Source organism: Flagellimonas halotolerans (genome assembly GCF_035818535.1).
In the GTDB taxonomy this organism is placed as follows: Bacteria; Bacteroidota; Bacteroidia; order Flavobacteriales; family Flavobacteriaceae; genus Flagellimonas; species Flagellimonas halotolerans.
Map to the genome: position 1 here is coordinate 1 of NZ_JAYKYV010000003.1, position 230,686 is coordinate 230,686.

At 41.7% G+C, this 230,686-nt stretch carries 196 protein-coding genes, 1 tRNA gene and 3 pseudogenes (1 of these 200 cut by a window edge); 93 read left to right on the forward strand and 107 right to left on the reverse strand.

The window, feature by feature from the left end:
* The first annotated feature begins 165 nt into the window (after positions 1–165).
* On the forward strand, positions 166–603 hold the full coding sequence (locus tag VM932_RS04645; RefSeq protein ID WP_326277390.1) for a hypothetical protein: 438 nt from the start codon (positions 166–168) through the stop codon (positions 601–603).
* A 25-nt stretch (positions 604–628) separates the two neighbouring features.
* Here the strand turns inward: VM932_RS04645 and VM932_RS04650 are convergent.
* Positions 629–1,669: pseudogene (locus VM932_RS04650) on the reverse strand (endonuclease/exonuclease/phosphatase family protein).
* 100 nt (positions 1,670–1,769) lie between these two features.
* Between VM932_RS04650 and VM932_RS04655 the strand changes: the two are divergent.
* Entirely contained in the window at positions 1,770–2,045 is a 276-nt protein-coding gene (locus VM932_RS04655) for a carboxypeptidase-like regulatory domain-containing protein (protein ID WP_326277391.1), read from the forward strand.
* A 23-nt stretch (positions 2,046–2,068) separates the two neighbouring features.
* On the opposite strand, the gene VM932_RS04660 is transcribed toward VM932_RS04655, so the two are convergent.
* Positions 2,069–2,683, reverse strand: coding sequence for a DinB family protein (locus VM932_RS04660; RefSeq protein WP_326277392.1), 615 nt, complete (start codon positions 2,681–2,683; stop codon positions 2,069–2,071).
* A 278-nt stretch (positions 2,684–2,961) separates the two neighbouring features.
* On the opposite strand from VM932_RS04660, the gene katG reads away from it, so the two are divergent.
* The 3 genes from katG to VM932_RS04675 all read left to right on the forward strand — a co-directional run bounded on the left by katG (position 2,962) and on the right by VM932_RS04675 (position 6,544).
* Positions 2,962–5,187: a catalase/peroxidase HPI gene (gene katG, locus VM932_RS04665; RefSeq protein WP_326277393.1), complete on the forward strand. Its 2,226-nt coding sequence runs from the start codon at positions 2,962–2,964 to the stop codon at positions 5,185–5,187.
* 103 nt (positions 5,188–5,290) lie between these two features.
* Positions 5,291–5,767 (forward strand): ankyrin repeat domain-containing protein, encoded by a 477-nt coding sequence (locus VM932_RS04670; protein ID WP_293165839.1) that lies wholly within the window; start codon positions 5,291–5,293, stop codon positions 5,765–5,767.
* Complete coding sequence (locus VM932_RS04675) at positions 5,768–6,544, forward strand: nitrilase family protein (RefSeq protein ID WP_326277394.1); 777 nt, start codon at positions 5,768–5,770, stop codon at positions 6,542–6,544.
* Here the strand turns inward: VM932_RS04675 and VM932_RS04680 are convergent.
* The 3 genes from VM932_RS04680 to VM932_RS04690 form a co-directional block, all read right to left on the reverse strand.
* Complete coding sequence (locus tag VM932_RS04680; RefSeq protein ID WP_326277395.1) at positions 6,528–8,147, reverse strand: Ig-like domain-containing protein; 1,620 nt, start codon at positions 8,145–8,147, stop codon at positions 6,528–6,530. The genes VM932_RS04675 and VM932_RS04680 overlap by 17 nt on opposite strands.
* A gap of 65 nt (positions 8,148–8,212) precedes the next feature.
* Positions 8,213–8,440, reverse strand: a complete 228-nt coding sequence (locus VM932_RS04685; protein WP_326277396.1) for a ComF family protein — start codon at positions 8,438–8,440, stop codon at positions 8,213–8,215.
* Between the two features lie 65 nt (positions 8,441–8,505).
* Complete coding sequence (locus VM932_RS04690; RefSeq protein ID WP_326277397.1) at positions 8,506–8,907, reverse strand: ComF family protein; 402 nt, start codon at positions 8,905–8,907, stop codon at positions 8,506–8,508.
* Positions 8,908–8,956: 49 nt separating this feature from the next.
* On the opposite strand from VM932_RS04690, the gene VM932_RS04695 reads away from it, so the two are divergent.
* On the forward strand, positions 8,957–9,853 hold the full coding sequence (locus tag VM932_RS04695) for a hypothetical protein (protein ID WP_326277399.1): 897 nt from the start codon (positions 8,957–8,959) through the stop codon (positions 9,851–9,853).
* Between the two features lie 36 nt (positions 9,854–9,889).
* Positions 9,890–11,431: a glycine--tRNA ligase gene (locus tag VM932_RS04700; RefSeq protein ID WP_326277400.1), complete on the forward strand. Its 1,542-nt coding sequence runs from the start codon at positions 9,890–9,892 to the stop codon at positions 11,429–11,431.
* Positions 11,432–11,434: 3 nt separating this feature from the next.
* Here VM932_RS04700 and VM932_RS04705 read toward each other — a convergent pair whose 3' ends face one another.
* The 7 genes from VM932_RS04705 to VM932_RS04735 all read right to left on the reverse strand — a co-directional run bounded on the left by VM932_RS04705 (position 11,435) and on the right by VM932_RS04735 (position 17,996).
* Positions 11,435–13,102 carry a formate--tetrahydrofolate ligase gene (locus tag VM932_RS04705; protein WP_326277401.1) on the reverse strand — a complete coding sequence of 556 codons (1,668 nt, stop codon included), beginning with the start codon at positions 13,100–13,102 and terminating at the stop codon, positions 11,435–11,437.
* A 104-nt stretch (positions 13,103–13,206) separates the two neighbouring features.
* Positions 13,207–13,722, reverse strand: a complete 516-nt coding sequence (locus VM932_RS04710; RefSeq protein WP_326277402.1) for a DUF3124 domain-containing protein — start codon at positions 13,720–13,722, stop codon at positions 13,207–13,209.
* 68 nt (positions 13,723–13,790) lie between these two features.
* The gene (locus VM932_RS04715) at positions 13,791–14,432 is read right to left on the reverse strand and encodes an SdpI family protein (protein ID WP_326277403.1); all 642 of its coding nucleotides are present in this window, start codon (positions 14,430–14,432) and stop codon (positions 13,791–13,793) included.
* A 3-nt stretch (positions 14,433–14,435) separates the two neighbouring features.
* Positions 14,436–14,690 (reverse strand): autorepressor SdpR family transcription factor, encoded by a 255-nt coding sequence (locus VM932_RS04720; RefSeq protein ID WP_326277404.1) that lies wholly within the window; start codon positions 14,688–14,690, stop codon positions 14,436–14,438.
* A gap of 81 nt (positions 14,691–14,771) precedes the next feature.
* A complete protein-coding gene (locus tag VM932_RS04725) occupies positions 14,772–15,257 on the reverse strand; it encodes a GyrI-like domain-containing protein (protein ID WP_326277405.1) in 486 nt (161 codons plus the stop codon).
* Positions 15,258–15,267: 10 nt separating this feature from the next.
* Positions 15,268–17,436 (reverse strand): TonB-dependent receptor family protein, encoded by a 2,169-nt coding sequence (locus VM932_RS04730; RefSeq protein ID WP_326277406.1) that lies wholly within the window; start codon positions 17,434–17,436, stop codon positions 15,268–15,270.
* Complete coding sequence (locus tag VM932_RS04735; RefSeq protein WP_326277407.1) at positions 17,433–17,996, reverse strand: cysteine hydrolase family protein; 564 nt, start codon at positions 17,994–17,996, stop codon at positions 17,433–17,435. Before VM932_RS04735 ends, VM932_RS04730 begins: the two co-directional genes overlap by 4 nt.
* 135 nt (positions 17,997–18,131) lie before the next feature.
* Here VM932_RS04735 and VM932_RS04740 point away from each other — a divergent pair, with 135 nt between their 5' ends.
* Both VM932_RS04740 and VM932_RS04745 read left to right on the forward strand, forming a co-directional pair.
* Complete coding sequence (locus VM932_RS04740; RefSeq protein ID WP_293165813.1) at positions 18,132–18,896, forward strand: exodeoxyribonuclease III; 765 nt, start codon at positions 18,132–18,134, stop codon at positions 18,894–18,896.
* Positions 18,897–18,956: 60 nt separating this feature from the next.
* Positions 18,957–19,997, forward strand: a complete 1,041-nt coding sequence (locus VM932_RS04745; RefSeq protein WP_326277409.1) for an aldo/keto reductase — start codon at positions 18,957–18,959, stop codon at positions 19,995–19,997.
* Between the two features lies 1 nt (position 19,998).
* On the opposite strand, the gene VM932_RS04750 is transcribed toward VM932_RS04745, so the two are convergent.
* From VM932_RS04750 to VM932_RS04785, 8 genes are all read right to left on the reverse strand, one after another.
* A complete protein-coding gene (locus VM932_RS04750; RefSeq protein ID WP_326277410.1) occupies positions 19,999–22,155 on the reverse strand; it encodes an outer membrane protein assembly factor BamB family protein in 2,157 nt (718 codons plus the stop codon).
* A gap of 218 nt (positions 22,156–22,373) precedes the next feature.
* Positions 22,374–23,732, reverse strand: coding sequence for a DNA repair protein RadA (gene radA / locus VM932_RS04755; RefSeq protein ID WP_326277411.1), 1,359 nt, complete (start codon positions 23,730–23,732; stop codon positions 22,374–22,376).
* Positions 23,733–23,992: 260 nt separating this feature from the next.
* Positions 23,993–24,271, reverse strand: coding sequence for a F0F1 ATP synthase subunit delta/epsilon (locus tag VM932_RS04760; protein WP_326277412.1), 279 nt, complete (start codon positions 24,269–24,271; stop codon positions 23,993–23,995).
* An 87-nt stretch (positions 24,272–24,358) separates the two neighbouring features.
* Positions 24,359–25,867: a F0F1 ATP synthase subunit beta gene (gene atpD / locus VM932_RS04765; RefSeq protein ID WP_293165804.1), complete on the reverse strand. Its 1,509-nt coding sequence runs from the start codon at positions 25,865–25,867 to the stop codon at positions 24,359–24,361.
* Positions 25,868–26,028: 161 nt separating this feature from the next.
* Positions 26,029–28,815: a TonB-dependent receptor gene (locus tag VM932_RS04770; RefSeq protein ID WP_326277413.1), complete on the reverse strand. Its 2,787-nt coding sequence runs from the start codon at positions 28,813–28,815 to the stop codon at positions 26,029–26,031.
* A 207-nt stretch (positions 28,816–29,022) separates the two neighbouring features.
* Positions 29,023–30,870 (reverse strand): glutamine--fructose-6-phosphate transaminase (isomerizing), encoded by a 1,848-nt coding sequence (gene glmS, locus VM932_RS04775; RefSeq protein WP_326277414.1) that lies wholly within the window; start codon positions 30,868–30,870, stop codon positions 29,023–29,025.
* Positions 30,871–30,995: 125 nt separating this feature from the next.
* Positions 30,996–32,798 (reverse strand): DUF4270 domain-containing protein, encoded by a 1,803-nt coding sequence (locus VM932_RS04780; protein WP_326277415.1) that lies wholly within the window; start codon positions 32,796–32,798, stop codon positions 30,996–30,998.
* A gap of 5 nt (positions 32,799–32,803) precedes the next feature.
* Positions 32,804–33,613, reverse strand: a complete 810-nt coding sequence (locus VM932_RS04785) for a glycogen/starch synthase (protein ID WP_293165796.1) — start codon at positions 33,611–33,613, stop codon at positions 32,804–32,806.
* Positions 33,614–33,715: 102 nt separating this feature from the next.
* Here VM932_RS04785 and panC point away from each other — a divergent pair, with 102 nt between their 5' ends.
* Genes panC through VM932_RS04805 form a run of 4 tightly spaced genes read left to right on the forward strand, consistent with a single transcriptional unit; the run spans position 33,716 to position 37,064 of the window.
* The gene (gene panC, locus VM932_RS04790) at positions 33,716–34,564 is read left to right on the forward strand and encodes a pantoate--beta-alanine ligase (protein WP_326277417.1); all 849 of its coding nucleotides are present in this window, start codon (positions 33,716–33,718) and stop codon (positions 34,562–34,564) included.
* Positions 34,565–34,576: 12 nt separating this feature from the next.
* On the forward strand, positions 34,577–34,927 hold the full coding sequence (panD, locus tag VM932_RS04795) for an aspartate 1-decarboxylase (protein ID WP_293165792.1): 351 nt from the start codon (positions 34,577–34,579) through the stop codon (positions 34,925–34,927).
* 3 nt (positions 34,928–34,930) lie between these two features.
* Entirely contained in the window at positions 34,931–35,896 is a 966-nt protein-coding gene (locus VM932_RS04800; protein ID WP_293165790.1) for a lysylphosphatidylglycerol synthase transmembrane domain-containing protein, read from the forward strand.
* A gap of 25 nt (positions 35,897–35,921) precedes the next feature.
* Positions 35,922–37,064, forward strand: a complete 1,143-nt coding sequence (locus tag VM932_RS04805; RefSeq protein WP_326277419.1) for an alpha/beta hydrolase — start codon at positions 35,922–35,924, stop codon at positions 37,062–37,064.
* Between the two features lie 108 nt (positions 37,065–37,172).
* Here the strand turns inward: VM932_RS04805 and VM932_RS04810 are convergent, their stop codons facing one another.
* Entirely contained in the window at positions 37,173–37,700 is a 528-nt protein-coding gene (locus VM932_RS04810; protein ID WP_326277420.1) for a GNAT family N-acetyltransferase, read from the reverse strand.
* Entirely contained in the window at positions 37,701–39,497 is a 1,797-nt protein-coding gene (locus tag VM932_RS04815; RefSeq protein ID WP_326277421.1) for a M61 family metallopeptidase, read from the reverse strand. It abuts the gene before it with no gap.
* Positions 39,498–39,742: 245 nt separating this feature from the next.
* On the opposite strand from VM932_RS04815, the gene VM932_RS04820 reads away from it, so the two are divergent.
* Positions 39,743–40,129 (forward strand): putative signal transducing protein, encoded by a 387-nt coding sequence (locus tag VM932_RS04820; protein ID WP_326277422.1) that lies wholly within the window; start codon positions 39,743–39,745, stop codon positions 40,127–40,129.
* Positions 40,126–40,360 (forward strand): annotated as a pseudogene (locus VM932_RS04825) (AAA family ATPase); the annotation flags it as partial. The gene VM932_RS04820 and the pseudogene VM932_RS04825, both read left to right, overlap by 4 nt.
* Positions 40,361–40,514: 154 nt before the next feature.
* Here the strand turns inward: VM932_RS04825 and VM932_RS04830 are convergent.
* A complete protein-coding gene (locus VM932_RS04830; RefSeq protein ID WP_326277423.1) occupies positions 40,515–42,011 on the reverse strand; it encodes an ArnT family glycosyltransferase in 1,497 nt (498 codons plus the stop codon).
* Between the two features lie 147 nt (positions 42,012–42,158).
* Entirely contained in the window at positions 42,159–43,655 is a 1,497-nt protein-coding gene (locus tag VM932_RS04835; protein WP_326277424.1) for an aminotransferase-like domain-containing protein, read from the reverse strand.
* 87 nt (positions 43,656–43,742) lie between these two features.
* Here VM932_RS04835 and VM932_RS04840 point away from each other — a divergent pair, with 87 nt between their 5' ends.
* Both VM932_RS04840 and VM932_RS04845 read left to right on the forward strand, forming a co-directional pair.
* Positions 43,743–45,572, forward strand: coding sequence for a TonB-dependent receptor plug domain-containing protein (locus VM932_RS04840; protein ID WP_326277425.1), 1,830 nt, complete (start codon positions 43,743–43,745; stop codon positions 45,570–45,572).
* Positions 45,573–45,738: 166 nt separating this feature from the next.
* Positions 45,739–46,608 (forward strand): cupin-like domain-containing protein, encoded by an 870-nt coding sequence (locus VM932_RS04845; RefSeq protein ID WP_326277426.1) that lies wholly within the window; start codon positions 45,739–45,741, stop codon positions 46,606–46,608.
* Positions 46,609–46,613: 5 nt separating this feature from the next.
* On the opposite strand, the gene VM932_RS04850 is transcribed toward VM932_RS04845, so the two are convergent.
* The 4 genes from VM932_RS04850 to VM932_RS04865 form a co-directional block, all read right to left on the reverse strand.
* Complete coding sequence (locus tag VM932_RS04850) at positions 46,614–47,099, reverse strand: regulatory protein RecX (protein ID WP_326277427.1); 486 nt, start codon at positions 47,097–47,099, stop codon at positions 46,614–46,616.
* A 6-nt stretch (positions 47,100–47,105) separates the two neighbouring features.
* The gene (locus tag VM932_RS04855) at positions 47,106–49,475 is read right to left on the reverse strand and encodes an alpha-L-rhamnosidase-related protein (RefSeq protein WP_326277428.1); all 2,370 of its coding nucleotides are present in this window, start codon (positions 49,473–49,475) and stop codon (positions 47,106–47,108) included.
* An 87-nt stretch (positions 49,476–49,562) separates the two neighbouring features.
* Positions 49,563–51,113 carry a ribonuclease E/G gene (locus VM932_RS04860; RefSeq protein ID WP_326277429.1) on the reverse strand — a complete coding sequence of 517 codons (1,551 nt, stop codon included), beginning with the start codon at positions 51,111–51,113 and terminating at the stop codon, positions 49,563–49,565.
* A 272-nt stretch (positions 51,114–51,385) separates the two neighbouring features.
* Positions 51,386–51,676 (reverse strand): HU family DNA-binding protein, encoded by a 291-nt coding sequence (locus VM932_RS04865; RefSeq protein WP_014032385.1) that lies wholly within the window; start codon positions 51,674–51,676, stop codon positions 51,386–51,388.
* Positions 51,677–51,800: 124 nt separating this feature from the next.
* Between VM932_RS04865 and mutY the strand changes: the two genes are divergently transcribed.
* From mutY to gldD, 4 genes are read left to right on the forward strand one after another with little or no spacing between them, the layout of a single operon-like run.
* Positions 51,801–52,838 (forward strand): A/G-specific adenine glycosylase, encoded by a 1,038-nt coding sequence (mutY, locus tag VM932_RS04870; protein ID WP_326277430.1) that lies wholly within the window; start codon positions 51,801–51,803, stop codon positions 52,836–52,838.
* A gap of 23 nt (positions 52,839–52,861) precedes the next feature.
* A complete protein-coding gene (locus tag VM932_RS04875; protein WP_326277431.1) occupies positions 52,862–53,323 on the forward strand; it encodes a single-stranded DNA-binding protein in 462 nt (153 codons plus the stop codon).
* A gap of 27 nt (positions 53,324–53,350) precedes the next feature.
* On the forward strand, positions 53,351–54,661 hold the full coding sequence (locus tag VM932_RS04880) for a gliding motility-associated protein GldE (protein ID WP_326277432.1): 1,311 nt from the start codon (positions 53,351–53,353) through the stop codon (positions 54,659–54,661).
* Entirely contained in the window at positions 54,651–55,208 is a 558-nt protein-coding gene (gene gldD / locus VM932_RS04885) for a gliding motility lipoprotein GldD (protein ID WP_326277434.1), read from the forward strand. Before VM932_RS04880 ends, gldD begins: the two co-directional genes overlap by 11 nt.
* Before the next feature lies 1 nt (position 55,209).
* On the opposite strand, the gene VM932_RS04890 is transcribed toward gldD, so the two are convergent.
* A complete protein-coding gene (locus tag VM932_RS04890; protein ID WP_326277436.1) occupies positions 55,210–55,644 on the reverse strand; it encodes a hypothetical protein in 435 nt (144 codons plus the stop codon).
* A gap of 132 nt (positions 55,645–55,776) precedes the next feature.
* Here VM932_RS04890 and VM932_RS04895 point away from each other — a divergent pair, with 132 nt between their 5' ends.
* The 3 genes from VM932_RS04895 (at position 55,777) to VM932_RS04905 (ending at position 59,280) form a co-directional block, all read left to right on the forward strand.
* Positions 55,777–56,610 (forward strand): IS5 family transposase, encoded by an 834-nt coding sequence (locus VM932_RS04895; RefSeq protein WP_326277438.1) that lies wholly within the window; start codon positions 55,777–55,779, stop codon positions 56,608–56,610.
* Positions 56,611–56,777: 167 nt separating this feature from the next.
* The gene (locus tag VM932_RS04900) at positions 56,778–57,101 is read left to right on the forward strand and encodes a hypothetical protein (RefSeq protein ID WP_326277439.1); all 324 of its coding nucleotides are present in this window, start codon (positions 56,778–56,780) and stop codon (positions 57,099–57,101) included.
* Between the two features lie 79 nt (positions 57,102–57,180).
* Positions 57,181–59,280 (forward strand): TonB-dependent receptor domain-containing protein, encoded by a 2,100-nt coding sequence (locus VM932_RS04905; RefSeq protein ID WP_326277440.1) that lies wholly within the window; start codon positions 57,181–57,183, stop codon positions 59,278–59,280.
* A gap of 63 nt (positions 59,281–59,343) precedes the next feature.
* Here the strand turns inward: VM932_RS04905 and VM932_RS04910 are convergent, their stop codons facing one another.
* Both VM932_RS04910 and VM932_RS04915 read right to left on the reverse strand, forming a co-directional pair.
* The gene (locus tag VM932_RS04910) at positions 59,344–61,416 is read right to left on the reverse strand and encodes a M16 family metallopeptidase (protein WP_326277441.1); all 2,073 of its coding nucleotides are present in this window, start codon (positions 61,414–61,416) and stop codon (positions 59,344–59,346) included.
* Between the two features lies 1 nt (position 61,417).
* Complete coding sequence (locus tag VM932_RS04915) at positions 61,418–62,740, reverse strand: M16 family metallopeptidase (protein WP_326277442.1); 1,323 nt, start codon at positions 62,738–62,740, stop codon at positions 61,418–61,420.
* Positions 62,741–62,923: 183 nt separating this feature from the next.
* Here VM932_RS04915 and VM932_RS04920 point away from each other — a divergent pair, with 183 nt between their 5' ends.
* The 3 genes from VM932_RS04920 to rpmA all read left to right on the forward strand — a co-directional run bounded on the left by VM932_RS04920 (position 62,924) and on the right by rpmA (position 64,295).
* Positions 62,924–63,379 (forward strand): DUF4199 domain-containing protein, encoded by a 456-nt coding sequence (locus VM932_RS04920; protein WP_293165745.1) that lies wholly within the window; start codon positions 62,924–62,926, stop codon positions 63,377–63,379.
* A gap of 95 nt (positions 63,380–63,474) precedes the next feature.
* Complete coding sequence (rplU, locus tag VM932_RS04925) at positions 63,475–64,008, forward strand: 50S ribosomal protein L21 (RefSeq protein WP_326277443.1); 534 nt, start codon at positions 63,475–63,477, stop codon at positions 64,006–64,008.
* A gap of 26 nt (positions 64,009–64,034) precedes the next feature.
* The gene (gene rpmA / locus VM932_RS04930) at positions 64,035–64,295 is read left to right on the forward strand and encodes a 50S ribosomal protein L27 (RefSeq protein WP_163624958.1); all 261 of its coding nucleotides are present in this window, start codon (positions 64,035–64,037) and stop codon (positions 64,293–64,295) included.
* Between the two features lie 183 nt (positions 64,296–64,478).
* Here the strand turns inward: rpmA and VM932_RS04935 are convergent, their stop codons facing one another.
* Entirely contained in the window at positions 64,479–65,588 is a 1,110-nt protein-coding gene (locus tag VM932_RS04935; protein WP_326277445.1) for a D-TA family PLP-dependent enzyme, read from the reverse strand.
* 132 nt (positions 65,589–65,720) lie between these two features.
* Here VM932_RS04935 and VM932_RS04940 point away from each other — a divergent pair, with 132 nt between their 5' ends.
* Positions 65,721–66,299 (forward strand): DUF3332 domain-containing protein, encoded by a 579-nt coding sequence (locus VM932_RS04940; RefSeq protein ID WP_326277446.1) that lies wholly within the window; start codon positions 65,721–65,723, stop codon positions 66,297–66,299.
* A 68-nt stretch (positions 66,300–66,367) separates the two neighbouring features.
* On the opposite strand, the gene ahcY is transcribed toward VM932_RS04940, so the two are convergent.
* The gene (gene ahcY / locus VM932_RS04945; RefSeq protein ID WP_326277447.1) at positions 66,368–67,684 is read right to left on the reverse strand and encodes an adenosylhomocysteinase; all 1,317 of its coding nucleotides are present in this window, start codon (positions 67,682–67,684) and stop codon (positions 66,368–66,370) included.
* Positions 67,685–67,758: 74 nt separating this feature from the next.
* On the opposite strand from ahcY, the gene VM932_RS04950 reads away from it, so the two are divergent.
* The 8 genes from VM932_RS04950 to VM932_RS04985 all read left to right on the forward strand — a co-directional run bounded on the left by VM932_RS04950 (position 67,759) and on the right by VM932_RS04985 (position 75,711).
* Complete coding sequence (locus VM932_RS04950) at positions 67,759–68,400, forward strand: 4'-phosphopantetheinyl transferase family protein (protein WP_326277448.1); 642 nt, start codon at positions 67,759–67,761, stop codon at positions 68,398–68,400.
* Between the two features lie 39 nt (positions 68,401–68,439).
* Complete coding sequence (locus tag VM932_RS04955) at positions 68,440–68,700, forward strand: thiamine-binding protein (protein WP_326277449.1); 261 nt, start codon at positions 68,440–68,442, stop codon at positions 68,698–68,700.
* Complete coding sequence (gene pnuC / locus VM932_RS04960; protein ID WP_326277450.1) at positions 68,684–69,319, forward strand: nicotinamide riboside transporter PnuC; 636 nt, start codon at positions 68,684–68,686, stop codon at positions 69,317–69,319. The genes VM932_RS04955 and pnuC overlap by 17 nt, the downstream gene beginning before the upstream one ends.
* Positions 69,280–69,849 (forward strand): ATP-binding protein, encoded by a 570-nt coding sequence (locus VM932_RS04965; protein ID WP_326277451.1) that lies wholly within the window; start codon positions 69,280–69,282, stop codon positions 69,847–69,849. Before pnuC ends, VM932_RS04965 begins: the two co-directional genes overlap by 40 nt.
* Entirely contained in the window at positions 69,842–71,380 is a 1,539-nt protein-coding gene (locus VM932_RS04970) for a DUF4301 family protein (RefSeq protein ID WP_326277452.1), read from the forward strand. The genes VM932_RS04965 and VM932_RS04970 overlap by 8 nt, the downstream gene beginning before the upstream one ends.
* Positions 71,381–72,015: 635 nt before the next feature.
* Positions 72,016–73,413 (forward strand): group II intron reverse transcriptase/maturase, encoded by a 1,398-nt coding sequence (gene ltrA / locus VM932_RS04975; protein WP_326277453.1) that lies wholly within the window; start codon positions 72,016–72,018, stop codon positions 73,411–73,413.
* A 518-nt stretch (positions 73,414–73,931) separates the two neighbouring features.
* The gene (locus VM932_RS04980) at positions 73,932–74,234 is read left to right on the forward strand and encodes a hypothetical protein (protein WP_326277454.1); all 303 of its coding nucleotides are present in this window, start codon (positions 73,932–73,934) and stop codon (positions 74,232–74,234) included.
* 133 nt (positions 74,235–74,367) lie between these two features.
* A complete protein-coding gene (locus VM932_RS04985) occupies positions 74,368–75,711 on the forward strand; it encodes a sigma-54-dependent transcriptional regulator (RefSeq protein WP_326277456.1) in 1,344 nt (447 codons plus the stop codon).
* Here VM932_RS04985 and VM932_RS04990 read toward each other — a convergent pair.
* Positions 75,686–78,124 carry a hybrid sensor histidine kinase/response regulator gene (locus tag VM932_RS04990; RefSeq protein ID WP_326277457.1) on the reverse strand — a complete coding sequence of 813 codons (2,439 nt, stop codon included), beginning with the start codon at positions 78,122–78,124 and terminating at the stop codon, positions 75,686–75,688. The genes VM932_RS04985 and VM932_RS04990 overlap by 26 nt on opposite strands.
* A gap of 277 nt (positions 78,125–78,401) precedes the next feature.
* On the opposite strand from VM932_RS04990, the gene VM932_RS04995 reads away from it, so the two are divergent.
* Positions 78,402–80,651: a TonB-dependent receptor gene (locus VM932_RS04995; RefSeq protein WP_326277458.1), complete on the forward strand. Its 2,250-nt coding sequence runs from the start codon at positions 78,402–78,404 to the stop codon at positions 80,649–80,651.
* Between the two features lie 52 nt (positions 80,652–80,703).
* On the opposite strand, the gene VM932_RS05000 is transcribed toward VM932_RS04995, so the two are convergent.
* Positions 80,704–81,138, reverse strand: a complete 435-nt coding sequence (locus tag VM932_RS05000; RefSeq protein ID WP_326277459.1) for a Rieske (2Fe-2S) protein — start codon at positions 81,136–81,138, stop codon at positions 80,704–80,706.
* A 186-nt stretch (positions 81,139–81,324) separates the two neighbouring features.
* Here VM932_RS05000 and greA point away from each other — a divergent pair, with 186 nt between their 5' ends.
* The gene (gene greA, locus VM932_RS05005; RefSeq protein WP_326277461.1) at positions 81,325–81,801 is read left to right on the forward strand and encodes a transcription elongation factor GreA; all 477 of its coding nucleotides are present in this window, start codon (positions 81,325–81,327) and stop codon (positions 81,799–81,801) included.
* 68 nt (positions 81,802–81,869) lie between these two features.
* Positions 81,870–82,259 carry an HIT family protein gene (locus VM932_RS05010; protein ID WP_326277462.1) on the forward strand — a complete coding sequence of 130 codons (390 nt, stop codon included), beginning with the start codon at positions 81,870–81,872 and terminating at the stop codon, positions 82,257–82,259.
* Here the strand turns inward: VM932_RS05010 and VM932_RS05015 are convergent.
* Together VM932_RS05015 and VM932_RS05020 are read right to left on the reverse strand one after the other, a co-directional pair.
* Complete coding sequence (locus tag VM932_RS05015; RefSeq protein ID WP_326277463.1) at positions 82,256–82,600, reverse strand: hypothetical protein; 345 nt, start codon at positions 82,598–82,600, stop codon at positions 82,256–82,258. The genes VM932_RS05010 and VM932_RS05015 overlap by 4 nt on opposite strands.
* A 3-nt stretch (positions 82,601–82,603) precedes the next feature.
* Positions 82,604–83,755: a sensor histidine kinase gene (locus VM932_RS05020; RefSeq protein ID WP_326277464.1), complete on the reverse strand. Its 1,152-nt coding sequence runs from the start codon at positions 83,753–83,755 to the stop codon at positions 82,604–82,606.
* 122 nt (positions 83,756–83,877) lie between these two features.
* Between VM932_RS05020 and VM932_RS05025 the strand changes: the two genes are divergently transcribed.
* Both VM932_RS05025 and aat read left to right on the forward strand, forming a co-directional pair.
* The gene (locus tag VM932_RS05025; protein WP_293165721.1) at positions 83,878–84,255 is read left to right on the forward strand and encodes a DUF3127 domain-containing protein; all 378 of its coding nucleotides are present in this window, start codon (positions 83,878–83,880) and stop codon (positions 84,253–84,255) included.
* Positions 84,256–84,340: 85 nt separating this feature from the next.
* Positions 84,341–84,997 (forward strand): leucyl/phenylalanyl-tRNA--protein transferase, encoded by a 657-nt coding sequence (gene aat, locus VM932_RS05030; RefSeq protein ID WP_326277465.1) that lies wholly within the window; start codon positions 84,341–84,343, stop codon positions 84,995–84,997.
* Positions 84,998–85,247: 250 nt separating this feature from the next.
* Here the strand turns inward: aat and VM932_RS05035 are convergent, their stop codons facing one another.
* Entirely contained in the window at positions 85,248–85,811 is a 564-nt protein-coding gene (locus VM932_RS05035) for a DNA-3-methyladenine glycosylase I (RefSeq protein ID WP_326277466.1), read from the reverse strand.
* A gap of 119 nt (positions 85,812–85,930) precedes the next feature.
* Between VM932_RS05035 and VM932_RS05040 the strand changes: the two genes are divergently transcribed.
* The 5 genes from VM932_RS05040 to VM932_RS05060 all read left to right on the forward strand — a co-directional run bounded on the left by VM932_RS05040 (position 85,931) and on the right by VM932_RS05060 (position 91,739).
* Entirely contained in the window at positions 85,931–86,608 is a 678-nt protein-coding gene (locus VM932_RS05040) for a TetR/AcrR family transcriptional regulator (RefSeq protein ID WP_326277467.1), read from the forward strand.
* The gene (locus VM932_RS05045; RefSeq protein WP_326277469.1) at positions 86,609–88,276 is read left to right on the forward strand and encodes a peptidase domain-containing ABC transporter; all 1,668 of its coding nucleotides are present in this window, start codon (positions 86,609–86,611) and stop codon (positions 88,274–88,276) included. It abuts the gene before it with no gap.
* 5 nt (positions 88,277–88,281) lie between these two features.
* Complete coding sequence (locus VM932_RS05050; RefSeq protein ID WP_326277471.1) at positions 88,282–89,637, forward strand: HlyD family secretion protein; 1,356 nt, start codon at positions 88,282–88,284, stop codon at positions 89,635–89,637.
* Positions 89,621–91,036, forward strand: a complete 1,416-nt coding sequence (locus tag VM932_RS05055) for a TolC family protein (RefSeq protein ID WP_326277472.1) — start codon at positions 89,621–89,623, stop codon at positions 91,034–91,036. Before VM932_RS05050 ends, VM932_RS05055 begins: the two co-directional genes overlap by 17 nt.
* Before the next feature lie 82 nt (positions 91,037–91,118).
* Positions 91,119–91,739, forward strand: coding sequence for a thioredoxin family protein (locus VM932_RS05060; RefSeq protein WP_326277474.1), 621 nt, complete (start codon positions 91,119–91,121; stop codon positions 91,737–91,739).
* Here VM932_RS05060 and VM932_RS05065 read toward each other — a convergent pair.
* The 5 genes from VM932_RS05065 to VM932_RS05085 are packed head-to-tail and all read right to left on the reverse strand — an operon-like array spanning position 91,722 to position 95,176.
* On the reverse strand, positions 91,722–92,441 hold the full coding sequence (locus VM932_RS05065; protein WP_326277475.1) for an energy transducer TonB family protein: 720 nt from the start codon (positions 92,439–92,441) through the stop codon (positions 91,722–91,724). The two genes, VM932_RS05060 and VM932_RS05065, sit on opposite strands and share 18 nt — an antisense overlap.
* 48 nt (positions 92,442–92,489) lie before the next feature.
* A complete protein-coding gene (gene truB / locus VM932_RS05070) occupies positions 92,490–93,194 on the reverse strand; it encodes a tRNA pseudouridine(55) synthase TruB (RefSeq protein ID WP_326277476.1) in 705 nt (234 codons plus the stop codon).
* Between the two features lie 31 nt (positions 93,195–93,225).
* Entirely contained in the window at positions 93,226–94,020 is a 795-nt protein-coding gene (locus VM932_RS05075; protein WP_326277477.1) for an undecaprenyl-diphosphate phosphatase, read from the reverse strand.
* 1 nt (position 94,021) lies between these two features.
* Positions 94,022–94,288, reverse strand: a complete 267-nt coding sequence (locus tag VM932_RS05080) for a DUF3098 domain-containing protein (protein WP_326277479.1) — start codon at positions 94,286–94,288, stop codon at positions 94,022–94,024.
* Between the two features lie 9 nt (positions 94,289–94,297).
* Positions 94,298–95,176 carry a cell division protein FtsX gene (locus tag VM932_RS05085; protein ID WP_326277481.1) on the reverse strand — a complete coding sequence of 293 codons (879 nt, stop codon included), beginning with the start codon at positions 95,174–95,176 and terminating at the stop codon, positions 94,298–94,300.
* Positions 95,177–95,385: 209 nt separating this feature from the next.
* Between VM932_RS05085 and VM932_RS05090 the strand changes: the two genes are divergently transcribed.
* From VM932_RS05090 to VM932_RS05100, 3 genes are all read left to right on the forward strand, one after another.
* The gene (locus VM932_RS05090) at positions 95,386–98,379 is read left to right on the forward strand and encodes a leucine--tRNA ligase (protein WP_326277719.1); all 2,994 of its coding nucleotides are present in this window, start codon (positions 95,386–95,388) and stop codon (positions 98,377–98,379) included.
* Between the two features lie 342 nt (positions 98,380–98,721).
* Complete coding sequence (gene ald / locus VM932_RS05095; protein ID WP_326277483.1) at positions 98,722–99,822, forward strand: alanine dehydrogenase; 1,101 nt, start codon at positions 98,722–98,724, stop codon at positions 99,820–99,822.
* Positions 99,823–99,918: 96 nt separating this feature from the next.
* The gene (locus VM932_RS05100) at positions 99,919–100,620 is read left to right on the forward strand and encodes a zinc metallopeptidase (protein WP_326277485.1); all 702 of its coding nucleotides are present in this window, start codon (positions 99,919–99,921) and stop codon (positions 100,618–100,620) included.
* 77 nt (positions 100,621–100,697) lie between these two features.
* Here VM932_RS05100 and VM932_RS05105 read toward each other — a convergent pair whose 3' ends face one another.
* The 4 genes from VM932_RS05105 to VM932_RS05120 form a co-directional block, all read right to left on the reverse strand.
* Positions 100,698–101,216, reverse strand: coding sequence for a ferritin (locus VM932_RS05105; protein WP_293165697.1), 519 nt, complete (start codon positions 101,214–101,216; stop codon positions 100,698–100,700).
* Between the two features lie 110 nt (positions 101,217–101,326).
* Positions 101,327–101,647 carry a hypothetical protein gene (locus VM932_RS05110; protein ID WP_326277486.1) on the reverse strand — a complete coding sequence of 107 codons (321 nt, stop codon included), beginning with the start codon at positions 101,645–101,647 and terminating at the stop codon, positions 101,327–101,329.
* A 39-nt stretch (positions 101,648–101,686) separates the two neighbouring features.
* Positions 101,687–102,157 carry an Lrp/AsnC ligand binding domain-containing protein gene (locus tag VM932_RS05115; RefSeq protein WP_326277487.1) on the reverse strand — a complete coding sequence of 157 codons (471 nt, stop codon included), beginning with the start codon at positions 102,155–102,157 and terminating at the stop codon, positions 101,687–101,689.
* Positions 102,158–102,205: 48 nt separating this feature from the next.
* A complete protein-coding gene (locus VM932_RS05120; protein WP_326277488.1) occupies positions 102,206–103,579 on the reverse strand; it encodes a saccharopine dehydrogenase family protein in 1,374 nt (457 codons plus the stop codon).
* Between the two features lie 79 nt (positions 103,580–103,658).
* On the opposite strand from VM932_RS05120, the gene VM932_RS05125 reads away from it, so the two are divergent.
* Both VM932_RS05125 and pckA read left to right on the forward strand, forming a co-directional pair.
* On the forward strand, positions 103,659–104,051 hold the full coding sequence (locus tag VM932_RS05125) for a DUF423 domain-containing protein (protein WP_326277489.1): 393 nt from the start codon (positions 103,659–103,661) through the stop codon (positions 104,049–104,051).
* Positions 104,052–104,114: 63 nt separating this feature from the next.
* The gene (gene pckA / locus VM932_RS05130) at positions 104,115–105,731 is read left to right on the forward strand and encodes a phosphoenolpyruvate carboxykinase (ATP) (RefSeq protein WP_326277490.1); all 1,617 of its coding nucleotides are present in this window, start codon (positions 104,115–104,117) and stop codon (positions 105,729–105,731) included.
* Positions 105,732–105,798: 67 nt separating this feature from the next.
* On the opposite strand, the gene VM932_RS05135 is transcribed toward pckA, so the two are convergent.
* Genes VM932_RS05135 through VM932_RS05145 form a run of 3 tightly spaced genes read right to left on the reverse strand, consistent with a single transcriptional unit; the run spans position 105,799 to position 108,860 of the window.
* Positions 105,799–106,542, reverse strand: coding sequence for a uroporphyrinogen-III synthase (locus VM932_RS05135; RefSeq protein ID WP_014032326.1), 744 nt, complete (start codon positions 106,540–106,542; stop codon positions 105,799–105,801).
* Between the two features lie 6 nt (positions 106,543–106,548).
* Complete coding sequence (locus VM932_RS05140) at positions 106,549–107,205, reverse strand: DUF4271 domain-containing protein (RefSeq protein WP_326277492.1); 657 nt, start codon at positions 107,203–107,205, stop codon at positions 106,549–106,551.
* Positions 107,205–108,860: a glycosyltransferase family 39 protein gene (locus VM932_RS05145; RefSeq protein ID WP_326277493.1), complete on the reverse strand. Its 1,656-nt coding sequence runs from the start codon at positions 108,858–108,860 to the stop codon at positions 107,205–107,207. The genes VM932_RS05140 and VM932_RS05145 overlap by 1 nt, the downstream gene beginning before the upstream one ends.
* A 121-nt stretch (positions 108,861–108,981) precedes the next feature.
* Between VM932_RS05145 and VM932_RS05150 the strand changes: the two genes are divergently transcribed.
* Genes VM932_RS05150 through VM932_RS05160 form a run of 3 tightly spaced genes read left to right on the forward strand, consistent with a single transcriptional unit; the run spans position 108,982 to position 111,455 of the window.
* Positions 108,982–109,710, forward strand: a complete 729-nt coding sequence (locus VM932_RS05150; protein ID WP_326277494.1) for a polyprenol monophosphomannose synthase — start codon at positions 108,982–108,984, stop codon at positions 109,708–109,710.
* Positions 109,711–109,712: 2 nt separating this feature from the next.
* Entirely contained in the window at positions 109,713–111,047 is a 1,335-nt protein-coding gene (locus VM932_RS05155; RefSeq protein ID WP_326277495.1) for a dihydroorotase, read from the forward strand.
* Between the two features lie 3 nt (positions 111,048–111,050).
* Positions 111,051–111,455: a DUF4296 domain-containing protein gene (locus VM932_RS05160; protein WP_326277496.1), complete on the forward strand. Its 405-nt coding sequence runs from the start codon at positions 111,051–111,053 to the stop codon at positions 111,453–111,455.
* 23 nt (positions 111,456–111,478) lie between these two features.
* On the opposite strand, the gene VM932_RS05165 is transcribed toward VM932_RS05160, so the two are convergent.
* The gene (locus VM932_RS05165) at positions 111,479–112,483 is read right to left on the reverse strand and encodes an NAD-dependent epimerase/dehydratase family protein (RefSeq protein ID WP_326277497.1); all 1,005 of its coding nucleotides are present in this window, start codon (positions 112,481–112,483) and stop codon (positions 111,479–111,481) included.
* An 86-nt stretch (positions 112,484–112,569) separates the two neighbouring features.
* Here VM932_RS05165 and tyrS point away from each other — a divergent pair, with 86 nt between their 5' ends.
* The gene (gene tyrS, locus VM932_RS05170) at positions 112,570–113,865 is read left to right on the forward strand and encodes a tyrosine--tRNA ligase (RefSeq protein ID WP_326277499.1); all 1,296 of its coding nucleotides are present in this window, start codon (positions 112,570–112,572) and stop codon (positions 113,863–113,865) included.
* 7 nt (positions 113,866–113,872) lie between these two features.
* Here the strand turns inward: tyrS and VM932_RS05175 are convergent, their stop codons facing one another.
* From VM932_RS05175 to VM932_RS05195, 5 genes are all read right to left on the reverse strand, one after another.
* Entirely contained in the window at positions 113,873–114,859 is a 987-nt protein-coding gene (locus VM932_RS05175) for a LuxE/PaaK family acyltransferase (RefSeq protein ID WP_326277500.1), read from the reverse strand.
* Positions 114,860–114,928: 69 nt separating this feature from the next.
* Positions 114,929–115,252 carry a T9SS type A sorting domain-containing protein gene (locus VM932_RS05180; RefSeq protein ID WP_326277501.1) on the reverse strand — a complete coding sequence of 108 codons (324 nt, stop codon included), beginning with the start codon at positions 115,250–115,252 and terminating at the stop codon, positions 114,929–114,931.
* A 147-nt stretch (positions 115,253–115,399) separates the two neighbouring features.
* Positions 115,400–115,711 (reverse strand): T9SS type A sorting domain-containing protein, encoded by a 312-nt coding sequence (locus VM932_RS05185; RefSeq protein ID WP_326277502.1) that lies wholly within the window; start codon positions 115,709–115,711, stop codon positions 115,400–115,402.
* 152 nt (positions 115,712–115,863) lie between these two features.
* Positions 115,864–118,689 carry a TonB-dependent receptor gene (locus VM932_RS05190; protein WP_326277503.1) on the reverse strand — a complete coding sequence of 942 codons (2,826 nt, stop codon included), beginning with the start codon at positions 118,687–118,689 and terminating at the stop codon, positions 115,864–115,866.
* A 97-nt stretch (positions 118,690–118,786) separates the two neighbouring features.
* The gene (locus VM932_RS05195; protein ID WP_326277504.1) at positions 118,787–121,156 is read right to left on the reverse strand and encodes an autotransporter outer membrane beta-barrel domain-containing protein; all 2,370 of its coding nucleotides are present in this window, start codon (positions 121,154–121,156) and stop codon (positions 118,787–118,789) included.
* A 212-nt stretch (positions 121,157–121,368) separates the two neighbouring features.
* Here VM932_RS05195 and VM932_RS05200 point away from each other — a divergent pair, with 212 nt between their 5' ends.
* Together VM932_RS05200 and VM932_RS05205 are read left to right on the forward strand one after the other, a co-directional pair.
* Positions 121,369–122,055 (forward strand): response regulator transcription factor, encoded by a 687-nt coding sequence (locus VM932_RS05200; RefSeq protein WP_326277505.1) that lies wholly within the window; start codon positions 121,369–121,371, stop codon positions 122,053–122,055.
* A complete protein-coding gene (locus VM932_RS05205) occupies positions 122,055–123,158 on the forward strand; it encodes a sensor histidine kinase (RefSeq protein ID WP_293165660.1) in 1,104 nt (367 codons plus the stop codon). Before VM932_RS05200 ends, VM932_RS05205 begins: the two co-directional genes overlap by 1 nt.
* 56 nt (positions 123,159–123,214) lie before the next feature.
* Here the strand turns inward: VM932_RS05205 and VM932_RS05210 are convergent.
* Positions 123,215–124,174: pseudogene (locus VM932_RS05210) on the reverse strand (glycosyltransferase); the annotation flags it as partial.
* Between the two features lie 85 nt (positions 124,175–124,259).
* On the opposite strand from VM932_RS05210, the gene trmB reads away from it, so the two are divergent.
* Genes trmB through VM932_RS05225 form a run of 3 tightly spaced genes read left to right on the forward strand, consistent with a single transcriptional unit; the run spans position 124,260 to position 125,892 of the window.
* On the forward strand, positions 124,260–124,928 hold the full coding sequence (gene trmB, locus VM932_RS05215) for a tRNA (guanosine(46)-N7)-methyltransferase TrmB (protein ID WP_326277506.1): 669 nt from the start codon (positions 124,260–124,262) through the stop codon (positions 124,926–124,928).
* A 3-nt stretch (positions 124,929–124,931) separates the two neighbouring features.
* Positions 124,932–125,567, forward strand: a complete 636-nt coding sequence (locus tag VM932_RS05220) for a LysE family transporter (protein ID WP_293165656.1) — start codon at positions 124,932–124,934, stop codon at positions 125,565–125,567.
* 1 nt (position 125,568) lies between these two features.
* A complete protein-coding gene (locus VM932_RS05225; protein ID WP_326277507.1) occupies positions 125,569–125,892 on the forward strand; it encodes an MGMT family protein in 324 nt (107 codons plus the stop codon).
* Here the strand turns inward: VM932_RS05225 and VM932_RS05230 are convergent.
* Positions 125,889–127,457 carry an amidase gene (locus tag VM932_RS05230; protein WP_326277508.1) on the reverse strand — a complete coding sequence of 523 codons (1,569 nt, stop codon included), beginning with the start codon at positions 127,455–127,457 and terminating at the stop codon, positions 125,889–125,891. The genes VM932_RS05225 and VM932_RS05230 overlap by 4 nt on opposite strands.
* A 323-nt stretch (positions 127,458–127,780) precedes the next feature.
* Here VM932_RS05230 and VM932_RS05235 point away from each other — a divergent pair, with 323 nt between their 5' ends.
* From VM932_RS05235 to VM932_RS05250, 4 genes are all read left to right on the forward strand, one after another.
* The gene (locus tag VM932_RS05235) at positions 127,781–128,920 is read left to right on the forward strand and encodes an Mrp/NBP35 family ATP-binding protein (RefSeq protein ID WP_326277509.1); all 1,140 of its coding nucleotides are present in this window, start codon (positions 127,781–127,783) and stop codon (positions 128,918–128,920) included.
* Between the two features lie 11 nt (positions 128,921–128,931).
* Positions 128,932–129,168 (forward strand): NifU family protein, encoded by a 237-nt coding sequence (locus VM932_RS05240; RefSeq protein ID WP_041801799.1) that lies wholly within the window; start codon positions 128,932–128,934, stop codon positions 129,166–129,168.
* A 62-nt stretch (positions 129,169–129,230) separates the two neighbouring features.
* Entirely contained in the window at positions 129,231–130,289 is a 1,059-nt protein-coding gene (locus VM932_RS05245; protein WP_326277511.1) for an NAD(P)/FAD-dependent oxidoreductase, read from the forward strand.
* A gap of 54 nt (positions 130,290–130,343) precedes the next feature.
* Positions 130,344–130,676, forward strand: a complete 333-nt coding sequence (locus tag VM932_RS05250; RefSeq protein ID WP_293165646.1) for a 2Fe-2S iron-sulfur cluster-binding family protein — start codon at positions 130,344–130,346, stop codon at positions 130,674–130,676.
* On the opposite strand, the gene VM932_RS05255 is transcribed toward VM932_RS05250, so the two are convergent.
* Positions 130,673–132,409 (reverse strand): ABC transporter ATP-binding protein, encoded by a 1,737-nt coding sequence (locus VM932_RS05255; RefSeq protein WP_326277512.1) that lies wholly within the window; start codon positions 132,407–132,409, stop codon positions 130,673–130,675. The genes VM932_RS05250 and VM932_RS05255 overlap by 4 nt on opposite strands.
* 119 nt (positions 132,410–132,528) lie before the next feature.
* Here VM932_RS05255 and VM932_RS05260 point away from each other — a divergent pair, with 119 nt between their 5' ends.
* Positions 132,529–133,566: a TPM domain-containing protein gene (locus VM932_RS05260; protein ID WP_326277513.1), complete on the forward strand. Its 1,038-nt coding sequence runs from the start codon at positions 132,529–132,531 to the stop codon at positions 133,564–133,566.
* Between the two features lie 51 nt (positions 133,567–133,617).
* Positions 133,618–135,786 carry an acylase gene (locus VM932_RS05265; RefSeq protein ID WP_326277514.1) on the forward strand — a complete coding sequence of 723 codons (2,169 nt, stop codon included), beginning with the start codon at positions 133,618–133,620 and terminating at the stop codon, positions 135,784–135,786.
* Positions 135,787–135,793: 7 nt separating this feature from the next.
* Here the strand turns inward: VM932_RS05265 and VM932_RS05270 are convergent, their stop codons facing one another.
* The 4 genes from VM932_RS05270 to VM932_RS05285 all read right to left on the reverse strand — a co-directional run bounded on the left by VM932_RS05270 (position 135,794) and on the right by VM932_RS05285 (position 139,827).
* A complete protein-coding gene (locus VM932_RS05270; RefSeq protein ID WP_326277515.1) occupies positions 135,794–136,456 on the reverse strand; it encodes a hypothetical protein in 663 nt (220 codons plus the stop codon).
* Between the two features lie 75 nt (positions 136,457–136,531).
* The gene (locus VM932_RS05275; protein WP_326277516.1) at positions 136,532–137,674 is read right to left on the reverse strand and encodes an acyltransferase family protein; all 1,143 of its coding nucleotides are present in this window, start codon (positions 137,672–137,674) and stop codon (positions 136,532–136,534) included.
* Between the two features lie 78 nt (positions 137,675–137,752).
* Positions 137,753–138,928 (reverse strand): helix-turn-helix domain-containing protein, encoded by a 1,176-nt coding sequence (locus VM932_RS05280; protein ID WP_326277517.1) that lies wholly within the window; start codon positions 138,926–138,928, stop codon positions 137,753–137,755.
* A gap of 2 nt (positions 138,929–138,930) precedes the next feature.
* Entirely contained in the window at positions 138,931–139,827 is an 897-nt protein-coding gene (locus tag VM932_RS05285; protein ID WP_326277519.1) for a metallophosphoesterase, read from the reverse strand.
* 117 nt (positions 139,828–139,944) lie between these two features.
* Between VM932_RS05285 and VM932_RS05290 the strand changes: the two genes are divergently transcribed.
* Positions 139,945–142,320, forward strand: a complete 2,376-nt coding sequence (locus VM932_RS05290; RefSeq protein WP_326277520.1) for a GAF domain-containing protein — start codon at positions 139,945–139,947, stop codon at positions 142,318–142,320.
* Between the two features lie 3 nt (positions 142,321–142,323).
* Here VM932_RS05290 and VM932_RS05295 read toward each other — a convergent pair whose 3' ends face one another.
* Positions 142,324–143,517 carry a Pycsar system effector family protein gene (locus VM932_RS05295; RefSeq protein WP_326277522.1) on the reverse strand — a complete coding sequence of 398 codons (1,194 nt, stop codon included), beginning with the start codon at positions 143,515–143,517 and terminating at the stop codon, positions 142,324–142,326.
* A gap of 54 nt (positions 143,518–143,571) precedes the next feature.
* On the opposite strand from VM932_RS05295, the gene VM932_RS05300 reads away from it, so the two are divergent.
* Entirely contained in the window at positions 143,572–147,285 is a 3,714-nt protein-coding gene (locus VM932_RS05300; RefSeq protein WP_326277523.1) for a metallophosphoesterase, read from the forward strand.
* Here the strand turns inward: VM932_RS05300 and VM932_RS05305 are convergent.
* The 8 genes from VM932_RS05305 to VM932_RS05340 form a co-directional block, all read right to left on the reverse strand.
* Positions 147,282–148,076, reverse strand: coding sequence for a hypothetical protein (locus VM932_RS05305; RefSeq protein ID WP_326277524.1), 795 nt, complete (start codon positions 148,074–148,076; stop codon positions 147,282–147,284). The two genes, VM932_RS05300 and VM932_RS05305, sit on opposite strands and share 4 nt — an antisense overlap.
* A gap of 55 nt (positions 148,077–148,131) precedes the next feature.
* The gene (locus tag VM932_RS05310) at positions 148,132–149,031 is read right to left on the reverse strand and encodes a GyrI-like domain-containing protein (RefSeq protein WP_326277525.1); all 900 of its coding nucleotides are present in this window, start codon (positions 149,029–149,031) and stop codon (positions 148,132–148,134) included.
* Positions 149,032–149,053: 22 nt separating this feature from the next.
* The gene (locus VM932_RS05315) at positions 149,054–150,385 is read right to left on the reverse strand and encodes a vanadium-dependent haloperoxidase (protein ID WP_326277526.1); all 1,332 of its coding nucleotides are present in this window, start codon (positions 150,383–150,385) and stop codon (positions 149,054–149,056) included.
* Positions 150,386–150,395: 10 nt separating this feature from the next.
* Positions 150,396–153,635: a VCBS repeat-containing protein gene (locus tag VM932_RS05320; RefSeq protein ID WP_326277527.1), complete on the reverse strand. Its 3,240-nt coding sequence runs from the start codon at positions 153,633–153,635 to the stop codon at positions 150,396–150,398.
* Positions 153,628–156,975: a VCBS repeat-containing protein gene (locus VM932_RS05325; protein ID WP_326277528.1), complete on the reverse strand. Its 3,348-nt coding sequence runs from the start codon at positions 156,973–156,975 to the stop codon at positions 153,628–153,630. Before VM932_RS05325 ends, VM932_RS05320 begins: the two co-directional genes overlap by 8 nt.
* Positions 156,972–160,277: a VCBS repeat-containing protein gene (locus VM932_RS05330; protein ID WP_326277529.1), complete on the reverse strand. Its 3,306-nt coding sequence runs from the start codon at positions 160,275–160,277 to the stop codon at positions 156,972–156,974. Before VM932_RS05330 ends, VM932_RS05325 begins: the two co-directional genes overlap by 4 nt.
* Before the next feature lie 166 nt (positions 160,278–160,443).
* Positions 160,444–161,964, reverse strand: a complete 1,521-nt coding sequence (locus VM932_RS05335; protein ID WP_326277531.1) for a RagB/SusD family nutrient uptake outer membrane protein — start codon at positions 161,962–161,964, stop codon at positions 160,444–160,446.
* A gap of 12 nt (positions 161,965–161,976) precedes the next feature.
* Complete coding sequence (locus VM932_RS05340; protein WP_326277533.1) at positions 161,977–165,063, reverse strand: SusC/RagA family TonB-linked outer membrane protein; 3,087 nt, start codon at positions 165,061–165,063, stop codon at positions 161,977–161,979.
* 357 nt (positions 165,064–165,420) lie between these two features.
* On the opposite strand from VM932_RS05340, the gene VM932_RS05345 reads away from it, so the two are divergent.
* From VM932_RS05345 to VM932_RS05360, 4 genes are read left to right on the forward strand one after another with little or no spacing between them, the layout of a single operon-like run.
* Positions 165,421–166,440 carry a LacI family DNA-binding transcriptional regulator gene (locus VM932_RS05345; RefSeq protein WP_326277534.1) on the forward strand — a complete coding sequence of 340 codons (1,020 nt, stop codon included), beginning with the start codon at positions 165,421–165,423 and terminating at the stop codon, positions 166,438–166,440.
* A gap of 23 nt (positions 166,441–166,463) precedes the next feature.
* Positions 166,464–168,335 (forward strand): alpha-amylase family glycosyl hydrolase, encoded by a 1,872-nt coding sequence (locus tag VM932_RS05350; RefSeq protein WP_428979719.1) that lies wholly within the window; start codon positions 166,464–166,466, stop codon positions 168,333–168,335.
* A 48-nt stretch (positions 168,336–168,383) separates the two neighbouring features.
* Positions 168,384–169,136 (forward strand): glycerophosphodiester phosphodiesterase, encoded by a 753-nt coding sequence (locus tag VM932_RS05355; RefSeq protein ID WP_326277536.1) that lies wholly within the window; start codon positions 168,384–168,386, stop codon positions 169,134–169,136.
* Positions 169,136–170,401 carry a BaiN/RdsA family NAD(P)/FAD-dependent oxidoreductase gene (locus VM932_RS05360; RefSeq protein WP_326277538.1) on the forward strand — a complete coding sequence of 422 codons (1,266 nt, stop codon included), beginning with the start codon at positions 169,136–169,138 and terminating at the stop codon, positions 170,399–170,401. The genes VM932_RS05355 and VM932_RS05360 overlap by 1 nt, the downstream gene beginning before the upstream one ends.
* Before the next feature lie 5 nt (positions 170,402–170,406).
* Here VM932_RS05360 and VM932_RS05365 read toward each other — a convergent pair whose 3' ends face one another.
* Together VM932_RS05365 and glpK are read right to left on the reverse strand one after the other, a co-directional pair.
* Positions 170,407–171,135 (reverse strand): MIP/aquaporin family protein, encoded by a 729-nt coding sequence (locus VM932_RS05365; RefSeq protein ID WP_326277539.1) that lies wholly within the window; start codon positions 171,133–171,135, stop codon positions 170,407–170,409.
* 35 nt (positions 171,136–171,170) lie between these two features.
* The gene (gene glpK / locus VM932_RS05370; protein WP_326277541.1) at positions 171,171–172,667 is read right to left on the reverse strand and encodes a glycerol kinase GlpK; all 1,497 of its coding nucleotides are present in this window, start codon (positions 172,665–172,667) and stop codon (positions 171,171–171,173) included.
* A 60-nt stretch (positions 172,668–172,727) separates the two neighbouring features.
* Between glpK and VM932_RS05375 the strand changes: the two genes are divergently transcribed.
* A complete protein-coding gene (locus VM932_RS05375) occupies positions 172,728–173,273 on the forward strand; it encodes a DUF1697 domain-containing protein (RefSeq protein ID WP_326277542.1) in 546 nt (181 codons plus the stop codon).
* On the opposite strand, the gene VM932_RS05380 is transcribed toward VM932_RS05375, so the two are convergent.
* A complete protein-coding gene (locus VM932_RS05380) occupies positions 173,263–173,739 on the reverse strand; it encodes a TspO/MBR family protein (protein ID WP_326277544.1) in 477 nt (158 codons plus the stop codon). The genes VM932_RS05375 and VM932_RS05380 overlap by 11 nt on opposite strands.
* Positions 173,740–173,833: 94 nt before the next feature.
* Here VM932_RS05380 and mvaD point away from each other — a divergent pair, with 94 nt between their 5' ends.
* The 4 genes from mvaD to VM932_RS05400 all read left to right on the forward strand — a co-directional run bounded on the left by mvaD (position 173,834) and on the right by VM932_RS05400 (position 177,817).
* A complete protein-coding gene (mvaD, locus tag VM932_RS05385; RefSeq protein WP_326277546.1) occupies positions 173,834–174,919 on the forward strand; it encodes a diphosphomevalonate decarboxylase in 1,086 nt (361 codons plus the stop codon).
* Positions 174,920–175,059: 140 nt separating this feature from the next.
* A complete protein-coding gene (locus VM932_RS05390; protein WP_326277547.1) occupies positions 175,060–175,998 on the forward strand; it encodes a mevalonate kinase family protein in 939 nt (312 codons plus the stop codon).
* 10 nt (positions 175,999–176,008) lie between these two features.
* Positions 176,009–176,914, forward strand: coding sequence for a geranylgeranylglycerol-phosphate geranylgeranyltransferase (locus tag VM932_RS05395; RefSeq protein WP_326277549.1), 906 nt, complete (start codon positions 176,009–176,011; stop codon positions 176,912–176,914).
* 60 nt (positions 176,915–176,974) lie between these two features.
* Positions 176,975–177,817, forward strand: coding sequence for a pseudouridine synthase (locus VM932_RS05400; protein ID WP_326277550.1), 843 nt, complete (start codon positions 176,975–176,977; stop codon positions 177,815–177,817).
* 78 nt (positions 177,818–177,895) lie between these two features.
* On the opposite strand, the gene VM932_RS05405 is transcribed toward VM932_RS05400, so the two are convergent.
* Positions 177,896–180,085: a DUF5916 domain-containing protein gene (locus VM932_RS05405; RefSeq protein WP_326277551.1), complete on the reverse strand. Its 2,190-nt coding sequence runs from the start codon at positions 180,083–180,085 to the stop codon at positions 177,896–177,898.
* A gap of 1,612 nt (positions 180,086–181,697) precedes the next feature.
* Between VM932_RS05405 and VM932_RS05410 the strand changes: the two genes are divergently transcribed.
* Entirely contained in the window at positions 181,698–182,525 is an 828-nt protein-coding gene (locus VM932_RS05410) for an IS5 family transposase (protein WP_326277552.1), read from the forward strand.
* A 330-nt stretch (positions 182,526–182,855) separates the two neighbouring features.
* Here the strand turns inward: VM932_RS05410 and VM932_RS05415 are convergent, their stop codons facing one another.
* From VM932_RS05415 to VM932_RS05490, 16 genes are all read right to left on the reverse strand, one after another.
* Positions 182,856–183,332, reverse strand: coding sequence for an Hsp20/alpha crystallin family protein (locus VM932_RS05415; RefSeq protein ID WP_326277553.1), 477 nt, complete (start codon positions 183,330–183,332; stop codon positions 182,856–182,858).
* A 224-nt stretch (positions 183,333–183,556) separates the two neighbouring features.
* A complete protein-coding gene (gene argH / locus VM932_RS05420) occupies positions 183,557–184,840 on the reverse strand; it encodes an argininosuccinate lyase (protein ID WP_326277554.1) in 1,284 nt (427 codons plus the stop codon).
* Positions 184,841–184,924: 84 nt separating this feature from the next.
* Positions 184,925–185,995: a M20 family metallo-hydrolase gene (locus tag VM932_RS05425; protein ID WP_326277555.1), complete on the reverse strand. Its 1,071-nt coding sequence runs from the start codon at positions 185,993–185,995 to the stop codon at positions 184,925–184,927.
* Positions 185,992–186,771, reverse strand: a complete 780-nt coding sequence (gene argB, locus VM932_RS05430) for an acetylglutamate kinase (protein WP_326277557.1) — start codon at positions 186,769–186,771, stop codon at positions 185,992–185,994. Before argB ends, VM932_RS05425 begins: the two co-directional genes overlap by 4 nt.
* A 1-nt stretch (position 186,772) precedes the next feature.
* Positions 186,773–187,519 (reverse strand): SDR family NAD(P)-dependent oxidoreductase, encoded by a 747-nt coding sequence (locus tag VM932_RS05435; RefSeq protein ID WP_326277559.1) that lies wholly within the window; start codon positions 187,517–187,519, stop codon positions 186,773–186,775.
* Positions 187,516–188,454: a Rossmann-fold NAD(P)-binding domain-containing protein gene (locus VM932_RS05440; protein WP_326277560.1), complete on the reverse strand. Its 939-nt coding sequence runs from the start codon at positions 188,452–188,454 to the stop codon at positions 187,516–187,518. Before VM932_RS05440 ends, VM932_RS05435 begins: the two co-directional genes overlap by 4 nt.
* The gene (locus VM932_RS05445; protein ID WP_326277562.1) at positions 188,451–189,578 is read right to left on the reverse strand and encodes an aspartate aminotransferase family protein; all 1,128 of its coding nucleotides are present in this window, start codon (positions 189,576–189,578) and stop codon (positions 188,451–188,453) included. The genes VM932_RS05440 and VM932_RS05445 overlap by 4 nt, the downstream gene beginning before the upstream one ends.
* Before the next feature lie 98 nt (positions 189,579–189,676).
* Entirely contained in the window at positions 189,677–190,471 is a 795-nt protein-coding gene (gene proC / locus VM932_RS05450; RefSeq protein WP_326277564.1) for a pyrroline-5-carboxylate reductase, read from the reverse strand.
* Positions 190,472–190,550: 79 nt separating this feature from the next.
* Entirely contained in the window at positions 190,551–191,525 is a 975-nt protein-coding gene (argC, locus tag VM932_RS05455; protein WP_326277565.1) for an N-acetyl-gamma-glutamyl-phosphate reductase, read from the reverse strand.
* Positions 191,522–192,709 carry an argininosuccinate synthase gene (locus VM932_RS05460; protein ID WP_326277566.1) on the reverse strand — a complete coding sequence of 396 codons (1,188 nt, stop codon included), beginning with the start codon at positions 192,707–192,709 and terminating at the stop codon, positions 191,522–191,524. The genes argC and VM932_RS05460 overlap by 4 nt, the downstream gene beginning before the upstream one ends.
* A 79-nt stretch (positions 192,710–192,788) precedes the next feature.
* A complete protein-coding gene (locus VM932_RS05465) occupies positions 192,789–193,403 on the reverse strand; it encodes a GNAT family N-acetyltransferase (protein WP_293165546.1) in 615 nt (204 codons plus the stop codon).
* 220 nt (positions 193,404–193,623) lie between these two features.
* Positions 193,624–194,976 carry a polyprenol phosphomannose-dependent alpha 1,6 mannosyltransferase MptB gene (gene mptB / locus VM932_RS05470; RefSeq protein WP_326277568.1) on the reverse strand — a complete coding sequence of 451 codons (1,353 nt, stop codon included), beginning with the start codon at positions 194,974–194,976 and terminating at the stop codon, positions 193,624–193,626.
* A gap of 9 nt (positions 194,977–194,985) precedes the next feature.
* The gene (locus VM932_RS05475; RefSeq protein ID WP_326277570.1) at positions 194,986–196,470 is read right to left on the reverse strand and encodes a cellulose synthase family protein; all 1,485 of its coding nucleotides are present in this window, start codon (positions 196,468–196,470) and stop codon (positions 194,986–194,988) included.
* Positions 196,470–197,159: a glycosyltransferase family 2 protein gene (locus tag VM932_RS05480; protein WP_326277571.1), complete on the reverse strand. Its 690-nt coding sequence runs from the start codon at positions 197,157–197,159 to the stop codon at positions 196,470–196,472. Before VM932_RS05480 ends, VM932_RS05475 begins: the two co-directional genes overlap by 1 nt.
* 341 nt (positions 197,160–197,500) lie before the next feature.
* Positions 197,501–199,111, reverse strand: a complete 1,611-nt coding sequence (locus VM932_RS05485) for a 4Fe-4S binding protein (protein WP_326277573.1) — start codon at positions 199,109–199,111, stop codon at positions 197,501–197,503.
* Between the two features lie 50 nt (positions 199,112–199,161).
* Positions 199,162–200,511, reverse strand: coding sequence for an NAD(P)/FAD-dependent oxidoreductase (locus VM932_RS05490; protein ID WP_326277575.1), 1,350 nt, complete (start codon positions 200,509–200,511; stop codon positions 199,162–199,164).
* 129 nt (positions 200,512–200,640) lie between these two features.
* Between VM932_RS05490 and VM932_RS05495 the strand changes: the two genes are divergently transcribed.
* From VM932_RS05495 to VM932_RS05505, 3 genes are all read left to right on the forward strand, one after another.
* A complete protein-coding gene (locus tag VM932_RS05495; RefSeq protein ID WP_326277577.1) occupies positions 200,641–201,663 on the forward strand; it encodes a glycoside hydrolase family 113 in 1,023 nt (340 codons plus the stop codon).
* A 92-nt stretch (positions 201,664–201,755) separates the two neighbouring features.
* Positions 201,756–202,688, forward strand: a complete 933-nt coding sequence (locus VM932_RS05500; protein WP_326277579.1) for a hypothetical protein — start codon at positions 201,756–201,758, stop codon at positions 202,686–202,688.
* A 1-nt stretch (position 202,689) separates the two neighbouring features.
* Positions 202,690–203,706, forward strand: coding sequence for an N-acetylmuramoyl-L-alanine amidase family protein (locus VM932_RS05505; protein ID WP_326277581.1), 1,017 nt, complete (start codon positions 202,690–202,692; stop codon positions 203,704–203,706).
* Between the two features lie 3 nt (positions 203,707–203,709).
* On the opposite strand, the gene arsM is transcribed toward VM932_RS05505, so the two are convergent.
* The 3 genes from arsM to VM932_RS05520 are packed head-to-tail and all read right to left on the reverse strand — an operon-like array spanning position 203,710 to position 206,098.
* Complete coding sequence (arsM, locus tag VM932_RS05510) at positions 203,710–204,675, reverse strand: arsenosugar biosynthesis arsenite methyltransferase ArsM (protein ID WP_326277582.1); 966 nt, start codon at positions 204,673–204,675, stop codon at positions 203,710–203,712.
* Positions 204,672–205,487, reverse strand: a complete 816-nt coding sequence (locus VM932_RS05515; RefSeq protein WP_326277583.1) for a purine-nucleoside phosphorylase — start codon at positions 205,485–205,487, stop codon at positions 204,672–204,674. Before VM932_RS05515 ends, arsM begins: the two co-directional genes overlap by 4 nt.
* Positions 205,484–206,098, reverse strand: coding sequence for a TIGR04282 family arsenosugar biosynthesis glycosyltransferase (locus VM932_RS05520; RefSeq protein WP_326277585.1), 615 nt, complete (start codon positions 206,096–206,098; stop codon positions 205,484–205,486). The genes VM932_RS05515 and VM932_RS05520 overlap by 4 nt, the downstream gene beginning before the upstream one ends.
* A 190-nt stretch (positions 206,099–206,288) precedes the next feature.
* Between VM932_RS05520 and VM932_RS05525 the strand changes: the two genes are divergently transcribed.
* Positions 206,289–207,836: a glycoside hydrolase family 32 protein gene (locus tag VM932_RS05525; RefSeq protein ID WP_326277586.1), complete on the forward strand. Its 1,548-nt coding sequence runs from the start codon at positions 206,289–206,291 to the stop codon at positions 207,834–207,836.
* A 613-nt stretch (positions 207,837–208,449) separates the two neighbouring features.
* Here the strand turns inward: VM932_RS05525 and VM932_RS05530 are convergent.
* Positions 208,450–208,677: a hypothetical protein gene (locus VM932_RS05530; RefSeq protein ID WP_014032240.1), complete on the reverse strand. Its 228-nt coding sequence runs from the start codon at positions 208,675–208,677 to the stop codon at positions 208,450–208,452.
* A 306-nt stretch (positions 208,678–208,983) separates the two neighbouring features.
* Here VM932_RS05530 and VM932_RS05535 point away from each other — a divergent pair, with 306 nt between their 5' ends.
* A complete protein-coding gene (locus VM932_RS05535) occupies positions 208,984–209,280 on the forward strand; it encodes a hypothetical protein (protein WP_326277589.1) in 297 nt (98 codons plus the stop codon).
* Between the two features lie 83 nt (positions 209,281–209,363).
* Complete coding sequence (locus VM932_RS05540; RefSeq protein WP_326277591.1) at positions 209,364–210,887, forward strand: GH3 family acyl-acid amido synthetase; 1,524 nt, start codon at positions 209,364–209,366, stop codon at positions 210,885–210,887.
* Here the strand turns inward: VM932_RS05540 and VM932_RS05545 are convergent.
* From VM932_RS05545 to VM932_RS05570, 6 genes are all read right to left on the reverse strand, one after another.
* Positions 210,882–211,514: a hypothetical protein gene (locus tag VM932_RS05545; protein WP_326277592.1), complete on the reverse strand. Its 633-nt coding sequence runs from the start codon at positions 211,512–211,514 to the stop codon at positions 210,882–210,884. The two genes, VM932_RS05540 and VM932_RS05545, sit on opposite strands and share 6 nt — an antisense overlap.
* A gap of 186 nt (positions 211,515–211,700) precedes the next feature.
* Positions 211,701–212,168 (reverse strand): hypothetical protein, encoded by a 468-nt coding sequence (locus tag VM932_RS05550; protein WP_428979721.1) that lies wholly within the window; start codon positions 212,166–212,168, stop codon positions 211,701–211,703.
* Positions 212,169–212,258: 90 nt separating this feature from the next.
* Positions 212,259–213,680, reverse strand: coding sequence for a cardiolipin synthase (gene cls / locus VM932_RS05555; protein WP_326277595.1), 1,422 nt, complete (start codon positions 213,678–213,680; stop codon positions 212,259–212,261).
* Positions 213,681–213,816: 136 nt separating this feature from the next.
* Positions 213,817–214,059, reverse strand: a complete 243-nt coding sequence (locus tag VM932_RS05560; protein WP_326277596.1) for a hypothetical protein — start codon at positions 214,057–214,059, stop codon at positions 213,817–213,819.
* 44 nt (positions 214,060–214,103) lie between these two features.
* Positions 214,104–214,265: a DUF1328 family protein gene (locus tag VM932_RS05565; protein WP_207070961.1), complete on the reverse strand. Its 162-nt coding sequence runs from the start codon at positions 214,263–214,265 to the stop codon at positions 214,104–214,106.
* Positions 214,266–214,435: 170 nt separating this feature from the next.
* A complete protein-coding gene (locus tag VM932_RS05570) occupies positions 214,436–215,131 on the reverse strand; it encodes an SOS response-associated peptidase (protein ID WP_326277599.1) in 696 nt (231 codons plus the stop codon).
* A 215-nt stretch (positions 215,132–215,346) separates the two neighbouring features.
* On the opposite strand from VM932_RS05570, the gene VM932_RS05575 reads away from it, so the two are divergent.
* Positions 215,347–216,384 (forward strand): helix-turn-helix domain-containing protein, encoded by a 1,038-nt coding sequence (locus VM932_RS05575; protein WP_326277601.1) that lies wholly within the window; start codon positions 215,347–215,349, stop codon positions 216,382–216,384.
* Positions 216,385–216,457: 73 nt separating this feature from the next.
* Here VM932_RS05575 and VM932_RS05580 read toward each other — a convergent pair.
* Positions 216,458–216,530: transfer RNA gene (locus VM932_RS05580), tRNA-Phe, on the reverse strand.
* Between the two features lie 102 nt (positions 216,531–216,632).
* Between VM932_RS05580 and VM932_RS05585 the strand changes: the two genes are divergently transcribed.
* The 7 genes from VM932_RS05585 to VM932_RS05615 all read left to right on the forward strand — a co-directional run bounded on the left by VM932_RS05585 (position 216,633) and on the right by VM932_RS05615 (position 224,683).
* Positions 216,633–217,361, forward strand: coding sequence for a type III pantothenate kinase (locus VM932_RS05585; protein ID WP_326277603.1), 729 nt, complete (start codon positions 216,633–216,635; stop codon positions 217,359–217,361).
* The gene (gene bamG / locus VM932_RS05590; RefSeq protein ID WP_326277605.1) at positions 217,362–218,627 is read left to right on the forward strand and encodes a BamG family beta-barrel-assembly machinery protein; all 1,266 of its coding nucleotides are present in this window, start codon (positions 217,362–217,364) and stop codon (positions 218,625–218,627) included.
* 103 nt (positions 218,628–218,730) lie between these two features.
* On the forward strand, positions 218,731–220,101 hold the full coding sequence (locus tag VM932_RS05595; protein WP_326277606.1) for a hypothetical protein: 1,371 nt from the start codon (positions 218,731–218,733) through the stop codon (positions 220,099–220,101).
* A gap of 1 nt (position 220,102) precedes the next feature.
* On the forward strand, positions 220,103–220,705 hold the full coding sequence (lptC, locus tag VM932_RS05600; protein WP_293165437.1) for an LPS export ABC transporter periplasmic protein LptC: 603 nt from the start codon (positions 220,103–220,105) through the stop codon (positions 220,703–220,705).
* 1 nt (position 220,706) lies between these two features.
* Positions 220,707–220,910 (forward strand): hypothetical protein, encoded by a 204-nt coding sequence (locus VM932_RS05605; RefSeq protein ID WP_326277608.1) that lies wholly within the window; start codon positions 220,707–220,709, stop codon positions 220,908–220,910.
* A gap of 62 nt (positions 220,911–220,972) precedes the next feature.
* On the forward strand, positions 220,973–222,202 hold the full coding sequence (locus VM932_RS05610; protein WP_428979720.1) for a hemolysin family protein: 1,230 nt from the start codon (positions 220,973–220,975) through the stop codon (positions 222,200–222,202).
* Between the two features lie 360 nt (positions 222,203–222,562).
* Positions 222,563–224,683, forward strand: coding sequence for a peptidylprolyl isomerase (locus VM932_RS05615; RefSeq protein WP_326277611.1), 2,121 nt, complete (start codon positions 222,563–222,565; stop codon positions 224,681–224,683).
* A 91-nt stretch (positions 224,684–224,774) separates the two neighbouring features.
* Here VM932_RS05615 and VM932_RS05620 read toward each other — a convergent pair whose 3' ends face one another.
* From VM932_RS05620 to VM932_RS05635, 4 genes are all read right to left on the reverse strand, one after another.
* A complete protein-coding gene (locus VM932_RS05620; protein ID WP_326277613.1) occupies positions 224,775–225,014 on the reverse strand; it encodes a hypothetical protein in 240 nt (79 codons plus the stop codon).
* Positions 225,015–225,484: 470 nt separating this feature from the next.
* Positions 225,485–226,222 carry a subclass B1 metallo-beta-lactamase gene (gene bla / locus VM932_RS05625; protein WP_326277723.1) on the reverse strand — a complete coding sequence of 246 codons (738 nt, stop codon included), beginning with the start codon at positions 226,220–226,222 and terminating at the stop codon, positions 225,485–225,487.
* A gap of 2 nt (positions 226,223–226,224) precedes the next feature.
* Positions 226,225–227,133: a GYDIA family GHMP kinase gene (locus VM932_RS05630; protein ID WP_326277614.1), complete on the reverse strand. Its 909-nt coding sequence runs from the start codon at positions 227,131–227,133 to the stop codon at positions 226,225–226,227.
* Positions 227,130–228,449 (reverse strand): hydroxymethylglutaryl-CoA reductase, degradative, encoded by a 1,320-nt coding sequence (locus tag VM932_RS05635; RefSeq protein WP_326277616.1) that lies wholly within the window; start codon positions 228,447–228,449, stop codon positions 227,130–227,132. The genes VM932_RS05630 and VM932_RS05635 overlap by 4 nt, the downstream gene beginning before the upstream one ends.
* 350 nt (positions 228,450–228,799) lie before the next feature.
* Here VM932_RS05635 and VM932_RS05640 point away from each other — a divergent pair, with 350 nt between their 5' ends.
* A protein-coding gene (locus VM932_RS05640; protein WP_326277618.1) for a S9 family peptidase crosses the window boundary here: on the forward strand, positions 228,800–230,686 show its 5' portion. It continues 273 nt past the right edge of the window; the window shows 1,887 of its 2,160 coding nt (coding positions 1–1,887); its start codon is at positions 228,800–228,802; its stop codon lies off the right edge, out of view.

Genomic DNA, 230,686 nt, shown 5'->3' on the forward strand with positions numbered 1-230,686 from the left:
GGTGCGCTTATTCCTCGGGTTTTCTGAATACTTCATAAATAAGTTGATTTTGTGTCAACTTATTTCAGGACGGGACAGATACATAATATCAAAAGCCCTTCTCTAAAGTGAGGGGCTTTTTTTATGTCCAAAATTCCGTACTTTTAAGGTCACAAACTAAACCTAATGGAAATTATCAAGAACCTACACTCTTATTTGGCCTATGTGGTGTTGGCCGTTTTAGTTATTGCTGTAATAAATGCCATAGCAGGCTGGTTGGGCAAAAAGGACTTTACCATGCAAAAGGACCTACGTGTTAGTCTATTTGCACTTATTTTAAGCCATATTCAGCTACTGGTCGGACTGTTGTTATACTTTGTGTCCGGGAATGGTCTAAAAGCCATTCAAACTTTGGGAATGGGTGGATTAAATGCGCCAGCACGTTTATTGGCCGTGGAACATCCATTTATCAATATTATAGCCTTGGTTTTAATAACCATTGGTTGGTCGAGGCACAAAAAATTCATGGAAAGCAATAAAAAGTTCAAGACCATCTCCATTTTCTATGGCCTTGGTCTATTATTGATCTTGAGCCGTATCCCTTGGGGGCAGTGGTTTGCTTAATGTCATTTTTGCGAACGCAGGAATCTTATTCTTTAACCTCCTTCAACAAAAACAAATAGGCAGGAAAATGGTCGCTATACCCGGCCGTGAATGTGCCACCCGAATAGGCGCGTAGCGGATAGCCTTTAAATCTTCCTTTGTCGGTTCTGATAAAGGCAGGCTCAAAAATGCCCGCTTTCCAGAAGAAAGCGTGGTACGGTCTTCTGCCACCAAATTGGAGGTCATAAAGATTTGGTCGAACAAGTTCCATTTATCCCGATACGCCTACGAACCCACCCCTTTTTTAAACATGGCCTCCATGGGATTGTAAAGGCTTACACTGTCCAGTTGACGTTTTTTTGCCCTTCGTTTTCAGAATTTTTTTCAAACTATCATAAATTGGGTCGTCATTCAAATCGCCCAAGGCAATGATTTTGGCATCTAAATCCAGTTCTTGAATGGAATCGATAATGCGTTTGTTCATCAGAGCAGCTCTAACAGGTAACAGCGAACTCTTTGCAGCTCCGCCTCTTAGGGACGGCCAATGGTTCACAATAGAATAGATGTTTTCTCGGTCCATGGTGCCCCCGACCACCAATTGGTCGCGGGTGTACTCCCGTTCCCCCATGTCATCAAACAACAAAAGCCTATGACTTTTAAAGGAAGATGGGATAAACGATGCCTTTTTATAAAGTAAGGCAACATCAATGCCCCGTTCATCAGGGGAATCAAAATGAATGATGCCATAATCTTTCTCCTGTAAGTTTGGGTGCCGCATTAAATCTTCCAGCACATCCAAATTTTCAACCTCGCACAGTCCCACAATATCCGGCGAGGTTTTGGGAGTTTCAGCACCAATCTTGGAAATAACGTTGGATAGGTTTTCAACTTTTTGACGATACCGTTCCTCCGTCCAACGGTAACGCCCCTCAGGAGTACGGTCATCATCAAAAGTGAGGGAATCATTTACCGTATCGAACAGGTTTTCACAGTTGTAAAAAGCAATGATTCTTAAGGTGTATGTTTTGGACTTTTGTCCATAAAGTGAGGTCGATATTAATACAAGTAGGCATATTAATAATCGCAATTTATTTTGATTTTGTAGCTAAAATAAGTGCAATTGTCCGCTTTTTAGCAGTTTGTACAGCAATTACAGCCCCTTTTTACTAATTAACCTACAATAACCTATGAGGCTATCCACGATACTGGCTGTGCTTTGTTGTTGCAAACTGCAGTATGGACAACAAAGTACTCCCGTTACAGGGAAATTTATGGAAAAGAGTTCGGATATCCCCATTTCGAATGCCATAATTATCCTTGAAAGCACTTCCCAAGAATTTACTTCAAATGATAACGGTGAGTTTAAAATTCATCTAACGGAAACAGGCGAGCAAATGCTCCATATTTCTGCCGTGGATTATATCACAAAGCGATTTTCGCTGTATCTACAGTTTGCCAATTAATGTTAAGGAAAGTATATAATTTGTTACTGAATTTTTGGAAAACCTTCGTCTTTCATTACCTCTTCCATTTGTAGTACGTGCCTTTCCATATGGCCGGCAATAAAAACAATAAGTTGAACACCATCTACAGTTCCAAAAGGCAGATCGCTATTGTAACGGTTTCTCAAATCGTCGTCCGTTGTTTTAACGTATTCCAAAAGTTCGCTTCGGGTGGAAAGTAAAGCCTCCAAAGTCTCTTCGGTGGAACCAAATTTTCCACTTGGTTCGAACGGTTTGGAGGTCTTCACCTTTTGGCTCCTGTCTGCCACCATGGGCATAATTTCTTTGTCTTTAAAAACTAAAGAGTCCTTAAGTGCAGGTTTTGGGCCCTCTTCAACACTTTTGTGCACTGTTTGGACAAACATCTTTTCGGTCAGGGCAAGGTGTTCCATACATTCGGCAATGGACCACGATGTTGGGTCTGGTTTATAGTGGAACTGTACATAGGTAAGACCATCCAATACCTCGTTCATACGTTCTCTTGTTTCCGTTAAATGTTTGATCATCATTTTTCGGTCTTCTGTACTAAGCTTTGTGCTATAATCCTTGGAAAAACTGAAAAGCACTAGGGCAACTAAAGGGATGATTAATTTTTTCATGAGTTGTGGTATTTATTGATTTTGTCGTAAATTATTGGTTCCTAATGTATTAAAATTAATGGGAATTAAATAGAACGAAAAATAATTTCAAAAGTATTATTTGAATGCTTTATATCTTTTGAAAGATAAGGTAGAGCAATTGAAAGCAGATCACAGAACAGCTAAATAGATTAAGGTTATGTTATAATAGTATTTTAATATTAATCATCTATTCTTTTGACTGCTGTTTTTGTATTTTTATATATCACTAAAAACTTAATTTAAAACGATATACTATCATGAGTAAAGAATTGGCAAATGGTGCAGATGAGGGCGCTTGTCCTTTTTTGAACGGAGAAATAAAACAAGTGGCTGGGAGCGGTACACAAAATGAAGATTGGTGGCCCAACCGTCTTAAATTGGAACTTTTAAGCCAGCATTCAGAAAAATCTAATCCGCTGGGAGAGAAATTCAACTATGCCGAAGCGTTCAAAAAACTGGACTACGCAGCGCTTAAAAAAGACCTTTTAAAGATTATGACCGATTCGCAAGACTGGTGGCCTGCCGATTTTGGCAGTTACGCCGGCTTGTTCATTCGTATGGCATGGCACAGTGCAGGTACGTATCGTTCAGGAGATGGTCGTGGTGGTGGAGGCCGTGGTCAACAACGTTTTGCCCCCCTTAACTCTTGGCCGGACAACGTGAGCTTGGACAAAGCCCGTCGCCTGTTGTGGCCCATCAAACAAAAATACGGCCAGAAAATATCCTGGGCAGACCTTATGATATTGGCTGGAAACGTTGCCTTGGAATCAACCGGATTCCGCACTTTTGGTTTTGCAGGTGGTCGTGAGGACGTTTGGGAGCCAGACCAAGATGTATATTGGGGAAGCGAAAGTGAATGGTTGGCCTTAAGCGATACACCCAACAGCCGCTATTCGCACAACAAAGAAGAACGCGATTTGGAAGATCCTTTGGGAGCTGTACAAATGGGGCTCATCTATGTAAACCCTGAAGGACCTGACGGAAATCCTGATCCCGTAGCTGCCGCTCATGACATTCGAGAGACCTTTAAGCGAATGGCTATGGACGACGAAGAAACCGTAGCCCTTATTGCTGGTGGACATACTATCGGTAAAACCCACGGTAATGGTGATGCAGAATTGGTTGGTGCTGACCCCGAATCAGAAGATTTGGCATTGCAGGGATTGGGATGGGTCAATAAAAATGGTTCAGGAAAGGCAGGTGATGCCTTTACTTCTGGACTTGAGGTGACTTGGACTTCTACACCGGTACGTTGGAGCAACGATTTTTTCCAATTCTTGTTTAAATACGAATGGGAATTGACCAAAAGCCCTGCAGGGGCACACCAATGGGTGGCCAAAGATGCCGAAGCCATCATCCCCGATGCTTTTGGCGGTCCCAACAGAAAACCAACCATGTTGACCACCGACTTGTCGTTACGTTTTGATCCGGCCTATGAAAAGATTTCACGTAAGTTCTTGGATGATCCACAAGCTTTTGCCGAAGCTTACGCCCGGGCTTGGTTTAAGTTGACGCACCGAGATATGGGACCACGTTCCCGTTATCTTGGGCCCGAAGTACCAAAAGAAGAATTGAATTGGCAAGACCCCATTCCAGCGGTAGATTACACCTTGGTTGATGCCTCTGATGTAAAAGCCTTGAAAGCAAAAGTATTGGATTCCGGTCTTTCAATTTCCGATTTGGTTTACACCGCTTGGTCGTCTGCGTCCACCTTCCGTGGTGGTGATAAGCGTGGTGGTGCCAATGGTGCACGTATCAACTTGGAACCCATGAACGGTTGGGAGGTAAACAAAGACACAGGAAAAGTTATAAAATCACTTGAAGCCATTAAGAACGAATTCAACAGCAATGCCAGTGGAGGAAAGAAAATTTCTATGGCTGATATGATTGTCTTGGCCGGTACTGCCGCAGTTGAAAAAGCTGCTAGCGATGCCGGTGTTCCAACCGAAGTGTCTTTTGCACCAGGGCGTAACGATGCCCGCCAAGATCAAACCGATGTAGAGGCCACTAATTACTTGGAACCCAAATATGACGGTTTCCGTAACTATGTGAAACAAGGCGTAAAGGTGCCAGCCGAGCATTTGTTGGTGGATAAGGCCCAATTGTTGACCCTTACCGCACCCGAGATGACCGCTCTTGTAGGTGGTTTGCGTGTGCTGGGTGCCAACTTTGATGGCTCAAAGCACGGCGTCCTTACCGATAAAGTTGGGGTTTTGAGTAACGATTTCTTCGTGAACTTGCTCGATATGGCCACTGAATGGAAAGCCGCCAACGATGAAAAATCGTTGTACGAAGGCCGTGACCGTGAGACTGGTGGCCTAAAATGGACCGGTACCCGTGTGGACTTGGTATTTGGTTCCAATTCCATTTTGCGTGCCTTGGCCGAAGTGTATGCTTCTAAAGACGGCAAAGAGAAATTTGTGAAAGATTTTGTAGCCGCTTGGACCAAAGTAATGAACTTAGACCGTTTCGATTTGGATTAGTAGACCCAAATTATAACCAAAAAATAGAATAGAAAATTTATATCAACAAAAACTGCCGTAGCTAAAAAGCTTATGGCAGTTTTTTATAACTTTCTGTATAACAATGAACAACAAGGAAGAACTCTTTAACCAAATACGAAACGGTAATTTAGAAGCCGTACAAAACCTAATACGGAAGAAGCCTGTTTTTTTGGAAGCTAAAGATCAAAGAGGCTCTACACCACTTATATTGGCAGCTTATTATGGGCACGAGGATATAGTTGATTTTTTGTTGGACAAAGGTGCCCAAGTGAATGCTTTGGACAGTTCTGGAAATTCAGCTCTTATGGGTGTATGTTTCAAAGGGTTTACAAGCATTGCCGAAAAATTAATAAAAGCTGGAGCTAATATCAGCCAAAAAAACGCCATGGGGGCAACTTGCCTTATTTATGCCGTAACATTTAACCGCAAAAGTATAGCAGAACTTCTTCTAAAGCATGGGGCAAATACCACCGTAAAAGACGCCAAGGGGAAAACAGCCATGGACCTTGTTTTGGAACAAGGAAATAGCGAAATGGAAGAAATTTTAAAAAAATACTAGATGTCCACAACTTTGAACATTGCCTTAATTCAGTCCAATTTATACTGGGAAGACCCAGTAAAAAACAGGAAAATGTTCGAGGATAAGATTGATACCATTCCCGATTATGTGGATTTGATCGTACTGCCAGAAATGTTCACTACCGGCTTTACCATGAAACCAAAAAACATTGCCCAATCTGAAGGAGATGGCACGGTAGAATGGATGAAGCGAATGGCCCAACAATATAATGTGGCCATGGTCGGTAGTATTATTTTTCTAGAAAACGGCAAATTTTTTAATCGCTTGTATTTTGTTCCGCCAGTTGGAACTCTTGAGATTTACGATAAAAAACACACCTTTACACTAGCTGGTGAGGATGAAGTATATGAGGCAGGAAAAGAAAAACTGATTTTCGAATACAAAGGGTTTAGCATCTGCCCTATGATTTGTTATGATCTTCGGTTTCCTGTGTGGTCCAGAAATACTGAAGATTACGATGTATTGATTTATGTGGCCAATTGGCCCAAGAAAAGAATCAATGCTTGGGATACCCTGTTAAAAGCAAGAGCTGTAGAAAACATGGCCTATTGTATTGGTGTTAACCGTATAGGAACGGATGGGGCGGATTTTGAATACCCTGGACATTCCGCCGTGTATGATGTGCTCGGGGAACCTATGGTCTATTCTGAAGCAGAAGAGATACTATATGCCACATTGGATAAAGCACACATAGAAAATACAAGAAAAAAATTAAGGTTTTTAGAAGATAGGGATAGTTTTAATTTGATAGGATAAAGGTTTCTTCCTTTTCCCAGTTGGCCCTGATCTCGATAATACCGGGATAGTAGCTTATTTCTTCGGGCTGTCTTTTTTCGAGAAAGCTACCGGTATCCAACTTGCCATTTCCATTTTTATCCAATATGACGCGGGCTACATAGTTGCCCGGATCCAAGTAGTTGAATTCGAAGAATTGTGACTCGGCAGCAACAATCTCTCGCTGAACTTCTCCTTTTTCGTTGGTCAGCTGCACAATCACAGGATAGGTAACATCGCCACCTAAAATCATTCTTAGATTGCCATAATCTGCAAAACTGCCTGTAGATAAATTGTAGGCCAACGTATCGTTCTTAATTCCAAAGAAATCGGTAATAGCCCCAGGCAAAAACGAAAAAGTATATTTTTGATTCGGCTCCACCTCAAAATCGAAATCAATTTTGTTGTTCAAACTGTCCAACACATAGGAGTACGATGCGGGAATGGAATCGCTTACTTTTAGCGAAATATGATTGGTGTCCAATGCTGCAATAGGCGTATTGGCCAAAATACTTAAGGTGTCCTCAAAATTAAATTTTCCGCTAACGGAGGCAGATAGTTTTAAGGAATCCATAGGAAGTTCGCGCATTTTCACTGTAAAAGTGTCAACAATCTGGGCTTTGTCATTCCTGACCGTGAATATAATGGAATCCAAATCGGTCGGGGTCATCCAATAATTTAGGGTGTCCTTGTTCCGTTCCTTCAAAATAGTGGTCTTTACGGAATCGGGCATTGGAGTCAAAGTTTCAATGTCCAAATCCCTGTAATCCCCTTGATACCCAAATATAATTTTGTTGTTGGCCACCAAACTGGGTACAGAAGGTTTATAATTTGGCTGCTCTCGAAATAGATTCAATAAGTAAATGGAATCTGTTGGAATTGTAATCGTGTCGGCTATAAAACCGATTTTATCTTGCCCTTGATCGAACATGTTGTTTTTGTTCACATCCTTTAAGCCAAATAAGGCATATTTTCCACCTTTTAGGTTCCTCAATTCAAAAAAGGGAACGCTATCTCCAGTATTTGTAATATACAACGGGGGCTCTTTGTAAATGGTAGAATCTGTATAGGTGCTGTCCATTTCGTAAAGCATCACGCTAATAAACTCGTCCGCTTTTCTGTTAACGGCATCTTTTACAGCACCAGATAACGACAGGGAGTCCAAATAATCTCCAGTAGAGAATACGTAGCTCAAAAAGCTATTGGGATTCCCCTCATTGTTGTCCACAATACTTTGTCCAAAATTTATGGTGTAGGTAGTGTTCTCCCTAAGCGTGTCTTTTATAACGACCTCAATATACTTGCTCGGAGCGCCCATTGGGGTTATGGTGGCAGGGTTCTTAAAGGGTGGGGAAACCACCAACTGGTCCTGCACGTCCTCCAACTTGATCAGCTCATCAAAATAGAGCCGTATTTTTGTTGCCTTAAAATTAGTGGTGAAGTTTTCAGGTTCGCTTCGTACCAGTTTTGGGGGAGTAATATCTTTTGGGCCACCGCTAGGGGAACCACGTTTGGCACATTGCCACATAGCAATGGCCATAAAGGCTAAAAAAAGAAGTCCCAACAGTTTTTTTAAGTACACCATGCCTAAAACCAATGAAGAACAAAGAAACAACTAATTTGAAAAACGGGACAACGCATTAATAAAATTTAACCCTCCGGCACCAGGGCCATACTCAATGCGGAAACTGCTATGTTTTTTTGTTGGAGAAGTGTTTGTGCACAAGGCTCAATGTTTGCAGCGGTAGTGATGACATCATCCACCAAAAGCACATGCTTAAATTTCCCGTTGTATGATGCATTGAGGTCAAAGGCATCTTTAGAGCCTTCCCAGCGACATTGTCGGCCTTTTTTGGTCTGGGTTTTTATGTTCTTCACTTTTATCAACCAATCATCACAATATTCAGCACCTAAATTTTCCGCAATTGTACGCCCAAATAAAGCTACTTGATTGTAGCCCCGCTTTTCAGCTTTTTGGGATGCAAAGGAACCGGTACTACTGCATCAATCTGGCCGAGTTGACCACTTTCTTTTAATTGGGCACCGCAACAATCCCAAATAAAGCCTCCGATCTGTTCTTGGTTTTTGTATTTGAGCCAGAACAATAAACTTTTTATCAGGCCATTTTTGGAGAAGAAAACGAACGATGCAGCTTTTTTTATGGGAATTCTACCATAAAATATACGGTCCACGGCATTTTCTTCCAGATAGTTATAATCGTTGAGTGGCACATCATGTCGACAAACGGCACACAAAACATGTTCATCCCTGAATAATTGCGCATTACATCCAAAACATACCCTTGGCAATAGGATGTTGTTAATCTCGTTTATTATCTTAGCCAACCTTTTTGGTGTCAAATCTTATACATTTTTAGAGTAGTCTGTCAACCCCATGAACTCCCAAGATAACAATTTCAACTACAAAATTATTTTTGCCGCTATGGCCGCGGTAATTGTGGGGATTCTTATTGCCTTTTATTACAGCTACGCCCAATCCAAAAACCAAATGATCTATTTGGAGGAGGAAAAATCACTTTTGGTAAAGGATTTAACATTGATGAGGGCAGAGGTCGACCGTTTATCGGGATTAAATGAGGTAAACGAAATCGAGTTGCAAACCTCCCGGTTTAGGGTGCAGCAACTTTTGGACTCCGTCGGCAGATTAAACTTCAGTATTACCAAATTAAAGGAAACCAGAAAGGAACTTCGTAAATTGGAGTTGCGTTTTGACAGCCTGAAGCTCAAAAACAACTTTCTTAGGTACAACAATAGTTTACTGGCAAGCAAGTACGACGAGACCTTGAAGCGGTTGGAAGAACTACGGGGCAGGGCCAATAATATGCAACAAACGGAATCTTTGCTTCGCGAGACCAATAAGGAACTTGCCAAGGAACTCAAAATTAAAAGCTATTTAAAACTACAAGATGCCGAAGGCAGTGGTTTTAGGTTAAGGGCTGGCAGACCCATAAAAACCAATAAAGCTTCTGTGATCGAAAAATTGAGAGGATGCGTTACCATATTGAGCGACCCTAACACCAAAGGGGACATAAAAGTGCTATACCTTCAGTTTTTGGATCCCAATATGGCCATTATCGAAGACAACGCCAACACTATTTCCGTTAGCGGGAATACATACAGCAAAAAAGTTGAGATTGTCTACACCGGAAAGGAGATCAGTATTTGTGATGCCATAACCGTACCCGAAGGGTCGTTGGCAGAGGGAATTTATACCCTAAATGTCTTTGAAGATGAAAGATTGTTGGCTTCCACTGAATTTCAGCTGAAATAACATACTTCTTTTTGGGTAAAATTCTATTTTTGCCCAATGGCAAATCAGGAAGACATTTTTAAGAAGGTTATCTCCCATGCAAAGGAATACGGGTATGTGTTCCAATCCAGTGAGATTTATGACGGACTCAGTGCAGTTTATGACTACGGACAGAATGGTGCCGAGCTAAAGAAAAACATTCGCGAATATTGGTGGAAGGCGATGGTGCAGCTCAATGAGAACATTGTGGGCATCGATGCGGCGATATTTATGCATCCCACCACATGGAAGGCCTCTGGCCACGTAGATGCCTTTAACGACCCTTTAATCGATAACAAGGATTCCAAAAAAAGATACCGCGCCGATGTTTTGATCGAGGATTATGTGACCAAGATCGAGGCCAAGATCGAGAAAGAGGTGAAAAAGGCAGCCAAACGGTTTGGCGATAGCTTTGACAAGGAACAATTCCTTGCTACCAACCAGCGTGTTTTGGATTATCAAGCAAAGGCTGATTCCATTTTAAAACGTATGGGAAAATCCCTCGAAAATGAAGACTTGGCCGATGTAAAAGCCTTGATCGAGGAATTGGAGATTGCCTGTCCGCTTTCAGGATCAAAAAATTGGACCGATGTAAAGCAGTTCAACCTAATGTTCGGAACCAAATTGGGGGCTTCTGCCGATAGTGCCATGGACCTCTACCTTCGTCCTGAGACCGCTCAAGGGATATTCGTCAACTTTTTGAACGTACAGAAAACTGGACGAATGAAGATTCCTTTTGGGATTGCCCAAACAGGAAAAGCTTTCCGTAACGAGATCGTTGCCCGTCAGTTTATCTTTCGTATGAGAGAATTTGAACAGATGGAGATGCAATTCTTTATAAAACCAGGCACCCAATTGGAGTGGTACGAGGCGTGGAAAGAGAAACGGATGAAATGGCACCTTTCTTTGGGAATGGGAGTTGACAACTACCGTTTCCATGACCACGAAAAATTGGCGCACTATGCTGATGCAGCTTCAGATATCGAGTTTAGGTTTCCGTTTGGTTTCAAAGAACTGGAGGGAATCCATTCCCGTACCGATTTTGATTTGGGCAAGCATGAGGAATACTCGGGCAAGAAACTACAGTATTTCGACCACGAAGAGAATAAGAGCTACACGCCCTACGTGTTGGAAACTTCCATTGGATTAGATCGTATGTTCTTGGCTGTTTTCTCTAACTCTTTGCAAGAAGAAGAGCTGGAAAATGGCACTACGCGTACCGTACTTAAGATTCCGGCCGTACTTGCACCGAACAAAGTGGCGGTTTTACCATTGTTGAAGCGTGATGGACTTCCCGAAGTCGCTCAAAAATTGGTGGACGAACTGAAATGGGATTTCAATGTGGATTATGATGAAAAAGATGCCGTAGGGCGCCGTTACCGCCGTCAAGATGCTGCGGGAACACCTTTCTGCGTTACGGTGGACCATCAAACATTGGAAGACGATACGGTAACCATCCGCCATAGGGATACCATGGACCAAAAACGTGTAAAGCTTTCAGAGGTGAAGGAAATCATCTCCAAAGAAGTGGATATGCGTTATTGGTTACAGAAAATCTAAGGCTTAGAACAATCCGGTAATCTCCCCAGCATCATTAATGTCGATACCTTCGGATGATGGATGTGTTGGCAACCCTGGCATACGCATAATGTTGCCCGTTATCGGAATAAGGAAACCTGCCCCAACGGCAATTTCTATTTCTCGCACGGTGATGATAAAATCTTTGGGCCTGCCCAATAATTTAGGATTGTCCGATAATGACTTTTGGGTTTTGGCAATGCAAACGGGCAGTTGCTCTAAACCAAGGTCTGCGATTTTTCTTAAATCAGCTTTGGCTTTGGCGGTGTAGTCCACGTATTCCGCACCATAAATTTCGGTGGCAATAGTGGCTATTTTGTCTTTTACTGTTGATTTCCAATCATAAAGTGGTTGGAAATCGGAGGCTTTGGATTCCACAATCTCAATTACGGATTTAGCCAATTCTTCCGAACCTTCACCACCCTTCTCCCAAACATTGGCAACGGCTACTCGAACACCTTTTGATACTGCTAATGCCTTGATTACCGCAATTTCTTCATCCGTGTCTGTAACAAATTTATTGATGGCAATTACGGGAACAACGTTGAATTTAGCGATGTTTTCCAAATGCTTCTCCAAATTCGGAAGCCCTTTTTTCAAGGCCTCTACGTTGGGTTCGGTCAACGATTTTAAATCTGCGCCCCCATGATATTTTAATGCCCGAATAGTTGTGGTAAGCACAACGGCCTTGGGCTTTAAACCAGCACTTTTACATTTGATGTCGAAGAATTTTTCGGCCCCTAAGTCAAATCCAAATCCAGCTTCTGTAACGGTGTAATCAGAATGGGACATTCCCATGAAAGTAGCCAGTACAGAGTTGGTTCCTTGTGCTATATTGGCAAAAGGCCCACCGTGAATAATGGCGGGGTTTCCCTCTATGGTCTGTACCAAATTGGGTTTTATGGCATCCTTCAACAAGGCGGCCATAGCGCCTTCGGCCTTCAAATCTTTAGCGTAGATAGGTTTTCTGTCATAAGTGTACCCAACAAAAATGTTGCCCAATCGCTTTTTTAGGTCGCTTAGGCTTTCGGCCAAGCAGAGAATGGCCATGATCTCGGAGGCAGCGGTAATATCAAATCCGGTTTCCCTTGGCACGCCCGAAGTGGTACCACCAAGTCCCACTATGATGTGGCGCAGGGAACGGTCGTTCATATCCATTACGCGTTTCCAGCCAATGGTTCTGGGATCCAATCGTAAAGAATTGGTTTTATTCTGAATATTGTTGTCAATAATGGCCGATAAAAGATTGTGTGCCTTTTCAATGGCGGCAAAATCGCCCGTAAAGTGCAGGTTGATGTCCTCCATGGGCAACACTTGCGAATAACCACCACCAGTGGCACCTCCTTTAATTCCAAAAACGGGACCTAGCGATGGTTCCCGCAATACCACGGTTGTTTTTTTGCCCAAACGGTTCAATCCTTCGGAAAGGCCTATGGACATGGTAGTTTTTCCCTCGCCAGCTGGGGTTGGGGAAATGGCCGATACCAAAATTAAATTACTGTTTTTGGCTTTATCTCGGTTAATGGCCTTAAGAGGAAGTTTGGCCTTGTATTTCCCGAACATTTCAATGTGCTCTGGGTCGATTCCAAATTTTTCTGCAATGGTGGATATGTGTTTCAAAGAAACACCTTTGGCGATTAGTAAATCGTTCATAGTTTAGTTTTTATGCGCAAGGAAAGCATGTATCCTTCCCCTAATTGCTATACAAGATACATAATCGAGGGAGTAAAACTATGATATTTGTGGGTTTGAGAGGACTATTCAACTCTTCTACCTTCGGTGGTGAAAGACAAACCTTGTTGTCCCGAAGTGGAAATCATGACCCCTTCAAAATAAGGCTCGTGGGAAGTTGGTTTTATGGACCAATTAAAAAGGAAGTTGGCACCTGTTCCTCCTGACTTGTCCTTCTCATCAATCACAATTTCAACGGTTTCCATCGGTTTTATGTAGATGGGCTCATCAAAATAAGTTCTGATGGGATTGCCCTCGGTATCAAAATATTCCGCTTTGTGGATGTAGATGGTATCTCTTAGGTTGGTATTTCGCATACTTATGGTACTGGTAAGGGCGTGGGTGCGGTGTTCGGTTTCACTATAAATCTCGGAATACACGGAGAGATACGAAATACCTTTCATCAAGGAATCCCGCTCGGAGATATGAGCCGTGCGATTGCTCCAGTTTACAGAGTCGATGGAACTCACTTCTTTCTTGTTTTTTTCAGTGCAGGAAAAAATCAGGAGCAAAAACAGGAAAGAAATATAATTTCGTGTCATATGATTTGCAATTGGTAACTAAGATACGGATTACTCACAAACCTATTCAAAGCTTTTTATTTGATGAATTAGTCTTTTTGCTTTCTGAATAACAGATAAGAATATACTACAGGAACCAAGACCATTACAGCGATGATGGTCATAAAAATGATAAAATTGGTCTGTTCATTAAAAATTAGGCTGGATAGAATGACAAGCAAACCGCCTGCGAACCAGATTTTGCCTCCCAATTTGTGGGTTTCTTTCCAAACACTTTCATTTTCCAAGGTCCAAGGCGTTCGGATACCTATAAAATAATTGGCTTTGATTGTTTTGAAATAGTTGCCAAATATGATGAAAAGGATTCCGCATAACAACAAAATATAATTGGGATTGGCAATGGATTGATTTTTTGCAGTGTATATGATAAACAATGCCAAAACCGACATAAAAGTGGTAATAATCCATTTTAAGGTATCATATTTCTTGCCCATTTTTTGGATTTGTTTTTTCGGGTCGATGTAGGGTGCCGCCAAAAATATCACGTAGATCAACAAAGAAGTTAAAATAGGGATAAGGATAAGTTCCGATCTATCGCCGTAGCGGTCCACCTCCCCCTTTATATTCCAGTGCAAGGGAACTTCACTGGGCAACTGCTTCCAAACGTAGGTTAAGTAGAGAAAGGGCAGCAATACAATTCCGATGAGCGGCAATTCTTTTTTAAGCTTCATAATTTATTTTTTAAGGGTTAGTATCCAGTTAAGCAAATCTTCTAAAATGGAGGTGCTAAGTGAATATTCCACAAACTGTCCTTTCTTTTCACTAGTGACCAGATTGGCTTGTTTTAATATATCCAAATGGTGGGAAATACTTGGTTTCGAAATTTGAAACCGCTCGGCAATCTCTCCCGCATTCATATCCTTTTCTTTGAGTAGTTCTACAATCTCTCTACGTGTTTCATCATTCAGGGCCTTGAACAGGGAATTCATTTTTTATATTTAGCTGTTTAGGGAAATATCTAAATGTTAATTGAAATTTCAAAATAGTTGTGTTCTAGCACCCAATATTGCTTACTGTTTGACTTTTATAGGCACCCAAAACTCCTCTTCGGATTCGGGGTGCTCTCCTTTGTATTTATCGCCCATTAGTGCAAAGTAGGGCCTGCTGTCCATTTCATATTCCGAAAGGGGTAACCATTCTGAATAAATATACTTGAAGGTTTCCATGGCATGGCTCGGTTTTCCTTTGTATGGAAAAACTGCATATAGGCCTTTGGGCAATGCTAGGCTTTCCATTTGATCGGGAATTTGTTCAAAATCGGATACGGCAATGGCGGCCCATTTTTCAAATGCCAGGGTAGGGTCAAAATTTTCAAAAAAGGACGTGTCGGGATAAATTTCTACCGAATAAAGGTCATTATTAATGGAGTTTTTGACCTCCCTTTTCCTTGGTGAAAAGCTAGTCCAAAGATCAAAAGTTTTATCATCAGCGAAAGATGTACTCAGTTTTTTGCCAATTAATTTAGTAGGAGGTAGGGTTTCTATTTTTGGTGTCATTGATCAAATTTTAAAAAACATAATTTAATTGCATACCCCCAAAATAATTGCGTGCATTTCCTGGATAATAATATCTGGGCTGTGCGCCTCCAAAACCAACTGCATTGATCAATACGGATTGGGCATAATTACTGTCAAAAATATTGTTGATTCCCGTACTTAGACCTAAACTGATATGCGACGAAAGTGAGGTACGGAAGCCCAACTTGGCATGGAACACGTTAAAGGAATCGCTGTTTATGGAATTGGCATCCGTTAAGGGAATTTCGTCCACATACTGATGGGTCAGATTAAGCAACAACCCGTTTGAATGTCTTAAATCGATACCCGAACTTAATCGATGTTTTGGCACCCCAGTGAGCGGATTGCCCGAATAATCGTTGTCACCGTCGACAAAATCCACAAAACTATGGTCGTTCAATGTATAGCTGAGATATGGGGAAAAGGTAACCGACCGTGATAGTTTTTCTCGGTATTGCAAGTCCAGTTCCAACCCTTGGTGACGGGTTTTCCCGGCATTTCTGCCAATATATTGGTCCTCTCCAATACGTTGGGCCACCAACAGGTTTTTCACGTTCATTCGGTACAGGCTGATGTTCGCCGAAAGCCTTTTCTCAAATAGCGACAACTCACTTCCAAGTTCATAGTTTGTTCCCGTTTCTTGGGCAATGCCCGGGTTGATGATTCCTTCTGGAGTAAGTGTTTCTTCCAAACTGGGATTGGAAAAGCCCCTACTGATGTTCGCATAGACTTTTGCATTTTTTAATTGGTAGTTGATCCCCAGATTTGGTAGCAAAATGGCATCAAAATCACGTTCTGCAGAAGCGTTGGTCTCTCCTTGGTTGAACAAGTCCCTAAAATCGTAATGGGTCTTGTTCAAGTTTAGCCCCAATTGGGCGGAAAATTTTGTCGTTAAAGGATAGGTAAGCGTCCCGAAAAGGTTGAACTGCCGCCTAAACTCTGTATTGTCGCTTAGTTGACTTCCTTGCAGGCTACCGTTGCCATTATTTTCTTCATACAGATTTTCAAAAGTGCCCCAATGGTATTCATCTTTATAGAACTCGCCACCAAAGGAGAATTGTGCATTGCCCCAATTGCCGGCAAAACGGTTCCGAACACCAAATCCATTGGTAAACTCATCCAAAATATCGAAAGGTCTAGGTTCGTAATGGTCCAAGTAAGTATAGAAAACACTTGTGGTATTTTGGAGGTTTTCGGAAAACTGATAGGTATGTGACAGACCCGTTAAAATATAGTTGTTGGCCTCATAACCCTTTGATTCCAACCAGTTTGATGGTGCCCTCGTAGGGTCCTCCTCAAAATCTGTTTGATTAATGGAACTCGGAATATGCGCTGTATAATCGATATAGTTTACCAAAATAGCCATGCTGCTTTTTTGCCCGGTTTGGAACTGGGTGTTCAGCAGTAAACCATCGCGCCGGAACTGACTGTTCTGTCTGTATCCATCGGTTTCCAGATGATTGTAGCTAAGGGATAGATTAAAACCGTCTTCCGAATGGGTAAATGTCAAGTTGTCTTTCAACATATTGTAAGACCCCATCGCGAACGAATTAATGAGTTGGGTCTTGTCTTGAACGGATGCCTTGGTGTCCAGCAAAATGGCACCACCCAGATTGGAACCATACGCAGTGGCTTTTGGGCCTTTTATAACCTCTACGGTACCTAAATTCTCATAATCGTAGGCCTCGATGGTGGAGGAGCCAGTGCCATTGGTAACGGGAATACCGTTAAAGTACATGCGTAGCTTGTTGGTTCCGTAGGGTGTTCTTGCACCGATGCCGCGGATCGTAATTCGATTGGTGTTGATGGCTCCCGATAGAATATAAACACCCGAAATCTGATTGATGGCAGAAGGGATGTCCGTGGGATTGAAACGCTCAAAAGCCTGACCTGCAATTTTGGACGAAGATGTAATTCCCGTAGCTTTTTTAGGAATGGCATCTTGGGTAAGGACAACTTCATCCAATTGTGTTATGGAGTCTTTTTGGGTGTCCTGTGCTATTATTTGAAGTGCAAATAAAAGTGTGAAAAGTAGGGAGAATCCCTTAAATCCCTCATTGAGGGTTTTATTCCCCGACGTTCTACATCGAAATAAATTGATTTTTTTCGTTTGAAGACCTCCTGGGCTTGCCCTAAGGTAGTTGATTTTAAAACTCATTGAAATGATTTGTCTAGTTGGTTTAGTACTGTTTCGGTGTTCTTGATTGTTGCAAATTCATCTTTTAAGTTGGCCAATTCCGAATGAAAAATGATGTCTGCACTATATTTTTTTCCATCAAACCCAATTTTATCAAAGGCAGCAGTGGCATCAGAAACCAAAATAACATTAAAACCAAGGTTTGAGGCCATCCGAACCGAAGTGGAAATGCAATGCTCAATGGTGAGTCCCGCAATCACCAAGTCAGTAATATCTTGAGCTTTTAGGCTTATTTCCAATTCAGTGCCAATAAAAGCATTGTTCACGGTTTTTTCAAACACAGGTTCGTTGATCATAGGTTGAACCGCTGGGTGGAATTCGTTTCCCATTTTATTGGGGTGCAAGGGTGAACTAAGGTTGGTCGAATTGTGCTTTATATGGAAAATGGGCAAATGTTTTTTTCTGAAGTGTTTGAGTAGTCTGCCACAATTTGCTTCAGCTTCGGGATTGTTCCGCTCCATACCATAAAATGTTGTTTCTTGAAGCCCAAGTTGGGTATCTATTAGAACAAGTGCGGTCATGAGGATGAATTTGGATCTAAAAATACGGGAAAACATCAAGAAAGCAGGTGTTCATTCTTTCCATCGATACATCCATTGGTAAATTCAATTTTAGGGAGCCGTTCACAATAGCTATTTTTGAACAAATTTGATAATATGAAAATCGCATCATACAATGTTAACGGAATCCGGGCGGCAATGAACAAAGGGTTTATGGAGTGGTTGACATCCGTTGGTCCAGACGTAGTTTGTTTGCAAGAGACCAAGGCCATGAAAGAGCAAGTGGATACCCATCTTTTTGAAGAAGCCGGTTACCCTTACCACTACTGGTTCAGTGCACAGAAAAAAGGATACAGCGGTGTGGCTTTACTATGTAAAAACGAACCGGATAACGTAGAATTCGGAACGGGAATAGATTATATGGATCATGAGGGGAGAAACATCCGTGCCGATTTTGGAGACCTTTCTGTAATGAGCATGTATTTGCCATCTGGCACCAATATGGATCGTTTGGATTTTAAGTTGACGTACATGGCCGATTTCCAAAAGTATTCGGAGGAACTTCGAAAAGAACGCCCCAACCTAATTGTTTGTGGGGATTACAATATCTGTCATGAGGCAATAGACATCCACGATCCCGTTCGCAACAAAAATGTATCAGGATTTTTGCCCGTGGAGCGGGAATGGATAGGCAATTTTATGGAAAGTGGTTTTATAGATAGTTTTAGACATTTCAACAAAGAACCAGATAATTACACGTGGTGGAGTTACCGGGCCAATGCACGGGCCAATAACAAGGGCTGGCGTTTGGATTATGGAATGGTTGCAGAACCCTTGGAAAATAGGCTCAAACGTTCCGTGATTTTGTCCGAAGCCAAGCATAGCGACCATTGCCCCATTTTATTGGAAGTTGAGAAATAACATTGGCGTAAAGGCCGAAGTTTTTGTTTCAGTACCTTTAACTGTCCTAAACCAAAAAAGATGAAATACACCAGAATTCCACATACCGATATCCGAATATCCAAAATTTGTTTGGGAACCATGACCTGGGGCCGCCAAAACAATGAAGATGAGGCGTATGGACAGATGGACTACGCCTTAGATCAAGGTGTGAACTTTTTTGATACGGCCGAGCTGTACCCGGTTCCGGCAAAGAAAGAGCTGTACGCGGTAACCGAAGAATTTATAGGGAACTGGTTCAAAAAAACAGGCAATCGGGACAAAGTGGTGCTTGCATCTAAAATAGCTGGGCCTGGACACGCTGCGAAGCACATTCGCAGCACGGGGTTCAGTAAGGAATCCATTATCAGTGCGGTTGAAGGCAGTTTAAAACGTTTACAAACCGATTATATCGACTTGTACCAGCTCCATTGGCCGGAGCGGAACACCAATTATTTCGGACAACGTGGCTACAATGCCCATGCGGTTGATGTTTGGGATGATAATATCCACCAAGTATTGGAAACATTGCGCGATTTGATTGCCGAAGGCAAGATTCGTCATGTAGGATTGTCCAATGAAACTCCTTGGGGTGCCATGCGTTATTTGGAAGAAAGCAAGGTGCACCAGTCTTTACCTAGAATGCTAACAATTCAAAACCCATATAATCTCTTGAACCGATTGTTTGAGGTTGGGCTATCCGAGGTTGCCATGCGTGAGCAAATAGGTTTGTTGGCTTATTCCCCACTCGGATTTGGAGTGTTGAGCGGAAAATACCTGACCGAAATTCCCCCAAGAAAAGCAAGGGTGACTTTGTTTCCGAATTACAACAGATATAGCGGCGATACAGCTGTACAGGCTACCGAGAAGTATGCCCAATTGGCCAGTGAACACGGTATGAGCATGGCACAAATGGCCTTGGCCTTTGTGAACACCAGACCATTCCTTACCAGTAACATTATTGGTGCAACCAGTATGGAACAACTCAAGGAGAACATTGCCAGTATAGATGTGGACCTATCCGATGCGGTGTTGGACGGGATTGAAGAAATCCATAGAGAGATTCCAAATCCCGCACCATAAACTATTCTAAAGCATAAGCACGGTATTCATCACCCGAAGGGGTACCCATTTTGCCTCCTCCACAGGAAATCACGACGTATTGTTTCCCATCGACTTGATAGGTAATGGGTGTGGCATAGCCACCGGAAGGAAGCTGGTCTTCCCAAAGTTGTTTGCCGGTTTTCATATTAAAGGCACGGATTTTTTCATCCTTGGTGGCCGCAATAAAGAGCACTCCACCTTTGGTGACCACTGGACCTCCATAGTTTTCAAGTCCAGAAACGGGAACATTGGGGTCTTCCAAACTTTCTTCATGCCCCAAAGGTACCGACCACAGATATTCCCCTGAATTAAGGTCGATGGCATTCAAGGTGCCCCATGGAGGTTTTACCACAGGATAACCCCTATCGTCCTTAAATCTGGCAAAACTGGCCACGGAATAGGGAACATCCACTGTTAACTTTTCTACCCTATGGTCTTTCGCTTTTTCCATACCCAATACAAACTCGGTAATGGCATTGGTTTCCTCCTCGGAAAGATTGGGCATCCCCGGCATGGCACCGCGGCCTTTTTGGATAATGGTTTTTATGGAATCGGATTTCAATCGCAACTTCACATTTTGGAGCTCAGGAATTCCGTTTAAACCCTGTAAATTGCCACCATGGCATCTGGCACAGTGAATTTGTGCCAAACTTTGCCCCACGCTGGAACCTTCTCCATCACTACCAATTTCTTTCATTTTAATGATCCAAGCCATTTCATTGGCGTTAACGTACATCACACCATCTCTGGGGTCGAGCGCTGCTCCGCCCCATTCGGCGCCACCGTCGGCACCTGGGAATAAAATCACTCCCGTAGTATCCATCGGTATAAATTGCCCTTGTGATGTAATGGATTTGAATTTTTCCAACACAGTTGGATTATCCTTGGTTTCATTCCCTTGAACCAAATCATCAACAAAAGCAGTTCTGTTCGGTGCGTATAAATCGTCTTCTGTTAAAATTTGACGGGCAAAAGGAGCTGGTTTTAAGGGTAGGGGTTGAGTTTCGAACGCTTTTTCACCAAGCAGTGTGGAACTTGGATAGGCCTTTTCCTCGATAGGGAAGAGAGGCTCCCCAGTTATTCGGTTGAACACAAATATGTGCCCACTTTTGGTTACTTGTGCTACCGCAGGAATGGTTTGTCCGTCCCTAACAATATCCACCAAGTTGGGCGGTGCGGGCAAGTCTCTGTCCCAAATATCGTGGTGTACCATTTGAAAATGCCAAATACGTTCCCCAGTAGTGGCATTTAGCGCCAACAGGGAATTGGCAAAAAGGTTGGATCCTTCGCGGTCGCCACCATACCAGTCAAAAGCGGCCGAACCCGTAGGAATATAAACAATGCCATTCTCCTTGTCCAAGGCCATGCCCGGCCAGCTGTTGGCACCGCCAACTTTTTTATAGGCTTCGGCAGGCCAGGTGTTGTAACCAAATTCTCCTGGTTGGGGAATGGTGTGGAAAGTCCATAAAATTTTACCTGTGAGTACATCGTATGCCCGTATGTGTCCTGGTGAAGAGCCGGGTCCTTCGCCCACACGAGTACCTTGAATGAGTATGTTCTGAAAAACGGCTCCAGGGGTATTGGATACTACGGACAACTTATTGGGGTCTCTGCCCAAGCCGTCACGGAGGTCAATGCTGCCGTCGTTGCCAAAATCGGTAATGGGCTTGCCTGTTTCAATATTGATGGCGTACAGTTTTGATCCGGAGGAGAAAAAGATACGACCGGGTGCTTTGCCATCCGATTTCCAATAATTTAGTCCACGATTGAGTCCCAAACCTGATTCATCCTTGGTTTTTGGTGAAAATTTCCAGATTTCTGTTCCTGTTTTTGCGTTGATTGCGAACAACTCAATGGCGGCATTTACCCCATAAAGTACATCTTCCACCATTAAAGGGCTAGTCTGTATCTGTGTTGTTCTTCCTTCTTTCAGTCCTCCGCTTTTATAGCTCCAAGCGAGTTTTAATTGATTTACATTGGAGGTGTTGATTTGATCAAGATTGGAGAAATGCGTTCGTTCGGGGTCTCCCAAATAATGTTCCCAAGTGGTGAAATAGGTTTTGTTGGCTGTGTCTGGTTTTGGTTCGGAACAGGAAGCCAATAGGGCTAAGCAAAGTAGAGGGTAAAATCTTTTCATGTGCGGTTTGAAAGTTTTTTTTAATCGAATATTCGCAATCAATCATAATACCTTGTCTCGTTGAGCCTTCTGACTCCACTCAAGACAAACTTAAGTCGGGGGGTTATTAGGCTCAACGTCATGGCAATGAAGTCTCGACCTGACAACTTTTTGTTTGCATGATTGATTTCGGACAATCGGATTTTTTAAATATAGAAATAAACCATCAAAAAGAAAGATTATCCGAATAGATGAGCGACCACATCTTCAATCTTAGATACTTTTTGTACCCGTATCCCCGTTCTTTTTAGGCCGATTTTGTTGTTTTTGGAGACAAATATGGTAGAGAAGCCTAATTTCTCCGCTTCAAGAATGCGTTGGTCCACCCGCTGCACGGATCTAATTTCACCAGCAAGTCCTACTTCAGCTGCAAAACAAGTGCCTTTTTCAATGGGAATATCGGAGTTACTGGATAAAATAGCGGCCATTACGGCCAAATCAATGGCTGGGTCGTCCACGGAGATTCCACCGGTAATATTTAAAAAAACATCCTTGGCTGCTAGTTTAAAACCCGCTCGTTTCTCCAAAACGGCCAAAAGCATGTTCAACCTTTTGGCATTGAAACCTGTTGCGGATCGTTGTGGCGTTCCGTAAACGGCGGTGCTCACCAAAGCCTGTATTTCAATAAGCAAAGGTCGCATACCTTCAACAGTTGCCGCAATAGCAGTACCGCTCAGGTCTTCCTCATTTTTGGAGATCAATACTTCGGATGGATTGTTCACTTCGCGTAAACCACTTCCTTGCATTTCGTAAATACCCAGTTCCGCTGTGGAACCAAATCGGTTTTTGAGGGAACGAAGGATACGATACACGTAATTGCGATCACCTTCAAATTGGAGAACGGTATCGACCATGTGCTCCAAAATCTTGGGACCTGCAATAGTACCATCCTTGGTGATATGCCCTACCAAAATAACAGGGGTATGGCTCTCTTTCGCAAATTTGATGAGTTCGGCAGTGCTTTCACGGATTTGTGAAATGCTTCCAGCTGCGGACTCGATATAATCGGTGTGCAGTGTTTGAATGGAATCTATAATGACCAAATCGGGCTCAATGGTGGATATTTGCTGAAAAATGTTTTGGGTTTTGGTCTCGGTAAGAATGTAGCAATTTTCGCTCTTGGGTTGAATGCGGTCGGCTCGCATTTTAATTTGCCGTTGACTTTCTTCCCCTGAAACATATAGAATTTTGTAGGGCAGTTTTAACGCAATTTGAAGCAACAAGGTACTTTTTCCAATACCAGGTTCTCCTCCCAGTAAAGTAAGCGAACCTGGTACCAATCCACCTCCCAAAACGCGGTTGAACTCTTGGTCTTTGGTATCCAACCGGAGTTCTTTTTCTTGCGTGATTTCGGAAACCTTAAGGGGTTTGTTGGCCTGTTTGGCGACCTTGTCGGTCTTCCAACTTTTTTTATCCTCTTTTTGGACCACTTCTTCCACAATTGTGTTCCACTCTTTGCAAGAGGAACATTGCCCAATCCATTTTGGGAATTGGGTTCCACAGTTTTGACAAAAAAATGCTGTTTTGGTTTTGGCCATTAAAAATAAATGAGATGTCTAAGATATGGATTTTTGAACCTTATCCGATTTGTGCAAGTTAACCGAAACCAAATAAAGACCTACCTGACCAAAAAATGCTTTATAACACTGGGTTTTAAATGTGGTTTTATTTTGTCAGCACTGAATATGATAACACCTAACTTTATAGCAACAAAAAATCCTGTGGAGCTAGCTCCACAGGATTAATCTAAAGTCCATTAATCTGTCAACCTATTTCAGGTTAACCAAGAATTTATTTTTTAATCGGCCAGAACAATTACTTTATTGTCCTTCATCTCAACAGTACCGCTTGAGATTGCCAAAACAGTTTCTCCATTTTTTCCTTTTGAAAACTTATCGGCAAAGGCTTCATCTATAGTGATGTTGCCCTTTACTTTTACGCTTCCCTTTTGCAACAAAGAAACCACAGGTGCGTGGTTCTCCAGCATTTGGAACTCGCCATTTATACCAGGAACGGTAACCGCAGTTACATCGCCTGAGAATAAGGTAGCTTCGGGTGATACTATTTCTAAATACATATTTTCTCTTGTAATTCCCGTGGAAACGGGAATCTTTTAAACTTTGACTTAATTAACAATGGGATTCCTGCTTCCGCAGGAATGACACTATGCTTCCGCCAACATTTTCTCTCCAGCCTCTATGGCTTCCTCGATGGTACCTTTAAGGTTAAAGGCAGATTCTGGCAGGTGATCTAGTTTCCCGTCCATAATCATGTTAAATCCTTTGATGGTCTCTTTAATGTCCACCAATACACCAGGAATACCAGTAAACTGTTCCGCTACGTGGAATGGCTGTGACAAGAAACGCTGTACACGTCTTGCTCTACCTACGGCCAATTTATCTTCTTCAGAAAGTTCCTCCATACCCAAGATGGCAATAATATCTTGAAGCTCTTTATAGCGTTGCAACAACTCTTTTACACGTTGTGCACAGTCGTAATGCTCTTTACCCAAAATTTCAGGGGTCAAAATCCTTGAAGTGGAGTCCAATGGATCTACAGCGGGATAAATCCCCAACTCGGCAATTTTACGTGAAAGTACGGTAGTGGCATCCAAGTGGGCAAATGTTGTTGCCGGTGCCGGATCCGTCAAGTCATCCGCAGGAACGTAAACCGCCTGTACCGATGTAATGGAACCTCTTTTTGTTGATGTAATCCTTTCCTGCATGGCACCCATTTCTGTGGCCAATGTTGGTTGGTAACCTACCGCGGATGGCATACGACCTAAAAGGGCCGATACCTCGGAACCTGCTTGGGTAAAACGGAAAATATTATCTACGAAGAAAAGAACGTCTTTACCTTGTCCTTCTCCCGATCCATCACGGAAATATTCTGCAATGGTCAATCCAGACAATGCCACACGAGCACGTGCTCCCGGTGGTTCGTTCATCTGACCGAACACAAAGGTTGCCTTGGATTCTTTCATGGCGCTTTTGTCTACCTTGGACAAATCCCATCCTCCTTCTTCCATGGAGTGCAAGAAATCGTCCCCGTATTTTATAATGCCGGACTCCAACATCTCACGTAGCAAATCGTTTCCTTCACGAGTACGCTCTCCAACACCGGCGAACACGGATAAACCACCGTGGCCTTTTGCAATGTTGTTGATCAACTCCTGAATCAATACGGTTTTACCAACCCCGGCACCACCAAACAATCCAATCTTACCACCTTTTGCATAAGGTTCGATAAGGTCGATTACTTTAATACCTGTAAAAAGTACTTCTGTAGAAGTAGAAAGGTCTTCAAATTTTGGTGCTTCACGGTGAATTGGAAGTCCGTTGTCTCCAGTTTTAGGCAGTTCTTCCAAACCATCGATGGCATCACCGATTACATTGAAAAGACGTCCGTAAACATCTTCGCCAATTGGCATTTGAATTGGATTTCCGGTAGCTACTACCTCTACACCTCTGCTCAAACCATCGGTAGAGTCCATAGAGATGGTTCTTACGGTATTCTCACCAATGTGTGATTGTACTTCGAGAACCAATCTTGAGCCATCAGCTTTTGCTATTTCAAGTGAGTCATAAATTCTTGGGATTTCCACCCCTGATTCAAACTCAACATCAATGACCGGGCCTATAATTTGGGCAACCTTACCTGTTACTTTAGACATTAGTATGTTTATTTATAATTGAATACGCGGAAAATGACCGCTATTTTTTCGGCTGCAAAGATATGCTTTTACATTTTTATTCAGAAACCGATTTCAGTTTTTTTTAAAGAAAAAAGGCGTTGGAAAACCCAACGCCCTTAGTTTTGCTTGTTAGCTGTTGTTTAAGGGTTTATGCTCCAAGACAAATAGTATATCGAACCGATAAACCCTGTGCCGATTGCCGTGTAGTATTCATCACCCAAGAGATTAGATCCCCCCAGTTTGAAAACTGATTTGATGGATGGAACCGAATAGTTGATCTGGGCATCCAACACAGTATATGCTGGAATATTGCCATCGGCAAACGAAGCTTCCCAGTAATAGCTGTCGCTCCAACGGTAGTTAACGTTAAAACCAAAGTTTTTGAAGAGCGCCGCATTCCCGAAAGATGCTTTTACCTTGTGCTTTGGTGTATTAAAATTGGTTCTTAAATCCGGGTACTTTCCTTCATCAATATCCAATTCCGCGAATGTGTAGTTAACCCCTAGATCAAAGTTCCCAAGTTTGGTATCCACCCCAACTGTACCCCCGTAGGAGTTGATGTCTGCCTCGGAATTGGTATAGGTTTGATACACTTGGTAATCTCCGTTCTGAAGTGCCAACAAGGAAAGACCTCCATCTCCTGCTTCACCATAAAAAGGAACAGCTGTGGTGGTATTGGCCAAAAAGTCGGAATAGCTATTGTAGTATCCGCTCAAGTCAATGGTGAACTTACCCACTTGCCCACGATAACCTGCTTCATAAGCTATGATTTCCTCAGGTTTAACAAGTGGTGTATTTACTGCTTCAGGAGCCCCAGCTTGTAGTGAACTAACGGAGTACGCATTTTCATAGGCTTCACGACCAACGATTTCCACCGTTGCAGGTTGGCCCAAATCGTCCTGAGCCTTTTGGCTTATATTAAATGTTCTTACATCTCGATCAAGGTTGGATGGTGCAGAACCTACCAAAATAGCACGACCTGCATTCAAACCGATGAACAAATCCTGCGTTGTTGGATTTCTAAATCCTTGCTGTACAGAAACCCTAAGGTTATGGTTTCTTTCCTCTCCCAAGGTGTAGGCTAAAGAAAGTCTTGGCGAAAGGAATCCGTCAAAAAACTCATTTTTATCGTAACGGGCAGAACCTGTAAATTTTAAACGGTCGTCCAAAAATTTCTTTTGTACTTGAAGATAAGCTCCGTATTCGTTGTATTTGATAGGTCCGTCAATGTCAGTAAAGATGGTTCCGTTGGAATTTAATTCGTATTCTCTGAAGGACCCACCAATTTGGATATCGGCCCAATCATCAATCAGGTGGGCAATATTGTAATTACCGTTTACGTGACGGAATTTGGTTTTATCAATGAACTTTGCCCCTGTGGTTAAGTCCCCATCATTGATTACTTTGTTGAATGCATTCTGAAAAGCAGCTGTCCCTGGAATCAATCGCCCTTCGTCCGCATAAGCTCTTGCCGCGGCATGTGCTTGTACTGATGCATCCTCACGAGAAGTTCCTTGCTGAACAAGTCCTAAAAAAGTAGGTATATATCTTCCTGCATAATCACCAAACCATGATCTTTCGGTAGGGTCATCTGGGTTAGGAGCATCTCTCTTCCATAATCTATTCACATTGATTGCGGCAAAGCGAGTATCGTAGGCATCACCCGAGTTTTCGGAAACGATGTATCCCCTTAAAAAGAAATTATCGTTTTTGATTTCGAGTTTATGCTGTTGCATGGTAAATCCGGCCACGGCATAGCGGTTGGCACCTTGGTAAATTGTGGTACCCCTACCAATTCTACTGTTAAGAATCACTTCCAAATCATCGGCAAATGGCCTGTAATGCAATGCAAAATCGGCTTTTACACTTTCCGCACCATAGTCGGCCAAATCGGCTTCATCATACCCTGTTCTGGAAACCAGTGCAGATCCAACAGTTCCTGATGGTAAGCCAGCCGCCGCATCAAAGTCCAATACTGTAGAAACCTCATCGCCATATACATTCAATCCGTCGTAGGCTGGATTGGAACGGTCTGCTCCTGGATTGTTCAAATCCTCTCTACTGTTGGCATGCCAATCCTCACCGGTCAGAACCGATAGGTTTGCCTTAACGGCTACTTTGTCGCTAAATGCGTGGGCCGCACGCACACCAAAATCTTTATAAAAATTGCTTCCAGCCGCATCTTGGGTGGTTACCCCGCCTTTGGCGTAGGCACTAATCCCTTGAAAATCGAATGGGTTTTTACTGGTCATGAACAGAATACCGTTAAAGGCACCTGCACCATATAATGCAGATGAAGCTCCTGGAAGAATTTCTACACTCTGCACATCTAACTCGGACATACCCACAAGGTTGCCCAGTACGAAATTAAGTCCCGGGGCGGTGTTGTCCATACCATCTACCAACTGCAAGAACCTGTTGTTGGCAAAAGTTGCAAAACCTCTGGTATTGACGGATTGAAATGTTAAACTGTTTGTATTGATGTCCACTCCCTTCAAGTTTTGAAGACCTCCATAAAAGGATTCTGCCGTAGTGTTTTTAATTTCCCTGAGACCAAATCTTTCAACGGATACGGGAGACTCAAAAATACGTTCCGGTGTTCTTGATGCTGAGATCACAATTTCATCCAACATGGTGTTGGCTTCCGAAAGTGTGATGGTAAGTGTCTGGTTGTTTGAAGTGACATTGGCTGTAAAATCCGAGAAACCTATACTGGAAAATTGAAGCTGAAAAGGGGGTTCTTCATCAGTATTAAAGGTAAAGTTTCCATCAAAGTCCGTAGTGGTTCCTTCTGCTTTCCCTACCAAGACCACATTGGCTCCCGGTATTGGATCGTTATTTTCATCAACTACCTTTCCCTGTACGGTGGTCTGACCATAAGTTGCCAAACCCAACAGCATCAGGGAAAGAAACATAAGTTTTTTCATTTGCTATGGATTAGAGTTAATTTAGTTATTGTGCATGTTAAGTGCCAATCGGGAAGATACATTTTTTTTTATTTCGATTATACAAATTTGAAAAAAATTATGCATGCATAATACTTTTTTGGCAAAAAATCCAGTTCAAATATATGTTTTCAACAAAAAAGGTGCTGGATATAGCACCTTTTTTGTTTGGTCTTATGTTTTTACTTTCTATTCTACCGTAACGGATTTAGCCAAATTTCTTGGCTGGTCCACATTACATCCTCTCATTACTGCGATATGGTATGAAAGCAATTGTAAGGGAATTGTTGTGAGTAGCGGTGATAGGCATTCCGAAGTCTCTGGTACCTCGATTACGTGGTCCGCCAACTCTTTTACGGTTTCGTCACCTTCTGTTACTATGGCTATGATTCGCCCTTTTCTGGATTTTATTTCCTGGATATTGCTCACTACTTTTTCGTAGTGCCCTTTCTTGGTGGCAATCACTACGACTGGCATTTGCTCATCGATCAGAGCGATGGGTCCATGTTTCATCTCTGCGGCGGGATAGCCTTCTGCATGGATGTAACTGATTTCCTTTAATTTTAATGCTCCTTCCAGCGCCACAGGGAAATTATATCCTCTTCCCAAATATAGGCAGTTAGGAGAATCTTTATAAGTTTGGGATATTTCTTCCACCAAAGTATTGGACAACAATGCCTTTTCCACTTTAGCCGGCACAGCTTCCAACTCTGCTAAGTATTCATGGTACTTGGATTGGGAGAGAGTTCCTTTTTCTTGCGCCAATTTTAAAGCAATCAGGGTCAATACCGTGATCTGTGTGGTAAATGCCTTGGTAGAGGCCACTCCTATTTCCGGTCCAGCATGTGTATAGGCACCTGCATGGGTTTCTCTGGCTATGGATGAGCCCACTACGTTACAAACACCAAACACAAATGCTCCTTTTTCCTTGGCTAGTTTTATGGCAGCTAAAGTATCGGCGGTTTCCCCTGATTGGGAAATGGCTATGAGCACATCCTTCTCTGTAATTACCGGGTTACGGTACCTGAATTCTGAGGCATATTCCACTTCAACAGGTATCCGTACCATGTCCTCAAAAATATATTCCGCTACCAAACCAGCGTGCCACGAAGTACCGCAGGCTACTATTATGATTCTGTTTGCGTTGAGGAATTTTTCCAGGTTCTGATCAATGCCGGACATTTTAATGATGCCCTTATCTGCTAACAAACGTCCCCTGTAGGTATCCAATATAGCCTTTGGCTGCTCATAGATTTCTTTGAGCATGAAATGGTCGTACCCGCCCTTTTCTATTTCTTCCAGATTGAGCTGTAACTCTAGAATATTGGGGTAAGCAATCGAATCATCCTTTATTTTGCGCAGTTTGATTTCCTTGCCAATCCTTACAATGGCCATTTCCTCGTCTTCAAGGTAAATGGCGTTGTTGGTAAACTCTATAAACGGTGAGGCATCGGAAGCAATAAAATATTCGTTTTCGCCGATTCCGATAGCGAGGGGACTACCTAACTTGGCTACCACGATTTCATCGGGTTTGTTTTTATCAAAAACAGCAATGGCATAAGCCCCTACAACTTGGTTCAATGCAATTTGAACTGCTTGCCCCAGTTTCACCCCTTCTTTTTTCTTGACCTCTTCAATTAGGTTGATGAGCACTTCGGTATCGGTATCCGATTCAAAGGTGTAGCCTCTTTTGATAAGTGCTTGTTTAATGGACTCATAGTTTTCTATGATTCCATTGTGAATGATCACCAAATCACCTGAATTGGAGTAATGGGGGTGTGAATTTACATCGTTTGGAACTCCGTGGGTCGCCCATCTTGTATGCCCCAAGCCCAACTTTCCTTTAGTAGGGATAGAAGCTTCGGCCTTGTTTTTTAAATCTTCAACTTTGCCCTTTGTTTTGGCAAGATGTATGTTTTCTCCATCAAACAAGGTAACTCCGGCACTATCGTAGCCTCTATATTCGAGTCTTTGAAGACCTTTTATTATAACTGGATAGGCGTCTCTATGACCAATGTAACCTACTATTCCACACATAAGATTTTTTTTAGTTAATTACCATTTGGGGGTTGGTCAACAAATTTAAAAGGTATACGTTAAAATATACAGTTCTAGTTGTTTAAAACGATAAACGCCCAAAAAACTACGATAAATACGTACTTTTAATTGGCCTCGGTGTAGTGAATTTCCAATTTAAGTTTCTTACTTTCCTCTCCATCGGAAACATTGCTCCCATATAAAACCGTACCCAAAGGACTTATGGCTGCCGCAACAGGGTAATCAATTCCCTGCATATCGCTACCAATCGCTTCTTGAACACCTATAAGGTTAATATTAGGGGTCAAAGTCAGCCCTAATTTGGCGTTTGCAGAATCCCTGACAATAATATTATTGATGTGCTCCGTAATGCGGATCTTATATTTTACGCCCCTGTCATTTTCTTTCTCCAAAAGTCCACCATGATTTAGAAAGTATGTTAATGGATTTGAACCGGAATTAACTGTTGGGTCTTCATTGGATGCATCAAATAGGGGTCGATTGGTTTCTGCATTGTACAAATAAAGCCTCGGAGGCTCTACAACCGACTCGTCCAACGTTTGACGATCTACATAAAATACCAAATTAGCTTCGTTGATCACCCAATTGTTCTGCTTGATCTGGTTAATAATGTTTGCCCCTCCGTTTTCCACTTCTTCAAACAAGCGTACCTCGGCAAGTGTGGCACCGCCTTTTACATATATTCTAGAAGCATTTTCTCCACTGTTCATGGCATTCGCTACTTCTGGCGGAAACATTTCGTTCTCAAAAACATTTACGGCATTTCCAGTAACCCCTGTTTGGGAGCTCTCCAAAAAGTTTAATACAAAATCCCTTTCGGATGTTACTTCTTCCTCGGTTTCGGCGTCATAATCATCGTACGTATAGCTAATGGTAATATTTGCTTCGGACAAATCCAGCAAGAACATTAACTGCTCCATATCGGTTCCCGATAAATGTACTCCCCGAAGGAAATTTTTAAAATTGGATCTGCTCAAAAGCTCAGCTTGACCTTCCTTGTCCAAAATATTTTGTTGGAAGAACTCCTTGTTTAGCTCTACACGGATACCGGGATTGAGCTTCGTATCTACTTGTGTGGATTCGTCAATATCTTCAGTGTCCGGATCATCCTCCTTATAATCAACAATAATTTCTTCATTATTGACGGCAACCTCTCCACTGAATAAGGTTTCACCTATAAAACTGGAAAAATCCTGATTGGAATAATATTCCTGCGCCTGTTCAAAATTGGAATTTGGATCCAAGTCCCGCAGAAAGTAATTGGATCTAGAAACCACTAAATTGAACGATTGTTCCTTATCTCCGTAAATACTGTCCAAATCGAACTTATTTGGATAATTGTTTGACACAAAATTATCCCCGGTTCCATCCTCATCGGGGTCATAGGGGTTTGAACCTTGGACCCGCTCTTGGTTATCGGTTACCCCGTCACCGTCCCAATCGGAATTAGGGTCGTCAACATCATCGTCGCTTTTTTCCAACTCATCGGGCACGCCATCTCCGTCCGAATCGGGCGAAGGTGATGTTTGAAAAGGTATGTATAAATAGACCTCCTTTATGGTTTCGTTCTCTTGATCGTTCTCTGGATCGTCCTCGTCTGCTTGGGAAATATCACCAAAGGTGGGCGATGTTGTGGACAACTGAAGCTGGGAAATGATGCTGGCCTTTCTTTGTCCATAAATGGGGTCATTAAAGGTGCCCAATTGGTACAGTGGCAGTTTATTGGTCTGTACCGCTGTAATGCCTTTGTTGTAGGCAAACGCATCGTACACCACTTTACCGGTCGTGAAAGGCTCTCCTGCAACAACACCTTCGCCTATGGTGTCCAATTCGTCTTCACAAGAGGCAATTAGTAAAAACAAAGTTCCAAACAGTGCCGAAACTTTGATAATCTTGGAAAATCTCATTAAATCTATTTTAAAACCTCTGTATTATAGAAATTTGTGTATGCCTCCTCTGCTTCTTGAAGCGAAACATAGGGCAAAACAGGTACGGAAAGATTGTCTATATGGCTTTTTAGGTCATCGGACAATTCCTCCGCGGCTAAAATAACGGCATCGGAATGATCTACGGCAACCTTTAACAAATTATTATACTCGGGATGGGACAGTGCAGAAATTTCTTCTTTGTCTATTCCATCAAAAGCTATTTTATCTATCATGGCAGTATCGAGCTCTCCCTCAAAATCTTTACCATATACTGATGTTACAATTCTACTTTCGGAGAACAAAGGCTCATCTGCATAGTATTTTCTCAGGTAAAGCGGCACCAAGGAGGCCATCCATCCATGCACATGGATGATGTCTGGGGACCAGTTCAATTTTTTTACCGTTTCCACAACTCCTTTTGCAAAGAATATTGCGCGCTCGTCGTTATCCGGAAACAAATTCCCATCAGCATCGGCAAACGTTGCCTTTCTTTTAAAGTATTCGTCGTTGTCTATAAAATAGACTTGGATTCGCTCTTTTGGTATGGATGCTACCTTAATAATCAAGGGCATATCCATATCGTTGATCACCAGGTTCATCCCTGATAAACGTATTACCTCATGTAATTGATGCCTCCTTTCGTTGATGTTTCCATACCTTGGCATAAATATGCGGATTTGTCCACCGTTACTGTTCACCATTCTAGGCGCTTCGTACGACATTAAGGAAACAGGATTCTCTGGGAGGTAGGGAACTAATTCAGAAGATACAAACAATACCTTTTTACCATTCATAAACACTTTCTTTTGTTTATCCGAAAAACATAGCTGCAAAAGTACAAAAATTATGCTGATTAGCTGTATTTATAGTATTTTTGCACCCTTTTGTACCTGTATATGAAGATATTCGACCGTAAAAAAGAACTCAACGCCTTTACCTTGGAGCAGCGCAACAAAGACCGCACCATTGGTCTTGTACCCACTATGGGGGCGCTCCATACCGGTCATATCTCCTTGATAAAAAAGGCCCTTTCGGAAAATGATTTGGTGGTGGCCAGCATTTTTGTGAACCCTACACAGTTCGACAAAAAGGACGATCTTGATAAATATCCAAGAACTTTTGAAAAGGACATCGACCTCTTAAAACAGGTTTCGGACAATATTGTGGTATTTGCCCCTACGGTCGATGAAATCTATGAAGGGAAAGTTACCTCTGAATCCTATGAGTTTGATGGTTTGGACAAAGTAATGGAAGGCGAGTTCAGAGCAGGTCATTTTGACGGTGTCGGCACCATCGTGGAACTTTTGCTGAGAACGGTAGCACCTGACAGTGCCTATTTTGGGGAAAAAGACTTCCAACAATTGCAGATTATCCGAAAAATGGCAGAAATCAAGAATTTGCCCTATACCATTATAGGTTGCCCCATTGAAAGGGAACCAAACGGTTTGGCCATGAGTTCCCGCAATGAGAGACTGTCAAAAAAAACCCGCGAAGAGGCTGGTTTCATCCACAGAACGCTACAAGCTGCCAAAGCTAAATTTGGCACGAAAAGTGCTGCATATATAACGGATTGGGTAAAATCCGAATTTGAGGAACATCCTTTGTTTGATCTGGAATATTTTGAAATTACCGACGAGAACACGCTCACCCCAGCTTTAAAAATACAGGACAACCAAAAATATAGAGCATTTATAGCCGTTTACGCAGATGGCGTACGCTTAATTGATAATCTAAGATTGAATTGATAATTTTGCACCATGCAAGTAGAAGTCGTAAAATCTAAAATTCACCGAGTAAAAGTTACCGGAGCCGACCTTAATTATATAGGTAGCATTACCATAGACGAAGATCTAATGGATGCCGCCAATATAATTAGGGGCGAAAAAGTGCAGATTGTGAACAACAACAACGGTGAACGATTGGAAACCTACGCCATTCCCGGCCCAAGAGGCTCCGGAGAGCTGACCCTTAACGGTGCTGCCGCCAGAAAAGTGGCCGTAGGAGACGTATTGATCCTGATCACCTACGCTTGGATGAATATTGAAGAGGCAAAAACATTTAATCCCGCATTGGTGTTCCCCAACGAGGAAACCAATCTACTCAAGTAAATTTTGGGAAAATCCCTAAAAAAATTCCTTAAGATATTTGTACCCATTGCTTTTGGGCTGTTTTTGATTTGGTACTCTTACAACTCCACCACTCCAGAAGAACGCAAACAGATTATCCATTATATTTCCAATGCCAGCCCATTTTGGGTAGGGGTTTCCGTGATTATTGGGATTTTGAGCCATATTTCGAGGGCGGTTCGCTGGAAATACCTCTTGAAACCCATGGGATACAGGCCCAAAACCGTCAACACCATATTTATTGTCCTTATATCCTATTTTGCCAACTTAGGGATTCCACGTTCTGGCGAAATACTTAGGGCAACCGCGCTTACCACTTACGAAAATGTCCCTTTTGAAAAAGGGTTCGGGACCATCGTCACCGAAAGGGTCATCGATCTTTTGATGCTTCTGATCATCATCATGATCACCTTGGTGCTTCAAACCGACTTTATCCTTGGTTTCTTGGAAGAAAAAGGAGTAAACATCATCGGTGCCATCGGAATATTGTTCGTAGGCATTGTAGGCTTGTTTTTGGGATCGTTCATTATCCGTAAATCCCAATCACCCTTGGCGATAAAGCTAAAAGGATTTTTAAACGGTCTAAAAGATGGCGTGCTCAGTGTTTTTAAAATGAAGAACAAATGGCCGTTCATCCTCCATACGCTCTTTATATGGATTGCCTATTTTGGCATGTTCTGGGTTATAAAACACACCGTTGAAGAAACCATTCCCCTATCCTTGGGGGAATTATTGGTTGCCTTTGTGGCAGGAGCCTTCGCCATGTCCACAACCAACGGTGGAATCGGCCTTTACCCTATTGCTGTGAGTGCTGCCTTGGGCATTTACGGAATAAGCTCGGTTTCTGGAGATGCATTTGGGTGGATCATGTGGATTGCACAAACCTTCATGGTCGTAGTTTTTGGCACAATATCATTCATTGTATTACCGTTATTGAATAGAAATCGGTAAGCCCTAACCGCATAAAACTTAACCAATGAAAAAATGTCTATTTCTACTGATAGGCTTCACGTGCTTGAGCCTAGGTGCCCAAGTAAAAAAGGAGATTTTTGAATCCTTCAAACTACAAGAGCGAAGAGATGTATCCTATTATTTCCCAGAAGATTACACCGAAGAAAAAACATACCCGCTCATTGTGGTTTTGGATGCGGAATACCTATTCGACCTTGTTGTGGCCAACGTAAAATTCCAAAGTAGGTTCGACCGTATGCCCGAAGCAATCGTAGTAGGCGTTCATCAATTACAAAACGACCTAAGATGGGAAGATTGTGCATACGAAGATGTATCGGGCCTTCCGACCGAGAAAGGTAAAATGTTCTACGAATTTTTAGGCACGGAACTGATTCCCTATTTAGAGACCAGCTACAATATAGCACCCTTCAAAATGTTTGTGGGGTACGATATCACCGCTAATTTTGGTAATTATTATTTGTTCAAAGAAAGCTCTTTTTTCAATTCTTATATCAGCATATCCCCAGTATTGGCGGCTGAAATGGAAAGCAGGGTTCCTGCTCGTTTATCTGAACTGGACCAAGTGGTTTTTTACAATTTGATTGTGGAAAAACAACCCTCCGACGATAGACAGCGTATCCTTCAAATGAACAACAGCATTAATTCCATAACCAAAGAATCACTGCATTACTTTTTTGATGAATATCAAAATGCCGACCACACTTCCATTGCCGCTTATGGCATAAGCAAAGCTTTTGATAATGTGTTCAGTATCTTCCGACCCATCACACCTGCAGAATACAAATCAGACATTCTTACTTCTGAAGAACCCGTTTTCAGCTATTTGGAGAACCGGTACCAAACCATTGAAGACCTGTTCGGTTTTAAAAAACCCGTGGAGCTCAACGATATTATGGCCATTTACGCTGCCTGTCTGAAAAAAGAAGACTATGAATCCCTGGAGCAATTGGCCGATCTTTGCAAAAAGGAATATCCCGATACCATGATGGGCTTTTATTTTGAAGCAGAGTACTATGAGTTTATAGGAGAGCCAAAAAAAGCGTTTAAAACGTTTGAAAAAGCCTTTCAATTGGAAGAAATCGACTTTTTGACCAAGGATTTGGCCCTCAAAAAAATTGATGCCCTCAAAGCGGACTTCGGGTATTAGAATTCCAGATAATTGGATTGATGGTTGAAGCTAGACTCGTGCCCCTAGGAACAGAGTTTGATTTATAGCATACTTTGAGAACCAAAATCCATTTGGAAAGATTACTTATTACAAACTAATAATGTGCCATTCTTTTTCACCCGAATGGTATATGGTCAAGGTTTTAAACCCTATGGCCGCATGCGCCGCCAAAGACCTCTTATTTTTTCCATCCACTTCGGTAATAAGGGTATCAAAACCTTTGGGCAATTTTTCTTTCATGGTTTGATACAGCTTTCGGAAAACACCTTTGCCCCGATGACTTTTGGCTACACAGATTTGTCCCATCACCATATAGTTGTTTTTTTCTTTTAGAGCACTATCAATTTCTTTGAACATAGGCCGTAGCACTTCAATCTCATCAGCAAAATTAGGGTGCATACATAGGGCATACCCTACAACTTGATTACCCTCTATAGCAATGATATGTCCGCACATATCGTTCATTGTTTTGAGAACCTCCAACGTATGTTCCACTGTTACGAAACCCTCTTTGCTCCTTTCTTCGGAACTCAAATTTTGAGGTAAATTTTGCTGTTGAAGAGCCAGAATCTGTTGTAGTTCTTCCAAGGTGCCAACTTGTTTGTAGCTGATCATTTATTCCTCTTTAAGCCAATTTTTTCGTTGTTCCATTATTTTTTTTGATGGTTTTCCGCCTTTTTCTTCCATTAAACCAAAAGTATAATCTGGACTGGGGGTTAAAATTAGTTCGGTGGTCTTTTCCTTTCCGTATCTCGTGAATTTTACCGGCAACGTTTCTCCTAAGCTGAATTGCTTCAGGTAATCTTCAAATTTTTGGTCTTCGGTAAATGGAATATCGTTAATATTTAGAATAACATCACTATTATCCAAACCAGCTTCATAAGCAGGACTGCCCATCTTTGTATTTCTGAGGATCGTATAGCCTGATTTGTCCGCGCTCATGGAAACATACGCCCCAAAATAGGGTGAAGCTTTAGGTTGTTCCAAAACAACGCCCACAGATTCCATTAGCGATTTATAATCGGGCATATTGCTTTTGTAGATGTAATTGTTGAAGAAATCATCTCCAAATGCGTCTCCCGCATACTCGTTCAAGGCATCATGAAGATTTTGGATGGTATACGGAATTTCGGTTGCACCGTATTTGTTCCAAACCAGTTTCATAAAATCATCCAGATTCAGTCCTTTTTCCCTTAAAGAAAGATCCAGAGCCAAAGCTAGAACACTTCCGTAGGAATAATAGGAAATAAACATATTCTCGCGATTAACCGGGTCTACCGAGGTGGCAGCATCCACAAATGGAGCTTGGAAACTCATTTCAATAGGATTGAAGAACTGCCGTGCAGGAGAATTCCAAACATAGTTAAAGGTTCCCGCCAAACCTTCCACATATTCTTTGGGCGAAATAAGTGCTGCCCTACACAAAATCAAATTAGTGTAGTAACTGGTAAAGCCTTCGGCAAACCAAAGGGCACCGCTCATATTGGCCGCCTCAAAGTCAAAAGGCTCCAAACTTTTGGGGCGAATGCGCTCCACGTTCCAAGCATGGAAAAATTCGTGCGATACCGTACCAATATTCCGTTCCATTCCGCCATCGGCCAAGCTCCGGGTACTCGTTAAAATAGTGGAATTTCGATGCTCCATTCCATCTCCCGAGGCATTGGGGATGTAACACGCAAGGAAGGTGTAGTTTCCATAATCAAAATTGGGCAGTTCACCATATACTTCTTTCTCCGCCAGCACTATTTTCTTCACTTTTTCAAAGTATGTGTCAGCCTCTTCTTCGGTTCCATTGTGATGGAGTGCAAGGTTTATGGTTTTTCCATCAACCTCAAAAGACCTTAACATATAATTGCTTATTTCCGTTGGGCTATCCATAAAATAATAGAGGTTCGGGGCCGAATATGTGGTGCCCGAAACCAAAGGGAGTTGTGTGGCCACCTTCCAATTCAGATCTTCCCGAACATTAAAGGTCACCTCTATTTTGCGCTCGCTCAAATGGGGAGCGAACATAAATGTGGCAGGAATGTTCAAATGTGCATGTGTTTCATCCACTTGGGAATAGGTGCCCCCACCCCGGTTGGCAAACAAAATATATTTAATGTTGATGGTGCCGTCGTGCCCGCTTACTTCCCATGCATAGGGGTTGGGACGGTTTATGGTTAATACGTTTCCTTTACTGTCGGTAGCTTCAAAACCGTAGACGTTTTTCGCGAACTCGTGCAGTGCATATCGGCCAGGAGAAGTTCGGCTCATTCGAAACTCCACATTATCCGAGGTTAAATCGGGAAAAGTAGCTTGGATAACGGCTTCGTGATGGACGGCATTGTCAAAGGAAATTTTGTAAGTATTCATTTGGGCCGTCATCCACAGCCCGGTAAATAGTGCTAGAAAAGAAAGGGTAAATTTCATTTTTGGTAAAGGTTTAAGAGCAACTAAGATACTGTTTAATCAGCGTAAGTGCTACATTTGTGCTATGGAGAAATTCCCCAAAAAGCTGAAGGCTAAATTGCTAAGACGCATGGAAAACAATGCAATGTGAAGTTTTTTAAGCCTGGTAGACTGATTGATTTTTCTTCCAACGACTATGTGGGAATGGCTGGAAATGGAGAGCTAGAGCAAAATACGTTGGATTTGCTCAAAAAATATATGAAATCATGAAAACAGAATTTTACACTTTAGGCTCGTTTGAGTTTCCTGCCGATGCCGTGGTGATAAAAGGCAAGCTGGAGGCCGAGGGAATCGCTGTGTTTTTAAAAGATGAAAACACCATTAATTCCGACCCTTTGATCAGTGCTGCCCTTGGAGGAGTAAAACTTCAGGTGTATTCCAGTGATAAAGAACGGGCCAAGGATATTTTTGATGAAATTCGTAACTATGCTACGGACGATTTTGGCAATCCGGTGGTCTGCCCCAATTGCAAGGCAACCAAATCGGAAATTTATTACTCCCGGAGCACCGTCTTCTATAAACTGTTTCCCTTCTTTGAGCCCAGAAAGTACCAATGCATGAAATGCAATTTTATTACAAGGCCCCAAAAATAAAAGTATTTGTTGCAGGAATCTCAACGGAAGTCGGGAAACCGGTCGTTGATTCCACTAACTATGCCTTGAATACACCCATGGGTCCTGAGTCCCCATGCGGCTGCGTATATTGATGGAATTACTATTGACCTGGGTAAAATAATGGAACCCAAGACCAATAACCATTTGGTGATTGAAGGTGCAGGAGGTTTGCTCGTACCCTTGAACGATACCGACACTATTTTGAACCTAAAACATTTTCCAAAGCGCAGTACATTGTCCGATGCCAACAAGAACCGTAGCAGCGAGGTCTTCGCCAACATCCATTACTCGCTGTTCGACAGGTACCGTTTGTTTTTATCGGATAGCAGTCAATTGGAAGTGTTCATTAAAAGTAAGTGGCTTTTTATAACCGTTGATAGATAAGTCCACGACCAACAGTAGCCGTTAATTCATAATGCTTTTTTAGGTAAGCATCAATATAGGTATTGTATTCCACCAATTTTTTATCAAAAATTTTCTTGCCCTCCCTAGCTACCAAGACTTTGGGCCGGACAACGTCCATGATGTACTTTAATTCTTCAATACCGGTTTTTCTCGGGTTATCCATGTACGGAAATAACTCTTCACGGGTAATATTGCTCGGGTGCGTAGCAGCTTTGGTAGGCGGATTTACTCCCAGCACCCAATATCCAATATGGTATTCAGTAAAAAAAATGTTCTTTGTTTCAAGCTCATGTTCCAAAATATATCTCGGAACATCAATGCCCTCTCCATTGTAAAAAGACGCTTTTTGTACCTTATTTGAAATGATGTTGGCATATTCCAGATAAGATTCCATGGGGATTAAAATCAGTAAGGCAATAATCAAAGGCCGATACTTTTCCGTGATAAAGGGCAGTTTGGCCACAGCCATTGCCAAGGGAATCAGAACAAAAGGATACAACTGGATTAAATAATGTCCGTTCACTTTGCCGGCTTGGATATAAGAAAGGAGGATACCGACCACGACCACGATCAATAGCCGTATTTGTTTTGATTTTCGATCAATTAATTTAAAATAATAGCCTGACCCTAAAAGTATGGCTATAGTCCCAACATAAGGCAATGTTTTCCAAGGAGAATGAAATTTACCTTCAGAATAGGCCAAGGGAGCTTCGACAATGGATTTCCACCAAATATCAGATTCACCTTGAAGATAATAAGGAAGAAGCGTGAGAAGGACGGTGGTCAAAAACCCGATTCCCATAAAGATCAAGTATTTAATATTTGTCCAAATCTGCTTTTTGTGAAGACCCTCCCAAAAAAAGTATAGACCCAAACATAGAACGGGATAGGCCATGTTCAGTTTGGTCATTACCGAAAGTCCCAACAAAAGCCCTGCAGTAAAAAACCATTTTCCCTCTTCTTTTAAAAATAGAATAAACAGGGCGGCCACAAAAAAGAGCGTACAAATATGCTCGGACATTACACCTTGCAAACTACCGAACAGGCTTTGGAAAAAAACACAGAAAATGGCCGCCCAAAACGCAACTTTTTTGGAAGTGATCTTTGTTGCGATTCCATAGGTGAACAAAGCTGTTAGAGCAACCATGAACGAGCCAAAAAGCCGGATGGCAAAGAAGCTTTTTCCAAATAGTTTAATAATGGTGGCAAAATATAGGAAGGTAATCGGTGGTTTTAGGTCCCACAATTGGATGTACGGTAAATATCCGTTGACCCAAGATTGCCCCATAAGAATAAAAGTGCTCTCGTCTCGATCTATGTAATCCCTAAAAAAGAACGGAAAACGAATAAAAACCGATACTACTACCAAAATAAAAAGGACCCTTTTCCAATCAAGAATTTTTAAGCTAAAGGAGCGGAATTTTTTAAGCACGGTCGTATTAAGCTTTTTGGCCATTAATTATCATCTTTGCAATATAGATAAATTTGAATGTTTTTGAGAGATTCCGAAGCATTTGAAAAATTATCGGAAGGAGATAAAAATATCTTTGACCCAACATAGGACACGTTATAAAGAGAACATTTTTAATAATCTCTTTTTATTTTAGGCAGCCACTAACTGGAGATATGCTTGTTTTAATTTTTTCATTACAATTTCTAGTTCTTCTTCATTTAGATGCCCAAATCCAAAACGGATGGCGCAGGTGTTTTTATTTTGATAGAGAATGGTTTTGGGCAAGAATAAATCCAACTGCTCTGCCTCTTCTGCTAATTTCACCAATGATATGGGTGTTCTAAATTGTAACCACATGGCAAGTCCTCCAGAAGGTATTTGCCAATCAAGGATGGTGTTGAAATGTTGATTTAATAAACCGCATAAAACTTCTCTGCGTTTTTTGTAAGTAACGATATTTTTTTTCTTGAGCCGGTATATTTCGCCTTCAGATATCAGCTCAGAAAGCATTTGTTCCTGTATTAAGTCTCCCTGCGTGTCCAATAATTGCAAATAATTTTTGGCTTCGGTAATTACCTGTTCTGGAGCCACAACAAAACCCGTATGAAAACTCGGAAATAAAGACTGGCCCAGTTTGCCCAAATAAATAACGTTTCCATCGGCATCCGCACTGGCCATGGGCAACATGGAGGATCCATCGAACTGAAAGTCATGGTCAAAATCGTCCTCGATTATGGCAAAACCACAGGTTTTGGCCAATTCCAGTAACTGCAACCTTCTTTTGGTGCTTAAAGTTATTGTTGTTGGATAGTCCCTGTTGGAGCATACATAGATGCAACGAATGTTCTCAGGTATAAAATGTTCATATATGTACCCAATATCCAAACCTTCGTCATCTACGGGCACAGTTTTTATTTTTGCCCCCGCTTGCTGAAATATCATATTGGCCACATAATTGCTCAGTTGTCCAACCAGCACCAAATCACCCGGATTAATTAGCACCTGTGAAACGATGTATAGGCTCATTTCCGTACTACGTGTATTCAATACATTGGATGGTTTAATATGGAAACCCCGAGTTACATTTAAGTAGTTGCAAAGTTGTGTGCTAAAAACGGAAGGGACTAAAGCACTTGTTTTGTTCCATTTGTTGATCAGAGGCTTTCGTTTCATTGCAGCGCTATACCACCTGGAAAATTGGTGCACCAGATGCAGTCTTAAATCAGGCTTACCATCATTTATGGAATATTTGGCAGTGGTCTCCTCTTTGGTAGATGCTAGATTAAAGGATTGTTGGAACAGGAACCCTGGAACTTTTGGATACTCGTATGCTTGATTGATGTGCTGCGTACTTGCCTTGATTTTTACATTGGAATCTTCGGGAACCACCACAAAAGTTCCTTTATTGGGAATAATGTTTACCCATCCTTGGGAGGCCAATTCATCATAAATGGCCACGGCAGTATTACGATGAACATTCAATAACTCACTTAAAACCCTTGTCCCGGGTAATTTGCTGCCTTTATCCAAATAGCCTCGTTGTATGGCATTCATGATTTGTTGGGCCACTTGCACATATACAGGCTGTACTACAGATTTATCTATAGATACCAACTGGACCAACAAATCAGAAACCGGACTATTCATTGTTTTAAAAGTGGACTAGTTTAATCGTCCGGAAAGTTAGGACTTTTGCATTATTAATTTTAAGAACTTACGTTACAAGCTTAAATAATGAAGAAATCAATTTTATTTTCTGCGATTTTACTAGTGGGTGCTTTACAAGCACAAGCACAACAAGACGATGCTGTTAAGGTAGATTCGTTAAGCGAAGTTGTGGTAACCGCAAACCGGATCAACCTTCCATTTAAAGAAAATTCTAGAACTATAAACATAATCACCTCTAATGATATTAAAAATAGTGCAGCGGTTAATGTTACGGATTTATTGCAACAAGTTGCGGGCGTGGATATTAGAAGACGCGGTACAGGAGGTAGCCAAGCAGATTTGTACATAAGAGGAGGTGGTTTTGACCAAACCTTATTATTGATTGATGGCGTTAAAATGGACGATGCGCAAACGGGTCACCATACCATGAACGCCGCCTTACCATTAGAGGTTATAGAAAGAATAGAAATTATAAAGGGACCTGCGGCACGGGTTTTTGGACAAAATGCTTTTGCTGGAGCCATCAATATCATTACAAAAAAGAATTTGAATAGTTCCGTTTCCCTAAAAATAGAAGCGGGTTCTTTTGGACAATTAAATGGTAGCGTAACCGCTGGAGTGGATAAGGAAAACTCCTCTCATATAATACATGTGGGAAGGGTAACATCTGAAGGTTATAGAAATAACTCAGATTACGATAATGGCAATTACTTTTTAAAAAGCATTTTCAATAAAAATACACAGCCTATTGAAATGACAGCTACTTTCTTGGAGCGCAATTTTGGGGCTGAGAACTTTTACACCACCAATCCTACGTTTAACGAGTACGAAGAAACCCAAAACAGCCTTTTGGCGTTTTCTACCACCTTTAAGAAAAACAAGCTAAAAATACAGCCAAGAATCTATTGGAAACGTAATCAAGATTTATTTCTATTAAGAAGAAATGAACCAAGTTTTTTCAGAAACATGCATATATCTAACAAGATTGGCGTGGAAACCAATGCCTCTTATGTATCTAAATTGGGAATTACTGGTTTTGGGGTAGAACTTTCTAAAATATACCTAAGAAGCAACAACTTGGGTAACCGAAACCGTTTTATGTCCAACGTGTTTTTAGAACATCGTTTTAGCATTGCTGACAACAAGTTGGATGTTACTCCTGGCGTAGCATTAACCTATTTTTCAGATTTTAAGTTTCGTGCTTTTCCTGGATTGGATATAGGTTATGATCTCACCAATAATTTTAAGGTATATGGCAACATTGGTTACACCTATCGTATACCAACGTATACGGATTTGTTTTACAATGATCCTGTTACCAGTGGCAATGCAAATTTGGAACCAGAAGAAGCTTTTGCACAAGAATTGGGCTTAAAGTACACCACGCCTAAAGTTAATGCTGGCATCGCCGTATTTAATAGAGATGCAGACAATCTAATAGATTATGTGAGAAGCAATGTTTCTGAGGATGTATTTGTGGCAACAAATATTACTGAAGTAAATACCAAAGGCTTGGAGATGGACGCTGCCTATAATTTTAGATTTAAAGATTATACCCAGACATTAAGTGTTGGCTATGCGTTTTTGGACGACAATATTTTAGATCAGAATGAAGAATTGTCGCGTTACTCTTTAAATACGCTAAAACACCAATACACCACACGCTTAAGTACGCAGTTGTTCAAAAACGTACATCAAAATATAATTTATAAATATGCAGAGCGTACAACGGGGCAAACGTATAATGTTTGGGACGCTTCATTGTCGATCAAAGTAAAGCAGACAGAGTTTACCATTACTGCAAGCAATATTTTTGATGCAGATTACATCGAGTCTGGATTTGTTCCAATGCCGCCTAGTAATTTGCTTTTCGGTCTGCGTTATAGTTTTAAATAGGCGCAACAATCCATGGGAGACCAAAAACCAAAATGGTCCAGACCTGGGCATAAAATTGAAAGGGACGAATCGGCCAAGGAGAAAGGTAAATGGGTCTCATAGGGATAGGTGTTAAGACCAATTCAAATCCTTTTATTAATTTAGTGGTTTCAAATTCCTTGAAATTTTGAAGCTGAACCTTGAACAGATACCTCGGGAGAAAACCCTTTCCAAGAAAGAGTTCATCCAAAAATATTTCAGGCCCCAAAAGCCTGTTGTAATTGAGTGCTTTATTGAGGATTGGCCGGCGTATTCCAAATGGAGCTTGGACTATGTAAAAGAGGTGGCAGGGGATAAGGAAGTTCCTTTGTATGATGATCGCCCAGTAAAACACGACGAAGGTTTTAACGAACCACACGCCAAAATGAAGCTGGCCGATTATGTGGACTTGTTGAAAAGCGGCCCCACGAAATACCGTATTTTTCTTTGGAACATATTAAGAGAAGTCCCAGAACTTCAGAAAGATTTTAAGTATCCAGATTTTGGGTTACGGCTCATGAAAGGATTGCCCATGCTTTTCTTTGGCGGGGAGGATTCGCACACCTTTATGCACTACGATATTGATTTGGCCAATATATTTCACTTTCATTTTGAGGGAAAGAAACAATGCATTCTTTTTTCCCAAGACGAGACAAAATTCCTGTACAAGATTCCACATTCTTTAATTACACGGGAGGATATCGATTTTGCTGACCCCGATCTTGATAAATGGCCCGCTTTACAATATGCCAAAGGACATATTGCACATTTGGAGCATGGAAATGTTTTGTATATACCCGAAGGGTATTGGCACCACATGAAATATATTACCCCTGGGTTTTCCATGAGTCTTAGGGCGATTGCACGAAAGCCCAAAAACCTTGGAAAAGCAGTTTACAACATTTTTGTGATGCGTCATTTTGATAACCTAATGCGTAGACTAAAAGGGCAACAATGGATTGACTGGAAGAACGAAAAGGCGGTGGAGCGAACACAAAAGCTTATGCTTCAAAGGTGATTGGATTATTTTATAAGCTCATTGGCTTTTTCATATACCAAATGGCCTTCCCAACCACGATATAGCAGATAATCGGCCAATTTTTTCTTTTTTTTCAATGGATTCTTTTCTTTGATTTGTTCCAAACGTTTTCTGGCGAGTTCATCAAAGATCTGTAGGTAATCCTCGTTATTTATTTCGGAAAGGGCACTTTTAATGTTATAAGCGGAAATATCCCTTAACTTTAGTTCTCGAATGATACGGTTTGCCCCCCACTTTTTAATACTGAACTTACCTCTGGCAAAGGCCTTGGCAAAACGCTCTTCGTTGAGGAAATTTTCCTGAATCAAATGACCCAATATTTGATCTATGGCTTCAGGAATCATGTTCATACCCTTCAACTTTTCCGTAACCTCTTTGTGGCAGCGTTCTTGGTAGGCACAGTAATGCTCCATTTTTTTTGTGGCTTCATCTATGGAGTAAAATTTTTGAGAAGAAAATCCTGAATGCATTTATGTTTATTTTTTTGATACCACAATAAACCTATCCGAAAAAGTGAGTATGGTTTTACCGTTTTCCGTTGTTGTTTCTGAATTGCCTTCTGATACTATATATTCTCCTTGAGGTAAAACGAGTTTAATTTTCCAGTCTGTTTTTGTTTGTTGTAATTTAATTTGATGGGATTCTTTGGATTTTGTGTGCCATATCGAAATCTCGTTGTCTCCTACTTTTACATTTTCCAATGAAGCAGTATCCCATTGTTTTGGCATTTGTGGTTCAATGATGATTGTTTTATTGTGTGCCAAGGGATTAATCCCAAAGAACTGGTTTACAATGGGTACTGCAAAGGCATATATGTTCCACGCTTGGGTCATCATGCCATAGTCTGGGGAAACTTCGTAGATACTACCGGGTAGTGCGTAGCTAAAGGAACGGGACATTCTTTTTAAGTAATCGAGGGCTTGGTCGGGACGGCCGTAATTATTTTCTGCAACCGCTTGCACTCCCGTGGGCAATGTCATTACGGCACCGGTATAAGAAAACACCTTACTTCCCTTGAAGGAGCCAGAGTCATCAACAGCTGTCTCATCGCGATCAATTCCTGTGACGAACACTCCAAAAGGATTTGTAAATTGTTTTGCGTTGTCCAAAGCCACTATTGCTTTGGTAGAATCGGCTATACCCATTTCCATGGGAGTGTTTACTACCCAATTGTGGTAAAGAACAAAGGGTCTGGGCTCGTTCGACGGATTGCTCAAAATTTGTTTTTTTGTAGTTTCAAGTTCTTCAATTGCCCATGGTTTGTTGAGCGTATCTGCCCTGACCAAGGCATCTTCTATTAATTGCAGGGCCTGCTCGTCCGTTCCAATAAAATCTGCATAGGATTGAAAAGTTTCCGACCAAAATTCAGTGTTTATTTTCTCCTTTAGCTGATCCGCCAATTTCCGATACTCTCTGGCCAATTCAGTTTCGTTCAACTCTCTGGCCATAAGCGCGGCATCTGCAAAAGCTCTTTGCGTGTAAGCAGCAACATCAATCATTTCACTGTCGAGACCGTGTATTTCCATCATGCCAAAACCATCTGGAAATAGATTTTTATTGTCATCATTTTCCTCCAATAGCCATTTCAAGCCTTTTTTTATCGTTGGAAAATATTTTTCAAGAAATTCTTTATCACCGTTCCATTTATAGATTTCCCAAATCAATGATGCAAATTGAGGAGTTTCATTAATATTTCCTTTATTGAAAACAACACCGTTTGTGGACATTTCGTGAAGAATTCTTCCATTGCCATTGACCGCCATGGAAACACTGTCCAAAAGCCTGATTGTTTGCTCCACAATTTTATCTTGACCAATAGCCATATACCCTTTAAGTGCATACTCACTGTCCACTCCAAACCACCAAGGGTAGTCCGCAATCCCTGCGCCAATGCCGGTACCTGTCTCTGGCACGGTTCGCACCAACCAGTCGCAATTGTACTTCAGCCACTCAAAAGCTTGCTGTAACTGTTTGTCTGGAATGGTCAGTTTGGATTGTAGGGCCAATTGTTTGTACCGTACCTTTTTTTCTTCTGCCCTTGAGGCATAGTTTGCCAAAATATCACGATATGTGTTAATGGCTTCTTCTTCCGATTGATAGGACCCAGCTACGGAAAAATTTAGAACTGTTTCCGATTCGGCAGGAATTGTAACCGCATAGGTAAGTGAGTTGGAGGCTCCATTGGGTTTAAGAATGTTGGAAAGGTTTTCAGCATCAACTGGTGTTCGGTCGGATCCAAAAACATTGTACCAAGGATTGATACTGTCTTTCACCACCCAATACGATTCTTCGAAAAAGCTGGAGTCTTTGGAGTCAATCATATTGGAGCGTTCTCCCAGCCATGTTGGCCTTAGGTTGGTGTGCCCCACAAAGTTGAGCTTTCCCTCAAAGTTTTCCTCTCCCAAGTTTTTTAGGATGAACTGTATAAAGATTCCCTGCGTCTCGTCGGGAACAAATTGAATCCGTTCAATGAGCAGTCCCTCATTTTCAAATGTATAGGTATGTTTATTGGCAAATGGATAGTTGGTAAAACTGGAGGCACTGTCCAAAGGAAGTGTACCCTGTTCGGTAGTCAGTTCCACTTCAAAGCCGTCCATCAGCTTTATGGGGTGGTTCCAGACACCTCCCATCTCGCCCTTAATGTGCCAGCCCAATGGCGGAAACCTACCATCTTGATGGCCCACCATGTACACCCTGTCTCCCGAGGTAACATAAGGAGACTTCAAGTAACTTTCTTTACCCGTTATGTTTGGGGAATCTATTAAAATACTGGTTAGTGGATGTTCGGTGGGGGTGGAACACGCCAAAATGAATAGACCTAGTATGGCGGAAAGTATTTTTCTCATGGTAGGGATGTTGAATATCAAAAATAGGGTTTTGTCGTTAACTGGTGAATACAAAAAAAGCGACCCCGTTTCTGGAGTCGCTTCTTATTATGGATGTATTGTTTTACCGTCTTTATCCTTAAAACGATATTCTAAGTACTTGTAAGCATCCCGTGGTTGGATTTTAATCCACTTTTTATAGGTTTTAAACCATTTGGAACGGATGGAAGGGAATCCTTTGGTAAGGTAAGCTGCAATAAACGGGTGTATATTCAATACAATTCCGTTGTTTTTGCGGTCTGGCTTAAGAATTCGCTCTAAATCTGACTGAATTTTGTCGATCAATACAATTGGAGCTTCAACTTCGGCTCCCGTCCCATTCGGGTTTTCCTCACTGGTTTTGATATTCATTTCCGGACGCACCCTTTGCCTTGTAATTTGTACAAGGCCGAATTTACTGGGTGGCAAAATCTTGTGTTTTGCCCTGTCGTCTTTCATTTCATCCCTAAGGTGATCAAACAATTTTCGTCTGTGGTCACCTTTGGTCATATCAATAAAATCCACCACAATGATCCCGCCCATATCGCGCAAACGCAATTGCCTTGCAATTTCGGTTGCGGCCAATAGGTTCACTTCAAGTGCGGTATCTTCTTGGTTTTTCGCCTTGTTGGAGCGGTTGCCACTGTTTACATCTATTACGTGCAAAGCCTCGGTATGCTCTATAACAAGGTAAGCCCCGCGGCTCATGGAAGCTGTTCGGCCAAATGAGGTCTTGATTTGACGTTCTATCCCGAATTTTTCAAAAATCGGGGCCGAACCGGTGTACAACTTTACAATGGATTCTTTTTGAGGTGCAATTTCATGCAAATAATCCTTGATCTGGTTGTAGAGTGTTTCTTCATCAACGTGAATTCCGGTAAAGGAATCGTTGAAGACATCCCTAAGGATGGATGACGCCCTGTTCAGTTCCACCAAAACTTTGGATGGATGTGACGCCCGCTGCAATTTCTTGCACATGTTTGTCCATTTGGAAAACAAATTCTGTAGATCTTTGTCCAGTTCTGCAACCTTTTTGCCTTCTGCTACGGTACGTATGATTACTCCAAATCCCTTGGGCTTAATACTTTTTACAAGCCTTATAAGTCTGTCCTTTTCCTCTTTGCTCGCTATTTTTTGGGATACCGAGACTCTATCGGAAAAAGGCACCATGACCAAAAATCGCCCGGCTATGGAAAGCTCGGAGCTTATTCTTGGTCCCTTTGTTGATATGGGCTCTTTTACTATTTGTACCAGTAGTGACTGATTGGCTTTTAGCACATCGTTGATGCTGCCATTCTTGTCAATGTCTTTTTCAAATGGAAAATTTTTCAGGGAGTAATCTTTTAGTTTCCCTGTTCTAGCTTGTTTAATGAATTTTAACATGGAAGACAGTTGCGGGCCCAGGTCATGGTAGTGCAGGAACGCATCTTTTTCATAACCTACATTAACAAATGCTGCATTTAGGCCTGTAACGGGTTTTCTGATCTTGGCTAGGAAGATATCCCCTACGGAAAAGTTATTGTTGTCTTCTTCTTTGTGTAATTCTACTAATTTTCCATCCTTTAGTAAGGCAAAATCGACTGCATCGGGCGTAGATCTTACTATTAATTCTCTATTCACCTGAATCGATTTTTATTTATCCCACATGAATTTTGAGATAAATGATTAAACAATATATAGTATCGGTTATTTTTCGAACCGATTGAAATTCGTTTCTTGAATCTCTATGTCAAAGAACGTGATAGGGTAAAACGAAAAAGTAGTTGAAACAACTACTTTTTCTTGTGTCGGTTAGCTCTTCTGCGTTTCTTGCGCTTGTGCGTGGCTACCTTATGTCTTTTTCTTTTCTTTCCACTCGGCATATGGCTCTTGCTTTAGTGTTGTTAATTATATTATTTTACTTGTACGTTTGTCTTTACGCCTTCCACAAAAACTTTGGCCGGCTTAAATGCAGGAATATTGTGTGCAGGAATTTTAATGGTAGTGTTCTTAGAGATATTTCTACCTGTCTTTTCCGCTCTGGTCTTGATGATAAAACTACCAAAACCTCTTAAATAAACATTATCACCATTCTCCAAGGATGATTTTACCTCTTCCATAAAGGATTCTACTGTCGCTTGCACATCTCCTTTTTCAATACCTAGTTTTTCTGAGATCCTAGTTACAATATCTGCTTTCGTCATTACTTCTAATTAATTTTCTAATTTTTTTCGGCTTGCAAATATAAACATTAAAATTAATCTTTCCCTTTAACCCTTTAATTTTAAGTATATAAACTGATACATTTGAGCTTTATTACTTTATCGAATGACTTTTGCCCCAAAAATCCTGAATTGGTACCGTAAACACAAACGTGAGCTCCCCTGGAGAGAAACGCGGGAACCCTATAAAGTTTGGTTGTCGGAAATTATACTGCAACAGACCCGTGTGGCGCAGGGGATGCCCTATTATTATAGCTTTGTGGAGGCTTTCCCCACAGTTTATGACCTTGCGAACGCCCCTGAAGAGCAGGTGCTGAAACTTTGGCAAGGACTGGGTTATTACTCCCGCGCACGCAATTTGCACGCCACGGCCAAAATGGTCGTGGAAGATTTTAACGGGGAATTTCCAAAGACCTATAAAGAATTGAAATCTTTAAAGGGTGTTGGCGATTATACGGCCAGTGCCATCGTATCTTTCTGTTTTGATGTTGCGGAACCCGTAGTAGATGGAAATGTTTATCGTGTACTGTCCAGATATTTTGGGGTGGATATACCTATTAATGGTACGCAGGGCATCAAATATTTTAAGGAACTCGCCCGGGAGGTGATGGATGAAAGGAATATAAGAGATTATAATCAGGGGATAATGGAGTTTGGTGCCATACAATGTGCGCCCAAAAAACCCTACTGTTTATTGTGCCCACTTCAAGACAGTTGTGTGGCGCTAAAAGATGATAAAGTTGACCTTCTGCCAGTAAAACAGAACAAAACCAAGGTTAGAAATCGCTACTTTAATTATATGGTATTGTTGGATGAAGTCGAAAACACTATCTTGGAGCAACGAAAGGGAAAGGGTATTTGGCAGAATCTGTACCAGTTCCCATTGATAGAGTCGGATAAAAGGCTTCAGGCCGAAGCATTGGGGCCATTGATCAAGGAAAAAGGGGATATTCCAGCAATCAAATCGTTGTCATTATATAATAGTGAACCCATTGTGCACAAACTATCTCACCAACATTTGCACACACAATTTTGGATCCTAAGAACTTCTCATATATTAAAGGAAGGAACACCATGGAAACAAATTGGTGATTTTCCAGTACCAGTTTTGATAGCAGATTTCATCAAGACATTGAAAATTTAGTACTTTTGATTAATTAAAGAGATATGAGCGGAACATTGAACAAAGTAATGCTGATCGGGCATTTGGGAGACGAAGTGAAAATGCACTATTTTGAAGGCGGAAACTGTATCGGTAGATTCCCTTTGGCCACCAATGAGACCTATACCAATAGGCAAACCGGCGAAAGAGTGACCAATACAGATTGGCACAATATTGTTGTGCGCAACAAGGCCGCTGAAATTTGTGAAAAGTACCTTAGTAAGGGTGACAAGGTTTATGTGGAGGGCCGTTTAAAAAACAGGCAATGGCAAGGTGAGGACGGTAATACCCGATACACCACCGAAGTGCACGTACAGGATTTTACCTTTTTAACGACCAAAAAGGAAAGCATGGCCAATGCACAATCATCAGGTTCGTCCCCTAACTACCAAGAGCCATCCAAGGCTGAAAGCCCTGCTGCGCCTACCGATAATTCGGAGGAAGAGGATGACGACCTGCCATTCTAAATAAAACACTAAAAAAGCAATATTAAATTGGATCCCGAGCCCCATTGTTTGGCAATTTATCTTACCACATTTAGTGGAATATTCCCTTTAAAAATTGTTGTGCTGATACTGCTCTTGGCTGGCTCAGCTTTGATTTCGGCCGCAGAGGTAGCACTTTTTGGCCTGTCACAGACCGATGTCAACGAAATGCAGGAGAGCAATTCTTCCCGAAGCAAATTGATTGTGGAGTTATTGACCAAGCCCAAAAAGTTATTGGCCACCATCTTGATTACCAATAATGCCATTAATATCGGAATTGTATTGCTGTTCAGTTCCATAGGTGATACGATTTTTGAAGGAATTGATGGAACGTTGCGTTTTTTGTTGGAAGTAGTTGTGGCCACCTTTCTGATCTTGATGTTTGGGGAAATCCTTCCGAAAATCTATGCCAACCGTAATCGAGTGCAGTTTTCGCAATTTATAGCGGTTCCCCTAAAAGTATTGAGCTATATTTTTACGCCATTGAGCTCACCAATGCGCTACGTAACCTTGTTTATGGAAGATAAATTGGGAAAGAAAAAATCCAATTTGAGTATCAACCATCTTTCCCAAGCCTTGGAACTGGCCTCTGAAGGAGATACCACAAAGGAAGAACAGAAAATATTGGAGGGTATTGTAACCTTCGGAAACACCGACACCAAGCAAGTAATGCGGCCAAGGATAGACATCTTCGCGGTCAACGAGAAAATGAAGTTTCCAGAAATACTAGAAGAAATCAAAAAGAACGGATATTCCCGAATTCCCGTATTTGCGGAAAATATGGACAATGTTATGGGCGTTCTTTATGTGAAGGATTTGCTGCCCTATATTGAGAGGAAGAGTTTTAACTGGATGTCGCTGATCCGCGAACCTTACTTTGTGCCGGAAAACAAGAAACTGGATGATTTGCTGTTGGAATTTCAGGACAAAAAAAATCATTTGGCCGTAGTGGTGGACGAGTATGGCGGTACATCTGGAATTGTTACTCTGGAAGATATTATTGAGGAAATCGTGGGGGATATCAGCGATGAATTTGATGATGAAGACCTGGTATTCTCCAAATTGGACGATTACAATTATGTGTTTGATGGCAAAACAGCCTTAAAGGATTTTTATCGTGTGGTAAAAATAGAAGAGGAAGATGAGTTTGAAAGCAAAAAGGGCGAATCTGAAACTATAGCAGGGTTTGTGCTTGAAATATCAGGTAGTTTTCCAAAAATAGGAGAAAAGGTTTTGTTCAAGGATTACAAGTTTATTGTGGAAAGTATGGACAAAAAAAGATTGAAACGTATAAAAGTAACATTGCCACATGAAGTATAACATTTTCTTTTTTATTGGTCTTGCCGTATTTTTTATTGGGTGTAAGGGTGAGGTTTTGCCAAAACCCAAAGCTATGCTTCGGTTGGATTATCCGGTTGCTGAGTACGCAAAGTCCAGCCCTGATTGTGTGTATACTTTTGATAAAAACATCCTTTCTGAAATCAAGGAAAGTAAGGATTGTTCCATGGTTCTGGACTATCCAATGATGAACGGGTCAATCTACCTCACTTACAAACCGGTTCAAGGCAATTTGGACACCTTGCTTGTAGATGCACAGAAACTATCTTATGAGCACGTGGTAAAAGCCGATAACATTGCGGAACAACCATTTATTAATCAAGAAGATGGCGTGTACGGAATGTTCTACGAAGTAAGTGGCAATGCAGCATCGCAATCGCAATTTTATGTAACAGACAGTATCAACCATTTTGTAACAGGCTCTCTGTATTTTTACGCAAAACCCAACTACGATTCCATTCTTCCCGCAGCCATGTACCTACAGAACGATATCCGAAGGATTATGGAAAGTTTGCGGTGGAAAAATTGATTTATTGCACTGAATCCTTAGCGAGTAGCGCTTCGGCCCTTGCAATACTGCCATTTATTTTTTCCTTGACCATTATCACTTTTTCTTCTTCCTCATCCAACCATCGCTTTTTTTCTTCGGAAAGCTCCTTGCCGTTTAAGATCTCTTCGTGATTGAATCTATCACCAAAATCCTTCATCCAGTCCATCATGGTTTTATGTGCATCTCGAAGATCTTTCATAGCGATTTCGTATTGCTGCCCCGTTTTGGTGGAATCCACTTTAGGTTTTAGCTCCCCGACCAATTTACCTATGGTTCCCATTTTGGGCATTACCTCATCATGGATGGCCATCACTTTTTCCATTTGGGTTGTACTTTCGGTAGTTTTTTTTTCTTCTTTACAGGAGGAACTCAAAAATAAAATGGCACAGCTTAGGATAAAAAAGGTTTTTTTCATGGATTTTTATTTAACTACAAAAATAAACAACTGTCAAACATCATTATGAAGTGATTTAAACTTTTTTGGATCGAAAGAAAGGGTTGCGGATATTTGTGTTGCCAAACATAAATAATTCCAAAACAACCCTTTATGTACAGTGTACTTGACAAAGATATGATAGAAATGGAAATTGTGCCATTTATACCGAGAACAAAAAGAGGTTTCCCTCCGACCGTTCCCCTTGGGGAGATTGTCAACGCGATCCTGTATAAGCTCAAGACGGGGGTACAATGGAACCAGTTGCCGGTAAGGGCGCTATTCTCAGGGAGGGCCCTTAGCTGGCAATCGGTCTACCACCATTATCGGAAGTGGTGCCTATCAGGGACCTGGAAGGATTGTTGGACAAAGTTCATGAGCAGGCACAGGGCCGAGCTGGACCTTTCCAGCGTGGACCTTGACGGTAGCCATACGCCGGCGATAAGGGGCGGCCATAGCGTGGAATACCAGGGAAGGAAGAAGAGGAAAACTACCAACGCCCTGTACCTGACCGATAGGCAGGGACTGCCCTTGGCCATGTCCGAGCCCGTGGCGGGCAACCATAACGACCTCTATGATATAGAGGTGCAGTTCGAGGTGGTCACGGGAACGCTCGAACAGGCCGATATCACGGTGGAGGGGCTGTTCCTGAACGCCGATGCCGGTTTCGATTCCAAGGATTTCCGAAGCTCCTGCGCCAACAAGGAGATAAACGCGAACGTATGTTTCAACAAACGCAACGGGAATACCGATCGGGACGAATATTTCGATAAGGAACTTTACGATCAACGATATGCCGTGGAACGCACCAATGCGTGGATGGACAGCTTCCGATCGCTGCTCAACAGGTTCGATACGACGGTCGAAAGCTGGAAAGGGTTCAACTATCTCGCGTTCATCGTAATAGCTCTTAAAAAATTCAACAGGAAAAAGAAGAAAAAAGTTTAAACCACTTCTATATAATAAAGGACTAATATGTGTTAATTAATGATTATTCTCATATTCTTGCCATTGAGTAAGATTTATCTTTGCAACTTAAATAAAACTCGTTGCAAAGGATACAGTCCATATTTAGTCCCAAAAACCTTTTTGCTTGTCTTTTCATTGTTTTGATAATGATAAGCAATCTCCGTTTTTCATCAATGTACGTGTATTACTGTTTGGATAGGGATGGGTTTATAGAGGAACTTTGCGAAAACAAGGACAAACCGGAACTTAATTGCGATGGCAAATGTATGTTGGCCCAAATGCTCCGTGCCCAAGCGGAGGATGAAGAGCCCATGCCGGTAATCGGTTGGGAAGAAGTCAGGATCTTTTTTATGGAAATACCTAGCTACAACATACCAAATAGCATTGAGGCTAACCCTAACTCATTTTATTACTCAGAATCCTATTCATATCGTTTTAGCGATACCCTCATTAAACCGCCTATGGCTTAAGGTTTTACAATAAAAACGGCAAACACCCATTGCCGAACATGTATAATCTTAACATAAAATCAAAATGAATAAAAGTGCGATGGCAAAACTTTGTGTTTTGCTTTTTGGGGCCAGTGTGTCCTATGCGCAAGTGTCAAATGCGCAAGATACCTTATCAAAAGCACCGGTACAATTGGATGAGGTACTGGTAGAGGGAAAACGAAAAACAGATCCGGTTTTGTCCTCATTTAAGAGCGAACCGGAAAAGAAAATTGTCCAATCCAAGAATGTGGCCGATTTATTTAAGGATATCAATGGCTTTAATCTGATTAAACGGGGTAACTATGCCATAGATCCGTCTTTTCGGGCTTCTCAATATGAGCAGCTCAATGTTCAATTTAATGGAGGAACCAAGGTGATGCACGCCTGTCCCAATAGGATGGACCCCATTACCACTCATGTGACCCCAGAAGAGATAGAGCGGGTAGAAGTGGTTAAAGGGCCATATACCTTTAGATACGGGCCCACCTTTGGTGGCATTGTGAATTTGGTGACCCAAGAGGTTGAAAAACAAGATAAAGGCTATCATGGCAAAGTAAACTTTGGAGCGGAGAACAACGGAAATGCCATTACCAGTTTTGCAAATATAAAGTATGTTGGTCAGCAGTTTGATGTGAACCTTAATTTCGGACTCCGTGATTTTGGCAACTATGAGGACGGAGATGGAAATGAGGTGCCATCGTCTTTTAAAAGTACCGATTATGGTGTTCAAGTAGGATACAATCCAACAAAAAACCAGAGGATTCAGCTAGGATTCCGGCAATCTTTTGGAAGGGATGTACTGCATGCCGGACTGCCCATGGATACTGAGGAAGATAACAGCAATGTATTTTCTGTCGACTATAAATTGGACAATGTGTCCGATCGGTTAAAAGCCTTGAGCGCCAAGATATATCGTTCCAAAGTGGACCACCTTATGACCAATGAACTAAGACCCACTTTTATGATGACAGAGGCGGTATCAGAAGTGGACGCCACAACCCTTGGTGGAAGAGTGGAACTGGAATGGCGACCAGCCACCAATTTTAAGCTCTACACAGGAATTGATGCATTTTCAGTTGGGAGAACGGGAACCAGGACCCGTTTGGTGAAAAGGAACATAATGACTGGGGAAACACTCCCCATGCCCATGGAATTTGTGGATGAGGTATGGCAAGATTCCCAAATTGATGATTACGGAGCGTTTGTAGAGGGTAAATATCCGTTATCCAAAAGGTTGTTGCTGAATGTAGGGGCGAGGTATGATATGGTTCTGTCCAAAACAGATGCACCAGCAGATGATTTTGTTGCCGAATATCCCGATTTGGATACAAGAACGGAGCATAATTTTAGTACAACAGCATCATTTAAATATATGGCCACATCCAATCTTTTATTGGAATTGGCTTATGGTAGAGGAGTGCGTTCCGCCAATATGGTCGAACGCTTTATCAACCATTTTTCGGTCGGGCAAGATCCATACGAATATGTGGGCAACCCTTATTTGGACGCCGAGATAAACAATCAATTTGAGTTGGGCGTTAAAGCAAATACCAATTTTGAGGGATATGCTTTCAACCGATTGGACTATGGAGCCTCTGTCTATTATGCTATCTATGACAATTATATTGTTCCTGTGATAGACCCATCTTTGGATAAAAAATACATGCCCATGGCGGAACCTACCGAAGTAAAAAGATTCACCAATTTGAATGATGCTTACAAAACAGGGTTTGAAGTTTTTGGGGAATTGGCCTTTTTGGAAGATTTCACCTTTAAAACGGAATTGTCCTATGTCTATGCCAAGAATCAAGATTTGGATGAATCCCTTCCCTTGACACCACCTTTGGTGAGCCGCTTCAACTTAAGTTTTGAGAGAGAAATGATTTGGGCCAGGGCAACCTATACGCTTACATCGGAACAGTCCAATATTGCTAATTCCTTTGGAGAGCAAAGTACGGATGGTTATGGGGTTGTGGATTTGCGTTTTGGTGCAAAGCCCTTCGAACATTTGACCGTCGGTGTGGCATTATCCAATATTTTTGATGAGACCTACAACAATCACCTGAATTTCTCTTTTGTGAACCAAGCGGATTATGGTCGGGTACCCATCAATGATCCTGGAAGAAACTTATCTGCTTTTATACAGTACAGTTTTTAGCAAATTGATGAACATTAAAAAAGGCGCTCCAGAAAGAGCGCCTTTTATGTGATAAAGTCTTTTTTATTTAAAGTCTGATGCCTCGACTCCTTCGTTTACTTTGATTTCCTTTACATTAAATTCAAAGTTTTGAGGCCCCATGCTCTGCATCAGCTTGAATGGGAATTTGATGCCTGAAACTTCTTGGTAATCACTGTACCCCAATGTACTCGTCATTTGCTGGCCTTGTACTTCCTGAGTGTTGATTTCCTGAACTTTTAGACCGGTTTCCACATCGTAGAAAGCGGTTTTGCTGTCGTTTATTTTTAGCCTGTAGGCCTTTTTGTCGCCCACAGGCTCAACACCTTCCAAGGCAACATCGCCTGCAGCCAAGTAATTCAATTCAGGGAAAGCGGCAGATTCTTCTTTGATTTTTTCAATTTCCTTTGGGGAAAGGTCTTTTCGTTGGCCTTGCACCACCATGTAGCCACTATCGCCATCCAAAACCTGTTTTTGCATGGAGTTGCCCTGTACTTTTACATTTTTCATAAATTGGTCTTGGGACGTTTTCTTCATCTCAAGTTCCAATTTCATGCCCTGCATTTCTGCTTCCGCCAACATGGAATAAGAATCCACGCCTTCCAGTTTGGATTTTCCGCCAATGGCCTCAATATAGTTTTTCAATACAGTATTGGCATCCATCCCTTCGGGAACCGCGGCATTATAGTCAGGCTTTTCCGTTTTGTTGGCATATTTATCATAATAGAGAACAGGAATTGTTTTCCCTTTAAAGGTCACTTTTTCCAAGTTTTCCAAAACATCGCTTCCCTTTCCGGTAACAACTACACGGGCATTGGTGGTGGAAAAGTGCTTTTTGGCTGCTTGGAGCACATCTTCTTTGGTAATGGCGTCCAATCGTTCCAGATAGGTTTCGTAAAAATTCTTTGGAAGATCCTCGGTCTCTATGTTCAGTGCATACTCGGCAACGGTTTCAGGTTTTTCGAGGGCCATCACAAAGCTTCCTGCATATTTGGCCTTTGCATTAGCCAGTTCTTCATCGGAGACAGGCTCGGAAGTTATTTTATCTATCTCTTTCAAGATTTCGACCACGGAGCTATCGGTAACGGCATTTCTAACTTGCGCATAGGCGTTAAAACGCATTGGACTAAATTTATTGGCCCTTAATCCGGAATAGGAACCGTAGGTGTACCCTTTGTCCTCTCTCAAATTTTTGAACAACCTTGCCTGTCCACCGCCACCTAATATTCTATTGGCCAAAAGGGCATCCAGATAGTCCTCGTCCTTCATTTTTAAGTGGGTGATGTTTTCCACCGCTACTTCGGACTGCACAGCGTTGGGCATATCCACAAAATTGATTTGGGTGTACTGCACATCTTTTGGGTCGGAATAGCTAAAAGAAGGCGGGGCTGCTTTGGACCAGGGAGTGAACGCCTTGGTCACCAATTCTTTCACGTTTTCAAATTCTACATCACCGATTACTACCAAATAAGCGTTGGCGGGAACAAAATAAGATCGGTAGAATTGCTCCACATCGAGTAGGGTTACATTGTTAACGGTTTCCTCGGTCATAAATTCACCAAAAGGGTGATTTTTTCCGTAGGCCAAGGCCAATTGAACCCTGTCCGCAATGGCGGAAACGTCTTTTTCTTGGGACTTGATTCCAGTAAGGACTTTCTCTTTCTCTTTCTCAAACTCTTCTTGAAGGAAATTTGGATTGAGTGCGGCATCGGCCATCAATTCCAAAATTCTTGGGAAATATTTGGACAAGGAACTTGCCAAGGCACTTTGATCACCAATGTAGATATTGGCACCTAAGAAATCCACTTCTTCATAAAATTCGTCTTTTGGGATGTTTTTGGACCCTTTGCCCAACATGCTTCCCGTAAGTGCGGATACCCCAGCTTTGTCACCCTCTAAAATAGGTGGGTTGTCAATGGAAAGCTGAATGCGAACCCTGGGTAATTTGTGGTTTTCCACTACCAGGACCTTCAAGCCATTTTTAAGCTCAAAACGGGCAGGTTCTTTTAAGTTGATCTTGGGAGCTGGCCCTGGTTCAGGTTGCGTACTCCTATCAATTTGTGCGTATGAGGCTGTCATGCATAAGGACAGCACAGCTAAAATTAAATATTTTTTCATCTTAATTAGCATCTTTTTGTTCTGGTAAATATTCCAATTCCAATCGTTGGTTTACCTTCAAATATTTTTTGGCCACTTCCATGATTTCTTCACGGGTAATGGAACGGTAAATATCAATCTCGGTGTTGATGAGGTTGGTGTCGTCCTTCAGCATATAATTTTCTGCCAATGAGTTGGCGATGCCCTCAACACTACTGTTGGCATTTACAAATTGGTTCTCGAACTTGTTCTGAAGTTTTTGGTAATCTTTTTCGGAAATCAACTCCATTTGAAGTTTTAGGATCTCTTCATCGATTTCTTTTTTGATGTCCTGAATGGAATTGTCCCCAACCGGAAGGCCCCCAACAATGTAGGAGCTGTAATCTTCGGCATCAATGGGCACGGAAAGTATTTGCAGCGCCATTTTTTTCTCGTCCACCAATTTTTTGTAGAGTTTGGAGCTTTCCCCATCGCTTAAATAAGTAGAAATCATGTTAATCACATAAGCATCCCGTTGTCCCTGCCCTGGTGTTCTATAAGCCAATAAAATTGCAGGGATTTGGATGTTGGGGTCGTAATACTTGGCAAACTTGGTTTTGGTGATAGGCTCTTCCTTTACGTTTGGCCTTTGAATTTCGGCGCCTCTTGGAATAGGGCCAAAATAATCTTCGATCATTTTTTTGGTCTTGGCAGCTTCAAAATCGCCAGCTACAACCAAAACCGCATTGTTGGGCACATAGTAGGTTTGGTTGAATTTTTTGAAATCATCCAAAGTGGCACTGGCCAAATGCTCAAAAGACCCTATAACCCCCCAGCGATATGGATGGTTGGCATATAGATTTTTCAGGATTTCATTAAAAAAGGCACCGTAGGGAGAGTTATCTACCCGAAGTCTCTTTTCCTCTTGTACCACTTCTTTTTGGGTGTCCACGCCAATTTGTCCAATTATAGGGTGCATCAATCGTTCCGATTCCAGCCAAAGGCCGACCTCCAAACTGTTGGAAGGAAAAACTTCATAATAATAGGTGCGATCCAAAAAGGTGTTGGCATTATGCCTTCCTCCATTGGAAGCAACGATTTGGTCCCACTCACCTCGTTCAATGTTTTTGGTGCCTTCGAACAATAAATGTTCAAAAAAGTGGGCAAAACCCGTTTTGTCGGGGTCCTCGTCCTTGGATCCCACATGGTACATAACCGATGTGGTAACCACAGGTGCACCGTTGTCCTGATGTAGGATAACGTGCAGGCCGTTGTCTAGATCATACTCTTCAAAAACCACTTCCTGTGCAGAAAGCAGGGTTACCGCAAAGAGCATTGTAAATGCAGAAAACAAATGTTTTTTCATGTTAATAGTTAGTATTTAAAAATTGATATTGCTAAGAGGTTGGTATCGATTCTTCAATCGATGTTACGCTAAATATAAAATTTTTTATGACGATCCTGTGAATTTATAAAAGTCTTTAGATTTAAAATGTGGGATAATTCACAAACATTCAGTAAATTAAACAATGAATCCAAAAATTGAAATATGAAAAATTTAACCCTTCCAATCCGTTTCGGAATAGTTACCAGTGCTGTACTGATCGCATATTTTTTGATTTTGGCTTTGATGGGAAAGCATACCAATGTTTTTTACAGCCTGTTTAATGGGGTGATTACTGGTTTTGGTATATATGAGACAATCAAGTATACCAAAATAAGGCAGGGCAAGAGTTTTAGTTATGGAAATGGATTTACCGCAGGCATTACAACCGGTTTTGTTGCCACGTTGTTGTTCACCATCTTTTTTGCCCTCTATGCAACGGAGCTGGACAGTGCTTTTCTTGATAAACTCTCCTCGGCATGGTCCAACGACTATAAGAATTTCCAAGGCATTGTTTTTTTTACAGTGGCCATAATGGGGTTTGCCACGACTTTGGTTTTGACCCTCTCGTTTATGCAACTCTTTAAAACCAGTAACAATTCAAAAAAAATTATGGGTTAAATCAGGGAAGATTACTTGTGGATTAAGGATTTAGCAGTATATTTGCACCCGCTAATTTTGATAAAGCGAAGTAATTTTAATCTAATTAACGCATTATGTACGCAATTGTAGAGATGGCAGGGCAGCAATTTAAAGTTGCAAAAGACCAAAAAGTGTACGTTCACCGTTTGCAGGAAGAAGAAGGTAATAAAGTTACTTTCGACAAAGTGCTTCTTTTGGAAGATGGTGGTAACGTAACCATTGGCGCCCCGGTCATAGAAGGTGCGGCTGTTGAGGCCAAAGTAGTAAAACACCTCAAAGGAGATAAGGTAATCGTCTTTAAAAAGAAAAGACGTAAAGGATACCAGAAGAAAAACGGTCACAGGCAATATTTGACCGAAATCGTGGTTGAAGGTATTGTAGCAAAAGGTGCCAAGAAAGCGGCTCCTGCTAAGGCTGAAGCAAAACCAGCTGCCGAACCAAAAAAGGCAGAGAAAAAAGCGGAAGCTCCAAAAAAGGAAGCTCCAAAGGCAACTGAGGATTTGAGTTCCAAAACTGTTGCTGAATTGAAGGAAATGGCAAAGGCCAAGGAAATTACCGGTTACTCTTCCATGAAGAAAGCCGAGTTGATAGAAGCGTTAAGCAAATAAAAGAAAAGAACTAAAATTTATATATCATGGCTCACAAGAAAGGTGTAGGTAGTTCAAAAAACGGTAGAGAATCAGAATCGAAACGCTTAGGTGTTAAGATTTTTGGTGGTCAGGCAGCCACTGCTGGTAACATTATTGTAAGACAACGTGGTACCAAGCACAACCCTGGTGAAAATGTATACGCAGGAAAAGACCATACCTTGCACGCCAAGGTAGATGGTGTTGTTAAGTTTGAAAAGAAAGTTGGAGGGAAATCTTACGTTTCCATCGAACCTTTTGAAGCGTAATAAGCAACAACGATATTTTGGAAAAGGCTCCGCATTTGGCGGGGCCTTTTTTATTTGCCATCATTTTTAAAGATTTCAAAAACTAATGGTGATTTTTTGGAGTGATGGGGAGTGGCCTTCTTTTCTTGTAGAATATTGAAATGAACCTCTATTTTTAGGGTTTGGGTAAATCTTGGACTTGTATTAGAAGCGTAATTTCCGTTTTCGGGCTGTAATTTCCCAAGTATCAACCTTTTTGCCATTCTCGATAACGGATGCTTCATCATGAAGGTTAATAGTAGGGCAAATATGATACGGAATGCCATATAAAACATCTCCAACGTTATGTTTGTCCCAATCTTTTACTTTGATCACACCATGTTCTTCACTTTGTGAAAGCAATTCATAATTTTCTAGATTGAGAAATTTTACCCGTTTGTCAATGGGGTTTTCAGCCGCCACGGATTTATGGCCCAGATCTACTGTAATAATACCCTCGGTGGGTTTGGAAATAATCCTTGTGATCAAAAGTGCGGCATGTTTAAAGTTTTGCTCCTTTAATTTTTCACCATAGCCCCAATCCCAAAGCACACAAGTGCCCGGGCTGGTAATTCTACTTTTGTTAATTAAGTGGGATGTAAAGGAAGGTGTTCCGCCACAGATCATTTGGGAGTCTGGGTACTTTTCTTGAACCGCTTTAAAGTATGCGGTTACTTCTTCAAGTCCCTTTTCAATTTTTTGGTTCCTCTCCTCAAAATCGGTGTCGCGTAGATGACCATCGTACACATGGAACCCTTTAAAATGTAATGCATTACAAGTATTAAGAAAAGCCATTAGCTCATCGAGGCCATGACCAACTTCGATTCCGGAACGGTTCATCCCGTTGTTGATGTCAATATAAATATCGATGGTGAGTTCATGGTCCAAAGCCTCTTGGTTTAAAAGCTCGGCACTATCCATATTGTCCAAAATAGTGGAAAACCGGGTTTCAGAATGGTGTTTCATCAGACTAAGGAGGCGTTTTACTTTGGGCCCAACAAGTTGATGGGAAATCAAAACAGACTTAGCTCCAGCTTCAGCAGCTATTTCCGCTTCAGCAATGGTGGAAGCCTTAAAATTGGAGATTCCGGATGCCACCAATAGCTCCATTACCTTGGGCATTTTGTTGGTTTTGATATGTGGCATCAACCGTTCTGTTTTGCCATCTACCAATGTAATCATCTCATTAATGTTGTACTTAACGCGTTCCAAGTACAACGCTACTGACGGTGAATCCACTGCTTTTACATTTTGTATACTGTACCAGTTGTCCATTGTTTTGAATATAAATTGCCAAGGCAATGTAACCAATTAAATGATGCCAAAAAAAGTTCATGGATAACCCATTGTGACTTTTACATAAAGTTTTTTTGTAGCTTTAATAACATTAACTATAAATCTTATATCATGAAAAAAGCAATCATTTCATCATTATTGGCTTGTTCTGTTTTATTTACTAGCTGCTTAGGTTCTTTTAGTGCCTTCAACAATTTAAAAGATTGGAACCAAGGATTAACGGATAGCAAGTTTTTGGATAACCTCATATTTTGGGGATTGAACATAGTTCCCGTTTACGGCCTGTTTTTTCTTGGAGACACCCTTATTTTTAACGTAATCGAGTTTTGGTCGGGATCTAACCCCATTGCTATGAAAGATGGGGAATCCGAAACTCAAATGGTAGAGCACGATGGAAACAAATTTAAAATGGTGGCCACCAAAAACAGAATTCAAGTTACCGTGGTGGAGGGACCAAAAAAAGGAAAGAAAATTGATTTGGTGTATAAACCAGATGAAAAATCTTGGAATGCCGTTCGCCCAAATGGTGAGATTATTAAGCTATCCTCTTTTGAAGAAGGTTTCTATATTGTTTATATGCCAAACGGGGAAAAGGTTAAAATAGACCCTATGAGTACTAGGGAAGAAGGATTGGCCTTGCTTCAAGAAAACAAGACTTGTTACTACGACCAGACTGTTTTGGGAGACTAGACTTCAGTATTTGATAAAAAAACCCATGGTTTTGCCATGGGTTTTTGTTTTATAAAAGCTTTTTAAGATTAATAGCGATAATATTCAGGCTTAAAAGGTCCTTCTACTTTTACACCGATATAATCTGCCTGCTCTTGCTTGAGCTCAGTTAACTCAGCGCCCAAACGAGATAAGTGCAATTTAGCCACTTTTTCGTCCAAATGCTTCGGAAGCATATAAACTTCGTTGGCATATTTGTCGCTGTGGTTCCAAAGCTCTATTTGTGCCAAGGTTTGGTTGGTGAACGAGTTGCTCATTACAAAACTTGGGTGGCCCGTGGCACATCCAAGGTTTACCAATCTACCCTCGGCCAAGATAATTACATCTTTGCCATCAATGGTGTACTTGTCAACCTGTGGTTTTATTTCGTCTTTGGTATCGCCGTAGGTTCCATTTAACCAAGCCATATCAATTTCGTTGTCAAAATGGCCAATGTTGCAAACAATGGCTTTGTCCTTTAAGGCTCTAAAATGCTCTTCACGTATAATGTCCTTGTTGCCTGTTGTAGTGATTACAATATCGGCATTGGACACCACGGTTTCCAATTTTTTCACTTCAAAACCGTCCATGCAGGCTTGCAAAGCACAAATTGGGTCAATTTCGGTAACGGTAACAATGGCACCTGCCCCACGGAATGATGCAGCGGTTCCTTTTCCAACATCGCCATAACCGGCAACCACAACACGTTTACCGGCCAACATGGTGTCCGTGGCCCTGCGGATAGCATCCACGGCACTCTCACGGCATCCATACTTATTGTCAAATTTGGACTTGGTCACAGAATCGTTCACGTTAATGGCTGGCATGGGAAGCGTTCCCTTTTTCATTCTTTCATACAAACGGTGTACTCCGGTTGTGGTCTCTTCGGAAAGTCCTTTTACTCCGGTTGCCAACTCGGGATATTGGTCAAGGACCATATTGGTAAGGTCCCCGCCATCGTCCAAGATCATGTTCAATGGTTTTCTTGCCTCACCAAAGAACAAGGTTTGTTCAATGCACCAGTCAAATTCCTCTTCGGTCATCCCTTTCCAAGCATAAACCGGGATTCCTGCAGCAGCTATTGCCGCAGCAGCGTGGTCTTGCGTAGAAAAGATATTGCAAGAACTCCAGGTTACCTCAGCTCCGAGGGCCACCAAGGTTTCGATCAAAACAGCGGTTTGAATGGTCATGTGAAGACAACCGGCAATCCTTGCACCCTTTAAAGGTTGTTGGCTCCCGTATTCTTCACGTAAGGCCATAAGCCCTGGCATTTCGGCCTCAGCAAGCTCAATTTCTTTCCTTCCCCAATCTGCAAGAGAGATATCCTTTACTTTGTAAGGTACATGCGGAATTGTCTTTGTGCTCATATTTTATATAAATTTACTTTTGTAGCTTCGCTTAAATAGTGCGACAAAGATACGAATTCACTTAACTTTAGTTCATGCCCATTTACAAAACAATAACAGTTTCGCCAACGACCAAAGTCTACATTTGGAAGGTTACCGAGCCAGAGGCTGAACTTGCTAAGGGTGTGGAGCTTACAACGCATTGCCAAAACAGGATGGACGGCATGAAATCGGAGGCACACCGAAGGGCTTTTTTGAGTATTCGTCACCTTATGGCAAAGGCGGGATATGTAGATCATGACCTGTATTATGACGACTTTGGAAAACCGCATCTTAAGGATGGGAAATTTATCTCCATTACCCATTCGCACAACTTTACCGGAATAATTATCAGTGAAACCGATGAGGTCGGCATCGATATTGAGATGCAACGGGATAAAATCCTAAAGATCGCCCACAAATTTACGCCCATCCAAGAGTACAAAACCTTGGCCAATTCGGAAGCATTGATGCGAAAGCTCACCATTGTTTGGGGCGCCAAAGAGTCGCTTTACAAAATTTACGCACGGCAGGGACTCAGTTTTTTAAGACATATTAATGTGATTGATTTTTCTTTTGAGGACACCCGTACCGTGGCCGAGATATTGTACGAAGGGAAAAGATCGCATTACGAAATTGAATTTATAGAGTTTGAGGGTTTTACATGCGTTTATGCGCTTAAAATGATGGGGGGATGATGATTCCTTTTTGTAGTTTTGCTGAAACTATAACTGCCCATGAAAGTATCCGTTGAACTAACCTTATCACCACTTCAAGACAATTTTGAAGCTCCTGTCATTGATTTTATCAAAAAGTTGCGCGATTCGGGACTCACTGTTTTAGAAAACCCATTGAGTACACAGGTGTTTGGTGATTATGATAAGGTAATGGAGCTGCTCCATTCCGAAATCAAGGAAAGTTTTGAGAACTTGGACCATGTAGTACTTACCATGAAAATGGTAAAATCCGACCGAAGCGAGTATGAACCCCATTTTTGATTTTTTTCTCGGCCCCTACGGAGACCGAGAACTATCCCTGATCATTTTAGAGGCCACTGCTTTTTTCTTTGGAATTGCCAGCGTGGTCTATGCCAAAAGGGAAGATATTTTGGTGTATCCCACGGGATTGGTCGCTACCGTAATAACTACCTATATCTTTCTTGTGGATCGCCTGTATGGTGATATGATGATGAATTTTTATTACTCCATTATGAGCATATACGGATGGTGGAACTGGGCCCGAAGAAGAGATGATAGACGGCTGGTGGTCAATATTTCGAGAACCAATTCCAAAGAAAAATGGACAGGGTTTGGTTTTTTCCTACTGACCATGTTGGTTACTTATGGGGTATACAGGATGTTTGGTGCGGAAATAGAACCGACCAATTACGTGGATATATTCACTTCGGGGATTTTCTTTACTGCGATGTGGTATATGGCCAATAAAAAACTGGAAAACTGGACCCTTTGGATTTTGGGTGATTTAATAACTGTACCTTTGTACGCATATAGAGGATGGGGTATGTTCTCTTTACAGTACCTCATTTTTACTGTGTTGGCAATACAGGGATATCTAGCATGGAAGAAAAACTTGGGCAAGAGCCCTCAAACCTCATAAAAGTAGTCCTTTTTGGACCCGAGTCTACCGGAAAAACCACCTTGGCCCAACAATTGGCCGAGCACTACAATACGCAATGGGTGCCCGAATATGCACGGGAATATCTTCAAGAGAAATGGGACAGGGAGAAAAAAACTTGCGAACCCCACGATTTGGTTCCCATTGCCTACGGCCAAATGCGTTTGGAAAATGAGTTGGCCAAAAAGGCAAATCAAGTCCTTATTTGTGACACGGATCTTTTGGAGACCAAGGTTTATTCGGAGGCTTATTACAATAGAACCTGCGACTTACTTTTGGAGGAGTACGCCCTAAAAAACACCTACGACCTATACTTTTTGACATATATAGATACACCATGGGAGGCGGATGATTTGAGGGACAAGCCAGATGAAAGAGAACGAATGTTTGCGTATTTCAAGGAAGCTTTGGAGAATAATAACAGGAAATTCGTTATTTTAAGGGGGGATAAAGCGTCAAGGCTATCCACAGCAGTAAATTATATAGATAAACTTCTCCAAAAACATGATTGAATTAAGTCCTAAAGACTTGGAACAATTGGATTCCAAAGGAATTTCCAAAGAAAAAGTAGCAAACCAAATACAAACATTTAAAGAGGGCATCCCCTTTGTTCAGCTATCGCAAGCCGCTGTGGTGGGTAATGGCATACTTAGGTTTTCCGAAAAAGAACAACTCGACCTGCTTCAGTATTTTGAGGACAACAGAAAAGAACTGGAACTATTAAAGTTTGTGCCCGCTTCGGGAGCGGCATCCCGAATGTTCAAGGCCATGTTCAATTTTTTGGACAGTTATGATCCATCAAAAGAAAAACTCTCCGAATACATAGAGCGAACTGGTGACAAGGATGCAAAAAAGTTTACCGAGAACCTTTCGGATTTTCCTTTTTACGACCTCATAATGTCAAGAATAAATGGCAAAGCATCCAACAAGGATGAAGAATCCTATCTTTTTGTAAAGGAGATGTTGGCCGAGGATGGGCTCAATTACGGTTTTTATCCAAAAGGGCTATTGCCTTTCCATGAATATGATACAGGGACGGCAACCCCGTTCGAGGAACATTTAAAAGAAGCTGCGCTTTATGCGAAAACAAAGGGCAGGGCCAATCTTCATTTTACCGTATCGGAACAGCACGATGAGATGTTCGCCAAGGAAGAAGCCTTGGTAGGGCCAAAAATTTCAAAGCTGACCGATACCATTTTTAAAGTGTCCTACTCCAACCAAAAACCTTCAACGGATACCATTGCGGTGGATATGGAGAACCAGCCATTCAAAAATAGCGATGGAACCATTCTGTTTCGTCCGGGAGGGCATGGGGCGCTCATCGAAAACCTTAATGATCAAAATGCCGACATTATCTTCATTAAAAATATTGATAACGTAGTCGTTGATAAAAACTTGGAGACCGTGGCCAACAGCAAAAAAATGTTGGCCGGTGTCCTAAAAAAAGTACAGGATAAGGCTTTTTCTTATGCCAAACTTTTGGAAAAAGACGATGTTTCCATTGAAAAATCGGATGAAATAAAAGCTTTTTTGGAAAGAGACCTCAATGTTCGTATGCCCAAAAATTACGATGATTTCAGCGTGGACGAACAAAAGAAGGTTTTAAAAGATAGGATAAACCGCCCCATCCGAGTTTGTGGCATGGTTAAAAACGAGGGAGAACCCGGTGGAGGCCCTTTTTGGATAAAAGATGGTCAAGGGAACATATCGCTTCAAATCATAGAGTCCGCCCAAATTGATATGGACAACAAAGAGCAAGCTGCAATAGTACAGAACGCAACACATTTTAATCCCGTCGACCTGGTCTGCGGTGTACGGAACCATAAAGGAGAAAAGTTCAACCTATTGGAATTTGTGGACACCAAGCAAGGTTTTATTACAGGAAAAACCAAAGAAGGCAAGGAATTGAAAGCCTTGGAACTTCCTGGTCTGTGGAACGGGGGCATGGCCTTTTGGAACACTATTTTTGTAGAGGTGCCATTGGTAACCTTTAACCCTGTTAAAACGGTAAACGACCTTTTAAAGCCAACACACCAAGCATAAAAACTTAAAAGACAACGAATTAATCCGCTTCCTAAATGGATAGCGGATTTTTTTGTGTTCTGGCGTGACCTATCATTAAAAGGTGTGTCTTAAAAGTACAATCGAAATTGTTTTCGATGACATGATTAAATTTTGATAATCCTTGTGGGTTGTCTCAACTAGGTTGGTTGGTTTGGGAAGAGGCCGTGCATTTTGTACGGCTTTCTTTTCTTAGTGGTGTGCCGTGCATGGCATATTACTTGACGGTGCAAGTCCGTTATGAGGGTTTATAGCTACCTATCATTAGCTAATGGCAAGGGTGTCCATCGTGAGGTGGAATCTGAAGGAAGCCGGCAGCAAAGTTCTGGTCCGAGGAACACGAACATCATATAAGGCATGTCTGATCTGGATGAGCTTGCCACTCAAAGCGAAGTCCTAAAGCTATACGGAGGTCAGAGTGTAGATGATGCGGATATATGGAACGAAAGTGATATGTCTTACCACGGGAGGTCTCATAGACATAGTCGAAACAGTGTATGAAGCTATGGTTGAAACAAGATTTGCTATGAGAAGTCAGCAGATCCCATAGTACCGGAATCAATCGACACCGGGAAGGGGTGAACCTTAAGAAGTAAGTAGTCAATGAATATTACCTTGTGAAGGGAAGAGAGCAGAAAACATCGAAAGATACCTGGCAGCAAAAGGATAGGGCGGAACCTGAAAGATATGCAGCAGGGCAGACCTTTATGAGGATAATTGAAAACAACCTTACAAATGTCAATCTATTAGAAGATGGATTGCTTGAACAGATCCTGTCTCCTTCTAATCTTAACCAAGCCTACAAAAGGGTTCGGAGTAACAAAGGGAAAGGAGGGGTGGACAAGATGGAAGTCGATGCCTTAAAGGTCTATCTTGTGGAGAACAGGGACGAACTATTACAATCCATCAGGGACGGAAAATACCGTCCCAATCCAGTACGACGGGTAGAGATACCTAAAGCGAATGGAAAGAAACGATCACTTGGCATACCAACAGTGGTAGACCGGGTGTTTCAACAAGCCATCACTCAGGTACTCTCTCCTATTTACGAGAAGCAGTTCTCAGCGCACAGCTATGGTTTCAGACCCAACAAGAATGCTCATCAAGCACTGAAGAAATGCAGGGATTATATCACCAACGGCTATACTTATTCTGTTGATATGGATCTGCAATGTTTCTTCGATACGGTGAACCACAGTAAACTCGTGGAAGTATTATCAAGAACCACAAAGGATGGACGAGTAATATCGCTCATACATAAATATCTTCGCGCTGGAGTAGTCAATGGGAATAAATTTGAAGAAACCAAGCTGGGGGTTCCGCAAGGTTCCCCGCTAAGCCCATTACTTTCCAACGTCCTACTCAACGAGCTGGACAAGGAGCTCCAGAAAAGGGGGCATAGGTTCGTCCGCTATGCGGACGACCTTATCATCCTCTGCAAAAGTAAGAGGGGTGCAGAGAGAACACTACGGAACATTATTCCGTTTATAGAGAATAAATTATTCCTGAAAGTAAATAAGGAGAAAACACAAGTAACCTATATCAGAAAGACTAAATTCCTCGGATACTCCTTTTACCAATATAAAGGAGAAGGGAGACTCCGAGCCCACCCTGACAGTATCCATAAAATGAAACAGCATATCAAGCTGTTAACATCAAGGAGTAACGGAGGGGGAGGCGCCATAAGAAAGGGGAAGCTCAATCAATTTATTAAAGGTTGGGTGAACTATTTTAAAATGGCAGACATGAAGAATTTGTTGAGGGATATAGATATGTGGTACCGTCGACGTCTGCGAATGTGCATCTGGAAACAATGGAAGCATATTCGGACAAAAGGAAGAATGTTAATTAAACTCGGTCTAAGCAAGAATCAAGCGTGGCAATATGCCAATACGAGGAAGAACTATTGGCGTATAGCCAATACTGATATTCTTCGATGGACTATCACGAATAAACGATTATCTAAGGCCGGATACCCTTCTCTTCTGGAGTTCTACATGAAGGTCAGGACATAAATTAAGGAAGCGCCCAGTACGGATCCGTACGCTGGGTGCTGTGGAAGGTCGGAACGGGAATTAATCCCGTTCCTCCTATCCGATTTCGGAAACAATAGGCAACAACATTAAAATGATTTATAAAATAGTCCTGTTCTTTAATCTAATATCATTGGCTTTGGCCATTTACATATTGATATCGTATTTAATAAGCAGAAATAAGGATAAGGACATGCAAAATCAGGATGATGCTATATAAACACTATCCATGTATTATCCATTTCTGCCAAGTTGTACCGTGGTCTTTTTTCCTTGTGACCGTATAATTGGCAATAATGAAAGGCTGCTTCGGCAGCCTTTCTTGTATAAAAATTACACAGGCTGTTTACCGAATTACACACTTTTACACAGTGCTTCAAAACAGCTTAAAATTATAACCAACTAATAAACAACAATGTACGTGTATTTGATGTGTGATTTTAGAATTGGCACTATGTTTTCACATAGTTAGTCAAGTTTAACAATTAAAATCATATACCATGAAAAATTTAGCTTTAGCAACAGTACTATCATTTGTAGGAATCACAGCATTTGCCAATGTGGAAACCCCAGAATTGGAAAATAATAGCGCAATGGAAATCGTACAGGGGGATTTTGAAGAGATCAGCGTTTCCGACCTTCCATCGGCAGTAACAAGTGCTGTGGAATCAGATTACCCTACGGCTACGATCAGTAAGGCGTACAAAAATGACCAAGATCAGTACAAATTGGACCTTACCCTTGAAGATGGTACAACAGGAACTGTGTATGCCGATGCCGAGGGGAATTGGATTGACATGTAATTAGTTTTATCACCCCACAATAGTTAGTTTGGTTGGAAAAGGGCTGCTTCGGCAGTCCTTTTTTTTTGTGATAATTTTATCAAAATGGAAAAGTCCCAAAAAGAGCCAGGGCCGTATATTAAATAACTGAGATATGCCCAAAATCTTGATAATCGAGGACGATACTGCTTTTTGTCAAATGCTTCAAAAGTTTTTGACCAAGAACGGTTTTGCCGTATCAGTAAGTTATTCCATTAAGGAGGCAGAGGAATATCTAGCGTCATCTACCTTCGACATAATCCTATCCGATGTTAGATTGCCGAAAGGAAACGGGGTTACTTTGCTTCCCCAGGTAAAACGCGAGTCACCAAAGACCCAAGTTATTTTAATGACAGGATATGCCGAGGTGAAGACTGCGGTAAATGCCATTAAAAAGGGTGCTTTCGATTATATATCAAAACCTTTTACACCAGAAGAAATACTTTCCGTAATTAAAGATGCCCTGCGCTCCAAAGTGACGGATTTCAAAGTTTCTCGCGAAAGCTCAAAATCGACTGAAGCGAAGAAGGGCTCGATCAATTTTTTAAAAGGTCAAGGAGAGAAATCCAAGAAACTCCAACAGTATGTGGAGCTGGTCGCTCCTACAAACATGTCCGTTTTACTAACGGGCGAAAGTGGTACGGGAAAAGAAGTCACCGCCAAGGCCATTCACCGGGCAAGCAAGAGAAATGATCAACCGTTTGTAGCGGTAGACTGTGGTGCCATACCAAAAGAAATTGCCACCAGCGAATTTTTTGGCCATGTAAAGGGCAGTTTTACGGGCGCCATAGATGATAAACAAGGCCATTTTGAAGCGGCCAACGGAGGAACCCTTTTTTTGGATGAGGTAGGGAATCTATCCTACCAACATCAAATTCAGCTGCTTAGGGCCATTCAAGAGCGTAAAATAAAACGAGTGGGCAGTACCAAAGAAACCCAGTTGGATATCCGCATTATTGCTGCCACAAACGAAAATCTTTCCGAAGCTGTGGAAGAAGGTGGTTTTAGGGAGGATTTGTACCACAGACTCAACGAGTTTTCCATTGAAGTGCCATCCTTGAGGGATAGGCGAGAGGATATTCTTCTATTTGCAGATTATTTTCTGGCCGAAGCCAATTCCGAATTGGATAAGAATATTTTAGCGTTTTCCGATCAAACCAAGCGAATCCTTCAGGAGTATGATTGGCCGGGAAATTTGAGGGAAATGAAAAATGTGATCAAAAGGGCCGTTCTTTTTTCTGAAACGGAAACCATGTTCCCAAATGCTTTGGCAGAAGGAGTCGTAAAAGGAGCAAGTAAATATGAAGAGGTCAATTTTTCTAAATCCGATTATGAGAAGGAGCGGATTCTGACCGCCTTAAAGCAGACCAACTTTAACAAAAGCAAGGCGGCAAAGCTACTGCAGATCACTCGCAAGACGCTTTACAACAAAATCAATCAATATCAATTGAATGTATAGCTAAATAATTTTGGATTTCAGTTTCCAAATTGGACAGCACTTTTTTTAGTTCCGAAAGAATTTTGAACGTTTTTTCACCTTTTGTATCATCGGAAATATTTTCCAAAAGTTCCAATAAGTGGATGGCATCTTGTATTTCCAACTGTCTGAACATGGGCAACATTTTGTGGGATGTAGCCCTAATATCCGTATAATCTTTATCGCCAACGGCGGAAAGCAAAAACGCTAGATTCTTTTTCGTATTCTCCAAAAACACTTGTAAAACTTCCTGAATGGCATTTGGATCATCCAAAAAGGGTGAAATATTTTTAAGAGTGAACATGGAAGACTCCGAAGCAGGAATTGCATTGGACAAGGCCACCTTTTCTGTCGATTTTAAAACGCGCAGGAGGGAATTGGCCGTAAATGGTTTTTGCAGCACATCCGAAAAACCAGGCTCTAAGTAGTCTGCTTTATTGCCGATTTGTTGTCCGGTCATGGCAATTACGGGATTTTTATATCCAATGCTTTTAATTGTTTTTAGCACGGAAAAACCATTTGTAGTGGGCATTTGAATATCTGTCAGCACAGCATCGAACTGGTGGATTTTTGATAGCTCAAAATCATCAAAATTCAAAATAGTTTTTGTTTTGATATCGTTGATTTTACAAACCTCGGAGATAAGGCCAAGCATGTTTTCATCATCATCAATAACCAAAATGGAAAGCTCTTTGGGTTTGGAAATAAACGCTTTGGAATCATTTTCAACCACTTCGATTTTAGAAAACTCAACAGGAATCCGAACAGTAAAAGTACTCCCTTTGCCTACTTTGCTCTTCAAACTCAATGTACCTCCCAGTAATTCTGTCAGTTTTCTGGAAATGGTAAGCCCCAGCCCATACCCGACCTGGGCTTTCTGGGAAGGAGCTTCTGCTTGTGTAAACTCTTGGAAAATGGCTTCCTGCTTTTCGACAGCGATTCCTATACCCGTGTCCTCAACATCAATCCTCACCCATGTAGCTTTGTTCTTTTCTTCCACTACCGCAGCAACCCTGACATGGCCAGAATCTGTAAACTTAAAGGCGTTACCAATGAGGTTGGTAAGTATTTGCCGTATTCTAAAAGGATCGTTTATGATAGGCTTTTTTAAGTCGTCGGCTATTTTCAATTGGAGCAATACTCTTTTTTTTGATTGTATTTCTTCAAAATCAACCGCAGTTTCTTCTATTAATTGGAATAGGGCAAAAGGCACCTTGTCCAACTGGATTTTTCCCGCCTCCAGTTTGGAATAGTCCAAAAGGTCGTTTACCAAATTATCTACATAGCCAGAAGAAGACTTGATTTTCTTAAGGTAGTTCAGTTGTTTCGTGCTCAATCCACTTTGCTCGATCAAGTCGGAATAGCCCCTGATGGTATTCAGCGGTGTTCTTAGGTCGTGGCTAACGGTCGAGATTAATTGTTCCCTGCTTTTTAAAAGTGATTCGGAATATTTTTTGGCCTTTTCGAGCCGTTCTCGGTATTGCTGTGCTTTCCAGTAATCCTTGGAAATCATGAGCGTAAACAATATCACTGTTATTAGCCCTAGAATAACAGCTCCGACTGCCAAGCGAGAGCTTTTTTTCAATGCCTGCTCTTGCTTAAGACTGTCCAGATGGGTATTCAGTGCCATTTCCTGCTCAAAGTCGGATAAAATGCCCCGCATTTTTTGTGAAAGCTCTAGGTCGGTCCTATAAATTTGAAGTTCTTTTTGCAATACGGTTCGTTCGGCCGTAACTGTTTCGGTCTTGGCTTTGTTTAAAATAGCTTTGGATACTTCTAAAATGGAGTCGATATTTTTGGCTGTCGCATTACCATCGGAATTTGGAATATTCTTGTTGAGTATGGCGACGTACTCTTTGATGTATTCTTGGGTTCTAGTAGGCAATTTGTCAAAATTCGGAGCAAAGGTCTCCGGGGTAATTCTGCCCATGTCCACTTCCATCTCATGGAAAGCCTTTAAAACTGAGTCCAAAGAAGTTTTATTTTCGTTCCTAACCTTTAGTTTTCGTAGTTCGGCATTATTAAAAACCTTTTGCTTTAATAATTCCTGAACACTGTCCAACCTAAGATTTAGACTGCCACTGTTGGTTTGCGCCAATGGTTTAAGGGAGTCGATGAACTGGGTAATGGAGTCCACCTTTTGCGCATAGTATTTTAAATCCTGCGGTTTTTTGGTCTGTAAGGCCAACTTGGATAAGTTTTCGGCATCATAGAGTTGTGTGAGCAACCTGTTGGTCTTCAGTAGTTTTTCGTTGCTCTCTCCTTGATTTTTTGCAGAAGCATAGCTTTTGAACTCATTATAGATAAAGAATGCAGCCAAGGTTGCCAAAACTCCAAGCACTGCATAACTCAGTATAATTTTAAGGGTAAACCTTTTTTTGGATTTAGGGTGCATACCATTATATACGCAGGCACTTGGGGGTCATGGTTGTTATCAAAAGTTAAATTTCCAAGATGTTTTTTATGAAAATCAATATTCGCATCATACATTTGTGGCATCTCAAAGGGGTGCTTTTTACCAAAAGGCTGAGATTATACCCAATGAACCTGGGCGGGTAATGCTGCCAAGGGAATGCGCAAGTCGCATCTTGGAATTTCTATGTTTCTTTTAGAAACAACAATCAATTATTAACAAAGAATAATGACCCCTTTTATTCGTAACATTTTTACGAATGAAACTCTATTCAATTATTCAAAAAAGAGCCGTTTTTGGCTCAATGCGACCGACAAAAAACAATCAAGGGAACCGCATTAAAACATTATGTGCAACAGTGGCCCTAGGTGGGCTGGCGTTTACCATGAGCGCCCAAGAAGAACCGATTGACAGTCTTGAAGGAGAAAAAGTGGTGCTGGACGAAGTTTTGGTACAATCGGTAAGGATAACCAAGGATTTTCCCATTACTTTTTCCGATTTGGACAAGGTGGAACTAGCTCCGCGGAACTTAGGTCAAGATATTCCGATTCTAATGAATTTTATGCCCGCGGTTGTCACCACCTCCGACGCCGGAGCTGGCGTGGGATACACGAGCATGCGCGTTCGTGGTAGCGATGCAACACGGGTAAATGTTACCATTAATGGTATTCCGTACAATGATGCGGAATCGCACGGAACCTTTTGGGTAAACATGCCCGATTTTGCCTCCTCCACCCAAAGTTTGCAGTTGCAGCGAGGTGTGGGAACTTCCACCAATGGGGCCGGGGCATTTGGTGCTAGTTTGAACATGCTCACGGATGCTTTTTCTGAGGAATCGTATGCCACAATATCATCATCCGTAGGAAGTTTTAATACGCTTCGGAACAATGTAAAGTTCAGTACGGGATTGATGAACGATTATTTTGAATTTTCTGGGCGATTGTCCAGGGTCACATCCGATGGTTATGTGGACCGAGCGGCTTCGGAATTGGATGGCTATTTCCTGCAAGGTGCCTACAAGGATGACAATACCCTGATCAAAGCTTTGCTTTTTGGAGGGCATGAGGTTACTTATCAAGCTTGGAATGGAATAACAGCAGAACAGTTGGAAGACAATCGCACTTACAATTCCGCAGGGGAGTACACCGATGATGGCGGTAACACTCAATACTACGAGAACGAAGTGGACAATTACAAGCAAGACCATTTTCAACTACATTGGTACGAAACCTGGAATTCTGCTTGGAACACCCATTTGGCCGTACACTACACACGCGGAAGAGGTTTTTTTGAACAATTTAGGGAAGACGACGATTTTGCCACCTATGGTTTGGAGCCCATTACGGTAAACGGCGATTTAGTGGAAACCACGGATTTGATTCGTCGTAGATGGTTGGACAATGATTTTTACGGAACCATTTTTTCAGCCACTTACAATAACGAGAATCTCGAACTGATTATGGGAGGTGGTTACAACGAATACAAAGGCGACCATTTTGGTGAAATTATTTGGGCCGAGTATGCCAGTGGCAGCGAAATAAGGGACAGGTATTACGATGATAATTCCACCAAAACCGATTTCAACGTTTATACCAAGGCGAACTACAAATTAACGGACCAATGGTCCTTGTTCGGAGATGTGCAATACCGTGGGGTAACCTACGAAGCAAATGGTGAAGATACGGGCTTGGTGGATGATTCCTTCAGCTTTTTCAATCCAAAGGCAGGTGTTACCTTCGATTTAAACCGTAACAACAACTTCTATTTTTCTTATGCGCGAGCCAACAGGGAGCCCAACCGTAATGATTATGAAAGCGGCAGCCCAAAACCAGAAAAATTAAACGATTTTGAGCTGGGATGGCGTTACATTTCGCCAAGTTTCCAACTGAATACCAATGTGTACTACATGCGGTACAAAGATCAATTGGTATTGACCGGCGAGTTGAACGATGTAGGGGCACCGTTGAGGTCCAATGTGGGTGATAGTTACCGTTTGGGTCTGGAGATCGATGCGAGCATCAGGCTGTCCAATGCGTTTCAGTGGAGACCAAATATTGCTTTGAGTGATAACCGAAATATCGATTTCTTCTTTGAGCGTGATGGAGAACTTCAAAATTTGGGGAATACTAACATAGCCTACTCGCCACAATTAATTGCGGGCAATATTATTTCCTATCAACCCAATGCAAATTTTCAGGTTTCGTTGTTGTCAAAATTTGTGGGGAAGCAATATATGGGTAACATCGACTCGGAGACCTCTGTTTTGGATGGTTATACCCAAACGGATTTCAATGTTCAGTATACCATCAACATAAACTCTTTTGTGGAAAGTATTGGGATTTCCGGTCTGGTGAACAATATTTTTGATGCTGACATTGTCTCCAACGGCTATTTTTACACCTTTGATGATGATTACTCCAACCCTGGAACCATCACAACCATTGAGGGTGCTGGATACTATCCACAAGCAGGAATCAACTTCCTTGTAGGAGCGACAGTTAATTTTTGATGATATTTATGGAAAGGGGGTTCTGTGGCAATCGCAGGACCCTAAATGTATTTTAGTTGGAAATCACTACCACATTACCACTTTGGGTGGCGCTATAAAATAAAAGGTCGTGATAACGGTTTCCATCATCGGGCCTGTCCAATTGCTGTCCCGTAAACAAATTATACGTAAATCCTTCACAGCTACAAACTGCATTTTGGCCATCAATGGTCATTGTGGAGCACTCGTTCGGCGCATGGTTCGGACAACTGGCTTCCCAGGCCATAAAACTAGACCCTGTATTGATAACAAAAGCACCTCGTGTGCCCACTCCATTGTTGCCCACATAAACTGGATTTCCGATGTTTTGTAGATTATTGTACAACGGAAGGTTCATATTCAATTCAAACCGAAACCGTACTTCTTGCAAGTAGGGATTACGGTTGGTGGAATCCGAGCTGCAGGATAAAATCAGTGCCAAAAGCATAATGGCCCAGAAGTGCTTCATAATCAATGTTTGAAAACGTTTCTTGGGCAAAGTTGATGAAAATTTGCCTATATTTGCGTTAAATCCTCGCAAAAATACCATGCAGGTCATGGGTATAGTTGAGGATTTTTTGTATTTGTAAAGAAGAGAACATTGGGAAAATTTTTCTATTTTCTTCAGTGCCTCTTTGCATTAAAAATTAACAACATGAGCAAGGTTTCATATTATACGCCTGAAGGATTGAAGAAATTGAGGGAAGAACTGAACCACTTAAAAGATGTGGAACGTCCCAAAGCATCCCAGGCTATCGCTGAGGCAAGGGACAAAGGAGATCTTTCCGAAAACGCAGAATACGATGCGGCCAAGGAAGCCCAGGGACTTTTGGAGATGAAAATTTCCAAAATGGAAGAGACTTTGGCCAATGCCCGTTTAATTGATGAATCCCAATTGGACACTTCCAAAATATTGGTACTTTCCACTGTTAAGCTTAAAAACCAAGCCAATGGCATGGAAATGAAATATACTTTGGTGGCAGAAAGCGAGGCTGATCTTAAAACGGGTAAAATTTCCGTTACATCACCCATTGGAAAAGGATTGTTGGGTAAAAAAGTAGGTGATGTGGCAGAGATCAAGGTACCGAACGGAACCCTGAATTTTGAAGTTTTAGAGATCACACGAGCGTAACAGCAACTAAATTGGTTATATTTAATCCCGTTGAAAGACGGGATTTTTTATTTTAAAACCGAATCAAAATGGCCAGTATCTTCACAAAAATCATCAATGGGGAAATACCCAGTTATAAAATTGCGGAGGATGATGATAACTTTGCTTTTTTGGATATCAACCCAAACTCGAAAGGACATACCTTATGTGTTCCCAAGAAAGAAGTGGACAAGATCATGGACCTTGATGAGGAATCTTACATGAAACTCATGGCGTTTTCACGAAAAGTGGGGCTTGCCGTTGAAAAGGCCGTGCCTTGCAAACGTGTGGGAATGTCGGTTATTGGCCTGGAGGTGCCCCATGTGCACGTTCATCTCATTCCACTTCAAAATATGGCGAGTGCCACTTTTCAACATAAGGAAAGCCTTACCACAGAAGAGTTTGAGGCCGTGGCCGAAGCGATCAGGTCAAATATTTAGCCTTCCAAATAAAAATATACACCTGCTGCTACCAAGCATAGCATCAATACCAAAATAATAAAGAACAACATGGTAAACCGTACCGCGGGTCTATCTGGCTTTACCAGTTTGTTGTAGTAGTCAAAAACCCGCTCAATATCCTGAGTCCAGTTTACAGGGTAAATAACCGAATTACACTTTTTACACTTGATTTCATGTGTTACAACGCCCGTAGTTCTGTGGTACAGTGCGTTAAAGGTGTGTTTTTGGTAAAATGTAATCTTAAGTTCCTGATTAAAACATTCGGGGCAATTGTTGGTGATATCAGCTTCTTGTATTACAAGTTGTTTTTCCTTGGCCATAACTTATTTTTCTATTGCTCGTAGGGAAATTTGCATGATAGTTCCTTCTTTACTAGACGAAAATACTTTAATTTTTCCTTTATGGTACTCTTCAACAATTCTTTTTACCAACGAAAGCCCTAATCCCCAGCCTCTTTGCTTTGAAGTAACCCCTGGGTTAAATATGTTCTGGAAGTCGCTTTTGGGTATGCCGTGGCCTGTGTCCGACACCAAAATATGTATATTTTGTCCTTTTTTTTCAATTTGGATGGCTATGTTTCCTTTGCCCTTCATGGCATCGATACCATTTTTTACAAGATTCTCTATGCTCCAGTTGTACAAGGGTGGATTCATAAGCACATAGGCCTCATCGGCATTGGAACTAAAGGAAAAATGTACCAATTTGGAACTACGCTGTTTCAAGTATTCGTAGGCCATTTTGGTTTCGGCCACAATATCATGCTCACGCAATTCGGGAATCGACCCAATTTTGGAAAAGCGCTCTGTTATGGTTTGTAAACGATCGATGTCCTTCGCAATTTCTTTGGTTACTTCGGGATTGATGTCTTCCGATTTCAAGAGTTCGTTCCAACCCAAGAGGGAGGTAAGCGGTGTTCCAATTTGATGTGCTGTCTCCTTGGCCATTCCCGCCCAAAGTTTGTTTTGTTCCGAAGCCCGGTTTGTTCTAAAGAAAAAGAAGATGACCGCACCGAACAAGAAAATGATCAACAGAAGGGCCAATGGGTAGTACTTTAATTTGTTCAAAACCTCAGAATTGCCGTAGTACAAGGTCTCCAATAATTCATCTTCTTGAATTATCTGTATCGGTTCGTTCTCATTTATGAACTGTGCAATCTTTTTTCGAATGTATACACTATCGCTTACCTTGTCCTCGGGAATATTATGTGTTTTGTAAGAACCCTCCTCGTTTACCAAGATCATGGGGGTGGAGGTGTTGTTTCCCAATACTTTAAGGGTAAGGTTTCCCAACTCTTGATCTACGGAGGATTGGATGAGTTCCAATTGGGCCGTAGCCCAGATTTCCATTTTTAGGCGTTCCTCTTCCTTGAATTTTTTAAAAAAACTATTGGTGTTCCATAAAATAAGACTCACAATAACGAATGCCGCAATCAGCATTGTAATGTTGGAAGTTTTCCTTTTAGGACTAAAGTTCATTGGTGGTCAAATTCTGTTTAAAGATAGGTAAATGGAAAACATGTTGATAGTTAGTTGAAATAACGGCTGCCCATGGAATTCATTTTATGTACTTTTGAATTTTCAACAAAAATTAACATTGCATGGAAGTTCAGGGAAGAATCAAAATGATAGATGAGACCAAGACATACGGCAACAACGGTTTCAGAAAAAGAGAGGTGGTCGTAACAACAGAGGAGCAATATCCACAACACATATTGGTGGAATTTGTTCAGGATAAGTGCGATTTGCTTAACAGCTACAGCGTTGGTCAAATGGTAAAAATCAGTATAAACCTAAGAGGAAGAGAATGGGTGAACCCACAAGGGGAAACCAAATATTTTAACTCTATTCAAGGGTGGAGAATTGAAAACCTGCAACAAGAACAAAATGCGGATAATATGCCTCCCGTTCCTCCAATGGAAGCTTTTGAACCAGCAGATGATTTGAACGAGGACGACCATGACGACCTTCCTTTTTAGAAGAAAAAGATATTTCACAATAAAAATCCGGACCTCTTGGTTCGGATTTTCTTGTTTTTAGACCTATTTGTATTTTTAGAAAAAATTGACCTTGGAAAATACCCCATTACATTTTTTGAGCAGAAGATTGGAGTTTCCTCCTGTTGATACTGCCAGTGAAGATGGGTTGCTTGCCGTTGGAGGTGATTTGTCTCCAGAAAGATTGTTGTTGGCCTACAAAAACGGAATTTTCCCGTGGTTCAATGATGATTCCTTGATCCTGTGGTGGACTCCTGACCCGCGTATGGTTCTTTTTCCCAAAAAGGTGAAATCGTCCAAAAGCATGCGGAAAATAATTCGTGATGGAGCGTTTGCCCTTACTCAGAACACTTGTTTTGAGCAGGTGATTGACCATTGTGCCAAAATTGAACGAAAAGGACAAGACGGTACATGGATAACCCCCGAAATGAAAACAGCCTACATGAATTTATACAAAAAAGGGCATGCCAAATCTTTTGAGGTTTGGGAAGGCGACGAACTCGTGGGTGGTTTGTACGGTGTTGATCTAGGCCATGTGTTCTGCGGGGAGAGCATGTTCAGTTTTAAACCGAATGCCTCCAAGTTTGCATTTATAAAAATGGCGAAGGAACTGGATGAAAAAGGATATGAGCTTATTGACTGCCAAGTACATACCGATCATTTGGAAAGTTTGGGCGCTGAATTGATTCCCAGAAAAGAGTTTGTGGAGATTTTAAAGGGGTAATTGCACAATTCCTAGCATTATTGGAAGGATATAATTAAAACCCGAGACGCATTTTGAAGCAACAATTCATTATAAGCTCCGTCATGCTCAACTCGTTTCAGCATCCCATCACATATTTTCATCCAATACTTATAAAATGTGACCTTAAAATAAATTCAGGGTGACGAAAACCTATGCTATTTTAACCAATTGGAAAAGTTTAAAGTTCAGTAAAAATAAAGGTAAAATAGAAAAATGCACAACAGCTTAATTAAACCTCATTGTACCTAAAACAATTTACTTCGTGGTCGTTTACCATGCCAGTGGCCTGCATGTGGGCATAAATAACGGTGCTTCCTACAAATTTGAACCCTCTTTTTTTCAAATCTTTGCTGATGCTATCCGAAAGAGAGGTGGTTGCAGGAGCATCTTTGTAATTTTGCAGCTTATTTTTAATGGGTTTGTTCTCCACAAAGCCCCAAATGTATTTACTGAAACTACCAAACTCTTCTTGAATTTCCATAAAAGCGCTTGCGTTGGAAACCGTGGCGTTCACCTTCAATTTATTTCTGATGATCCCGGGGTCTTGTAGTAGTTCATCAATTTTTCCCTGATCGTAGCGGGCAATTTTCTTGTAATCAAAATGATCAAAGGCTTTTCTAAAATTTTCACGCTTTCGTAGCACAGTAATCCAACTCAACCCCGCCTGAAACGTCTCCAAAATCAAAAATTCGAACAATGTGGCATCATCCTTTACGGGAACGCCCCATTCCGTATCATGGTAGGCTTCATACAAAGGGTCTCCAAGGCACCATCCGCATCTATGTTTTTGCATTTCTATTTGTTTTTCCATCAAAAATAAGGGAAAAACAAGAGAGTTAATTGAAAGTTAAAGTATTATACATTGATAGTAATACTTTTATATTTGCGAGACTATATTTTAAAAGTAATGTAATGGAGTTATTGATGCAATCTCTTAAAATTGGGGTCAATGAAAAGCTTTATATAAAGGATCCCGAATCTTCAACTTTGGGGAAGAATATTGTTGAGCAAAGTATTTTGATGATTGATGAAATGGGTTTTGAGAGCTTTACGTTCAAAAAATTGGGTGTACAGATAAATTCCAACGAAAGTTCCATTTACCGCTATTTTGAGAACAAGCACAAGCTGTTGCTCTATTTGGCCACTTGGTATTGGGGGTGGGTAGAATATCGCATGGTCTTTGCCACAAACGGTATTTCCGACCCGGTCAAGAAATTGGAGAAAGCAATAGAGATCCTTACTCAAAATGTTGAGGAGGATAGTTCAATCACACATGTGAACGAAGTGGCACTGAACCGACTTATTATCAATGAATATTCCAAATCCTATTTGGTAAAAGAAATAAACAAAGAGAGCAAGGACGGTTATTTTATTATTTGTAAAAGATTGGTAAACCGCTTGAGCGAGATGATTTCGGCCGTGGATCAAAATTACGAATACCCTGTAAGTTTGGCCAGTACCGTTCTGGAAGGTTCGCTTCATCAGTATTTTTTAAAGGCACATTTTCCGACGCTTACAAACTGTAACGAAAAGGTTACCCCTACGGAGTTTTTTACGGACCTCATATTCCGGACACTAAATAAAAAGTAAATGGCTAAACAAATACTTACAGCTTGGCAGCGATTAATGGGGCTGCTTACCTTGGACAAAAAGGACATTTTTCAAATATTTTACTACGCTATTTTTGCGGGTTTGGTCAACCTATCCCTCCCCTTGGGTATACAGGCCATTATAAACCTTATCCAAGGGGCCAGGGTGAGTACATCTTGGATCGTGCTCGTGGTATTGGTTACCCTTGGGGTTGCGTTTGTGGGGATGCTTCAGTTAATGCAGATACGGATTATTGAAAACCTTCAGCAAAAAATCTTTACAAGGTCTTCGTTTGAGTTTGCCTACCGTTTTCCAAAAATAAAAATGAGCGAACTCCGATATTATTATCCGCCGGAACTTGCCAATCGTTTTTTTGATACGCTTACGGTACAAAAATCGCTGTCCAAAATACTTATTGATTTTCCAGCGGCATTGTTGCAGATCGTATTTGGGTTGTTGCTGCTATCTTTTTACCATCCTTTCTTTATCATTTATGGTTTATTGCTCCTTTTGCTCATTTACATTGTGTTCAAGTTTACGGCACAAAGGGGGTTGGATACCAGTTTAGACGAGTCAAAAATCAAATATAAGGTAGCGCATTGGGTGCAGGAGATCGCCCGTTCCATTGTCAGTTTCAAGCTTTCGGGAAAAACTTCCCATGCATTGGACAAAAACGATATTCTGGTCGATGAATATTTGGAAGCTAGGGAAAGCCATTTTAGGGTGTTGGTCTTGCAGTTTATTCAAATGATAGGCTTTAAAGTCTTGGTTACAGCAGGTCTATTGTTGATTGGAGGTTTGTTGGTTTTGGATCAGCAGATGAATATTGGTCAGTTTGTGGCAGCGGAAATCATTATTTTATTGGTAATCAGTTCTGTTGAGAAAATGATCTTGGGACTTGAAACGTTTTACGATTTATTGACCTCTTTGGAAAAAATGGGACAGGTCGTGGATAAGGAAATAGAGCCCCAAAACGGAGAAACTCCATTTAAAGATAACGAAGGCCTAACAGTAGAGCTTGAGGATATTGTTTACAAAGTGCCAGGGATGGACAAAAAGATAATAGACCATTTATCGCTTACCGTCCGGCCGGACACCAAATTATTGATACAAGGAAAGAGCGGATCGGGAAGATCCACCTTGCTAAGAATGATAGCCGGCATCCTAGAGCCGGATGAAGGAAAAATATATGTGAACAATGTGGCCATCCAAGGAATAAAATTAAGCCAATACCGCTCCTATTTAGGTCATTCCCTAAACGAGGAATATCCATTTGAGGGAACCCTATTGGACAATATTACATTCGGTAATAAGGATATCCCAATGGAAGATGTGTATTGGGCGCTCGAAAAAGTAAGTCTTACTCAGTTTGTAAAAGAGCAACCCAATGGGCTTAAAACCATTTTATATCCTGAAGGGAAAAAGATCCCTGATTTTATTTCCAGAAAAATTGTTTTGGCCCGGAGCATTGTAACCAGACCTAAACTAATGATATTAAAGGATCCCCTGGAGCAATATAATAATGAAGATACGGAAAGGATGATGGACTTTTTTGCAGACCCTGCCAATGGATGGGCCTTGGTCGTAGTAAGTGAAAACCCCAATTGGGCAAGTCGCTGCAATCAAGTAATTCGAATGGATAAAGGTAGATTGATCAACGTAAAATAAAGTTCATGCTGAACATTTCTTCAAATAATAAATTGAACGAGAAAGTAGATCTTACCGGCTATAAGGCAGGTAAAAAAGTCTTTCATAAAAGGCACTACAAACAATTTAACCGTTTTTTGGCCTCTTTTTCCATCATGGTGCTTTTGATGATGTTCCTACCGTGGACCCAGAATATTTCTGGTAGGGGTTACCTCACCACGTTAACCCCGGATCAGAGGCCACAGACCATTCAATCCCCGATTCCCGGACGCATTGAAAAGTGGTATGTTAGGGAAGGGGATTATGTTGAAAAGGGTGATACGATCCTGTTCATATCAGAGATAAAAAGTGAGTACTTCGACCCCGATCTAGTGGAGCGTACCGGGCAACAGATTAAGGCGAAGACCATGTCCGTATCCTCGTACCAAGAAAAGGTAAAAGCCTTGAACCAACAGATCAGAGCCCTTAATCAAGAACTCGGACTAAAACTGCAACAGGCCAGAAACAAACTAATGCAGTCCAAATTGAAAGTGGAAAGCGACAGCATTGACCTTGAAGCGGCCAAGACCAATATTTTAATAGCCCAGCGTCAGTACGACCGTACCGAAAAGTTACAGGAAGAAGGATTAAAAGCAGTTACCGATGTAGAAGAAAAACGATTGAAACTGCAGGAGACGCAGGCAAAACTTATAAGCCAGGAAAACAAATTGTTGGCCAGTAAAAACAATGTAATCAATGCCCAAGTGGAAATAAATAGGGTAAGAGCAGAGTACTCCGACAAAATTTCCAAAGCACAAAGTGATCTCTATACGGCACAATCCAACCAATTTGATTCGGAAGCACAGGTCACCAAACTGGAGAACCAGTACACCAATTATGAAATGAGAAACAAAATGCTCTACATAAGAGCTCCCCAAAATGGCTATATCACCAAAGCCATAAAATCCGGTATTGGGGAAACTTTTAAGGAAGGGGCACAATTGGTCGGGATAATGCCTTCGGATTACGATATCGCCGTAGAAACTTTTGTTGATCCCATAGATCTTCCGTTGATCCATGTGGACGAAAAGGTGCGTATCCAGTTTGATGGTTGGCCCGCCATAGTATTCAGTGGTTGGCCCAATGTTTCCTACGGAACCTTTGGAGGTAAGGTGGTCGCTATTGAAAACTTTATCAGTCCAAATGGGAAATACCGTGTACTATTGGCTCCAGACGAGGAAGAGGCTCCTTGGCCAAAAGGCATTCGTGTAGGTTCTGGGGCCAGTACCATGGCCCTATTGGAAGATGTTCCCATTTGGTACGAACTGTGGAGACAGCTCAACGGTTTCCCTCCAAACTATTATCAACCTCAAAATATAAGTGCAGATGCCAAAAGGAAATAGAAGATTACTTTTATTTTGTACCCTCTTTTTCTTTACCGTAAGCTTTTCTTACGCTCAGCAAGATTCCTTGGTGCTTGGGTTTAAGGAGTACTTGGGCTATGTAAAAAAATACCACCCCATTGCCAAACAGGCCCAATTGAACATTGCTATTGGACAGGCCGAACTTATGAAGGCCAGAGGAGGTTTTGATCCCAAGGTAGAGGTGGATTTTGATAAAAAGGAGTTTAAGGGGACCGAATATTGGGATCGGTTGAACACTACTTTTAAAATTCCAACTTGGTTTGGTATTGAGCTTAAGGGAAATTTCCAGCAGAATGAAGGATATTATCTAAATCCTGATGAAACCTTGCCCGATGACGGTCTTTACAGTGCAGGGGTATCCATGTCCGTTTTGCAGGGGTTTTGGATAAACGAGCGTATGGCCACTCTAAGAAAAGCCAAATTTTTCAGGGAACAATCCAAAGCAGAACAGGATTTACAGGTGAACAAGGTTTTGTACAATGCTTCGCTCGCCTATTTTGATTGGTTGCAAGCCTATAGAGATGCTGAGGTATACAAAGATTTTTTGGAGAATGCCGAAGTGCGTTTTCAAGGCATCAAAGAGAGTGCCTTGGCTGGGGATATTGCCATGATTGATACCGTAGAGGCTAAAATTGCCGTTCGTAACAGGGACTTGGGCTATCAGCAGGCCAAGGTCAAATTGATGAAAAAATCATTGGAGCTGGGCAACTTTTTATGGATCGAGGACGTGCCGGTAGAGCTTCAGCCAGGTATAAGACCAAACTTGGAACCAGAAATGGATATCAATTCAACCTTGGAAATAGAAGGTGTGCCATTGGACAGCTTTAATCTGGAAACACATCCCAAACTAATGTCTTTGGACTATAAAATTGAAGGGTTGACAGTGGATAAGCGTTTAAAATCGAATAAATTATTGCCGAAATTAAAGGCAGAATACAATTTTATAACAGAAACCCCCGAGTTGATGAATTCCTTCGTTACCGAGAACTATAAGGCCGGGTTAAGTTTTCAAATGCCCATTTTTCTGCGGAAAGAGCGCGGAGACCTAAAACTGGCCAAATTTAAACTTAGGGATGCCGAATATGAAAGGGACAATGCCCAAGTGGAAATACAGAACAAGATCATCGCCATTTATAATGAATTGGACTCATATACCCAACAAAATCAGTTGATTGCTGATATTGTAAAAGATTATTCAACCCTATTGAATGCCGAGGAACGGAAATTCAGTTTTGGAGAGAGTTCTTTGTTTCTGATCAATTCCAGGGAAAGCAAACTCATTGATGCTTATCTAAAGCGAAACGAGATGCAGAACAAATATTTTTATACCAAGGCCATGCTGTTCAAGAGTTTGGCCATCAACCCAAAAAGCTTGTAAGAATTAGGTTGTAAAAACAACCAATGATAAAAGTCACCAAATGGGCCAACTGCCCATTGTACTTTTGCAAAAACATTTTTATATGGAAGTATTGGAGAGAAATAGATTGGAAATAGTGCAGGAATATATTTCAAAGGGAATGGATTACCCAAGATACCGTGAGTTGGTGGGTCAACTGGCAAAAATGGGAAAGTCCACAGGCCCAAACCAATCCGAAGCTATGATTAACTATACCAAGCTGGGCGATCGCAGAATGGCCCGTTGGGAGAAGACCTTTAAAATTTCCGAAGACATTCAGCAAAAACTGAAAGTCCTGGACAAAAAACTGGTGTTTTTAGTGCTTACAGAAAGTTGGTGCGGGGATGCGGCAGCAAGTTTGCCCATAATCCATAAAATAGCCGAAACAAGCCCTAATATTACCTTAAAAGCGGTTTTACGTGATGAAAGTATCGATTTAATGGACATGTTTTTGACCAATGGTGCCCGCTCCATACCCAAATTAATTGTTTTGGACGAAGCCAACAAAGAAATTATTGGGGAATGGGGACCAAGACCTAGTATTGCCACTCAAATGGTGGAGGAATGTAAAAGGGAACACGGCAAATTGACAGATGGGTTCAAACAAGAGCTTCAGGTTTGGTATAACAAAAACAAAGGGCAAAATATCTTAGAAGACGTCTTGGAATTACTTGCTTTGGAATAGGTAAGTAATTGTGCCGATCTGAGAATTCTTGGAATCCGGACTAAAACGGGCCTTAAGGGCATAAGCGATGGCATTATCCACTAAACAACCATTGCTGGTTCCCGAACTTTTATCGTTGAAGCTGGCTTCCGTGACATAACCGTTATTGTCCACGGTTATGTTAACAACCACTTTGCCACCTTCAATACAGGTGTATATGGGAGGTGGGAGGTGGTAGGCATTTCGCTCGACCAAAGAGTAGGAAATGGAAGTGCGCCTATCCTTTAGGTAATTGGTGAACTCCTCTTTTTGGGCATCACGTTCGCCCAATTTTTCTTTTTTCTCGTCCCGCTGGGCCTTTAACTGTTTTAATTGCTCCTCAAAACCTGAGTTATCGGCATATTCCCCGGTTTCGCTACTGAGGGCTCGTTCCTCCATAAGCTCTTCCAAAGTTTTTAAAGGCTCTGGGTTTCCAACGCTTGGTTTAGCGGTTTCATTTACGGCCATGTGGCTTTTAATGGGGTCGTTGTTAGCGGCCATTTCTTCCAATCGTTCCTCTTCCTCTTTAAGAAGTTCTTCAATATCCTCATCGGCCAAACTCATTTCAATAACGTACTCATCTTCCTTTATGCCTCCCAAATGAATATTGAAAAGCAATAAAATCACTATGGACATAGAGAAAAAAGTAATCAAAAGAGATAATTGACGCCTGTTTAAGTTCATGGTTTAACTATAACCGCTTTTTTGCAAAATTATTTTATCACAACCCGTTTAGGTCGAGGTGCCTACCCCCAAATTTTCTTTGAAAATAACGGGTGTTGTAGCATTATTTACGTTGAAATCCCCTATTTTGGTTCTTCTGAGCTCGGATAGGTAGGCTCCAGAACCCAATGCCTTGCCAAAATCGTGAGCCAAGGAACGAATGTAGGTTCCCTTACTGCAAACTACTTTAAAGTCCACTTCGGGAAGGGCGATTCGGGTAATCTCAAATTCCAGGATTTCTATTTTTCGTGATTTTATTTCGACCTGTTTGCCTTCACGGGCCAGTTCGTACAATCGTTTTCCATCTTTTTTTAATGCTGAAAAAATGGGGGGCACTTGGTCAATCTCGCCCAAAAATTGTTTGGTGGTTTCTTTGATGGATTTATCCGTGAGGTGTTCGGTTGGAAAAGTTTTATCTACTTCCGTTTCCAAATCGTAGGAAGGCGTAGTGGCACCTAGTGTGAAAGTGCCCGTATATTCTTTAACCTGCCCTTGAAGCTCGGGAATTTTTTTTGTGAATTTCCCCGTACAGATAACCAATAGACCAGTAGCCAAGGGGTCTAAGGTTCCTGCATGACCAATTTTTATCTTTTTAAGACCAAATTTTTTACGAATGGCCCATTTTAGGGCATTTACCGCTTGAAACGAAGTCCACTCCAGCGGTTTATCGATCAATAGGATCTGACCGTTCAAAAAATCTTCTTTGGTGTTCAAAAACTTGGAGTTTTACAGCAAATATACTGATCTATCCCCAAATGCTCCACGCCAGGGCAATAAGCCCCACAACCAAGCAGTAAATGGCAAAATAGGTAAGCTTGCTTTGGCGTACCAATTTGATCATCCAAGTACAAGCGGCAAGACCAGCAATAAAGGCTGCAATAAAACCAGCACCCATGGCAACGGCCTGATCACCTTGGAAGGAGATTTCACCACTCATCAAATCTTTGGCCACTTTTCCCAAGATCAACGGAACCACCATCAAAAAGGAAAATCGTGCCGACTTGGTTTTATCAACACCTAAAAGAACTGCTGCCGAGATAGTAGCCCCACTTCGGGAAATTCCTGGGAGAATAGCTACGGCCTGTGCCATGCCGATTACAAAAGAACTTCGGAACGATACATTTTTATCGGTGGTTTTGGCCAGATCTGCCAAATACAGCAAAAATGACGTAATCACCAACATAATTCCAACAATGACAATTGCACCATCAAAAAATACTTCAATAAAATCATTTAAAAAAAGTCCCACCAATGCGGCAGGAATCATGGAAATAATGATTTTCAAGGAAAATTGGGTTTCCTCGTTCCATTTGAATTGAAATAGCCCTTTAAAAATATCGAAAACATCTTTTCGGAACACCACCAAGGTACTCAGTGCAGTTGCAAAATGCAGCACTACGGTAAACAACAGGCTTTCTTCGGGAACGGCCTGCGCTCCCAAAATGGCTTTTCCCAATTCTAGATGACCGCTGGAGGAAACAGGCAAAAATTCGGTCAATCCTTGAATAATGCCAAGGATGATGGCGTCTATTAATTCCAAATTACTCCTTGTTTTTCTTGTTAGGATTCAACAATATCGCGTAAACCTGGATGCCAAGACCGATAAGGATCAAGGTCGGCGCTAGGCGGATTCTTCTAAAGTTGTATATCTCCGGATTGAATACTTCGGGGTCGTCGCTTCCGCCGCCGCTCATCAAAATATATCCAAGGGCTATAAAGGCAATACCTATAAATAGAAAGCGGTAGTTTTTCTTTTGGAAAACAAAGTCTTTAGGTGGTTTTTTGCCGTTGTCGTTTTTCTTGCTCATATCGCAAAGTTAATAATAAAGATCGTCGGTCCTCAGGTTTAAAAAGCGTTGTGTGGCGAAATGGGTGCTGGCCCACGAAATAATAACGCCCAAACCGAATACACCAACGAACAAAATAATGAGAACAATATAATCTTGCAAAAGATCCAGTTCAGGGAAACTTTTGTCTATATAATACACTAAAACTCCCAATCCGATCAAAGCGACAAAGGCCCCAGCCATTCCTAACTTAATGTTTGTCCAGATAAAAGGTCTTCGGATAAACGTTTTGGTGGCTCCCACCATTTGCATGGTTTTAATGATAAAGCGTTTGGAATAAATGGACAGTCGAATGGAACTGTTGATCAGCAAAACGGCCATGATCGTAAAAACCGCACTCGCAATCAAAATCCACAGACTTATTTTCCGTGCGTTGTTGTTGAGCAGCGAAATCAAGGGTTTGTCGTAGCTTACTTCGTCCACGTAGGCCTTGGCTGCCAGTTCTTCTGCAATCTCATCAATCTGTTGGGGGGAGACAAAATCGGCCTTGAGGTTGACGTCGATGGAGTTTTTTAGCGGATTGTAGCCTAAAAACTCCTCAAAATTTTCACCAATATCCTCGCTGTATTGTTCCGCGGCATCTTCTTTGGAAATGTATTCGGCGGATTTGGTGTATTCTGCCAGCATCAAACTTTTTTGTAGTTGATCTATTTCCACAGGTTTGGCATTGTCCTTCAAAAACACGGAAATCGTGATTTGCTCCTTAAAGTGATCCGCCAATTTTTTGGTATTGAGCACCAAAAGGCCCAAAACACCCAAAAGAAACAGGACCAGGGCAATGCTCAAAGCCACGGAAAAGTAGGAGGAAATCAGTTTTCGTCGCTGATATCGTTCAATATATTGGCTCATATAGTAGAATCAGTACGTAAAAATAGAAAAGTAAATTGTATTTAGGGGATTAAACCTATTTTTGCACACGAAAATAGATTCAAAATTTTGTCATTTCGAGTCCTTTGGTGAAGGACGGGAAATATTTTTTAAAGCCATCCCGACCAGAGTTTACCCTGAGCGGAGTCGAAGGGCTCGATGTGACATAAATTGACCATGAAAGAAGTATGATGAATTACGATTTCCGCGAAATTGAGGCCAAATGGCAGAAGTATTGGGCAGTAAATGAAACTTTCAAGACATCCAACGATTCCGACAAACCCAAATTTTATGCATTATCCATGTTTCCCTACCCGTCTGGGGCAGGCTTGCACGTGGGGCACCCGCTAGGGTATATTGCCACGGACATCTATTCGCGTTACAAAAGACATAAGGGATTCAATGTATTGCATCCCATGGGATACGATTCCTTTGGATTGCCCGCTGAGCAATATGCCATTCAAACAGGGCAGCACCCTGCCGTTACTACCGAAAACAACATCAAAAGGTACCGTGAGCAGTTAGATCAGCTCGGTTTTTCTTTTGATTGGAGCCGAGAAGTGCGTACATCCAACCCACAATATTATAAATGGACACAGTGGATTTTTATCCAATTGTTCAATGCATGGTACAACAAAAAATCCGATAAGGCAGAGCATATATCCAAGTTGATTTCCACTTTTGAAAAAGAAGGAAATGCCAATGTAGAGGCGGCTTGTGATGATGGTACGCCAAGTTTTGGTGCTTCGGATTGGAACGCGTATTCTGAAAAGGAAAAGCAGAAAATCCTTTTAAAATATAGATTGACCTATTTGGCGGATACCGAAGTAAACTGGTGTCCTGCTTTGGGAACCGTTTTGGCCAATGATGAAATCGTAAATGGAGTTTCCGAACGTGGAGGTCATCCCGTTGTACGTAAAAAAATGACGCAATGGAGCATGCGTATCACCGCTTATGCGCAGCGTTTGTTGGACGGATTGGACAAAATTGATTGGCCGCAACCGCTAAAGGATGCCCAGACAAATTGGATTGGACGTTCGGTAGGGGCTTCGGTTACTTTTAATGTCATTTCGAGCGATAGCGAGGAATCTCAAGATACCATCGAAGTCTTCACCACCCGTCCCGACACCATTTTTGGGGTAAGTTTTATGACTTTGGCACCAGAGCACGAATTGGTGGCCAAAATTACTACGCCAGAACAAAAAGCGGAGGTGGATGCTTATGTGGAAGCTACGGCAAAACGTTCCGAGCGTGACCGTATGGCCGATGTGAAAACCATTTCGGGGGTGTTTACCGGAGCTTATGCAGAGCATCCGTTCACCAAAGAGCCCATTCCCATCTGGATTGGCGACTACGTGTTGGCGAGTTATGGAACCGGAGCGGTTATGGCCGTACCTTGTGGTGATCAACGCGATTACGATTTTGCAAAACATTATAATATAGACATCCCCAACATTTTTGAAGGGGTTGATATTTCGGAAGAGGCGTTTGCCGACAAGGAAACTACGGTAATCGCCAATTCCGATTTTTTGAATGGTCTACCTTATAAAGAAGCGATGAGGAAAATCATTGCTGAATTGGAAAAGATTGGTCACGGTAAAGGTAAAGTGAACTACCGTCTGCGCGATGCCGTATTTAGCCGTCAGCGGTATTGGGGAGAACCGTTCCCTGTATATTATGTGGACGGGATGCCGCAGATGATCGATGAGAAATATTTGCCGTTGGAACTCCCCGAAGTGGAAAAATACCTCCCCACCGAAACGGGCGAGCCACCTTTGGGAAATGCTACAGAATGGGCTTGGGACACGGTACGGAACAAAGTGGTAAGTAACGAAAACCTCTCACCCTCTGAGGGAGACCGAGAGGGGGAACAAACCGTTTTCCCATTGGAGTTGAACACCATGCCAGGTTGGGCAGGAAGTTCCCAATACTTTAATAGGTATATGGACCCGCGCAACGACGATGCCATTTTCTCTCCCGAAGCCATCAACTATTGGCAAGATGTGGACTTGTATATAGGAGGTAGCGAGCACGCTACGGGCCACTTATTGTATTCCCGTTTTTGGCAGAAGTTTATGTTTGATATGGGGTATGTACCCAAAGACGAGTTTGCCCAAAAGTTGATTAACCAAGGGATGATTACGGGGACGAGTGCTTTTGTGTATTTTACGTATTACTCAATATTGGAAAAGGGTGGGACAGGTAAAGTTCTTGCGGATAAAAAATTCATTTTTATTTCAAAGGAACTTTATAAAAAATCACTTTATGAAAGTGATGAGGATTTGATTAGGCTTGTCAAGTCTTATATCGATTCGGAGTTATTGAATAAAATTGAGAATGATGAGTTGATATTGATTACTCCATTAAATTCTGTCCATGCAGATGTTTCTTTGGTAAATGCTTCCGATGAATTGGATGTGGAAGGATTTAAACAATGGCAACCAGAATATAAGGATGCAGAGTTCATCCTTGAAGATGGAAAGTATATTGTAGGCCGTGAAGTTGAAAAAATGTCCAAATCCAAGTACAATGTCGTCAATCCCGATGCTATATGTGAGGAATACGGTGCAGATTCGTTGCGTTTGTACGAAATGTTCTTGGGCCCATTGGAGCAATCCAAGCCTTGGAACACGGCCGGTATCACCGGAGTACATTCCTTCCTCAAAAAGCTCTGGAAACTTTACTCCCCCCTTGAGGGGGGCGAGGGGGGTGTTGAACCCACCGCAGAAAATTTGAAGACGTTGCACAAAACCATTAAAAAAGTGGAGGAGGATATTGAGAACTTCTCGTTCAATACTTCCGTTTCCACTTTTATGATCTGTGTCAACGAACTGACATCCCAAAAATGTACCAGCAAAGCTATTTTGGAACCCTTGGCGATTTTGGTTTCTCCGTATGCACCGCACATTGCCGAAGAGCTTTGGGAGCGTTTGGGTAATACAACTTCCATTGCCGAAGCACCATTCCCCAGGTTTGAGGAGAAATATTTGGTGGAAAGCAGCAAGGAATATCCGATATCCTTTAATGGTAAAATGCGCTTTAAATTGGAGTTGCCGTTGGATATGGGCAAGGACGAAATCGAAGCGGCTGTTTTGGCGAACGAAAAAACTCAGGCCCAATTGGAAGGCAGAACTCCCAAAAAAGTAATTGTGGTACCTGGGAAAATTGTAAACATCGTAGGATAGTTTCAACATCTGTTTTTTCCGTCCTTCCGAACTGGTTTCGGAATCTCATCAGATTTACGAAATCCTTATTTTAAGATAAAACAAGTACGAATTTTACAGATACACCCCTAAAAAGCATGCCAATCGGCATGCTTTTTTATTTTTAAAAGCGTACACCCCTACAAAAAAACATAATTTTTTCCATTAAAAACTTTGAAATAATATATAGACCCTATAAAAAACAGGGTATATGCCTTTAAAAATGATTATTTTCAAACACACCCCCTACTTTTTATCTACTTTTGTGTTTTATTCTAATTTTTTTTGCTCAACTTTGGTCCATCAACCATTAAAAACAACAAAATGACTGTTGGGATACCTAAAGAAATCAAAAACAACGAGAGCCGGGTCGGCATGACGCCTGCCGGGGTATTTGAATTGACAAAGAACAACCACACCGTATATGTGCAATCCGGCGCAGGCGAGGGCAGTGGTTTTTTTAATCAGGATTACCAACAGGTAGGAGCCACTATTTTGGACACTATCGGTCAGGTGTATGCCATGAGCGATATGATCGTGAAGGTAAAAGAACCTATTGCTGAAGAATATGGCTTGATTCAAGAAGGGCAGATTGTATTCACTTTCTTTCATTTTGCATCTAGCGAAGCTTTGACCAAGGCCATGCTCAAGAGCAAGGCTATCTGTATTGCCTACGAAACGGTAGAAGATGAAGATGGAACATTGCCTTTACTTACCCCAATGTCCGAAGTGGCGGGTAGGATGGCGATTCAGCAAGGTGCCAAATATTTGGAAAAACCCGTAAAGGGCAAAGGAGTGCTTTTGGGTGGGGTGCCCGGGGTATCCCCAGGCCGTGTTTTGGTGTTGGGAGCGGGTACCGTTGGTATTCAGGCTGCTAAAATGGCAGCGGGTTTGGGAGCACAAGTAACCATTTTGGATGTAAACATGAAACGACTGAGATATTTGAACGATATTATGCCGAGCCATGTAGTGACGGGTTTTTCCAACGAGTTCAACATCAGAAAACATATAAAAACAAATGATTTAATAATTGGTGGTGTGCTATTGAAAGGAGCAAAAGCACCTAACCTGATAACTAGGGACATGCTCAAGGACATGCATCCGGGAACCGTCATAGTTGATGTAGCGGTGGATCAAGGCGGATGTGTGGAAACCACCAAGCCAACGACCCATGAGGACCCCGTTTATATTATTGACGATGTGGTCCATTACTGTGTAGCCAATATGCCAGGGGCAGTGCCTTATACTTCTACAGTTGCCTTGACGAATGTAACACTGCCCTATGTGCTAAAATTGGCCAATTTGGGATGGCGTAGTGCCTGTAAGTTGGATAGCTCCTTGGAAAAAGGATTGAATGTGGTCGAAGGGGAGATTGTTTACAATGAAATTGCCGAAACTTTCCAGTTGGAACCTGTGTTGGTGTAATCAACTAACATTTTGACAGTAAAAGAGCCCTGCCATTATTTGGCGGGGTTTTTGCTTTAATATGGTATATTTATATTCAATTAAAGAGATAAGGCTATGATGACATATTATATATTGATCGGTGGAATTGCCCTGGTCAGCTGGCTGGTGAGCAATAAATTAAAGAGTAAGTTCAAAAAATATTCCAAGGTTCATTTACGGAATGGCATGAGCGGTGCTGAAATTGCCCAAAAAATGTTGGACGATCATGGTATCAGAGATGTAAAGGTGATTTCCACGCCCGGAATGTTGACGGACCATTATAATCCAAAAAACAAAACGATAAACCTCAGTGAAGGCGTATACAATCAGCGTAACGCTTCTGCGGCTGCGGTGGCTGCCCACGAATGCGGGCATGCCGTGCAACATGCACAGGCTTATGAGTGGTTGACCATGCGCTCCAAATTGGTTCCCGTTGTAAGTGTTACCTCCGGAATGTCCACTTGGGTGGTGTTTGGCGGTATCATGTTGATGGCGGCAACGGGTGTCGCGGGTGGTATTGGCTTCTATATTGCCGTAGCTGGACTTATTATGATGGGCTTTGCGACCTTGTTCAGTTTTATAACCCTGCCCGTGGAGTACGATGCCAGCAAAAGGGCATTGGTTTGGTTAAAGCAGAAGAATATGGTAAGTCAAGAAGAATACTCAGGTGCGGAAGATGCCCTGAAATGGGCGGCGAGAACCTATTTGGTGGCAGCGCTGGGTGCTTTGGCCTCATTGCTTTACTGGGCTGTTCAGGTGTTCGGGGGAAGAGATTAAGGATAGTTGTAAAGCTATTCAATAAAAATGGGGCCTTTTTTTGGCCCCTTTTCTTGTATATGATATTGATTGACGCTTTAATCAATCCAATTGGCAACTTGGTTGTCGATCATTTGTAGCCCTACACCTTCGGTGCCGGTAACTTCTATCATGTCCAAGATATCCCTAACGGTGTTCTCTTCTTCAATTTGTTCCATTACAAACCAATCCAAGAAACGCTCAGTGGCAATATCACCAGCTTCACGGGCTTTCTTCACAATGTTATGAATTGATTTTGTGACTTTAACCTCGTGTTCCAAGGTAGATTCAAAAACATCTGTAATAGATGAATAATCATGATTAATATTGGTTACCTCAGGTGAAATGGGGTTACCTCCGGTATCCACCAAAAAGTTGAAAATCTTCATCATGTGCTCCCGTTCCTCTTCGGCTTGTTTAAAGAAAAACTTGGCGCTGGTAAAAAAACCATTTTGTTCGCACCAAGAAGCCATGGCCAAATAGGTGGCCGAGGCGTGGGCTTCCATTTTTATCTGTCCGTTGAGCAAATCCATGGATTCCACTTTAATGCTCATACTTTGTCTTGCTATATCTTTCATGGTGTAAATTTCTAGTGTAAATTGTTCTATAAAGTTACAGAATTTTATCTGTTTTAAAAGAGTTAACTCTTTATTTAAAAGAGAACTAAGACTGGATAAAAATAATAGCGTTACTGGCTTGGTACTTCAGTTTTTGCAGAAAGACCTATAGCAACAAAACCATGATCCACAAGGTTTTTAAGGTCCAGTACCTCCAAGGTATTTAGGATAAAAAGATGCTCTTTGTTGCATAGCATAAGAACCTCAAACCCGTGGGCGTTCAAATCGCTGTCAAAATGGTTCTCAATTGCAATAGTGTTCACTTTGTGACGAAGTGAAAGTAGCTGGCATAAAGACATGCGGACCAATTTCTGCCCGAAATCTATATAATAGCAGCGTTCGTTGGCAGCTTGGTACAAGGTGTAATATGTAGACTGGAATATTACATTCATGGGGGCAAATGTAATATTTATTTAGATTCAATACAAATATCAGACCTGTATTTGGCGATCAATTTGCTGGTTCAGGGAAATAAAGGTCTCGGTACGTGAAACACCATCTATTTGCTGTATTTTTTTGTTGAGTACCTGCATTAAGTGTTCGTTGTCCCTACAGAGCACTTTTATAAGGATAGACCAATTTCCGGTGGTGTAGTGGCATTCCAAAACTTCTGGAATTTCTTCCAATTGCCTAACCGCCCTGGGGTTTGCCATGGCTTTGTCCAGATAAATTCCAATGTAGGCCATGGTGGAATAGCCCAGTATCTTTGGATTGATAACAAACTTGGAGCCCGCTATAAGACCGGAGCTTTCCAGTTTGCGTAACCTTTGGTGGATGGCCGCCCCCGAGATTCCTATGTTTCTGGCAATTTCGAGGATAGGTTTACGCGCATCCTCCATCAGGTATCTTAGGATTTTTTTATCAATACCGTCAATTTTAACTGAATTGTTATTGTTTTTCACAACAATGATTTTAATTTGAAGTTAAAGGTATTGAAAATCCAACAGAAATTAACTGGCTACCGAATCCGGGTTATAGCCTAAATAGGGTTTTTCATATTCTTTAAACTGGATTCCGTGCTTATGAAGCTCGGCAAGTATGGGCTTGTACACTTCTTTGTTGATCGGGATTTGTACCCCTGGGGTTTTTATCTTGCCGTTCAATATTTGAAGTGTGGCCATGCCTACGGGAAGCCCTACAGTTTTGGACATGGCCGTGTATGTCCGGTTTTCCCCGATTACTACCATATTGGCATCGATCTGTTTCTTTTTTCCGTTCAATTCATAACCAAACTTGTGGTACATCACAATCATGTCTTTTTCGTCCTCCTTGAGCGTCCAAGTATCCTCCAGAATGTATTGGAGCATTTGGGCGGGAGTGGCGTTTTTTAGGGGAATCTTCTTGGAAGCATTGAATATATCCAATTCCAATAATTTTCCCCACATAATATCGTCCTGGTCAATTTTAAGGTAGTGCCGCATTTTTAGTTCCACCGAATCGGTAGGCGAATAGGGCAAAAATAGGTTGACGAATTCTCGGTACGACATTCCTTCGGAATTTTCAATGGTGTAGCTGTCGTCCGTCATGCCTAAAATCACGAACATTTGCCACGCCTTGGAAAAACCGACTCGCCTCATGGTTCCCCGAAACAGGGTCAAAGCATTCTCTAGCCCATAAGCTTTGCGATACTTTAAAGAATCCCGGTTGGCATAAGCCTCAAAGGTGCCATATCCTTCAATACCCATAAACTCGGTCCTTCTAAATAGCTTTTGATATGGGATGTATTTGTACGTGCCTTCCTGTATAAATTTCGCGACGCCACCTTGGCCTGCAAGCACTACATTTCTTGGGTTCCAGGTAAATTTATAGTTCCAAAGATTGGTATCGCTTTCCGGAGCTACCAAACCTCCGGCAAAAGATTCAAATAACAGCATTTTACCACCGGCATCACGAATTCGGTCAATCACTTCCATGGCACTCATGTGGTCGATTCCGGGATCCAGGCCGATCTCGTTCATAAATACAAGGCCTTTTTTTTTCGCTTCTTCATCCAAGGCCCTTAGTTCATCACTTACATAAGAAGCGGTAATAAAATGTTTTTCAAATTCAATACAATCATGGGCAACATTTATGTGCATTCGAGCTGGAAGCATCGATACAACAATGGATGCCTCGGCAACAGCTTTTTTTCTATCCTCTTCGTTAAATATATCCAAAGGAAAAACGGTACAATTTGGGTGTTTGGCGAATTTATCTGGGATATTTTCTGGATGAAGGTCTCCAATCTTTAGATGAATCTTTTCTTCGTTTGATTTTTTAAGGAAATAATCCAGAAGGTATGAGGTTGATTTACCTGCTCCAACAACTAAAATAGTACGGACCATGTGTTTTGTTTACTTTTGATTTAACTGGACACTAAGATATTAAAATGTTATATTTATAAAAAAATAGCGAGTTAAAGTTATGAACAGAACAATTTTGTTGGTTGGTACAATCATGGGACTGTTGGCCATTGTTTTAGGGGCTTTTGGAGCCCATGGATTAGAGAAATTGGTCGATGCAGAAGCTGTTGACACTTTTGAAACCGGTGTTACATATCAAATGTATCATGCCTTTTTTCTTCTCTTTTTAGGAATATGGAGCGGATTGGCCTTAAAGTCAAAAAAAATTGTTTTTATTCTTGTGCTCGTGGGGGTGATTCTCTTCTCTTTTTCTATTTACCTATTGGCATTGAACAGCTTAACCGCTTTTGATTTTAAAATTATCGGATTTTTAACACCTATCGGAGGTGTTTTGATGATTTCTGGGTGGTTTTACTTAGGATATAACATTTTAACCCAAAAAGTACTCGATTAAGCAAGAATTAAAAGGACAAAAAGTTAATATTTTCTAGTTTTGTACCAACATAAAAGCTAAACTATGAAGGATTCTGCTTCAGCCACGAAAACGATTTCGTTAAAGTCATACGGAATTGATCATGATAATATAAACTATCAACTTTCCCCCGAGGAACTCCACCAGATTACCATTGAAAAGGGGATGGGCAGGGAGGCCTCATCCGGGGCCTTGGCCGTGAACACTGGTGAGTTCACTGGCAGGTCGCCCATGGACCGTTTTATTGTTAAGGACGAGATTACTTCGGAGAAGGTCTGGTGGGGGAAGATCAATATCCCTTTCGAGAGTGATAAGTTTGATGCACTTTATGATAAGGTCATTGCTTATCTCAACGACAAGGAGCTCTATGTCAGGGATTCCTACGCCTGTGCAGATCCAGACTACAAATTGAACATACGTGTGATCAACGAATACCCTTGGTCCAACATGTTCGCCTATAATATGTTTTTGCGCCCCACGGAAGTAGAGTTGGAGGGCTTTGACCCAGAATGGACCGTGGTAAACGCGCCTGGCTTTATGGCGGATCCCAAGGTCGATGGTACCCGCCAGCATAATTTTGCCATTCTAAACTTTGGCAGGAAGATTGCTCTTATTGGGGGAACGGGCTATACCGGGGAAATCAAAAAAGGAATATTCTCGGCATTGAACTTTATCCTGCCCGTTTACAGGAACACCTTGCCCATGCACTGTTCCGCCAATGTGGGAGAAGATGATGATACGGCTATCTTCTTTGGGCTATCGGGAACAGGAAAAACTACATTATCCACCGATCCCAACAGAAAACTTATTGGGGACGATGAGCATGGCTGGACGCCCGACAATACCGTGTTTAATTTTGAGGGGGGCTGCTATGCCAAGGTAATCGACCTTTCCAAGGACAAGGAACCGGAGATTTACGGGGCCATCAAAAAGGGGGCAATTTTGGAGAATGTGGTGTTGGACGACAACGGGGTCGTGGACTTTTCGGACACCTCCATTACCCAGAACACCAGGGTGAGCTACCCCATTCACCATATCGAGAACATAAAGCAGCCATCCATAGGGAAAAACGTAAAGAATATTTTCTTCCTTACCGCTGATGCCTTTGGCGTGCTGCCCCCCATCTCCAAACTGACCCCCGCCCAGGCGGCCTACCACTTTATCTCGGGCTATACGGCCAAGGTGGCCGGCACGGAAGCTGGTGTGGTGGAGCCGCAGCCATCGTTCTCGGCCTGTTTTGGAGCGCCGTTCATGCCCTTGCACCCGGCAAAGTATGCTGAGATGCTGAGCAAAAAGATGAAGGAATCCGGGGTGGACGTTTGGTTGGTGAACACCGGGTGGACCGGAGGACCCTATGGCGTAGGCACTAGGATGAAGCTGAAATACACACGGGCGATGATCAGTGCCGCACTCAGCGGCGAACTTGGCCTGTACAATTACGAGAAATACCATATCCATTCGGTGTTCGGGGTGGCACAACCGAGGGAATGCCCAGGGGTGCCCACCAAAGTATTGAGCCCAAGGGCCACCTGGGACGATGACGAGGCCTATTACAGAACAGCCTTTAAGCTGACCAATGCTTTTAGAGAGAACTTTAAAAAGTTTGAGGAGTACGCCAGTGAGGAAATCCGAAGGGGAGGCCCACAACGGTACGCTTTCTAAATCAGTTCAAAAATAAAAACGCCCCCAGCTTTTTCCGGGGGCGTTTTTATTTTAAACCAGTTCGTTTTTATTTATTAACGCTGGTAATGTATTTCTGTAAAGCCATGGTCATGGATGGAGTTTCGGGCGTCGGTGCCTGAATATCTATTCGCAACCCAGCCGTTGTAGCTGCTTTAACCGTGCTGTTGCCAAAAACGGCAATCCTAGTATCGTTTTGTTCAAAATCCGGGAAGTTCTTCATCAAGGATTCAATACCTGAAGGGCTAAAGAAAACCAAAATGTCATAGTATACATTCCTTAGATCCGAAAGGTCGCTTATTACCGTTTTGTAGAAGATGCCACGAGTCCAATTCACGCCTACCTCGTCCAATAGCTCAGGAACACTGGGTTTTAGCGAATCGGAAGATGGTAACAGGAACTTTTCGTCCTTGTACTTCTTGATCAAGGGAGTCAACTCGTTAAAAGTTCTCTTCCCAACATAAATTTTTCTTTTTCTGTACACCACATATTTTTGCAAATAGTAGGCTACTGCCTCTGACTGACAAAAATATTTCATGGAATCCGGAACTTTGAAGCGCATTTCGTCGGCAATCCTGAAAAAATGATCCACAGAGTTTCTGCTGGTCAGGATAATCGCCGTAAAGTTGTTCAAGTCGATTTTCTGCTGTCTCACATTTTTGGCCTCTACGCCTTCAACGTGTATGAAAGGTCTAAAATCTACTTTAACCTTCTCCTTTTCAATTAATCGCGAATAGGGGGAGTTTTCGACTTTGGGTTCTGGTTGGGAAACCAAAATTGTTTTTACTTTCATAAGTTTTCAACCTTTTAAATAGCTTCCAATTAACACCAAGGGCGCAATTTCGAGTGCGCAAAGGTACAAAATAAAATACATAAAATACGGGAACAGTGCTTTTTGATGGTTCTTCAACAGCTTTACCATGCCAATGCCATTTATTAGAATAATCAGCGTTAAAGCCACGTATATTGTTGTTTTTGAGTTTGCTGTGATGTATATCAGTAAAATGTTGGCAATGGAAATTATTATACTGCTGTAATTGAGGTAAGATATTTTACTGAAAATAAGGCTACCAACAAGGTTTAAATTATTAAAAACAAGACCTACGAACATTTGAAGGGAGAATTTCACCAACTCGAACAACGCCAAAAAACCTAGGATTATTAAATAGACAAGGACTGTTTTTTTATAGGGTATCAGGTCAAAAGCATTAAGAACAAGAAGAATAAATAAAGAGAGGTTGATAAGTTGAAACAAGGTAAGAAGGAGGTGGAACCAATGCGAGAATTGTCCTTTTTTGTTGTGAAGCAGAATATACTTATCATTAAATGGGAGAATGATAAAGTTCAGAAACTTTTTATGGAATAAATATTTGCCAAGGGCCAAAACAACCAGACCCACAAACAATGTTATGGTCATCCAATCCAATGAGGTGATTGTTTTTTCAATGGGTTCCATTATTCTATTTTAATGGGTTTACCGTTAAGTCCTGGGGGCAGATTGTTTTCTGCAATTCCTATTCTAAAGTACGATGGATTTTCCATTGAGGACAATGGCAGTTCAAACGTATAAAAAACCGTATCCTTGGATTTTAAAAATGCTTGCTGGGGCGAAGTGTTCTTTACCTTTAAGGAGCGCATTTGTTTAACTTGTTTGTGTTTGTTGGAATACGAAATCGTGTACTTTAATTGCTCCAAGGGCACATCAAACGGGTATGGATTGTAAACTTTCAGGGAATATTTGATGCCGGTTTCCGGTCTTTCCACAATACATTCCAATTTTCGGTACGATTGAAAATCATTGATGTAGATTCCATGAAAAACTGTGCTGTCCAAATGCACATAGGAAATATCCCCACTTTTCCTGTATTTGGAAACAAACATGACCTTTTTGCCTCGCATTTGTTCTTCGGAATCATCAATGGAATATTGGTTTTTTCGATACATATAAGTGTTCAATGATATGGCAGGAACACCCGAGTAAAAACTATACATCGAGGATCGTCTATAGGAGTTTTCAAAAAGGATGGGTACCCCACCGGACTTTGTTTTAAGCTCGTTTACCCATTCCTTATTGCCATGGGTTTCAAAATACATGGGAAACAAAGGGTAATATGCCATCCATGCCCTTGCATATAGTAAAAGTACTAAGCTCACCAAGCCGATTCGGTACATCCATTTTCGGCTTTTTGCATTCTCCAAAAGATGATTAAAAGCAATTACCGCAAGCGGAATTGAGATTACAATTGTCCATTGCGCCTGAACCCTTCGGTTAAAACTGGAGATGAAAAAGAAGATCAATACCCCGTAAACCAGATAAACCAAAGCTTTTGAAAACTTGTCCGTTATCTTGAATTTGAAAAGTGACCCGTAAATCCAATAAAACAAAAGGCCAATAATTACAATGATGTTCAAAAAGTAGCCCAGGGTAAACTCATCGAATTGGTAGGCTTGGTTGGGGCGTTCGTACAAGTGAAAGGTTATCGAAACAAAGTCGTTTTGATAGAGCCATACAAAATGCGGGATGTAGCAAATCAAGGCCAAAACCACCGCTAACCATGCTTTTTTGTTAAAAAGGAGTTTGTAGTTGGACAGAAACACGAACAAAATAACCAATACCGCATGGTACTTGCTGTACATAAGAGCGGCCATTACCAATCCCAAATACACAGCGGTCGCTATGCCTTCATTCTTTAAGAAGCGTTTATATAACCATAAAAACAGGGCTGTAAAAAATAAAAGTGATGTATCCGGAAGGGTCAAAAAACCATAGGCGTTCATTAAGGTGAAGGAGAACACCAAAAGAAAAAAATGGATTACATAATCCTTCTTCTTCGGATTATCGATCAATAACCAAAGCAACATATATGTCCCTGCGGATAGCACACAGCTCATAAACCTTACCCCTAGCTCACCATCAAAAAACAAACTGCTGACCTTGATCAAAAAGGCAACCATGGACGGATGGTCAAAATACCCCCAGGCCATGTTTTGTGCATAGTACCAGTAGTAGGCTTCATCGTAGATAAGCTCGGTGAAGGATGCTTGTAAAAGGTTAAGTGCAAAAAGAATCGCTAAGAAAATAAAAAAAAACCTGGGAAACTTTTGAGTCATCAAAACGAGATTTTTAAAGCGCAAAGTTACAAATATTGGGTTAGTGCCAAATCGGCTTGGCAATAGTAACTTGTGTGGGCAAGCTAGAAAACCGTATTTTTGACATTCTAATCTTGTGCGAATGGCAGACGGCTTGGTCATTATACCCACATTCAATGAAATTGAAAACATCGAGGCCATTGTTAAAACGGTTTTCGACCTAAAAAAGGATTTTCATGTGCTGGTAGTAGATGATAACTCTCCCGATGGTACCTCGGATTGTGTAAAAACCCTGCAAAAAGATTTTCCGGAACGACTCTTTTTGGAGGTTCGAAAGGAAAAATCGGGCTTGGGTACGGCATACATCCACGGGTTTAAATGGGCCTTAAAAAATGGGTATGAATACATTTTTGAGATGGATGCAGATTTTTCGCACCGACCTGCCGACCTCTCCCGTTTGCACCGAGCTTGTCTTAATGGGGCAGATGTGGCCGTTGGATCACGCTACAAAAAAGGGGTCAATGTAGTGAACTGGCCCTTGGCAAGGATTTTACTTTCTTACGGAGCCTCGTTTTATGTAAAGCTGATTACGGGAATGAAGGTACACGACCCCACGGCTGGGTTTGTCTGCTACAAAAGAAGAGTGTTGGAAACCATTAATTTGGATAAGGTGCGCTTTATTGGTTATGCGTTTCAGATTGAAATGAAATACAGGACCTATCTCAAAAAGTTCAAGATTGAAGAGGTATCGATTATTTTTACCGATAGAGTGAATGGTAAATCAAAAATGAACTCCGCTATCATTAGGGAAGCCATTTTTGGGGTTATAGCCATGAAGTTTAGAAGTATATTTTTTAAAAAGAGCTTTTAATTATGTCAAAAATACTGTTGAAGAACGCCAAGATTGTAAATGAGAACAGCATTTTTGAGTCCGATGTGCTGTTGGAAGGCGACTTTATTGCTCGAATAGATGCTGATATTTCCGATGCTCATGCCAAGGTAATTGATTTGGAAGGGAATCTTTTGTTACCAGGCATTATTGACGATCAGGTACATTTTAGGGAACCGGGCCTTACCCACAAGGGAACTATTGCTACCGAAAGTAGGGCCGCAATAGCTGGGGGTGTCACCACTTTTATGGAGCAGCCCAATACCAATCCACAAACTACGACCATTGAAAAGCTAGAGGAAAAATTTGCCATTGCCGCCAAGGATTCTTCAGCAAACTATTCTTTCCTTTTTGGAGGAACCAATGATAATTTGGAAGAACTGAAACGATTGGACAAAAATGCTTGCTCTGGGGTTAAATTGTTCTTGGGCTCTTCCACAGGAAATATGCTGGTGGACGACGAGAAAGTCTTGGAACAGATTTTCAGGAATACCGAAATGGTAATTTCTGCCCATTGCGAGGATGAGGGGACCATTAGGGCCAATATGGCCAAGTACAAAGAAATGTATGGTGACAATATCCCTATAGAAATGCACCCCATCATCCGAAGTGCTGAGGCTTGCTACCTATCTTCATCAAAAGCTATTGCTCTCGCCAAAAAAACTGGGGCAAGATTGCATGTGTTCCATGTGTCAACGGGTATTGAAACTGACCTTTTTACCAATAAAATTCCTTTGGAAGAAAAAAAGATTACCGCTGAGGTATGTATCCACCACCTTTGGTTTTCTGATGAGGATTATGCCAAAAAAGGAACTTTGATCAAATGGAACCCTGCAGTAAAGACCAAAAATGATAGGGATAAACTTTGGAAAGCCCTGATGGACGACCGTATAGATGTAGTTGCCACCGACCATGCACCGCATACGCTCGAAGAAAAAGACAATCCTTACACCAGTGCACCTTCTGGGGGACCTTTAGTGCAGCACGCACTATTGGCCATGCTCCAAAAAGAAAAAGAAGGTATGATAAGTTTGGAGAAAATAGTGGAAAAAATGTGCCACAACCCATCAAAGTTGTTTGATATTGACCGTCGTGGATTTATTCGCGAAGGCTATTATGCTGATTTGGTACAAGTGAAGCAGGATTCTAAAAATGAGGTTAAAAAAGCCAATATTTTCTATAAATGTGGGTGGTCTCCCTTTGAAGGTGTTACTTTTGACTCCGAAGTAAGACGAACCTTTGTGAATGGTTTATTGGCCTATGAAAATGGTACATTCAGTTCGGAAAAGAATGCAAAGAGGCTTACGTTTAATCGTTAAGGGATGAAATATACCGTAACATTATTTTTTGGTTTGATGTTATTGCTTTCCTGTACGGAGCAGGTAGTGGAGAAACCGGAAAACCTGATACCAAAAGAAAAAATGACCGAGATTCTTCATGATTTGGCCATTTTGAATGCTGCTAAATCCGGGGCCGCAAGAAAGTTTGAAGATTCTGGTGTCGATATTATGGAATTTCTTTATAAAAAATATGGTATAGATAGCACCCAGTTTTCCCAAAGCGACCTGTATTATGCCTCACTTCCTTTGGAATACCAAACCATCTACCAAGAGTTGGAAACACGGATAAAGCGTCAAAAAGACACCTTGGAAGCTATTGGGAAACGAAGAAACGATAGTGTCCGTAAGGCAAACCAACGACGAAGCGATTCCTTGAAAGCACTATAAAGAAAAAGGAGAAGTAAAGAAGGCTATACTCGTTCCTTAAACCTATCACAGCAAAAAGTAATGGCCTTGTCCATGTCCTCAAATGTAAAATCCAATTCGGATTTTATTTTTTGGTTACTGAATATTTTTTGACGGTACAGTCCTTTGGCCACAGACTTGGAGAGTTTTCTTCTTTTACCAAACACATTGCTGCGTACCCAATCCCATCGCCAAAAACATTCAAGCATAAATTTGGAGACCTTTTTGGTTGGTGGAGCTACACCTAGTTGAGGTGCTATTTTTTGAAATAATTCTTTGTAGGTCATATTTTGGTTCACCAGAATAAAGCGTTCCGTTCGGATGTTGGAATCCATCAATTTGGTCATCGCATGGATAACGTCTTTTATAGTGACAAAACCTGTTCCGCTAGGAATAAAATACTTCTTCCCCTTGGATGCATAGGTAAAAAAAGTTCCACTGCCAGATTTCCAAAAGCCGGGCCCAATAACTACTCCGGGATTTACAATAACAATGTTTAGCCCTTCTTGGGAGCCACGCCACACCTCAAGTTCTGCATTGTATTTTGTGATGCCGTAGACATTGGCTTTGGCCTCGTTCCATTCGTTCTCCTCGGTCACTTCTTTTTGTTTGATGCTGGGACCAATGGCCGCAATGGAACTCACATAACAAAGTTTTTTAACACCGTATTTTAGGGAAAGGTTCACAATATTGGCTGTACCTTCCACATTGGTGCGTTCTAGCATTTTAAAGTCTTTGGGCTCAAAGGAAATCAATGCGGCACAATGATAAACGTATTCGACACCATCAAAAAGAGAATCCAATCCGCCTACATCAGTAATATCGGCCTGTACCCAATCAATTTGTTCCATCAAAATGGATGGATTGTCCGAATAGTACCCAAAAACCTTGTGGACTTTTTTCTTGGACGCTTCGGTCCTATAATTAGTTCTGATGGTGTTCCCATTGCTGATTAAATGGAAAAGTAAATGGGAACCGATCAGTCCAGTGCCTCCTGTAACCAAAATCATAAGGTAAAAGTACCTATTTGTAGTGGAAAAATTGAGCGAAATGCCAACTTCATTTTATATTTGCAGCTATTCCAAAAAAACCGATCATGACGAAGAATTTTGTTCAAGAACTGCAATGGAGGGGAATGGTGCACGATGTTATGCCAGGAGCCGAAGAACACCTTATGGAAGAAATGCGTGCCGCTTATGTGGGAATAGATCCTACGGCCGATTCACTTCATATTGGCCATTTGGTAGGTGTTATGATGCTTAAACATTTTCAGTTGGCCGGACACAAGCCCTACGCTTTGGTTGGAGGTGCCACGGGTATGATTGGTGATCCATCGGGCAAATCGGCCGAACGAAATTTATTGGATGAGGAAACCCTACGCCACAATCAAGAGGCTTTAAAAGAACAATTGAGTCGGTTTTTGGATTTTGAAAGCGGGGAGGACAATGCAGCAGTACTGGTAAACAATTACGATTGGATGAAGAACTTTTCGTTTCTGGAGTTTATCCGTGATGTTGGTAAGCACATTACCGTAAATTACATGATGGCGAAGGATTCCGTGAAAAAACGTCTTTCTTCTGATGCCAAAGAGGGGATGTCCTTTACCGAGTTCACCTATCAGTTGGTGCAAGGGTACGATTTTCTGTACCTCTACCAAAACCACGATTGTACGTTGCAAATGGGTGGTAGCGACCAATGGGGGAACATTACCACGGGCACGGAACTTATCCGAAGAATTGGTGGTGGAAAGGGCTTTGCCCTTACTTGCCCGTTGATTACCAAGGCAGATGGTACCAAATTCGGGAAAACCGAAGGAGGCAATGTTTGGTTGGATGCAGAAAGGACTTCTCCTTATAAATTTTATCAATATTGGTTGAACACTTCCGATGAGGATGCCGATAAATACATCAAAATTTTCACCTTTTTGACTCAGAAGGAGATTGAGGATTTGGTGGCGGAACATAAAGAAGCACCCCACATGAGAGCGCTTCAAAAGAAATTGGCAGAAGAAGTTACCGTGATGGTACATTCCCAAGAAGATTTGGACAATGCGATAAAGGCGAGCAACATTTTATTTGGAAAATCTACTTCCGAAGATTTGAAACAACTCGACGAGAAGACATTTTTGGATGTTTTTGAAGGCGTTCCCCAAGCAAAGGTTAGTAAAAATGAACTGGAACCCGGTCTGGATATGATCGGCGCTTTGGCGGCCAAGACCAACTTTTTGGGCTCTAACGGCGAAGCCAGAAGGGAATTGAAACAAAACTCCATTGCCGTGAACAAGGAAAAGATAAGGGAGGATTATCTGATAACGGCCTCTGATCTGATCAACGATAAATTTGTACTGCTGCAACGGGGCAAGAAGAATTACTTTGTTCTTGTAGTGGAGTAGCTGTAGTTTAAAGCACCATCAGATTGCAGCCTCTGATATCTGAATTGTCAAAACGCCCCAGCACTTCAAAAGTTCCGTTGGGATGTGTTTTGCCTAAATCTTGCGTGGCAATAAAGGAACAGGAATAGATGTTGGCCAAATCAATAACGTTGATGCCACCTGTTTTTCCGTTGGGCTGAACGGTTAAAGGGTCTTCGGTGTCGCGGGTGAGTATTTGCATCCACGGAGGAGTATTAAAAATTCCATCACCTTTGGAATATGCTTGGGACAAAAGTTCCGTCATCCCGTATTCTGAGTGGATTTTGTTGACACCCAATCCTTTTTTTAAGATGTGGTGCAGTTCTTCCCGAATCAATTCTTTGCGCCGACCTTTCATGCCCCCAGTTTCCATGACAATGGTATTTTTTAATGAAGCGGGAAATTGTTGAGCCAAATCCAAGAGGGCAAACGAAACCCCGATTAGCAGGGTTTTGGTGCCCTTTTGTTCCAATTCCTGTAGCTTTTGATGGAGTTCTTCCAAATTGTGAAGATAAAACCCGCTACTGGGATGCTCTGACTTTTCTATCAGATTGTTGACCATATAAATCAAAGAGGAACCTTCTCTTTCCAGATAGGAGGGCAATAGCGCCAAAATACAAAACTCTTCGGGTTGACCGTAGAATTGCTTGAATGCTTTTAGAAAACTTTCTTCGTAAATTTTTATTTCTGGAACATAGTGCTTGCTAGTAGTGCTCTGTGTAGTACCACTACTTGTAAATATAATTTCAGATGCTTTTGATGAGAAAAGTATTTTGTGGGTCTTAAAGAATGAAATGGGCAAAAAAGGAATTTGCAGATAGTGGGAAACATTTTGGGGCGACTTTTTCAAGTAGTCACAAAAAGCACTGTAAACCTCGTTGTTTTTGTATTGAAATCTAAAAACATCCAATGCCAAATTATCAAATTCCTCAGCATTGGCAATAGTGAAAATCCGATGGGTGTCAAACTGCTTCATTCATGGGCAAAAGTACCCAAAAATAAAAAAGCCCTTCGCAAAAAGGGCTTCAAAATATCTTGTGTTATATTATTTAACGACCAGTTTTCGGGTCATTGTTTTTTTAAGTTCCGTTACTTGAAGCACATAAACACCTGATACCAATCTGGATATATCCAAGGTGTTGGTACTGATTCTTTTGGTGAGAACAATTTCGCCGAAAACATCGTAAACTTTAACATCCTTGGTTCCGTTGGTTTCCGTTGTAATGTAAACTTCACTCCCATAAGCAGGGTTTGGGTACATTTTAAAACCCTTGAGCTCCTGTACGGGCTCATTGTTAATTGTAACCAGGTCTTGACCGAAAGTAAATAAAGGTAAAGCCATAAGTAAAACAAAGTAGATTTTCTTCATGTATGCTGATTTGGGGTATATGTGCAGATTAAAAGTAAGTAATCGGGGCAATGCTGACCATTTTATGTTGTGAAAAGACTAAAACTGGTTGTAAAGCGTTGGAAACTGTATTTGAGAAGCGCTACAAAGCGATGAAATTTAGCTGAACTATTTCACAATGAGCTTCCTAGTAGCTATTTTGTTTCGTTCAAAAACCCTAAGAATGTACACCCCTTTGTCCAATTCGGAAAGGTTGAGTTCCCTTCCTATAATGGTGGTTTCAAGCACTTTTGTTCCCAAAACATCAAAAACAAGGATTTTTTTAGGTGAATTTTGGGCCGTTTCAATATAAACCTTTCCTTGGGTAACAGGATTAGGGTATAACTTAAACCCGTCAATATCCAAACTTGACTTGGCACTTTCCTGAGAAAACCCAAGTGTACAGATAAATAAAAACATGACAAGGTAAAAATGCTTCATGCGTTAATGGTTGCAAACGGTATGCCACAAATATATAAAAATTGCAACGCCAAACTGGAACCGTTTGACGAATAGGGGGTTACTTTTCGACGAAATGCAAAAAAGCCCCCGGTAGTGGCGGGGGCTCTTTAAATAAAATTGTTTTTGGCATCCTAAAAGTTAAGACTGTACCCTAATGAAAAAGCTGTTCCAATTTCCCTATAAGAGAAATTTTGCTTTGTCGCGCCAAACGAATCATATAAGCTTTCCCTGGTGTCATTGAGTATATTGTTCACTTTCAGGGTTATTTTGCTATTTTGTTCCTTTCCAAAAGTTTTTGAAAAATTAAAGTTTAAACTATTGAAAGGTTGTGTAAACACATCTGGGTTTTGTCCAAAACCGACCACTTCCAGGGTTTTTCCCTGAACATTGAAGAAAACACCGGTTTCTAGACCGATATTTCTGTTGTTATAGTTTAGTCCTGCATTTACCAGAAATGGGGATTGCCCTTGTAACTGTCTTGTTTCGTCAATGGTTTCCCCATCCCTTGCAAATGTTTGTCTGGAATCATATTCTTGATTTTCGCCTTTTGCCATCTCTATCTTAGAATCGATAATGGATACGTTCAAGTTAAGGCTCAAATCCTGTAAACCTTCGGAAATAAAACCAAAGTTCTTACGAGCTTCAAACTCCAGCCCCAACACATCTGCAGAAGGGGAATTTCGGGGAGTGAATTGGTTAGGTGCGGTAATATCGTATGCAACGATTTCTATCGGGTCTTCAAACTTTTTGTAAAAACTGCTGACAGCAAACATTTGTGCACTATCGCCAAAAATTTCAAACCTAAAGTCAAAGTTGTCAATATATGTAGGTTGTAGGTCCAAGTTTCCAAGGAAAAGAACGCCCGTCAACAAATCTGCAATCTGCACTACGGATAGTTCTTTAAAACTTGGCCTTGCCGTGGTTTTGGAATAGGAAAGCCTCATGTTCACATTGTCCTTTACCTCATAAATAAAGTTGGCCGAAGGGAAAAAGTCCAGTTCGCTAATGGTTTTTTCTTCGTCGTAAACTTCGGTTCCAGTATTGTTTTGTCCAGTAAAAAAGGTGGTGAAGTTTTCGGCCCTGATTCCAATGATGGCTCTTAATCTATCGGCAAACTTGAATTCATTGGAAAGGTAGAAGGCGGCAGTATTCTGATTTGAATCAAAGCTATTCGCAGGCTGAAAGTTACCTCTTGCATAAGAACCAGAATTGTTTTCGCGGGTCCAAATGTTTTCTTCCAGTAAAATTGCATCTGGATTTCCATTAAGACTGGCTGTACTAAAATTATAGAACGCGATATCGTAATTATAGATGCCATATTCCCTCTGTTTATAGCTATAGAGTCCTCCAAATTTAAACACGGCCTTATTGTCCAACAGGCTATAGCTTTTAGCAAAGTCTATTTTACCAACAGCATTTACCTCTTTTAAGTCCCTCCATAGTCGGGTTGGAAAGCCTGCATCTGAACTTATGGTGAAACCATCGGGATTTACTATAAAAGTGGTTAGTCTAACATCTTTATCCTGAACGCTTGTAAGAGTTGGTGACAAGCTCCATTCCGAAGTAAAAGAAGCATCTTCGGAGGTATGTTTACCAGATAACAACAAATTGCTCACAGATCGTTCGGAGTATTCCAAATTGTCCTTTACAACATCAAGGGCATTGGAAATTTCGGTTCTTTGGTCGTACAATGCCGCTCTGGATTCCCCATTTTGGATATGTAGTAGGTTTAAGCGGTATTTTGACCTCCCTGTTTTATAAGAGAGTCCCGCCAAAGCAGAACCCAAAACATTGTTGGTTCCTAAATCGCCTCGTTGTCTCCTGTCAAAGCGAAGTTCGTAAATATCACTTTCCGGGGCTTTTTGATATATTCCGTTTTCAAAACCTTCATAAAACCTTGTTGTGTTTTTATAATCTAGAGAAGCAATAAAACCTAAAGTGTTATCACCTACATTAAATTGGTTGCCATAGCTAAAACCTAGACTAAAATCGGGTTTGGATGTTTGTTCCTGAGCAGCCATGTTGGGTTCAAAAGCCCTGGTGTAATCATCCAAAATACTATTTCTATTTGAATCCGATGGGCTTGGAATATCTGAATTTGATGGAAATGGAAGTTCTCTCGTGCCATCATCAAATCCCAAAAAGTCGGTTGCACCACCTTCATAACTTAAGTAATTATCTTGGAAATGCATACTTGGGTTATAACCAACCGAAGCGGAAATTGACATCTGCTTTTGCGTTGGAAAATCTTTTGTGATGATGTTCACTACGCCTCCAGTAAAGTCAGCTGGTAAATCAGCGGATGCTGATTTCAAAACAATCACATTTTCCAAAATATTGGTCGGAAAAATATCCATTTGAACAGTATTTTTGTCAGGGTCCAGTCCAGGGATGTCCATACCGTTCAAAATGGATTTGGTGTAACGATCGCCCAATCCCCGAACATAAACATATTTTCCGTCTTGCACGGAAACTCCCGGCACCCTTTTCACGGCGGAAGCTATATTGCTAGCGCCCATTGTTTTGATACCTTCTAACGACAATCCGTCCATAAGGGTTACGGAATTTTTTTGAAGGTTGAGTACAGAGGCTTCAGTGTTTTTTCTTACGGTTGTTGTAACTACTACTTCATCCAATTGAGCTGAAGCAGGCTGGAGCAATACATTGAGCTCCGTAACCTTATTGGCCTCCACCACCACATTGGTAATTTCTTGTGGGGTATACCCAATATATGAAAATACCACGGTGTACGTGCCTGGTTTCACTTCCAGGGAATAGGTCCCCTCAAAATCGGAGGTAGTACCAACTGTAGTGCCCTTCACTAAAATATTTGCAAAAGGTAATACATCATTAAACTCCCCATCTGTCAACTCTCCTCTAATGGTACCTACTTGTGCGAAGGTAAACTGAACTAAAGTCAGCGAAATCGCGATTACTGAGAGGATTTTTTTATGCATTTTTTTTGATTTAAATAGTATTCAATTATTCGACAAAATGTCCAAAGACTATTAAAAGCCTTTGGACATTTCTGTTTTTTAAATGGTATTTTGGAATCTAGAAGGCCCCTTCGCTAGAAGCAAAAGTCCATGCAAATACAGTTGTGTCTGCACCGACCGAAGCATTTTCTGGGGCTATTATTGATGTTAGGTTATCCAAGAACTTGGTTTCGTCGCCAGGCGTAAAGTCACCGGCAAAAATATCGGCCAATACAACTCCTTCGGGCAAAACGATTTCCCAGTTGGAGAATGCGATTCGGCCGTTTGTAAGCTCTGTTGCAGAATCGGCACCGTTGATGTTGACGGTGGATTCGGCCCCGAAGCCGTAGGCGAACACGTTGTTGAGATTGGCGATAAGCCCGTCCCTAAGGTCTGCGTACATGCTGGAAGTACCAGCACCGATCAAGGTGATGTCCTCCAGAGTGTACCCAGCTTCTGTTGCAGCACTTCCTTCGGGTCCGTCAAGTTCAAGGCCTGTACCGGACTCGGAGGACATGACCACGACACCGTTGGTCAAAGAGCCCGACCAAGCTTGGTCAGCATCGAAACCATCGTCGCCTTGGCTCCAGACCAAAGCGTTGGTAACGTTTACGGTTCCACCGAACCATTCGATTCCGTCATCTTGGTTGGCCACTACTTCCACATGGTCCACGGTTGTACCTGAACCGACACCGCCAAGGGTCAAACCGTTGATCTCGTTGTCTGTTGCAATGGCCACACCACCGTGGCGGATGGAGATGTACTTCAGTGATCCAGAGTTGTCCGCTGGGTCGGTTCCACCGTACTGTCCGTAGGATTCATCGGCGGGTATTCCCTCAATTTGGGCGGTCCCGATATCCCCGTTCACGGAGATAGGGGCTTTGCCCAGAACTATTACACCTCCCCAAAGGCCTGTATCGGCAGTGGTAAGCGTTCCCGTGGTCTGTCCCGGCTCAATACCGTCAAGCACTGAGGTGAAGATGATTGGTTTGGATGGAGTGCCTTCGGCCATCAATGTACCGCCTTGGTCCACTACAAGGGCCGAAGCAAGTGTTTCCTGTCCTTGCTCACCTTTTACGATGGTACCTGCCTCAATGGTAAGGGTGACACCCTCGCCCACCACTACTTTACCGTCCAATATGTATACGTTTTCGGCTGTCCAAGTCTCATCTATAGTGAGAATACCTGTTTTGGTTATGGTAGTGCCGATTGGTTCAGCTGGTATTGCTGCTTCTGAAGCGGCAAAAGTCCATCCGAACACATCTATATTAGCACCTACGCTTCCTGTTCCTACTGCTGTAGCGTTATTCAAAAACTTGGTTTCGTCGCCGGGCGTAAAGTCACCGGCAAAAATATCGGCCAATACAACTCCTTCGGGCAAAACGATTTCCCAGTTGGAGAATGCGATTCGGCCGTTTGTAAGCTCTGTTGCAGAATCGGCACCGTTGATGTTGACGGTGGATTCGGCCCCGAAGCCGTAGGCGAACACGTTGTTGAGATTGGCGATAAGCCCGTCCCTAAGGTCTGCGTACATGCTGGAAGTACCAGCACCGATCAAGGTGATGTCCTCCAGAGTGTACCCAGCTTCTGTTGCAGCACTTCCTTCGGGTCCGTCAAGTTCAAGGCCTGTACCGGACTCGGAGGACATGACCACGACACCGTTGGTCAAAGAGCCCGACCAAGCTTGGTCAGCATCGAAACCATCGTCGCCTTGGTTCCAGACCAAAGCGTTGGTAACGTTTACGGTTCCACCGAACCATTCGATTCCGTCATCTTGGTTGGCCACTACTTCCACATGGTCCACGGTTGTACCTGAACCGACACCGCCAAGGGTCAAACCGTTGATCTCGTTGTCTGTTGCAATGGCCACACCACCGTGGCGGATGGAGATGTACTTCAGTGATCCAGAGTTGTCCGCTGGGTCGGTTCCACCGTACTGTCCGTAGGATTCATCGGCGGGTATTCCCTCAATTTGGGCGGTCCCGATATCCCCGTTCACGGAGATAGGGGCTTTGCCCAGAACTATTACACCTCCCCAAAGGCCTGTATCGGCAGTGGTAAGCGTTCCCGTGGTCTGTCCCGGCTCAATACCGTCAAGCACTGAGGTGAAGATGATCGGTTTGGATGGAGTGCCTTCGGCCATCAATGTACCGCCTTGGTCCACTACAAGGGCCGAAGCAAGTGTTTCCTGTCCTTGCTCACCTTTTACGATGGTACCTGCCTCAATGGTAAGGGTGACACCCTCGCCCACCACTACTTTACCGTCCAATATGTATACGTTTTCGGCTGTCCATGTTTCATCCTCAGTAAGAACACCTGTTTTGGTTATCTCCTCACCAGATGGTTCTGGCTCCGGTTCCGGCTCTGGTATAGCACCGTTATCATCGCCACTGCACGCTGCTATAAAAAGCAGGGCAATCGCTATTAAAGGGGAAATAAATTTTTTCATAATTCTTTGTTTTGTCATTTAATAAGTAGAATGTGATCCTTATGTTGAACGATGCAAAGAAAGGCTGGGGTTGTAAAAGCCGTGTTAGTTGTGTGTTAAGTGTTTTTGTTGTTAGTGTTACAATAATGTTACTAGATTAAATGAACGTTAAGCGTTTATCCCGTAAGTGTATTATCTTTACATTTGGGCGATTAACACAGAAATACCATCCCATGAAAAACAAGGACATTAAGATTCTACTGGTTGACGATGAACCTGATATTCTGGAAATTATAAGCTATAACCTTTCAGCGGAGGGGTATGAGGTCTATACCGCCAAAAATGGTGTGGAAGGCGTTGCCAAGGCAAAAAAGAAGAGCCCCCACCTGATTATTATGGATGTGATGATGCCAGAAATGGACGGTATTGAAGCATGCGAGGTTATCCGTAACACACCCGGACTGGATCACACGATAATTACTTTCTTAACCGCACGTGGAGAAGATTACTCCCAAGTAGCGGGTTTTGATGCTGGAGCGGACGATTACATCACAAAACCGATAAAACCAAAGGTTTTGGTAAGCAAGGTTAAAGCCTTGCTGAGAAGGTTGAAAGATGATAAAAAAGAAGTAGAGGATATTGTCAAGGTTGGTGACATCGTAATTAACAGGGAAGAATATAAAATTGTGAACGATGGAGAAGAAATGGTGCTTCCCAGAAAGGAATTTGAACTTTTGTCTTTGCTGACATCCAAACCGAACAAAGTATTTAAACGCGAAGTAATTTTGGACAAGGTTTGGGGCAATGAAGTTGTTGTTGGCGGTCGAACCATCGATGTTCACATTAGAAAACTGCGCGAAAAAATCGGTGACCACCACTTTAAAACCGTTAAGGGCGTGGGGTATAAGTTTGTGCTCTAATGGCCATTAAACTAAAGAAATCATACAAATTTGCCCTAAGATCTTCTTTGGTTATTACCGTTTTGATCACTGCTGTCTTCGTAGGGTTTCATTTGGATGCGGATTACATGAACTGGCCGCATACCATTCTTTTTGCACTAATTTGTTTTGCAATTTGTTTTGCTATCATCCAGATTCGGGTGGAGCGTTTTATATACAGACGTATCAAGAGAATTTACGATGATGTGTCCCTTTTGGAATCCTCATCCTTCTCTTCCAAACCCGTAACCACGGATATGAGAACTTTGGTTCAGGAAATTGAAAGGTTCGCCGAAGGAAAGAAAATAGAAATAGACACCCTTAAAATTCGTGAGGAGTACCGAAAGGATTTTTTGGGCAACGTGTCCCACGAATTAAAAACACCGCTTTTTACCGTTCAAGGCTATATTTTAACGCTTTTGGACGGTGCCATGAAGGATAAGAAACTTCGAAAAAAATACCTGCAACGTGCCAATAAAGGCGTAGAACGCTTAATTTATATTGTAAAGGACCTCGATTTGATTACCAAGCTGGAAGCAGGTGAGTTAAAGTTGGAACGAGAGGATTTTGATATTATTGAGCTTATTGAAAACACCTTTGATCTATTGGAGATGAAAGCGGCCAAAAAAGAAATCTCCCTCACTTTTGATATGGAGTATACCGAGCCTATTTACGTGAATGGGGACAAGGAAAAAATACAACAGGTAATCAGCAATCTTCTGGTCAATTCCATCAAATACGGTCTGCCAAAAGGAACCACGGAAGTAAGTGTGGAAAATCTTATTAAAAACAAGGTGATTGTTCGAGTAACGGACAATGGAGGTGGAATCCCAAAACAGCACATTCCACGACTTTTTGAACGCTTTTACCGCGTGGATCAAAGTGGAAGCCGAAACGAAGGCGGTTCAGGTCTTGGACTCTCCATTGTAAAACATATTGTGGAGGCCCACGGCGAAAAAATCTATGTGGAAAGCGAAGTTGACGTAGGTTCCGAGTTCTCCTTTACCCTTGAAAAAGCTGCTGTTCCACCAGTTTCGGAGAAAATCTCGAACATGGAAGAAAAATCCACAACGGATTCAAATTGAGCCAATCCTTTAAAATCATCAATTCGGAATAAATCACCTAAGGAAAAATCCTCTTGTTTACTAAAAGGGACAAGCCCTTGTTTCTGCATTCTTTTGGCTAAATATTCTTGCTCGTATTGGCCAGGGGTTGGAATAAAAAAGGCCTTCTTCTCCAATTTTGCCAGGTCCATAACAGTGGTGTAACCCGATCTGCACAGCACTTTTTCACTTCGATTCAGGGCATTTTCCAGTTCATCGGACTTCATAAAATTGTAATGGAGGATCTTTCCTTTCGATGTCTGTATTTCTTCTTGAACCTGATTTTCTTCAATTTTGCCCTTAACAAAAAGAATGTTGCCTTCGAACCCCTGTAATTCATCCAGTAGTTTTTCTTCCAGCAAGGTGCGTTGCGGTTCAGGACCGGAGAGTAGAACCATCATATCGTTCGTGATGGGGAGTTTCTTTTTCTCAAATCGGCTCAAAGGACCTAAATAGACAACGTTTAACTTGGATTTTTTTAGATGCCCCAACTTTCCCGTCAAGTTGGGTTTTTTCTCCACATCGGGAACCCAGCAGGCATCAAACTTTTTTATTATTTTTTGATGCGCTTTGGAGCTCATCCAAGTGGTGTTTCCGGAAAGCACGTTTAGTTGATGGGTTATGAACACGCAGGGAACCTTTTTGTAGTATGCTCCCAGTCGGTTATCGGAAATAATTCCTTCCAAACCATGTTCTTTAACCAAGCGTTTCACGGCTTTTTTTTCCTTGGCAATGGCTTTGAGCACTTTGGGCGAATCCCAAATCATTTTAATTTTGAAATTCTTCCCTTTCTCAGCATAGGAAATTTTATAGGAAGGTAATTCAAAAGCGGGTAATTCTGGAAACTCCTTTTTTAGCAAGGATAAGGCCACGCCGTCCGAGGCAATGTAAGGTAGGTAACCGTGATCTAATAATTCGCGAATAATGGGTATGCACCTAGTAGCATGTCCCAGTCCCCAATTCAACGGGGCGACCAGAATACGTTTGGAAGAATTCATATCAACAAAAAAACAAAATGCGAATTGCTTTTAGATTTCCTTAGTTTTGCCAAATCATTAACTTTTTGCTCAATTTAATACGAACGTGGGAAGTAAGAACAAACTCAAAAGGTTCAAGGAAAACGAAACATTTGCCAATGTGGTACAGCCCACGCGGGAGGAAGTTTTGGCCGGATTCAAGTACAAGGGCAATTGGGCATCCTTTTTTGGCAACAACAATCCAATTGTGTTGGAACTGGGCTGTGGCAAGGGTGAATATACCGTTGGCCTCGCTCAAATGAACGCGGACAGAAACCATATTGGCATAGATATCAAAGGAGCACGATTTTGGAGAGGGGCCAAGACCGCCTTGGAGCAAGAATTGAACAATGTGGCCTTTTTACGGACACAAATTGAATTGGTGGACCATCTTTTTGACGAAGGGGAGGTCAGTGAGATCTGGATTACATTTCCCGACCCGCAGATCAAGTACAAACGCACCAAACATCGCATGACGAATCCCGTTTTTTTGGAGCGTTACAAAAAAATCCTGGAGCCCAAGGGAATAATCAATCTAAAGACCGATAGCGAGTACATGCATGGGTACACCCTTGGGCTTTTGCAAGGCTTGGGACACGAAATTATATATGCCAATCACGATGTATATAAAAACGAAGGAGCGCCTCCCGAAGTATTCAAAATCCAAACTTTCTACGAAAATCAGTATCTTGAAAAAGGAAAACCAATTACATATATCCAATTTAGGATCAACTAACCAATGACCCACGTACTCATACTTTTTTTTGCCACATTTTCGGCAGCCTTTATGGCTACTGTGCCACCGGGATTGCTCAATATGAATGCCGCCAAGGTTAGTGTGGAAAAAGGAAAATTGAACGGCGTTATTTTTAGTTTGGGTGTTTCCAGTACTATCATGGTGCAGGCTTATATTGCTGTGTATATCTCTAAATTTTTGTACCGTAATCCAGCGGTGATAGATGTACTGTTTAAGATTGCTGTGGCCGTATTCGCCTTTTTTGCTGTTTACTTTTTTGTGATTGCAAAGCGTAACAGAGCAAAGACACAAGCCATTAAAGAGGTCAACCTGAGTAAAAAGAACAGTTTTTTCAAGGGAGTTTTGTTGGCTGCCCTTAATTTGTTGACCATTCCGTATTACAGTGGTTTAAATGCCATGTGGAACGAAGCGGGTTGGATAAAGTTTGAAGCCAAGGACATTACCACTTTTGTGGTCGCCGCAGGAGCTGGTACTTTTTCTGTTCTGTACCTCTACACCTTTTATTTTGATAAGATGGAGACCAAGACCAATCGTTTTTCCAAGAACTCCAACTATATTTTAAGCGCTTTGATGCTTTTGCTGCTTGTGATTACCTTGATTCGTATAATGTACCGCTAACATGGAAGAAAAAAACTTCTTTGACAAAGTCTACGAAGTGGCCAAACAGATTCCCTACGGCAGGGTAACCTCTTACGGAGCCATTGCAAAATATTTAGGAGCAGCCCGAAGCGCCCGAATGGTCGGTTGGGCCATGAACAATTCCTTGACAAAAGATGTACCTGCGCATCGCGTGGTAAATCGCGTAGGGGTGTTAACGGGCAAACATCATTTTGACGGAAGCAACATTATGCAGCAACTTCTCGAAAACGAGGGAATCCCGGTAAAGGAAAATCAAATCGTAGACTTTCAAAAATACTTCTGGGATCCAGCCTTGGAGCTTTAATCAATATAACCCGGGGGATGCAATTCGTCAAACGATGTGGCATCCTGAAATGCTTTTGCCAGCAATAAAATACTCGCTTCATCGTACAAATTGCCCACAAAAGTCATGCTCGTAGGGTGGTTCTCGTCATCCAGACCCGTTGGAACAGCAATTACGGGATGCCCTGTTAGGTTTGTGGCCAAAAGTTGGTCGTTTCCAAATGTGGGTGAAATCAACACATCGTAATCCTTCATCAAATCTTGCACTTTTTGGATAAGCACCTGTCGTTGTCGATTCGCTTGAATATATTCCACGGCGGGAATAAATCTGCTTTGCCGCAAGGAATTCGCACGGGAACGCTGGTCTTGCTCCACCATCACATCAACCCCGCCCGAACGGACAAGTTCATCAAAGAAAGCACCTGCTTCAGCTCTTAAAATAATATCAAATCCACGATAAGGAACATCTTCGGGCATTTCCACAGCTGTAGGCTCAATACCCATTTCCTTAAGGGATTTGAGCGCATTCCTCAGATTGTCTCCAGACTCCGTGGTATCTTTCTCAATGTCTTCTTTAAGATAAGCAACCCTCAAGCTTTTGATATCCTTGTTCCAATCAACCCCAAAAGGAAGGTCAACGGTGGTCAGATCATTTTTATCTTTCCCTTGAATGGCATCAAACACAATGGCGCAATCCTCGGCATTTCTTCCCAAGGGCCCCACTTTGTCCATGGACCAGCTTAAGCTCATAATTCCGTGGCGACTAACTCTACCGTAGGTTGGTCGTAGACCGGTAACTCCGTTTCGGGTACTTGGAGAAGTAATGGAACCCAAAGTTTCAGTCCCCAAAGCAAAAGGAACGAGGCCTGCCGATGTTGCAGAACCCGATCCAGCCGAAGAACCACCGGCACCTTGGGTAGTGTCCCAGGGATTTTTGGTTTTACCATCGAACCAAACATCGCCACGGGCCAAGGCCCCCGATACCAGTTTAGTCACTAAAATGGCCCCGGCATCCTCCAGTTTCTTCACTACGGTTGCCGTTTCATTTATGATTTGGTCTTTGTACGGAGCAGCTCCCCAGGTGGTGGGGTATCCGGGGACCGCCATCAAATCTTTGGTGCCGTATGGGATTCCATGTAAAATACCACGATACTTTCCGTTTTTGATTTCCTCGTCGGCTCGCTTGGCCTGTGCCAAGGCTAAACTATCCGTAATGGTAATGCTGCATTGAAGGGCAGGTTGATATTTTTTCAATCGATCCAAGAAAAATTTTGTCAGCTCTGTGGCCGTTATTTTTTGATTTTTGATCAACGAAGCCAATTGCGGAATGGTGTAAAAGGCCAATAAATTGTATGGTTCAGGGATTTCTACATTATCCGGTATGCTCCACTCGGTTCCATTTTGTTGCTCTGGCATGGTAAAGCCAAAAGGAGTGGGGTCAAAACGGATAGCAGGGAAAACATCATTGCCCAAAGGGTATTTTCTTAACGAATCAAACCCACTTCGGTTTCTTTTCAAATAAGGGTAGAGGGTGTCACGATATTTAGTTTCAAAATGAAGCCCGATCAATTTTTCCGACTTTTTCACATCCCGTTTGGTAAAGGAGCCTTTATTAGTGGAACAAGAGAGCCATATTAGGGTAAAAAACAATAAAATTAGTTGGGGGATTCTGGTTTTTGGCAGCATGTTGGTCGATAATTTCAAATAGCAGCTTCTAAACTACAGTTTTTCAAAAAAACCAACACGATAATCCATCGGTTTTGTGTCTGTCGGGGCTATTTATTCAGATCCCCATAACTCCAAGATGTGATTTTTTTGAAATTCAGCAATACAACTTCTTAATCTAACACCAACACCGTATCTTTGTAGTTTAGAATCAGTTCAAACAGCTGATGACAAAATTTTGATAGATGAAGTTGAAAAAAACAGACATTCTCAAAGCGTTGGAAAAGATATCTGCACCAGGTGAAGGCCAAAATTTGGTCGAGAGCGGTTCGGTAACCAATGTCCAAGTATTCGGTGATGAGGTTGAAGTGGATGTTACGATCAAAAATCCAAGTCTTCAAGCAAAAAAGAAGACAGAGGTTGAAATATTGAAGTGTATTCACAGAGAAGTATACGAGAAAGCAAAAATAAAAATCAACCTAAAAGTTGATGCTCCGGCAAAACCCAAGGTAAATCAAATAAAAGGAAAACCGATTCCCGGAATTCAAAATATTATAGCCGTTGCATCTGGTAAAGGGGGCGTAGGCAAATCCACCGTAACCGCAAACCTAGCGGTAACCTTGGCCAAAATGGGCTTTAAAGTTGGCCTATTGGATACGGATATCTATGGGCCGTCCATGCCCATTATGTTCGATGTAGCCACGGAAAAACCATTGTCCATTAATGTGAATGGAAAAGCCAAAATGAAGCCCATCGAAAACTACGGCGTAAAATTGCTTTCCATTGGATTTTTCACCCAGCCCAACCAAGCGGTCATTTGGAGGGGCCCCATGGCTGCAAAAGCATTGAATCAAATGATTTTTGATGCGCATTGGGGCGAGCTGGACTTTCTTTTGCTGGATTTGCCACCAGGAACAGGTGATATTCATTTAAGCATTATGCAATCCTTGCCCGTAACGGGCGCCGTAGTGGTAAGTACGCCACAAGAGATAGCCTTGGCCGACGCTAGAAAAGGGGTGGCCATGTTCCAACAGGAGGCGATTAATGTCCCTGTTTTGGGAATCGTGGAGAATATGGCGTATTTTACACCTGCGGAGCTACCCGATAACAAGTATTATATTTTTGGTGAGAACGGGGCAAAAAATCTATCGGAAGACCTTGAGGTTCCATTTTTAGGACAAATTCCATTGGTACAGAGCATCAGGGAAGCAGGTGATGTTGGAAGACCAGCCGCCTTGCAGACAGCTACTCCAACAGAAGAAGCTTTTGAAGAGCTTACGAAAAATGTGGTTCAGGAGTTGGTGAGAAGGAATACAGACCTTCCCCCGACAGAAGCAATAAAAATTACAACAATGGCAGGTTGTTCCGCTGTTAAAAAGAAGTGACCATGACAACAATGACATCAGAAGAAACAAGGAGTAATGTAGAAAAGGCATTGGAGGAGATACGTCCGTTTTTACAGAGCGATGGTGGAGATATTACGTTGATTTCCATTGAAGACAATACCGTAAAAGTGCGTTTGGAAGGCAACTGTATTGGTTGCACCGTGAACCAAATGACACTAAAGAGTGGCGTGGAAATGACCATTAAAAAGTACGCGCCACAAATTGAAGAGGTAATCAATATTTCCTAACTGATTAAAATCATAAATCATTTTTTGGGTAAGCGTTAAGTTGCGCGCCAAATTTTTAGTCTATGATCAAAACCGATATTTTGATAATTGGAGCGGGACCTACGGGTCTTTTTGCTGTTTTTGAAGCAGGTCTTTTACAACTCAAATGTCATTTAATAGATGCATTGCCACAAGCTGGTGGACAATGTTCCGAGATATATCCTAAAAAACCCATTTACGACATTCCTGGATTCCCCGAAGTACTGGCGGGCGATTTGGTGGATAATCTAATGGAACAAATCAAACCGTTCCAGCCGGGTTTTACCTTGGGAGAGCGGGCAGAGACCATTGAAAAACTGGATGACGGCTCCTTTATAGTAACAACAAACAAAGGAACCAAGCATCATGCACCAATTGTTGCCATAGCTGGTGGGCTTGGCAGTTTTGAGCCAAGAAAACCGTTGTTGGAAAACTTGGAGAAATATGAGGACAATGGGGTGGCCTACATGATCAAAGAGCCTGAAATATACCGAGGCAAAAAAGTGTTGATTGCTGGTGGAGGCGATTCCGCTTTAGATTGGTCCATCTTTTTGGCGGATGTTGCCAAAGAAGTAACCTTGGTACACCGTAGAAATGAATTTAGAGGGGCTTTGGATTCTGTTGAAAAAGTACAACAACTCAAAAATGAGGGAAAAATCAATTTGATGACCCCCGCCGAGGTAGTTGCTCTAAAAGGGAAAGATTACCTGGAGAAAGTGACCGTAAAAAACACGTCTACCTCCGAAGAGACCGATGTGGAGATTGATGATTTTATCCCGTTGTTCGGATTGTCTCCGAAGTTGGGTCCAATTTCCAACTGGGGATTGGAGATAGAAAAAAATGCCATCAAGGTGAATAATTCCTTGGATTACCAGACCAACATTCCCGGTATTTATGCCATTGGTGATGTCAACACCTATCCAGGCAAATTAAAACTGATCCTGTGCGGTTTCCATGAAGCTACATTGATGTGCCAAAGTGCCTATCAAAAGATATATCCAGATAAGAAATACGTAATGAAATATACCACCGTTGGCGGCGTTACAGGATTTGACGGAAGTAAAAAAGAAGCACCAAAAGCAGTAGTTAAGGCAATAGATTGATTATTAAGTGAAACTGTCCCCTTGAGGACTTTAGGAAGTATCTCTAGAAAGATTATGAGCGATATCAAGTTAAAGATTATAGACCGAGACGGCGAACTACATGAGGTAGACGCCCCGACCGATATGAATATGAACCTGATGGAGGTAGTGCGTTCCTATGAACTTGCCCCGGAGGGAACCATTGGGATTTGTGGTGGTATGGCCATGTGCGCTTCTTGCCAATGCTACGTAAAATCCGATCATCAATTACCCGAAAAGTCGGATGATGAAGAAGCCATGCTGGCCGAAGCCTTTTTTGTAAAGGACAACAGCCGTTTGGGTTGCCAAATCCATATTACCGAGGATTTGGATGGCCTTGAGGTGGAGTTGGCACCGGAAGAGGCTTAAATTCTCGCTTGGTAAGTAAACAGGTTGTAATACCTTCCTTCGGAAGCAATCAACTTTTCGTGGGTGCCCTGCTCCAGAATATGGCCGTTTTCAATCACTAAAATCTGGTCAGCCTTGCGAATGGTGCTCAATCGGTGGGCTATCACAAAAGTGGTTCTGCCCTTGGTAAGTTCTCCCAAACTTTTTTGGATAAGCGCCTCGGATTCCGTGTCCAAACTTGAGGTGGCCTCGTCCAAAATCAAAATCTTCGGATTTGCCAAAATAGCTCTTGCAATGGCAATACGCTGACGCTGACCTCCCGAAAGTTTAACGCCACGTTCCCCTATCAAGGTATCCAAACCTTTGTCAAAACGGTCGGTAAATTCATTTACGTAGGCTGCCTTTACGGCTTCGAGCAATTTCTCCTTACTGGCATCGGGTCGTGGAAAAAGTATGTTTTCGCGAATGGTACCCTCAAACAAGAAGTCATCTTGCAGCACCACGCCTAAATGTTGTCTAAAACTGTTCAAATTCACTTTGGAAAGGTCGTGCCCATCAATGGTAATGGTTCCAGAATCAGGGTTTAAAAAACTGGCGGCCAAGCCTGCTATGGTGGACTTTCCCGAACCTGAACTCCCCACCAGAGCGATAACCTGTCCAGGCGCCACATCAAAACTAATGTTGTGCAGTACTTGCTTGTCTTCCTCATAGGAAAAAGAAACATCGGAGAAAGACATGCTCCCAACTACTTCGTCCAATAAAATGGTACGGTTTTCCTCGTCCGATTCTTCGTTTAAATTCATTAATTCTTCGGTACGGTCCAGACCGGCCAAAGCTTCCGTTAATTGACTGCCCACGCTGCTCATTTGCACAATCGGGGCAATCATAAGGCCCAACAACACGGTAAACTCCACAAACTCCCCCACAGTTAGGGTGCCTTGAATAATTTTGTATCCGCCAAAACCCATAACGCTTGTGGTCGCAACCCCTAGCAAAAAGGTGGAAGAACTCGTCATAAAAGCGGTAGTGGTGAGGCTCTTTTTTACATTTTCGTATAAGCGTTCCACACCAACTTCAAAGACTTCTTCTTCCTGCTTTTCGGCATTAAACCCTTTTATAACACGTATGCCTCCCAAAGTCTCCGTCAATCTACCTTTTACCTCGGCATTTATTTTACCCCGATTCCTAAAAATGGGTCGAATTATCTTAAAGGCCTTTAATGCAATTATGGCGAATATAGTAAGGGGTATAAAGGTGAAAAGTGTCATAAAAACGCTAATATCCATAAGCAAAGTCAAGGAAACTACGGCTGTGATGATGCCGCCTACCAATTGCACCAAACCTGTACCGATTAAATTCCGGACTCCCTCAACATCCGACATAATTCGGGAAACCAAGGCTCCCGACTTGGCATTGTCGAAAAAGCGCACGGGAAGGGCAAGCACTTTTTTTTGGACCTGTGCCCTAAGTTCAGAAATTAAATATTGGGCCTGTACGCTTAAAATCTTGGTCAATAAGAAGGAAGTGACCGACTGTACAAGGATGGCCAGCATTACTCCAGCGACCAAATATTTGAGCATATTCAGGTCTTTGTTTACGATGACATCATCAATAAGGTATTTGGAAGCAATAGGTGCAGCAAAACTGGCAGCTTTGCTAATGGCAATCAGAAATAGACCCAAAAAAACGAGTTTACGTTTTGGCCAAATAATGGTTTTAAAAGCGGTGAGGATGCTTACTTTTTTTTCTGGCATAACAATTTTTCAAAAGAAGTTGCAAGTTACGGCAATTTAAGAGGACACCTAATTGAAGTGCTTCTGTACTCGGCAAGATTACAAATGCTATATTTAAATGCTCAAATTTTGAAAGGATTATGCTAAAAGCGAAATTGTTCGGTCTTTTGTTTTTGATTTTCTCCATGTGCTTTGCTCAAAAGGAGTACCCAAAATTGACTGAAATTGTTACGGACAATGCCAGGATATTTTCCCAGCCGCAACTTGAGGCGCTTCGAACCAAACTTTATCAATTTGAGTCGGAGACTACCAATCAATTGGTGGTTTTGACGATAGATGAGTTGGGTAACGAAACCATTGAACACTACGCCCTTGAGGTCTTTAACCAAAATAAATTGGGGCAGGAGGGGAAGGACAATGGTATTCTGATTCTTTTCTCAAAACTGGATAGGGAAGTCCGCATTGAGGTCGGGTACGGTTTGGAGCCTTATATAACGGATGCTGTCGCTTCTCGGATTATCCGAAATACCATGATTCCCAGATTTAAGGAAGAAAATTACTTCAGCGGATTGGATGGTGCCACGGACCAAATCATTGAATTTTTGAACAATCCAGAAGCCTTGGAAGAGTTTAAAAAGGAGATTGAGGAAGAAAACGAAATGCCATGGTGGATGTTGGTGGTAATAGGCTTGTTTTTATTGATGTTTATTGCAGCGGGAGGATTTGTTCTTTATAAGGGCTATTCCACTCTTATTGAGATCATACGTGGGATGTTTATAGGAAAGTTAGCGGTAGTTAAAGGTATATTAATGGCCGCTTTTATGATGCTTCCCCTAATTTTTGGATTGGTTTTTATAGGAATGCCACTATTTTTTATGACACTATTGCTTGGTTTTGATGACTTGTTTAGCGGATTGGTCAAAGATTTTTCTTGGGTGCTCTTTATTTTTGCCGCTTTTGTTTGTCTAACCATCATATTGGTCGCAATAAAAATCAGAAAAAAAGGCAATGAGGATTTTAAACTATCATTTTTTAAATCCGACAAAGACTATATGAGCAAGACCTTTTCGTCCTCAGGGAGCCATTCCTTCGGTTCCAGATCCGGAGGTAGTTCGTCCAGCAGTTTTTCCGGTGGCGGGGGAAGTTCTGGTGGTGGCGGAGCCAGCGGAAGTTGGTAATTGTTTTGTAATTAACGTATTTTCACAAAACTAACTAAACCAATCCCCGTGATGAGAATTACAATCCTTGCCCTACTTTTATTGTTTTTATCCTGTTCCGAACAACCTCAATCCGAAGTTGAAGAATGGGAGGCACAAGCTGAAAACATAACGATTATCCGAGATGATTTCGGAGTGCCGCACATTTATGGAAAAACCGATGCCGATGCTGTTTTTGGATTGTTGTATGCTCAATGTGAAGATGATTTTAACCGGGTTGAGCAAAATTATATCTGGGCCACAGGTCGTTTGGCCGAAGTTGAAGGGGAAGATGCCTTGTACAGTGATTTACGTGCAAAACTGTTTATGACAGAAGAAGAGGCCAAGGCCAATTATGAAAAAAGCCCCGAATGGTTAAAGGAGCTTTGTAATGCCTTTGCGGATGGCATCAATTATTACCTACATACTCACCCCGAGGTTAAACCCAAACTGCTGACCCGTTTTGAACCTTGGATGCCCATGTATTTTAGTGAAGGTTCCATAGGAGGGGATATTGAGCGTATTTCCACGCGAAAAATCAAGAGTTTTTACGAAAGCGGGATGGAATTGCCCGAAATGGAAGCCCTTCAACTCAAGAAAGAAGAGGAAATGGCCGAACCACAAGGCTCCAATGGAATTGCCATTTCAGGGGATTTGACCGAATCGGGCAATGCCATGCTTTTGATCAATCCGCATACCTCATTTTATTTTAGGGGCGAGGTGCATGTGGTGAGCGAAGAAGGGTTGAATGCCTACGGCGCTGTCACCTGGGGTCAGTTTTTTGTGTACCAAGGCTTCAACGAAAAAACGGGGTGGATGCACACATCAACCTATACCGATGTAATGGATGAGTTCAAAGAGACCATTGTAAAAAATGATGGGAAGCTGTTTTATCAATATGGAGAGGAATTACGCCCCGTGGATTCCAGCAAAGTAACCTTGAAGTACAAAGATGGCGAAAGTATAAAAGAAAAGACATTCCCCATGTACCGAACGCATCATGGTCCGATAACGCATCAAGTGGGCGATCAATGGACCGCATCGGCGATGATGTGGGAACCCGTAAAGGCATTGGAGCAATCCTACATCCGAACCAAGCAGGATGATTATGATGGTTTTAGGGAGATGATGGATATCCGAACCAACTCCTCCAACAATACCGTGTATGCCGATGCTGAAGGAAATATTGCCTATTTCCACGGAAATTTTGTACCAAAACGAGACACTATATTTGATTATACCCAACCGGTGGATGGGAGCAACCCCACAACGGATTGGCAAGGATTGCATACCGTAGATGAAAATATTTTGGTGCTGAACCCAGCAAATGGTTGGATTCAAAATTGTAACTCCACTCCTTTTACTTCGGCCCTTGAGTTCAGTCCAAAGCGAGAAGACTATCCAAAATACATGTCCAGAGACCAAGAAAACTTTAGAGGTATCCACGCCGTTAAATTGTTGACCGGAAGTAGGGGTTACACCTTGGACAGCCTTATTGAAATGGCCCATGACCCCTATTTACCCGCTTTTGAGGCATTGATTCCCGGGTTGGTGAGAGCGTATGATGCAAATCCAACCCCAGAATTAGAAGAAGCCATTGAAGCTTTACGGAACTGGGATTATACAACATCCAAAGATTCCATCGCCATGACTTTGGCCCATTATTATGGAACCTTATGTTATTCAAAAGCAGAAAGGCCGGAAGGTATGTATTCCATGCAATGGGTGGCATATTGGGGTGATGAATGGGACAATCAGAAAAAAATAAATTTTCTAAAGGAAACATTGGATAGATTGGAAACCGATTTCGGAACATGGAAAATGCCTTGGGGCGAAGTAAACCGATACCAACGTTTAAATGGGGATATTCGCCAAGCTTTTGATGATGCCAAACCAAGTATTCCAATCGGTTTTGCCAGTGGCCGTTGGGGTGCACTCGCGGCTTACGGTGCACGATACGATAACAATACCAAAAAGATTTACGGTACCCGTGGCAACAGTTTTGTGGCCGTGGTGGAATTTGGTGATAAAGTAAAGGCAAAGACCATGCTGGCAGGTGGACAAAGCGGAGACCCTGAATCACCACACTTTAATGATCAGGCACAACGCTACGCCGATATGGAATTTAAAGATGCTGCGTATTACAAAGCGGATGTGCTAAAACGTGCGAAAGTGGCGTATTCACCTGGCGAGGACCATTGAGGGAGTTTCAGTTGTTCTTTTCTATGTCACTATCTTCTTCCTTAACAATAACCAAGCTGGCCTTTGAGCCTGTGGAAAGGTTCCAGCGGTTGTTGTGGATAACCACGCCTTTATCATCTGTCACCACTACTTGTGCAGTGTTTGGACCTGAAGAACCTTGGTTGAGGGCTTCAAACTCTACGCGGTTGAATCCTTCCACTAAATCAAGGTTAATTCCTTTAAAGGAACCTGATAAAAGCATATTGTATTCTACCGCTTCTCCGTTTACATAAATTTTGATACGGTCGCCATCCACGTACTCGTGGTCCCTGGCAACGATGCCCACAAATTTTGCGGTGGTTTTGAAGTCTCCCAAATATTGATCGCCAAAATGTTCGTTGGCACCTTTTTCCCTTTTTTCCATCACTTTGGGGTCGATTACCATATCGTGACCCGCTTGTAAAAGTTCCCTGTCCGGCAACATTTTAACACCGGGCTTTTCGTTTTTGGAGGTTAGGTTTTCATCCAGTACCGAAGGCATACGAAGTAAAGTACCTTGGTTGCTTGCTTTTACATCTAGTTTGTTATTGTCGCCAATCTTCAATGGTCGCGTGGTGGGCAAGTCACCCTGTGCGAACATGGGCAAGGTGAAAAGAATGATTCCCAATAAAACAAAAACTCTCTTTTTCATGGTAACAAAGGCAATAATCCAAATATAAATTTAGCAAATACCTTGCCATCAGCATTATAAATTGAAGTTAAATCGTTAATCTGCAGGCTTTCTTTTGCTCCTTCCTTTTAAACCAAATAGCGGATGCAACAAAGGAACCCTTAAAATAACGAGATCGTAGATGAGCCAACTGATGCCAAATGTCCCAACCACCAATACACATGTTTTAGGTACCAATCCCCAATCCAAATTCCTCAAATAATAGGCAATGCCAACAGTAATGGTCTGGTGCAAAATATAGAAGGGATAAACGGCCCTGTTTGCATAGGCGATTCCTTTGCTGGGCTTGTTCAGGTATTTGGCAGCATAGGCGAAAAGCACCAGTATCCAAGACCATATATTCACCACTTTTAAAAGGGCTTCCGTAAAATGGATTACGTAACCATCTTCAAAAAACAACCAGATAATTACCTGACTAGAAAACCCGATTACCCCCAAAGTCAGCGCTTTTTTCTTTACTTTGGCCAATATTTGCCAAAAAACATCACCTGTGGCTATTAGAACAAAGCCATAAAAGAACAGGATTATACTAAATATGAAGTTGAACCAATCATCTACCAGGGCATGAGTAATCGGGAAAAAGGGTTCCACCAAGGATTCAACAAGATAAAGTGGTATAACAAATAGATAAATGCCCCATGGTTTTTGAATCAAATGTTTGACCCATTCAATAAAACGGGTTTTATGTTTTCTTAGATAAACGAAAAGGGGTGTCAAAACCCACGAAAAGACCAAGAGGTAAGGCAAAAACCATAGGTGGTGCCAGCTCAAATTACCTTCGGGGTAGACGCCATCAAAAGCAACGGTGGTAAAATATTCCCAGTAAGAGCCTGAAAACGTCCCCTCCACCAGCCGTTCAAAATATACTTGTGGTGGCACAATCAAAATCATACCTACAACTAAGGGAATTCCCAAACGGAGAAAACGTTCCCACACAAATTTGCCCTTGCTTCTTTTACCCAAAGCGTAGCAGGTTCCCATGCCGGATATCACAAAAAGTATGGGCAAGCGCCATTGGTTCAAGAACAACATGGGCCAGCGAAGCCAATCGTATATTTCGTTGTTTTTTATATGCCAGCCCCACGGTACAAAAAACATTCCTACGTGGTAAAAAATAAGAAGCCCGAATACAATGACCCGCAGCCAATCCAAATCGTAACGCCTAATGGTAGTTTTCATCCTAAAATTTTTTCCAAAGATGAAAAGTGCCGATAAAACAAGGTGGTTTTTTGGTTCGGGAAACGTCCAGAATTGCAATTATGGAGAAATTACACTCCTTTTTTGCTTCATAAATGCGGAAGGCGATTGTCCAGCATGCTTTTTAAAAGCATTGTAAAAGGTGGATTTGGATTTGAACCCTACGGATTGCCCAATGGCCTCCACCGTAAGCTGTTTAAATGCATCATCCAATAATCTTTGTTGGGCCAATGCAATTCTTTTTTGGTTGATGTAGTCGTTGAAGTTGCTTCCTGTTTCGGAATTGATCAATTTGGAAACGATATTGCTGTTGGTGTCCAGTTCCTCAGCTACTTTTTTTAAACTTATATTTTGATGGGCATAGTAGTGGGCTTCGGATATAAAACTTTCAATGGTTTCAAATTTGATGGAATTGTTGGCGAGGGTCTCATATTTATCGGCAATCCAAGATTTTTCAAAAAAGCGGGATTCCGACAGCATAAAAAAGGAAGTGATAAAAATGGTGACCGTCTGCACGATACCAATAAAATGATCACCGCCATCGTCCTCGTAGTTTAGAAAAATGAAAAGGAAGGTCAGCATCAGCACCATAAAAAAAGCAACTGTGTTCCTGGAAAAAATATACTTGTCCACTTTTATGTTTTTGGGTGACGTCCACCCCCGTTTTCTAGTTTTTATCACCAATAAAAGGGACAGCACCAAGTAAAATGCAAAACTGAAAAGCACCAACCACCTAAACTGGTCTTTGATGAAGTGGTAGGAATAATTCATGTTTCCAGGAATGTCCACAAAGCCCAGATCTCGGTGGTAAGCGCCCAAATAGGCGTTAAGCTTTACCTGAATGGGACCCAAATAATAGTTGACCTGTGAAACGGCATACAGTACGGGCAAAACAAAATGGGGCCAATGCTTTTTTAGGGTGATGGGCTTTCGTTCCAATAAAGTATACAGGAAAAAATAAAGGGTCGGAGTAATCAGGAGGACCAAAAATTCGGTGGAATCATTCAGGTGGATTATATGTTTGATGAGGCCGGTGTAACAGAGGTAGACATCCAAAAAGACCAGACATTGTATCAAAAGCGACCAACCAAACGAATTGATGGCCGATTTCCATTTAGACCTCAAAAAAATAACTAGGGCCAAGAAAAAGCCTTGAACAATGCCCAAAAGCATAATGTGCGACGCAAGGTCGTGCCTAATGGGAATTTGATCAAGTATGGTGTTAAGATTTTCCATGTTCAATGGAAGATGTAGTCCGATAGTTTTTCCGGTCCTTCCAATAAAACCCGTACAATTTGAAGAGTTCCATCGGGTTTGGTGTCAATGTGCCATTTGATCAGGGAGATTTCACCCTTTTCAATCTCTAAGCCCGTGATGCTCCTCGGGTGAACACAGCTACCATCGTTAAAAAAGGGAATTTGGCCCGGTTCCGGAAACCGTGGCCTATGCGTATGTCCCGCAAGGGTGATGAGCAGGTTTTTCTTCAAAATCCATCGTTTTATGCGCTTTTCAATACGAATTAGCTCTTTGTAGTTTTTGGCAGGGCTGGTAGGGTCTGCAATGCCCACGACTTGGAGCGGCTTCCATAAAACCCGAACCAAAAATCGACCAATACGCCAGCACACATAGTTCCACCAATCTGCTTGGTGGCCATGGACGCAAAAAATTTCTTGACCGGTATCCGAATGCTTTAAAATAAGGGCTTCATGGTATGTAATGTCTTCAAAAAGCTCTTTGTCCGAGCCATCAATAGGCTCAAAATAATGCGAAAGATGTTCGGCCACATAATCAGGGTCCCGATACACCATATCGTGGTTGCCCCATAGCATGTGGAGTCGTTTCTCCAAATGGAATCTTCGCAAAAGTTGGTACACATTTTTGTGCGCTTCAATGATCGAGTCAAAACTTATATTTTCCCAAAGTTCGTCACCATCGCCCAGTTCAATGTAATGAAAGCCTTCACGGTAGTAATGGTTCAGTGCGTGGAAGTAAATGTTCCGGTTATTGGCAAAATCGTCTGCAAAACTGTTGTCCCCGCGATGACAATCACTAAAGAAAATGAATTTGGAACCCTCATCGAACGAAACGGTCTTCGCGTTTTTATAGGCTCGGTCTAATCGGGTAGAAGAGGACATGAAAAAGTTTTTGTTAAATATCCTTAAAAATGACGATTTGTCCATAAAGATATCCATTAATGGCCCCGCATTTTTACTTTTTGTAACTTTGATGTCTAAACCTCGACTAACAAGGGTATGAAGCACAACCTCAATTCGGAAAGCCCTCTGGTTCAACTTGTAAGTTTCAATAAATTGTTGGAACATTACGATGAGCAATTGGAAAGCTCCAATCCGCATATTGCCGAAAGGGCAAAATATGTGCTGGATACTCAGGCGCCCTTCCCAGAGTTGAGGGATGGTTTTACCGATTTGTCCTTATTGGATAAATACAAGGATGTTATCCGAATTATTTTGGAAGATTCTTTTTCTCCGATTTTGACAAAAAATGAAATTAAAACCGCATCTACTCCTTTTGAGAACTTGGTGTTCAATTCATCCGAGCGTTTTCGCCAAATATTGAAGGATGCCGGTGAGGATTTTGACCTTGAAATAACCAATATTCCCAGGGAGTTCGATTACATTATGAGATGTGCTGTAATCCTCCAGTTTTATTACGGTTTTAAATTGGACTTTAAACGTCCTTTCTTTTACGACATACCGGATACCAATGGGGTGATGCGCAGGTACAGGATTTTGTACAATGCGGATTTTATGGAAATCATTCCAACCGAAAAGGCAAAGGAGCTTTCTCAAGATGATGTGGATGAGTTGTTGGACAATTTTTACAATCTGGATATTTGGAAAGAGAAAATTCCGCCAAATAGCTTTATTGCCAAAGGTTTTGTTATTTCCAATATGTTCGATGTAACTACCGAACATTCTGTTTCGGAGATAAAGTCAACTTTGATAGGTCGCGCCCAAAGGGGAAATACGACTTTTATGGAGAGCTTTGAAGATACCTTTAGGTCCTTTTTTAATCTTAGCGATATAAAAGTGGGTTTTTCTGGGTACGATTCCAGCGCCAATCGCTTTTTTAAGATATATGGCAAGGGAATGGAAAGTTACATCCTCAATGGCAAGGATATGGAAGATTGTGATTCCATGTTCTGCAATTATACCCATGATAAGCTGTTCAAAGAAAACAAATACTTCGCCATATCCAATGTCGAAAAATATTTTGAAGGATCAAAAGGAGAGACCCAGCCCTATAAAAGCCTGATGGAGCAAGGCATTAAAAGTGCTATTTTGGCCCCGATTGCCGTAAATGGAAACTTATTGGGGGTACTGGAGCTGGTATCCGGCAAAGTGAACGAGCTCAACAGTGTTAATGCAAACAAGCTGGATGATGTAATGCCATACATTGTTGCGGCCGTAATGCGAACCATTGAGGAAGAGGAGAACTTGATCGATGCCGTGATCCAGCACGAATGTACTTCCGTGCACCCATCCGTGTATTGGAAGTTCCAAGAAGAGGCCAAACGGTTTATGGCAGATGAGTTGACGGGCAACGAACCTGTGTTCAAGGAAATTGTTTTCAAGGATGTGTATCCTTTATATGGACAGATTGACATCAAAGACTCTGCGCAAGAGCGCAATCTAGCCATACAAAGAGATCTTATGATCCAACTGTCAGAAATCAATGATGTACTGGAGATTGCTTTTAAAAAATACAAGCTGCCCATCTATGAGGAATTGATGTTTCGGGTAAACAATTATTTGAATGAGGTAAAAGAAGCCTTGTTTACGCACACCGAACAGGCCGTTTTTGATTTTGTGAAAGAAGAAGTGGACCCCGTTTTTGACCATCTTCAAAAAGAAGATGCCGAAATTGCCGGTTTACTGGAAAAATACAACGAGAAGATTGACAAGGCCACCGAAAGCTATTATGATCATCGTAGAAACTACGACAACAGTGTGATGGAGGCCAACATGAAACTCGCAGCTCTTCTGGACAAAAGACAGGAAGAAGCCCAAGAGATGTTCCCGCACTATTTTGAGCGTTACAAAACCGATGGTGTGGAACACAATATGTACATTGGAAAATCCATAACCAAGGATAAGGAGTTCAACGAACTTTTTTTGAGCAACCTAAGGTTGTGGCAGCTCCAGGTAATGTGCGAAATGGAGAACAAATACTACAGCCTAAAACCGCACCTGCCGGTTAAGTTGGATGTGGCATCATTGGTTTTGGTATATAGTACCTCGTTGGCTATCCGCTTTAGAATGGATGAAAAGCGTTTTGATGTTGATGGCACCTACAATGCCAGATACGAAGTCATTAAAAAACGTATAGACAAGTCCTTTATAAAAGGCACCAATGAACGTCTTACGCAAAAAGGCAAACTTGCCATTGTATACTCACAGCGCAAGGATGAAAAGGAGTATATGCGCTACATCAGCTTTTTAAAGGCAAAAGGGTATTTTACCAACAATATCGAAATTGTAGAGTTGGAGGGTGTACAAGGTGTATCTGGGTTAAAGGCCATCAGGGCAGAGATTTTATATCAAAAAGATAAAAAATCCGAGCGCACCTATACCTACGATGACCTTATGGAGGAACTGAGCTCCTAAGACTTAGAACAAAAGCCTATCGGGGCCAAAAAACCGAAAGGCAATCCCAAAGGAAATTACGGAGATAATCATGCCTATCATAAAAATATTGTAGGTAATCCGAAGTATCTTGTATTTTCTGTTCAGGACAATACCCAAATAATAAAGGTCCTTGGTAAGTGAGGAATACACGTAATCTTTGTCCTTGACAAGCTCTTGCAAGGCCCATTCATATTCTTCAAGCTCCATTTTATGGAAGTTGCCAAAAAACAGCAGGTTTACCCTCTTATTTTCCACATCCTCTTTAGTAAACTTACCACTTGTAATATTTGGTCGTGTGGCCAAAACGGATAGGACCATGGAAACAACACTGAACATGATCAATATAAATGTGGGGTAGATCATATATGTGTTTGATGGGTTGTCCAGTTTGGTGAGCAAGTTGGCCAGCACCAACGAAATTATAATGGCATTGACGGACAATAAAATATTCGCTTTTGTATCGGCAATATCACTCAGTTTAAGGTGGTTTCTTAAAGTGACCCTGTACAAAGTCTGCACACTTCTGTCCGGACTCTCACTTTTGTATTTTGCCTTTAGAGCTTCTTTTTTGGCAATCTTTTTTTCTTCCTTCTTTTCTTTTAGGAGCTTCTTTAGATTCTGTTGCTTTCCTTCCTCCCAATTCTCCTTGGCATAATCGGTAAAAAAATTATGCTTTGTCCGGAACATTTTAATGTTTTTGTCCCGCCATTCTTTAGCGGAATAATCAGCAATGCCCAATTCTCTGAGTTCTTCCTTTAAAAAATCCGTGGTTTCCCAGTAGCTTTTTTTTGCAAAATGGGATATATCGGCATCACGGATAATACCTTCCATAAGGTTGGTGGGTTCGTTGCACATTTTTGTAACCATGATCAAGGAGCAGACTTGCTCAATGCCTTCGGGATCGTAGTCATTTTTGCCAAGAAAATTCCTGGCAATTTCACAGCTATTTTCCTCATGGTCTTTCCAGCCTTTTACATGGCCAACATCGTGGAACCAAGCAGCCAACAATAACCTTTCGTTTTCAACCCTCTCCAGTTTGTAGTAATTGAGTAATTCTTTAGTACTTTTGACCACTCGTTGGGTATGTCGCAAGTTGTGGTACAAGAACCTGGGGTCAAGCTCTTCCGTTAACAGTTTAGAAACGAAGTGTTTGGTGTTTTCAACAATTTCCGACATGGCTGTATGTTTGAATTATCCAAATTACAAAATTTTGGAATCAACCTCGTGGATATGAAGAAACATTACTTGCTGGTTTTTTTGATTGTTTTGGCGTCCGGTTGTGCGACCTACGAAACAAAATATGCAGCGCCTTTTTATGCGAATGCCGCCCTAGTTGAAAAAGAGGTTGAACATACCTTTTATTTGATTGGAGATGCGGGTAAATCCCCAATGGGTGAATTGAACCCTACCTTAAAAAAGTTTAAAAAAGTTCTTGATGCTGCCGATAGGAACAGTACGGCCATTTTTTTGGGAGATAACATATATCCTACCGGATTTGTGGACAAGGACGATGACCCTGTAGGCCATGAACGCTCCAAACACTATTTGGATGCACAGTTGGCCACTTTGGAATCCTTTAAAGGGAATACCATTTTTATTCCTGGGAACCACGACTGGTACAGCGATGGGTTGGATGGGCTCAAACGGGAAGAAAAATATGTTGAAGATGTATTGGACAACAACGACGCTTTTCAACCGGAGAATGGATGCCCCATTGAAAAAATAGAAATCAATGATAAAGTTATGGTCATTGCCATTGATACGGAATGGTACCTTGTCGATTGGGACAAGCATCCGAGCATCAACGATGAATGTGAAATAAAGGACAGGGGGCGTTTTTTTGAAGAACTGGAAAGCCTGATTAAAAAGAACAGGGATAAAACAGTGGTCATAGCAATGCATCACCCTATGTTTTCCTATGGTTCGCATGGTGGTCAATTTTCATTCGAGCAAGGCATGTATCCCAGCGGGGGCAAAGTACCCATGCCCATTTTGGGAACCGCAATCAACCTTCTGAGAAAAACTTCGGGCGCCACAATAGAAGATCTTTCCAATAAAAAGTACAATGAGTTAAAGAATAGGATCGTAACTCTTTCACAATATTCGGACAAGATTATCTTTGTTTCTGGGCACGAGCACACACTACAGTATATTGAGGAGTACGGAAAACCACAAATTGTAAGTGGTTCTGGTGCAAAAACCGGGTCAACCCGATTATTGAACGGAAGCAAGTTTTCAACAGGAAAAAATGGATATGCCATTTTGAAGGTGTACAAAGACGGTTCGTCTCAGGTGGGGTTTTATGGGGCAGATACCAATTCAACTACCTTATTGTATCAAACCGAAGTACTTCCAGCAGATAGGTCTACAAAACCAGTGGAATTGCCCAGTGATTTTCCAGCGTACAAAATGGCATCCGTTTATGCTCCCGAAGAGATTAAAAAAAGTCGTTTTCATAAATGGTTGTGGGGAGAGCGGTACAGAAAATACTACGCCACCAAGGTAAAGGCGCCTACCGTACGTTTGGATACCCTTTTTGGAGGTTTGACCGTTGTAAGAAAGGGAGGGGGCAATCAATCCAATTCTTTGAGATTAGCTGATAAGGAGGGTAGGGAATATGTGATGCGGGGATTGCGGAAAAGTGCCGAAAGGTACCTTCAGGCCATTGCCTTCCAAGATCAGTACATTATTGGCCAGTTTTCGGATACCTATACGGAAAAATTATTGCTGGACCTATATACGGGAGCGCATCCGTACGCTCCTTTTACCATAGGTAAAATTTCTGATGCGCTGGGCATGTACCATACCAATCCTAAGCTGTATTATGTGCCCAAGCAATCCGTTTTGGGAGACTTTAACAAGGAGTTTGGGGACATGCTTTATATGATCGAGGAGCATGTTTCGGATGGCCATGACAATTTGGAAAGCTTTGGCTACACAAAAAAAATTGAAAGTACGTATGACCTCATGGATAAGTTGAGGGAGGATGAGGAGTATAGCATCGACCAGAAAGAATACGTAAAGGCCCGCTTGTTCGATATTCTCGTTGGGGATTGGGATAGGCATGTGGATCAATGGAGATGGGCCGAATTTGAAACTGAAGAGGGCAATAAAGTATATAAACCAATTCCAAGAGATAGAGATCAGGTATTTTCTCGTTGGGGAGACGGCCTTATCATGAATTTTGGCTCCAGAGCTGTGCCTGCACTACGTATTTTCGAAGGGTTTCACAAAAAAATAAGAAGCGTAAAAGGATTTACATCATCACCTAGAACATTCGCTTTGGATATGGCACTATTGTCTGAAACGGATCTGGATGTGTGGATAGATCAAGCCAAGTTTATTCAACAAAACTTGGACGCTGACATTATTGACGATGCGTTTTTGGCCTTTCCCGAAGAGGTTAGGGACGAAACCTTGACCGAGATCAAGAATATTCTTCTGGCCAGAAAAAACACACTTGTCCAAACGGCAATGGACTATTATGCCGTATTAAACAAATATAGCGTGGTTACGGGAACGGATAAAGATGATTATTTCAACATAGTTTCCTTGCCCAATGGTGATGTTGAGGTGAAAGCTTACCGGATAAAAGGAGGCGAATACACGGATTTGTTCTTTAATAAAGTGTATAGTCCCAATTACACAAAAGAAATTTGGATCTATGGTTTGGATGATGATGATGTGTTCGATGCCGATACGGAAACATCAAAAATAAAGGTGCGTATAGCTGGGGGGCAAAACAATGATGTGTACAAAATCTCGGAAAACCCCAAAAAATTGTTCGTTTACGACTTTAAGAGCAAGAAAAATACTTTTGATGGTGCCTATGGAGGGAACATAAACCTAATTGATGATTACGATACCAATACCTACGAATTTTTAAATGTAAAAGGCAGCAATAACCAAGTATTGCCCACTATTGGTTACAATCCCGATGATGGTGTCAGAATAGGATTGACCGATACCTATACCTTTAATGGATTCAGGAAAAACCCCTTTACACAACAACATACATTCAACGCAGCCTATTATTTTGCTACCGATGGATTTGATTTAGGGTACAGGGGTGAGTTTGCCCATATATTTAATAAGGTCAACCTTGAGGTCCATGCTCGGTTTACCAGTCCCAACTTTACCCGTAATTTTTTCGGATTTGGGAATGAAACGGTAAACAATGACGATGATGAACCCTTGGGGCTGGACTACAATAGGGTACGGGTTCGGACCTTGAAGTTTGCGCCTTCCCTGGTTTGGCGCGGATTTTTAGGGTCTAAAGTTAGGTTGGGCCTAGCTTATGAAAATATTGAGATTGAAGAGACGGAGAATAGGTTCGTCAATGAATTTTATATTGAAAATGGGGAAGAAAACCATTTGAGTTTCTTTGGGGTCGATGCAGTGTATAGTTACTCCAATACTGATAACGAGGCGTTTCCCACTTTGGGAATGGGATTTTCGCTGGAAGGTGGTTTTAAAACTAATCTGGATGATTCATCAAGATCGTTTGGGTATATAATCCCTTCATTTTCTATGGACCACAGGTTAACTGCTGATGGGCGTTTGGTTTTGGCGACTAAGTTCAAAGGGCATTTTACCATTGGGGATGGCTACGAGTTTTACCAAGCTGCCAGTATAGGGGGCAATAATGGTCTACGTGGATTTCGCTTTCAACGATTTACGGGTAAAACGGCATATTTTCAAAACACGGACCTTCGATACAGTTTTAGAAGCGTGAAAACTGGGCTGTTACCTGTGAATCCTGGGGTTTATGGAGGTTTTGATTACGGCCGTGTGTGGTTTCCCGGGGAGGAATCAGACAAATGGCACAATTCTTACGGAGGAGGATTTTTCTTGAACGGTGCCGATGTAGTATCTGCGAATCTTGGACTTTTCAACAGTACAGATGGCCTGCGCTTTGCCTTTGGTCTTGGATTTGGGTTTTAATCGAGCTTTAATTCATAAAGACTTCTACCTCCGTGGTTGTTCTCTTCATCGGCGATAAGAAGTGTTTTGTTATCCACAAAGCAAACCGATTCAACCTGAGTGGGGGTGTTTAAATCAATGATTTTGATAGATGACTTGCTGAAATCGGGAGCACTAAAATCGGTGAGCAAAAACACAAAGCCATAGCTCAACAGAGCAATGGTGTTTCCGTTAGGGGAAATATCGGCGCTGGTCACCGAGCAATGGTCTTGGTCTGCACATAAAAAGAGGGTTCCCAAAAATTCAGCTTCGTATTCACCTTTTCTATCCGGAACCCTATAAACCAAGGTTTCTCCACTATACGGCCTCGTACGGTTTTTAGTAAAAATGTAGAGGTAATCATTAAGATGAAAAAAGCCCTCGGTATCAAAATATAAACTGTCTCTTTTAGGTGGAAAATCTTTCTGCAGTGGATATTTGAACCCAATCTTGTCGGCATTGGGCTCCTTTTTGCCCATTTCATCCTTGGGAATCTTGTAAATGAGCAAATCCTTACGTTCATTATCATTGTTGCCAAAATCACCAATGTAAAGGTTGCCATTAACATCTTTTGCCAAATCTTCCCAATCCCTGTTTTTGGCGTGGTCTATCTTTAAGGATTCTTTGATGTCACCATCCCTGCCAACCTTATATATTTTGTCTTTGTTCCCGCTATCTTCAATGACCCAAATATTCCCATCAGCAGCAATTTCCACCCCAGAGACTTCTTTGAGCTCGGAGGGGAATTTGGATAAGGGATCCAATTCACTCAAATAAGTCTTTTGGTCACAAGTTTGGACCACCATCAGAAAAAAACCAAGGACAAGTTTATTCATCGGATTCTTTTATGGGCATATATACCTCTGTAGTCCATTGTAACTCATTACCACCCATGTTAGGGTTATTATGGAAAACCTCTATAGGTTTTTTCTCTACAGGGATATTATTTTCATTGGCATGATCCAATAGTGCGTACCATGCGCGGTCGGAAGTGATATAGTTTCCATGGTAAACCGCTTTAATGGCATTTTTACTAAAGATGCGCTTGTATTCAATATCAGGGTGGTTTGGAAGTTTTTCCGAACGGATGATGGGATTGCAAAAATTATAGGAAAGACTATTGTTTTCCAAATCCCAGTCCAACACCTCTACAAATGGAGGGCCATTTAGTTGAACTTCATTTTGGGCAAGGATGCCATCTAAGAAGCTATAGTTGGCCATCATGCCTTTGGCCTTGTTTTCGGGCGTGGTCTTTAGCTTGACGCAAGCACAAAATGAGGAAAATATCTCAGCTTCCCCTTCTATGGAATAGTTGAATCCTTCAAGATGTTCGTTCAGAAAACTGTTAAAGTCCAAAAGCAATTTTCTGGAGCCTTTTTCAAAATCCGTATCGGAAAATGGTACAGCAAGCCTGTTGCCAATGGAATTATAGGTATCCTTGATATTTACCTGAACTTCACTCAGCGAATCGTGTACCCGGTCTATCTTCCATTCGTACTCATGAAGAGAATCGTTCACTACAATGGTCTGCTTAAAATGGCTTGGGCTTATGTACTCCACCGGGACCACGGAATCAAAACCATGGTTCCAAGCCTTTACGGTTTCGAATAGGGTTCCCGGAATGGCTTTTGCCTCAAAATTGACCTGATAATCCTGGGGCTTTAAAAATAGATACCACAAAACTGCTCCCACCACAAGGGCTAGGATTATTGAAATAATCTTCTTCATAACTAAGGAGCAAAAATACGGATTAGCCTTTTGTCATATCCAATTTGTCCACTATAAATTTCCCAAGATCCCTTCCTTGCTTAATCCCTACCTCAATGGCCGCTCGGTAATGGATACCGCCATACATTCGGCTCAATGCTGCCTCATCGGATGCGTGGTTAAAAGAGGTGAAGGAACGTACGGGCAAACCGTAGGCTACTTCGGTGTCGTCGTCAAAGGCAAAGTTATCACCGAAGATATCGGTTAGGGCTATGGCCGCTGCCCCCGATACTACACTGTGCCCACTTGTATATTCTGGGAACGGAGGTGTTTGTAGCACAGGTTCCCAACTGTCATCAATATATTCGTTGATTACCGTTTCCGGGCGTATAAGATTACTTCTGTATTTTTCATCCCAACAGCTTATAAAGGCGTCTGCAATGGCAATGGAGGTTTTGGTGTAAGCGTAAACCGTTTTGGCAAAATCGGCATTTGTTTTTCTCGAAGCTATTTTGGCAATGCCTATCCAGTGAGCTCCCGGGGTAATTTTCTTTGTGGCGAACATTAAATGTCCGCGGGTTACGGAAACATAAGGATTACAATCCCAAAACTGGGCAATGGCTATTTCTTCCGATTTATCTCCTTTGCCTACCATGCTTTTTCTCACTTCGTAGACTTCCATCACCTCTTTGTAAAAATCAGAGTCTTCTTCCATGGAGAATTCTGGTGGCGGTATGGGCTTGAACTGCTGCGCCGAGTCGATTGCGAATGGGCGGATTTTATCCCAATGCGGTTCAATACCGTTCATGTAGGCCGGGGGAGTGGGTTGCCAGCGCGATGGGTCATCAGAGTCCACGGAAAACTTGGGCATGGTGCGTGTTTCCTTGTAGTTGTCCTTGTTCATCCAGTCCCCGACAAAGTCAGCAACTTCCAATCCGTATTCCTTGCTGGCATTAAAAACCGTTTCGTTTTTATCCATCCAAATGGTATAGAGACTGTCCCTAAAGCTTTCCATTCTTTCTTCGGAAAAAATCAGTCTTTTGCTAATATCCATGTGAGCGATCAAGGCTGCCATTTCGTAATTGATGTTCTCACTGTTTTTTGGCTCTGGAATACTTTTCAAATCGGTAACCTGACCCGCCAAGGACTTGTATTTTTCGTTTTTCTTGGCTATAATTTCGTATGCCGCAATATTGGAGTACGCAAATATTCTACTGGCCACAGGAGGTGAGAATATATCATGGATCATTATTTCGATCACTTTGTCCACGGATGCATGGAGTTCTTCCGGGGAGACTTCAACGGGCTCCTGTTTTTTTTGACATGATGCCAAAACCAACACTAGTGCTGCGATTAAACTTATTCTTTTTTTCATGGCCTTGCGATTAATCATTGATTTTATAGACTTGTGCTTTATCGTTATTGAATACAGCTAACAAATATTTTTGTTTGTTAAGTGTTATTGTTTTTAAATGTCGAATTGATTTTTTGGTAAAATCCAATCCCAATAGGTTGCCCAAAACAATGTTGCTTTCACTTTGGATGAGTGCCCCTGGAAACGAATCCAATCTACCGTGATAGGGTTTTACTCCAAAGTAATTGCCGCCAACGAGCACCTCGGTATTGCCGTCACCATCAAAATCATCTATTAAAAATGACATGATTGGAGCTACTTGAAGCTCATTTTTAAAGGGGACAAAAACAAAGTTGCCGTCATCATTTCGCAAATATCCCGATTTTAATGTATTGACCTCCAATAAGGTTGATGAATTCAATACATCCCCTCCGAATATTTCTTCCATGGTGTCACCGGCAAAAGATTTGTATGTAGTGTATTTCTTTTTCAAATACACCATTTGTGATGCCAAGCCATCCAATGTCTCCAAAGGATAATAGTTGCCATTTTTCTCCATGGCCGTTACCGTTTCGGTTTGACCGTTATCATCAAAATCGTTGAAATATAATTGCATCGGATGTTCTTCTGAAGCCTTGAACTTGGAGTTGGTGCCCCAGTTGCCAAGCAGATAATCCATATCTCCGTCATCATCTATATCAAAAGCCTCGATGGCTTGCCATAGTCCAGAAATGTTAACCTGCTCTACTTGGGTAAAAGAACCGTTTTGTTGCTTTAAAAACTTGGGGGACATCCATTCTCCCACCAAAATAAGGTCGATGCTGCCATCCCCATCAAAATCGCTCCAAATGGCATCGGTTACCATTCCTTTGGAAAACCCATCAAGATTTGTGTTGACTTTAAATTTTCCATTCTCATTTACGAGTAGATAAGAATTAGCTGGCGCTCCAAACTTGGCGGTAATTGTGTGTCCGCCAATAAAAACATCCAAATCACCATCATTGTCAAAATCAAAAGGTTTTACAACGGATGAATTTTGATAGAATTCTGGCAGTTTTGTATGTTCAAAAACAGTATCCTTTTGAACATAATGGGCATCCAATAATGGTTCGGATTTTCCATAAAAATCACCGCCCCCCGAAGTTGTGATCAAATCATTTTTTCCATCACCGTTAAAGTCAGCAATGGTGGCCGAAACATTTTCTTGAATGGAATCCTTTTGGAGACTGTCGAACTTTTGCTTTATAAAGATTGAATCTTGTTTCACAAAAATTTGCGAAGGCTCGTATTTGGAACCTCCAAAGAAAATGTCGCCCATTCCATCCCCATTTAAGTCACCTATGGCCAATGCTGGACCTCTATCGGATATTTGGTAGGGTATCAGTTTTTCACGGTTAAAGTCGGTGTAGTTGTCCTCCGTATGCGTAAAATCCAAACCTAGGTTGCCGTCGACTGGACTGAATAACTGTTTTTTAGTTTCTCGAAGGGAATGGTAATCAAAAGGTCTAGTGTTTTTTGGTGCTACTGTAAGCGTTTGGTTTACGGCTACATTTTTTAATACCTGATTGGTCTTGTTGGGCCAAATGATTTTAATCGAATCTATTTCCGATACATTCTTATAACCAAAATGTATCATTGGTTCAGAAGATGCTTGAAAACCTCGGGTAGGGAACAATTCTTTGAATTGTAGGCTACCATTTTGATAGGAATAAACCTTGGTTCCAATCCCGAAAATATTTTTTTCGGTGTAATTGAACTTTAGTTTCAGGTAATTGCCTCTGTCGTTTGTTTTATTGATATAAAAGGTGGCAGGCTGATTGATATTGTTCGTTACCAAATCCAAATCCCCATCATTATCCAAATCGCCTATGGCCGTTGCTCCAGAAACAAGTGTGTCTTTGGTAATCCATTTATTGGACATGTCCTCAAAATGAAGGTCTTTACCTCCTTTAAAGACATAATTATGGACATTGCCCGAGGGCATTAAATCCAAAGCCTGTTGATCCACAAGTTTGGTGTTGTCCATTTTTTGCTGGATTTGGTCGTTGGAAACAAATTTGATGAAATCCAAATCGTTGGGCCTTTTCGGAATCCCATTGGAAATAAACACATCTTGTTGGCCATCAAGGTCGTAGTCGCCAAAAAGGGCACTCCAACTCCAATCAGTTGCCGCAATACCACTCATTAAGGCCGTTTCCATAAAGTTTCCATCGGGCTGGTTTACGAACAACATATTACGTGTAAACTGATAATGATACCCAAAACGATCGATCCGCATTTTTTGGGTCTGGATATTATCATCTCCTTCAGAAGATTTTAGGGCAACTTCATCTTCAGGAAGCATATCCAAGGACAGCAAATCAGGTCGCCCATCATTGTTGATGTCGGCCACATCGTTGCCCATGGAAAAGCGGGAGGTGTGCCCAAAATATTTTTTCAAGCTTTCGGTAAAGGTGCCATCACCATTGTTGAGGTAATAATAATCGTCTTCATGAAAATCGTTGCCCACATAAATATCCGGGTACCCATCTTGATTGAAATCAGCAATGGCCAAACCAAGACCATAACCGTTGATACCACCGTAAATGCCTGCCTCTTCACTAACATCCTTAAACTTGCCATTATCGTTGCGAAGCAATTTGTCCCCTGTTTCATAACGGCGCTCGTACCTCAGGTCAAAACGGCCAAAGGAATTTTGGGTATGTACGGCATGGTTGAGCAAGTACAGGTCAAGGTCGCCATCCAGATCATAATCAAAAAAAGCGGCATTGGAACTGTACGAATCAAAGTCAAGCCCATATTTTGCAGCACTTTCGGTAAACGTATTGTCCCCGTTATTAATGTAAAGTTCGTTGAAACCGTTAAACCCGTTGATGCCGACCACCGCACAAACGTAAATGTCCAAGAGGCCATCACCATTTATATCGGCCATGGTAACGCCCGTGTTCCAATCGCTGTTTCCTTCGATTCCGGCTGCACTTGAAATATCTTCAAATTTTAGATTGCCTTTGTTGAGGTACAATTTGTTCTTGACTTGATTTCCTGTGAAGAAAATATCGGGTAAACCATCGTTGTTGATGTCGCCTACGGACACCCCCCCTCCGTTGTAAAAATAGAGATAATCCAAAATGCTCAAGTCTTTGGAAGAGGTAAGCGTATTGGTAAAATCCACCCCCGTTTTTTGAGGCTCAGGATTTTCAAACAGACTTCCTCCCTTTTTGCATGAAACAACAAGGATTATTACAACTAATATGATCAGAAATCTATTCATTTAAGGCGAAAATCTTTGGTTTGTTGTTGTTGATGGCCGCAATTACGTAAGTTTTACCATTTTTATCCTTGAACTGCTTTAAATATTTCACTTCGTCCCTGACCTTGAACCCACTGGTCTCATAATCTTGCCAGGTAAACCCTAGCTTGCCATCGCCCAAAAGGAGGTTTCCGTGGCTGGCATCCAATCGGGAAAACTGGGGTTTGAACTCATAATTGTTGCCCGCCATAATCAAATCCAAATTACCGTCCTTGTTCACATCGGTACAAGTGATGTCACAGACGCAGGAAAATTGCACTCTTGGCGGTAAATTTTTGATGGTAAACTTGCCGCCCCCCTCGTTAATTGCTATTACAGAAGCTGAGGTTTCTGCTTTTTTTACAATGGATTTATCCATTACCTCTTTTGGGAAAAGTTGCTGGATGGTCCTGTGGGCATAGTCCGATGCCTTAAGGTTTTGCTTTTTAAGTGATGGCAATTGTTCTGTAAGCTCCCTTTTTTGATGAATGGGATAATCACCACCATTTTCTTGTATGGTCATGATTTGCTCAATGGTACCGTTGTTGTCGTAATCGTTGATGTACAATTTCATCGGGGCATATTCCGTTGGTTTGTAGTGGAGATTCAGCCCTTGGTTGCCCAGAATCAAATCTTGGTCGCCATCACCATCCAAATCAGCGGTTTCCACGGTGTTCCACCATCCATGAAGACTATCCAAGGAACTGGACATTTTAGATAACCTTCTGCCTGTGTTCTTATAAATTTTTGGGGTATCCCATTCCGCAGTTACAATCAAGTCCTTTTTACCGTCTCCGTCCATATCTTCCCACTTTGAGTCGGTTACCATTCCAGCGTCTTTGAGGTCATAGCCCAACCTTTCGGTCACATTGTTAAAGGTACCGTATCCTGTATTTTCCAACAATAGATGGTCAGGAGATATGCCATAAACGCCGACTACACTTCGAGAACCTATAAAAAGATCCATATCGCCATCATTGTCGTAATCTTGGGGAGCTATTGTGGATATGTTTTTGAATGTTGAAGGTAGTTCGTTTTCTGATCTTGAAAAGTTTCCGTTCCCATCATTCAAGTACAAGCGTGCCCTATAATTTCTTTCCAGACCAACGTTGTTTCCGCCAGAGCCTACAACCAAATCGAGGTCTCCATCACCATCGGCATCAAAAAATGCTGCGGCAACATCTTCAAATGCTTTGTCTTCATCAAAAACTGTTGTTTTTTTTGGGGTTACTTTGCCATTCCCTGTATGTAGGTAAAGGGTTCCGGATTGCCCTTTTGCCCCTCCAATGAAGAGATCCTCGTTTCCATCGCCATTTATATCGCCAACGGTCAACGATGGGCCTTCTTGTGAAAGCTTATGGGAAATCAGTCCTTCGTAGTCAAAATCGTTGTAATTATCTTCTTTGTGCTCGGCAACTAGATTGTTGTCCAGTTCTGACAAAAAAGATTTTTTTATTGCCTTTTTGGGAATTGTATAAGTTTCTGTGGCATTGGCATGGTCTAATGTCAATACTTGATTGACCTCTACATTTTCCAGTTTTTGGGTTTGTTCATCGGGCCAAACAATGCGAATGGAATCCAGTTTTTCAGATTTGCCCAAACCAAATGTCATATCGTACTGAACGGATGATTGAAAACCTCTTGAAGGAATCAGTTCTTGGTTTACAATGTTGCCATCAAAATAGAGTTTGGCCAATGTGCCCACGGCAAATGGGTTGTTTTCCGGACCTTTGAACTTTAATTGGATGTAATTGTTGTCCAATTGTGATTCTGTGTTGTTTTTATAGATAAAGGCCGGTGTGTTTACATTATTGATCACCAAATCCAAATCTCCGTCGTTGTCCAAATCGGCATAAGCGGCACCATTGGAGCGGGAGGGCAGCTCAAAGCCCCATTCCTTATTGGCATTTTTAAAGGTAATATCGCCGTTGTTCTTGTAAGCATAGTTTGGTTGGGGTTTTATCGGCATTTTGTTGATGATGGAATCTATGGATTGCTTTTTGCCGGTCAGGGCCATTTTTTGAACAATCTCGTTGGCAAAAAAGTCTACAAAGTCCAAATCGGTAAGGTCGTGGTTGATACCGTTGGTGATAAATATGTCCTTGAGGCCATCATTGTCCATATCGAACATGAGTCCGGCCCAGCTCCAGTCGGTAGCATCTACGCCACTGTAATAGGCCACTTCGGAGAATGTACCGTTTCCGTTATTGAGTTGTAAGGTGTTTTGGATGTATTGTTGACCAAAATCTTTACTTTGTTTTAAATCAAAAACATTGTACCCTTCAAACTCCATCACGGATTTTACCCTGGATTCTTCTTCGGGCAACATATCGGTGATGAAAATATCGTTATGCCCATCGTTATTAATGTCCGCAATATCGATTCCCATGGCGGAAAGGCTCAGATGGGAGGTCCGATCTTTGATTTCTTCGGAAAATGTACCGTCTTTTTGATTGATGTAGAGATAATCTCTCTCATAAAAATCGTTGGAAACATAAATATCTGGATAGAGGTCGCCGTTAAAGTCCGTGACCAGTACACCAAGTCCAAAACCAATCAAACTGCCGTAGATTCCTGCTTTTTCACTTACATCCACAAATTTACCGTTGTCGTTGCGCAAAAGCATATCGCCAACACCCTTGAAAATGTCGGGGACGCCTTCCCAATCCTGTGCCCTCACTTCGCGCTGCTCCGCATACCCAAGGCTGCTTACGGGAATATTGCTGTTGTTTAGAATGTATGCATCGAGGTCACCGTCTTTGTCGTAATCAAAAAAGGAAGTGTGTGTTGAAAATCCCGTTTTGGCCAAATTGTACTCTTCGGCTTTTTCGGTAAAGGTTAGGTCGCCGTTGTTGATGTATAGGTCGTTATCGTGGTTGTTGCCTTCCATGTTTCCGGCATTGGAGACATAGATGTCCAACAGGCCATCGTGGTTGATATCTACCATGACCACCCCTGTGGACCAAGGTTTGTTCCCCAGAACACCTGCACTTTTGGAGATGTCCTCGAACTTCATGTTTCCTTTGTTCAAATAAAGTCTGTTGGGCTCCATGTTCCCGGTCAGGTAAATATCCTGGAGACCATCATTGTTGATATCGCCAATGGCCACACCGCCACCATTGTAAAAGTTACGGTATTTAAAAATGTTGAAATTTTTCTTGTTCTCTACATTGTTGATAAAATCCACACCTGTTTGCTCTGGTTTCAACAGAGTAAAAAGGGTTTTTGTTGTTTCCTCTTCTTTTGATTGGGCAGTTTCTTGGTTGTTACATGCTGCCAGAGCTATCAAAATAAGGTTTACGGCTATATATTTCAGTTTCATTTATCGTTCTGTTTTTTGACCAAAAAAGTGGGGGCATCATTGTTCATTGTAATAATGAAGGCTTCTTTCCCATTGATAACTATTTTTTCAATTTTTCTGGCTGCACCGGAAATTCCCAGGTTTTGCTTCCAACTCACATTTCCCTGATCGTCATTTTCTAGTAAAAATCCGTGTGAAGCATCCAATCTACCAAGTTGGGTGCTTATCTCAAAATTATTGCCGACCATTAATATTTCATTAATCTTTTCTTTATTGTTTTTTGCCAAGTAAATATCGTTCACGGTTGAAGATTGCACTAAATGCGGCAATTGCTTTTCTGTAAAATTATTACTGCCATCATTTTTAAAATAGGAAGTATTGAGCGTATATACTTTTCTTTTGATGGCTTCTTCCAATTTATCTTTTCCAAAAAGCTCTTCCAAAGAGGCTTTTGCAAAATCTTTATAGAAGAGGAATTTTTTGTTTAAAAAGGGCATTTGTTTGGCCAGCTCATCTTTGGAGGCGAAAGCGGTTTCGCGATCCCCGTGAAAATGGGTGACTACAGTCTCAATGGAGCCGTTATTGTCAAAATCGTTAATGTAGAGCGTTAGGGGTTTTTCCAGGGATGCACTGAATTTTGTGTTGAGCCCCCAATTGCCGGCAAGGATATCCAAATCTCCATCATTGTCCAAATCGGCCAATTCAATGGTGTTCCACCAGCCGTTGGTGTTGCTAAGTCCGTTGTTTTTTTGTGAAGAAAGTTGTTTTCCGTTGTTCAGGAAGATTGTCACCGGTGTCCAATGCCCGGCTACAATAAGGTCTAGGAATCCGTTGCCATCAATATCTTTCCAAACAAAGTCTTTTATGTTTCCAACATCTTGAAGTTCCGGTGCAAAGGAGTTGGTCACTTCTTTAAAGCTTCCTGTACCATCATTCTCTAAAAGATATTGAATGGCTTTTGCCCCAAATTGTGTCGGTACTGCGTTGGAAGCAATACATAAATCCAAATCCCCATCATTGTCAAAATCAACAGCATCTATTTTTGATGCGTTGACTTCAATCTGTGTTAAGGTATTCTCTTTTAAAAGCCGACCACCATTGTTGCGATACAGCCTGGGTTGTAGCGGTTTTCCAGTGGTAAATTCGTTTCCGCCACTGACCACTACCAAATCAAGGTCGCCGTCCTTATCAATATCCGCAAATACATGGCTGGTATCTTCATTGATGGCATCTTCTTCAAAAATGTCATTTTGATGTTCTTTGAAATTGCCTTCAGCATCTTGTAAATAAAGTTTTGAAGCCTGTTTTTTGCCCCCACTGATAAAGATATCATCCAATCCATCGTTGTTGATATCCCCAACGGAAATTGATGGGCCCTCGTTGGAATAGGCAAAGGGAATGAGAGGATTACGGTCAAAATCGAGTGTTGTATATTCTTTATGGACAAAGTTCAAATTACCTGATGAGGTATAAAAGTTGGGTGTTGACTCTCTGTCTTTTTCTGCAAAATAGTTTCCAGATGCATCTGAATAAGACAGTTGTAACACTTGGTTGGCCTTTACGTTTTTAATGGTTTGATACTTTCCTTGAGGCCAAATAACTTGAATGGAATCAATTATGGAATCTTTGCCAACACCAAAGTTTAGACTATTGTCCTTGGCGGACATAAATCCACGGGTAGGGATGTTTTCTTGAACCAATTTTCCGGTTTTACCGAATACAATTGCTTTTGCACCAAGGCCGAATTTATTTTTAGGGCTCCCATCAAATTGGATTTTAAGATAATTGTTGCCCTTTAGGGTATTTTCCATGATAAAGGCATCTTGGTTCACATTGTTTACCACCAAATCCAAATCGCCATCATTGTCCAAATCGGCATATACACAGCCGTTGCTGTAAGAATCTATTTGTGGCCCCCAAGTAGTTGTAACATTTTTGAACTGCGTTCCTCCTTTATTTTTGTAGAAATAGTTCTGTACTTTTTTCTTGGGTAAACGGTCAATAAGTTCCATATCCTTGTCGGACAAGCCTTGTTCTATGTTTTTTTGAATTTCCTCATTGGATATATAGTTGATGTAATCCATATCGTTGGTGACGCCTTGAATTCCGTTGGAAATAAAAAGGTCTTTGAAACCGTCGTTGTCATAATCGGCAAAAAGTGCTCCCCAAGACCATTCCGTAGCATCAATGCCACTTAGGTTGGCAATTTCCCCAAAGTTTTCGCCATCCAAATTTAAATGCAGTGCGTTTGACATGTATTGAGGTGCAAAACCATTATTTAGATATTGTTGATACACAGGGTAGGGGTGTTCCAGCCCAGATGTTTTATAGGCTTCCAAATCTTCTGGAAGCATGTCCAATGATAAAATATCGGAAAGGCCATCGTTGTTAATGTCCGCTATATCGTTACCCATGGAAAAGTGGGTGGTGTGACCGAGCTTTGTATCATCTTCAGAAATGGTTTCTTTAAATGTGCCATCTTTTTGGTTGATGTAGAGGTAATCGTTTTCAAAAAAGTCGTTGCCTATGTAAATATCTGGGTATCCATCGTTGTTGACATCGCTTATGGCAAGTCCCAATCCATAGCCAATGGTGCCTTGGAATATTCCGGCTTCTTTGGAGGCATCAATGTATTGGCCATTTTCATTTTTAAACAGTATATCGCCAGACATGGAATCCACTACTTTTCGTTTGGAGCCTTTCCCATAAGAGCGGTTTGGATTTACTGAATGGTTCATTAAGTACATATCCAGATCTCCGTCCAGGTCATAATCAAAAAAGGCTGCTTGGGTGGAATATCCTATAAAGTCCAATCCATATTTAGCCGCTTCCTCCTTAAATGTTGGGATAGCTTGTTCGTTATTTCCTTGATTGATGAAGAGTAGATTTTGACCTCGGATGGATTCATGATCTCCGACTTTGCATACGTATATGTCGAGAAGACCATCGTTGTTGACATCGGCCTGGGTGACTCCGGTGGTCCAACCTGTTTTGTTGATTATTTGCGATGGAGCGGTAACATCCACGAATTTGAAATCACCTTGGTTTAAGTATAATCTGTCCGATTCTTGGTTAGAGGTAAAGTAGAGGTCCACAAGGCCATCTCCATTGAAGTCCCCTGCTGCAACACCTGCTCCGTTATAAAAATAAAGGTAGTTTAGGATATTGAGATCTGGGGTTTGTTTGAGTTGATTTTTGAATTTTATCCCGGTATCCTTGGAGTTTTTTAGAACAAATAGTTTGTTCTGCTTGTTTGTATTGCAACTTATCAAGGTTAACAGTAATAAAAAAATAATACGGAACTGTCCTCTCATTTCTTTCATCGATAGCTGGGATAATATAACTATTTACTCAGTATGTTATCAGGTGCAAATGATTAATATTAACCTAAGAAAAGACTAATATTTGATTAATATATGTTGAGTTAAAAAGAAAAGACCACCGATCGGTGGTCTTTTCATATATAAAAACAGCTTAAACTTTGAATTATTAGTAGCCTGGGTTCTGAACCAAATTAGGGTTAGAAATAATTGCCGTAGCAGGAATAGGGAACAAGTTTTTAGTGTCATCCCCAGAAACCTCTTTGTAAGACCATGGAGCGGTAAACTGTCCAAAACGGATCAAGTCATTTCTTCTCCATTGCTCACCATATAATTCCCTTCCTCTCTCATCAATAAGGTCTTGCTCGGTAACACTTCCTAATGGAGAGGCTCCTCTTAGCGCTCTAAGTTCGTTAACCATTGCTGTGGGGTCTCCTCCACTTCTCAACATAGCCTCGGCTTTCATTAGGTATGCATCGGCATATCTAAATACAATCTTGTGGTTGGCAAAAGCACCATTGGCCGGGTTGTATTTAATTACTCGAATACCAGTTCTTTCGTTGTTGCCCAACAAACCAGGTAATTCTTTGGTAAATGCCAAGGGAGCCCCAGTTCTATCCTTGTATGGATTGCCGTTGGCATCGTACTGTTGTCCAATTAGGAAACCGTTACCAATACCAAAGTTGGTTCCATCAGTTGGGACAAAACCTCTTCTTTCTTCCTGACCTGATCCTGGGGTGTTCACATTTGGATCACCTTCGAACAAATCGTAAAATTCTGCAATCGTAGTAAATCCGTTCCATCCACCAGCTTGGTCTGGAACAATTTGGTTATAGTGCAAACCGTTCCAAATAACATTACCAACACTTGAAGTGGTAAAGAATATGGTTTCAGTATCCACATCATCGGTAAACAACTCAAAATAGCCTTCTTGCAAGGCAAAACCTTCAGCTGCGATATCATCTACCAAGTTAATTACTTGTTGCATATCGGAGCTTTCTGGGGTTCCGGTACCTGTAAAAATATGCTTGTTCAGGTAGAACTTGGCCAATAGCAGCATTCCAGCAGCTTTTGAAGCTCTGACCAAATCTTCACTTGGCCCTACAGATGGTAGGTCCGGAATGGCTTCGGTCAAATCTTTTACAGCAAAGTCGAAAGCTTCTGCCCGGGTCATAACCGTTGGGTTAACATCTGGGCCTTCATCCGGTGTTCTAAACGGCACCTGACCAAAAAGGTCTATCAGCCAAAACATGCTGTAAGCTCTTAAAAACTTGGCTTCTGCAGCTTGTTGAGGTGTTGGGTTACTTCTACTGTCAATAATGGTGGTAGCGTTATACACATTGCTGTTTTGATCGTTCCAAGTATTTTTTACCCTTTGGTGTGTTGGACTCCAGGTATGGGAATGCAAAGTTCTCCAAACCCCGTTATCTCCCCAATCTGTACCACGGGTAGGGACTACAAACTCATCTGTACTTACTTCCGCAAGAGCATATAAATTTTCTTGGCTTTCGGTTTGTCCCCTCACTGCATTGTAAAGTGCAGTAAGGCTGGCACCAGCTTGGACTCCAGTAAATTCTCCACTCAAGTCGGTGAAGATGGAATCTGTCTGTTCAATTTCCAGATCTGTACAACCAAACATCGCCAATGCGATTGTCCAGATATAAATTTTATTTAGTTTGATAGCTTTCATAGAATAATTTTTTTAAAAAGTTGCACTAATACCTAATGTAACTGTTCTAGATCTTGGGAAAGCGGTATAATCGATTCCCAAAGATGGTATGTTGTTCAAAGATTTTGGTACGTTAACCTCTGGATCAAGACCTGAATAATCTGTAATGATAAACAAGTTTTGGCCAATCAAGGATAAACGCAAACTTTGTAAGGTTCCATCTCCGCTTAGTGGCACGTTGTAGCTTAACGAGGCATTTTGCAATCTTAAGAAGTCACCTTTTTCCAAAAACCTTGTTGAGACATCTGCAGCATTGGCGTTGGACTCACCGTTGGTAAGTACATCTTGCGTTACATTTTTACCTACACCGATAATACCGGCTGTAAAGTAAGCGTTTTGTGTGTTGTTGTACACATAGAAGCCGTACTGTCCGGCAAGGAATGCGTTGAAGTCCCAATTTTTATAGGAAGCACTTGTGCTGATACCCAAGTTAACTTTTGGCAACGCGCTTTTCCCAACAAACTCCTGTACATCCCCATTTGGATATATAGAGATTCCGTTTTCATCAAATCCACCAAACTCTCTTAAGTAATAAGAGAATAATGGTTGTCCACCGGCCAACAATTGAGCGAAAGCTCCGGTAAGTCCGTTACCGTTGATTTCACCTGTTTGAATTTGTCCGTCGAAATCCTCTACCATGTTATCGTTGTAGGCTACGTTGAACCCAAGGTTCCAATTGGCATCCTCCATTTGGATGATATCGTAGTTCATGGAAAGTTCAACACCTTGGTTTATTACTTTGGCATCTAAATTACCAAAGTAAAATGGTTGAGGTGAAGGCTGTGCCGCCTCTTGCTGAAGTAGCAAATCGTTTGTGGTTTTATGGTAAAAATCCAGTGTACCGGAAAACCTATTGTTGTTTATACCAAAATCAAGACCGATGTTGGCTTGTGCCGTCTCTTCCCATTTCAAATCATCATTTGTAAAGGATTGTATCGCAAGTCCCGGTGCATTGATATTCTGATTTTGATCGATGCCAATACCTGCAAATCGTTGCCTTACGGTAAAGTTACCATATCCCAAACCTTCTTGGTTACCTGTGATACCATAACCTAGACGAAGCTTAAGAGTAGAGAAAGTATCTCCAATAAAATCCTCTTCATTCAATTTCCACGCAAATGCACCTGAAGGGAAGTAACCATATTGATTATTTGGTCCAAATCTAGAAGAACCATCAACTCTCAATGTACCAGTAACAATATATTTGTTGGCAATGGAATATTCGGCTCTTCCAAAGAAAGACTGTAGCTCGTCGGTAGAATCAAAATAGTCTCCAGCAACGGCGCTAATAGGAACACCTGTGGGACTGGCCACATCAAAAGTTCCGGGTTCGTCAACAAACAAACGATTTACAAACGTTCCAGTGTTGTTGTAACCGAATTGTTGGTATCTGCCATCAAGTTGGCTTTCTATGGTCGAAGTGGCAGTCCCTAAATCGGAAATCATCGAGTTCAAATCAGATGATCCGAATCCCAATGCTGTTATATTTTTACCTGCTCTTTGGTAGCTCTGGAAAGAGTAACCAAGTAAGGCGGTCAACTTAGAATTGTCGAACTCCTTATTGTAACTAAGGGTAATATCTAAAAGTTTACCGGTTACCTCCACAGTACTTAGAGCACCTTGCCCTTGTCCAGGAGCGTTGCCAATACCGGTTGATAAAGCGGATTGAACCTGGTACTTTTCTGAACTTGAATCATCGTAGCCAACAGCAACTTTGGCCTTCAACTCATCGGTAAGACTGTATTCTGCGGAAACGTTCCCCAAAAATCTATCGGTGTGGGTCACATCATCGTAATAGTTCAGTAGTTGGAGTGGGTTGATTTCACTACCCCCGGTAGAAAAGCTTGTTCTTGCCGGCCAAGTAGGATTGGCAAAATAAGCAGCACCGAGCAAATCCCCTGTAGATCCTGAGTTGTTACTAATCGCTCCGCCATCATCGTTGATTCTTGAAGCGGTAAGGTTGGCATCAATCTTCAATTTGTTGTCAAAGAATCTTTGAGATGCATTGATCCTACCTGTTAACCTTTCTTGTGCATAGCCTTCTACTACACCAAACTGTTTTCCGTACCCAAAAGAAGCACGAATGTTTCCGCTCCCGTAATTTTTGGCATAGGAAAGGTTTTGGTTTTGTGAAGCCACGCTTCTAAGGATGAGGTTCTGCCAATCGGTGTTAGACCCAAAATCCAAAGCATTGGGATCCCCTCCATATTCTGGCAGTGCAGTCAAGAACTCGTTTCTGTCTAGAAGGTCAAAAGTTTTTGCGGGAGTTGAGTAGCTTAGGTTTGATGTAAACTCAAACCTTCCCTGTCCTGTTTTACCGCTTTTGGTGGTAATGATCACAACACCGTTCGCACCACGGGAACCATATATGGCCGTAGCCGATGCATCTTTTAGGATACTGATACTCTCAATGTCATTAGGGTTAAGGAAACTCAAAGGGTTTTTGGAGGAACTTGTTCCAGTACCTACATCAGCTCCACCGGCGGAAGTATCCTGCCCGGTAAGAGGCATGCCGTCCACAACAAAAAGGGGGTTGTTATTGGAACGAACAGAACTTGTACCTCGAATCCTAACATTGATACCTGCACCTGGCTCACCACTACTTTGGGTAATTTGTACACCGGCTGTTTTACCTTGGATCAACTGTTCCGGAGATGAAATAACCCCTTGGTTAAAATCTTCCGAGTTAACAACGGCAACTGCCCCTGTAGCATCATCTACGGTGGTTTGCCCGTAACCGATAATCACCACTTCATCCAAAGCTTGTGCGTCTTCTTCCAAGGTTACATTAATAGAGGATTGTCCATTAACTGCAATTTCTTGGGTCTTGTAACCAATGTAACTAAAAACCAATGTTGCAGCATCTTCAACGTTGTTAAGGGTATAGTTGCCATCAAAATCGGTCTGCGTACCATTGGTAGTGCCTTTTACCAATACGCTTGCCCCTGGCAACGGCCCATTCGCATCCGAAACAGTACCTGATACTGTCTGAGCTTTCGCCATCCCAAAGCATAAAAATGCCCCAAGCAACAAAAAGCTTCTTAGTAGCGTAATTTTCATAAATAATTAATTTAAGTTTAGTTAATTTTAATTCAAGTGTTAAACATATATAAAAAAAAGGTTAATCTAAATTTAACTATATTGCAAAACACGGCGAAAACGGTTTCGTGTTGATAACTTTAAGAAGTGTATTTTTTACAAAACTTAAACAGCTTACTTGCTTAAATCTTAAAAAGTGTGTTTATAATTACGGATTCCGCAATATTGCTACTAATATAACATTTTTATTCTTTGATTGGGGCAACTAATTCAAGAAGTGGTTTTTTAAGTGGTTGTTTTGTTTTTGTTAAAAAGTGTAATTTGGTCAGTTACTTGTTTTTATTTGAGTGTATCCCAAAAGCATAAATTATCTATCCCTTGAAATCAAAGATTACCTTAAAAGATATAGCCAGAGAACTCGAAGTATCCATATCAACGGTTTCCAAAGCACTTAAGAACAGTGAGGAAATAGGAAGGGATACCAAAGAAAAAATACAGGCCTTTGCAAAACTGTACAACTATAAGCCCAACAACATTGCAATAAGTTTAAAAAATAAGCGCACCAAAAATATTGGGGTTGTAATCCCTGATATTGTACATCATTTTTTTACAACGGTCATTCGGGGTATCGAGAAATATGCAAATGCCAGGGGATATAACGTTATTGTATGTCTTTCCGAAGAATCTTTCGATAAGGAGGTCATCAACATGGAAATGCTCGCCAATGGCAGTATTGATGGCTTTATAATGTCACTCTCTTCCGAAACACAAGAAAAAGGCGATTACAATCATTTAAAAGAAGTTACCGAGCAGGGCATCCCCGTAGTACTTTTTGATAGGATTACCCAAGAGGTGGAATGTGATAAAGTAGTTATTGATGATGAGCTGGGTGCTTACCAAGCAACTAAAAAATTTATCGACCAAGGTAAAAAACGAATAGCCCTTATCACTACGGATGATTATTTGAGCGTTAGTAAAGCCCGCACCAAAGGGTATCTCAAAGCACTGAAGGAGAGTCCCCTTGGAATCGACGAATCCATGATATTGAAAATGCCCTCAATGGAAATGGACGAAGGGGCCATAAAAACCTTTTTGGACAATAAGGAACCGGATGCCGTTTTGTGCGTAAATGAAATCTTTGCAGTTTGTGGTATGCGATTTGTGCAGAAAAAGGGACTAAAGATACCAGAAGATATATCTTTTATAGGATTTACCGATGGGGTGCTGTCCAAATATGCCAACCCAAGCCTTACTGTTGTGGCACAACATGGGGAAAAAATGGGCGAAGAGGCCGCAAAAATGTTGATAGATAAAGTAGAGAGCGAAGCGGAGGAGGAAACCTATCAAACCAAAATCTTGGAACCCACCTTGGTGATCAGGGATTCCATTGCACATTGATTTAAGAATCCCTTCTTTGTGATATGAAAACAAACGGGATACTGACTTTTTTTATTGTATTCACCGCGTTATCTTCATGTAAGCAACAAACCAAACTAAAGTCGACCCTTCCACCAATGAAGAAGAAACAAGTAGTCTATCAGGTATTTACACGTCTTTTCGGAAACACCAATGCTACCAACAAGCCTTGGGGTACCATCGAAGAAAATGGGGTGGGCAAGTTCGCCGATTTCTCGGACAAGGCTCTCCGCGAGATTAAAAATCTTGGCGTTACGCACATTTGGTACACAGGAGTGCCCCACCATGCCGTAATCAACGACTATACCGCCTACGGAATTTCGAATGACGACCCCGATATTGTCAAAGGAAGGGCGGGCTCTCCCTATGCCGTTAAGGATTACTACAATGTAAATCCCGACCTCGCCACAGACCCATCAAAACGATTGGAAGAATTCAAGGATTTGATTCAACGAACGCACCAAGCTGACCTAAAAGTAATCATCGACATTGTTCCCAATCACGTTGCCAGAAATTACAAAGGAATTACCAACCCCGAAGGAGTGGAGGATTTTGGAGCCTCCGATGATACATCCAAAGAATATGATGTAAACAACAATTTTTACTACATCCCCAATGAAGCATTTGGAGTGCCTCAATGGCAAGATGGATATTTGCCTTTGGGAGGAGATGAAAATAGGTTAGTGGACTCCAAGTTTGAAGAAGTTCCTGCAAAATGGACGGGCAACGGCTCCCGACTGGCACAACCTCATTTTAACGACTGGTACGAAACCGTAAAGATCAACTACGGAGTTCGTCCAGATGGAACCAAAGACTATGAAGAATTGCCCGAAGCATACCATCAAAAAAATTATAAAGCACATTACGAATTTTGGAAAGACAAGACCCTGCCGGATTCTTGGTACAAGTTTAAGAACATAGCCCAGTATTGGTTGGATTTTGGTGTGGATGGTTTCCGTTTTGATATGGCCGAAATGGTTCCGGTGGAGTTTTGGAGTTACCTCAATTCCAACATCAAAATGAAAAATCCAGATGCATTTTTATTGGCCGAAGTTTATAACACAAGTTTGTACCGCGATTATATTCACCAAGGTAAAATGGATTACCTCTACGATAAGGTAGAATTTTACGATAGCATCAAACATATAATGAAGGGCTACGGATGGACAGACCACATTCCTGTAGTGCAAAAAGGAATGGCCGATATAGAGCACCATATGCTACACTTTCTGGAAAACCACGATGAGCAGCGCATAGCCAGTCCCGATTTTGTGGGAAATGCCCAATTGGGAAAGCCGGCAATGGTAGTTTCCACTACCATAAGTACCTCGCCCACCATGATCTATTTTGGGCAAGAAGTTGGTGAGCCCGCAGAAGCAGATGCAGGCTTTGGCAGCCCAACACGAACTTCAATTTTCGATTATATCGGGGTGCCACACCATCAACGATGGGTCAACAACAAAAAATTCGATGGCGGTCAATTATCGGAAGAGGAGAAAAGTTTAAGGGATTTCTATAAACGACTTTTGAATTTCACTATAAATAGTGAAGCTTTGATGGGTGGGTATCAAGAGATTCATTTTTACAATAAGGACAACACGGAAGGATACGATCACAGAGTGCTTTCCTATGTGAGATGGTCCGCCGGGGAGAAGCTAATTATCCTATCCAATTTTGATGGACACAAACACTATTCCTTCGACTTTAAAGTTCCCGAAGATGTTATTGACAAATGGCAATTATCGGATGGGGAGTATCCATTGACGGAGGAGTTGTACGGAAAGGTTAAAAAGAAGATGTACGTTAACAATGGACAAGGCCAGATACACTTGGAATTAGAACCGCTTCAATCCTATATCTTTAAGGTGGTAAATTGATGTTTTTCGTTTGCAAATCGTATTTTTAACCATCAAAACCAACCCAAAATGAAGAAAAACTTACTTGTAGCTCTTACAGCTGCCCTGCTTTTAACCAGTTGCGAAATGACAAAATCAAAACCATTGGTGATAGGCCACCGAGGAGCCATGGGCCACGAGACCGAAAATACTTTGGCATCGGTTCAAAAAGCGATGGATCTTGGCGTTGATATGATAGAAATTGACGTGTTTAAAATTGATAGCGGAGAAATCGTTGTTTTTCATGATGAAACGGTGGATAGACTGGCCAATTCCGGCGGAAATATTGAAGAATACAATATTGTTCAACTAAGGCAACTCACTTTGGATGGTGGACACAAAATCCCAATGCTCCAGGATGTGTTAAAGCTTATGAACAACCAGGTTGCTCTAAATATCGAGCTTAAAGGTCCCGGAACAGCCGATAGGGTCAATCATATTGTCAACTATTACATCGAAAAGGAAGGGTGGAGCCCCGAAAACTTTGTAATTTCAAGTTTCAAATGGGATGAGCTCAAAGCCATGAGAGCGAAAAACAAGGATATAAAAATTGCGGTTTTGACTTCCGAAGATCCACTCGAAGCAATTGAAGTGGCCAAAGAACTAAAAGCAGTTGCAATAAACCCAAACTATAAAACGCTTACCCAAGAAAACACGGCAAAAATCCAAGCTGAGGGATTAAAAGTCTATACATGGACGGTAAACGAACCCGAGGATATTCAAAAAATGACCGAGTTCGGGGTCGATGGCATCATTACCAATTATCCGGAACGTGTGAATTAATGTTCGACGTTATAATAGTAGGAGGTGGTGCAGCTGGATTTTATGCAGCTATTCAAATAGCGGAATTGTCGCCTCAACTTAATATTGCCATTTTTGAAAGGGGCAAAACCGTACTTTCCAAAGTAAAGGTTTCGGGTGGCGGACGTTGTAATGTAACCCATGGTGAATTTTCACCTAAAGAGTTGACAACGAACTATCCAAGAGGGGAAAAGGAACTTTTGGGCCCTTTCCACAAATATGCCCCAATGGACGTCATGGCTTTTTTTGAGGAAAGAGGCGTACCGCTTAAAATTGAAGATGATGGTCGCGTGTTCCCAAAAAGCGATTCTTCTCAAAGTATAATAGACTGTCTGGTCGGCGAGGCAGACCGATTGGGTGTACAGGTTTTGAAAAACAGCGCCGTAAGGGCAATAAGCAAAACCGGGGAAGGCTGGCAAGTAACTACCATGAACAAATATTATCAAACCAAAAAACTAATGCTTGCCACGGGCAGTAACCCCAAAATTTGGAAACAACTGGAAAATTTGGGGCATCATATTGTTTCGCCCGTGCCCTCTCTCTTCACATTTAATATCAACGATCAAAGGCTTAAGGGCATCCAAGGAATAAGCACCTATGCCACTGTTGAGGTAATGTCCAAGAAAACCTTTAATACGGACAAGAAAACGTTGAACCTAAAAAGTAAGATTAAGGAAGATGCCCTGCTTTATGCCGATGGCCAACTTTTGATAACCCATTGGGGTTTGAGCGGCCCCGCCATTTTGAAGCTCTCAGCCTGGGGCGCCAACCTTCTGCACGATTACAATTATTCTTTTAGAATAAAGGTAAACTGGTTGTCCGATTATAGCACAGATTCCATGGAGGCCTACCTTAAGGAATTGAAAGGCGTTGAAGCTAAAAAAACCGTGATGCGTACCAATGTAACTGAACTTCCAAAACGGTTGTGGAAACGTTTGGTGGATGCAGCGAACATAGCGCCCGAGGAACGCTGGGCAGACATCACTAAAGAACAATTGCAAGCATTGGCGGAGCAATTAACAGCTTCGTCATTTAAAGTAGGAGGCAAAAGCACCTTTAAAGAAGAGTTTGTTACCGCTGGTGGGGTGGATTTAAAGGAAATCAATTTTAAGACATTTGAAAGCAAATTACATCCCAACCTGTATTTTGCAGGCGAAATCATTAATGTGGATGCCATCACGGGCGGATTTAATTTTCAAAATGCATGGACAGGGGCGTTCATTGCCGCCCAAGCCATTGTTTCCTAAAGGAACTATTGTAAGGCAATAGCAATCCAAGCCGCTATGGCAGCTCCCAAAATAGGTCCAATTACAGGAACCCAAGCATAGTTCCATCCATTATGCCCCTTATTTTTTAAAGGCAATAGTGCATGAACAATACGAGGCCCCAAATCCCTGGCAGGATTTATGGCATAGCCTGTGGTACCGCCCAAGGATAAACCTATGCCCCAAACAATTAAAGCCACGGGTAAGGCTCCCAATGAACCCAGGCCAATAATTACATTGTCCGTGGATAGCACCGCATCGGTAAAATAAAGCACGGAGAAAACCAATACAAAAGTGCCCAAAACCTCCGAAAAAAGGTTTGTAAATGTATTGGGTATGGCGGGAGCTGTACAAAAGACACCTCGTTTGGTGCCCCCATCCTCGGTGGCATCAAAATGATCTTTGTTTACCAGCCATACGCAAAACGCTGCGAACATCGCACCTATAAACTGGGCCAAAACATAGCTTGGGACTTCGCTCCAAGGAAATTCACCAGCCACAGCCAACCCAATACTTACTGCGGGATTGATATGCGCACCGCTGTGCGGCCCAGCGACCACAACGCCGGTATAAACTGCAAAAGCCCATCCAGTTGAGATTACAATCCAGCCAGAACCATTACCGTAGGTTTTTTGCAGGGATACGTTGGCATTTACGCCACATCCGAGTACCATCAACAAAAAAGTACCTACAATTTCAGAAACAAATGGAGTCATATAAGGGAATGTTAGTGTTTGTGTTATTTGAAAAATTAAAGGTTCTCCGTCCAAAATTTCAGTGCCTTAATGGCCTTGTACCACCGTTTTATGCCTTCTTCAATGGTGTTGCGTTCTTTGGTTGGGTTAAAATGCACATCGGTCTGCCAAATATCTTGGATTTCCTCTGGACTTTCCCAATAACCTACGGCCAAACCAGCTAAATATGCGGCACCCATCACTGTGGTTTCCACAATCTTGGGCCTTACGGTAACGGTGTTCAATACATCGGCCTGAAACTGCATCAGCATATCATTTACGGTTGCTCCGCCATCAACCCGCAATTCTTTTATGGAAATTCCCGAATCGGCTTCCATGGCTTTTAGAATATCCATGGTTTGATAAGCAATGGATTCCAGAGCGGCACGCGCAATATGTGCATCGGTACTTCCACGAGTGAGTCCAAAAATGGTTCCTTGGGCCTTTTGGTTCCAATGTGGGGCGCCCAGACCGGCAAAAGCGGGAACAAAAACCACTCCGTCCGAACTATCCACCGAACTGGCCAGTTTTTCCACTTCCGAAGATGTTTTTATAATATGTAAGCTATCACGAAGCCATTGCACCACCGCACCAGCAATAAAAATGCTTCCTTCGAGTGCGTAATGAGTTTTTCCGTTGATTTTCCAAGCTACCGTGGTAAGGAGGTTATTTTCGGAAACTATCGGTTTTTCGCCAATGTTCATCAACATAAAACACCCTGTGCCGTAAGTGTTTTTTACCATGCCCTTTTTGGTACACATTTGACCGAACAAAGCAGCCTGCTGGTCACCGGCAATTCCTGCAATCGGGATTGGGGTGGCGAATAAATTGGGAGTGGTGTGTCCATAGACTTCACTGGACTGTTTCACTTCGGGAAGCATGCTCTTGGGAATGGTCAACAGTTCCAAAAGCTCATCATCCCAATCCATGGTGTTGATATTGAACAGCATGGAGCGGCAGGCGTTGGTCACATCGGTAACATGAAGCCCTCCATCCGTCATTTTCCAAATAAGCCATGAATCAATGGTTCCGAGCACCAAATCACCGGCCTCTGCTTTTTCTCTGGCACCTTCCACATTATCCAGAATCCATTTCACCTTGGTGCCCGAAAAATAAGCATCAATCACCAATCCGGTTTTTTTACGGATCATATCGGATTTTCCTTCTTTCTTTAGTAGGTCGCAATAATCCGCTGTACGCTTGTCTTGCCAAACAATGGCATTGTAAATGGGCTCGCTAGTGTTTTTGTCCCAAACCACAACGGTTTCCCGCTGATTGGTAATGCCAATGGCGGCCATTTGGGATGCTTTGAGTCCTTTTTTGCTTACAGCTTCTGCGGCCATTCCCGCTTGGGTGGACCAAATTTCATCGGGATCGTGCTCTACCCAGCCTGGTTTAGGGAATATTTGTGTGAATTCTTTCTGTGCTATGGAAATAATGGTTCCCTTTTTGTCGAAGACCACGGCACGGGAACTAGTGGTGCCTTGGTCCAAAGCAAGGATATATTGATTCATTTTGTTAATTTATGTGCGTTTCAATTTACTAAAATAAATTTGAGTTCTGAATCGATTATTATGGGCAATACATTTATAGGGCTACTTAGGGGAATCAATGTTAGCGGCCAAAAGAAGATTAAAATGAGGGAGTTGTCTAGTATTTTGGAAGCTACTGGGCTAAAAAACCTAAAAACATACATCCAAAGTGGGAACATTGTTTTTGAAAGTGACGAAGCTGACCGAGAAAAACTTCAGGAGGTCGTAACCCATGCAATCCATCAGCGTTTTGGGTTTGATGTACCAACCTTGGTGATTAAAAAAGAAGATGTGAAAGCCATTTTGGAGGCCAATCCTTTTGCAAAGGAAAGTGAAGAAAATAAACTGTACTACGTTTTGCTCAAAACTCCTTCAAAAGAGGAATTGGTCAATCAGTTCAATCAACTTCATTTTGAACATGAGGGATACCAAATTACGAACCAATGTGTGTATTTACTATGTAAAAATGGGTACGGTAGGGCAAAACTCAATAACAACCTTATTGAAAATAAGTTAAAAGTAGAGGCTACTACCCGTAACCATAAAACCATGTTGAAGCTTTTGGAAATGGCTTCGGTTAAGGGTTAAGCTCCCAAATTTTATAGTTCAGAGCAGCGGCAAAGGCCACCCACAGCACATAGGGAATCATTAAAAGTGCGGCAGGTTTGCTAATGACCTTGAACCATTTTATGGTGAGTATGATCACTGTGAGCAAAGCCAAAATAACCACCATGCCCGCAAGCGGATTTTTTAATCCGAAGAAAACAATGCTCCACAGCGCATTGAGCAACAACTGAAAAACAAAGTGGTACAGGGCGGTCTTTACCCAAATATGGTGGTAGCCTTTGGACCAAACAATACCTGCGGCAATTCCCATCATAATGTATAGGGCAGTCCAAACAGGAGCAAAAAGCCAGTTTGGAGGTGTAAAGGATGGCTTGTTGAGGCTAAGATACCAGTCGTTTACCGAACTTTGGGTGGCTATGCTGGAAAGGAATCCTATGGCAAGGCAAATCAAAACACAGATGGTTATGTAAACAATTCTTTTTTTCATGGTCGGTGCAACTCCAACGAAAATAAGAATTTATTTCAATCCGATGCCCAGTACGCTTCCCCCTGCTTATATTTGTCCAAAATACCCATTCCAAATGACGGAAAAAGATTTTTTGCCAGGGGTCTATCAAAAATCACCTGATAACGGCAAAGTAACTTGGAAAGCGCCCAGCAATATTGCTTTGGTAAAATATTGGGGAAAAAAACCCGTTCAGATTCCTGCCAATCCATCCATCAGCTTCACGTTGGACACCTGTGCCACAACAACTTCCGTTTTATTTGAGAAGAAGGATAACAATGAAACGCTTTCTTTTGATTTACTGTTCGAAGGAAAGCCCAAGGACCATTTTAAACCAAAGATTCAGGCTTTTTTGGAGCGTGTTGAGACGTATCTACCTTTTTTGAAGGAATACCATTTTACGATTGAAACCTCAAATTCTTTTCCACATAGCAGTGGGATTGCATCATCGGCCAGTGGAATGGCGGCCCTTTCCCTTTGTTTGATGGATATTGAAAAAGAACTGAATCCGTCTTTGGATGAGGATTTGTTCAATTCAAAAGCATCGTATTTGGCACGATTGGGTTCGGGAAGTGCCTGTCGCAGTGTAAAAGGCAGTTTGGTGCAATGGGGAAGGCACTCAAACATACCTAAAAGCTCCGATTTGTATGGCATTGAATATCCGTTTGAGGTCGACCCGGTTTTTAAGAGCTATTGCGATACAATTTTGCTGGTGCACAAAGGACAAAAACAAGTCAGCAGTACCGTTGGGCACCAATTAATGCATGGACACCCATATGCCGAAGACCGATTTGAACAGGCATTTTCCAATTTAGACAAGCTAAAGCCTATTTTGGCCAATGGTGATTTGGAAGAATTCATTAAAATGGTGGAAAGTGAGGCGTTGACCTTGCACGCCATGATGATGACGAGTATGCCCTATTTTATGCTGATGAAACCCGATACGCTGAAAATAATCAACAAAATTTGGCAGTATCGCGAAGCAACCAAAACACCGGTTTGCTTTACGCTGGATGCTGGGGCCAATGTGCATTTGTTGTATCCATCTTCCAACAAGGAGAAAGTACAGATTTTTATCAAAGATGAATTGGTGGGACATTGTGAGAATGGTCAATACATTCACGATCAAGTAGGGTCGGGAGCCATCAAAATAAACGACTAAAAATGAACAGCTAAGCTGTTTTTTTACGTTATTTGCCATGATTTTTGACCGTGGAAGCAGTTTTTTATAGATAAAACCAACTTGTTTACCGAATTTTATCAAACATTGAACAAAATTTGTTTGTATCTTAGTAGTATAATATGAAAGGTCCATTATTTTATTCGAAGATTTTATTGTTCGGGGAGTACGGCATTATTAAAGACTCCAAAGGACTGTCAATACCCTATAATTTTTTCAAAGGGGCATTGAAAAGTGACAAGAACGATTCCGAAATGGCCCTAAGATCCAATAAAAGCCTAATGGCTTTTGCCGAATATTTAAAAAATCTTGAGACTGAAGAGCCTGGCTTGGTTTCTTTTGATATCGAAGCTTTGGAAAAAGATGTGGCCGATGGAATGTACTTTGACAGCTCTATTCCGCAAGGCTATGGAATTGGTAGTAGTGGTGCTTTGGTCGCTGCTATTTATGACCGCTATGCCACAAACAAAATTACGGTTTTGGAGAACTTGACCCGTGAAAAATTACTTCAGCTGAAGAAGATTTTCGGGAAAATGGAATCTTTCTTCCACGGTAAATCTTCCGGATTGGACCCATTGAACAGTTATTTGAGTCTTCCCATATTGATTAATTCCAAGGACAATATCGAATCCACCAGTATTCCTTCACAAAATACCGAAGGAAAAGGAGCAGTATTTTTATTGGATAGCGGAATGACTGGGGAAACGGCACCTATGGTGCAATTGTTCATGGAAAACATGAAGCAGGAAGGTTTCCGTAACATGATAAAAAATCAATTTGTAAAACACACCGATGCCTGTGTGGAAGATTTTTTAAACGGCAACGTAAAATCATTGTTCGGAAATCTAAAACAATTGTCGCACGTGGTTTTTGACCATTTTAAACCGATGATTCCATCCAAATTTCACCAACTTTGGAAAAAGGGGATCGAAACCAACGATTACTACCTTAAACTTTGTGGATCGGGTGGCGGCGGTTATATTTTAGGCTTTACCCAAGACTTGGAAAAAGCCAAAAAAGCACTCAAAGGCCATGATTTGGAAGTAGTGTACAACTTCTAAAAGCAAATACATGCTCAGTAGAAAAAACAAACTCTTGCTTTTTAAGCTGTTGAGTCTGTTTTCAGTGGTCAGGGGTTATAACATCCTGGTCATTACCTTGGCGCAATACTTGGCCTCCATTTACATTTTGGCTCCCAATATACCTCTGCGCAAAGTGGTTTTGGACTTAAATCTGTTCTTGATCGTTACCGCTTCGGCACTTACGATTGCCAGCGGATATATCATCAATAACTTTTACGATGCCGAAAAGGATCTCATCAACAAGCCCACCAAAAGTATGTTGGATCGTTTAGTGAGCCAGCGTTTTAAATTGACCACCTATTTTATCCTTAACTTTTTGGCCGTTTTTGCAGCGAGCTATATCTCGTTTAAGGCAGTCCTGTTTTTTTCTGCCTATATTTTTGGTATTTGGATCTATTCGCACAAACTAAAGCGTATCCCTTTTTTGGGGAATTTAGTGTCCTCTACCTTGGCCATTGCCCCTTTTTTTGTGGTATTTGTGTACTATCAGAACTTTCAAACGGTGATTTTTGTGCACGCCGTTTTCTTGTTTCTGTTGATTTTGGCCCGCGAAATGATCAAAGATTTGGAGAATATGGCCGGGGATATGGCCCAGAACTACAAGACCATCCCCATTATTTATGGTCAAAACGTATCAAAAACCATCATATCCTTGCTCATTGTCCTTACCCTGTTTCCTGCCCTTTTGCTTATCAAGGCCTTTGATGTAGGGTATATGTACTTATACTTTATGGCCTGCATCGCTTTTTTGATTTTGTTTTTGTTCTTGCTGTGGAGGGCCAATGGGAAAAAGCACTACGTTTGGCTGCACAATATCATCAAACTTATCATTGTTGTTGGCGTTTTCAGTATCCTTTTAATTGATGTGGATGTGGTGCTGAACCGAATTTTGTAATTCTTTGTTCTTTAGGATTTTTGGAACTTAAAAAGAGTACATTTGCAAAAAAATAGACTGATGGCGAAATCAGACAACAACAAAGGCAGAAGACCTTCCAAAAACTTCAAGGGCGGGGACAGAAAGAAGCCGTTTGATAAAAAATTTTCCTCAAAACCAAGGCAGAGCGCCCCAAGAAAACCATCCAATCCCGATGAAATTCGCTTGAACCGCTACATTGCCAATGCCGGCATTTGTTCCCGAAGGGAAGCTGACACCTACATTGCCGCAGGGAATGTTACGGTAAATGGAAAAACCGTGACCGAAATGGGTTTTAAGGTAAAACGTTCCGATGATGTGCGTTTTGATGGTAAACGGCTCAGCTTGGAAAAGAAGGAGTACATTTTGCTGAACAAACCCAAGAACTTTATCACCACTACAAGTGATGAAAAGGGACGTCGTACCGTAATGGAGTTGATTTCGAGTGCCTCAAACAATCGTTTGTTGCCCGTGGGCCGTTTGGATAGAAATACTACTGGACTTTTACTGTTCACCAATGACGGTGACCTCACCAAAAAATTGACCCATCCCAAACATAACGTGCGCAAAATCTACCATGTGCATTTGGACAATAATCTAAGTTTGGCCGATCTCCACAAAATTGAAGCTGGTCTTGAACTGGAAGATGGCCCAATTACTGTGGATAGTGTAAGTTACATTCAAGGAGCACCAAAACGAGAGGTAGGGATAGAGATTCACAGTGGGCGTAACCGCATTGTGCGCCGTATTTTTGAGCATTTGGGGTACAATGTCACCAAATTGGACCGCGTCATTTTTGCTGGACTTACCAAAAAGGATTTACCACGAGGCCATTGGCGACACTTGACCGAGCAGGAGGTGATCAATTTGAGGAATATAAAGTGATCCCTTTAGGGATTGTTTATTGGATGTCAGAGGGCACGAGTGTGACACTCGCCAACAAGGGGAATTGACGGATTGAAATCATCGATTAAACCAATACGTAAACTTGAGCGTCAACGACCATAAATTACCTTCCAGTGGGGATAGTTGTTCGTTGTTGTTAAATACCAAGAACAGGTCGGAGGCTGGGGCGTAGCGCCATTGCAATCTGGAGTTGATGCCGAAATTTTTGTTTTGTTCATTGTACTGGAACAGCGTATTCCAAAACAGTTTATTGGTAAAGGTAATGTCGGCCTCTGTGCCCACTAGCCAAAAATCGGTAGTGTACCAAGGCTCGGGCAAATCCAAATTATTGTAGCTAAGTCTAGCACCCAAGCTCACATACGGTTGAAAACGATAGCCCAATTCCGCGTTTATATTGGTGCGGTAACCTCCCGAAAAATAGCGGCCCAATCGCGTGGTCATATTGTAGGTAAACAAGCTTTTAGGTCGTGAATTATATGAAATATAAACCCCGTTCCAGTGGTGTTGCGTACCGGCTGCCAACTCCTCTTTGTCGGTATTGGTGGGGTCAAAAGGAGCCAAAAGCTGTACGTATTCGTTAAACACATCTACCCCTAAAGAGCTACGGTCCAAAAAGTTTACTGCGTACCCTAGAATGGATACATAATCCGTAGACTTCATGCTTGGGTTGAAATAATAAAACCCTGTGTACTGCGGACCATGGCTCACTACTTTATCGCTTGCGGGCAAAAATAGATACCCTACGGAACCTTCCAGCTTGATATAATTGTTTCGCGGTACAAAACCTACTTCGGAGGTAAAATTTGGGGAAATATACTCCTGTTGCACGCGCCAGTTCCAATTTCGGCTGCTGTATTCCAAATGTGCGCCTTGTGCCAAACCGTTATAAGAGGAATCTGGTCCAAAGGATTTGAGCATAAATACCTTTCCGTTGTACTTGTTATCGGCAGATGCCAAGTTGTACTCCAACCCTAAATTTCGGTTGAATTTGGTGTATTCGGTTTTTAGGCTGTCGGCCATAGCTTCGTAGTCCAAGGATTCCTTGTTTACGAACATCAAACCAATATTGGATCGAGAAAAGACCTTTTGTTGCAACGAAAGCACTGCAAAGTTTTGACTGGGCAGCCCTGTTTCGTCCATTTTGTCGGTTTGCATGTCCATTAAGCCCAAACGGAGGTTTCTATTAAGGTTTCCACTTACCCGAGCACCTGCAATAATGGGGACGCCCAGTCCTATCCTACGTGAAAAGAAAGGACGAATCTCATCGTACCCGAAACTGGCAAAGAGGTCGGCATTTTCAAGGAAAAACTGGCGTCTTTCCGGGAAAAAGAGCTCAAATCGGGTCAAATTGGCCACTTGGCGGTCTGCTTCTACCTGCGAAAAATCCGGGTTGATGGTCAAATCTAAATTCAAGGATGAGGTAAGCCCCAGTTTTAGATCGCCACCTACCTTAAATTCATTGTCGTAATCAATATCGTCAATGCTGGAATTGCCCACCGTGCCCAGAACATAAGGAATAAGAGAATAATTGAGCCCCTGCTTTGGCGGTGGATTGTCCCACACCATGGTGCCGGTATAGGCCAAAGAAGCGGTGGGAAACTGTCTTGGAATAGGGGTCCAACTCGATTTTTCGTTGGTACTGAGGTCCAATCTCGAAAAATTAACACCCCATTCCGTCACGTCTTTTTCGTATCTAATGGATTTAAAGGGAATAGCCATTTCCACCACCCATTTGTCTTCATAACTCTGTACTTCGGACACCCATTTACTGTCCCAATTAAGGTCTATGCTGCCTCCATTGGACATGGTGCCGTCCCACTGCGCTCCATAGGCGTTTGCACCAAAGCTAAACCCCGTGGTCTGGTTGTTGAACGGGTCCATGAACAATAGAAAATTATCGTTGCCCCCAAAGGAGAAGTCCCTACGGAGCGATTCCACCACATAGGTATTGCCCGGCGTTTTAAAAAAAGTGGCCAAGAGGTAGAGTTGTTTATCGTCATAGGCCATTTTTACTTCGGATGGCTGTGTGGCCTTGCGATCGTCCATGGGCAATACCATAAAAAAGTCCTTGGCAGTTTCTGCCTTTTGCCATGTGGCCTCGTCACCGATACCATCTATGGTAAAGGTTTCATTGGTTTTAAATAGGTGGATTTTGTAATCGGCATTCTTCTTTTGGGCTAATGAAAGCGTACAAAAGAGCATGGCAAAAGCCACGAGAACGGGGGTGGAAAAGTGTCGGTTGATCATTGTTTGTTTAGTGAGACAAAAGTAATAATTTACTTTGATTTTTAGCATTGCATTAAAACAGAGGTGCCTCTATTGTTGAAAATTATAATATTGTCAAGTAAACTTTCATAAAGTGCGTAAATAATCTATACTTTGGAAAGTCTCCCATGCATAACACATTTGTAAACAAACTATAAAAGTGAAATTATACAAAGGAATCGAAATTGTATTTATTATTCAAAGCATATAAATCTTGACAATCTTGATCAATACTGTACAATTTATTCAAATGGTATATGTAGGAACCCTTTAGGGATGAGTTGTTGACACTGTTTTTATTGGATACTTTTCCAACCCTTTTGTCCAAGAATGTAATCTATCATAAAGTTGGAACAGAGCGAACTTTAAAAAGTTATTGTCCTTTGGATTTTCCTCTGCTTTTTAATATAAAAATCCAAGCGCCCGGTATAGATTCCACCTTCGGTATAACTTCTGTTTAAAGTGACGTTATAGCTTTCAATACAATACTCATCGATTCAATGTGTATTTCCATCTCCATTGGAAAAGACGAAAAATTGGCAATCCTCCATAAAAGGAGCTAACTCCACCACACTATAGTATATATTTTCCAGAGCAATGTATATAACATCAGAAAGCATTTCAAATACCAAAAACGTATCGTCATCTTCAAAGAAATCAAGATCCCAGTATTTGTTATCCCGTATATTTTTTTGCTTAAAAAAGTGAATGATTTGGATGTGCTTTGACAGGTTGTCAATAACTGTTTTTGCTTCAACAGTATTTTTGATTTTAATTACCAGCCTGTTATGTAATGGTTCCCTAAACAGGTGTACTTGATTAAAACATAGCCGATAAGGTCCAAAATGCGGACTCCTCTTATTTTTTTCCAAACCAGTATCACTGCCTAAATAGGGTTCATTTTTTAATGTATGGTCAAAAAATTGGTGAATGCTTGCTTAGCAAAGGGAAGTTCGAGAAATTTAATGTTTAGATCAAGGCACAATTGACCAATGGCCCTTTTGGATTGATGGATTTAGCCAAAATTAAAAAAAAGTAAGCTGTAATTTAAAAATTAAGGACTTTTTGCGTCCCCTCGCCGGCGCAAGCATCATGATTGTGCCTATGCTGAAATACGCTGAGTGCAATTTTGTTTGACTTAAATTCTAGTTGAAAGTTGATGGGTTGATAATTCAGCCCAATTTATGTCAAAACTTTTCTGTTTTCATCCATTTTTCATCAAAAAACAAAATACCCCTGCACCTTGTACAGAGGCATTTTTTTTGGATGAGCAGGGTTATATTTATTGGTTTTCTTCCTCTTTGTGTTCGGGCACATATTGTCCCATAAATCTTTTGTGCATTTCCTCCATGCGTTTGTGTAATAAGTCTAAATTGATAAAGTCTTTGCCCAAAGGACTTTCAAAAAAGTCTTCCTCAAAAAAATGTTTGGCAAAAATAGAATCGTCTTCAAAAAAATTATTGAAGTCATTTTGATTGAAATATGAAAAATGCTTGGAGAACTTGGATTTATATGATGAAGTGATTTAGACTTTTTTTGGATCGAAAGATAGGGCTACGGATATTTGTGTTGCAACACTCAAACTCCATAGCCCATGTACAAAGTACTCGACAAAGATATAATAGAAATGGAAATTGTACCCAATATACCGATGCCAAGACGCGGTTTTCCGCCTAGGGTCGCGCTCTCCGAGATTGTCAATGCCGTCCTTTACAAGATGAAGACGGGCGTGCAATGGGAATACCTGCCCGTAACCTCACTTTTTTCGGCAAGGGCATTGACCTGGCAGGGCGTTTATTATCATTTCAGGAAATGGTGCCTATCGGGCACTTTTTACCGATGTTGGACGGGCATACTTGAAAAATACCGGGACAGGCTCGACCTTTCCAGCGTGGACCTTGACGGTAGCCACACTCCCGCACTAAGGGGCGGACAGGGCGTGGAGTACCAAGGCCGCAAGCGCAGAAAGACCACCAATGCACTATATCTGGCCGACAGACAGGGATTGCCATTGGCCATGTCCGAGCCTGTGGCGGGCAACCATAACGACCTGTACGACATAGAGGTACAGTTCGAGGTGGTCACCGCCACCCTTGAAAATGCCAAAATAAATGTTGAAGGACTGTTCCTCAATGCGGATGCGGGTTTTGATTCCAAGGACTTCAGGTCGGCCTGCGCCGCCAAGGAAATCAATGCCAATGTCTGCTTCAACAAAAGGAACGGGGACGTGGAGAGGGACGAGTATTTTGATCAGGAACTATATGATGAAAGATATGTGATAGAGCGCACCAATGCATGGATGGACAGCTTTCGCTCACTGCTCAACAGGTTCGATACCACCACGGAAAGCTGGAAAGGGTTCAACTACCTCTCCTTCATCGTGCTGGTCCTGAAAAAGTTTAAAATCAAAAAGTCTAAATGAGTTCGATGAAAACAAACTATCCCTGTTCAAATCACCCAATCTGTTCGTGTAATCCGATGAGGACCACGAGTAAATCGAATCATAACGAATCAAATTGCCTTCTTTGTCAAATTCCTTTTTCACTTCCCAATTTCCTTTGGGCTGCTCTGTCATATTTTGATTTTCCTCAACTTTCCCAGTTGTGTTTTCCTGACCATTGCAGCCAAGACCAAACAATGAAAGCAAAAAAACTGCAACGAATTTTTTCATGGGATCAAATTTTGGTTAAACAAAACAAGTGAAAACATTGTGTTGAAAGAGAGACCGATTTCGGTCTCTCCCCAAACAATTTTATGTAATTTTGATGGTGCGCGCCGGTTTTTGAATGGCTTCTTCCAGCTTTGGCAAATGGATGCTCAAAACACCATTTTTATACTCGGCTTTTATCTTGTCTTCGTTTACCGTTTCTGGCAACGTAAAAGAACGCTTGAATGATGAATACCCAAACTCCCTTCGAATGAGATTGTCCTCGTTTTCTTGGTTTTCTGTTTTGGAATCAGCGGTAATGGACAAAATTTTATTGTCCAAGTCCACCGTAAAATCGGATTTTTTCAACCCGGGAACGGCCATTTCCACATAGTAGGAATCTTTGGTTTCCTTAATGTTTACTTTGGGAAGTGTGATTCCCGTGTTAAAGTTGGAGGTAAATACGGGTGGCAACTCCTTGTTGAACAATTCATCAATCCAAGAAGACCACATGGGGAAGGTTGGCACATTCGAATTAGATTTTGCCGTACTTCCATTTTTTGTTGCAACTAAATTACTCATAACTGCTAAATTTTAAAGTTAGACAATAATTCAAATAGTTCACATGTAAGCATTCAAATCAAATGCCAAATTCAGCAGTGCTACATTCTTTGTATTTTTTTAATATTCAGGTTTTCAGAATGTTAAAATTTTTTTTACTAAAATGTCATTTTGACATTTTAGTAAAGGGAAACCTGTGAGATCAAGTATGATATGTTGTCAGTTTTAAATATGGAGGTGCCTTTTTAAGGGAACAGAGCATCCATCTTCTCCTTTATCTGCTCCAGACATAAATTGCCCAAGCTGCCCTCGTGGGTATGGTCAATGTCGCGTTTTGGTTTAAAATTGCCATTTTCTATGGCTTTGCCCATGGTTTTATAGGCATCTCGGAAAGGCATACCACTTTTTACAAGTTCGTTCAAAGTGTCCACACTAAAGAGGTAATCATATTTGGGGTCGTCCAAAATAGCTTTGTTTACCTTGATTTCCTTTAGGCTAAAAGTCATCATCTCCAAACAAGCATGCATATCCTGCAACGCAGGAACAATGACCTCCTTCACCAATTGAAGGTCCCTGTGGTATCCGCTGGGCAAATTGTTCATTATTAAAATGAGTTGGTTGGGCACCGCTTGAATTTTATTGCACTTGCCCCTGATCAATTCAAACACATCCGGGTTTTTCTTGTGCGGCATAATGCTGCTTCCCGTGGTGAGTTCATTGGGGAAGGAGATGAAATCAAAATTCTGGCTCATGTACAGGCAAATGTCCATCGCCATTTTGGATAGGGTAGCCGCTACGCTCGAAATCCCGAAAGCCGTCGCTTTTTCCACTTTACCACGGCCCATTTGGGCGGCCACCACATTGTATTTTTGGGTGGCAAATCCCATTTCGGCAGTGGAGAAACTCCTATCAATAGGAAACGAGCTGCCGTAACCCGCAGCACTTCCCAGAGGATTTTGGTCGGCAACTTTATGAGCGGCCTGTACAAAGTATAAATCATCCACCAAACTTTCGGCATAAGCAGAAAACCAAAGCCCAAAAGAGGACGGCATGGCAATCTGGAGATGGGTGTACCCGGGCAGCAAGACATTTTTGTGTTTGTCCGCAAGATTCATCAACAAGTCAAAAAGAGCCTTTACTTGATTTTTGATTTCGGTAAGCTGATCTTTAAGATATAACTGCATGGCTACCAAAACTTGATCGTTACGGGAGCGTGCAGAATGGATTTTTTTACCGGTATCACCCAATTTTTCGGTCAACATAAATTCGATTTTGGAGTGCATGTCCTCAAAATCATCCTCAATGGCGAACTTTCCTTTTTGGATGTCCTTGGCAATGCCATCCAATGCTTTGGTCAAATCCTTGGCTTCCTCTTCGGAAATCAGGCCGACCTTGCCCAGCATTTTAGCGTGCGCCTTGGAGGCGATCACATCATATTTGGCCAATACCAAATCGAGCTCACGATCATTGCCTACGGTAAAATGGTCTATCTTTTTATCGGTACTGAATCCTTTGTCCCAGAGTTTCATAGTTTTTCCTTTTTCATTCCCGCGAAGGCGGGAATCTTATACTTTCGATATCTATTGCCCTTCGACTGCACTCGAACTGACAGGTTATTGCAAAAATCCCGTTAGGGTTTTAATGTAAATATCTATCCCTTCTTCAATTTCGTTGACGAATATAAATTCGTTGGCCGAATGGGAGCGTGTGCTATCACCAGGGCCTAATTTTACCGATTGACATGTCAGTGCAGCTTGGTCGGACAAGGTAGGGGAACCATAGGTTTTACGCCCCAAAGCCAATCCGCTTTTCACCAAATCATGGTCGGAATTTATGCAAGATGAATTCAACCGTAAAGAACGAGGAATCATTTTGCACGGTGCTTCTTTTTGAAGAATATCAGCAATTTCCTGATTGCTGTAACAATCGTTCACGCGAACATCGATCACCAGGTCTACATGGCCAGGCACCACATTGTGTTGGTTCCCGGCATTGATTTGGGTAGTGGTCAATTTTACCTCCCCCAGCGCATCGGAAACCTTATCAAAGGAATAATTTTTGAGCCATTGCAGCACCTCAATTGTATTGTAAATGGCATTGTTGTCGTTGGGATGTGCCGCATGGGATGGCGTTCCTTCCACAACAGCATCAAAAACCACCAGTCCTTTTTCGGCTATGGCCAAATCCATGAGCGTAGGTTCGCCCACGATGGCCACATCTATTTTTGGAAGGATAGGGAGCAATGCTCTAATACTTTTTTCCCCGGCATCCTCTTCCTCGCCCGTAGCGGCCATAATTATGTTATGATTTAGACCCTCTTTCTCATAAAAATGAACAAAAGTGGCCAGTAGAGACACCAAACATCCCCCGGCATCGTTACTGCCAAGTCCGTACAGTTTACCGTCCTCGATATGAGCATCAAAAGGGTCTTTGGTATAGGCGCTGTTCGGCTTTACCGTGTCGTGGTGCGAATTTAGTAACAAGGTGGGTTTGCTCTCATCAAAATATTTGTTGAAAGCATAAATGTTGTTGTGCTGCCTTTGGGTTTTTACGCCAAAACTTTGCAGAAAGGCTTCAATGGCATCACCTGTTTTATCTTCCTCACCTGAAAAAGAGGGTATGCTTATGAGTTTTTCCAGCAGTTCAATGGCTTTTTCCGTTAATATGTCCTGGGTTATTTTCATAAGGTCAATGTGGTATAGTCTGAGTTGTTTGCCTCCAGCATATTGGTGTTTCCTACGCAAACTTTGGCAACATGGTTGCGCAAGGCATAAAAACAGTTGTGCATTTTGGGGAGCATTCCGTCCGCAATGATTCCATAAGCCAAAAGTTCATCATAGCCTTTGGAGTCTATGTGCTGAATTACGGAGTTTTCATCTTCAACATCTTGGAGCACGCCTTTTTTATCGAAGCAATAATAAAGTGTTGTTTCAAATTGGTCGGACATGGCAATGGCAAGTTCGGCGGCAATGGTGTCGGCATTGGTGTTCAACATTTGTCCCTTGCCATCGTGGGTAAGTGCACAAAAAATAGGGGTGAAACCAGCCTGAAGCAATTTAAAGATACCGTAGGTGTTTACCATATCCACATCGCCCACATAACCAAAATCAACATTTTTTTTAGGCCTTTTATGGGCTTTGATAGCATTCGCATCGGCTCCGCTCATTCCAATGGCATCGGTACCCAATGCCTGTAATTTGGCCACTATTTTTTTGCTTACCAATCCCCCGTACACCATTAGGGCAATGTCCAGGGTTTCGGCATTGGTAATCCTTCTCCCATTCACCATTTTGGATTCCACACCCAATTGATTTGCCAATTCTGTGGCTTTTTTTCCGCCTCCGTGAACTAAAATCTTATTTTCGTTCATTTTAGAGAAAAGCTCTAATACGTGCTTGAACCCTTCGGCATCTTCTATAAGGTTTCCGCCTATTTTAACTACGGATAATTTTTGTTTCATGCTATGTATTTATAATCCCTCCATCTATGGTAACTGTAGTTCCCGTAATCCATGAACTGTCATCAGATACTAAAAAAAGTACAAGTTTAGTAATATCTTCAGGCGTGCCCAACCTTTTTAACAATGTAGTCCTTTTCGCATTTTCCACAGCAGTTTCTGGTTGTTCAAATGCCTTGGCGGATTCCCATAATAAGGGAGTGTCCACAGGGCCGGGGCAAATGGCATTCACTCTAATTTTTGGCGCATAATCAACCGCCATTTGCTTCATTAGGGCAACAGATGCCGCTTTTGAAGCACAATACGCCGGGTGATTTGGAAAACTTTTAAATGCTGCTATTGATGCATTGATCAAAATATTGCCTTGCGGTTGTTTCTGTAAGTGTGGTAGGGCGTATTTACAAAGATAAAATATGGAGCTTAAATTGGTGTTGATGGTTTTTTGCCAAGATTCTATGGACAACTCTTGAACATTCCCTAATCCGAGAATACCAGCGTTCAATAATAGAATATCCAGTTTTCCGTAGGCCTCCAGAGCCGTTTCCACCAATTTTTTGTTATAGGATGGGTCCGTAATGTCGCCTGCCAGAAATACGGCATTGTCCAATTCTTCTTCCAAAGCCTTTCCCCTTTCTTGGTTTCTACCAGAAAGTACCAAGCTAGCTCCTTCGGCAGAAAGTCCTTTGGCAATGGATTTCCCCATTCCACTTGTTGCTCCGGTAACTATACAAACCTTGCCCTTTAGTTTCATATGTCTTCCAATATTTTCTTTAATACAATTTGAGCTGAGAAAACCCTGTTTTTGGCTTGCTCCACCACCAAAGATTGCCCACTGTCCAAAACAGCATCGTCCACAATCATATTTCTTCTTACCGGGAGGCAGTGCATAAATTTGGCATTGCCTAGTTTCTCTTTGGTGATGGTCCAATTTTTATCGGTACTCAACACTTTTCCATAATCCGAATAACTGCTCCAATTTTTTACGTAGACGAAATCGGCACCTTTCAACGCTTCATCTTGATTATACTCAATTGTACAACCCTTGGTTATCTCTGGATTGAGTTCATACCCTTTTGGATGGGTAATCACAAAATCAGCATCCTGCTTCTTCATCATCTGAATAAATGAATTGGCAACAGCATGTGGCAACGCTTTTGGGTGCGGAGCCCAAGAAAGCACGACTTTGGATCTCTTTTTGGCTTTATTCTCCTTCAAAGTGATGGCATCTGCCAAAGCCTGAAGCGGGTGACCCACCGAACTTTCCATATTTACCACGGGAATCGAAGCATACTTTGAAAATCCGTTGATGACTTCTTCGGCCTCATCTTTCTCCTTATCCTTTAATCCTGCAAACGCTCTAATGGCAACAATATCTGAATATTGGGAAACCACTTGCGCAGCTTCCTTAATGTGTTCCGAAGTGCCTTGGTCCATTACAGTGCCATCCCCGTATTCCAGCGCCCAACCTTCGTTTCCAAAATTCATGATCATTACTTCCATGCCAAGGCTCATGGCCGCTTTTTGTGTGCTCAAACGTGTTCTGAGGCTATTGTTGAAAAACAACAAGCAGATGGTTTTCCTTTTGCCCAAATCTTCAAACTGATACGGGTCTTTTTTTAGGTTGATTGCTTCGTCCACCCAATCGGGTAGGGATGCTATATCGTCAACTGTTAGATAATGCTTCATTTCAATGCTTTTTTGAGGGCTTCAAAGAATAGGTCTATATTACTTTTTGTGATGTTCAGGGCCGGTAAGAACCGCAACAAATGCTTGTTTTTGGCACTGCCGGTGAACATATGCTGCTCCACGATCATTTTTTTACGTAGGGCGGCAACTTCAAAATCGAACTCCAGTCCAATCATCAACCCTTTTCCTTTTATATTTTTGATTTCCGGTACTTCCGCAGCTTTTTCCTTGAAATAGGAGCCAAGTTCAGCAGCGTTTTTTATCAGGTTTTCATCTTCCAAAACCTCCAAAACTGCCAGAGATGCCGCACAGGCCAAATGGTTGCCACCAAAGGTGGTGCCCAAAAGGCCATACGATGGTTTAAAAGATTCATGAATCAAGATACCGCCAACAGGAAAGCCGTTCCCCATACCTTTGGCTATGGAAATAATGCCGGGTTGAATGCCGTGATGTTGAAAAGCAAAGAATTTACCGCTTCGTCCGTAGCCTGATTGTACTTCATCTGCAATAAGAACAACATTATTTTCCTTGCATTTTTTGGAGATAAACTGGAAGAATTCCGTGGTAGGTTCATCCAATCCGCCCACACCTTGGATGGCTTCCAAGATAACGGCGCAATAATCATCGCTTTTGATGGCCTTTTCAAAAGCATTAAAATCGTTCAATGCCAAAAAAGTAACCTCTTGTTGCTTGTTGATGGGGGCATTTATGCTCGGGTTGTCCGTGGCAGCGACCGCAGCAGATGTTCTCCCGTGAAAACTATTGGTAAATGCTATGATTTTGGCCTTTCCCGTGTGGAACGAGGCCAGTTTCAGAGCGTTTTCATTGGCTTCCGCTCCTGAATTGCACATAAAAAGGTCGTAATCTTCGCATCCGGACATTTTGCCCAATTTTTGGGCCAAGGCTGTTTGCAGCGGATTTTGGACGGAATTGCTGTAAAACGCCATCTTATCCAATTGTTCCTTAATTCGCTTCACATAGTGCGGATGGGTATGGCCAATGGAAATTACGGCATGTCCACCATAAAAATCCAGATATTTTTCCCCTTTGTCGTCCCAGACCTCAATACCCTTGGCCTTTACTGGGGTAACATCGTAAAGTGGATATACGTCGAATAGTTTCATATTTTTTCTTTTATCCTTCCCACGAAGGTGGGAATCGTATCAAATCGTTCTCAATTGTCCTTCGATTCCGTTCGATTTGACAGTTCGACCTGACATTTTTATCCTTTTCTGATTTGGCTTATTTTTTCAAATGAGGAAACAATTCCCCTGATCAAAGATGAACTTAATCCTTGGTGTTCCATCTCGTTCAAACCCTCAATGGTACATCCTTTTGGTGTGGTCACCCGATCAATTTCCTCTTCGGGATGACTGCCAGATTCGATTAATAAACTTGCGGCACCATTACAAGTATGCATAGCCAGTTCTTGGGCTTCCTTGGCATCAAAACCTAATTGAATGGCTCCTTGTGTCGTTGCTCGTATCAATCGCATCCAAAACGCGATTCCACTAGCACAGATAACCGTTGCAGCTTGCATTTGCTCTTCTGGAATTTCCATGGTGTGGCCCATGCGGTTAAAAATGGCCTTGGCCAAATCCACACGTTTTTTGCCTGGTCCATTGCTACAGATGCACGTCATGGATTTACCCACCGAAATGGCTGTATTGGGCATACTTCGGATAATATATTTATCTGGACCGATGACTTCCTCAATTTTTGAAATGCTGAAACCCGTAATGGTACTGATCACCACATGCTTTTCGGTGAGCAGGTCTTTGGTTTCTTCCAAAATGGATGCAAAATGCCCCGGTTGCACGGCAAAAACAAGGATGTCCGAATTTTTGACGGCTTCTTGGTTATCAGAAGTAACGGTTACATTTCCATATTTTTCAAAATCCTGAATGGATTTGGTGTTCCGTTTGGTCAGGTACATGGTAGTGGCTCCATTACTATGCAAAATTCCTTTTGCAATGGCCAGTCCCAAGTTACCTGCTCCTATGATGGCTATTTTCATAATTATCTTTCTTTATCATTTCCGTGTAGGCGGAAATCTAATTTTATTTAAGCCCTTCGACTACGCTCAGGGCACCTATTTAAAATACTCCTGCTTTTAATAACAAACCTTCAGTTTCAGGGAAACCGAACATTAGGTTCATATTCTGTACTGCCTGCCCCGATGCGCCCTTTATTAAATTATCAATGGCAGATGTAATCAAAAGCAGATCATCATGCTTGTGCAAATGGATGTGGCACTGGTTGGTGTTCACTACTTGTTTTAGGTGCAATTCTTCGTCAGAAATATGGGTGAAAGCAGCATCTTTATAAAAATCGTTGTACAACCGCTGAGCTTCTTCCAAAGTGCCACTATACTTGGTGTAGGCTGTTGCTAAAATTCCTCTGGTAAAGTTCCCTCGGTTGGGGAGAAAAAATATTTCCCCTATCGAATTACCAAAAGAAGCTAGACTCTCACCGATTTCTCCCAAATGTTGGTGTGTGAAAGGTTTGTACCAAGAAACGTTGTTGTTTCTCCAGCTAAAATGCGAAGTAGCGGACAGTCCAACACCTGCTCCGGTGCTTCCTGTTACGGCATTGATATGAACATCATCGTTCAACAAACCTGCTTTTGCCAAAGGCAACAGCGCCAATTGAATCGCAGTGGCAAAGCAACCGGGATTGGCAATGGCCTCTGCGGATTGAATGGCAGACTTGTTCAATTCGGGAAGTCCATAAATAAATCGTTGACCATTAAAAATAGCATCGGCTTGTAATCTGAAATCATTGCTGAGATCTATGATTTTTGTTGTTTCTGAAAACTTGTTCTCGTTCAAAAACGAGGTTGAATTACCGTGTCCCAAACAAAGAAAAACAACATCCACTTCTGGATTTACCTCACCTGAAAACTTCAATTCCGTCTGTCCCAACAAATCTTGATGGGCGGAAGTGATGGGCTTTCCTGCTCGCGTGGTGCTGAACACAAAATCGATTTCTGTCTGGGGGTGATTTAGCAAAAGCCTGATTAATTCCCCGCCGGTGTACCCAGAACCTCCTATGATTCCTACCTTGATCATGAATCTTGGTTTACGTGGTTTGCGATTTTCCCTGAGTTGGACAAAATTTTGATAAAACCTTTGGCTTCATCGGCGGTCCAACCTTTGTTCATTTCCCCATAGCTTCCAAAGGAGGCATTCATTAAATCGTGTTTGGAAGCAATTCCGTTCAATTCAAATCGGTACGGATGCAAGGTCACGAATACTTCACCAGAAACGTGTTTTTGGGTATCGGTCAAAAAGGCCTCTATGTTTCGCATTACCTCGTCCAAATAGTTTCCTTCGTGCAACAACATACCATAAAAATTGCCCATTTGCTCTTTTTGGTATTGTTGCCATTTGCTCAAGGTGTGTTTTTCCAACAAATGGTGTGCTTTTATAATAATCAATGGGGCAGCAGCTTCAAAACCGACCCTTCCTTTAATTCCGATAATGGTATCACCCACATGGATATCCCTACCAATGGCATATTTGGATGCAATGGCGGACAATTTTTCGATATTGGCCACAGGTGTGTCTTCTTTACCATCCAGCGCCACCAACTCACCTTTTTTAAAGGTCAATTTCAACTCTTTGGGCAATTCTTTCTCCAATTGGCTCGGGTAGGCACTCTCGGGCAAGGATAAATGCGAAGTCAAGGTTTCATCACCTCCAACGGAGGTTCCCCACAAGCCTCGGTTTACGGAATATTTGGCTTTTTCCCATGAGTAATCGATACCGTTCTGTTGCAGGTAGTTGATTTCTTCTTCCCTTGCCAATTTTTTATCCCTGATCGGTGTGATGATGTGGATTTCAGGCGCCAGGATTTGAAAGATCATATCAAATCTAACCTGGTCATTACCTGCTCCCGTACTTCCATGGGCGATGTATTTGGCACCAATTTTTTTGGCATGGTTTACTATTTCGATGGCCTGAACAATTCGTTCAGCACTCACGGAAAGTGGGTAAGTATTGTTTCTGAGTACGTTTCCGAAGATGAGGTATTTCACCACTTTGTCATAAAATGTGGAAACGGCATCGATGGAGGTGTATGAGGTAGCACCCAAAGCAAGGGCTTTTCCCTCAATCTCTTCGATTTCAGCTTTGCTAAAGCCTCCTGTGTTCACACTTACGGCATGCACTTCAAAACCCTCTTCCTGAGAGAGGTATTTGGCACAATACGAGGTATCCAATCCGCCACTATAGGCTATAACTAATTTTTCCATTTTTTGATTCTTTATATATTGTTGTCATATCGAGCGCAGTCGAGATGTATTTGTTTTCCCTACTGCTCGACCTGACAATTTATTTATCTTTCTTTTTAAGAAAAAGGCTTTCTTTTATGCTTTTGAGCCTTTTAAAAGCTTTTTTGTTGATTTTTTCGGGTTCTTGCTTTTGTGCTTTTGGATCGTGCAACATGCCGGTGCACAGGCACATCTTTCTATCGGTACGTGTGAGAATGTCAAAATTCTTACAGGTCTGACAGCCTTTCCAGAATTCGGGATCATCCGTAAGTTCGGAAAAGGTAACGGGTTTGTAGCCCAGCTCATAATTCATCTTCATTACGGCCAGTCCCGTGGTGATGCCAAAAATCTTGGCATCGGGAAATTTTTTTCGTGATAGATCAAAGACTGCTTTCTTGATTTTTTTGGCAAGTCCTTGGTTTCTATAATCTGGATGCACAATCAATCCGGAATTGGCCACAAAGTCTTTGTTTCCCCAGACTTCAATGTAGCAGAAACCAGCAAACTTATCCCCGTCCAAAGCAATAATGGCATTGCCATTTTGGAGTCGTTTTATGATGTACTCGGGTGTACGTCTGGCGATACCCGTACCTCGAACCTTGGCCGATTCGGTAATGGTATCACTGATAATCTGTGCGTATTTAAAATGTGATTCGTTAGCAACAATAATTTCCATTGCAAGCGATTGTTCTGTAAAAATTTAAAAAATGTATTTGGAGATTTTGCGGAAATGGACTCACCTATTTCCAATAGTTATGTTGCACCCTTACGGGCGACGACGACGGGGAGTAAACGGACTGATGGGAGCAGTGATGCTCAAAGTAGATAATATGTACAGTTGTCCTTTCATTCTGGGGCTAATGTACAAATTAATTCGAATTGTGCTAAAGTTGTGGTTACTTTTTGAAGAAATATAACTTTTTCGGTCTGCCACCTATCATTTCGTAAATAAAAAAGCCAATTACCAAGATGTATTCAACGGCCAACAACCACAAATTCTCCTTGTAGTCGGGATTGGAATAGGCATAATAACTCAAAATGATGGTACAGGACCACACCAAAGGGAACCTGTAATCGGTAAAGATGGCAAAGCCTAACAAGAACACCACGTACCACGGATGAACGGTGCTGGAAAGGAAATAGTAACAGGCCAGTGCAAACATCATGGAGGTAATGACACTTTCCAGTTTTTGGTTTTTTCTTAAGAAAGCAAACAACAACACAATTACAATGATGGCCTTTGTAAGCATGGAGCCGTAGGCATCGATAAGTTCCCAAGGTTTGGCTTTGTAATAGGCAACGGCAATCTTTTTTACCACATTGTACATGCTGGCGTTGAACTCAAAATTGGAGAACCATAAACCGACTGTTTCCGCATAATTATCGATAAAAACAGGAGTGTAAAAGGGAAGTAGCAAGGCGGCACACCCCAATATTACCAGTGTATAAAAAACGGCACTCTTTTTAAATCCATAATATTTTATGAAGAGGGGCAAAAAGAGGATAGGCATCAATTTTACCATTATGGAAATGGCGTATACGGGTGTGGCCCACAACCACTTGTTTTTTGAAATGAGGTATAAGGCCCACATAAAAAAGAAGAGCATTACGCCTTCAAAATGTAGGTTACCTGTTAGTTCTATAATGACCAATGGATTCAAAAAATACCAAAACGCCATGTGGTTGGCCTTGTTGAGGTTTTGCAATAGCTTCCTTCCAAAATAAAGTACTCCCAAGTCTGCTGCGATTACTGTCAAACGCATGGCAACCATGGAACCCATCACACTTCCTCCCCCTAAAATTGATGCGAGTGCAAACAAAAATTGATTAACTGGCGGATAGTTGCTGTAATGCCTTGCGTTAAGATTGCTCATGCCTTCATGGAGCTCATTCATACTGGCAAAGATTACCGTACCCTGCTCCATAATTTGGTCGGGGGTGTACAAGTATGGATTGATACCGTTTTTGATGAGTTCGCCATCCCAAATAAAACGATAGAAGTCTTGGGAAAGATTGGGCTCGGCAATCAGGAACACCAACCGAAACAGAATTCCTATGACCAAGAGGAACTTAAAGTTCCATTTTTCGAATTGGATGAGTTTGTAACACAGAAAAAATAGTGCTCCAAAGAGCATGAACAACTTGACAAAGTCGGTACGCACCAAGTTGTAAGCGAAACTCCAGTAAAATAAAATACAGGTGACAGCAAATAATATCGGGTATCTGTGCAGTCGCCAATAAGATTGCATAGTGGTGGGTTATGCCTTGGAAGTTATGGATTTAAAGAATACAAAACCAAAACCTAGGAACAACATCAAGTGAAAAGGGAACAATCCGTAGTCGTTCAATGGTATGGCGCTGTACATTCCAAAAAGGAAATAAATCATCAGGGCAAATTCCAAAATCATGTTGGGCGACAATTTGTTGGTCAAATACTTATTGCCTTTCCAAGTATCCTTAATACTATTGATGTTGAATTTTGGGGTTCTTACAAATTCGCTGCGCTTGCCCAAATGTCCTTCCAAAACAGCTACGGTATTGTGCAATGAGAAGCCCAATGCCACGGAGAAGAAAGTAAAGAATAGTTTAATATAGTCCACAAAATTATCAAAACTACTGCCCTGAATACTCTTGTAGGTAAACCAGTAGCAGACAAACAAGATAATGGTGCTTAGGATGAAGAAGCTGGTTACTTCAAATACCCAACCTAAATGTCCGTAGGTATTTTTGATGTAGAGCATGGGAATGCTCAGCAAAGCCACGAGGAACACGCAAAGGAACATGGAGCTGTTCAACAAGTGCATTACCCCATGGAACTTGGTTTTGAAGGGTATGTTTTTGGCCGTAATGACGCTCCAAACCGTTTTTCTAAAATTTTCGGCCCCACCTTTGTTCCAGCGGAACTGTTGGGAGCGCGCTGCACTGATTACCACGGGAAGCTCGGCCGGCGTTTCCACATCTTCCAAATACTTGAACTTCCAGTTTTTCAATTGGGCGCGGTAGCTCAAATCCAAATCTTCGGTAAGGGTATCACCTTCCCAGTTACCAGCATCAAAAATGCACTCTTTTCTCCAAATACCTGCGGTACCGTTAAAGTTGATGAAGTGTCCTTTCGAATTTCTTCCTACTTGCTCTAGGGTAAAGTGGGCATCCAAAGCAAAGGCCTGGATGCGGGTAAGGGTAGAGTAATCTCGATTGATGTGTCCCCAACGGGTCTGCACCACACCGATTTCTTCATCCTTAAAATATGGAACGGTTTTTTTAAGCCAATCAGCCTCGGGAAGGAAGTCTGCGTCAAAAATGGCAATAAAATCACCTTTGGCTATTTCCAGTCCTTCTTTAAGGGCTCCTGCTTTAAAACCTTGTCTGTTTTCCCGTCTTATGTGTTGAATGTCCAATCCCTCTTTTTGAAGCTCTTCGATCCTTCGGGCGGTCTCATTGACGGAATCATCTGTGGAGTCGTCCAATACCTGGATTTCCAATTTACTCTTGGGATATTCTATTTTGGCGATGTTGTCCAACAAACGTTCCATTACATATTCCTCGTTATAAATTGGAAGTTGAATGGTTACGAATGGAATTTCCTTGGGGTCGAGCAGGTTGAATTTTGGGGCTTCTTCGTTTCGCTTTTTATAGCCGAGATAATTGACCAAAAGATTTAGTTGAGCTAGACTATAGAAGAAAATCAAAAGTAAGGCGAAACTATAAATAGCAATGATGATGTAAGCGATAGCGAGTCCCATTATTTTAAACTGTATTTAAAGATCCAACCCAATATTTTTATGCCCGCAAATATAGTACCTTTTACCGTACCTGATACTTTTGATACACCAATTCTTCGTTTGTAACGCACTGGTACTTCGATATATGACATTTTTTTTCGTAAAATTTTCAATTGCATTTCCACTGTCCAGCCATAAGTGGTGTCCTGCATTTTTAATTCTTTGAGCTTTTCATATTTTATCGCCCTAAAAGGTCCTAAATCCGTAAATTTTGACCTGAAAAACAATCGCATTAAGAATGTGGCCAATTGGTTCCCAAAAACCTGCTGTGGGGTCATGGAACCAGGTTCACGAAGTGATTTTTTTCGCGCTCCGACCACAAAATCAATGTCATTTTCCAAAATTGGGGCGACAATCTTATCCAATTCCTCTGGATAATCTGAATAGTCTCCGTCGATAAATACGATAATGTCGGGCGTTTTGGATCGCTCGGATATATAATTTAATCCTTTTAAACAGGCAAACCCATAGCCCTTGCGGTTTTCGGTGATTACGGTTGCTCCCGCTTTTTTAGCATTTGCCACGGTATCGTCCTGGGAACCATTGTCCACAACCACAATTTCAGATACGTGATCGGGGATTTCTGAAACTACTAAACCAATGGAATCTCCTTCATTGATTGCTGGGATAATGACTTTGATATCCGCCATTGGCTGGGAATAAATTTTAGTTAGTATTTAAGTGGCAAAACTAAAATTTTCATTGGATTCTCCTTTGAATTGTTTAAAAAGACTACAAAAAGGAAATTGTTTTGTAACTAGTAAAAAGTTAAAACCTTGTCCTTGTCGGTAGTCAGGTTTAATTGCAGTTACTTTAGTTTCCATCAAATTTTATGGGTCGTCCCCTCTCCAGTCTCCCCAAGGGGAGAAGTTTCCCTCCTTTGGAGAGCCTGTCCCGAACCTGTTTCGGGAGATTAAGGGAGGACCTGATACCGGATGACAAAGAATTTCATTCTTCTCTTTAAAACTATGGATTTCAAATTCATAGTGGTTTACTTTTTGTTCACAAGGGTCATTAAATCCACATCATTGCCCAATAGCACTTGATTGCTGTCAATTCTTCCTTCCAAAGGACCATTTTCCAATTTAAGGACGCCCCGCGGGCAGACTGCGGAACAGATACCACAACCTACACAACTGGACCGGACTATGTTTTCACCTTTTTGCGCATAAGCACGTACATCGATGCCCATTTCGCAATACGTGGAACAGTTGCCGCAAGAGATGCATTGTCCTCCGTTTGTGGTAATCCTGAATCGGGAGAACAATTTTTGCTGAAAACCTAGAATGGCGGCCATTGGACAACCAAACCTACACCAAACCCTGCTGCCAAAAATGGGGTAAAAGCCTGTTCCTATCACCCCGGAGAAAATACTGCCAATCAAAAAGGAGTACGATTTGCGAAGCGTTCCAGATTTGAAAAGGAAAACCTCCCCCTCACCACTAAAAAAGTGGAATCCGATCAATGCCATTATAATCACAAAATATCCGATGGCTCCGTATTGTGCATCTTTTTGAAGCTGGTCTCGTTTAAAAATCATAACCCAAGCAAAGACTAAGGTCAGCAAAACCCCTACGCCGATCAAAAAAGAGCTTTTCGTCAGCCAATAGTTGCTGGTGTCGGTTCCCAAATAGGAATAAATCACGGCGGTGGTCATCAAGGTTACAAAAACAACTACACTGTGCACCACCCAGCGTTCCACTTTCCAAGCAAATGTAGATTTGTCACTCAATTGCCTAAAAGAATCCCCAGCGGTTTCGGCCAATCCGCCACAGCCGCAGACCCAAGAACAATACCATCTTTTACCGTATTTATAAGTGAGAATTGGAGTGATAACGAAGATGGATAGGATGGCAAAAATCAACAAGGCAAAACCTATTTCACCAGAACTTAAAAACATTTTGATGCGGTACCCTTCAAAATTATAATAGTTGAGGGGCCAAATATTTTTCAAGTCAAAATAAGGGAGGCTTCCACCGTTCAAAACTTCATGTCCATTTAAACGGGCCATCAATTCTGGGATAATGAACGCGAAGGCAGTTTGAAAAAACATTACACTCCAAGTGCGCAGTCTCTCGTATCGGTTGTGACGGTATTTCCAAAGGAACTTTATGCCAAAAGCTAAAATGGCAACTGTGTAGAGGGTTCCGTAAACAAACCATTGACTGGCAGGATTACCGCTCAAAAATTTGCTAAGGGGGTCAAAAAGGGCAATGACTCCTTTGTTGTCTCCATCACTTACCAAACCCAGATATTCAGGATAAAAATAGAGCACAATGTAAAAACCTGTCAAGGCCAAACCAGCTACCCAACCCCATAAACCTCGACTGGAAATGGATTTGAACCAAACGCCATCGTTTTTAATTCCTGGGAGCTTGTTGGAGTAGGCGTCCCACGAAAACCAAATGGTTCCTAGTGCAATGGCTGAAAGCGATAGTGTTAACCACAAACTTTTGTTCGGAAAGTTTAGGTTGAAAACGGCCAATAACAGAATGCCCAATCCTGACAATCCCAAAAGGGTAGCGATTTTTTGGTTGATGCTCAAGCTTTTTGGTGGTTCCCCGGTCAGGGCCATACTTGGACTATGTGATTGATTGTTCATAGTTTGTTGTTCCTTTGTGCTGATAAACTTTTTATTAAAACGTAAACCAATCAACCCAATTGGAAGATGCGTTTTAGGTTTTTCTTTTTCAGTTTGATGGATTTTCCAAAATCGGTATTGTACTTCGACACAATTTGAGATTCAAAATTTTTATAAAATTCCGGATCAAAATTAGCATCTTCGAGATGCTCCATTACATAATCGACATTTCTTTTTTCGTTGAGCCAACGGTCAAACACTTCGTGCCGTAAACGGATACCAAAGGTGTTGATGCCCAAAAGTGTTTCGGAATCTCTATCAAAAGCTATGGTGATACAGATTTTTTCGTTGGGATGTCTCCAGTGAAAATGCACTTCCGATTCTTTTTTCTTTTTTTCAGGAAATACCCAACCGTAGGTTTGGTATTCGATATCCAGAAACTTGGCCGAGTTGAACCAGTGTCCGGGATTGTACTTCATTCGGTTCCCGCAGATGGTCTGGGCAAGGACTTCTCCCATCATCCGTCCTGTGTACCAAACGGCTTCAACGGGTCGGCGGTTGCCAATGGCTTCGTGCTGTTCGGCACAGTCTCCAATGGCATACACATCTTTTACGTTGGTTTCCAGATAACGATTTACTTTAACACCACGGTCGAGTTCAATCCCGGAATCGTGTAAAAAATCAATGTTAGGGGTAACTCCTGCGGTCAATCCAACTAGACTGCACTCGATTTCTTCCTTCGTTTCTTCAATCACAACAGATTTTACCCTCCCGTTTTCATCTGCAACAATTTCTTTGAGAGAGGCACCCAAACGCAGGTCGATATGATGTTCCCGAATATGCTCGTTGATCATTTCAGATTCACCTTGGGGAAGCACTCCGTTCCAAAAACTGGTTTCGCGTACCAAAAAAGTAACTGGAATATCACGTGTTCGAAGCATTTCGGCCAATTCAATGCCAATTAGGCCCCCTCCGACAATTACAGCGCGTTTACATACTTTATTGTTGGGGGCGTTTACTTCCAAAAGCTCCAAGTCTTGTTTGGAGTAAAGACCTTGGACCCCGTCCAACTCTTGACCGGGCCATCCAAATTTGTTGGGTTTGGAGCCTGTAGCAATGATTAGTTTATCGTAGTTGAGGTCTGGTGAACCATCAATCTGCAACTTTTTTTCTTGGGTATTGATCTCGGTGACGTATCCCTTCACCAAATCAACCCTGTTCTTCTTCCAAAAGTGGTTTTCGTAGGGTTGGGTATGTTCAAACTTCATGTGGCCCATGTACACATACATTAAGGCGGTCCTTGAAAAAAAATACTCGGATTCGGCGGAAACAATAGTGATTTTTTTGTCGGATAGTTTTCGGATGTGCCTTGCGGCAGTAACACCGGCTATTCCATTTCCAATAATAACAATGTGTTCCATGGGTTGGGTTTGATTGTATTTATGTGTCGAGTCTTACGGGAATAACTTAACAGTGAAATGAAATTTAATAAGAATTTGGCAGCTAAATGATGTTTTAAAATTATTATTTTAGAGGGTTTCACAATTCTTATGAAGAAGGTAGTTCTATTATGGGTCTTTATTTTTGCTTCTTGCAGTAGTGGCAAATTAGCCAAAGTCAACGGTGTCAGTTTTGTGTCGTCCCGGGAAGAAGTGGCGCAACACCACATAGATCCTGTCCTTAATGTCCAAGCTAATTATGCGGCCATTATGCCTTTTGGCTTTATTCGTGATTTAGATTCACCCGAATTGGTTTTTGACTCGGACCACCAATGGTATGGGGAGCGGAGGGAAGGAGCCAAACAGTATATTGAAAAAATGCATCAAAACGGGGTAAACGTGATGGTAAAGCCTCAAATCTGGATCCACAGGGGTGAATTTACAGGTAATATGAAGATGCCTACGGAGGAGGATTGGAAGAAACTCGAAGCATCATACGAAAAATTTATCTTGCTATATGCTGCATTGGCCGAAGAAACACAGAGTGATATTTTTTGCATAGGAACGGAGTTGAAAACCTTCGTAAACGAGCGACCTGAGTTTTGGACCAGCCTTATCCAAAAAGTAAAAAGGGTGTACCACGGTGAGCTTACCTATGCCGCCAACTGGGACGAGTATGCGAAAACTCCGTTTTGGTCGCAGTTGGATTATATTGGGGTGAACGCCTACTTTCCATTGTGTGAAAAGGAAAACCCTACCATTGAAACATTGACCGAGGGCTGGCAACCGTGGAAAGCCAAAATGCGGGAACTGGCTGCACAAGAGGATAAACCAATACTTTTTACGGAATTTGGGTACCGAAGCATGGACTTTACCGGCAAAAAACCTTGGTTGGTGGACCGAAACCAAATGGATGTAAATCTTAAGGCTCAAGCAGATGCTACACAGGTTATCTTTGATGAATTTTGGAACGAGGATTGGTTTGCCGGCGGCTTTGTTTGGAAGTGGTTTATGCAGCACGATCAGGTAGGGGGACATGAGGATAACCGGTTTACTCCCCAAAACAAACCTGCCGAATCTGTAATCAGAAGACAGTTTGCAAATGTAAAAGAATCCAGTCTTCAGGATCAATAAATTAATTTGTCCGAAATTTTGGGCTATTTCGTAACCGAGCTACGTGTTTTTTTTCCATATTTGCAACACATCCCACCCAAATACATACAGTAATGAAATCACGATTATCCCTTCTTTTTTGGGTTTGGGCCTGTACATTCATTTTTGGACAGGAAAGTACATACTACAAGGTGGTTGCAGAACAAGGAGACGGTATTTTTTCCCTGCTTCGCAAACAAGGATTGGACCCTGCCAAACACTACGGAGAATTTCTGGAACTCAATTCGGACAAGATAAAAAAAGGAAGCGCGCTAAAACTGGGTGAGGAATACAAAATTCCCTATGCCGATGATTCTTTTAAGAAGACCGGAGTAATGGTCGAAGCCATGGCAGATGCGGAAGAACCGATTTTTGATAAGGAACTTGGCCAAATGTCCCTTAAAAGTGATAAACTCAAAGATGCCGTTTATTATTTGATCACTGAAAACAGTACGGATAAGGACAAAAGTTTCGCAAAGGATGTTAGCCAACGCTTGGCGGCAGAGTTAATGGTGCATGGAGCACAGGTCTACATAATGGGGGAAGATGCTTCCCACAATGTGTTGAAAGATACTGCATCCGATGATAACCCAATGGGTAACTATATCAAAGAAATCAATAAGCGTTACTTGCAGAACACAGGTAAATATCAACGCGTGCTTATTATTCGTTCCAAAAATATTACGGAAAGTACCAACATGAGCGTGGCCGTTTATCATTACAACAAAAGCACCCAAGGGCAACGTTTTGCACAAAACCTTCAAAATGTGTTTAAGGAAAAAAGTATTTCCAGTAGATCTTCCAATGAAGCCAGCCTGATTTTCGAAGATTTGAATAGTTTGTATTTGGCAAGAAACATGCTGCCGGCCATTAGTTTACTTACTATTGAAAGTGGTTCCAATACATCGGCCAGCAAGATTTCCCTCAAACCCAACAAAAAAGAATTTGCAAACTTAATCAGTGATGGCATTATGAATGATTACGTTGATTTAGAATTTGAGAATTAACATGAAACCTTTTCAGTTTACTTTTTTACTTATCCTTTTGCTTCAAGGAGCAATATGGGCCCAAGAGGAATTCCCAAAAGTTGTTGCGCAAGAAGGAGATGGCATCTATTCACTTTTGCGGAGACATGGCGTGAGCCCAACAAAGCATTACAACAAGTTTGTGACGTTGAACGCAGAAGATTTGGGGGAGGATGAATCGTTGTTTATGGGACGTTCCTATGTATTGCCGGATACTTTGGCAACGAAGAAGGTGGAGGAGATTGATCACGGAATTACTTACCCCATTTTTGGAGATGATTTTAAAAAAGTTGATGCCGTAAGCAAACGCTTGGACAATACAGTCTATTATTTAATTTCAGGACACGGTGGGCCAGACCCGGGCGCTGTGGAAAAGTACCGTGGTAAATTAATTTCCGAAGATGAATACGCATACGATGTAACACTTAGATTGGCCCGAGAATTATTGTCACACGGCGCAGAAGTGCACATTATTGTGCAGGATGAAAATGATGGTATCAGGGATGAAAGGCTTCTTGAGCTGGATACGGACGAAACAGTGCTATCCAATAGCATTCCCCTAGATCAACTAGAACGTTTAAAACAGCGTAGCGAGGCGGTCAATAGGCTGTACCTGAAGAACTCGGGGAAATATCAACGCTTATTGGTTACCCATGTGGATAGTCGGGGCGAGGGTACCAATATTGATGTGTTCTTTTACCATCACGAAAAAAGCAAAAACGGTAAAAAACTGGCTGAGAGTATCCACCAGACCTTTTTGGGGAAGTACAAAAAATTTCAGCCCAATCGATTGTACAATGGCACTTTTATGGAACGTAGTAGTTTATACGTTGTAAAAAATACGCTTCCGGCCATGGCTTACATCGAGATAGGGAACATTAGGAGCAAAAAGGACCAGCGTAGGATTCTAAACCCAGATAACAGGCAGGCTTTGGCCAATTGGATTTCCGAAGGAATTCTATTGGATTATGAATCTTCCAAGACAGAAATTTCAAAATAACCCTTAACAACACCCACCCCCATTATAATGCCAAGTACTTTCACTAACATGGATTTCATCTGAAGCATTGGCCAAGGCCCCTGCGGTTTTATCGCATACCGCCAAAGGTTGGTTTTGGAGCAGCACATGGCCCTTTCCGTCATCAAAATATTCCTTATCACCGTAGTAGATGGCCGTTTTTCCCGTGAACATACACGGGCCATCTTCTGGCATGGGGTCTTTAATGGCGGCTATCTCAATGGATTCAATGTGGATGAGCTCGTCCGTTGGGTAGTGGTTGGGCGATAATACCCTGTACGACCTTCTGCCCCTGATTTCTATAGTGCCAAACCCGGCATCGGTCAAAACCTTTACGTAATCTTTTAATGGAATGCTTCCGCTGAGGCATTGCGCCCTTAATCTATCATCGTTTCGGAGTTCCTCGCTCATGCGTTGCTCACAAATGGGGTCGCTCATCACCAATCTTCCGTGTGGCTTTAATACGCGGTACATTTCGGAAACCGCTTTTTTCAAGTCTTCTATCTTAAAAATATTGAAGAGGCAGTTTTGTGCGGCCACGTCAATACTTTCATCTTCCACAGGTAGGTTTAAGGCATTCCCTTTTACCAAGTTTACATACTCACTGTTGAACCAATCGTTCTCGGCTTCAGCAATTTTAAAGTTTTTTCTAGAAGCTTCCAGCATTTCATCCACGGAATCCACTCCGGTAACCCCGCCTTTTTGTCTGGAAAAATAGGAGAATTGGAGCAGTTCCATTCCACCACCTACACCTACGTAAAGAATTTTGGGATTGTTTACCAAGTCCTGGGCAGATACAGTGCTGCCACAACCATAGTTCATTTCTTGCATGATTTTGGGTATGGAAAGCCCTGGGAATTGCCATATTGGGTTTGTGGTGCAGCATAGCCCTACATCTGGAGTTAGGGCTGCTTCTTTATACAGGTCTTGGGTCGCTTCTAAATAGCTCATAGTTCTTTGATTAATTCTTTAAACAGCTTGATCATTTTTGGCTCCGTTTGTCCGGCAATTTCCAAAATCTCCTGAACATCAACCGGTTTCAGGTTATCTGGATCACATTCATCTGTTAAAACGGAAACCGCTACAATAGGTAGTCGTAAATGATTGGCCACAATTACTTCGGGAACGGTGCTCATACCTACGGCATCGGCTCCCATAATTTTGAGCATTCGGTATTCAGCCTTGGTTTCCAGTTGCGGGCCTACTACCGAAGCGTACACCCCTTTTTGCAGGGAAATATTTTCCCGGGATGCTATGGTTTCAATTTTTTTGCGCATTTCCACATCGTAGGGTTCGCTCATATCCACAAATCGGTTGCCAAATTCAGATACATTTTTGAACGCCAAGGGAGAACCTCCTTGCAGATTGATATGGTCTTCGATCAACATAATATCCCCTTTTTTAAAGTCGAGGTTGATGGCTCCCGCGGCATTGGACACAAAGAGATTTTTTATGCCTAACTGATGCATCACCCTAATGGGATAGGTGATATCCAAGAAATCGTAGCCTTCGTATAAATGGAAGCGCCCCTGCATTACCACTGCTTTTTTGCCCTCTATGGTTCCGTAGATCAGTTTGCCTGTGTGGAACTCAACCGTTGCCAAAGGAAAATAGGGTATGTGGTTGTAATGGGCTTCGATGGGATCTTCAATGCTATCTATGAGCTGTCCTAGACCGGTTCCCAGTACAATGCCTATTTCCGGGGTCTCGAACCCTCGTTTTTTTAAGTATTCAACCGATTCGTCAACTTGTTTTAGTGTCATTCGCTTATATGTTTTAAAAATGGCTCAAAGGCCTCAATATCTTTAATGTCTTCGTAGTGATCAACGTCATTTTTTTCGTCCAAAAGGGCGATTTTTTCTGATTTTAAATCCGATAGGGTATCGGAAAGAACGGTATCTGTGCCCCAAGCTTTGTTTTGGAACAGTTCAACCTTTAAATATTTCATTCCCAAAAGATAATATCCGCCATCTTCGGCAGGCCCCACAACATAGTTGTGACCTTTAAATTTTGAGAAAGCCTCTTCCAAATCGGACTGGTTTAGGTGGAACATGTCGCTTCCAATAACAATGATGTTTTCAAAACCGGCACGGAACCCTTCCCTAAAGGCGTTCATCATGCGTTCACCCAAATCTTTTCCTTTCTGAAGCTTTTTTTGGTACAGCTTGTTGTCCCAAATGTCATCTTCCCAAATACTTTCGGAATAATACACCCATTTTTTAACTTTCAAATCCTTGGTAAACGATACGGTTTTGTCCAACAAAAACTTGTAAATATCCAAAGCCACTTTGTCGCCTACCTTGGTCGCCAAGCGGGTCTTACATTTACCAAGTTCGGGGTTTCGGGTCAGGATTAAAAGTAGGTTTTTGCTCAACTTATTTAGATTTAGTTGGGGTTTGCAAAACGCTGTTTAAAGATAGGTAGATTTTTGGTTTCATTCCTTTCATGAAAAGGGGAATTATTTTTTTGAATATAACGGTGATTGTCCTTCAAAATGGTATATGAAGCATGTAAAGCGGGAGATATAATTTGTTTATCTTGAAAAAGAATTTTAACCCAAGGTGATGTTAAGACTAATTATTAGCTGTATAGTGGTGGTTGCACTTGTCTCTTGCAAGGATAAAAGGGAAGAAGTGGCAAATCAAACGGAAAAAAAATCATGGTACAAGGAGGAATATCGTCCGCAATTCCACTTTTCACCAAAGGAAAAATGGATGAACGACCCCAATGGTTTGGTCTTTAACCAAGGGGTTTACCATCTTTTTTACCAATATTACCCAGAGGATATTGTTTGGGGGCCCATGCATTGGGGACACGCGGTAAGTGAGGACTTGGTACATTGGAAGCACAAGCCCATTGCGCTTTACCCGGATGAACACGGCTATATTTTTTCTGGAAGTGCAGTTGTGGACAAGAAAAACACATCGGGTTTTGGAGAAAATGGGGAAGCTCCTTTGGTAGCCATATTTACATACCATTCCAAGGAAGGAGAAGAGGCTGGTAGAATGGATTTTCAAACACAGGGTATTGCTTATAGTTTGGACAATGGGGATACTTGGAATAAATATGAAGGCAATCCTATAATACCAAATGATGGCATTAAAGATTTTAGGGACCCCAAAGTATTTTGGCACGAGCCGTCACAAAGTTGGATTTTGACCTTGGTTGCCGGTGATCATGCCAAATTTTATACATCTAAGAACTTAAAGGATTGGGACTATTTGAGCGATTTTGGTAAATCGCAGGGGGCTCATGGCGGGGTATGGGAATGTCCTGATCTTTTTCCATTGCAAGTAGATGGTTCCGAGAAAGAAAAGTGGGTGCTGATCATAAGTATAAACCCCGGAGCGCCCAATGGCGGTAGTGGAACCCAATATTTTGTTGGGGATTTTGATGGTAAGGTCTTTACTTCCGATCAAAAAGAGCCTAAATGGTTGGACCATGGCACGGATAATTATGCAGGGGTAACTTATAACAATGTTCCAGAAAACAGTCGATTTTTTATTGGTTGGATGAGCAACTGGAACTATGCCCAGGACACACCGACCAAAAAATGGCGAAGCGCAATGACGGTACCCCGAAAATTGTCGTTGCACAAAGTTGCGGAGGATTACTTTTTGGCCAATTACCCAATTGACAAAATAAGTGATTTGACCAATTCAACATTGGTCAATGAGGTTGGGGTAGCGGCCAATACATCGGATACCTTGCAGGTAGAAGGGCTCAATCAATCAGAGATTCGGTTTAGGACGGCCGCTAAAAAGTTCAAGCTATTATTTAAAAACGAATTGGATGAGGTACTTGTATTGAGCATGGATTCCGAGAACCGGATTTTTTCGGTAGATAGGGCCTTATCGGGTAAGGTTGATTTTCAGGAAGATTTTGGAGCCAAAAAGCATGTAGCACCTTTAAATGGTATAGCGGGAGATGTAAAAGAGTTCAAAATATTAATGGATTGGTCGTCCATGGAATTGTTTGTGGACAAGGGGATGCTTGCCATGACTGAACAAATATTTCCAACAAGCCCTTACAATACCTTAATTGTTGTAAATGAGGATAAACAGGCTCCCATTGCAATTGAATCCATAAAGAAGATGGAATCGATTTGGTAAGGATAAACGATATTGGTTCCTTTACAAGGAAATAGTATATGTCCAGCTCTAGTTATCGTAAGGGATGTGAGCAACTTAAAAGAACGAGTAAAACTGGAATTTGGCACTCCTTTCAAGAATGGAATAGAAAAAAGGGGCGCCTGAATAGGAGCCCCATGAAGACACATTACTAACTATACTGGGTATTTTGATTGATGTGCTAGTGTTTATATAGCTAACTAATGTAAAGGTAGATACTGCTTAAAAGAGAGTAGACGGATAGTGCAATTACAGCGTACCAAAAAAGGTATCCTAGCTTTGCTTCTATAGTGTTCATTTTTCTGAGTGTTTATTTAGTTGAGTTAAAACTACACTCCTAAATTATCTAAAACACAACCAACTGCAACCCATATTTTTATTGGTTGCAGTAATTAAGACATAATTGGTCGCAAAACTTATGTAAATGGAAAAAGTGTTCCTTGTGGGACAGGAATGAGCTAGCAAATAAGGTTTTATTTTCTGAAATTCAGTTGTTTACGACTTTATGGAAAGTGGGGGAAGCAAAAGTTTTGGGAAGGATATTCGTTTTTGGAAGTACAAATATCCTTCCACAAAAGGATTATAATTATAGTAATTAAACTAAAGGAGAACCTTTAAGTCTTTTTTCTATTTTACGCTTCTTAGCTGTAATGTTCTTCATGGTTTCCATTAATTTGGAATCCTTGGTTTTTTTGTAGATCTCGTTAATGGAAAGAATTAAGCTCTTTGCTTCCCTTGAGGCCTTAACCCTATCGCTGGTGGACATATGGCTCATGGGCCTTTTTTCAAACTCTTCCGCCTTTTCTAGTAACTCGTGGGTCATTTTTTGTTTTTAAAATTATTCGTAATCGGCTAAATATAAGAGTTAGTTTGATATTTTTTGCCTATGGAACCATTTGATTTTCATATTTATGAAAAGATTAAGAAGTTGAATCCAATAAGTCCTATTGAAATCTAAAAAAATAACGGAATTGGGTTAATCTCACTTCTATCCGTTTGATAATCTGTCCATCCTCTAATTGTAAGTTAAATTTGGGACAAGGTGTTTTGTGCTATTTTCAATGTTAAATTAATGTAATTTAAACGTAAAGTACGTATTATTTGAGCTATTTTTGTATGAAAACGAGGCTTGAAGATTATCTGGAAAAAAGTATCGGGCAAAAGTAAATTGAACCATCTGCATATTGTTAATTTGGAATATGCTGTACGGTTACAAGTTGTAAGAATCCTTATCAATGAGGCAGAACACCTTATGGATTATCTTTCCTTGGTCGTAATTGAGGTCAACTCATCCAGTGGGCATGTTTCCGTACACGAAGAAACTCCGGAGCCTCTTTTTTCCAAAATTGCCGATAACTTTGTGCAGCCCGAAACCCACAAAGCTTCTAGAGTATCGCCATCCTTGGAGGCAACAATAAATCTTTAAGATCATTTGAGTCAATCTAAAAATGGATTGAGTAAATTGGATTGTAGCTATGTAGGTATATTTGATTCTATAAGTTACCCAATATGGCAATCATAGGAAATATTATAAAGGGCGTTATCGAAGCACGAGATGCTCTCAGCAAGGCAACAAGCCCAGTCGAGGAGCAGAAAAAAGTCCTTATAGAATTATTGGGCCAGGCGAAGGATACCCAGTTTGGCAAGCAATATGATTTTGCTACCATATTAAAATCCGATGACCCCCAAAAGACTTTTGCAGAAGCTGTACCCTATCACGATTATAACAAGATCACCGATGAATGGTGGAACAAGACCATTGAGGGCAAACCTGACATTACCTGGCCGGGGAGTCCTGATTTTTTTGCACTATCATCCGGTACTACGGGAAAAAACCCAAAAAGAATACCGGTTACCAAAGATATGTTGGATTCCATTACCCGCGCAGGCAGGCACCAGGTGTTTGCCATGAGCAATTTTGATATGCCCGCTGATTTTTTTGAGAAGGAAATTATGATGTTGGGGAGTTCCACCAATCTACAGGAGCGCGGCGGTAAAAAGGAGGGTGAAATTAGCGGAATAAGTGCCAGTAACATTCCATTTTGGTTTAAAAAATACTATAAACCTGGAGATGAAATCGCCAAAATAGACGATTGGGACGAGCGTGTCCTTTCCATAGCAAAAAATGCCAAAAATTGGGATATTGGAGCACTTAGTGGAATCCCTTCATGGATGGAGCTAATGCTCAAAAAGGTTATAGATTATCATAATGTGGACAATATTCACGAGATATGGCCCAACTTGCAGGCCTACACCTCCGGAGGGGTTGCCTTTGATCCCTACGAGAAAAGTTTTAATGCCTTGTTGGACCATCCCATACAAATTATTGATACCTATTTGGCTTCCGAAGGATTCTTTGCCTGCCAAAATCGTCCAGGGACATCGGCGATGAAACTCATAACAGATAATGGTATCTATTTTGAGTTTGTGCCCTTTGAACCGGAATATGTGAATCAGGATGGTTCGTTGACCGATAATGCTCCGTCCATAACCTTAGAGGATGTTGAAAAGGATAAAGACTATGTTCTGATTATATCCACCGTATCTGGAGCGTGGCGTTATATTATTGGAGATACCATCGCTTTTACCGATGTGAAACGTGCTGAAATAAAAATTACGGGGCGTACCAAGTTTTTTTTGAACACCGTAGGCTCTCAACTTTCCTTGAACAAACTGAACGATGCCGTTAAACATTTGGAAAAGGAACTGAACATAAAAGTTCCCGAATACACACTTTGTGCCAAACGTTTTGATGATGGCTTCTACCACTCCTGGTATTTGGGGTCCGATAAAAGTTTGGATGAAGAAAAAACAGCAACTGTTCTGGATAACTACCTAAAAGAGGCCAATAAAAACTATAAAGTGGCCCGAAGCAAGGCTTTGGAAGGTGTAAAAGTAAATTTTGTGCCCCAACAAATATTTACCGATTGGAACGGGGCCAACAAGAAAAAGGGCGGTCAGGTAAAAATGGAACGGGTAATGGGCGAGGATCGCTTTAAGGAATGGGAGGATTTTATATCCAAACAATCATAAGAGGTTGTTTTTAATGGAGTCTTGCTCCTTTACCATTTCCATAATTTCATCAGGAGAGAGGTAATATTGCTTTATCCTTGTTTTGTAGGTTTCATCAATTTGGGAATGGTTGAGAATAAACCGTTTGGTCTTCAAAATATATTCGGACATACCCCGAGATACCGCAAACGAATCCGCAGCACGTTCCGCTTTTTTTACAAATTCCTTCAAGAGCACATAGCGAATTCCAAAACCAATAAGGTTAAGGTTGCCCCGCTCTTGGTAGTCCATAACATGGCCGAGTTCGTGGCCTATCCATCCAATTAAAACATCTTTGGGAACATCTGCCGTTTTAAATTCTTCCCCGGATATTTTAAACTTTTCACTGATCAAAATTACATAGCTGCGCTTGTTTTTGGATTTAAGAAGGCCGCTCCATGTGGGTTGGGCTTGCATCACCGATTTTTTAATGTTTTTTTTAAACTTGAACTCAATGGGAATGCCTTTAAGTTCTGGAAAATACTGCAAGGCAATTTTAACCTCTTGTTTTATTCTGTCCGGAATTGTGTTTTTGGGTTCTTTCAAAATAACGATAACTAAAAATACGGCTATGAGTAGTAGAAAAAGTAGCTTTAGTTTTCTTTTCAAGATTAAAGGGTTAAAAAAAACAGGTCTAAAAAGTATTGACACGGCGTTCTGAACCTGCCTTCCGATAGGCGGGTTTATTTCAGAATCCCACTATATTGATAAACAAATCATTATAAGGGCCCGAAACAAGTTTAGGTTGACAAAAATCGACTTTATAGAACTATTTTCGATTTGATTTTACTTTATTTAGAACTGATATCGGAGTCCAAGTGCAATATCCAAGTCGAGATCATCGGAATAATTGTCGTTAAAACCTAGTTCCGGTCTCATGTCCAGCGAAATGAGCAATGGAATATCAAAATCGTATTCAATACCAATATCACCGGCGACAAGGGCAAAAACGCCATCGTTCTCACCTGTATCAAAAGACCCTACACCTCCACCGGCACCAACATACCAATGAAATCCTCCGTCTATGGGCATTACCCATTGGTAAAGACCTGCCAATTTAAATGCATCAACATTGTTTGAATCCCTCCAACCCAGATCAAACTCCAATCTGTTGTTTTCCTTGAGATAGCGTTGATAGGAGATTTCCCCTCCAAATCCGTCGTTATCGCCCACTCTTATACCCAATGCGTTTTTTGATGTGCTCTGGGCACTTACGGTTGTTGCTCCAATTAAAAATAGTATTGAAAATAGATTCTTCACGATTGTTTTCTTTTGAAGCAAAGATAGTTTTGTACTGGGGTTGACTTATCTCTATTGAATTAATGATTGATGCAAATAAGAATTGAGATGGGCTTATAACAGCGGTTTGAAGAATTTGAACAATCCTTCCAAAAATCTGAACCAAATGGTCCTGCTCTGAAAGCGCTCCAAAGTAACGGGTTCCGACTTTTCACATATTTTTTGAAACTCCTCGGTCATTTCGGTGTTAATTTCCTTGTTGTAAATAAGGATATTGGTCTCGTAGTTAAGTTCAAAGCTTCGGATATCAAAATTTCCAGAGCCGATGGACACCAAATCATCGTCGACAATCATTATTTTGCTATGCGAGAAATCTTCTCGAAGGTATATTTTAACACCAACCTGAAGCAATTCTTCAAAATGGGAGAACATGGCAAACTTAGCTGCTTTGGAGTCGGATTTTTTGGGCACCAAAAGGGAGATATTTACACCCTCCATTGCGGTAATTTTTAAACTTTGTAAAAAAGCCTCCCCAGGCACAAAATAGGGATTTGCTATGCAAATGGAATTTTTTGCCTGGTTCATCATGCCAATATATTGTTGCATAATGGTCGGATGCTTGGAATCTGGCCCCCCTGCCACCACTTGTGCACGAACATCGCCCGCCGTTTGTTGCTCGGATAGGTAGTCTGCGATATGGAAATCCTCTTTGTTGCTTGCAAAAAAGTAATCCTTCAGGAAAATCAGATGTATATCGTTTACAATGGGCCCTTCGAGTTTTAAGTGGGTATCTTTCCATTTGCCCAATTCGTTTTCTCGTTTAATGTATTTATCGGAAACATTGACACCACCTGTAAAAGCCACTTTGTTATCTATGATCACAATTTTTCGATGGTTCCTAAAATTGAGCGAGAACAGTAGGTTTTTAAGTCGAATCGGCATTATGGGATAAATCTTTACCCCAACATCCTGAAACTTTTTCCTGGGGCGCCCCCTTAATTGGTAGCTGCCCAAGGAATCGTAAATAATTCTAACTTCTACACCTTCTTTGATTTTTCTTTCAAAAAGTTCCAACATTTTATCCAAAAGGGTACCTCTTTCCAAAATATAGTACTGTACATGGATAAAGTTTTTGGCTTCTTCCATGGCTTTGAAAAGCACATTGAAGGTTTCCTCGCCATCTTGAAGAGGTATTATTTTGTTCCCTGTTTTTGCAGTGGTGTTGGAGTTGGCTTTTATTAATCGGTTGAGTCTTTCTTTTCGAATATCTGCATCAAAATGGGTCAGGAATTTTTCTTGGGCAGAAATTTTAGGGGGAGTGTATCTGTTTCTTTTTTCAAATTCTTTTGTGTTGAAGAATTTAAACTTTCTGCGATTCATCCCAAACAGATAGTAGAGAACTGCTCCCAAAATGGGCAAAGTTATAATGGCAAGTGCCCAGCTTATGGAGCGCGACGGCCTTCTTCCGTGATAAATTATGGCCCCAATGGCCCAAACGGAGGTCAGAACATATAGGATGGTAAGGACGGTCTTCAAAAAAAATGGTGGTGTTTATTTGTCCTAAGGTATAAACGAATATTGGTTTATCAACATTTTGGGGAGATAATTAGGGGGGAGGGCAATAAAAAACTCTGGCAATTTTTTGCCAGAGTTATGTGGTATAATGTGAAAATTAATGTGGACTGTCGTCTGTGGCATCTTCTACTTCATCTACCACGTCATCGGCAGCATCCTCAATGTCGTCCCCAACATCTTCTGCGGCATCTTCCACATCATCGGCAGCATCCTCCACTCCGTCTTTCACATCTTCAATGGCCTCTTCGGCTTTATCTTCTTTTGTTTCTCTGCAACTGGTTATACTCAAGGTAAGTGCCATTGCAATTAGCATTGTAAATAAACTTATTGACTTTCTCATGGGTTCTCGATTTTAGTTTAATGATTTTTAATTAGTGTGTGTTTCTACAACTTTTTTCTTCCTGTTATCAACGAAATAATAAATAGTACAATAAATATGAAGAAAAGAATTTTAGCTATACTTGCCGCTCCTGCTGCAATTCCACCAAATCCGAATATACCGGCTATAATGGCCAATATGATAAAGATGACCGTCCAACGTAACATAATAGTAGTGTTTTTTGTTAATGTCTGATTGATTGTTAATCAGTACATTACAAATGTAGCTTGCTTTTGGTCAGAAGCTTGCCGTTTTTCATGTTAATGTTGACTCAAAAGAAGCATTTCACGTTTTTTTGGCATGAAAATCTTCTTTTTAGAAGGTTGTGGATTTGTTTTTAATGTTGCAGTCCAACAAACAATGGCCCCAATTGGGTGTTTGAGCTTAAATTCTTTAGAAAAAATTCGTTGGATAGGCGTTTGGCCTTCAACTTTACCTTTTTGGGATTTTGGATAATTTCTTCCAATCTTTTTGCGTCGGAATCTGTGCTAAGCCAATCGGAGGCCTGTTCTTTGGGAAGAATAACAGGGGCGCGGTTGCTAATGTTGTGGTAGCTGGAAACGAATGGGTCCGTTTTGCCCACCGTTAACGCAGCACACAAAAAACCATCGTTTAACCTGTTGTAGGTGCCTGCCAAGAAAAAGGGTTTTTCAGTTGCCCGGTAAATATAGTAGCTACATGTATTGCCATTTTCCAAAAGATGGGTGTAAAAGCCTGTTGCAATAATCAAGCAGCGTCTCTTTTTATAAGATTCTTGCATCCAGCCAATGCTTTGCAGCTCATCCATCTGCACGTTCAATGTATTGGTCTTGTCCTGAAATATTTGCCAGTCTTCTTTAAAGTCTTGGGGCATAAGTCCCCAAATGGCAAACAATATTTTATTTGGGTTTTCCATGGTCACCACACTTAAGTTGGTCTCATGAAAGCCATTGATAATAGGGTTTGGCAGGTATAAATTTGGATATCTGAACGGGATTCCAAACTCTTTTTCTATCTCTTCTCTCCCTGCTTCATTTGAAAGTTTGTAAATCATAATTATCTGGAATCTTATCTCCAAATAAGCATGAAGTTGGCAAAAAGGTTGACTCAAACCAATTATATTGTAATGCTTTCCATAAATTTTATCAAAAATGCACAACAGGTTAAAACTATTTTAAAGGTAAAGGTGTATAGTTGTACAAACCGCCACAAAGCCTATCTTTATGGGATTAAGACCTAATTTGAAATAAACAGCAGTATAATATCCCAATGATAAAAATCAATGTTGACGCTCAAGATACCGCCGAATCGGTGGGGCAAATAAAAAATGTGATTGGTGGGGAAATAGAGGAAAGATGGGGGCAGTACACTTTGAGTGTTTCCAACAATAAGGCAAAGGGGAGTATCCGTTTTATCACCTTCGATTGGGGGGTAAGTTTATTGGAACTGGACATTACTTTTTTTGATGAAGTATTGATTGAGGTTGACACTTCAAATTTTAACCCCATCAATTTTTACTATTGTCTGGAAGGGTATTGCGGACATAAATTCGGGTACCAGCCGGAAGGTAAGATCAAGATCATGGAGCAATTCCAATCCGTTATCCTTACCAATCGTGATGGCGGGATTACGGACAGGTATTTTCCCAAGGACGTGAAGGTTTCCCAGACCGTGATACAGGTGCGTAGAAAGCCCTTTTTGCGCAAAAGGCTTAACCAGGGAGAGGAACTCAATAAACAGTTGTACAAAGTATTTTTGGACACCGACCAAGAGAAAGTGTTTGCTTACTACGGTTCTTACAATTTGAAAATAGCCGAGGTTATGTCTGCCATGAAAAAGATCAAGGCAAAGGGAATGATCCGTATTATGATGATCGAGGGCTATGTCTATCAAATATTATCCATGCACATGATGCAGCATAACAAAGAGGTGATGAACAAAAGGCCTCAAACCAGCTTATTGAAAAGGGAGCTGAAAACGATTCGCAGCTATGCAAAAAAAATAGAGAAGAACATCGCCAAGGACTTTTCGTTGGAAGATATTTCTGCCGAAACAGGCCTTACCCAAGCAAAGCTCCAAGAAGGGTTTAAGTTGTTGTACAATAAAACGGTAACGGAATATATAAGGCATGCAAGGCTGGAACTGGCCCGCGATTACATTACAACAACCGAAATGAACATTTCCGAGGTGGTATACTCCATTGGATTTACCAGCAGGAGTTATTTTTCCAAGATTTTCAAGGAACGATACGGTTTGAGCCCCAGTGAATTCAAGAACAGTAAAAAGGACGCACAGGTAGCGGATTAAAGGGTCTTGATCCGATTAAAGTTACTTTGGTCGCATAAAACAAAAAAACCCGGCAAATTTGCCGGGTTTTTTGTGGTACCTCCAGGAATCGAACCAGGGACACACGGATTTTCAGTCCGTTGCTCTACCAACTGAGCTAAGGTACCATGCTGTATTAAGCGGGTGCAAATATAATTTCAAAATTAGGATATACAAACAAAAACCCGAAAAAAAGGCCCTGATTTTTTCCAATTACCGATCTTTGCTGTATGAATCTGGTTATCGACATAGGCAATACCCTAATCAAATACGCTGTTTTTGAGAATAGAAGGATAATATACAACCATAGCTTTGAATCTGGCCTGTTCCTGTCAAAAATTAAAGAGCTGTTCGAGAAGTATCCGCGAATCAACAACGCCATACTTTCATCCGTAGGCAAATTGGACCGAAAGGAAAGGGATGTCGTGGCTCTTTTTTGTAAGGTACACGTGCTCACAAGTGAGTCCAAAGTCCCTTTTAAAAACAGTTATGCCACCCCAAACACCTTGGGAGTGGACAGGTTGGCCTTGGCCACAGCGGCATTTTACCAAAATCCGCGCGGAAATACCTTGGTAATAGACGCTGGCACTTGTATTACCTACGATATGGTAAACAATGCGGGAGAATATGTAGGTGGGGCCATATCCCCGGGCGTTAGGATGAGGTACAATGCCATGCACAACCAAACGGCAGGGCTTCCTTTGCTTGGCCCTAGCGATTTGTTGGACTTTATTGGCAACTCTACGGAATCGTGCATGCATAGCGGTGTGATTAACGGTGTAACGCAAGAAGTGGACGGGGTAATTCGCCAATATCAATCTCGTTTTCAAGATTTAACAGTTATTTTAACAGGTGGAGACTCCCATTTTTTTGCCAAAAGGCTAAAAAACACCATATTTGCGAACTCCAAATTTCTCTTGGAGGGGCTAAATTGCCTGCTGGAATACAATACAAACTGAATGATTAAAAAAATTCTGATCGCTTTTTTCTGCGTGACTGCCCATGGCTTGTTCGCACAAAATGGAACTATTTCGCCATATTCTTATTTCGGAATCGGCGACCATCGGGACAACGGGTCCGTGGACAACCAAATGATGGGCGGCATAAGTATGTATGGGGACAGCATCCATATTAATCTATCCAATCCGGCAGCATACTCCAAGCTTAGGTTAACTGCATATACAGCGGGGTTGTCCCATAAAGAATACCGACTTAAGAACTGGACGGAAGAGCAAAATACATCAGTGACCAATCTGGATTACCTTTCCATTGGTTTTCCTTTGGCAAAAAATGTAGGTTTTGGTTTTGGCCTAATGCCTTATTCCTCTGTTGGCTACAGTTTAAACTCCTCCTCCGAAAACAGCCAAGGTGCGGAAGTGGCCAATTTTTTTACGGGAGAAGGAGGGCTTAACAGATTATATGCCTCCATTGGGTTTGAGCCCATAAAAAATCTTAGTTTGGGAGTTACTGCCAACTTCAATTTTGGAACTTTGGAATACGAAAGAATCCAGAGTGTTGAAGGGGTGCAGTTCGGAACTTTGGACAATCGTGAATCAAAAATAAATGGTTACGATTTTAAATATGCCTTAAACTATACGCCTAACATAAAAGATAAATACACACTTTACACCTCGGTTTTGGTAAATACCCAAGGCAATCTGGTATCAAAAAACACACAAACACTTGGGTCCTTTTCACTTTCAAACGGAAACAATGTAGAGGTAGTGGATGTAAACCTAGATGCCTCCAACCTGCGGAACACCGAGTTGAAGATACCTACACGAACAACGGTTGGCCTTGGTTTTGGGGAGGACAAAAAATGGTTTTTGGGAGCGGAGTACAGTTTTCAGCAAATGAGCGATTTTGACAATACGTTCCTGGGTTTGGACAACGTAACATATAACGATGCCAGCACCTACGCCTTTGGAGGGTATTGGGTGCCCGATTACCGTTCGCTTTCCGGTTACTTTAAGCGGGTCACCTATCGTGCCGGATTACGGTACGATGTAAGTGGTATGACGGTGAACAACAAAGAAATAAACAACTTTGGCATAACTTTTGGATTAGGATTACCCGTAGGGGCAAACTTTTCCAATCTCAATGTAGGATTTGAATTGGGAAGACGTGGAACTACCGATCAAAACTTAATTGAAGAGAGTTATTTCAAAATCAATATAGGCTTATCGTTAAACGATAGATGGTTTCAGCAGAGAAAAATAAATTGATAGGCCTTTTTTTTAAAAATTTGATAAATAACCACCTATAGAAGGTCCTCTAAGAGGATTTTTTAATGAAAATTTGTACTTTAACACCTTTAAAACTAGTAAGATGAAAAAGAGACACTACTTAACAATGATAATGGTCACCATGTTGACGGGATTAAGTATGGCACAAGCACAGAACCCCGAGTGCATGACCAATCTATCGATTTATGCAGAACACGTAAAGGTTAAAAATTATGATGCGGCATACGAGCCATGGAAAATGGTTTACGAAAGCTGCCCGGATATCAATAAAGCCAATTTCTCCTATGGAGAAAGAATTCTGAAGGCCAAAGTTGAGAGTTCGACAGGAGCCGAAAAAGATGGTTATATCCAAGATTTGTTGGACCTGTACGATAATAGTCTAAAATACTTCCCAACAAAATACAGTAAAGCTGGTGTAGCGATAGACAAGGCATTGTTGATGTACGAAAGCAAAATGGCTTCAGATGAAGAGTTGTTCAATATGTTGGACAAAGCCTTCCAGGAAGATCAAGCCAATTTCAAGAACCCAAGAGCTTTGTACCTATATTTCTCTAGCCTTGTAGATTTACATGGTGCCGGTAAAAAAGACCTTCAGGATGTATTTAATACTTACGATGATGTTACCGGAAAAATAGAAGAGGAAAATAAACAGTTGACCGAAGTGGTAACCAAACTTCTTCCAAAAGATTCTTTGGGTACATTGACATCTAAGGAGAAAAGAGCACTTAGAGTAGCAACAATTAATTCTGAGTCTTACGGTAAAGTCGCAAGCAGTGTAGATTCCAAATTGGGTGCATTGGCCGACTGTGACAACCTTATTCCATTGTACGAAAAGAGTTTTGAGGAAAAGAAAACCGATGTTAAGTGGGTAAAACGTGCCGTAGGAAGAATGTTCTCCAAAGAATGTACCGATGACCCCATGTTCAGAAAATTGTTCGAGGCCCAATTGGCTTTGGATCCATCCGCAGATGCATACATGTACGGTGGAGTGCTAAAACAAAAATCTGGAGATATGAACGGTGCCCTTGCTGACTTTAACAAAGCAGTGGGACTGGAAACAGATTCCTATAAGAAATCCGAAATCCTTTATAAAATTGCCACTACCGTTAGAAACAGTAGTAAATCACAAGCAAGAAGCTATGCGCTTAAAGCAATAGATGCAAACCCGGCCAACGGTAAAGCATATTTGTTGATCGCCAACCTTTATGCAACAAGCGCCAACTCCTGCGGTAGTACACCGTTCGAGAAAAGAGCAATCTATTGGAAAGCTGCCGACATGGCCAGAAAAGCCGGTAGGGTAGACCCTGCTTTGAGCAGTCGTGCAAATCAAACAGCGGCCAGTTATGCTGCCAAGGCACCATCCAAAGAGATGATTTTCAGCTCAGGAAAAGCCGGTCAAAGCATTTCTTTTAGCTGTTGGGTAGGAGGTAGCGTTACCGTACCTAATCTATAGGGTGAAACAGAAGTTACAACATATTTTAAAGAGCTTTGCCACGGTTTTTACCGTGGCAATCCTTTTTATATCCTGTGGTGACGATTACGAAAGGGTGGGTGAGGAAGCCGTTAAACCTTTGTTTCCACAAGGCGTGGCACAAAATTTCACCTTGACCTATACGGAGACGGTTGAGACCATGAGTACCCAAGACTCTGCCAGTTCGAGGGTGGTGGCCGTGCTTAGTAGTCCATTGTCCGAGGATTTTGACAATCAAAGATTTAAATTCCGTACCTTCCCAAAGGGACTTCAGGTTGATTTTTACGATGAAAAAAACCAAAAAAGTGTTATTGTGGCCGATTATGGTATTGTATATTCACAGACCAATTTGATAGATTTGCAAGGAAATGTGGTGATTGAAAGCCACGATGGCAAAAAACTGGAGACAGACCAGTTGTACTTTGACAGAAAGAACAATTGGATTTTTACCGAAGCCGCATTTAAATACACCAATCCTGAAGACGGAACCGTAATGGACGGCGAAGGAATGGATTTTAATAAGGATTTCACTTTTTTCAAGGCGCACAAGACCTACGGATTAATGACGATTAAAGAAGAAGAATAGGATGATCAAAATTTTACGATACACAGAATATCTATACTTGGCCGTAGCGGTCATTTCCATTTATAAGATTGTTACACTTTGGAGCGTAAACCCAAAGGAGACCTATATTTTTATCTTCTTTGCAGTGGTTTCCATTGCTATGTTCGTTTTCAGAAGAAGATATCGGAAACGCTTTGAACAACGAAAAAAGGATAATCAACAATAACATTGGATTCCTCCCTTATAATTATAGTGCTTTCCCTGCTGTTCTCGGCATTTTTCTCAGGAATGGAGATTGCCTTCGTTTCAGCCAATAAAATTCATATTGAAATAGAAAAAAAACAAGAAGGTTTCTTGGCCAAGGTGCTTACCCTGCTCACCGATAAACCTTCAAAATTTATTGCCACCATGCTCATAGGCAATAACATTGCGCTGGTTGTATACGGACTTTTTATGGGAGATGTGCTTATGGAATGGTTCCAGAATTTGTTGCCTACAAATTATCAGTTCCTAAATGCCTTGTTGACGGATTTTAGTTTGCTTTCCCAAACGGTCATCTCAACCTTGTTGATTCTTGTGACAGCGGAGTTTTTGCCCAAGGTGTTTTTTCAGATATATTCCAATGCACTGATTAAGATTTTAGCAATTCCTGCCTATTTCTTTTACCTCTTGTTCTCCATCATATCTTGGTTTGTGATCAAAGTGTCCGATTTTATCTTGAGGGTATTTTTCAAAACCGAAGGAGATGAGGTACAACTATCCTTTACCAAACTGGAATTGGGAGATTATATCAACGAGCAAATGGAAACCGTTGAGGAAGAGGATGATGTAGATTCCGAGATTCAGATTTTTCAGAATGCATTGGAGTTTTCAACCGTAAAAGCGAGGGAAGTAATGGTGCCCCGTACCGAGATTACCGCGGTTGAAATTAGCGAGACACCAAAAAACCTTGCCAAACTATTCTCTGAAACCGGTTATTCAAAAATTCTGATCTATAAAGACAGCATTGACGAAATAATCGGTTATGTTCACTCCTATGAGCTGTTCAAAAGGCCAAAGACCATCAAAAGTATATTACTTCCCGTTGAATTTGTTCCCGAGACCATGCTCATTCAGGACATATTGAATGTGCTTACAAAAAAACGTAAAAGTATGGCGGTGGTCTTGGACGAATATGGGGGCACATCGGGTATTTTAACGGTCGAGGACATTATCGAGGAGCTTTTTGGGGAGATTGAAGACGAACACGATTCCACCGATCTTTATGAAGAGCAAATAAGTGAGACCGAGTATAAGTTTTCGGCACGTTTGGAGGTGGATTATATTAACGAAAACTATAAATTGGAGCTGCCCGAAGGAGAAGAATATGAAACCTTGGGAGGATTGATCGTAAATAAAACGGGTGAAATTCCCGAACAGGATTCAGAAGTGACCGTCGGTAACTTCACCTTCAAAATTTTAGAGGTATCCACTACCAAAATAGATTTGGTAAGTGTACGCGTCCATACTGAAGATTAACCCCTTTTGCATGATGTTTTCATTTTTTCCAATAAACACTTCAGCACAAGTGCGAAGCATAGCCAAAACAAGTGTTTTTAGGGTGAAAAATCGTATTCTACATACAATTCTCACTACTCCACATTGAAAAACCACAGGAATTGACGATATGTGTCCAATTGTACTATAGGCTGAAGATTAATAATTTCCGTCCCTTTTTTAGCTTTCCTATTTGAAAAGAAAGTGGTATTTTCGCCCACTGAAATTAACTACCCCGGGGCAGGGCCACGAGGTATTCAAACAAAAAAAATAATTCATTTCGACGCAGAACGTCGGGGAATAAAGTTCTCATTGAGGGCTTTAAAGAAAACAAGCAGTAAAATGGCAATATTAGAGAATATTAGAAAACGGACAACAGTTCTTATTCTAATTATTGGTTTGGCGTTGTTCGCATTCGTAATATCGGGAGTTTTCAGCAGCGATAATTTTTCTGGCGGAAAAGTAGGCTCCACGGTTGCAGAGGTAAATGGAGAAAATATTCCCATCAACGAGTTTAGAGCTCAGGTAGAAACCGCTTCCAGAAGATATGGGCCCAGTGTTACTTCAACCCAGTTGGTGAACATGGTATACGATCAAGAAGTAAGAAAGGCCATTTTGAACCAACAGTTCGAAGAATTGGGAATTGATGTGGAAAGCGACCAGATCATTGAGTTTGTGAGAACTTCGGGTTATGCCCAAATTCCAGATTTCCAGGACGAGAACGGAGTATTTAACGAACAAGTATTTAAAAGTGCCATTGCTGATTGGAAAGCAAACGACCCTTTGCGTTACGATGCCTGGTTGCAAGATGAGGCATCCATTATACAAGCGGCCAAGGAGCGTATGTACTTCAACTTGGTAAAAGGAGGGGTTACTGCTACCCTTACCGAAGGAAAGATGAACTACGACATGGCCAACGATAAGGTGGATTTGCAATACGTTCGCATTCCTTACACTTCCATTGCTGATAGTACGGTCGAAATTTCCAAAGGTGATATAGAAGCGTACATCAACGACCACAAGGCAATGTTCGAGCAAGATAAGGCACGCGATATCCGTTTTGTGTATTTTGAGGAAAAGCCTTCTGCTGAAGATGAGAACAGTGTAAAAGAAGAGATTACCGCTTTGATGGATGATTCTGTTGAATATTCAGAGGCAACGGATAGCAACGATACCATACTTGGTTTTAGAAATACCAAGGATATGGCCGCGTTTCTGGACAGATATTCCGATTCCAAATTCGATACCATTTACAAAGCTAAAAAGGACCTTCCATCTGTAGTGGCTGATACTTTGATGGCGATGAGCATTGGAGAAGTATACGGGCCTTACAAGGATGGGGATTCTTATAAAGTGTCCAAAGTAATGGACCGAAAGGAAAATGGAACCGTAAAAGCAAGTCATATCCTTATAACTTGGGAAGGAGCCGAGCGTGCCAACCCATCTATTACAAGAACCAAAGAAAAGGCCGAGGCCGAAGCAAAAAGATTATTGGCCGAGGCCAGAAAAGAAGATGTGACCTTCACTGCTTTGGCGAGAGACAACTCAGACGGGCCTTCTGCGCCACGCGGAGGAGACCTTGGGTATTTCCAAGAAGGAGTAATGGCAGATGAGTTCAACGATTTTTGTTTTGGAAATCCGACCGGAACCATAGGTTTGGTAGAAACACAATTTGGATACCACGTTATTAAAGTTGACGACAAACAAGATGTTATTCAGGTAGCTACCTTGGCAAGAGAAATTGAACCATCGGAAACGACCATCAACAAATTGTTTACCGATGCAACCAAGTACGAAATGGCCGTTATGGAGGCAGAACCAGAAAACTTTGGGGATATTGCTAAAGAAAGCAACTACACAGTTAGGCCCGTAAACAAAATCAAGGAGATGGAGGAGAACCTTCCGGGTCTTGGTTCGCAACGAAGCATTGTACAGTGGGCTTTTAACGAAGATACCAGTGTAGGGGATATTAAACGATTTAATGTAAACAACGGTTATGCCGTGGTACAGTTGACCAAAAAGTACAAAAAAGGACTTATGGCCCCCGAGGATGCTTCAGCAACAGCATTGCCAGCTATTAGAAAAGAACTAAAGGCAAAACAAATCATAGCAGCAAACAAAGGAAAAGCCATGGATGCCATTGCTTCGGACAACAATGTAAGTCAAAGTACTGCCTCTGCCGTAACATTGTCGTCACCAACCTTGCCTGGAGCTGGTAGAGAGCCTTTAGTGGTCGGAACAGCGTTTGCCATGGATAAAGACCAGACTTCCGATTTAATTGAAGGAAACACAGGAGTGTATATGATCAAGGTTACCAACAAAACCAAAGCTCCAGATGTAGAAAACTATAGCACCTATGCTCAAAATTTGCAGGCAAGTGCAGCCGCAAGGGTCAATGGTGCGGTTTACAACGCTTTGAAGGATAAAGCCGAGATTGAAGATAAAAGAGCTACGTTCTACTAGGATTTAGCTATATGAGATAATAAAAATGCCTCCCGAACGGGAGGCATTTTTTGTTGATTACATTATTATTTGCTTTCAGGTTCATCCCATTTCATCTTATAGCAGATATGGGTGGTTTTCCCTTTGGAATCAACTGTAATTTCAAAACCTTGTTTGGTGCTGAAGTAGGCATCACGTAGCAAATACCATTTGCCATTTTTGAAAAGAACTCTCTTTTATCGGGTTTCCATTCTGCAATAGGGTAGATGTAATCTAAAAGTACTTGAAAATATGGGGCGGATTCTTTGTTCAAAATAAAATCGTCACTGATATAACCGGTAAGTTCCGGCAAGTCGGTATTGATTTTAATACGTTCAAACGGTTTTACTTGATTTCCATTGTCTATTACAATAAACTCATTGACCTGTTTTTCCTTTTCACCATAGATGTTTTTGGTCTTACATTCCCTTCAAAGTTTTCTGGTTTTTAATCAAAGTGTAAATCATGATTCCATAAAACAGCAATGGAACAAGCTGTGCATAAATGTTCAGTAGCTTAAAATCATCAATTGAGGTGGTCCAACTGTAAATGGTTAAAAAACAGTGTGTAAAAACAGAAACATAAAGAGAAAAAGGAGTTTTTTTGTTAAAAAGCTCACTTTATCCTTGGAGAACAATGGTGTGTTTTCCCAGAACGACATAGCCATCATTTATGTCTTCTGGCTTTAAGTTGCAAAAAAGAGAGGTTTGACGTAGGGGTTAATTGACCGATGCCCCAAATCGATTAATGGATGCATGGGCTGAATTGATACAGTAACAAAAATCAACCCTTAAATAATGTAATTGTATAATCTAGAAGCTCACCATCCCCATAATTTCCATGACCGGGAACAATTATGGAGGTATTGGGATATTTGGACTTTATTTTGGAAACTGTTTTGGGCCATTCCATAACATTGGCATCTTCCAAATTGCCTTTTCCGGCACCAATGGATTTGATCAGGCAGCCACCGAACATGATCTTTTCACTGGGGAAGAATCCAATAATGTTGTCGTTGGTATGCCCCGCTCCCATAAACTCAAGAATCACTTTTTTGTTTCCCACTCGTAACTCGGTAATATCGGTGAATCCGTTTTGGGGAATTTCTGTCTCATTTCCAGCAAGGAGCCTTATGGTTTCTTGGTGGGCATACGATGGAACGCCTCTTTGATGAAAGGTTTTCAAGCCCCCGACACAATCATCATGAAAATGCGTGGCAACAACAGCTTTTACAATAACATTCTGTGTGTCCAACCAATCCATCAGTTCCTTGGAAACTATGTTGTTGGAGGGAGTGTCAAATACAATGGCCTCCCCATTATTCACCACAATCATGCCATTGCAGGCTACCCTGCCAAAACTCTCGGTTTCTAAAAAAGAGGTGTGCAGGTAGGTATGCTCAGTAAGTGTCCCTATCTCTAAAGAATCCGTTTTGTAGGCCATTTGCTTTTCTGTTGTTTTGCATGAAAGAACAAGAAGAGCGATTAGTAGGGAAAACAGGTTTTTTTGCATATTGGAAATAGTTAAAGCATCATTTTGGAAAAAGGGATTACAGTTTCGTACCCGTTGTGTTTAAAATAGGAAATCGTTTTTTCATCACCAGTGGCCAATACAAAATCCCCGCCCCAGGCACCAAGGCTTTTTACCGTTCCAAAATAGTCTGGAAAAAGGCATTGCTTTACGGGTTCTATATCCAAAACCTTGGAAAGCAAAGCTTCATGTTCCTCCATTAATGTCTCGAACCCTGCCAAAGTGGGTGTATTTATCATTTTTCGGGTAATGCCGGAAATACTTTTTATGAGTTGGGGCCTATCAAATTGTTGCTCCTTGTACTTGGCAATAGCTGCTTTGCTGCTCTGTTTTTGGTTGAGGTGCACAAAGTAAAGGGAATCCTTAAAAAAGGGATTAAAATTGATTGCCCCAATATGGGGCACTCCATCTTTTACCTGATACGTTATGGGTGAATTGTGCTGAGCACAGGCAATATCGTAGCCACTTCCGCCAAAGGCATTCCACAAGAGCTGATAGGCATCAACCCGAGCCCATTGTGCCAAGTTGTTAATAAGGGTCGAGGATGTGCCCAGTCCCCAGGATTTTGGAAAGGTAAGGTGCGTTTCTATCTGGAAGCCATCTCCATCGATTAACAGCAATGGATTTTGTGCATTGGCTTCCAAAAGAAGGGTTGCCAATGTTTTGGCCATCCCTTCGTCCGAAGTAGCAACGACGTTTAAATGGGTAAGATCAAACGTTGCAGTGAACCAAATTTTATCGTTTTCATCCAAACTGGACCACTCTAAAAATCCAGATGTTGTTGGAGTTACATGTAGTGATTGCCCATAGCTGGTGGGAATGGCCAATCCCAAGGCACCGTCCAAGATGGCATACTCTCCGGAGAGCAGTAATTTACCGTTGCTGTAAAATGATTTTTTCATGGTTGTTTTTTAATCTTTTCCAAGGCTTCCTTTACCGAGGCATTCGTCACCGTACGACTTTTGAAATATTCCACAAGTTGGTTTTTTTCATTTTCGGTGGCCCCCATCTGGTTGAGTATGTTGAGCAAATGCATTTTCATGTGCCCTTTTTGGATACCCGTAGTAACCAAACTACGGACGGCGGCAAAATTTTGGGCCAATCCGGCTACAGCCACGATCTGCATCAATTCTTTTGCTGTAGGATTTTGAAGAATTTCCAATGCAAGCTTCACCAAAGGATGCAAAGTAGTCAGACCACCCACTGTCCCGAGAGCCAAAGGAACCTCGAGCCAAAACTTGAAAATACCATCTTCAATTTTGGCATGTGTTAAGCTTGAATATTGCCCATCCTTTGCGGCGTAAGCATGCACGCCTGCCTCTACTGCTCTAAAATCGTTCCCGGTGGCCAAGACCACGGCATCAATTCCGTTCATAATGCCTTTATTGTGTGTTACGGCCCTGTACGGCTCAGCTTTGGCAATGTTAACGGCACGTACAAATTTTTCAGCAAACTGCTCAGCGGACATATCGCTATTGCCCAAATCTGAAATAGGGCAACTTACTTCTGCCTTCACCAGACAATGGGGCACGTAGTTGGATAAAATACTCATCACCACCTCGATGTTTTTTTCTTCCTCCGTAAAAGCTTCAAAAGAAATGGCTTGTTCCTTTAAGGTTTTGGCAAATTGCTCCAAACACGAATTGATGAAGTTGGCACCCATGGCATCCAAAGTCTCAAACGTGCAATGGAGCTGATGGTACCCTTCTATTTTATTGCTCAAATCCCTTAACTCAATATTGTTGATGCCTCCCCCGCGTTTTTCCATACTTTGGGTGATGGAGGAAACACTTTTAAGAAGCTCGGGCTTTACCCAATCGAAAAATTTAGATAGTTTTTTGGTGTCACCTTTATATATAAAGTGTACTTGCCCCACTTTTTCCGTTCCAAGGATTTCCGTTTTAAAACCTCCGCGTTCCAACCAAAACTTGGCGGCTTTACTGGCTGCGGCAACTACAGAGCTTTCCTCAATGGTCATGGGAATGGCCAAATAATCTCCATTGATCAAAAAATTGGGAGCAATGGCAAAAGGCAGATAGTAATTGGAAATGGTGTTTTCTATAAATTCATCGTGCAATTTCTGCACTCTCGGGTCACTGTTCCAATATTGTTCCAACAATTGTCGTGTGTTTTCTGGGTCTTTGGTACAATTGTGGGCAATCCAATCAATCTTTTCGGCTTTGGATAGTTTGGAAAATCCTTCAACGGGCGTGTTCATAAAGCTGGCTTAAAGCTTTCAAATATACGGATATTGACCTTTTGGACGAGCCTTGCATCTATTTTGAAACCGAAGCGGTGTTCCAAAGGTTAAAATTTGTTGCAAACGCAACATCAAAATTTATTTTTCCGATAAATATTAGTAAACTTGGGGGTTTTTAATCAAATGTGCCGATTGGAAAAAGCATTTCTAGCGGTACATTTTGAATATGTAATGTCATGTCGAGCGTAGTGGAGACATTTTTATTTGACCTTTCGACCAAGGCTTGTCTTGAGCAAAGATGAAAGGCTAAAGATGACAAAAACGCTTTTTTGACATTTAAGAGAATATTTAATCAATTTTTTCACTTCATGAACAAACAGTCTTTTCTATTCCTATTACTTCTGGGAGTTTTGACTTTTACCACGGCACAAAAGAAAAAGATAACCCTTGAAGAGATTTGGGGAGGGGAATTCAGGACGGAACACATGGACGTTCTTCGGTCCATGGACAGTGGAACACAGTACACCATTTTAAACACCGAACGATCACCGCGTTCCAGTAGTTTGGACAAATATGATTACGAAACTTTGCAAAAGGTGGAGACCATTGTGGCTTCTTCCGATGCCATTCCTTATTTTTCATCCTACACCTTTAGCGATGATGAATCCAAAGTGCTCTTGGCCACAGAAGTGGAACCTATTTTTAGGCGCTCCCGTTTAGGCATCTATTACGTATATGATATTGCATCAAAAGAATTGGCAAAAATCTCCGAGACCAAAATACAAGAACCCACACTTTCTCCTGATGGCAGCAAAGTGGCTTATGTGCTGGATAACAACATTTATGTTTTGGATTTGAAGTCCGGAACCATCAAACAAGTTACCACTGATGGCAGCAAGGGTACCATTATTAACGGAGTGACGGATTGGGTGTACGAAGAGGAATTCGCCTTTGTTCGCGCCTTTGAATGGAACAGCAACGGAACCAAAATCGCATTTCTTAGATTTGATGAAACAGAAGTGCCACATTTTTCGATGGATGTATACGGAAAAGACCTATACCCCTATCAACATGAATTTAAATACCCCAAAGCAGGGGAGAAGAACTCCATAGTTACTTTGCATTTGTACGATGTGGCTTCAGGCAATATTTCGGATGTTGATTTGAATGATCCATACTACATTCCAAGAATCAAATGGATGCACCATCCAAATGATTTGAGTGTTCAGACCTTGAATAGGCACCAGAACGATTTGAAACTCTATGCTGTAAATGCAGAAGATAATTCAGTATCCATTTTATTGAAAGAAACGGACGATGCCTACGTGGATATTGATGATGACCTTACCTTTTTGGATGATGATAGTTTTATTTGGACAAGCGAGGCGGATGGTTTCAATCACCTCTATCTATACGGAAGGGATGGCAAGTTAAAAAATCAAATAACAGAAGGCCCGTGGGAAGTGACCCGTTACTATGGCTATGATGAAAAGCATGACCGTATTTTTTATCAGTCCGTAGAAAACGGTTCTATCAACAGGGGAGTGTATAGCATTTCCGCCAAAGGGAAACGTAAAAAGGCACTTTCCACAGAAGAGGGAACAAACTCAGCGGCTTTCAGCAGTGACTTTACCTACTACATCAACACCTATTCCAGTGCGACCACACCATACAGATTTACCTTGCATAAAGCATCCGATGGTAAACTGCTTAAGGAAATCAAGGACAATTCAGCTTTGCTGAACAAATTGGAAGGGTACGAGATTGCCCCCAAAGAGTTTTCCACTATACACATAAACGGGTTCGACCTCAATATGTACATGATCAAACCAACGGATTTTGACCCTAACAAAAAATATCCGTTGTTCATGTTCCAATATAGTGGTCCGGGGTCACAGCAAGTTTCCAATTCTTGGATGGGAAGCAACGATTACTGGCACCAACTTTTAGCATCCCAAGGCAATATCGTGGCCTGTGTAGATGGTAGGGGAACCGGGCTAAAAGGCCGCGACTTTAAAAAAGTGACCCAAAAAGAGTTGGGTAAATATGAGGTGGAGGACCAGATTGCCGCAGCCCAAAAATTGAGCGAACGCTCTTATATTGATGAAAACAGAACAGGAATATGGGGATGGAGCTACGGTGGTTTTATGTCCACCAATTGTTTGCTAAAAGGTAACGATACTTTTGAAATGGCCATTGCTGTGGCACCCGTAACCTCATGGCGTTTTTATGACACCATTTACACCGAGCGTTAT

What these genes read in the sequence shown, in the direction of transcription:
- VM932_RS04645 (WP_326277390.1), top strand. Translation starts at nt 166, where the DNA reads ATGGAAATTATCAAGAACCTACACTCTTATTTGGCCTATGTGGTGTTG.
- VM932_RS04655 (WP_326277391.1), top strand. Translation starts at nt 1,770, where the DNA reads ATGAGGCTATCCACGATACTGGCTGTGCTTTGTTGTTGCAAACTGCAG.
- VM932_RS04660 (WP_326277392.1), bottom strand. Translation starts at nt 2,683, where the DNA reads ATGAAAAAATTAATCATCCCTTTAGTTGCCCTAGTGCTTTTCAGTTTT.
- katG (WP_326277393.1), top strand. Translation starts at nt 2,962, where the DNA reads ATGAGTAAAGAATTGGCAAATGGTGCAGATGAGGGCGCTTGTCCTTTT.
- VM932_RS04670 (WP_293165839.1), top strand. Translation starts at nt 5,291, where the DNA reads ATGAACAACAAGGAAGAACTCTTTAACCAAATACGAAACGGTAATTTA.
- VM932_RS04675 (WP_326277394.1), top strand. Translation starts at nt 5,768, where the DNA reads ATGTCCACAACTTTGAACATTGCCTTAATTCAGTCCAATTTATACTGG.
- VM932_RS04680 (WP_326277395.1), bottom strand. Translation starts at nt 8,147, where the DNA reads ATGGTGTACTTAAAAAAACTGTTGGGACTTCTTTTTTTAGCCTTTATG.
- VM932_RS04695 (WP_326277399.1), top strand. Translation starts at nt 8,957, where the DNA reads ATGAACTCCCAAGATAACAATTTCAACTACAAAATTATTTTTGCCGCT.
- VM932_RS04700 (WP_326277400.1), top strand. Translation starts at nt 9,890, where the DNA reads ATGGCAAATCAGGAAGACATTTTTAAGAAGGTTATCTCCCATGCAAAG.
- VM932_RS04705 (WP_326277401.1), bottom strand. Translation starts at nt 13,102, where the DNA reads ATGAACGATTTACTAATCGCCAAAGGTGTTTCTTTGAAACACATATCC.
- VM932_RS04710 (WP_326277402.1), bottom strand. Translation starts at nt 13,722, where the DNA reads ATGACACGAAATTATATTTCTTTCCTGTTTTTGCTCCTGATTTTTTCC.
- VM932_RS04715 (WP_326277403.1), bottom strand. Translation starts at nt 14,432, where the DNA reads ATGAAGCTTAAAAAAGAATTGCCGCTCATCGGAATTGTATTGCTGCCC.
- VM932_RS04720 (WP_326277404.1), bottom strand. Translation starts at nt 14,690, where the DNA reads ATGAATTCCCTGTTCAAGGCCCTGAATGATGAAACACGTAGAGAGATT.
- VM932_RS04725 (WP_326277405.1), bottom strand. Translation starts at nt 15,257, where the DNA reads ATGACACCAAAAATAGAAACCCTACCTCCTACTAAATTAATTGGCAAA.
- VM932_RS04730 (WP_326277406.1), bottom strand. Translation starts at nt 17,436, where the DNA reads ATGAGTTTTAAAATCAACTACCTTAGGGCAAGCCCAGGAGGTCTTCAA.
- VM932_RS04735 (WP_326277407.1), bottom strand. Translation starts at nt 17,996, where the DNA reads ATGACCGCACTTGTTCTAATAGATACCCAACTTGGGCTTCAAGAAACA.
- VM932_RS04740 (WP_293165813.1), top strand. Translation starts at nt 18,132, where the DNA reads ATGAAAATCGCATCATACAATGTTAACGGAATCCGGGCGGCAATGAAC.
- VM932_RS04745 (WP_326277409.1), top strand. Translation starts at nt 18,957, where the DNA reads ATGAAATACACCAGAATTCCACATACCGATATCCGAATATCCAAAATT.
- VM932_RS04750 (WP_326277410.1), bottom strand. Translation starts at nt 22,155, where the DNA reads ATGAAAAGATTTTACCCTCTACTTTGCTTAGCCCTATTGGCTTCCTGT.
- radA (WP_326277411.1), bottom strand. Translation starts at nt 23,732, where the DNA reads ATGGCCAAAACCAAAACAGCATTTTTTTGTCAAAACTGTGGAACCCAA.
- VM932_RS04760 (WP_326277412.1), bottom strand. Translation starts at nt 24,271, where the DNA reads ATGTATTTAGAAATAGTATCACCCGAAGCTACCTTATTCTCAGGCGAT.
- atpD (WP_293165804.1), bottom strand. Translation starts at nt 25,867, where the DNA reads ATGTCTAAAGTAACAGGTAAGGTTGCCCAAATTATAGGCCCGGTCATT.
- VM932_RS04770 (WP_326277413.1), bottom strand. Translation starts at nt 28,815, where the DNA reads ATGAAAAAACTTATGTTTCTTTCCCTGATGCTGTTGGGTTTGGCAACT.
- glmS (WP_326277414.1), bottom strand. Translation starts at nt 30,870, where the DNA reads ATGTGTGGAATAGTAGGTTACATTGGTCATAGAGACGCCTATCCAGTT.
- VM932_RS04780 (WP_326277415.1), bottom strand. Translation starts at nt 32,798, where the DNA reads ATGAGATTTTCCAAGATTATCAAAGTTTCGGCACTGTTTGGAACTTTG.
- VM932_RS04785 (WP_293165796.1), bottom strand. Translation starts at nt 33,613, where the DNA reads ATGAATGGTAAAAAGGTATTGTTTGTATCTTCTGAATTAGTTCCCTAC.
- panC (WP_326277417.1), top strand. Translation starts at nt 33,716, where the DNA reads ATGAAGATATTCGACCGTAAAAAAGAACTCAACGCCTTTACCTTGGAG.
- panD (WP_293165792.1), top strand. Translation starts at nt 34,577, where the DNA reads ATGCAAGTAGAAGTCGTAAAATCTAAAATTCACCGAGTAAAAGTTACC.
- VM932_RS04805 (WP_326277419.1), top strand. Translation starts at nt 35,922, where the DNA reads ATGAAAAAATGTCTATTTCTACTGATAGGCTTCACGTGCTTGAGCCTA.
- VM932_RS04810 (WP_326277420.1), bottom strand. Translation starts at nt 37,700, where the DNA reads ATGATCAGCTACAAACAAGTTGGCACCTTGGAAGAACTACAACAGATT.
- VM932_RS04815 (WP_326277421.1), bottom strand. Translation starts at nt 39,497, where the DNA reads ATGAAATTTACCCTTTCTTTTCTAGCACTATTTACCGGGCTGTGGATG.
- VM932_RS04820 (WP_326277422.1), top strand. Translation starts at nt 39,743, where the DNA reads ATGAAAACAGAATTTTACACTTTAGGCTCGTTTGAGTTTCCTGCCGAT.
- VM932_RS04830 (WP_326277423.1), bottom strand. Translation starts at nt 42,011, where the DNA reads ATGGCCAAAAAGCTTAATACGACCGTGCTTAAAAAATTCCGCTCCTTT.
- VM932_RS04835 (WP_326277424.1), bottom strand. Translation starts at nt 43,655, where the DNA reads ATGAATAGTCCGGTTTCTGATTTGTTGGTCCAGTTGGTATCTATAGAT.
- VM932_RS04840 (WP_326277425.1), top strand. Translation starts at nt 43,743, where the DNA reads ATGAAGAAATCAATTTTATTTTCTGCGATTTTACTAGTGGGTGCTTTA.
- VM932_RS04850 (WP_326277427.1), bottom strand. Translation starts at nt 47,099, where the DNA reads ATGCATTCAGGATTTTCTTCTCAAAAATTTTACTCCATAGATGAAGCC.
- VM932_RS04855 (WP_326277428.1), bottom strand. Translation starts at nt 49,475, where the DNA reads ATGAGAAAAATACTTTCCGCCATACTAGGTCTATTCATTTTGGCGTGT.
- VM932_RS04865 (WP_014032385.1), bottom strand. Translation starts at nt 51,676, where the DNA reads ATGACGAAAGCAGATATTGTAACTAGGATCTCAGAAAAACTAGGTATT.
- mutY (WP_326277430.1), top strand. Translation starts at nt 51,801, where the DNA reads ATGACTTTTGCCCCAAAAATCCTGAATTGGTACCGTAAACACAAACGT.
- VM932_RS04875 (WP_326277431.1), top strand. Translation starts at nt 52,862, where the DNA reads ATGAGCGGAACATTGAACAAAGTAATGCTGATCGGGCATTTGGGAGAC.
- gldD (WP_326277434.1), top strand. Translation starts at nt 54,651, where the DNA reads ATGAAGTATAACATTTTCTTTTTTATTGGTCTTGCCGTATTTTTTATT.
- VM932_RS04890 (WP_326277436.1), bottom strand. Translation starts at nt 55,644, where the DNA reads ATGAAAAAAACCTTTTTTATCCTAAGCTGTGCCATTTTATTTTTGAGT.
- VM932_RS04895 (WP_326277438.1), top strand. Translation starts at nt 55,777, where the DNA reads ATGTACAGTGTACTTGACAAAGATATGATAGAAATGGAAATTGTGCCA.
- VM932_RS04900 (WP_326277439.1), top strand. Translation starts at nt 56,778, where the DNA reads ATGATAAGCAATCTCCGTTTTTCATCAATGTACGTGTATTACTGTTTG.
- VM932_RS04905 (WP_326277440.1), top strand. Translation starts at nt 57,181, where the DNA reads ATGGCAAAACTTTGTGTTTTGCTTTTTGGGGCCAGTGTGTCCTATGCG.
- VM932_RS04910 (WP_326277441.1), bottom strand. Translation starts at nt 61,416, where the DNA reads ATGAAAAAATATTTAATTTTAGCTGTGCTGTCCTTATGCATGACAGCC.
- VM932_RS04915 (WP_326277442.1), bottom strand. Translation starts at nt 62,740, where the DNA reads ATGAAAAAACATTTGTTTTCTGCATTTACAATGCTCTTTGCGGTAACC.
- VM932_RS04920 (WP_293165745.1), top strand. Translation starts at nt 62,924, where the DNA reads ATGAAAAATTTAACCCTTCCAATCCGTTTCGGAATAGTTACCAGTGCT.
- rplU (WP_326277443.1), top strand. Translation starts at nt 63,475, where the DNA reads ATGTACGCAATTGTAGAGATGGCAGGGCAGCAATTTAAAGTTGCAAAA.
- rpmA (WP_163624958.1), top strand. Translation starts at nt 64,035, where the DNA reads ATGGCTCACAAGAAAGGTGTAGGTAGTTCAAAAAACGGTAGAGAATCA.
- VM932_RS04935 (WP_326277445.1), bottom strand. Translation starts at nt 65,588, where the DNA reads ATGGACAACTGGTACAGTATACAAAATGTAAAAGCAGTGGATTCACCG.
- VM932_RS04940 (WP_326277446.1), top strand. Translation starts at nt 65,721, where the DNA reads ATGAAAAAAGCAATCATTTCATCATTATTGGCTTGTTCTGTTTTATTT.
- ahcY (WP_326277447.1), bottom strand. Translation starts at nt 67,684, where the DNA reads ATGAGCACAAAGACAATTCCGCATGTACCTTACAAAGTAAAGGATATC.
- VM932_RS04950 (WP_326277448.1), top strand. Translation starts at nt 67,759, where the DNA reads ATGCCCATTTACAAAACAATAACAGTTTCGCCAACGACCAAAGTCTAC.
- VM932_RS04955 (WP_326277449.1), top strand. Translation starts at nt 68,440, where the DNA reads ATGAAAGTATCCGTTGAACTAACCTTATCACCACTTCAAGACAATTTT.
- pnuC (WP_326277450.1), top strand. Translation starts at nt 68,684, where the DNA reads ATGAACCCCATTTTTGATTTTTTTCTCGGCCCCTACGGAGACCGAGAA.
- VM932_RS04965 (WP_326277451.1), top strand. Translation starts at nt 69,280, where the DNA reads ATGGAAGAAAAACTTGGGCAAGAGCCCTCAAACCTCATAAAAGTAGTC.
- VM932_RS04970 (WP_326277452.1), top strand. Translation starts at nt 69,842, where the DNA reads ATGATTGAATTAAGTCCTAAAGACTTGGAACAATTGGATTCCAAAGGA.
- VM932_RS04980 (WP_326277454.1), top strand. Translation starts at nt 73,932, where the DNA reads ATGAAAAATTTAGCTTTAGCAACAGTACTATCATTTGTAGGAATCACA.
- VM932_RS04985 (WP_326277456.1), top strand. Translation starts at nt 74,368, where the DNA reads ATGCCCAAAATCTTGATAATCGAGGACGATACTGCTTTTTGTCAAATG.
- VM932_RS04990 (WP_326277457.1), bottom strand. Translation starts at nt 78,124, where the DNA reads ATGCACCCTAAATCCAAAAAAAGGTTTACCCTTAAAATTATACTGAGT.
- VM932_RS04995 (WP_326277458.1), top strand. Translation starts at nt 78,402, where the DNA reads ATGAAACTCTATTCAATTATTCAAAAAAGAGCCGTTTTTGGCTCAATG.
- VM932_RS05000 (WP_326277459.1), bottom strand. Translation starts at nt 81,138, where the DNA reads ATGAAGCACTTCTGGGCCATTATGCTTTTGGCACTGATTTTATCCTGC.
- greA (WP_326277461.1), top strand. Translation starts at nt 81,325, where the DNA reads ATGAGCAAGGTTTCATATTATACGCCTGAAGGATTGAAGAAATTGAGG.
- VM932_RS05010 (WP_326277462.1), top strand. Translation starts at nt 81,870, where the DNA reads ATGGCCAGTATCTTCACAAAAATCATCAATGGGGAAATACCCAGTTAT.
- VM932_RS05015 (WP_326277463.1), bottom strand. Translation starts at nt 82,600, where the DNA reads ATGGCCAAGGAAAAACAACTTGTAATACAAGAAGCTGATATCACCAAC.
- VM932_RS05020 (WP_326277464.1), bottom strand. Translation starts at nt 83,755, where the DNA reads ATGAACTTTAGTCCTAAAAGGAAAACTTCCAACATTACAATGCTGATT.
- VM932_RS05025 (WP_293165721.1), top strand. Translation starts at nt 83,878, where the DNA reads ATGGAAGTTCAGGGAAGAATCAAAATGATAGATGAGACCAAGACATAC.
- VM932_RS05035 (WP_326277466.1), bottom strand. Translation starts at nt 85,811, where the DNA reads ATGCAAAAACATAGATGCGGATGGTGCCTTGGAGACCCTTTGTATGAA.
- VM932_RS05040 (WP_326277467.1), top strand. Translation starts at nt 85,931, where the DNA reads ATGGAGTTATTGATGCAATCTCTTAAAATTGGGGTCAATGAAAAGCTT.
- VM932_RS05045 (WP_326277469.1), top strand. Translation starts at nt 86,609, where the DNA reads ATGGCTAAACAAATACTTACAGCTTGGCAGCGATTAATGGGGCTGCTT.
- VM932_RS05050 (WP_326277471.1), top strand. Translation starts at nt 88,282, where the DNA reads ATGCTGAACATTTCTTCAAATAATAAATTGAACGAGAAAGTAGATCTT.
- VM932_RS05055 (WP_326277472.1), top strand. Translation starts at nt 89,621, where the DNA reads ATGCCAAAAGGAAATAGAAGATTACTTTTATTTTGTACCCTCTTTTTC.
- VM932_RS05060 (WP_326277474.1), top strand. Translation starts at nt 91,119, where the DNA reads ATGGAAGTATTGGAGAGAAATAGATTGGAAATAGTGCAGGAATATATT.
- VM932_RS05065 (WP_326277475.1), bottom strand. Translation starts at nt 92,441, where the DNA reads ATGAACTTAAACAGGCGTCAATTATCTCTTTTGATTACTTTTTTCTCT.
- VM932_RS05080 (WP_326277479.1), bottom strand. Translation starts at nt 94,288, where the DNA reads ATGAGCAAGAAAAACGACAACGGCAAAAAACCACCTAAAGACTTTGTT.
- VM932_RS05085 (WP_326277481.1), bottom strand. Translation starts at nt 95,176, where the DNA reads ATGAGCCAATATATTGAACGATATCAGCGACGAAAACTGATTTCCTCC.
- VM932_RS05090 (WP_326277719.1), top strand. Translation starts at nt 95,386, where the DNA reads ATGAATTACGATTTCCGCGAAATTGAGGCCAAATGGCAGAAGTATTGG.
- ald (WP_326277483.1), top strand. Translation starts at nt 98,722, where the DNA reads ATGACTGTTGGGATACCTAAAGAAATCAAAAACAACGAGAGCCGGGTC.
- VM932_RS05100 (WP_326277485.1), top strand. Translation starts at nt 99,919, where the DNA reads ATGATGACATATTATATATTGATCGGTGGAATTGCCCTGGTCAGCTGG.
- VM932_RS05105 (WP_293165697.1), bottom strand. Translation starts at nt 101,216, where the DNA reads ATGAAAGATATAGCAAGACAAAGTATGAGCATTAAAGTGGAATCCATG.
- VM932_RS05110 (WP_326277486.1), bottom strand. Translation starts at nt 101,647, where the DNA reads ATGAATGTAATATTCCAGTCTACATATTACACCTTGTACCAAGCTGCC.
- VM932_RS05120 (WP_326277488.1), bottom strand. Translation starts at nt 103,579, where the DNA reads ATGGTCCGTACTATTTTAGTTGTTGGAGCAGGTAAATCAACCTCATAC.
- VM932_RS05125 (WP_326277489.1), top strand. Translation starts at nt 103,659, where the DNA reads ATGAACAGAACAATTTTGTTGGTTGGTACAATCATGGGACTGTTGGCC.
- pckA (WP_326277490.1), top strand. Translation starts at nt 104,115, where the DNA reads ATGAAGGATTCTGCTTCAGCCACGAAAACGATTTCGTTAAAGTCATAC.
- VM932_RS05135 (WP_014032326.1), bottom strand. Translation starts at nt 106,542, where the DNA reads ATGAAAGTAAAAACAATTTTGGTTTCCCAACCAGAACCCAAAGTCGAA.
- VM932_RS05140 (WP_326277492.1), bottom strand. Translation starts at nt 107,205, where the DNA reads ATGGAACCCATTGAAAAAACAATCACCTCATTGGATTGGATGACCATA.
- VM932_RS05145 (WP_326277493.1), bottom strand. Translation starts at nt 108,860, where the DNA reads ATGACTCAAAAGTTTCCCAGGTTTTTTTTTATTTTCTTAGCGATTCTT.
- VM932_RS05150 (WP_326277494.1), top strand. Translation starts at nt 108,982, where the DNA reads ATGGCAGACGGCTTGGTCATTATACCCACATTCAATGAAATTGAAAAC.
- VM932_RS05155 (WP_326277495.1), top strand. Translation starts at nt 109,713, where the DNA reads ATGTCAAAAATACTGTTGAAGAACGCCAAGATTGTAAATGAGAACAGC.
- VM932_RS05160 (WP_326277496.1), top strand. Translation starts at nt 111,051, where the DNA reads ATGAAATATACCGTAACATTATTTTTTGGTTTGATGTTATTGCTTTCC.
- VM932_RS05165 (WP_326277497.1), bottom strand. Translation starts at nt 112,483, where the DNA reads ATGATTTTGGTTACAGGAGGCACTGGACTGATCGGTTCCCATTTACTT.
- tyrS (WP_326277499.1), top strand. Translation starts at nt 112,570, where the DNA reads ATGACGAAGAATTTTGTTCAAGAACTGCAATGGAGGGGAATGGTGCAC.
- VM932_RS05175 (WP_326277500.1), bottom strand. Translation starts at nt 114,859, where the DNA reads ATGAAGCAGTTTGACACCCATCGGATTTTCACTATTGCCAATGCTGAG.
- VM932_RS05180 (WP_326277501.1), bottom strand. Translation starts at nt 115,252, where the DNA reads ATGAAGAAAATCTACTTTGTTTTACTTATGGCTTTACCTTTATTTACT.
- VM932_RS05185 (WP_326277502.1), bottom strand. Translation starts at nt 115,711, where the DNA reads ATGAAGCATTTTTACCTTGTCATGTTTTTATTTATCTGTACACTTGGG.
- VM932_RS05190 (WP_326277503.1), bottom strand. Translation starts at nt 118,689, where the DNA reads ATGCATAAAAAAATCCTCTCAGTAATCGCGATTTCGCTGACTTTAGTT.
- VM932_RS05195 (WP_326277504.1), bottom strand. Translation starts at nt 121,156, where the DNA reads ATGAAAAAATTTATTTCCCCTTTAATAGCGATTGCCCTGCTTTTTATA.
- VM932_RS05200 (WP_326277505.1), top strand. Translation starts at nt 121,369, where the DNA reads ATGAAAAACAAGGACATTAAGATTCTACTGGTTGACGATGAACCTGAT.
- VM932_RS05205 (WP_293165660.1), top strand. Translation starts at nt 122,055, where the DNA reads ATGGCCATTAAACTAAAGAAATCATACAAATTTGCCCTAAGATCTTCT.
- VM932_RS05220 (WP_293165656.1), top strand. Translation starts at nt 124,932, where the DNA reads ATGACCCACGTACTCATACTTTTTTTTGCCACATTTTCGGCAGCCTTT.
- VM932_RS05225 (WP_326277507.1), top strand. Translation starts at nt 125,569, where the DNA reads ATGGAAGAAAAAAACTTCTTTGACAAAGTCTACGAAGTGGCCAAACAG.
- VM932_RS05235 (WP_326277509.1), top strand. Translation starts at nt 127,781, where the DNA reads ATGAAGTTGAAAAAAACAGACATTCTCAAAGCGTTGGAAAAGATATCT.
- VM932_RS05240 (WP_041801799.1), top strand. Translation starts at nt 128,932, where the DNA reads ATGACATCAGAAGAAACAAGGAGTAATGTAGAAAAGGCATTGGAGGAG.
- VM932_RS05245 (WP_326277511.1), top strand. Translation starts at nt 129,231, where the DNA reads ATGATCAAAACCGATATTTTGATAATTGGAGCGGGACCTACGGGTCTT.
- VM932_RS05250 (WP_293165646.1), top strand. Translation starts at nt 130,344, where the DNA reads ATGAGCGATATCAAGTTAAAGATTATAGACCGAGACGGCGAACTACAT.
- VM932_RS05255 (WP_326277512.1), bottom strand. Translation starts at nt 132,409, where the DNA reads ATGCCAGAAAAAAAAGTAAGCATCCTCACCGCTTTTAAAACCATTATT.
- VM932_RS05260 (WP_326277513.1), top strand. Translation starts at nt 132,529, where the DNA reads ATGCTAAAAGCGAAATTGTTCGGTCTTTTGTTTTTGATTTTCTCCATG.
- VM932_RS05265 (WP_326277514.1), top strand. Translation starts at nt 133,618, where the DNA reads ATGAGAATTACAATCCTTGCCCTACTTTTATTGTTTTTATCCTGTTCC.
- VM932_RS05270 (WP_326277515.1), bottom strand. Translation starts at nt 136,456, where the DNA reads ATGAAAAAGAGAGTTTTTGTTTTATTGGGAATCATTCTTTTCACCTTG.
- VM932_RS05275 (WP_326277516.1), bottom strand. Translation starts at nt 137,674, where the DNA reads ATGAAAACTACCATTAGGCGTTACGATTTGGATTGGCTGCGGGTCATT.
- VM932_RS05280 (WP_326277517.1), bottom strand. Translation starts at nt 138,928, where the DNA reads ATGGAAAATCTTAACACCATACTTGATCAAATTCCCATTAGGCACGAC.
- VM932_RS05285 (WP_326277519.1), bottom strand. Translation starts at nt 139,827, where the DNA reads ATGTCCTCTTCTACCCGATTAGACCGAGCCTATAAAAACGCGAAGACC.
- VM932_RS05290 (WP_326277520.1), top strand. Translation starts at nt 139,945, where the DNA reads ATGAAGCACAACCTCAATTCGGAAAGCCCTCTGGTTCAACTTGTAAGT.
- VM932_RS05295 (WP_326277522.1), bottom strand. Translation starts at nt 143,517, where the DNA reads ATGTCGGAAATTGTTGAAAACACCAAACACTTCGTTTCTAAACTGTTA.
- VM932_RS05300 (WP_326277523.1), top strand. Translation starts at nt 143,572, where the DNA reads ATGAAGAAACATTACTTGCTGGTTTTTTTGATTGTTTTGGCGTCCGGT.
- VM932_RS05310 (WP_326277525.1), bottom strand. Translation starts at nt 149,031, where the DNA reads ATGAAGAAGATTATTTCAATAATCCTAGCCCTTGTGGTGGGAGCAGTT.
- VM932_RS05315 (WP_326277526.1), bottom strand. Translation starts at nt 150,385, where the DNA reads ATGAAAAAAAGAATAAGTTTAATCGCAGCACTAGTGTTGGTTTTGGCA.
- VM932_RS05320 (WP_326277527.1), bottom strand. Translation starts at nt 153,635, where the DNA reads ATGAATAGATTTCTGATCATATTAGTTGTAATAATCCTTGTTGTTTCA.
- VM932_RS05325 (WP_326277528.1), bottom strand. Translation starts at nt 156,975, where the DNA reads ATGAAACTGAAATATATAGCCGTAAACCTTATTTTGATAGCTCTGGCA.
- VM932_RS05330 (WP_326277529.1), bottom strand. Translation starts at nt 160,277, where the DNA reads ATGAAAGAAATGAGAGGACAGTTCCGTATTATTTTTTTATTACTGTTA.
- VM932_RS05335 (WP_326277531.1), bottom strand. Translation starts at nt 161,964, where the DNA reads ATGAAAGCTATCAAACTAAATAAAATTTATATCTGGACAATCGCATTG.
- VM932_RS05340 (WP_326277533.1), bottom strand. Translation starts at nt 165,063, where the DNA reads ATGAAAATTACGCTACTAAGAAGCTTTTTGTTGCTTGGGGCATTTTTA.
- VM932_RS05350 (WP_428979719.1), top strand. Translation starts at nt 166,464, where the DNA reads ATGAAAACAAACGGGATACTGACTTTTTTTATTGTATTCACCGCGTTA.
- VM932_RS05355 (WP_326277536.1), top strand. Translation starts at nt 168,384, where the DNA reads ATGAAGAAAAACTTACTTGTAGCTCTTACAGCTGCCCTGCTTTTAACC.
- VM932_RS05360 (WP_326277538.1), top strand. Translation starts at nt 169,136, where the DNA reads ATGTTCGACGTTATAATAGTAGGAGGTGGTGCAGCTGGATTTTATGCA.
- VM932_RS05365 (WP_326277539.1), bottom strand. Translation starts at nt 171,135, where the DNA reads ATGACTCCATTTGTTTCTGAAATTGTAGGTACTTTTTTGTTGATGGTA.
- glpK (WP_326277541.1), bottom strand. Translation starts at nt 172,667, where the DNA reads ATGAATCAATATATCCTTGCTTTGGACCAAGGCACCACTAGTTCCCGT.
- VM932_RS05375 (WP_326277542.1), top strand. Translation starts at nt 172,728, where the DNA reads ATGGGCAATACATTTATAGGGCTACTTAGGGGAATCAATGTTAGCGGC.
- VM932_RS05380 (WP_326277544.1), bottom strand. Translation starts at nt 173,739, where the DNA reads ATGAAAAAAAGAATTGTTTACATAACCATCTGTGTTTTGATTTGCCTT.
- mvaD (WP_326277546.1), top strand. Translation starts at nt 173,834, where the DNA reads ATGACGGAAAAAGATTTTTTGCCAGGGGTCTATCAAAAATCACCTGAT.
- VM932_RS05390 (WP_326277547.1), top strand. Translation starts at nt 175,060, where the DNA reads ATGAAAGGTCCATTATTTTATTCGAAGATTTTATTGTTCGGGGAGTAC.
- VM932_RS05395 (WP_326277549.1), top strand. Translation starts at nt 176,009, where the DNA reads ATGCTCAGTAGAAAAAACAAACTCTTGCTTTTTAAGCTGTTGAGTCTG.
- VM932_RS05400 (WP_326277550.1), top strand. Translation starts at nt 176,975, where the DNA reads ATGGCGAAATCAGACAACAACAAAGGCAGAAGACCTTCCAAAAACTTC.
- VM932_RS05405 (WP_326277551.1), bottom strand. Translation starts at nt 180,085, where the DNA reads ATGATCAACCGACACTTTTCCACCCCCGTTCTCGTGGCTTTTGCCATG.
- VM932_RS05410 (WP_326277552.1), top strand. Translation starts at nt 181,698, where the DNA reads ATGTACAAAGTACTCGACAAAGATATAATAGAAATGGAAATTGTACCC.
- VM932_RS05415 (WP_326277553.1), bottom strand. Translation starts at nt 183,332, where the DNA reads ATGAGTAATTTAGTTGCAACAAAAAATGGAAGTACGGCAAAATCTAAT.
- argH (WP_326277554.1), bottom strand. Translation starts at nt 184,840, where the DNA reads ATGAAACTCTGGGACAAAGGATTCAGTACCGATAAAAAGATAGACCAT.
- VM932_RS05425 (WP_326277555.1), bottom strand. Translation starts at nt 185,995, where the DNA reads ATGAAAATAACCCAGGACATATTAACGGAAAAAGCCATTGAACTGCTG.
- argB (WP_326277557.1), bottom strand. Translation starts at nt 186,771, where the DNA reads ATGAAACAAAAATTATCCGTAGTTAAAATAGGCGGAAACCTTATAGAA.
- VM932_RS05435 (WP_326277559.1), bottom strand. Translation starts at nt 187,519, where the DNA reads ATGAAACTAAAGGGCAAGGTTTGTATAGTTACCGGAGCAACAAGTGGA.
- VM932_RS05440 (WP_326277560.1), bottom strand. Translation starts at nt 188,454, where the DNA reads ATGAAGCATTATCTAACAGTTGACGATATAGCATCCCTACCCGATTGG.
- VM932_RS05445 (WP_326277562.1), bottom strand. Translation starts at nt 189,578, where the DNA reads ATGAAACTATTCGACGTATATCCACTTTACGATGTTACCCCAGTAAAG.
- proC (WP_326277564.1), bottom strand. Translation starts at nt 190,471, where the DNA reads ATGAAAATAGCCATCATAGGAGCAGGTAACTTGGGACTGGCCATTGCA.
- argC (WP_326277565.1), bottom strand. Translation starts at nt 191,525, where the DNA reads ATGATCAAGGTAGGAATCATAGGAGGTTCTGGGTACACCGGCGGGGAA.
- VM932_RS05460 (WP_326277566.1), bottom strand. Translation starts at nt 192,709, where the DNA reads ATGGAAAAATTAGTTATAGCCTATAGTGGCGGATTGGATACCTCGTAT.
- VM932_RS05465 (WP_293165546.1), bottom strand. Translation starts at nt 193,403, where the DNA reads ATGGAAATTATTGTTGCTAACGAATCACATTTTAAATACGCACAGATT.
- mptB (WP_326277568.1), bottom strand. Translation starts at nt 194,976, where the DNA reads ATGCAATCTTATTGGCGACTGCACAGATACCCGATATTATTTGCTGTC.
- VM932_RS05475 (WP_326277570.1), bottom strand. Translation starts at nt 196,470, where the DNA reads ATGGGACTCGCTATCGCTTACATCATCATTGCTATTTATAGTTTCGCC.
- VM932_RS05480 (WP_326277571.1), bottom strand. Translation starts at nt 197,159, where the DNA reads ATGGCGGATATCAAAGTCATTATCCCAGCAATCAATGAAGGAGATTCC.
- VM932_RS05485 (WP_326277573.1), bottom strand. Translation starts at nt 199,111, where the DNA reads ATGAACAATCAATCACATAGTCCAAGTATGGCCCTGACCGGGGAACCA.
- VM932_RS05490 (WP_326277575.1), bottom strand. Translation starts at nt 200,511, where the DNA reads ATGGAACACATTGTTATTATTGGAAATGGAATAGCCGGTGTTACTGCC.
- VM932_RS05495 (WP_326277577.1), top strand. Translation starts at nt 200,641, where the DNA reads ATGAAGAAGGTAGTTCTATTATGGGTCTTTATTTTTGCTTCTTGCAGT.
- VM932_RS05500 (WP_326277579.1), top strand. Translation starts at nt 201,756, where the DNA reads ATGAAATCACGATTATCCCTTCTTTTTTGGGTTTGGGCCTGTACATTC.
- VM932_RS05505 (WP_326277581.1), top strand. Translation starts at nt 202,690, where the DNA reads ATGAAACCTTTTCAGTTTACTTTTTTACTTATCCTTTTGCTTCAAGGA.
- arsM (WP_326277582.1), bottom strand. Translation starts at nt 204,675, where the DNA reads ATGAGCTATTTAGAAGCGACCCAAGACCTGTATAAAGAAGCAGCCCTA.
- VM932_RS05515 (WP_326277583.1), bottom strand. Translation starts at nt 205,487, where the DNA reads ATGACACTAAAACAAGTTGACGAATCGGTTGAATACTTAAAAAAACGA.
- VM932_RS05525 (WP_326277586.1), top strand. Translation starts at nt 206,289, where the DNA reads ATGTTAAGACTAATTATTAGCTGTATAGTGGTGGTTGCACTTGTCTCT.
- VM932_RS05530 (WP_014032240.1), bottom strand. Translation starts at nt 208,677, where the DNA reads ATGACCCACGAGTTACTAGAAAAGGCGGAAGAGTTTGAAAAAAGGCCC.
- VM932_RS05540 (WP_326277591.1), top strand. Translation starts at nt 209,364, where the DNA reads ATGGCAATCATAGGAAATATTATAAAGGGCGTTATCGAAGCACGAGAT.
- VM932_RS05560 (WP_326277596.1), bottom strand. Translation starts at nt 214,059, where the DNA reads ATGAGAAAGTCAATAAGTTTATTTACAATGCTAATTGCAATGGCACTT.
- VM932_RS05565 (WP_207070961.1), bottom strand. Translation starts at nt 214,265, where the DNA reads ATGTTACGTTGGACGGTCATCTTTATCATATTGGCCATTATAGCCGGT.
- VM932_RS05570 (WP_326277599.1), bottom strand. Translation starts at nt 215,131, where the DNA reads ATGATTTACAAACTTTCAAATGAAGCAGGGAGAGAAGAGATAGAAAAA.
- VM932_RS05575 (WP_326277601.1), top strand. Translation starts at nt 215,347, where the DNA reads ATGATAAAAATCAATGTTGACGCTCAAGATACCGCCGAATCGGTGGGG.
- VM932_RS05585 (WP_326277603.1), top strand. Translation starts at nt 216,633, where the DNA reads ATGAATCTGGTTATCGACATAGGCAATACCCTAATCAAATACGCTGTT.
- bamG (WP_326277605.1), top strand. Translation starts at nt 217,362, where the DNA reads ATGATTAAAAAAATTCTGATCGCTTTTTTCTGCGTGACTGCCCATGGC.
- VM932_RS05595 (WP_326277606.1), top strand. Translation starts at nt 218,731, where the DNA reads ATGAAAAAGAGACACTACTTAACAATGATAATGGTCACCATGTTGACG.
- VM932_RS05605 (WP_326277608.1), top strand. Translation starts at nt 220,707, where the DNA reads ATGATCAAAATTTTACGATACACAGAATATCTATACTTGGCCGTAGCG.
- VM932_RS05610 (WP_428979720.1), top strand. Translation starts at nt 220,973, where the DNA reads ATGGAGATTGCCTTCGTTTCAGCCAATAAAATTCATATTGAAATAGAA.
- VM932_RS05615 (WP_326277611.1), top strand. Translation starts at nt 222,563, where the DNA reads ATGGCAATATTAGAGAATATTAGAAAACGGACAACAGTTCTTATTCTA.
- VM932_RS05630 (WP_326277614.1), bottom strand. Translation starts at nt 227,133, where the DNA reads ATGAAAAAATCATTTTACAGCAACGGTAAATTACTGCTCTCCGGAGAG.
- VM932_RS05635 (WP_326277616.1), bottom strand. Translation starts at nt 228,449, where the DNA reads ATGAACACGCCCGTTGAAGGATTTTCCAAACTATCCAAAGCCGAAAAG.